Below are 230,686 nucleotides of genomic sequence, written 5' to 3'. Positions count from 1 at the left end.
CCGCCCAGCGCTTCCCCGTACTCTCCGAGGCCGCGGCTCACCCGCCTGCCCAGCAGCAGCCCTGTAATGGACATAACACCGCCGCAGGCACCGAAGGCCAGCACGGTTAGAATAATACTATTCACAAACATCCCCAGCGAAACCCCGACCGAGAAAGAATCCACACTTACACTGAGCGAGATCAGCAGCATGCCCCACACTGTCCGGTGATCCATCTGACGGCTGCTGCCGCCGTCGTCCTGGCGGAAGGAATTGAACACCATATGTCCGCCCAGCAGAACAAGCAGGCCTCCGGCAGCATAGGTGGTAACCTGTCCCAGCAAATGGCCGACATAGCTGCCCGTGAACAAGCCCAGCAGCGGCATCAGCACATGAAAAAAAGCAATCAGCAGGCTAAGCTGCAGCACATGCAGCAGACGGATGCCCCTCATCCCGATGCCCACGCCAAGCGAGAACGCATCCATCCCCAGCGCAACTGCCATAATGGCCACTGTTACTATCTGGCCCCAGCCCCCATGTATTCCGCCCCAGCCCCCAACCATTCCGTCCCAGCCCATGAATAGCCCTCCACCCTGAGTCCGTAAGTTCTTGTACAACAACGATATGCGGACAAGATGGTATTCATGACTGCGGGGTGGATGGCAGGGCGGGGGCGAAGGGCCATGGCCTGCGTAAAATCAGGTGTATCCGAACATTCATTTTCCAAATTTATCGAAGTATTCCTTTGCCTTTTTGAGGATGGCCAACTCTTCCTCCATCTCGGCCAGCTGCCGATCGCGTTCCTTCAGTTGCCGTTCAAGCTCTCTGAGTTTGTCCTGATCGGCTTCCTGATCCTTTCCACTCATAGCAGCACCTCCACGTTAATCTTATGAGTTCCAGTCTCTTAGCAGGAGGACATGGTCCATACCATCCTAACAGCAACTGACTACCCGGCGTCGATCACTGATTCTCCAGCGGCTTTCATCAGCCGGTTCATGATGGCTGCGCCGAGGCCCGTGACCGGGCAGGCCTCGGCCAGAATGTACGTGGCCCCCGCTTCATCGAAGCGCCGCAAGGCGGCATACAGGAAGCGGGCGGCCTCCTCCGGCGAGGACAGCGAGCCGAGAGACACCGTGCAGGCGGCCGGGTCGGCGGGATACAGGGACCTATGCTCCTCGAAGAGGAGCAGGCCCGTGATCTCGCCCGCCCGCTGCGCCGCCTGCAGCAGCCCCGCGGCGGTCTCCGCCACGCGCTGCGCGGAGGAGCCGCGTACGATGCCAAGCGCGCCGCGCGGGGCATAGTGCGTGTACTTCATGCCCGGCGCGCGCGGCGCCGGGCTGCTGCTGGCGGCCGGCTTCGCTGCGGCCGCTTCAGTGCCGGTCACCGCTGCGAGCTGCTCGGCGGTGATGCCCCCGGGACGGAGCACGGCTACCGTCCCGTCCGGCTGCACCTGCACCACGGTCGACTCCAGGCCGACCCCGGCCGCGCCGCCGTCCAGAACCCCGCCGATATATCCGGCGAGGTCTTCCAGCACATGGGCGGCCAGCGTCGGACTCGGCCGCCCGGAGCGGTTGGCGCTGGGCGCGGCAACCGGACAATCCGCCGCCCGCAGCAGCGCAAGCGCCACCGGATGATCCGGCATGCGCACGCCAACCGTGTCCAGGCCCGCCGTCACCAGCGGCGAGAGAACGCCGGGACGCACCGGCAGCACCAGCGTCAGCGGGCCGGGCCAGAACGCATCGATCAGCGCCTCAGCCACCGGATGCACCTCCGTCACCAGGCGACCGAGCTCCTCCCGCCGGGCAATATGCACGATCAGCGGGTTATCCGAAGGACGGCCTTTGGCTGCGAATACCGCTTCTACCGCTGCGGTATTCCGCGCATCTGCGCCCAGTCCGTACACCGTCTCCGTCGGAAAGGCCACCGTCTCCCCGCTCCGCAGCAGCGCTGCCGCTTCCGAGATCATGTCCAGATCACTCCCGCCCGGCTGCCAACCGGCAGAACTCCCCGCTCCGCCATCCGTTCCCTCCTTGCCGGAAGTAAGGCCCCAGTACAGGGTGGATTCTATATGACCGCTGCGGCGCTGGGCCGCAAACGGTGAATGCTTATCCTCTGTCATCTATCATCACTAGCTTTCTGATTGAATTATTACGCAACAAACTCATCCGACCGGATGAATGGGATTACCTTCACGCCAGTACAATGTATACTGTTTTTCACATACAGTTGGTCCATACGCCTGCATGGTAGCCAATGTATGCTGTTTTTGGCACACATTTGGGCCATACTCCTTCACGCCAGCACAATGTATACTGTTTTTCACATACATTTGGTCCATACGCCTGCATGGTAGCCAATGTATGCTGTTTTTGGCATACATTTGGGCCATACTCCTTCACGCCAGCACAATGTATGCTGTTTTTCGCATACATTCGGGCATGCGCCTGCATGCCAACACAATGTATACTGTTTTTCACATACATTTGGTCCATAAGGCCCTGTGCCAGCTTATTGCATTCGGTTTTAGGCAGCTTGTCCACAACAGGAGGAATCTATAGTTTACTATACGACCAAAAACGGCCCCCTCAGGTGGAGCCGCTTCTGCTCAAGTGCTGCAATCATCGTACCATATCCGGCGCAAAAACTGTAGAATCCAATCTGCGTCTACACTATCCTTCTCAGGACATTCAGGCGAACAACCCGCAGATCCAGCTCCAGATATTCTTCAGCAGCTCCCACACGAAGAACTTCACCTTCGGTGCCTCAGCAGCATCACCCGCGTTTCCTTCCTTGTTAGCAGAATCCGAGAGACCGGATACTGCCCCTTGCGCTGTTCCATCCGCAGCCTTCACCTTCGCACCGTCTCCCGAAGCCTTGGCTGAGACCTTAGCCGCAGCCTTGGCCCCCGCCTTCGCAGCAGCCGGTTCTGCAGCCGCAGCATCCCCTGTTCCCGCATCGATGAAGCAGAGCGGCGGAAACAGCACACACCACCAGTTCTGCCCTTTGCCTGCTCCAAGCGTGACCCGGACGGCCTCGTATTCTCCGGCAGGATAGACCCGGCCGCCATACATTTTGGTCGGAAAAGGAACCGTACCCAGCTCCACCTGATAGCCGTATTCAATCCCGCGCTGCGCCAGCTCTCTGCCCACCAGCTCATTCAGCTCCGGCAGATGATTACGGATCAGGGCACGGGCCTGCTCCAGGCTCTGCGGATCTTCAAGCCCGGCCACCCACTGGTTGATCTGTTCCACGATCCGGTCACGAATCTGGCGCTTGACCAGCTGATCCCCGGTGCCATCCGAATTCGCCAGAATACGCAGACGGATTGACTCCTGCGGGATCGATACCTCCGCTACGGCGGCATCGCTTTTTTGCCCTTCCCAGGCCATCATCAGAATCATAAAAAAACAAATTAAAATGGCAGTATACTTAAAGGTAATCCGCAGGGAATCCCCTCGCTCCAGCTTAACATCCTCCATCTTCCGCAGCCCCTCTCCCTCTGAACCTCTTATGTTCCCAGTATGTCCAGGAATGAGAGACTGCAAACCTAGTAATCTATTATTCATGAAGTAGAGACGGAAGCACCTAGTTTTTGGACAAAAGGGGTTTGCCCTTCGTGTCCGGCTGCGGCAGCGGGAGATCGTCCTCCACATCCTGCCCGTAGAGCCTTACACTCATCGCAATCCCCATACAGGCCATATTAATCAGCAGCGAGGTTCCGCCGTAGCTGATGAACGGCAGAGTAATGCCGGTCAGCGGCATCAGTCCGGTCATCGCTCCGATATTCTCCAGAATCTGATACAGCAGCATTGCCACGATCCCGACAATCAGCAGCGGCCCGCCGCGGTCCCTGCACTCCAAGGCAATCAGGATTAATCTGTGGATCAGGATAAAAAAGAGCATCAGCAGCGCCGCTGCACCCAGGAAGCCGAATTCTTCCCCAATCTGCACAAAAATCGATTCCGAATACAGATACGGCACACGGTTGCTCTGTACGGAGCTGCCCTGCAAATAGCCTTCTCCCTTCAGGCCACCGGAGCCAATCGCCGTCTGGGCATTTTTCGTCTGATAGCTAGCAGTGCTGCTGGCCAGCTCAGGCACCAGCCAAGGGTCAAACCGGCTGACGAAGTGATCACGACCCAGCGTTTTCTCAATAAAATTAACCGTCTGCTCGTGATAGTTGATATAACACAGGATGAAGCCCAGAATCGCCCCGCCCGCGATAATCAGCCCGATCAGCGCATGCGAGAATTTGATACGCCCGATCCATAGCAGGCCAAGCAGGATTACGATATAACTGAGCGCATTGCCCAAATCATTCTGGACGATGACCAGCGCGCAGGGCATGAATGCAATCAGACCCAGCGGCACGACATCGCGCCAGAACTGGAGCCGGGTTTTATTTTTGCGGACAAGCACGGTGGTCAGAAAAATAATCAGAATCAGCTTGAACAGCTCCGCCGGCTGAATGCTTAAATCTCCAATACCAATCCAGCCCTGGGCACCGTTCTTCACCTTGCCGAAAAAGCTGACCGACAGCAGAATTCCGATCCCGGCGATGTAAATATAAAGTCCATACCGCACCAGCAGGCGGTAATCGAACAGGGTGATCAGGATAAAAGCGATAAACCCCAGCGCATAATATTTCAGCATGGTGATATGCATACCATCCAGGCCGTCTCTTCCATGAGTCACGCTATAAATGGAGAAGATACAGATCCCCATCAGCACAATCAAAATCAGCACAATGCTGCCGTCTATTCTTTTGATTCTCTGCAACATAAGGATAACCCCTCAACCTCTCCGGATTAGGAATCCGCCCGCTGTAGCCATCCCAGGCTGCAATCCACTAATTTCCATTGTAATGCAATTGGGAGCATTTATTCAATTTTTCTATTTCTGCATAGCTGACCCACATCCCCCACCCTCTAGGCACAACAAAATCACCCTGCGGGTGAACGATGCTAATGCCTCTCTCACCGGCCGCTTTTAAGGAGAAAACCATAATTTCCTAAACCGCAAAAAAAATACCGGAACCCTTCGTTAACGAAGAATTCCGGTATGGATGAAGCAGCATCCAGCCCCCCTAAAGGCGCGGGCTTTACTATTCTTAATAAGTTAGCTTCTTTTGGCGGGGGCGGCGGAAGAATACAGTGCAGGACTCGGCAGATCCTCCTCCACCTCTTGCCCATGCAGACGCACGCTCATTACAAGCCCTATGCTCGCCATATTGATCAGCAGTGAGGTTCCCCCGAAGCTGATGAACGGCAGCGTAATCCCGGTCAGCGGCATCAGGCCCAGGAAGGCCCCGATATTCTCAAAAATCTGGTACAGCAGCATCGCCACCACCCCGACGATCAGGAATGGTCCGCCCCTATCCTTGCACTCTAGTGCAATTAGTATCATTCGGTGAATGAGGATAAAGTACAGCAGCAGCACCAGCGCCGACCCGACAAAGCCGTATTCCTCCGCAATCTGTACAAAAATGGAGTCCGAATAGGTGTATGGCACACGGTCAGTCTGCACCGAGCTGCCTGTCATATAGCCTTCACCGCTCATGCCGCCGGAGGCGATGGCCATTTTGGCGTTCTTCGTATGGTAGATCGCCTTGGCCGTTGCCTTATCCGGCACCAGCCACGGGTCGAAGCGCTCGATCCAGTGCGAGCGTTTGATATCTACCAGGAAATCCTTAATTTCATCGTGATAATGAATATAGCTCATAATTCCGGCAGCCGCAGAGCCGCCTATAACCAGCAGCCCGATCAGCGCATGGGTGAATTTAATATTGCCGATCCACAGGAGACCGATCAGAATAACGATGTACGAGAGCGCATTCCCCAGGTCATTCTGGCTGATTACGATGACAAACGGCATGAGACTGAATAATCCCAGCGGAACCACATCACGCCAGAATAGCAGCTTATTTTTATTTTTTCGTACAAGCACAGCCGCCAGGAACAGAATCAGAATCAGCTTGAACAGCTCCGCCGGCTGAAGACTGAAGCTTTCGCCGAACTTGATCCACCCTTGTGCGCCGTTCTGCTCTGTACCGATGAAGCTGACCATTACCAGAATGCCAATCCCCGTGATGTAGACATATAACGCATATTTTACAAGCAGGCGATAATCCACGAACGTCAGCCCGATAAAGGCAACAAAGCCCACGATATAGAATTTGATCATCTTAATATGCGACCCGTCCAGCCTCTCACGCCCGTGAGTCACACTGTATATGGAGAAAATGCTGACCACCATCAGCAGCACAAGAATCACCAGGATAACGCCGTCAATCTTCTTAATCTTCTGAAGCATATTCTGTCTCCTTACTCAGTACTGGTTCTTCCCGTTCTTGTCCCCTGGCAGCCGCCCAGGCAGAAGTTCCGTCACATCTATTGTAAAGGAAGGGACCGCCTAAATACAATTCACCAAAGATTGGGGCTCGTCTGCTTCGCCCGAGGAGATTGTGCTTGCGCGTACGCTCCCAATGCCCTCACGCGCCCCTCGCTTTCCCAGCCATTCAGCGATAGGCATATCTACTCCGCCCCTCGTTCTCCCGGCCATTCAGTAATAAGTGTATTTTGTGCAATTAAAAGTAGTAAAAATGATGGTTTTCCTCTTCTAATTGTAGTCTGTACAACTAAATCTGTTTGATTACAGGAACATCGGGTGCGGAGGGAAATTTAAGTGTACGTTATACAGTTGAACAGATTATGGATGGAATATTAGATAATTTAGTTGTACAAAGTGCATTTAGCGCAGCGATTGCAGCTTAATGGGGCATGGCAAATCTTCAGCAGGCTATTTGTTAAAATTAGACTCGAAGCATGGCCGTCACTGCGGTGAAAATTGGACTTCCAACCGCAACAGCAGCGCCGCTCCTTCTAAAAATGACGCCGCACCAGACGGTTACACCGGCCCGGCTACGTCCGTCCCCGGCGGGCTATCCCGAGCACATGCCGGGGAATCCCGGCGAGATCATCGATGGTGATGATCTCGTCCCAATGTCCGGCTGCCCGCAGCAGTCCGGCTACCTGCTCGGCCTGCCCCTGGCCGAGCTCGAAGCCGACCAGGCGCGGCGGAGCCGGGAGCAGCGGCAGCTGCTCCATCATGCGGCGGTACGGGTCCAGCCCGTCCCCGCCGCCGTCCAGTGCCGTGCGCGGCTCATGATCGCGCACCTCGCGCTGCAGCCCGGCGATGTCGCCGCCGGGGATGTACGGCGGGTTGGAGACGAGGATATCCGTCTCCAGCCCCGCGAACGGCTCGAGCAGATCGCCGAGCCGCAGGTCCACCGCCGTGCCGTGCCGCTGCGCATTGCGCCGGGCCACGGCCAGCGCGCCGGGCGAGATATCGCCGGCGCAGACCCGCCACGCCGGCGCTTCCGCCGCCAGCGTGACGGAGATGGCTCCGCTGCCGGCGCCGATATCGACGGCGGTCAGCGGCCGTGCGGCGCCAGCTGCGCCCGCGCCGCTCTCCCGGCGGGCGGCGATGCGGCCCGCCGGGCTGTGGGCGGCTGCTTCATCCGCAGCCGCCATAGCTTCAGGTGCGGCTTCGCCCCGCACCCCGCCGACCTCGCCGCCCGCTGCTTGTCCCTGCTCGTCTCCTCCAGCTTCCGGTGCGGCTTCGCCCCGCACCGTGCCGCCCCGATCGCCCGCTGTCATATCCAGCGTGCATCCATCGGCCGCCACCAGCCCGTCCGGCCACAGCTCCGCGCCGTACTTCAGAATCGCCTCGACGAGCAGCTCCGTCTCCGGTCGGGGGATCAGCACATCGGGCGTGACCTCAAAGGCCCGGCCGTAGAACTCCTGCTCGCCGGTGATGTATTGCACCGGTTCTCCCGCCGCCCGGCGGGTCACCAGCGCTTCCCATTCGGCCTTGCGCGCCAGCGGGAACGGATCAGCCAGCGCCATATAATAAGCCGCCCCGGACAAGCCCAGCACATGCTCCAGCAGGAGCTGGCTGCTGCGCTGCGGCTCCGTAAGGCCGTGTCCGGCCAAAAAAGAAGAAGCCTCCGCAAAGGCTTCCCGGATGCTTTGCACGTCAGGCATGACATAAGAGTCGTGTTTCAAAGCATTATTCTCCTTTTTCCATCAATTCTGCTTGTTCCGCAATTGACAGTGCCGAGATAATCTCGGTAATATCCCCGTTCATCACCTGATCCAGACGGTGAAGGGTTAAGCCGATCCGGTGATCCGTCACACGGCTCTGCGGGAAGTTGTAGGTACGGATACGCTCACTGCGGTCACCGGTTCCCACCTTGCTTTTACGTTCTCCGGAATACTTCGCTTCCTCTTCCTGCCGCTTCAAATCCGAGATCCGGGTACGCAGCACCTTCAGCGCCTTATCCTTATTGGAGTTCTGGGACTTGCCGTCCTGGCAGGTAGCCACGATCCCCGTAGGTACATGGGTTACACGTACTGCTGATTTGGTCGTGTTAACGGACTGTCCGCCCGCGCCGCTCGAACAGAAGGTATCGACACGGATATCCTTGTCATGAATCTCGATTTCGAAATCTTCCGCTTCCGGCATTACGGCAACGGTAGAGGTAGAGGTATGGATACGTCCGCCGGATTCTGTGGTAGGGATGCGCTGCACACGGTGTGCGCCGCTTTCAAATTTCATTTTGCTGTAAGCGCCGCGCCCGGTAATTTGAAAGATGACTTCCTTGAAGCCGCCGAGATCATTCGTGTTCACATCCATCAGCTCTACGCGCCAGCCCTGGGTATCGGCATAACGGGTATACATCCGGTAGAGGTCAGAGGCGAACAAGGCCGCTTCGTCCCCGCCGGCTGCGCCGCGGATTTCCACGATTACGTTCTTGTCGTCGTTAGGGTCCTTAGGCAGCAGGAGCAGACGAATCTTCTCCTCAAGAACGGCCTGGCGCTCGGACAGGTCATCGATCTCCATCTTGACCATTTCTTTCATTTCATCATCAAGCTTCTCGGCCTGCATCATCTTCGCGGCTTCAAGCTCTTCCATTACGTTCTTATATTCGCTATACGCCTCGAAGGCGGGCTGCAAGTCGGATTGTTCTTTGGAATAGTCCCTCAGTTTCTTACTGTCGCTTGCAACATCCGGGTCACATAGCAGTTCACTGAGTTTCTCATAGCGGTCCGCCAGGGATTGCAATCGGTCCAACAAGGGAATTCACCTCTCCTGATTCAAATTCTTCGTTCATTATTACTTTAAATTGTTGCTACAACTGAAGTAGATATACGACTTTATATTATACCACCACAAGCCTCAATTGGCTACAGTACATGCGGCAGGCCGGGGATTTTTTTAAAATAAGATTCTGTATGATCTTATGATGTTGAGCCTCCGGCCAGCTTATACACCGGCACCCAGTCCGAATGACGCAAAGAAACCATCCAGCAAGCAAGTACCTCTACTCCTGAATGGCCTCTCTATAACAAGCGAAAAGTATCTATACGTTGAACCGGAAATGCATAACGTCGCCGTCCTGCACCAGATATTCCTTGCCTTCCAGACGCAGCTGCCCGCGTTCCTTGGCACCGTTCATTGAACCTGCCGCCACCAGATCGGTGTAAGCCACAACCTCCGCACGGATAAAACCGCGCTCGAAATCAGTGTGAATCACGCCCGCTGCTCCAGGGGCCTTAGTGCCCTTGCGGATAGTCCAGGCACGAACCTCTTGAACACCCGCAGTGAAATAAGTGTACAGACCCAGCAGCTTGTAAGCCGCTTTGATCAGACGGTTAAGCCCGGATTCCTGCAGACCCAGCTCCTCCAGGAACATCGCCTTGTCTTCGCCTTCCAGCTCTGCAATCTCCGCTTCCACCTTGGCACTGATCGGCACGACTTCAGCATTCTCGGCTGCTGCGAATTCACGGACCTGCTGCACATAAGGATTCTCCTCGGCAGTCGCCACTTCATCCTCGCCCACATTCGCCGCATACAGCACCGGCTTCAGGGTGAGCAGGTGAAGATCACGCACGATCTGGCGCTCATCGTCAGACAACTCCAGACTGCGTGCAGGCTGGTCCTGATACAGGGCTTCCTTCACGCGCTCCAGTACTTCTACTTCCTGGGCGTATTTCTTGTCGCCGCCCTTGATATTTTTGCGGGAACGCTCAATCCGCTTCTCCACGCTCTCCAGGTCAGCCAGAATCAGCTCCAGGTTAATCGTCTGGATGTCGCTGATCGGATTCACCTTGCCGTCCACATGGGTCACGTTCTCATCGACGAAGCAGCGCACCACATGAACAATGGCATCCACCTCGCGGATATGGGCCAGGAACTTGTTGCCCAGGCCTTCGCCCTTGCTCGCACCGCGCACCAGTCCGGCAATATCGACGAATTCAAAAGCGGTCGGAACCGTCTTGTTCGGCTGTACCAGCTCCACCAGCTTATCCAGACGTTCGTCCGGTACTTCTACAACCCCGACGTTCGGGTCGATGGTGCAGAACGGATAGTTGGCGGATTCTGCGCCCGCTTGTGTAATTGCATTGAATAATGTCGATTTGCCTACGTTGGGAAGTCCAACGATACCTGCTTTCAAAGCCATTTATATGACAACTCCTATTTTCGGTTGGTTTGATCACCGCATGAAATCCCGAACTGATCTCAAACCATTATATATTAGAACAAATTCTCCAGCAACAGCGGATGTCAAGGGCGGGCAGCCAAACTCATCTTACCGGGTAAAAAATATTTACTTGGCGCTGCCCGTTGTGGTCGGTTTATCAATTACATTTGGCCTACACGGCGTGCCCGCTCCAATTGTGGTCGGTTTTTCGACTACATCCAGCCTACACGTTGCGCCAGTCCCATTTTGTTCGTTTTTCAGTGAATCCTTGGCTCACAGACCGCCGCACTTACTCCCGAACACTGCCCCTTATGCAAAAAGACTCCTTGAGGAGTCCAGTTAATTCGGCTGGTGCTGTGCAGAACCTTATGCCTGCCTGGTGCTACTTTCCGCCTGCAGCCTACAGCGTCTTGGACATCGTGATGTCTGTAACCTGGAAGCCCATTTTCTTGTATAGCCCGAAGGCACGTTCGTTATGCCCAAAGACATGCAGGCCGATCTTGGCCGCCTTCAGCTTCTTAGCTTCTTCATCCAGCAGGAGCAGTGTCTGCTTGCCATAGCCCTGGCCCTGGAACGGCTCAAAGATATAAATGTCATAAATGAACGCCTCCCGCACCCCGCGGTTCTCGGTCACGTTGAACCAGAGATAACCGGCTTGAGTCCCCGAAGTCTCCTCTACTACCGAATAGAAATAAGCTCCCGCCGTATTGAGGCCTTGCGGCAGGTAGCGATTCATCGATTCCTGGGCCTGCGCTAATGCTGTATCTGCATCCCAGGCACCGGCTTGTACTTTCTCTTCTGCGTAGTCGCGGGTAGATTGCTTCAAGAACGACTGAAACGCAGTTTCGTCCATCGGGACCAATGTAATCGTCATTTGGATACCTTCCTTCGGTTCTGATTATAAAAGCAAGCCTGGCTCAGCGCCGGACCAGACGCGGCGTTCCGCGCAGCGCGGCAAGGTCCGGTGCACCGATGCCGAACATCACTGTCCGCAGCTCCAGCTCCACCTGGGCCAGCGCCTGATCCAGCGCCTCCTCGGAGCTGACGGCCGGACCCAGCAGCCCCCGTCCGAAGCCTGCCAGATCAGCGCCAAGGGCCAGCGCCTTGGCGGCATCAACGCCGTGCTTCAGTCCGCCGCTGCCGATCAACGCCCCGCGCGGGGAGACCGCGCGGACCTCGGCAATGCACTCCGCCGTGGGAATCCCCCAGTCGGCGAAGGCCTCCGCAGCCGCACGCCGTACCGGATCAATGCTGCGGAACTTCTCCACCTGGCTCCACGAAGTGCCGCCTGCTCCGGCAACATCAATGAAGGCAGCACCCGCCTGATACAGCCGGGCAGCCGTATCGCCGTCAATCCCCCAGCCGACCTCCTTGATCCCCACTGGAATCTCAAGGCTCCGGCACAATGCCTCTATCCGCTGCAGCAGGGAACCGAAGCCGGTGTCACCCTCGGGCTGGAATACCTCCTGCAGCCCGTTCAGATGGAGAACCAGCCAGTCCGCTCCGGCAATCTCAACCGCCCGGCGGCATTCTTCTACCCCGAAGCCGTAGGCCAGCTGCACGGCTCCGACATTGGCAATGACCGGAATTGTGGGTGCATTGGCCCGCACATGGAAGGTAGCCGCCAGCTCCGCGCGTTCTACAGCCGCGCGCACCGAGCCGACGCCAAGCGCCCAGCCCCGGCGCTCCGCCGCTTCGGCCAGCCGCTCATTGATCTTCCCTGTAGCCGTGCTCCCCCCGGTCATGGAGCTGATCAGCAGCGGGGTACGCAGCGTACGGCCTAAGAACTCAGTACCCAGTGAGATGGTATCGTAATCCAGCTCCGGCAGCGCGTTATGGCGGAACCTGTACTGCTCGAACCCGGTTGTAATTCCGCTGCCTGCCACATCTTCATTCAGGCAGAGCCGTACATGCTCAATCTTCCGTTCCCCGGTTCTGGAGTCGGGCAGCAGAGATTTATGTCCGGAAGGACCTGAGCCTGCTGTCTGCTGCCCTTGCTGGGCATATGTGCCTAACTGCTCCACAGCGCTCTGCGGCACACCGTTTCGCGGCATATCATTCATGCTGTCTTCCTCCGTTTCTGCTGCACTATTTCTCACACTATAACAACATCACCCTACAGAGAATGTATGCTGTTTTCCACATACATTCGGGCCATGTGCCTGTGTGCGAGCACTATGTATGCTGTTTTCCACATACATTCCGCCATATACCCGCCTGCGAGCACAATGTATACTGTTTTCCACATACATTCCGCCATATACCCGCCTGCGAGCACAATCTATACTGTTTTCCACATACATTCCGCCATACGCCTGCCTGCGAGCACAATCTATGCTGTTTTCCACATACATTCGGGCCATGTGCCTGTGTGCGAGCACTATGTATGCTGTTTTCCACATACATTCCGCCATATACCCGCCTGCGAGCACAATGTATACTGTTTTCCACATACATTCCGCCATATACCCGCCTGCGAGCACAATCTATACTGTTTTCCACATACATTCCGCCATACGCCTGCCTGCGAGCACAATCTATGCTGTTTTCCACATACATTCGGTCATACGCCTGCCTGCGAGCACAATGTATGCTGTTTTTCACATACATTCCGCCATACGCCCGCCTGCGAGCACAATGTATACTCTTTTCCACATACATTCCGCCATATACCCGCCTGCGAGCACAATGTATACTCTTTTCCACATACATTCCGCCATACGCCTGCCTGCGAGCACAATGGATACTGTTTTTCACATACATTCGGCCATACGCCTGCCTGCGAGCACAATGGATACTGTTTTCCACATACATTCGGTCATACGCCTGCCTGCGAGCACAATGTATGCTGTTTTCCACATACATTCGGCCATGTGCCTGTCTGCGAACACTATGTATGCTGTTTTCCACATACATTGGCCTATGCGCCGTTGTACCAGCCGATTGTATTCGGTTTTTAGCATACATTCAGCAACAAAGTCACTCTACGAGTTATTCATCTACTTGCAATATATCCCGCTCCACAATTACCTTCCATTATAGCACAACTGTAGCACAACCCCGCTTGGCCATTGAACGCTGGCGGGGTCCTCACTCTTCATACATGGCTTGCAATATATTCGCCCACCAGCCTGCCCGACAAGGACACCACAGGGGTTCCCCCGCCTGGATGCGTGGTTCCGCCTACATACCACAGTCCCTTAACATCCCTGGAACGGTTGCCCGGGCGGGAGAAGGTCTGCTTCACCGTATTGGAGGATATCCCGTAAATGGCCCCCTGATGTGCCAGCGTATCGCGGGCGATATCCTGCGGGGTGTAACGCTCCAGCACATCTGCGGACGACAGCCCTCTCACACCGTGACTCTCCAGTACAGAAATCACCCGCTCCCCGTACGCATCCCTCTCCTCACTCCAGTCACAGGCCGGGCTCAGATAAGGCGCATTAGCCAGAATGAACAGGTTGCTGCCGCCCGCAGGCGCCATCTCAGGCTCGGAATAACCGGAGTGGCATACATACACTGTCGGTTGCTGCGGCGGACGCTTATGCCCGAAGATATCCTTGAATTCCTGCTCATAGTTCTCCGGGAAAAATACCGTATGATGCAGCAGCTTATCATACGTGCGCGGCACGCCTGCCAGCGTTACCAGCCCGGACAGGGACGGTTCGTAAGCTTCAATCCTGCGGTCCGTCATTCCCGGCCGGACTGCTTCAGGAAGCAGCATCCGGTTGATGCTCAGGACATCGCCACCGGCAATCACGGTCTTGGCCGGGTAGAAGCCTTGCGTCGTATCCACACCTTCCACCGCACCGGAGATTACGGAAATCCCCGTCACCTCTGTGCCTGTAATCAACCGTACGCCCAAATTCCGGGCGAGTGCAGACAGACCGCTGATTAATTCATAGGTGCCGCCCTTCACACCATATACGCCCTCCTGAATCTCCAGATGACCAAGCATGGCGAAGATGGAGGGGGAGCGATACGGCGATGATCCCACATAGGTGGCATAGCGGCCAAGCATAGCCAGGGTATGCGGGTGACTGAAGTAGCGGAGCAGCAAGCCATGTAGGCTGAGAAAAGGCCTTACGCGCACCAGATCCCGCACAAGCGAAGGGGAGAGCTTATCTCTCCAGGATAGCAGCAGCCTGTTCAGGAACTGCTTCTCGCTTAGCTGATACAGCCGCGACGCTTCAGCCAGAAACTCCGGGAACCGCGCAGCATCTGCCGGGCTGTAGGAGGCCATCTGCTCCTGCATTCGCCCGGTATCCCTTGAAAAATCGACAATCTTGCCGTCTGCGAATACATTGCGGGTACGCGGCTCCAGCTCATAGAGCTGGACATAATCCTCCATGCGGGCTCCCGCAAGCTCATAGAGCGAGCGGAAGACATGGGGCATCGTAATTGTACTTGGGCCGCGGTCGAAGGTGTAACCCCCTGCCTGCACACGCTGCAGCTTGCCGCCCGGATGCTGCTGACGTTCCAGCACAGTGACTTCCCAGCCTTCAGCGGCAAGGGTGACCGCACAGGACAGCCCACCGAATCCGGCGCCTATGATCACTGCCTTCGGTTTCATCCATAACGCCTTCCTTTCCATTCATAGCCTGCGCGCGTGCGGCTTCCGCGCCAGGACGCCACAGCAATCAGCGACAGGCAGAGTACACTCGCCGGGAGTAGGAGACAGAACCAGAACGGCTGCCGACCGGCAGCATCACTAGTCCGTTTCACGGCCAGACCCGCAAGTAGCGCAGTAGCGGGCCAGAACGCCGCACCGGGCTGTCCGCTTAGGGCATAGTACAGAACGGCGGCGGCGGGCACAGCATACAGCGACAGATATGCAATAAGCACACCCAGCAGCAGCAACGGGCTGCGGCCGATACCGGCATAGATATTCTTCCGGTAGCCATTCCATACTTGCCGGGCATTGTGGTACATCCGCATGAACACCTGCTCCGTAACATCCATGAGCGTCACCATCCCGCCCGACCGCTTCACGGCACGGGCCAGCGCCATGTCATCCACCAGTTCGCTGCGGATGGCCTCATGCCCGCCGCAGCTGTCGTAACTGTCCCGGTGAATCAGGATGAAGCCTCCATGCGCCGCAACAAAGCGCGGATCTCTGGAGCCGCGGACCAGCGGAATGGGCAGGTGGCAGATGATGGTGAAGACCATCAGGGGAACAACCAGCCGCTCCAGCCAGGTTCCGGTCATCTGCCGGGGGAAGCCGGTAATCATGCCGCCGCCCGCAGCGTAGGCAGCAGAAAGCGCCGCCTGAAGCGCCCCGTGCTGAAGACGGACATCTGAGTCCAGGAACAGCAGCCAGTCTCCGCCTGCCGCTTCTGCAAGCTGAGCGCAGGCATGGGACTTGCCCAGCCAGCCCTCCGGCAGCTCTCTTCCCTTCAGAACGCGTACTCCGTTGCCCGCTGCTGCGGCAATAGCCCCCGTTCCGTCAGTGGATGAATCATCCAGTACAATAATCTCCACCCCGATTACGCCGGTGCTTGAGGCCAGCACAGAGGAGAGGCAGTCCCCAATATTATCCGCTTCATCCCGGGCGGGGATCAGTACCGATAAGCTCAAGGCCCGTGAGGATGCCGTTGCTTTTGCTGACAGCGCCTGCGCCGCTCTTGCTCCTGGTGCTGCCCCCAGCTTGGGGAGCTGCGCTGCATTCCATATTGCGAACAATAGCTGGAGCAGCACAATACCGGTTACAGCCTGAAAGAATACGTTCATCCGCTCCCACCGCCCGGCCGCAGCAGGTCAAGCCATTCATTGGTAGATCTCCCCCGGCGGAGCAGCGGCCTGAATTCATCCGGCATATAGCCTTGATGGTTAAGCACTCTGCTGCGGTGTGACTCCAGTTGTCCGCCAAGAACAGTCTCCAGCTTACGGGCTACACTTGAGCGGTCCATCTCCGCCCAAGGCAGCAGCAGCGGTGCACCGGCCAGCAGCGTAGCTTCCGGCTTGGTATGCCGGAACAGGCCGTGGTATAGCGTCACTGGGACTACGGCCGACCCCGGACTGAGCCGCAGCGCCAGGGCCGCCCCTTCCTTCAGACTCAGCGGCCGGTGCTCCAGCGGCCGGATTTCGCCTTCGGGATACATCCAGACACTCTCACCCTTTTGCAGCAGTCCGGCAGTATACCGCAGAGAAGCCCGCGCATCCCCGGCATTGCCGGGGTTAATGGAATAGGCGCCGAGCTTCCTGAAGAAGGCATACTTCCGCAGCTGCTCCTCTTCCATCATGAAATAATGCCGCTTCCCCGGAAGCTTCCCTGCAGCGTGATAGGCCAGCAGGCCGTCCCACCACGAGCTGTGATTCATGAGGTAGAGAATCCCCCGCCCGGCAGCGGCAGCGGGCTGAAGCTCTCCGCTGATTCCAAGGAAGTGGAAATGTCTGCGCAGCAGATAGAAGGAATTATAACGGTAGAATAACCAGTCAAACCTTCCCGATGGAACGGCTTCCAACATAGCGTAGACTCCCTTCGGCCAAAGCGGCACCTGCCCCGGCGATCACCGCGCAGGCAGGCAATCCCTCTGTCAGGCTGATCAGGCCGAACAGGATCAGGATCGCCTGATACAGGCGGGTACCCCGGCGGGCAGCCAGCCGGGTGAACGGAACAGCCGGGAGCAGCATGGACAAGGCAGCACCTGCAATCAGCCAGCCGCCGAAATTGCTCCAGGGCACCTGATAGAAGCCCCCGCCGCCCTCCCAATGCCAGAAGTTCCTGGCATGGGCAACAGGATCGAGCACCAGATCCATCAGGACCGTCCAAAAGCCGACCTGCACGGCCCGCAGCAGCAGGAGCCGGAGGCCGCGCTGTCCGAAATCATGGCTGATCAGCACGGCATTGCACACAACGGCAATCCAGGCGAAGCCCAGTGTAACCGGCACACCAAATAATAAAGGCCCGAGAATAGTAGAATAATTATAATCCCCAAACAACCGGCCGGAATGCACGCCTACCCATTCCACCGCCATTCCGCCTAACCAGATAAGAGCAGCAGCATACCAGAATCGCTTGGTCATCCGGCCTCCCGAAGAATTGACTGACCAGTCAGACATGAAGGGTTTGAACTGCCCCTTGATTAATAAGTCCAGCCCATAGGCACCATAGAATACGAGAAATAATCCGTTAGAGAATTTCAGGCTGTCCGGAATTCCGAACACGATCAGCAGCAGCGCACCGATGGTATACCAGATCCAAAAAAGGGTTCGGACCATCGTTAGACCACCGCAGTTCTTGCACCGGCATAACGCACAACCGTACGCTGGAACAGCTGGAGCTTGGCTTCATCGGTGACATAGGATCTTTTGCGGAAAACATCATACCCGTCTGCCTCCACAGCATCCAGAATAGCAGCATAGAAGGATGCGGCAAGTTCAATGGCAAGGCCGCTCTCCAAAGGATACGTATGCACATGCTCCAGCCCTCGCCGGAACCAGTCCAACGCTTCTGTCCGCAGTTCCTGGATAACGGCAGTAAAACGGTGATTGACCTCCCCGTTCTCCAGCTCCTGCTGGCTGTAGCCATGTCCCTCCATCACCTCAAGCGGCACATATCTGCGTCCTCTTCGGAGATCCTCACCCACATCGCGGATGATATTGACCAGCTGCATTCCTATCCCCAGCGCAATTCCCGATGTCCGTGCCGCTTCACTCTGATCATCCCGCAGAACAGGCAGCAGCATCTCCCCTACCGTTCCCGCTACAAGATAACAGTAATCCTTAAGCTGCTCCATCGTGTCATAGGCTGTGAAGGTAAGATCTCTAAGCTGTCCCTCCATTTGCAAAAGAAACGGCTCACGCTGAAGCTGCGGGAAGCTGCTGAACAGCCAGCGCAGAGCCGGCCAGATGAAATGCCCGTCCGCCTGCTCCAGATTCATGAAATGCTCCCGCAGCTCATGAATGCTGTACGGCGCGCCTTCCGGCTCATCCACACTATCGTCTATAATCCGGCAAAAGGCATAAATCACATGCACCGCTTCACGCCTGGGACTTGGCAGAACATCAAACGCCTTATGGAACGAAGTGGACCCTTTCTTCATCAGTTCCTCACATTGCTGCAGTATCCTTTCATCCATGTACGCTCATCTCCTTTATCATTTCCTGAACGGCAAGCTTCGCTCCCTGCATCACGATCGGCACACCGCCGCCCGGATGGACGGAAGCACCTGCGGCATACAACCCCTTGAGCGGATAAGGCTTCGGCTGGGGCCGGAATACCCCCGACTGGCTCAGCAGCGGTGCAATACCGAAGCTGCCCCCGCCATACATTCCTTCCTGCTGCGCATCGGCAGGTGTTCTCAGCCTGCGCCAGATCACACTCGCGGCAAGCCCGGGGAAGCCCCGCTTCTCGGCATCTGCCATGACTTTGTCGGCTAGTGCTCCGGCTATTTCCTCCCAGTTCTTATCCGGCGCCGCCGGGACGGGAACAAGGAAATACAGCACGCTCTGTCCAGGAGGAGCTGCACTGTCGTCCAGCGCTACCGGATTAAATACATAATAAGATGAATCCTGGGGGATTTGTCCCCGGTCAAACAGCTCATGCAGGCTGCTGTTCAGACTGTCCGGCAGGAAGAACTGGTGCACCAGCGACTCCGGCCACTGCTTATCCGTGGCCGCATAGATCAGCAGGCAGCCCGAGGAGGGCTTCCAGCTTCCGCGTTTTATGGCCTTGGCCGATATGTGTCTGCCCTTATCCGCTGTCACACCCAGCGCCCGTTCCTGCTTGAACACACCAGGCGGCAGCAATTGCTCCACATTCGGGAAATCTCCATTGTACAGAACGGCATCATAAGGAATCGACTGCCCCTGAACAACAACTCCGCAGCAGCGGCTTCCTTCAACAAGCAAGGATTCCACCTCAGCGCCCGTATGAATCTGTACTCCGCGGTCTTCCAGCTCCCGGGCCATGATCTGCGGCAGCGTCCCGTATCCGCCCTTCAGCATCCAGATGCCGAAGGCATGCTCGGCGTAAGGAAGCATGGTGTAGATACCGGGTGTGCGGAAGGGTGCTCCTCCAATATAGAGGCTCTGCAGGGAGAACGCATCCTTAAGCTCCTCGTTGCGGAAATACTGCCCGATAGCAGAGCGCAGATTCCGGTAAGCACGCAGGCGAACCATCAGCGACAGGTTAGCCGGACTGAAGAATTCCCGCCCGCTGGCATACCCCCGCTCCAGGAACGACGTCCGCCCCTGCGGATACAGCACTGACATGTCCTTCATGAACCGGGTGAAGCCCTTGCCCTCTCCGGGATAGAGCCGGTCAATCTCCTCCTCCTGCGCCGACGCATCTGCGAATTTGGTCAGCACCCGCCCGCTTCTGAAGTGAACCCGGTAGAGCGGATCACAGCGCAGCAGCTCCAGGCTGGATCGCGGAAGGCCGCCTTCCTCCAGAATACCGAGAAGCATCTCCGGCAGCAGCACGATGGTAGGGCCGCGGTCAATCCGGTAGCCGTCCTGCTCTTCAAAGGCCACTCGCCCGCCCGCTTGGGGTGCCCGTTCATAGATCACCACCTCATGTCCCTGACGGGTAAGCAGCAGCGCTGCCGTCAGCCCGCCGATTCCGCTGCCTACGATGGCAATTCGGCTCATAACGGAACCCCCGCACCTGCGCCGGGCGCACCCGCCTGTACGTTGAACCGCCTCCGCACAGCCTGGTCATGCTCCCGCAGCAGCCGTGCGCTGATCTTGGCCGACTCGAAGATCGTCGGCAGGCCGCTGCCCGGATGGGTTCCCCCGCCGACCAGCCAGATGCCGCGCACCTCCTCGAAGGTATTATGCGGCCGCAGATGCATCATCTGCCCGAGATTATGGGCCAGATTGAAGGTGGCCCCGTTATATACATTCTGCTGGTTCTGCCAGTCCAGCGGGGAGAAGAACAGGCTCTCTTCCACGCGTCCGGCGATTCCCGCCAGCTGCGGAATTTGCTGCAGCCGCTCCATCATCCAGTTCTCTACCTCCTCACGCTCCTGCTCCCAGTTAATATCGGCACTCAGATTAGGCACCGGCATCAGCACGTAGAGCGAGGACTTACCGGGAGGCGCCAGTGTCTTATCGATGACTGACGGATTATGGATATAGATAGAAGCATCCTCTGACAGCACGCCCAGCTCCGTGATCTCTCTGACATTACGCCGGTAATCGTCCGCGAAATGAACCGAATGATGACTGAGGTCCACCTCTCCATCCACACCGAGGTAGAGCATGGCGGTGGAGCAGGAATATCTTTTGCGGGCAATCTTGGCAGGAGTGTATTTCTTCAGAAGCCCGGGCTCGAACAGCTGTGTCATCGCAGAGCCAAAGTCTGCTCCAATCACAATATAATCCGCATCCACCTTCTCCCCGTTCTCCAGCAGCAAGCCTGCGGCCTGCCCGTCCTTGACGATAATGCGTTTCACTCCGCTTGCGGTATGCACCCGCCCGCCATGCTCCTGGATGACCTCAGCCATAGCCTGAAGCACACGGTTAATGCCGCCAGACGGATGGTACAGGCCGTAACGGTGCTCCATGTACGACAGAATCGTGAAGGTGCCCGGACATTCCCAAGGCGACATCCCCAGATACTTGGCCTGGAACGAGAACGAGAACCGCAGCCGTTCATCATCGAAATAACGGGACAGCCGGTTATACACGGTGTCTGTAGCGTTCAGCTTGGGCAGCGCGTGGAACACATCTCTTTTAACATAATCCCCTAACGATTGGAACGGACGCTGCAGCAGCGGAATCACCCGCTCCAGCTTATCGGCTTCTTCTGCCATGAACCGGCGGTAGCCGCTGCCGTTGCCGGGGAACAGCCGCTCAATCTCCTCAGCCGTCTGATCCTGGTTCGTGGAGGGCGTAAATACGGTATCTCCAAAATGCAGTGAATACAGCGGATCAAGCTCTGTAAGCGAGACATAGTCATGCACCGAACGCCCTGCCAGAGTGAACAGCTCCTCCAGCAAATGCGGCATCATCAAGAAGGTGGCTCCCCGGTCAAAACGGTAGTCTCCCAGCTTCAGTTCGCCTGATCTTCCGCCAACTTCTGCCTGTTGTTCATAGAGATCGACTTCATATCCTTCGGCGGCAAGCAGCATGGCGGCGGCCAGCCCGCCCGGTCCTGCGCCAATTACTGCGACTTTTGCGGTATCTGTGGTTCGGATCAAGCAACGTCCTCCTTCGTTCAAACATTATACAAAAACTATACAATAGTGATACAAATATCATACATACTTTGCCGGGCCATGTAAATATCATCTGCCAGACTTCCAGCAATTTGGTTGCTAGACTTGTCCACAGCAAAAGAACCGGCCAGCCCTGTACAAGGGTTCTGACCGGTTCCTATGGAATCTACTTCAATTAAAATCCGCTATATTTGCTACGCTCTATGCCGGGTTGTGACATATTCCTGATCGAACCAGGCTTGCCACTTCTCCGGCGGCTCCGCCATCACATAGGTGGCGTTGGTATCCTGGAGGCTGATTGCCTCATAAGCTTTACCGCCCGCGATGAGCTGCATCTCCGGGTACAAGCTGCCGAGCCGTTCAAGCAGCTCCTCCGTATAGGGGACCAGCGTACCATTCGTAACGGATAGGCAGACAGCTCCGATCCGCTCTTGCTTCTCCAGCAGCTCCATCACACCGTCCTCGGGGGTATTGGCCCCCAGATAGATCACTTCAACCCCGTTTCTGCGCAGGAACAGCGAGAACAGCAGCAGGCCGACCTGGTGATGCTCTCCTGCCGGGCAGAAAGCAAGCACCTTGTGCAGATGGGCATACACCGGGAACACGTGAAAGAACTGGGACAGCCGGTTCGAGATCATATGTGTCATATAATGCTCCTGGGCCACGGTTGCCGTCCCTTGCTCCCAGGCATCGCCAACCTTCACCAGAACAGGCACCAGCACCTGATGGACCATCGCCTCATAGCCGTACAGGGAGAACCCGAAATCGATCAGGGCATCCGCCCGCTCGCCCTGGATGTCGAGCAGCGCTGCATAGATCTGCTGCCTCATTTTGTCCAAGGCATCCTTGGGATCCCCGCCCGCAACGGACATACGCTCATCCAGGTCCTTCTGCTTATGCTGCTTCAGCATCCGCACGGCATGTGAGATACTGATGCCCTGTTTATCGGTCTGTTCCTTCAACCAGCGAAGGTCCTCAATATTCTCTTGGTTGTACAGCCTATAGCCGGATTCGGTACGTTCCGGGACGACAGCCTGATACCGGTTCTCCCACGCCCGCAGAGTGACAGAGGGAATATCGAGCATTTCGACGACCTGTTTGATGGAATACACGATGGATCTCACTGCCTTCCTGTTTACACTGAATACATTTGAAGATTCAAACCTTATACAAATTATTTACACTCATTATACAATTGCATCTGTGTTATGTCACCAGAACTTGTATGATGCAGCTCCATGGTACGGTGCGGATGAAATGGAGCGCTTATTGTAACACTAGATTTTTCAGGGATTTTGCCGTCAGCTGCTTCACTTCTCCTTAGCGGGCGTTATAGGTATTTACAATGCTGGCCACACTAGAGCCGCTCTGGCCCCGCAGCAGACCCAGGAGGATTATTATGAATCAAGGCCGCCGTCCCGTCACACCCGAACAGTTACATATCACGCTGGCTTCCGGCGCCATTACGCCATCCCGCCACAAGCGCCAATGGCAGTTCTTCCTGCGCCGCCGCTCCAGACTCCTGATGGCCCTGACCCTTCTTCTCCTCTGGCTGGCCGGGGTGATGATCTATCAGACCCATAAGCCGCTGCCGCCCGGACTTTCTGCGGAGAGTCCTGCGTATAAGGTGAATACGGTCGCCTTCTGGCATGATCTGACTTACCAGGACAACAGCGGGAAGCAGGCAAGGGAAGAACAGATTCTGCCCCGAATCCTGCAGATTATTGAAGAGTCCAGACAGTTCCTCGTGATCGATCTGTTCCTGTTCAATAACTATACCCATACAGACCAGCAGTTCCCCCCTGTCAGCAGACAGCTTACCGATAAGCTGCTTGCCCAGAAAGCCGCCCATCCTGCGATGGAGATCGTCTTCATCACCGATGAGGTGAATACGAATTACGGCTCTGCGCCTAATGCCCTCCTGGAAGAGATGAGAGCCGCCGGTATTAAGATCATCATGACGGATGTAGACGGTCTGCGGGACTCGACTCCTGCCTATTCTGCGGTCTGGCGCACCTTCATCCAGTGGTTCGGACAATCCGGCACCGGCTGGATTCCGAATCTGATGGCCAGCGGAGGACCGGACATTACCGCACGTTCCTACCTGAAGCTGCTCAATGTCAAAGCGAACCACCGCAAGGTCGTGCTCAGCGAGAACACTGCCCTGATCTCCTCCGGCAATGTGCATGATGCCAGCGCTTATCATTCCAACATTGCCCTGGAGGTGCAGGGTCCAATCCAGGAGGATATTCTGCGGAGTGAGCAGGCGGCGGCTAATCTCTCGGGAGCCGGTCCCTTGCTGAGCAAGCCTCCTGAATTCAAAACGCCCGCTGCCGCATCCGGGGAACCTTCGCTTGAAGTCCGCTATCTGACCGAAGGCAAGGTATACAAATATGCCCTGGATGGGATCGCTGCGGCAGGACCCGGGGATGTCATCTGGATGGGTATGTTCTATCTGGCGGATGACGGAATTATTGATGCCCTGCTTGCCGCAGATGCACGGGGCGCCCAGGTGAGGCTGCTGCTTGATCCCAACCAGAATGCCTTCGGACGGGACAAAATCGGCATCCCGAACCGTCCCGTTGCCATGGACCTGGACCGCCGCTCTCAAGGAAATATTCTAATCCGCTGGTACAATACAGGCGAGGAGCAGTATCATAGCAAGCTGATGTTCATTGCCAAGGCGTCAGGCGACTCTACCCTGCTGGGCGGATCAACGAACTTCACAGCCCGTAATCTGGACGACTATAACCTGGAGAATGACCTCTATGTATCCGTTCCGCGGGAACAGCCGCTGTATGCGGAGGTGGAGGGCTACTTCAACCGGCTATGGAACAACGAGGGCGCTGAATACAGCCTGCCGCTCACGGAATATCAGAGTGAGGTCACCTGGTTGAAATACATCCTCTACCGGATACAGACCCGGCTTGGCTTCACTACCTTCTGAATGGGAAAAGAACACATTTCACCCTAGACGGGTGAATAAAATACCTGCGCGCAAACACAATGTATGCTGTTTTTCACATACATTCGGCCATGCGCCTACATATGAGCACAATGTATACTGTTTTTCGCATACATTCGGGCCATGCGCCTGCATGCGAGCACAATGTATGCTGTTTTTCACATACATTCGGGCCATCCGCCTGCATGCGAGCACAATGTATGCTGTTTTTCACATACATTCGGGCCATCCGCCTGCATGCGAGCACAATGTATGCTGTTTTTCACATACATTCGGGCCATCCGCCTGCACGCCACTTATCCAAAACAGAAGAAAATCATAATTTCCTAAAAACAAAAAACGGTACAGCGCCACAAAAGGACGGTACCGTTTTTTTGTTGTCCGCTTGTCCGCTTGTCCGCTTACAGCAGCGGAGACATCAGCCGGGCTGCGGATTCCAGCAGCCGCTCCAGCAGTCTTTTCTCCATGAAGGTCTCATGGACAATCTGCCGCGTGGACTGCAGGTCACGCTCGAAGTCTGCGACAATGCGCGAGACACTCTCGGTCTGCAGCAGCAGCGCGTTCACCTCGAAATTAAGATGGAAGCTGCGCATATCCATGTTCGCTGTTCCGATCGTAGCAATCTCCCCGTCTGCAATCAGCAGCTTGGAGTGGATGAAGCCCTTCTCATATTCATAGATCTTCACGCCGGACTCCAGCAGCGCCGGGAAGTAGGAATGGGAGGCCAGGAACGGAATCCATTTATCCGGCTTGGCCGGGAACAGCAGGCGGACATCTAGCCCCGACATAGCCGCCACACGCAGCGCAGTCAGTATATCCTCATCGGGGATGAAGTAGGGACTGGCAATCCAGACGGATTTTTCCGCTGTAGTAATCATGGAGAAGAAAATATTCTTGAGCGCACGCCGCTCATTATCCGGGCCGCTGGCAATAATCTGCACCGCCCCGTCTCCGGTAGTGAAGCGAAGCTGCGGGGAGAGGTAATCCTGCTCCAGGATCTTCTCGCCGGTGGTGTGCATCCAGTCCTGCAGGAAGATAATCTGCATCGTCCGCACCGCTTCGCCCCTCAGCAGCATATGTGTATCCCGCCAGAACCCGTAGGTCTTGCTGCGGCTCAGGTACTCATCCCCTACATTCAGCCCGCCCATGAAGCCGACATCGCCGTCGATGACCACGATTTTGCGGTGATTGCGGTAATTCACCCTGCTGGAGAAAAAGGAGGTCGAGTTGCCGTAAGCAGCCACCTGCACCCCCGCATCACTAAGCTCCTTAAGGAAGGCTCTGGAGAGCTGCATGCTCCCGACCGCATCATACATGAACCGGACTGCAACGCCCGCGCGGGCTTTCTCAATCAGAATCTGCTGAATGCGCGTGCCGATATGATCCGCCCGGAAAATATAATATTCCATATGGATATGATGCTGCGCCTGCCGCAGCTCCAGCAGCAGTGTCCCGAAGGTCTCTTCCCCGTTGGTCAGAATGCGCGACTCTGAATTGAAGGAGATCGGCGTGCGACCGAGCCGCTGGGACAGGCCCAGCAGCTTCTGCTGCGAGGGGCTGAACACCGACCAGTCCTGGTGCATCCGCAACGCATCGTTCTCAATCCGTTCATAGGCCATGAGGTCGCGCTGGGCCTTCTTGTCATACTTGCGCCGCTTGAATACATTCTGCCCGAACAGGAAATAGAACACCAGCCCCAGCACCGGGATCAGCGCGAGCAGCAGAATCCAGGACACTGTGGTGGAGGGATTGCGGTTCTCCATGAAGATCCCCAGCGCGACAGAGATGACCGTCAATGTCGAAAATATACTGATAATGGTTCCGGCTGTACTGCCGAAAATCCCAAATCCAAAATAATAGAAAGCCAGCATAGCCGCTATGATGACCATAGCCTGCAGTCCTCTTCTCATATGTACCCTACCTTCTCATTCCGCCGATTCTCACCAAAATGACACATTTATATCTTACATGAAGAATCCGTTTCTTCCTACTGAAACCTGCAAATTTGTATTGCTGCAGGATATATAATATAATCTCACTGACCAATCAGTCAAATACAGAACTGTCTAGTCAGAACGGGGGCCTATATCGCCTTGACCGCTAAAAGCATGACCAAAAAAGAACAAATCATTAAGACCGCCATGCAGCTGTTCGCTGTAAAAGGCTCCTCCTCCACCTCCATGCAGGAGATTGCCGAATTATGCGGGATCTCCAAAGGAAGTCTGTATCTGATCTTCAAATCCAAAGAGGAGCTGGAGCGCAGTATATACATCTACTGCTTCCGGATGATTCATGATCCGCTGCAGCAGGAGGAGCAGGCAGCAGGCATAGAGCCCAGGGAGAAGCTGCGGAACCAGCTCGAAATACTGCTTAGTCATGTATACGAGCTGCGCGAATTCCTGCAGCGCCAATTCCAGGAGGTGGCCGGCCGGGGTGTAGCCGAGATTCCCGATTGGGTGAAGCAGAACAACGCTGCCCTGCTGCGCTGGTTCCAGCAGAAGCTGGAGCTCATGTACGGCCCAGAGATTCTGCCCTATGCAGGCGAGCTGTGCGTGCTCAGCCACGGCATGATCAGTTCCAGCATCAAGCTGCTGTTCGGTCAGGAGACTGTTGTCTCCATCCCTGAGCTGGCTGACCGGCTGGTCGACTGGCTGGACATTATGGTCTCCGGCCTGCTTGCAGGAAAGCCCGCTCCTCTGATCTCTTCCGCAGTCCTCGCCGGATGGGCCGAGGGTCAAGGAGAAGGACCGCGCCAGAGCCCGCTTCAGCTGATTAAGGCGATGAAGCTCCTGCTCAGTGAAGCGGACGGAATACACCACGAGCATGCCGAAGACGGCCTGGAGTCCCTAAGCATTCTGGAGAACGAGATCCTAACCTCCCAGCCCCGTAAAGCGATCATTCAAGGGATGCTGGCCAATCTTGAGGGGTACCCCGGGCTATCCGGCGAGCTAAGTCAATTGAAGAAAGTATTCGCTCCTTATATGCACACTTCCTGCGGATTTCATTAAGCGAAGCGCAGATGCGGCACGCCTGTAATATCAAGATTAAATGTACTGGAGGTTCTTTTTACTGATGAAAAGCCTAATTAATTTCTCGCTCCGCAACAAATTCGCCGTCTGGCTGCTGACGATCATTATTGTCTTCGCCGGTCTGTACAGCGGATTGACTATGAAGCAGGAGACCCTGCCTAACATTAGTATCCCTTATCTCAGCATTACTACTATTTATCCCGGAGCCGCACCCGAAGGGGTCGTGAATGACGTCAGCAAGCCGCTGGAGCAGAAGCTCCGCAACGTAGACGGCGTGAAGATGCTGACCTCCACCTCTCTGGAGAACGCCTCCAGCGTCACCATTGAGTTCGACTACGGCACGAACCTGGACAATGCCACAGCAGCAGTACGGGAAGCCTTGAACGAGGTGAAGCTGCCGGATGAGGTGCAAAAGCCGCAAATCTCGCGCTTCAGCCTCAGCTCGCTGCCGGTCATCTCCCTCAGCATCTCTGATGAGAGCTCCGGCGATCTGGAGGAGCTGACCCGGGTTGCCGAGAATGATATCCGCCCGGCGCTGGAGGATATCGAAGGCGTCGCCTCTGTGCAGATTGCCGGACAATATGTCAAAGAAGTGTCCCTGAAGTTCAATCAGGAGAAGCTGAAGCAGTACGGACTGACCGAGGATACGATCAAAGGCATCATCCAAGCCTCCTCCCTGCGGGTGCCGCTCGGATTGTTCGAGATGGACAAGTCACAGAAGGCTGTTGTGGTTGACGGCAACATCACTACGGTGGAGGACTTGCAGAATGTCAGCATTCCGCTGGTTCCTTCCGCCCCTGGCGCTGCCGGAGCAGGAGCTGCCGGTGCGGGAGCCGGGGAGGCAGGCGGTGCAGCTTCAGGTGGTGCTAGTGCTGCTGGCGGCACCAATGCTGCGGCTGGCAATAACGGCGCTGGCGCTGGCGCCATGACCGGGCTGCCGACGGTGAAGCTGAGTGAGCTTGCCACTATCGAGGTGGTCGGAAAATCGGAATCAATCTCCCGCACCAACGGCAAGGAATCGATCGGGATTCAGATTGTGAAGGCCAATGATGCCAACACCGTCGATGTCGTGAACGGAGTCAAGGACAAGACAGAAGAACTGAAGAAACAATACAAGTCGATGGACCTCACCGTACTGCTGGATCAAGGCAAGCCGATTGAGGATTCCGTGAACACGATGCTGTCCAAGGCTGCCTTCGGCGCCCTGTTCGCCGTGCTTATCATCCTGCTGTTCCTGCGCAATATCCGTTCTACCATTATTTCTATTATCTCGATTCCATTATCACTGCTGATTGCAGTATTATGCCTGCGGCAAATGGATATTACGCTGAACATGATGACACTCGGCGCCATGACCGTGGCCATTGGGCGGGTAGTCGATGACTCCATCGTGGTCATTGAGAACATCTTCCGGCGGCTTACGCTGACCGGCGAGAAGCTTCGCGGCAGAGAGCTGATCAGCGCGGCTACCCGTGAGATGTTTGTGCCGATTATGTCCTCAACCATTGTGACGATTGCCGTCTTCCTGCCGCTCGCTTTTGTCAGCGGTATGGTCGGTGAGCTGTTCCTGCCGTTTGCCCTCACTATGGTATTCGCGCTGCTGGCTTCACTGGTGGTTGCCATTACCCTGGTGCCTGCACTGGCCCATACCCTGTTCCGTAATGGACTCAAGAAGGGGAAAAAGGGCCACGAAGACAAGCCCGGCGCATTGGCGGGCGGGTATGTCCGAATCCTGGACTGGTGTCTCTCGCATAAGCTGATCACCTTGGGTGTTGCTGTTCTGCTGCTGGCAGGCAGTCTGTTCCTGATCAAGCCGATCGGCGTCAGCTTCCTGCCTTCCCAGAAGGAGAAGAATGTTACGCTTACCTTCTCCCCGAAGGCCGGTCAGACGCTGGAGGATGTGAAGGCGCAGGGCCTGAAGGCTGAGAAGTTCATTCTGGCCCAGCAGCATCTGGACAAAATGCAATATTCCATCGGCGGCAGCGGCCCGTTCGGAATGGGCTCAGGCAATTCAGGCTTGTTCTATGTCACGTATGACAGCAATACGCCTGATTTCGATACCGTGAAGGAGAAGTTAATTGAAGGCTTAAGCCAAGAGGTGCCGGATGGCGTGTGGGGCGATTTGTCCGGCATGGCCGGAGGCGGACTGGGCGGCAGTACCCTTACTGTCAACATCTACGGCGATACGCTGGAGCAGCTCAAACCGGTAGCCGATGAAATTGCCGGAGTTGTTCAGGCAGATACCAAGAACTTCAAAGACGGGAAGACCAGCCTCTCCGAAGCCTATGAACAATACACCATCGTGGCTGACCAGGCTAAGCTTAGCTCACTGGGCTTAACAGCCGGACAGCTTGCGATGAAGCTGAGCCCCGACGGAACCCGGCCTGTACTGACTGAGGTAGAGCTGGACGGCAAGAATTACAAGGTCTACATTGAGACGGACAAGGATTCCTACAATAGTATTGAAGAAATGAAGGCCGCCACGCTCACTTCTCCACTGGGCATTACTGTACCGATTGGCGAGGTAGCAAGCATTGAACAGGGCCAGTCCCCGGATTCCATTACCCGTGAAGACGGCAAAATGAAGGTCGAGGTCACCGCCGACATTATCTCCAGTGACATTAATAGTGCATCCAAAGCCGTTGAGGACAAAATAGATGCCCTTGATCTTCCGGACGGCGTGACCATCACCTTCGGCGGAGTCACCGAGCAGATTAATGAGACCTTCGGGCAGCTTGGCATCGCCATGCTGGCGGCTATAGCCATTGTATACTTCGTGCTTGTAGTCACCTTCGGCGGTGGTCTGGCACCGTTCGCCATCCTGTTCTCGCTGCCGTTCACAGTTATCGGCGCTCTTGTCGCCCTGCTCCTCGCTGGCGAGACCTTGAACGTCTCGGCACTGATGGGTGCACTGATGCTGATCGGGATCGTGGTCACCAATGCGATTGTCTTAATTGACCGCGTAATCCATAAGGAACAAGAGGGAATGTCTACCCGCAAGGCGCTGCTTGAGGCCGGGGCTACCCGCCTTCGCCCGATTCTCATGACTGCGCTAGCGACCATTGGCGCCCTGCTGCCACTGGTTACCGGCCTGGAGAACAGTGCCGGGATCATCTCCAAGGGGCTTGGCGTAACCGTCATCGGCGGTCTCGTCAGCTCCACGCTCCTGACCCTGGTCGTTGTACCGGTGGTGTATGAGTTCCTGATGAAGTTTCGGAGTAAGAAGACTTACGAATAAATAAGGGATGAACTTCAGTTTCAGTTATAAGAGCTGATTGTAAGAACATAGCGTAAAGCTCAGACGTCACTACAGTGGATATTTGGACTTCCGGCCGCTGTTGTCTCCAGATTTCCTGATTTAGACCGCTTGTTGCGGTAGAAATCCGGAGACAAAGGCGGACGCTACCGCTCCTACAGTTCCAAAATCCCCCTCCGATCCTACACGCTTTTTGTTTTTTCTTTGGATCATGACCTATCAAGTGAAAGCTTAAGTTCAAGATCCCACGAGCAGAAATAAGGCGCCCTTCCGGTTGATGGAAGGGCGCCTTTTTGATTGAGAATGGTTACTTATTAAGCCATCGCCGCCGCACTGCTCTCCAGCGAAGCCTTCCAGGCACGCAGCATGTGAAGATCCTGCGGCAGGAATTCCTCCAGCATATGGCTGAGTCCCAGATACAGCGGGCTGTCGGTGGCAGCGTTCATTCTCGCACAGAATTGTGGAGTCCACTTCAGTAGATGCTCCTCAAGGAATCGCTCCTGAATCTCCAGAAGCTCCATCGCACTGCGGATCGAGAAGCTGTTGTACAGCATCCGTTCATGCAGCACGGCCATGAATTCCAGCTCAATGGCAATATGGTCGTCGGCTTCACCGCTGCACTTCTTGAAGACAATGCCCGCCGATGCGTACACATCCGAGAGCACGTTGCAGAATTCTTCCTCACGGCCCAGCTGAGCCGCTTCACGGGCCACGAAGGAGCTGACGGCCCGCTCATTCATCAGACGTTTGTATTCGAGTTTCTCTTTCTCACAGATGGCCGGTAGCATCGACGGCTCCTGGCTGCACAGGTAACGCTTCAATTCACGGCCGCCTTCGGTCATCTCCGCAGCGACACTCATCTCACGGTTACGGCTCCACTGGGCGACCAGTGAGAGTGATGGTTTTCTTCCATAGAAGTCCACCAGCAGCTGATATATTAATCCCCGACTCTCCAGCCAGCGGCTGCAAGCCTCCGGCACGACAAGCGATGGAACAGTTGGTATGGTCATTTTGCAAATCCTCCCTACATAGTTTGCCGGATACCCGGGGTATCCTTAGGGATCGCCGCCTGAGCCTTCCGGTATCATAGCTGTGCTTCGCAAAAGTAAAAGGTTCTAAAGTTTGAATCTTCCGCACCTAAATTATATCGAAATTGATAAGCGCTTTCGGTGAGCATTCTATGACCATTCCCTGGAATTGTCGCACTTTTGTCATAATTAGGCTGCTGCTTTGGCCTTCTGTCCCCCTATGCTTTAGATTGTCCGCTTGTGCATTGACGCAGCGGGCTGCTTTCTTTAAAATTTAAACTAAAATCAACAGGTGAAGGAGCAACGCTATGGAGCCGCTGACTGACCCTTTTGGACGCATACATGATTACCTCCGTATCTCGGTTACAGACCGCTGCAACCTGCGCTGTATCTATTGTATGCCCGCCGAAGGAATGCAATTCCAGCCGCAGGACGAGATTATGAGCTACGAGGAAATTGCCGCTGTGGTGGAGGCGCTTGCGCCCCTGGGCCTGCGGAAGGTCCGGCTGACGGGGGGCGAACCGCTGGTCCGTAAGGATCTGGAGAAGCTGGTAGCCATGATCTCCGCTATACCCGGCATTGAAGATATCTCATTGACGACGAACGGGCTGATGCTGCCAGCCAAAGCGGCTATCCTGAAGCAGGCCGGGCTGTCCCGGGTGAACATCAGCCTGGATTCGCTGCGGCCGGACCGCTTCTCGATGATTACCCGTGGCGGCGATGTTGCCAAGGTGCTGAAGGGAATTGAAGCCGCAGAAGCCGCTGGACTGTCCCCGATCAAGCTGAATGTCGTGCTGATGAAAGGCATTAACGATGACGAGATTAAGGATTTCATCGCCTTGACCTTGAACAGCCCGCTCAATGTTCGCTTCATTGAATACATGCCGATCGGCAGCGCCAGCGATGCCTGGCGGCAGACCTATCTGCCGCTGGAGACTGTAGTAGAGGCCTGCAAGGAAGCTGGCTGGACCACCGAGGAGGCCGACATGCCCTCCGGGAATGGCCCTTCCCAGAACCGGCGTATCACCGGCGCGAAGGGAACCTTCGGGCTGATCCATCCGGTCAGCGAGCATTTCTGCGACAATTGCAACCGCCTGCGCCTGACTGCCGACGGCAACATCAAAGCCTGCCTGTACTGGCAGGACGAATATAATGTGCGCCCGCTGATCAGCGACCCTGCGGCGGTACAGGCCCTGTTCCGCGAGGCGCTCGGCAACAAGCCGCATAACCATGAAATGGCCCTGGCCCTGGAGCACAAAGCCCAGAGCCACACCCCCACCGCCCGCCGCATGTCGCAGATTGGCGGATAGATGCCACAGAGAGAAATGTAACAGGCCCATGAACAAGTTCATGGGCCTGCTTAAGTAGAGCAGATTCATAGTTCAAGTGTTAAGCTACTCCAACACAGTCATTGAAGCAACCGCCTTTTCATAAGCCTCTGGATCAATTTCCTTGGCAGATTTCATACTAAAGTAAATTCCATCAACCTCAAAATATAAAAACTCCTGGTCCCCTTTTTCCTTAATCCAGTTTCCCGTTATGGTTTGAGTAAGCTGAACTTTTCTTGTTGTTTCAATTTCATGTAACGGTTCAAGCTCACTGGAGGACTCCGTAATTAAACCACGAATAAACGAGAGATTAACTTCATTTTCTGCGGCCTTAACGCTATGCAGGTAGTCATCAACACCCAGGCCAATTGTGGGTATGTACACTTTACTAAGTCCAGCTTTCTTCGCAGCAGTAAGGATTTCGTTTTTTTGCTCATCAGTGTAACTTAACAGTTCACCTTGTTGCTTCTCTGGATTGTCCATCTCTCCTGAATCGTTATCAGCATTTTCGGTTTGGATCGGCTCAGTCACAGACGGCCTAGCGGTCTGGGCTGGATCAGAAGAAGATATGTTACTAACCCGACTACAACCAACTAACAATATTTCTATTAATACGACACTCGCTAATAATCTTCTTTTATAATTCATTGTTAATTCCTCCCCACACTTCAGAAACCTATTTATCCATCATAGGCTAAACGAATTGCGGAAAGTTCTCATTAAGGTCTCAATAATATCTCATTTTTGGAAATCTATAATAATTCTATGCTGTCCAACGCATGAAGTCTGAGATTCCTTGAAGGATCTCAGACTTCATGTAAGGAGGATCTATAGTTTAAACCGTTCCTGACTACCTCAACCCGACTTAGGAATATCCGTAATCGCAATCTCGAAATCGACGGATATGGTCCCCCGGATCACTTGTTGCTCGCTGTCTAATTTGGCGGATAAGTCGACGCTTTGCATAATCACATCGTCACCTTTGTACCGTTTGCGGGTGAGATAGTAGGTCGCCAGCTCGCTGCAGAATTGGGTATAGTTTTTTTCATGAATGAATTTGTTGTGTTCACCAAAGATACTGTAAACCTTCCGGTAAGGAATGTAGTCCGCAAATCTCTGTATCACATGATCCACGTCCCACTTATACTGATTAGCCAATTGCACGATCTTGAACAGTGCCATAAAAATCTCATTCTCACGGGTTGAGATATACTCTATATATTCTTCCAGCACCTCAATCTGTCCATCCATTAAGCGGTAAAGGTACGTATTCGCCGTTCCCCATTCTATATATTGGGCCTTAATACGCCTTGCTTCTTCGTCATCTTCCCGTATCCAGCTATGATCCATATAGAGAGGTACAATATCCAATGCGGATGTATAGTTCCCCATCTCTTCATAAGTAGACGACCTCATTAGCTGAGCATGTAATATATAAGTATACAGCGGCCTTTTATATAACTTATGATCTCTATGCCTACGGCCTGATTCACCATGAAAATCATAATGGACGGAAGCCACTCGGAGCATCTCTTCTACAATCTCAGATACCTTGTCCCATTTCTGAAGCGCGAGATAGATATCCGCCAACTGCTTCAAAGCATCCAACTGATTAACTTCGTCCAGCTTATCGACATAATTCTCTAATAAAGTAGCAGTGATTAGATTTTTGTGCGGATCATCACCAAGATGAATCAGGAAGAGCCGATACTGGCAGAGCGCCAGCCGTTCGGAATGCTGGTATTTCTCGCTGGCTCCCACATTTTCGTAGATTAATGCTGCGGCCTGCCAGTTTTTCTGCTCAAATAACTCCTCCGCAACCTCGAACAGCAGCGGTGCATACAGCAGGTTATCCAGTAAATTCTGCGCCACCCGCTCAATACAATCAAGACGCGATAACGCCGCGCATTGCAGCAGGAACGGCCGTAAACGTCGCCAGGTCGGTGTCGAATCGTATAAACATTCATCCACATACTGACTGTAAAAGTAGTCCTCCGGCAGCCCCATCCCGCTGGTCACGCGGGTCAGGTGATTCATCGCCAAGGCCTGCTGGCCTTTCATGACCCGGCTGAGTGTGCCGGAATGAATTCCGCTGGCAATTGCAAACTGATTAATAGACAGTTTATGTTTTGTGAGATGCGCTGCTATCTCATCTCGAATTTTGACTGTATGCTCCACCGCATTTACCACCTCTTTTATACACGTATCCGTTGGATCTTATATTTAAATTTCCAGTTATTTTCATGATCAATATTTAAGCAGGCGGACGCTTGTTCATCCGATAGGCATTATCGTAGGCATTGAGCAGCTCATCCAGTACTACGGATTGCCGCAAGACCTCCGGGTGATTGAAACCGCCATATTGAATATGTAATGTATAAAGCTTACTCCTAGCTTGCTCTATACGAATTCTAACGATTGCTGGACTATGCATGGGAATCCCGCCTCCTTATGCAACATTATAGATATTTATGTAAAACTGCATAAAATAGGTCTCTTTGCATTATCTACTATATTGGTTATAGATACAATTATTTCAAAACCATGGCGAGAAACAGTAAGTCTGCTCTGCCTCTTACAATTGACATCAACCGTTTGATAAATGTATGTACATCTACACGGCAGTTAGGTTCTGGATACATCCCCCTTTAGAAATCAGCAAATAAAAAACGTTCCCGGAATAAACGGGAACGTTAGTTGATGGATCAGTTAACCACCAATACCATGTGAGTTAGTTTGAATTATTGACTGAATGCTGCTATATTTTACAATTCCACTAGTTGAAATTGCAGACAAAATTACGACAGATACGCTACATAGAACCAGAAGCTTGATAAATTGTTTTTTCATTTGGTTTCCACACCTCTCTCATTAAAAATTTGTATCTTTCCAACTCTTCTACACTGGCAACATCCCTGTATTGTTCAAACAAATTGACACAAGTGATTGCCACACTCTCATTGTTTATAATAAATGAAGATTCCAAACTTTCTAGTAAGAATTCAATCCCTCTGTTTCTTTTATTATGTAAATAATAGTTTGCCAATTCAGCAAGAAATCTCGCGTGTTTGTCTGCCATAATCTGTGAGTTGTATTGTCCGAATTCTGATTTATAAGTTCGATATGGGATATAGGCAGAGAAGCGCTCCAGAATATGATCAACATTCCAATCATACCAATTTGCACATCGGATAATATTGTAAATCGCCGTAAATATCTCGTCTGTTTGTGCAGATATATATTCGACATACTCGTCTAGCACTTCTATTTGTCCGTCCAGCATACGGTATAAGTAAATATTCGCAGTACCCCACTCTCTAAACTGAACTAACGTCCGTCTCGCTTCTTCATCATCTTCCTTTATCCAGCTTCCGTCCATATAGCGCGGCACAAGTTCTATAGCAGATTTATAATCCCCGTATTCCATGCAAATACTAGAGAGAAAGAGATGAGATCGCAAAATATAGAGATATAGTGGAGTTTTAGAAGTCTTAATGTTGCCTCGATTTAAGTTTGACTGGAGCTGGAGATTATAACGTAGTGTAGCCAGTTCAAGCATCTTCTCTGCGAGTTCATTAACTTTAGGCCACTGCTGCAAGGAATAGTATACTTCCAACAAATCTTTCAGCCCATCCAACTGATCCGCCTCATTCAGGCGCGGAATGTAGCTCTCGAACAGAGTGGCTGCGCGCAGGTTCGTGCTCTGGTCATCACCCAGGGCAATCTGGAATAGGCGGTATTGGCAGGTGGCCAAGCGTTCGGAATACTGGTATTTCTCGCTGGCGCTTACGTTCTCATAGAGGAGTGCCGCCGCCGGCCAGTGGCCCTGTTGGAACAAGCCTTCCGCTACTTCATACAGCATGGGAACATAGGTCAGATTATCCAGCAGGTTCTCCACCAGACGCCCGATACAATCCGTTCGCCCCAGTTCCGCACACTTCACAATGAACGGGCGAAGCCGCCGCCAGGTCGGTGCCGAATAATAGAAACACTCCTCCACATACAGACTGTAAAAAAAATCCTCGCTCACCCCCATTCCCGCAGTGATTAACTCCAGATGGCTCATGGCAATGGGCTGATGGCCATTAATAATCCGGCTCAGTGTCCCGGAATTAATGCCAGATTTTATGGCGAACTGATTAATGGACAACCCCTGCTGGGTTAAATAATCTGCAAGCTGGTCTCGAATCATGACTGCAGGCTTCAAAGCAACACCACCTCCCACATTCCATAATTTAGAACATTATGTTTATATCTGTATGGTAGAGGATGGGATTTCAACCGTCAATAGAATAGAGTCAAATAAAACAACTATAGCTCGAAAGTGTGAAGAATTCGAAACAGTTTGGCAACGGGCTTGCCGAATCTTACGGATAAGGGCTGAATCAATAATTTAGAAGTTATTGAATAAAGGCCAAAAACATTTCATTAGGGGGAGCGTTTATGAAAAGAATCGGCATCATTTCAATTTCATTAATACTATTACTTGTTTTAATATATCTTTTAGTCAAACCAAATCCTAAGATTGTTAGCGTCACTCTTATTTCTGAAACAGCTGAAACTGCTTACACTGATAACGATAGCATCCGGGTATTCAATGATGCTATAAGAACTGTGAAAAAAGTACGCGGGGCTGTTGATGTGGGTCCACCAACGTATCGAATGAATGTTACTTACGCGGATACCGAAGTTGTGAGATTCAGCCTTTATTTAGATTTTAAAACCAAAAGTGGATTTTTGATTAAAGATAGTAATAGCGAAGAAATGTTGAAATTAAAAGATCGCAGCTCTAAAGAATTAACAGATCTATTGAGTAAAGTAAGTACAAACTAAAATAGTCAGTTAAATGAGGCTAAAGCAAGTCTCCTATCATTCAGCAGGAATGAAGGGAAATCTCTTTAGCCATACAACAGCCCCCACAACTGAACTCCCATATAAACGGCGATCCCCCAGATCAACAGGGCGGATACGGTATTCAGCCCCTTCATGACTTTGCCGGAAGCATCCAGCCTGCCGAGCTGGCGGCCCGCTGCAGCAAGACCCAGGAACCAGAGCCAGGAGACAGTCACTGTCGCCGCCGCGAAGGCCCAACGCACCAGCCCATCGTATTGCAGCGAGCTGGTCCCGATCACGCCCACCGTATCTAGAAGGGCATGCGGGTTCAGGAGGGAGACAGACAGCGCATAGAGTATCTGTCCCTTCGGCGAGAGACGGCCCGACTCATCCTTCGCTGGAGTAGAGCGCCAGATTCTCCAGCCCATGAAGGTGAGAAACAGAATGCCCGCTCCATATATAACAGGCGTGACCCAGCTCACCGAAAGAATGACCAAGGAAACTCCGCCGACTGCCGCAGCGATAAGCAGCGTATCGCAGACTGCCGCTGTCAGAACGACAGGCAGCGTACTGCGGAATCTCGTATGCTGTGCCCCTTGATTGAAGACGAATATATTCTGTACGCCCAGCGGCAGAATCAGCCCGAAGGCCAGAATGATTCCATGTATAATGGCCTGTACCATTTCTTTTCCCCCTTATATCTTCCTAGTAGTGCTTCCAGATAAACGAGCCTCTCAGGCTACCTCCGGTATTAGCCTACTGATCGTACCCTGCCATAGCAGCTGCCGTAACCATCCAAGTTCTGCGGCACATACCAACCAAGACGAATGAAAGAGGAGGAATCATGGTAGACTGGAAGAAAGAAGGAACGAAAGAGAGAAAGAAATGAGGGCTATGCTATTCAATAGCGGCTGTGAGGAGCGACAATCGCTCGGTAGCCCTCGCAGTGGCACAATGTGTTCAGTTTTTCGCATACATTGGGGCCGGTTGCCTGCGCTGAAGCATAATGTGTTCAGTTTTTCGCTTTTGTACATTATTTTGTCCGGAAGGAACCTGCCCTTGACACATCCTCAACGGTACAACCATACAACAACAGACTTAGGCACGCCCGGCCCATCCGTATATACGGATGATTCCCGGCCCGCAGCTCCTGAAGCGCAGCAAGCTGGTGCTGGCTCCGGCCTGCTGGACACATGGAAGCCGGACCCGGCTTCTCCGCTGCCGCTGCATAGTCAGATCTTCGACTACTTCCTGACCAAGATCACCACCGGGGCCTGGCCGCCCGGCATGCGGCTGGCCCCGCAGCGGGTGCTGTGCCGCCAGTTCGGCGTGAACCGCAGCACAGTGGTTACAGCGCTGGGCCAGCTTACCGCCCTTGGCCTGATTGAAGGCAGACGCGGCGGCGGAACAATAGTTACAGGCGGGCGGCCGCCTATCGGCCGTACAGATACGGTAAACGCAGCGGCTCCAGCCGGGCCGGAACGCTCAGGCAACTGGAATGACTATGTAGAGGAGGGAATTCACTATCCCAACCTGCCCACCATCCAGGACATTAACCGGCTCGAGTATGAGCCGGGTCTGATCCGCCTTGGCACCGGTGAGCCAGCGCATGAGCTGCTGCCCAGAGCCGCGATGAACGAGGTGCTGGCCGGACTCGCGCAGCGCGTTCTTCCCCCGCTCTCCTATGAGGAGCCGCTTGGCAATTCGGCGCTGCGGGCGGCGGTCAGCCGGTTACTGGCCCGGAGCGGCATTACCGCTGGACCGGACTCCATCCTGATTACCTCCGGTGCCCTTCAGGGGCTTCAGCTTATTGCCCTCGGGCTGCTGCCGCGCGGCTCTTCTATCCTGCTAGAGAAGCCGTCCTATCTGTATTCGATTCATGCCTTTCAGTCTGCCGGGGTGAAATTCAGCGGCCTGCCTATGGACGGGCGTGGTCTGATCCCGGAGCAGCTTGCAGCCGAGGCGGTCCGCAGTAAGGCGGCGATGCTCTACAGCATCCCTTCTTTTCATAACCCTACCGGAATCCTGATGGATGCCGAGCGCCGCCGGGAGCTGATGGAGGTCACAGGCAAACTTGGGCTGCCCATTCTGGAGGATGGGGCCTACCAGGAATTATGGCTGGACGCTCCGCCACCACCGCCGCTGAAGGCACTGGACCATGAGGGACGGGTCCTGCATCTGGGTACTCTGTCCAAGGCCGCCAGCCCCGGTCTGCGCATCGGCTGGATTGCCGGACCAGAGCCGGTCGTCCGGCGGCTGGCCGACATCAAGATGCAGAGTGATTACGGCGCAAGCTCCCTGTCTCAGCTGGCGGCCGCCAGCTGGCTTACGGGCGGCTATCATGAGGAGCACGTGCATGTGCTGCGCGGCAGACTACGCGCGCGCCGCGACCACATGCTTGAGCTGCTGCAGCTCCATTGCACCGGACTGGCAAGCTGGAATATACCGGAAGGCGGCTTCTATATCTGGCTGTCGCTCCACCAGGCTGTCCCCCCGCGCAAGCTGTTCACCGCAGCGCTGCGTGCCGGACTGCTGCTGAATACTGGCGATCTGTATGACCGCAGCGACGGGAGGCATCTCAGACTGTCCTACGCCTATGCCTCTGCGGCAGAACTGGAGCGCGGCATCCCCCTGCTGGCAGAGATGATCCGGCGGGAACTCTGATGGGAGACAACGCAGCCCTATCTCAAGCGAATACGGATGCGCAAATAGCCCCGAACCCTGACAACATCATCTGGCTGTCATGGGTTCGGGGCTATGTTGTTCGGGGCCCGGGGGAACGCGAGGATACCACCGGCATAATGAGCTTCTTGGCCCGTGAAGGCCCGGGCTGAATAACCGGGCAGACCATGGGTTCAGCTAACCTGCTGCGGCAGCCGCACGATGAACGCCGTCCCCTCTCCGGGGCGGCTTGTTACGTGTACGCTGCCTTCGTGGAGCTCCACGATCTTCTTCACGAGCGGGAGTCCCAGCCCGCTGCCGCTGCCGCTATTGACGCTTCTGGACTTATCCGCCTTATAGAACCGTTCGAAGATCCGGGCCAGCTCCTCTTCGGTCATGCCGATCCCGCTGTCCCTGACCTCCACTTCCGCCCACTCCCTCGTATTGCGCATAGTGACAGTGATCCTTCCACCCTGCGGAGTGAATTTGATGCTGTTATGCAGCAGGTTGGTCCATACCTGGCTCAGCAGATCCTGCACCGCAGTCACGGTGGTCTCCTGAAGCTCGGCCTCCACCTCAATCTCCTTGCCGAGCCACTGCGGCTCTGCGGCCAGGATCATCGCCTGCACCTGCTTATCCAGCCTATAGGGCTTCCGCTCGAACGGGAAGCTCTCCGCATCCAGCACGGACAGCTTCAGCAGATTGTCGCTCAGGCCGGACAGACGGCGGCTCTCCGCTTCTATAATATCCAGGTAATGCTTGCGTATCTTCGGACTGAGGTTCTCCTCTTGCAGCGCGACAGCGAACCCGCGGATCGAGGTCAGCGGCGACTGGATCTCATGGGATACGCTGGCGATGAAGTCCTGCCGCATCAGCTCCATCCGGCTCAGCTCACTCGCCATTTCGTTGATCCCTTCCACAATCCCTCCGAACTGCCGGTACTGGCCGCTGTTCTCCAGTTCAATCTTGAAGTTGCCTTGAGAGATCTGCCGCATGGCTGTAAGGATCGGCATATAGAAGTTCTGATCCTTGCCGCGTGTAGCAAAGGCAATCATCGCCCCGCAGACGAAAAAGATGATAATCTGCATCGCCATAACAAACAGGTGATACCCGTATTCGGAGAAGGACCAGTGAAAATAATGGACCAGCAGCCTTGAGCCGAAATAGCTTCCGTTCCAGGAGATAAAGAACATGGTCAACATTCCGGCTATAGGTCCAACAATACTGATTTTCTCCCATATCTTCATGACTCTGCGCTTCATGCTTATCCCTCCAGCCGGTAGCCAAGCCCCCGGATCGTACGGATGGAGAATCCGAACTTCTCCTGCGGAAACCGCTCGCGCAGACGGCCTACATGCACATCCAGCGTCCGCTCATTGCCTTCGTAATCGTAGCCCCAGATCTCTTCAATCAGCCGGTCACGGGTCAGCGTCTGCCCCCGGTAACTGGCCAGCTTGAAGAGCAGCTCGAATTCCTTCAGCGGCAGCGTGAACCCGCCATGCTCGGACTGCACCTCATAGGTGGCGCGGTTCATCCGCAGACTGCCAACGGTAACACTCTGGGCGGCCGCAATCTGGTAACGCTTCAGCAGGGCCTTGACCCTGGCGATCAGCACCGGCGGCTCGAACGGCTTGACCAGATAGTCGTCTGTGCCCAGCTCGAAGCCTTTGACAATCTGCGAGGTTTCCCCTTTGGCCGTCAGCATCAGAATCGGAAAATCATACTGCTTACGCAGCTCACGGCACAGCTCCCAGCCGTCCATATTCGGCATCATAATATCAATGATCGCCATATCCGCCGCAGTCTCTTCGAGCAGCCGCAGCGCCTCCAGTCCATCAGAAGCGCTCAGCACCTCGGCCATCCCTTCAGCTCTCAGGAACACTCCCACCAATTCGCGGATATGCGGATCGTCGTCCACCACCAGTATTTTGACCATAATCTGTCGAACCCTCCTCTATCCCTTGGCTCAGAAGCTCAGGTGTGTTCATCTGCAGCTGCTGCTCGGCGAATTCACGGTACAGCTCATGGTCCCTCAGCAGCTCCTCATGCGTGCCCTTGCCGGTAATCCGGCCCTTCTCCATGAAAATAATCTGGTCCGCATTGACCACCGTAGCTAATCTGTGAGCAATCACAATCGTAGTCCGGCCCTGCATCAGATTGCCCAGCGCCTTCTGCACCACGGCCTCCGACTGGCTGTCGAGGCTTGAGGTCGCCTCATCGAGCATGAGAACCTTCGGATCGCGCAGCAGTGCTCTGGCGATGGCAATCCGCTGCCGCTGTCCGCCGGACAGCTTCACCCCGCGTTCTCCGACATCCGTGTTGTACCCGTCCGGGAGCTCTTCAATGAAGCCGTCGGCGTAGGCCATGGCCGCCGCCCGCTTCAGCTCCTCCTTGCTGATCTCGCGGTCCAGCCCGTATCCGAGATTCTCGGCAATAGTACCGGCCAGCAACGGACTTTCCTGTGAGACATAACCGATTCTCTTCCGCCAGGATTTGAGGGAGAACATCGATGCCGGTTTGCCGTCCAGCCGGATGACTCCGCTCTGCGGCTCATAGAAGCGTTCCAGCAGCGAGAACAAGGTTGTTTTACCGCCTCCGCTCGGACCGACAATGGCAGTCACCTGCCCCGGCTGCATAGTGAAGCTTACCTTGCTGAGCACCTTCTCGCCCGTCTTGTATCCGAAGCTGAGATCCTCCACAGCAATCGGTCCCTCTGTGCCTTCAGCCTCTTCCACGCCGTCATACACCTCTTCCTCTGCGGCAAGGGTCTCAATAATCCGCTCAGAGGCTCCCTTGGCCTTCTGGAGCTGGGTGAAGAATTGCGTCAGCTGCGTCAGCGGCATAATAATCTGGATCAGATACAGAATGAAGGCGACCAGTTCACCGGCAGTGAGCGCCCCCGAGGATACCAGCATCCCGCCATAGCCGATAATAACTACCAGCAGCATCATGAAGACGAAGGAGATCAGCGGGCTGATCAGGGCGCTGATCTTACCCTCACGAATCCCGAAGCCCAGCAGGTTCATAATCCCTTTCCGCCCGGCTTCATACTCCTTCTGCTCCGCGCCCGAGGATTTCACCAGCCGAATCTCGGACAATACACCGCTGAGTACAGCGGTGAAGGAGGCCGTCTCGTCCTGCGTGCCTTTGGAGATCTTGTACATCTGCCGTCCCAGCGGCACCAGAATGAGCGCCGACAGCGGGAGCACCGTGAACAGCACCAGCGTCATTTTCCAGTTCAGATAGAACAGCACCAGGACAGAGCCGACAATGGAGATGAGGCCGGTGAACAGACTGGCCAGATGCTCCGAGATCAGTGTCTTTAGAATTCCTGTATCATTAGTCATCCGGCTGACGCTCTCGCCTGTCCGGTTCTCATTGTAATAGGAGACGGGCAGCACCAGGAATTTGCGCCACAGCCTGTCACGAAGCCCGGCCACAACTTTTTGCCCGACGGCATTCAGAAGATAGATCGAGACTCCGCCAGCCACGGTCTGCGCAATGAACGCTCCGGCGATACCGGCAATCTGCAGCTTGCTGACAGAAGCCAGCGAGAAGCCGTCCACCAGATTCTTCGTGAACATGGGAATGACCAGACCGACCAGGGTCGAAATGATGCTGAGGCCAAGGGCCAGCGCCAGCAGCAGATAAGATGGCTTGGTTTCGTGCAGCAGCTTCAGGAACGGCTTCATGGCCGCGCCCTGCTTCTGCGGTGCTTGCTTGTTTGTCATAAGGAATCCCCTTTTCCGGCAGATAGATGGTTGGAGCAGTGGGGCCCCGCTTCCGCCTTAGAACCCAGAATAACTGGCCTATGTAAACTGAAGTTAAACAGATATTTTGCCATTGATTTGTAATTCCCCATAAAAGTTGGTTTGTATCCCTTTTCAACAAATGTTACAGTGATATCAGCGGCATAATAAGGCGGCCACAGCAAGAATGCAAGGCATCCTAGCGGGAAAGGAGTGCAACGTTTGCGGGATCATCTCGATAAGCAGCTGTCTTTCACCTCTCTGAAATGGTTCAACTTCTTCGTATATGGAACGGTTGTCCTCTTCACCAGCTTCTTTCCCTTATATCTGCAGGATGTGGGGATGAATAAGCTGGAGATTGGGAGCCTGATGTCTGTAGGCGCACTGGTCTCCATTATTGCCAACCCCTTCTGGGGCATCTGGAGTGACCGATATCAGAATATCCGGCGGATTGTCCTCGTCATGCTGACGGGAACGCTGGTCTTGACCCAACTTGTCTTTCAGGCGAATACATATGAAATGATCTACATATCCATTCTGTTCTTCTATTTCTTCCAGGGGCCCTTGTTCGCCCAGAGCAACACGATGATTCTCAGCTATATTGACGGAACCAGCCGCAGCTTTGGCTCTTTCCGGCTATGGGGATCACTAGGCTGGGCTTTCACCGCCATCCTTGCCGGTCCCGTGATTGAATGGGCCGGCATCTCTGTGCTGTCCTATCTGTTTGCGTCCCTGCTCTGTGCGGCGATGATTGCACTGATCACCCTGCCGAAGCTGGACCATTCGATCGGAATCGCCCCCTTGCCCTTCAAAGGCATGAGCCAGATCTTCCATAACCCGTTCTTCCTGTGCTTCATCCTCTTCGGCATCCTGGTCTCGATCCCGAATACGATGAATAACACCTTTGTGTCACTGTACATCACGGAGCTGGGCGGAAGCAAGACCATGATCGGTCTCGCTGTATTCCTGTCCTCCATCCTGGAGATGGGTGTGCTGCTCCTGTGCAATATCGTTCTCCGGCGCAAAATCCCGGTCCTGCTGGCCTCGCTCACGCTGGTCAGCGCGCTGTTCTTCCTGCGGTGGTGGCTGATGGCCGATGCAACGACTCCGCTGCAGGTCGCACTTATTCAGGTGCTGCACTCCATTACCTTCGGCGGCTTCTTCTATGTCGGAACCCAGTTGACCATGCTGCTGGTGCCAAGGCCCTACCGTTCCTCGGGACAGGCTCTCTACACACTCACCTGGAGCGGAATCTCCGGCATTCTTGGCGGCGTCCTCGGCGGCTGGATGTATCAGACCCTCGGCGCGCAGACGATGTATCAATCCGGTGCGCTTCTTGCCCTGTTCGGGGCGATCGGCTTTGGAATGATGTGGCTCACTGTCATTCGCGGCAGCTACCGCCCTCCGGCTGATCCCGAGGACGAGCTGGCGGAAGACTAGGAATGCGCACAGGTGGAAACGGCTTTGCCGTCCTTTAAAAGGACGGTACCGTTTCAGCGAGAAATAGAAGGATAATTTATAGCGTAAAACCTATAAATCTTATATTTGGATATAGCAAACAGGCTTGGCCTCCCGGCGGGAGACCAAGCCTGTTTGCTTATATGCAGCTCTTCTAGCCTTTCTTGGGCTGGAAGGAGCTTTTGAGGGATACAATCAGATTGAACACCAGATGCTCCGGCGACGAATACTTGCTGTCTACGTTGAAGTACCCGTGACGGAAGAACTGGAACTTGTCCTGCGCCACACTGTCCTTCAGCCCAGGCTCCACGAAGCCCTGCAGGATCTCGATGGACTTCGGATTCAGCTGATCCAGGAAGGTTGGCTCCGGCTTGTCAGCGGAAGCTTCCAGACCTTCTACTTCAGCATCCGTCTCCGCCTCTTCGGCAGAGATCAGCGGCTCATAGAGGCGGAATTCCGCCGGTACAGCCTGTCCTGCATCTACCCAGTGCAGCGTTCCCTTAACCTTGCGGCCGGTGAAGCCGCTGCCGCTCTTTGTCTCAGGATCGTAGGTACAGTGCAGCTCCACCACTTCGCCGTTCTCGTCCTTGATGAAGTCGTTGCACTTGATGAAATAAGCATTCTTGAGACGCACTTCATTGCCGGGGAACAAGCGGAAATACTTATTCGGCGGAATCTCCATGAAGTCATCGCGTTCAATATAGATCTCACGGGAGAACGGAATCTGGCGGTTGCCCATCTCCGGGTTCTCCACATTGTTCTCAATTTCGAAGTATTCGGTTTCGCCTTCAGGATAATTCGTAATAACCACCTTCAGCGGCCGCAGCACAGACATCGTCCGGGGAACCGTCAGCTTGAGATCTTCACGGATGAAGTGCTCCAGCATCTGCAGGTCCACGAGCCCCTGGCTCTTGGAGATACCAGTCTCATGCACGAAGCTGCGGATGGCCTCCGGCGTATAGCCGCGGCGGCGCAGCCCGGAGATGGTCGGCATGCGGGGATCATCCCAGCCGTCCACATGGCCTTCATCGACCAGCAGCTTCAGCTTGCGCTTGCTCGTAACGGTCTGGGCCAGATTAAGGCGTCCGAATTCATATTGGTGAGGTGCAGCCTCCATGTCACATTCCGCGACAACCCAGTCATAGAACGGGCGCTGGTCCTCGAACTCCAGGGAACAGAGGGAATGGGTGACATGCTCAATGGCATCCTCCAGCGGATGTGCGAAGGTATACATCGGGTAAATGCACCATGCGTCGCCCGTATTATGGTGATGGGAGTGGGAGATCCGGTAAATGACCGGGTCACGCAGATTGATGTTAGGAGAGGACATGTCAATTTTGGCGCGCAGAACCTTCTCGCCGTCCTTGAATTCTCCCGCCTTCATGCGGTGGAACAGATCCAGGTTCTCTTCTACCCCGCGCTCGCGGTAAGGGCTGTTCTGCCCCGGCTCCGTCAGGGTTCCCCGGAATTCACGGATCTGCTCGGCGCTGAGATCATCGACATAGGCCTTGCCCTTCTTGATCAGCAGCTCGGCCCGCGCATACATCTCCCCGAAATAATCCGAGGCGAACCGCAGCTCCTCCCATTCATACCCGAGCCATTTCACATCCTCCTGGATGGAATTGACGTACTCGGTATCTTCCTTGAGCGGATTCGTATCATCGAATCTCAGATGGGTCTTGCCGCCGAACTCATCCGCCAGCGTGAAGTTAATCCAGATCGCCTTGGCATGTCCGATATGTAAATAACCGTTCGGCTCCGGCGGAAAGCGGGTGACGACTTCCTTAACCTTACCCGAGCGGAGATCTTCGGTAATGACGTTCTTAATGAAATTGGAGGGTGTACCCTGTTTCTCCACATTGATCAACCTTTCATTCTGTAATATAACTACTTCCTTGTATGAACATGTTTCCTACTAATATACCCGTTAAGCCGGGAATGTTCAATAAAAGTTGAGCAGCCCCCGCATCCTTTGACTTCTCTCCCGGCGATGGAGTAGCATGATAAATATAGGAATATTAAGACAAGGGGGATGCTTATGCAACCGGTAAAACTGCCTAAAGAGCAGCGCGATATGATTACGGACAATATCCGTACCTACTTCGAGGCGGAGCGCGGGGAAACGATCGGCCACCTGGCCGCAGACAATCTGCTGGAGTTCTTCCTGAAGGAGCTGGGACCGGCGATCTATAACGGGGCGCTTAGCGACTGCCGCACACTTACCCTCCAGCGCATGCAGGCTCTGGAGGAAGACATCTACGCCTTGGAGTGGAGGAAGCGTTAGTTCAGCGTGGGTTATATCTCATAACGTATAGGGGGCAGCCGCATGTTTAATTATGTCATAGATGAAGAGCTGAAGCTGAAGCTGCTCATGCCGGAGCATGCCCGTCAGATGTTCGCTCTGGTGGAACGCTCCCGCCACCGGCTCAGGCAGTGGCTGCCTTGGGTGGACGGCGTAACCGAACAGGCCCATCTCACCACGTTCATTAAGAACTCCGTGAAGCAAGGCATTGATAACGGCGGGTTCACCGCCGGGCTGTGGGTCCGGGAGGAATTGGCCGGTATTATCGGCTATCACGAGATTGACTGGCATAACCGCTCGGTCGGCATCGGCTACTGGCTGGGCGAAGGCTATGAGGGACAAGGCTATATGACCAGCGCCTGCCGGGTCTTTGTCGATTATGCCCTGCTGGAGCTGGAGCTCAACCGCATCGAGATCCGCTGTGCCACAGGCAACATGGCCAGCAGAGCGATCCCCGAACGGCTGGGATTTATCTTCGAAGGGGTCATCCGCCAGGCGGAGAAGCTGCCTGCCGGTTATGTGAACCACGCGGTGTACGGCCTGCTGCGCAGCGAATGGAAGCTGCTGGGCTGAAACTAACTATTTTATATAAATTGAACTAATGGTTTTTATGTTTTAGGATTATCCGTGACTCCAGAGAAGTTTTGGACTTCCGGCCGCTGTTGTCTGCAGATTTCTTGATTATCCCGTTTTTAACGGTTGAAATCCGCATACAAAGGCGGACGCTACCGCTCCTCCAGTTCCAAAATTCCCCTCCGCCACTTTTCCTTTAACTTTAATATTTTAGTTCAATCTATATAGTTGGACTTGTTCCACTTGTTTGCGGTTATTTGCTTGAAGTCGGCGGATTAAGATATGATTTTCCATTTATTTACTTCGCAGGGCAGAGCGGGTGGCCCAACTCTCCTAGCTGCTCTGCCTACTCCGCTCCCGTCCTAGCCCTCCGCCGCATCCAGCCATCTCTGGAACCGTTCCCGGAGGCCGGCCGCAAGGCTCTCCAGTCCGGCCAGCTCCGCAAGGCCCGTATGATCCTTGCGCCCATGCTCCATCGAGTACAGAACCTGCCTCACCGGGATACGGCCTGCTCCGCCCGCAAGCTTGGTAATCCGGTCCCCGGCCGCAAGGCTGCCTTCGCGCAGCACGCGGAGGTAGAAGCCGCTGTAACCGGTAGACAGCACCTGGGCCGGCATATCCGCAGGTCCATGCTTCTGCGTGAGCTTGAAGCACGGGAAGCGCGGCTGGCTCACTTCCAGCAGTGCTGTACCGATCTCAAACACATCCCCGATGCACACCTCGGTCTCCAGCAGTCCGCGCGCCGTGATATTCTCGCCGAAGGCGGAAACCTCCAGCTTCCGGCCAAGCCACTCCTCCCAGTGGGCATAATGCTCCACCGGATAGACGCAGACTGCCTTGTCAGGGCCTCCATGATTGACCAGATCCGCTTGCCCGTCTCCGGTGAACCCACTCATCCGAAGCGCAAGCGGCCCGGCTACCGGCAGCTTGTAGATTCCGGTGTCCAGCGGCTTACCGCGGTACTCCACCGTCTTCGGCTTGCCTACATTAAGCGAGACGACTTGCATCTTCACTTCACTCTCCATCCCCTTCTCCTCCCGTCAGCCTGCAGCTCATGAATACTTCATCCACATAACGTCCGCTTAAGTAGAATTCCTCCCGCAGCCGTCCCTCTTCCTCGAATCCGCATTTGCGGTAAAACTGAAGCGCCGGTGTATTGCAGGAGAGCACACGCAGCCGCAGCTTGCGGATTCCATGCCTCGCAGCATGGCGCTTGATCTCCGCGATCAATCGGCTGCCTACACCCAGCCGCTGAAAGCGCGGGTGCACAGCGATATTCACCTCGCATACATGGCGGTTGCTCTCCATCCCGCTGGGACAGCCGAAGCCGACATAACCGCATAGCTCCCCGTCCTGCAAGGCCACAAGCTGGGAGCCGGGCGGCGCATGCAGCAGATAGTCCTCCCGCGAGCGCCACATCAGCGGACCCGGGGTTGTATTCTCCGTCCAGATCATATTATCGAGCACGATCAGCTCACGGGCATCCTTGATTTCGGAGGGCCGGATAAGCAGTGCAGCATCTCTGTTAATTGGTTGCATTATTATACACCCCTTGCCTTACTAAGCAGTTAGTAAAAGGATTAGTTGCAGCATGAACGATTATGCAGTCCTGCGCTCAAGCTGTACAGCAGAACGGTTCATATAGGCGTGGAGCGCGAAGAATCCTACGGACAGCACAGCCATTCCGCAAGCGAGCCAGCCGGTTGGCGCAAGACCGCCCCTGTCGAACTGAACACCCATCAGATAAGGCCCGATGACACGGCCGATTGCGCCAATTCCGCCGCTCAGTCCGAGATAGAACGGCGCGCTGCGCTGGGCATGCTCCGAGATGAAGGAAGGCATCGCCGGAGAGATCAGCATCTCCCCAAGGGTAGCCAGCACCATACCCAGCAGCATCCCCGGATAGCTTGGCATAAACAGAATTACAGCATACCCGCCCAGGTAAAAGACGGCGCTTGCTGTCATCTGCGCGGTTGACGTCTGCGCGAACCCGCGCTTGATCAGGCTGACCAGCGGCTGCGCCGCGAAGATCAGCACGCCGTTCAGCGTCCAGAGGAAGCCGTATAGCTGCTTCGACCAGCCTTCCGAGATAATGAACGGCGAGACTCCGCTGTTCCAGATCGAATTGCCGATCAGCAGGAACATCGAGCCCACCGCCATGAACAGATAGATCCGTATATGGCCGAGGAGTCTCCAGCCCGACACTTCATGCTGCGGTTGCTTTTTCGATACTGTGCTATGAGCCGGTGCCGTCCCTACCTTGCGCAGATAGACGAAGAAGAATCCGGCAAATACGGCCGAGGTCACCCCGTTGAGCACAAAGCTCAGCATATAATTGCCCAGGAAGCCGCTCAGCGCGGTTCCCAGGGCTACCCCTATATTATTGGCAACATAGATGATATTGAACAGCTCTGCGCGCTGCTCCGCGAACCGGAAACCGATAAACGCCTGGATCGCCGGGAGGGAGAGGGAGTTGAACAATCCCATCAGACCCATGACGATTATGAATACGCTCCAGCTTCCGCTCGCCCACGGGAGGGCAAACAGCGTCAAGGCATTCATCGCTAATGCGCCGACAATCAGGCGGTTCACTCCTACCTTATGATACAACGAACCGCCCAGCAGCTGACCGGCAATCCCGCCGAGTGACTGCACCAGCAGCACAATTCCCGCGTCCTTCATACTGCGTCCCAGTTCATCGAATACATACATTGTAACCAGCGGCCACATCAGCGCACTGCCGGTAGCATTAATAAGACTGGCAATCAAAAATACTTTAATTTCCTTCGGATAGGCCTGCATGAATCTCATATCTTGTCTGTCATCCCCTGTAACATAGCTGTCATTAATCCATCCAGTATCATCCCAAAACAGGGGGCGGGGCAAGCATACGCGTTAATGCTGTATCGCGGGAAACCAGGGAATTATCCTATTGAAAATCAATCCTGTCTTCACCGCCGCCAGCGATATTAATATTCTATAACCCGCTCTTTCACACGTAAAGAAAAATACCTCGCCCGCACTGATTCGTTCCCCGGAAGCCGGGGTAATGATCCATATGAAACACTCCCTATTTTATTCACCGTGAGATCCGATTTCGTTCCCCCGAATCGGATTGCACGGTGAATTTTGTTTTGTCCCGAGGATGATCCTGCTGTACCCGATACAAAAACACTCCCTGTCTCTACGAATCCCTTGGTGCAGGGTGCCGAGAAGCAGGAAGTGCTTAGGCCAAGCTATGTTACAGACCAGCGATGTGATTCACACCGGGTCAAAATCTGTAGATTAAGCGTGTTTCTTCAAGCCCGCAGCAGGTACGCCTGCGGCTGGGCTCACAGCACCCGGCTCCTTGCGCAGATAAGCCATCCAGTATGCCGCAGCCACGAAGATCGCGCCGCCCGTCAGATTGCCCAGCCAGACCGGAACGAAGTTGGCCACATACTGGCCCCAGGTGAAATGTCCTTCGAAGATCGCAGCAGGGATAAGGAACATGTTAGCTACAACGTGCTGGAAGCCGATGGCTACAAACGCCATGGTCGGGAACCAGATACCGAGGATTTTGCCGCTGAAATTGTCCGCCCCGTACGACAGCCATACCGCCAGCGCTACGAGCCAGTTACAGCCGATCCCGGAGATAAAAGCCTGCAGGAACGTAGCATCGATCTTATGCTCCGCCATACTTACCAGCTTCTCCAGATACACGCCATCTGATGTAAGACCAACGATGTGACCGAAGAAATAAGCGACGAATAAGGCACCCGCCAGGTTGCTGAGTGTGATCAGCACGAGGTTCTTAATGACTTCCCAGAACGAAATCTTCTTCGCAATAAAAGCCAGCGGCACCGCCATCATATTCCCTGTCAGCAGTTCCCCTCCGGCAAGCAGCACCAAGATCAGTCCGACCGGGAATACGGCTGCTCCGATAAAGTTGGCAATGGACCCCCACTCGGCAGGCGCACCTGCAATGACACGAATATCCAGCAAAAATCCGAGCGCGATAAACGCTCCTCCCAAGAAACCAAGAATGAGTACAGTGCTGAGCGGATTATGTGCCTTCTTGATTCCGTTCTCTACCGTCACTTCAGCGATTCCCTGCGGTTTGTTATAAGCCATGATTCCTATCCCCTTCGAATTACTTAAAATTTGTTCCTTTATGCCATTGTAACGTGATCCCAATCACATTTACGTGATAAAAGTCACTATCATAAAAACCACGTGAAAGTTTTCACTGACATGTCAAATTTACCATAAAAGCTGGTGCTGCGGTACAAAGAGAAAACGGATGCCTCCCCTAAAGAGGCAGTTCTTTCCTACGGGCTTTCCTCGTGGGATTCTATTATTCTTCGTTATTTCCGCCCTTTTTGACAATCTGGCAGGACATTATGCTAGTCGGGCTGGAGAATTCATACATACCCTACAGCAGACTTCCAAATGCGGCATCCGTATTCCATCTGGTGCGCCTGCCCATCTGGCCAGCCGGTCCTCCGGGTCCGGGAAGTCCATCCGGTTCAACACCAGGAAAGGGGATTAATCCATGAATTCAAACAAGACAGAAGCAAGCAACAGGAAATTACCCTCACGCGATCCTTATGTCTACGTGACTTATGAAATTGACTATCAACATGGCTATGTCGCTGTTATTGATCCTGCAGAAGATCGGATCATCAAGCGGATTCAGGTAGGTGCGAACCCTGGCGCTATGGCTATGGACCCCGACGAGAAGAAGCTATTCGTAGCGAATACCCGCATCGGTTCGCTCTCCATTATTGATACGAGATCCCATAGCATTCTCAATACGGTTCCCGTGGGCAATATGAGCTCCAATCCTGCCCGTCCCGTTGCAGTCTTGGTTGCTTCGAATGGCAAGAAAGCCTATGTGGCGAATTATGGAGATAAGAACGTTACGATTATTGATTCTCCTACGAATAAGGTTTTGAAAAATGTGGATGTCGGTCCAGGCCGGCCTTTCGCCTTGGCGAGCAATGAGAATAGCTCCTATATGTATGTAGCCTGTAAGGTTGCCGATGGAAGAGATTATGTCGCCGCCATATCCATTGAGGATGACAGCGTTCATCCATACGGGTCCCAATTTCAGCTCACCTTTGACACGGCACACAATCCACTGGTCGTCCACCCGGAGGGGTATTCGCTAATCGCTCTTGGAAAGACCGGTATGCTCTGTTTTTATGACGGTGATGTACAAGGCGAGCCTACGACCTCAAGTTTGCTGGACAACACAGTATCCGGCGTCTACCTGGACAACAAATTATTGTTTTGCACCACGGAAAACGATAGAGGCTATCTGAAACTATTTAATGACCTGTACGCTAATTGGATGGGAACCATATATGGCAATAGTCTCCCGGATATTCCCAGTTACAAAGGCCAGGATAAAATTCGCTTTTCGCGTACGCAAGTATATATTGGTGTCACCATTCAACCAACTTCTTTACCGACGGGAGGTCTGCAAATCTTCAACACTACACGCGCCCAGACCCGGTTCGTTCCGCTTACTTCTGTCGGCGATCTGGCATTCTTCTCCGACACTAAGGCTTATGTGGGAGAATCAAGAGCGATTCGCCCGATTGATCTGACAACCGCAAACGCAACGGCCCTGCCTGCTATTGAGATTGGACCCACAGACAGCAATCCTATCGCCGTCAAGAATATAATCTCCGGGTATCGCAATCAATCGTAATCGACACGTATCGTTAAAGTTGAGCTGCCTCAACAAGTCGAAGTTGACTTGAGAGGCAGCTCTCCTTGTCTATTGCCGCTTCAAAAAAAGAGCCCTGAATGGGCTCCGGCAGAACATTTTATATTTTACAATTATGCGTGTACTGGCTCTTTGACTGCAGCAAGTTTCGGCAGAGCCTGGAGGCCTGCGGTGTTCAGGAAGTTCCAAGGCTTGTTGTAATGCGGCTGGAAGAAGAAGTCGATGAAGGCCAGCTGGTCCACGGTCATCTTATTCTGGATGCAGACCGATACGGTATTGATCGACTGCGTCAGATCCATCTTGGACATAATCTGCGCGCCCAGAATGCGGCGGGTGGCACGGTCAAAGACCACTTTTACCTGAACCTGCTCGAAGGTCGGCATGAACTCCGGACGGTAGTTGTCGATCAGCATGACACTTTCCGCATCCATCCCTTCAGCCTTGGCAGCCTCTTCAGTCAGTCCGGTTCCGGCAATATTGTCCTCGTAGATCTTGATGCCCGATGTTCCTTGCGTACCCATGTAAGGGATCGTGTTCGAGACCAGATTGCGGGCAACCAGCGTTCCCATACGCACTGCGTTGGTGGCCAGCGGGATATACGCATGTTTACCCGTCGGATTGTAATGAATCGCACAGCTGTCACCGGCAGCATAGACATCCGGCAGGCTGGTCTGCATATAATCGTTAACCATAATCGCGCCGTTCGGCAGCATATCCACTTGACCCTTCAGCAGCTCGGTATTCGGACGGAAGCCGATGCAGAGAATCACCAGATCCGTCTCATGCTCACCCTTGCTCGTAATCACCTTGGTCACTCTGCCGTTCTCACCAGCGAAGGAGGCGACCTTCTCGCCCAGCGCCAGCTTAATGCCGTGATCCTCAAGCGACTGCTGGATCGGTGCGGTGAACTCTTCATCGAGATATTTGCTCAGGATGCGGTCTTCCCCATCAATCAGCGTAACTTCCTTGCCATTCATCTGAAAAGCCTCCACCAGCTCGACCCCGATATATCCGGCACCGACCACAGTAATTCTGTTCACCTTCTGCGCTTCTTCGATAATGGTGTTGGAGTGATTGTAGTTCTTCGAGAGCAGGATGCCCTCCATCTCTATTCCTTCAAGCTTAGGCACAATCGGCCATGAGCCTGTTGTCATAATCAATTTGTCATAAGTATCTTCCATTTCCTCGCCGGTCACGAGGTTGCGGGCTTTCAAGGTTTTGCGGGCGGTATCAATGTTGATTACCTCATGGCGCATCTTCGTCTGCACACCCAGCGCAGCCAGCTGTTCCGGGGAGGAATAGAATAGTCCCTGCGGGTCCTTGACCACACCGCCAACGTATAAGGCAATGCCGCAAGACAGGAATGAGATATTATCGTTGCGCTCGTACACCGTAATCTGGGCATCCGGGTATAACTGTGCGGTATTTACAATGGCGGCCGTTCCGGCGTGGGTACATCCAATAACTGCTACTTTCATGATTTCTTCCTCCTCCAAGTTGAAAAGCTTATTTAGTAGGGCTTGTGAGCTCGTGACTTTGTTTATAAAACTATTTGTTTGTGATTGTTTTCACTTTATACACTGATTATATTGTGATATTTATCACATTGCAAGAGTTATTGTGATTTTTCTCACATTGTTCACAATTTCAAATTTTAATCACTTTGGAGTTCCACCACATCATCCACTCCACTTGTGCCGCCGATTCCATCTTCAACCTTGGCTTAGTTTCCCCCGGAGGAGGGGCATTATGTCTGTCAGGAGCAGGAAACAGCAAGAGGAAATTTAGCCTACGCGACGTACCCGGTCCAATTGTGATCGGTTTTTCGATTACATTTGGCTTACGCTACCCGCCCAGTCCAATTGTGATCGGTTTTTCGATTACATTTGGCCTACGCGGCGCTCCCGGTCCCATTGTGATCGGTTTTTCGATTACATTTGGCCTACGCGGCGCTCCCGGTCCCATTGTGATCGGTTTTTCGATTACATTCGGCTTATACGGCGCTCCCGGTCCCATTGTGATCGGTTTTTCGATTACATTTGGCCTACGCGGCGCTCCCAGTCCAATTGTGATCGGTTTTTCGATTACATTTGGCTTATGCGGCGCGCCCAGTCCCATTGTGATCGGTTTTTCGATTACATTTGGCCTACGCGGCGCGCCCGGTCCCATTGTGATCGTTCTGTTTTTAGGCGCGCTGCTCATTTTCATGCTGGGGTTGTGCCTTGAAAGACATGTTTGTTTTGGCATACAAAAAAGCCTCACCCTCCGCAGCATATCTGCGGTAAAGTGAGGCCAAACTACAACCATTAGCTGATGCTGTCTTATTCCAGACCCGAAATTACGCCATCCTCATCGACCAGCAGGCCTTCTGCTGCGGGCTTGGCGGGGAGACCCGGCATCGTGACCATGTTACCGGTGATCACTACAGCGAATCCTGCCCCAAGGGACAGGGTGATGTCCCGGACGCCCATAGTGAAGCCTTCCGGTGCGCCGAGCAGCCGGGGCTGATCCGAGAAGGAATACGGGGTTTTGGCCATGCAGACCTGAAGATGGTGCAGACCCAGCCGGTCAATGACAGCAAGACTGCGCTTGGCTGCCGGAGAGAAGGCTACTCCCGCACCACGGTAGATCTCCGTGACGATGCGGTTGATTTTGGACGGGATATCCAGTTGGTCTTCATACAGCGGAGCATAATTCACAGGCTCTTCCCGGTCCAACAGCTTCATCAGCTCCTTCGCCAGCACCTGTCCGCCCGCGCTTCCCTCCGCCCATACCTTGGATACTGCAGCAGGTACACCCAGCCGCCCGCAGGCTTCCAGCACCTCATTTACTTCAGCAGGAGCATCCCCTTCAAAATGATTCAGCGCCACCAGCACAGGCACACCGAACTTGCGCAGGTTCTCAATATGCCGCACCATATTGGACAATCCGGAGAGCAGCGCCGGACGGTTGCCCTCATACAGCTCCTCCTTGCGGACGCCGCCGTTGTATTTCAGCGACTTCACCGTCACCACCAGGACAGCAGCCGCAGGAGCCAGCCCGGCCTGGCGGCATTTGATGTCCATGAACTTCTCCGCGCCCAGATCTGCGCCGAAGCCTGCCTCCGTCACCACCACATCGCCTAGCTTCAGCGCGTAGCGGGTTCCTATCACACTGCTGCAGCCGTGGGCAATATTGGCGAACGGGCCGCCATGCACAATGACCGGGGTTCCTTCCAGCGTCTGCACCAGATTCGGCTTCACCGCCTCCTTCAGCAGCGCAGTCATCGCCTCCACGGCTCCAATCGCCTGTGCCGTTACAGGCTGGCCCGCATGGTCATACCCGACCAGAATGCGGCTGAGGCGCTGCTTCAGATCCGCAAGATCGCTGCACAGGCAGAGCACAGCCATAATCTCGGAGGCTGTTGTAATCTGGAAGCCGCTCTCCCGCACAGTTCCGTTGCCGTCGCCAATGCCGGTCACGATATTCCGCAGGCTGCGGTCATTCATATCCATAACCCTTTTCCAGACGATCCGCTGCGGATCAAGCCCCAGACTGTTGCCCTGGAACATATGATTGTCGATCATCGCCGAGAGCAGGTTATGCGCTGCGCTCACCGCATGGATATCCCCTGTGAAATGCAGGTTAATCTCATCTGCCGGAACGATCTGCGCCTTGCCGCCTCCGGTCGCTCCGCCCTTCATTCCCAGACAGGGACCGAGCGAAGGTTCACGCAGCGCTGCTACCGTACGTACACCCGCTGCATTCATCGCTTGGGCGAGCCCGATGGTCGTCAGCGTCTTGCCCTCACCTGCCGGTGTAGGATTCATCGCGGTCACCAGAACCAGCTTGCCGTCCGGTTTGTGCTTCAGCTCTGTCCAGAGCGAGGGCGACAGCTTGCTTTTGTATTTGCCGTACAGTTCCAGATGCTCCTCCTTGATCCCCGCTGCCGATGCTACCTCTGTAATTAACCTCATGCCGTTATGTAACCCTCCTGCCGTTATTATCCTGCATCCTTGCTTCCTGTATGCGATTCATGTAGTCAGGCGAAGCATTTCTCTTCAAAGAATACAGGGTCTCTGAAAAGATTCAAGGATAATTTTCATACAGGGTGAAACTTAATTGTATAGAAAACTCCCGGACCGGGCGCATCTGCACCACTATCCGGGAGAACACGTATAGCCTGGCTCCAGCCTTCAGAGCGGGTGATTTCAGCCTCATTACAGCAGGGATTCGATAAGTCCCTTCATGCTCTCCGGTGATTCCTTAGGCTCGACACGGGCCACTACATTGCCGCTGCGGTCCACCAGGAACTTCGTGAAGTTCCACTGGATATCACTGCTCTCGCCGTCACCCGGCTGCTGGCCCTTCAAATATTGAAACAGCAGGCTCGCCTCCGGACCATTCACATCGACCTTGGCGAACACCGGGAACGTAACCCCATAGTTAATCTGGCAAAAGGACTCCGCTTCCTCGCTTGTGCCCGGCTCCTGACCGGCGAACTGGTTGCATGGAAAGCCCAGCACCACCAGCCCCTGGTCCCCGTACTGCTCGTACAGCTTCTGCAAATCTCCGTATTGCGGGGTCAGTCCGCACTTGCTGGCCGTATTGGCGATCAGCAGTACCTTGCCCTCATAGTCCTTGAACGGCACTTCTGTACCCGAAGGCGTCACTCCTGCAAAACTATAAATCGACATCTCTGCTTCGCTTCCTTTCGGCTGTATGGCCCAGTTTTGAAGTACGCTTTAAGCTTTAGTTAAGTAACCTCTTCATTCTACCCTATTCGCAGCCAAAACCAAATTCCGGCGGCAAAGGCTACGCCCTGCGCTGCAGCCCGCAGGCTTCGGCGATGAGCCTGATGGATTGCAGCTTGTCCTTGAACTCATGGATATGCGAAGAAATCATCAGCTCCCCGCAGCGGTATTCGTCCGCCAGCAGCTGAAGCTGCTCCCTGACTTCAGCAGGCGAGCCTATGACCATCCGCTTCCGGTTATCCGTAATGGTGAAACGGTCGTAAGGGGTATATGTATAGTTCAGTGCAGTCTCTACGGACGGGGTCGGGGAAGAGAGGTGTTCCCGCTCCAGGCTAACCAGTGAGAGATCCATACTGGCAGCCAGCCGGTCTGCTTCGGCCGATGTCTCCGCACAGACGGCGAACACCGCAAGCAGCGGCTTCGGCGATGCAGCAGCCACGGATGGCGCGAAGCTGTCCTGGTACTCATGCACCGCCCCCGCTCCTCCGTTCCTGGCAATGAACCGGGCGAAGGCATATCCGGTTCCCAGCCGGGCCGAGAGCGCCGCACTCTCCCGGCTTGAGCCCAGCAGCCAGACTTCCGGCGCTGAGTCCACCGCAGGCGTTGCCCGTAATCCGGCATAACGCTGCGGGGCTGCTCCACCCTCAAATTCATAGAGATAGGCTATCAGCTCCTGAATCTGCTGCTCGTACCGGTCAACGTCGTCAATAGTCACACGGGTATCCTGTAGTGCTTTGGCGGCCAGGGCACCGCCGCCTGCCGCTCTCCCTATCCCGAGATCGATCCGCCCGGGATAGAGCGCCTCCAGGACGCGAAAATTCTCAGCGACCTTGAACGCACTGTAATGCGGGAGCAGCACCGCTCCCGAGCCGATGCGGATCGCTGAGGTTACCGCAGCGAGATGCGCCATCAGCACTTCCGGGCTGGAGCTGGCGAGGCCCGGCGCAGCATGATGCTCCGCAACCCAGAAGCGGTGATAACCGAGCCGCTCTGCTTCGCGGGCCAGCAGCGCCGTCTGCCGGAGCGCTTCGGCCGGAGTGCTTCCCTCCGGCACCGGGGATTGATCGAGAATGCTTAATTTCATATGAGAACAACTCCAATGGGTTGGATTGTAGAGGCTTCAGAGTACCGTACATCCTATACTAACTATACCCGTACCGATGTAATTCACAACCGGAAGATTGTAATGCCGCCCTAGCAAACGCACGGCCGAAGATACGGTTCAGCCACAGACTGATGTGTCAAAGGTTACTTGCACAGAAAACAGGCGGCTCCGCAAGGATCACGGAACCGCCTGGATTTATTTTCATAGGAATGAATGCAACAACGCTGTTCATGTTACTTTTTCAGGGAGCCATGTTGCTCGTTGCTGTTGGTGATACTGGTAGTGCTCCTGTTGCTTACCGGCGCTGCCTCTGTTACTGTTGCACCATCTTCACCAGCATATGCGCCAGCCGGTGGCGCTCCTCCTTGTTCCCGGCCTTCCACAATTCCAGCAGCAGCTTCTCTTCACTATTGCGGGGTTCCTCATACGCTGCCAGATAACCGGCGATTTTCTCGGCGGCCAGTGCCAGCTGTTCGTCGCTGAGACCGATTTTTTGCGCCAGTTGAATGCGCTTTCCTAAATACGCCTTGAAATGCTCGAAGTTGTCCAGAATCATCTCCCTCTGCCCGGGATCGATCCGGTCCAGCGCCTCCGTTACCCGGTTCATGGTCACACTGCCGTCCTTACTCACCACATGATTATGTTCAGACATCCAGAACGCCTCCCATTTCATAGTGTGCGGTTTCCCACTACTTAACCAGCGTTCCCGGGGGTGAACCACCGTTCCCGAACGAGTCTCCGCCCGCTTCAGCAGCATGTAAGTGGATAAACGTATCTTATTTTCCCGGTTTCAGACGATTATGCGGAAGCAAGTGGAAAAAGAGCAGCTAGTTGGTGGCGTTTGGGTACTTTTGCTGAATATTGATTAATTAAGTGCTCATTATCCAACTGCTGCCGGTGGATGATTCAATTGCGCCGCAGCAGTTGGATGGAATCCACTTATTTCCTGTGACGCGCATCATCAGGGCATATATTACCCAACATTAGCACACCTTGTAGCATTAGAGTGTACATTACCCGGCATTAGCGCACCTTGTAGCATTAGAGTGTATATTACCCGGCATTAGCGCACCTAGTAGCATCAGAGTGTATACATTACTCATCCTAGCATGCTTCTCTGTAGCTTCAGATTTGCAACCGCTTACTATAGCGCCCATTTAGAGTCTCAACACACTTCATTGTGGAGATCCAGCGCTTAATTGCATTCTGTACAACTAAATCGCCGGATGTGCCTCTAAATCTATGTTTAGGTGTATTTCGTGCAATTAAACTACCTCTATACCTGAATTTTCGCCCATCCGGGCAAGTTTAGTTGTACAGACTACAGTTAGGAGGGAAAAGCCTTCCGTTTCAGCGTTTTTAGTTGCACGGAATACACTTATCCCTGTTTTTTCGCTACGAACGCAGCTTCAAATCTTGCCGCATTTATGGAAGGGCAGATACTGGTGACGAGCTACTCCCGCCCAGACACACAAACGGCCCCGCAAATCGCGGGACCGCCTGATTATAGTGTAGGGTTAATTCGACACCGGGACGGCGTCATAATATTCTTCGAGTGTAATCCCTCTTTCGGCGATGGAAGCGGCAATCTCCTTGCCTACATACCGGACATGCCAAGGCTCGTACTTGTACCCGGTAATGGCCTCCTTGCCCTCAAGGAACCGGATGATATAGCCGTATTCAGCGGCATGGGCGGCAAGCCACTCTGCTTCCTTCGTCCCTGCAAAACAGCTCTCGGCCGCACACTTGCCGTCTCTACCGGACAGGTCAATGGCCAGTCCCGTCTGATGCTCACTGTGACCGGGCATCGCGCTGTAGGTCTGGGCTTTCTCCTCGCCGTCTCTGGCGACATAGTTATCGTACAGCCTTCTCTGGGTCGATTCGGAACGGTAGCCTGATACACCGGCCAGATAGACCCCGTCCGCCTTCGCCCCCGCGAACATCTCCTCCAGCGCCGCAGCCGCTTCACGCCGCAGCATGCGCTTCTCAATCTTCTCCGAGAAGATAAAAGGTACGTCCGGGTAGACCAGATCGGCAGGCTTATACTGATCAGGCAGGCTGTACTGCTTATTAACCATGACCGTGATGCTCTCCGGCTCGGCTACCACCATCTGCGCATCATTGTTCCCGGAGCTTCCAGGAGCCGGCCGATCCGTAGGCACTGCCGAAGCTTCTGGCGCTGCATCCGGCCCCTCAGCTCCCAGATCTGCACCTGTGTTTATATTGGTTCCGTTCTCCGGGGAAGCGGAAGGGGACGTATACTTCCCGATTCCCCAGCCGACCGCAATGACGGCGATGAGTAGAATGACAATTTTGGCGGTTTTGGACATGCTGTGTAATCCTCCTAAACGTTGTGTACCCTCGCACTTCTGAATCCGGCAGAATCCGCAGGATCAAAAGCGCAGGTTACTTTCTATATCTCTCTATTTATATTTGTACCCGAATGTTACGGCAGTATCTATATAGACAGGCCTAATATCCAAAAGGTTTCAGTAAATAAATATTACCATAGAGTCATTGGCGGTGACGCCAACGGCCCTATGGTAACAAGGATTAGCTATGCATGTAAAGCACCTTTATCTGGAGGAGCCGCGTCCGCCGCGTGAACCGCCGCCGGAGCCTCCGCTGCGCCCGCCGCGCGTTGAATTCCCGCCGCTGCTGCGTCCGCCCGAGCTGAAGCCGCCTTTGCCGCCCTTAGAGCCGCCTTTGGGAGCGGAGGCGTTATAGCCGCCCGCATCGTTGCTGCGCGCTACATGCGCCCGGAATTTCGGGCTCGACTTCGCGCCGCCGGGATTATACCCGGCCCCGGAGCCGGCACCCTTCGAAGCGCCGTAGCTGAAGCCCCCGGCTTCTGCGCCCCGGGATACATTGGTGCTGTAGCCGCTGCTCGGCCCGCCCTGGGCGGCGTTGCCTCTGGCGGCACCGCCCCGCGCAGCGCCGCCCTTGCCGCCGCGCCCGGCGGCGGCACCCGCACCTGCACCCGCAGCATAGCCGCTGGCTGCTGCGCTGTCGCCGCCGCTGGCGAAGGCGCCGTAGCCGCCGCCAGGTCTCGGCTTCTTCGCCGCGCCTTGCCCGGCGGAGTCGCCCTTCGGCGCCGCAGCCGCGCTGTACGCGCTGCGCTTGCCGCCTCCGGCCGCGTCCTTCCGGCTGCGGCCGCCGCCTTCCGCAGGCGCGCCCCAGCCGCCTGCGTCTCTGCCGCCGCGTCCGCGCCCGCCCGGACGCCCTGCGGCTTCGCCGCGCGGCGCACCGCCGCTGCGGCCCTGCCCGCGGCCGCCACGGCCAGAGCGCGCCGCTTCAGGCGCCGCGCTCTGCCGCCCGCGCGGCGAGCCGCCGCCTTGCACCGAGGTGAATTCGCCTACGCCGAATTCATCCTTCTCGTACCGGCGGCGGTCCAGCCGCTGGGAGATGCCGTGCTCGATCAGTTCGAGCCCGGCGCGCTCACGCGGCGAAGCGAACGTGATCGCGAGGCCCTTGCCTCCGGCGCGGCCGGTGCGGCCGATCCGGTGAATATAGCTGTCCGCATCCAGCGGAAGATCATAGTTGAAGATATGGGTGACCCCTTCAACGTCCAGGCCGCGTGCCGCCACATCCGTAGCCACCAGCAATTGGAGCTTGGCTTCACGGAACCGCTTCATGACAGCTTCGCGCTTGCCCTGTGACAGATCGCCGTGCAGCTCGTCACAGTCATACCCGGCCGCCTGCAGCGCCTCGTTCAGCTTGATAGCCCGGCGCTTCGTCCGGCAGAAGATGATCGCCAGGTAAGGACGGTCGCGCTCGATCAGGGAGATCAGCGCCTCCTCCTTGTTGCGGTCCGAGCATTCCACCACCTGCTGGCGGATATTGTCCAGAGGGATCGGCGAGCCGCTCTTGATAATGACATCCAGCGGCTCCTTCATATAGTTCGCTGCCAGCCGTTTGATCGGGTCCGGCATCGTCGCGGAGAACAGCATCGTCTGGCGGCGGTAAGGCACAGCCGTAATGATCGTCTCCACATCCTCCAGGAAGCCCATATGCAGCATCTGGTCAGCTTCATCCAGCACCAGCATCTTCACGCCGCTAAGGTCCAGGGTCTCCCGGCGGAGGTGATCCAGCAGCCGTCCCGGCGTACCGATGATCAGATGTCTGCCGCCTTCCAGCTTGCGAAGCTGCTTCTCCACATCCTGACCGCCGTAGACCGCCAGAATCTTCACACCCGTATGACGGGCCAGCTTGCGTGCCTCTTCGGTAATCTGCAGCGCCAGCTCACGCGTCGGAGCCAGAATCAGCGCCTGCGGATAAGCGGCCTCAACCCGGATCTTGTCCATAATCGGCAGCAGAAAAGCCAGCGTCTTCCCCGTTCCCGTCTTCGCACGTGCGATCACATCCAGACCCTGCACCAGCGGCGGAATCGCCTCTTCCTGCACCGGCGTCGGCTTCACGATGCCCTGCCCCTTGAGCAGATCCATCAGCACTTCAGATACTCCTAAATCTTTAAAACCCGGCAATTGCTCCACCTCACTAATTTTCTGAATTTTCAGTTCATCATGTCAGTCCATAACTTATATTCATCCATGTAACGGAGTAATGTACGCAAGGTAAGCAGAGGGCATATCACCCTCAGGCCCTGTATAAGGACGGTACCGTTTCACATTCTTATCGTATCAAATAAAAGCGGAAGCACCCCGTCACCGGAGCCCTTCCGTCCCATGGGCCCGCAAGGCAGCAGTCGAACGTTCGGTTATACGGCGCAGCAGCGATCCACCGGACGTTCAGACGGCACTCCATTTGCGTTCCATTACACTTTAATTGTGGCAAGTTATCTTAATATTGTACTTGATTTTGCAACCTTTGTGTGTATTCGGCGAAGAATAATTATTTATCCGGCCCTCCCGGCTAGAATCTGCCCGATTTGAAGATGGAGAACAGCAGCCACAGAATCATCAGCAGCGCGATAACCGAGCCGATCTCCACAATCGGGAAGTCCCAGAGCAGCGACGGCTCGCCGCGCAGGGAGGAGGCAACAATCAGTCCGGCCATGATGATGCTGAAGGCCAGCAGCACGATACTGAAGGAGAGGCGGTTGCCGATCCGGCTGAACTTATGCTCCAGGTCCTGCAGCTCGGGGACCCCGATCTCCACCTTCAGCTTCCCCTTGCTGATCAGCGAGGAGAGCTGCCGGGCCTGAGCGGGAAGCTCGACCAGACTCTCGGCAAGATCAGCTACCCCGCCCAGCAGCTTGCGCTGCAGGCGGCTTCCGCTGAAGCGCTGCTTGATCAGCCGCCTGCCGAACGGCTCGGCCATCTGCATAATGCTGAAGGCCGGGTCCAGGCTGGCGACCATGCCCTCCAGGGTCAGCATCGTCTTGCCCAGCAGCGCCAGATCCGGCGGAATGACCAGCCGGTGCTTGCGGGCAATGCTGAACAGATCATTCAGCGCCTTGCCGATGCTGACCTGCTTGAACGGGATATCATAATACTGCTCGCGCAGCCGGTCCATATCCTCGTGCAGTGCCATCCGGTCGGCCTCCTCCGGGATCACTCCCAGGCGCAGAATGGCCCGTACCATCGAGTCCGTATTCTTGCGCATGAGTGCAATCACCAGCGCGGACAGACCGTCCTTCATCTCCTCGCTAAGCCGTCCGACCATCCCGAAATCGATCAGGGCCAGCTTCCCGTCCTCCAGCACCATGACATTCCCGGGATGCGGGTCGGCATGAAAGAAGCCATGAATAAAAATCTGGTTCAGCATCATCTCCACAAACTGCTGGGCGATGGTCTTAAGCTTCACGCCCGAGCCCAGCAGTTCGTCCTTGCGGTTCAGCGTAATTCCTTCCATGTATTCCATGGTCAGAATCCTGGTGGAGCTGAAGTCCCAATAGATTGCCGGTATATATACGTTATCTTGAGCAGACAGCTGCCCGGCTATGCGCTCGGCATTGCGCCCTTCCTGGGCATAATCCAGCTCCGCCAGCAGCGCCCGGGAGAATTCCTCAACCATCCGGGCTAATCCGTATTGCCTGGCCCAGTCCATCTTGCGCTCGGCGAGCAGGCTCAGATCCGATAGAATCTCAAGATCCCTGCTCATCGTCCGCATGACGCCTGGACGTTGTATTTTGACCGCTACACTCTGCCCGCCATGCAGCACAGCCCGGTGTACCTGACCGATGGAGGCGGCAGCGAGCGGATTATTCTCAAAGTATTGGAAGACCGCATCGATATTCTGGTCCAGCTCCTGCTCCAGAATATTGCGGGCTGTCTCGGCTGAGAACGGCGGCACATGGTCCTGCAGCTTGACCAGCTCCTGAATAATCGCATCAGGCAGCAGATCGGAGCGCGTGCTGGCAAGCTGGCCCAATTTGACGAAGGTTGGCCCCAGCTCCTCCAGCACCCTGCGGACCCGTTCACCGAGGGTCACACTTTCATGAACCTCCTGTGTGATGATCCTGCGGGGAAGTGACAGAAGATGGTAGAGGCCCAGTTCCTCCACCATATAGCCGAAGCCATGACGCATAAGCGCCATGGCGATTGCCCGGTAACGTCCGGCATGCCTTATGCGGACAGCCATTTATTCCGTACGCTGTTCCGGCACGGTGGTCTCCTGGGGTGACTTGCCTTCAAGCTCGGCAACACGGCCCTCAAGCTGGGCAATGCGCGACTCCAGCCTGGTGATATCCTCCTGCACAGGTACCTTAAGCTCCTTCAGCACCCGCTGAACCTGCTCCTGCACGGCAGACTTGAACACACCCCGTTCTTCATCTCCGCGCTCTACCAGCCGTTCGACCAGCGCCTTGGATTCCGACGGGGCCAGCTCGCCCCGCTTCACCAGCTCGTCTACGACCTTCTCAACCTTCTCCTTGCTGACAATGGTGAGGCCTACGCCTAATGAGATAGCTTTCTTCAACAGATCACTCATGGTACTTCCCTCCCAAAGATTGCAGTTATGGATAAAGTATACCCCTTCGCCCGCCATTTCACAAAACAACCCCACAAAAGTGGGGCTTAGCTTCGATATGGCCGATTATTTGCTGATTATCTGGGGATACGCGCCGCCCAGGTGGCTGCCCGCAGAATCAGCTGACGGACCGCCGGATGCCGGAACGACGGCTCATGATGGCCGGGCATCAGATAGACCACCCGTCCCAGGCCATAGCTGTGGCACCAGGCCGCAGGCAGCATCTCCCCGTCCGCTTCGTATTCGAGCAGAATCTGCTTCTCGGTGAACGGATCGAACTCGAACCGGTACGGCTCTTCATCGAGCTGGAAGTCTTCGATGCCTTCGGTAATATCATGCTCCTGCACCTTGAACTGAAGCGGAGTATAGGCCGGATGGCCGGTGAATCTGGCACCGATCAGCTGGGCCAGCTCATAACGCTTCGCCAGGGATACCCCGGTGTGCAGAACAATCAGACCGCCGCCTCCGCTGACATAGCTCAGCAGACCTGCCGTTTGCTGCGGAGATACGGTTTCATTCCACAATTCATTATATGCGATGCACAGATCATATCCGGACAAATGCTCGCTTAGCATCAGCTTCTTGTTCTCCGAGCATTGTACCGTCAGAAGCTCATGCAGAATTTCACTGACCTGCTTGTCCACACCTTGCAACGGGTGAAACCGGGGGTGTGTGTAATCGCCTAACAACAGGCATTTTCTCTTGTCCATAGGTCTCCTCCTCCATATCTCTCTGTATTTGTAGCAGTAACTGTTAATTGAACAGCCGGCTGCTACCGGTTAGCTGCAATATAGCGGCCCAGGGTAACGAACATGCTGCCCATCCGCTCGTGCTCCGGCATGACAATCCGCTTCACGCCTTCTTCCTTCAGGGCCTCCGAGGTCATACGGCCGACAGATACCGCCAGCACCCTCTCTTCAAAAGCCTGCACCAACGCCGCAAGCTGCCCCTGCTCCCGCGCATGCTGTGCCAGGAAGCGGAATTGCGGCGCACTTGTGAACGCCACTGCATCCACCTGTCCTTCGGTGATCTCTGTGAGCAGCAGCTCCAGTGCTCCAGGCTCCGGCTGAGTATACCGGTAAGGCTGCACACAGCTTACGGCTGCGCCCGCCTGCTCCAGCCAACCGGTCAGCTGCGGGGCAGTCTCCCCGTGCAGCTGAAGCATGACCCGCTTGCCCTGCAGATCATAGTCCTGCAGGCCGCGAATCAGTCCGGCAGAGCTGCCGTCATCGTCACGCACAACCGGCTCAAGTCCGCGCTTCTTCAGGGCATTCACTGTCTTATAACCACGGGCAGCAACAGGTGAGCCAGAGAGAACCTCCAGGAAGCGGTCCGCAAGCGCCAGCTTCGCAGCCGTCTCGAACAATGCGTCCAGCCCCATACCGGTAGTCAGAATAGCCAGATCCGGCGGCTGCTCTGTCCAGGCAATCAGCCCCTCACGCAGGGCGGCATCATCCAGAAAGGTTGTCCCTTGAGCGGGACGGTGCAGCGCGGTTCCTCCCATATTCTCTACCAGCTTGGCCATGTCTTCCGCTTTACGCGGACCGGCCAGGGCTACGGTAATGCCCTTTAATTGCTCTGCCATGAACGCTTCTCCCCTTCATCACCCCGTATTGTTGCTTACCAGTATACTTGCAAAGTGAGGTAAAAGAAAAGACCAGACCGCATATTCGGCCTCATGAATTCTGCTGTTCCCCAGGGAGGCTCTCCCCCGGCTTGACCGCTTCCGGCGCGGCAGGAGCCTGGTTTCCCGGGTACAGCTTGAAGCGTCCGACCAGCTGCTGCAATTCATCGGCTTGTCGGCTCAGGTCGGCGGTGGAAGAGGCGATCTCTTCCACCGAGGCAAGCTGCTGCTGGGCTGCTGCCGAGATCGTCTCGGTGCTGCCTGCCGCAGCCTCGGTAATGCCGCGGATCTCGCTAATAGCCTGATCCAGACTATCTGCTTCTGCAGTCAGGGTCTGAACGCCTTCGTTCATTCCGCCTATAGTCTCCGCGGCCCCCTTAATCGCCCTGCGGATACGCGAGAACGAACGTCCTGTTGTATCCACAGCCATAATGCCGTCCATCACCTTGGTCTTCGCATCCTCCATGCTTGCCGTAGCCCGGAGCATCTCTGAATGGATAGAGGCAACCTGCTCGGAGATCAGGCTTGCCGACTTTCCGGATTCTTCCGCCAGCTTGCGGACCTCCGAGGCTACCACAGCGAACCCGCGACCCTGTTCACCGGCTCTGGCCGCTTCTATGGACGCATTCAGCGCCAGCAGGTTCGTCTGCCGCGAGATTCCCGAGATCACGCCGGTAATCCCCTGGATCTGCCCGACCCGCTCACTCAGCTGATCGATGACGGTACCCATTTCCTCCACGGTCTCATGAATACCGTTGATTTTGTCGACTACGCTGATGACCGAATCATTGCCCTCCGAAGCCGACAGCGAGGTCTTGTCCATCATTACCGACACCTGCTTCATGAACTCCGAGATATGGGCTACCTCGGTTGTGGTGGCAGCCGTGCTTGCCATTCCTTTATGTACACTGTTTACCTGCTGCTGCGTGCCGGCTGCCACCTCCTGGATGGCCACTGTAACATGCTCTATAGCTTTGGTCGTCTGCTCTGCCCCTGCGCTCAGCTGCTCAGCGGAGAAAGAGACATTATCCGTCATGGTCTGCACCCCGATAATCATCTGCCGCAGATTCTCCACCATCTGGCGGAAATTTCCGGCCAGCAGGCCGATCTCATCCCCCCGGAATTCCCCGATATCCTGCGACAGGTCACCGCCGGCAATCCGCTCGGTTGCCTTACGCAGGCGGATCAGCGGCTTCAGAATCGACGCAATGTTGAAATAGATCAGCACCAGCGCCAGCAGCACGGATACAGAGATGACCAGCCAGACCGTCTCACGGATGCCGCTGGTTGCCTGCGTAATCTCATTCAAGCTGATCGTGCCTCCGATTCGCCAGCCCGTCAGCTCATTCACCATGAAGGTCATCTTCTTGGGTGCATCCTTATATACATAATCGAAGCTTCCGCTCTCACTCCCGAACATCTGCTTCACGAACTCAAGCGAGGATTCCGCGCCAATCGCTTCTGTGGGATGAACCAGGAATTTCTTGCTGCTGTCGATAATCAGAATATAGCCCTCCTGACCGACCTTGATATCCGTCATACCGGCAAGCGAGGACAGATTCAGATCAAGACTGACAACACCGTTTCCATCCGCGAGCACCGCCGATACCGCAATGGCGCTCTCTCCATTCACTGTCTGAAATACCGGGGAGATTACAGTGCCGTTGCCATGCTTAAGCGCGTTGATATAGGTATTCTCCTTGCGCGGATCATAGCCTTCCGGCAGCTCCAGCTCTGCCGCACGGATGCTCTTGCCTTTGCTGGTTCCGGCATAAATATCAAGCACATCGGGATGCAGTGCGGCATACTCCCTCAATCTGTTCTCCAGTGCAGGCGCCGCCAGTCCGGCCGCCTCGTTATTAATGGAATCTGCCGGAAGCTGTCCGGCGAAATAGAGAATATCATCTATTTTCGACTGGATATTGGAACTTATGATCTCATTCACTGCAATTACGCTTTCCTGGGCATTATTGGTAAGCTGCTTCTCAACGTTGCTGCTGGCTGATTGATAGGTTAACCAGCCTATAATGATGCTCGGTGCCAGCAGGACAAGCAGATAGGTAATAATCAGCTTCGTACGGATGTTCAGACGCACCTTTTTATTCATATGATGGACTCACTCTCTCTTTCCTTATAGGTCTTAAGAAGGATTATTTCCCGGATCCTATATATAATTAAATACCAGCCCCCGAATCCCTCTTTTTTCTGGAAACTTATGATTATTTCCCTATGTTTATTGATAATTTTTATATCAGCACAGCAAAAAGACCGTTTCCATGAAAACGGTCTTTTGTTATATTCCGTTACTAAGCGAGCCAGCATACCTCATACAAACGTCCTAGTTCTGGCGTGAATTTCTGCTCTGGCAGACCGGGCAGATGCCTCCGAAGACCACATGCGTATGAGTGATTGAATAGCCTGTATCCGCCGCCACCGAGTCACTCCACTCCTGCGGGACCTGGCTCATCACTTCATCCACGGCACCGCAGATTTCACAGACAATATGCTGGTGGTCGTCCAGTCGCGCATCATACCGGCTGGCCGCCTCGCCCAGCTTCAGCTCGCGGATCATCTGCTTATCTGTAAGGTAGCGCAGGGAATTGTAGACCGTTCCATAAGCGAGGTTATGCCCCTGCTCAACCAGCCGGTTCATGACTTCCGCAGCGGTAGGGTGATCATGGGAATTGCGGACGATATCATACACGGCTTGACGCTGAGAGGTCAGGTTCAGGGTTCTCATCTTTTATCATCCTCTAATTTGTTTTTAGATCAAGTATAAGTCCTGATGCCGGAAGCGTCAATCCTGCGGCCCTATTTGATCATGCCCGAGTATTTAACGTCCACTTTGGCATTCACGCGGAAGTCGAGACGGGGATATAGACTCTCCCATACCCTCATTTCCGTGTCGTTATTCCAGTGCCTCGCCCCGTAATGCAGCCCCCAGCCCAGCGGGTCCATTCCGCTGCCTTGTATTTTGACCAGCAGTGCGGTTACGGCATGTTCCAGTTCCGCTGCACCGGCCTCCCCAATCTCCTTCAGCATATGGTGGGTGACGATCTCCGCCGTGCTGTTCTCCTCCAGGATCGCCCGGATTTTAATGGTATAGCGGAGATAGGAATCTTCATCTGCGGGAGTGACAATCTGGTAGCTTGAAGAGGAGCTCTCCGTATAGTACTGATACATACCGCCGCCTATATGGGCGGGGAAGTTCGTCCGCAGATTGGAGCGGGACAGCAGGTTGAACAACCGGGTCTCGTCCGGGGAGAGGACCAGCTTGATTTTTCTTTTATCCAGCAGAGCGATCTTGTCAATCAGGAACTGGTCCTTCTTCTGCGCTTCAATAACCGGCAATATGGGGTCTATCCCATTCTCATAAATACTCCGCATAAGCTGGTAGGAATACACACTGGAGATGAAGGGCGACTCGGTGCCTTGCCCGCTCATTGCCAGAATCAGCGAGTTGGACGGAATGCGCTCTGACGGCGGCTTAACCTGAAGCACCTCCAGCGCCCCCGGCCTGCCCACGGCGAAATTAAGAATCAGCTGGATGTCTCTGCGCCGGACTGCCCAGTCCGTTACATGCCGGATATCATCCGCGGCAAGCCCTTCCCCCAGAATCACCGATTTGCAGTGCACATAGTCGAGCTCCTTCTCCACCTTGGACTTCATTCTGCGCAGTGCTTCAGAGATACTATCCGATTCTTCGGTCAGGATCTGCATCTTCTCGTCAATCTTCGTGACATCCCCTTGCGGAATCGCCAGCTTCAGACTAACCTTGAACGTTCCTTCCTTCCGGCCGGGATCAATGCCAATAGCAACCACAAATATTCTCCGGTCAATATCCTTGAAATTGCAGCCTGTAAGGGCCAGGGTCATGGTTGCAGACAGCAGCATCACCAGCAGAGTCCCGATTACTCCCGCTCTCACGCTCTTCGCCTCCTTACCATCCAGTAGCACCCGAATAACAGCAGGATCAGCAGCAGCTCCCCGTACCAGCGGATATGTAGCAGGAATACCCCTAGCATATTAAGATCGTACTGATCTATGCGCATCAGGAGCAGGGTGCCCGCTGCAAAAACCGCCAGAATGACGATCTCCTGCCACTGTCTGGTCTTAGGTCTGCCGGGGGCGGAGGGGAGCTGGCTGAGGAGCAGCTCTTTGCCGACATGCCACTGGATAATGGCACTGACCAGCGCCAGCGTGCTGTAAGCAAAATAAAAGAGATAGAGCATACGCTCAATCAAAAACGACTCAATCCGGATGCTGTCCGCTGTGGTGAACCAGGTGTACACATGCCGCTCGACACCGACGGTTCCGTGATATCCGATGGGCACATAAAACGTGATGGCCAGCACGAGCAGCCCCTCCAGACTCAGAATCCAGATATGCTTCAGCTTCAAGCCATGAAATACCCGGTTGAAGACCGCCATATTAATGTAGCCGCTGAATGTAAAGGTCGCTGCCGCGAGGCTGTTCCAGTCGGGAGGATGCAGGGCATGTGTCATGATCTGCAGTACGGCGTCCCAGCTAAAGTCCGGGTTCACCACCGCCTTGACTGTCGTGTATAGAATTAAGGGGAGCGTGATGGCCAGTGTAATTTCCAGTCCATAGAGCAGGGACAGCGAGTCTATTCTGGCACAGAGGCAGGTCAATACCAGGAACCCGAGCAAGACTGCCATTGGGCCGGTGTCCGGGCTGATGAACCGCAGGGTAATATCCACAAAGGACAGAAGAATCAGCGCCCCGGCCAGATACCAGAGAACCGCATATACGATAATCAGCGGAGAGGCCAGCAGCCTCGGCATCACTGAACCGAAGATCTCTGGCAGTCCCTTTCCCGGGAATTTACAAATGACACTGGTGAAAAGATAGATGAACAGCGTGCCCGTGCCCACCGCAACCAGAATGGAGGACTGCGCACCGTCGAAGCGGGCATCCAGCAGCTCCCGCGGGGCGAAGTTAATGATATTGATCAAGGAATTCATGAGAAACAGACAGTAGAAATAGCGGCTGTTTGCCATCAGGAGCCCCCGCTTTTCTTCTTCAGTGACGCTCCCAGCGAATCAAGGACGAACATCTTGAAATACGGCTGGCCGAAGCTGCGCTGGCTGCATAAGTACAGCGTGAAGCCCACCAGGCAGATCACGACACCGACAAGCCCGAGCACAGCTGCGGCAATGACAAAGAAATACTTCAGCACACGGATGGAGAAGCTCATCATATTCAGCGGAACCAGGAAATTGGATATCGCCACTACGGAGACGAGAATAATCATAATGTTGCCGATCAGCCCTGCCGCTGTAGCAGCCTGCCCCAGGATCAGACCGCCGACCGTGGTCGCTGTAGGACCGATGGCTCTGGGCAGACGCAAACTGGCCTCCGTCAGGAATTCCATCATAATCATCATCAGAATCACCTCGACAAAAGAAGGGTAAGGCACCGTAGCGCGGCTTCCCCCGATCAGCAGGGCGATCTGCACCCGCACAATCTCCGGATTGTATGAGGTGAAGGCAATGTACAAGGCCGGCAGCCATAACGTCATGGCCACGCCCAGAATGCGCAGCAGCTTCAGGAAGCGGCCGACGAAGGGCAGATGGATTTTGTCATCCATGGCGGTGAAGAAATCATTGAATATGGACGGAAGCACAATCGCATACCCGGTCGTATCCAGCAGGACCGCCACCTTGCCCTCTGCCAGATTGAATACCACCCGGTCGGGGCGCTCGGTTACTATGGTCTTGGGAAAAATGCGCAGCTTGTCGCTGCTGATATATTTCTCCAGTTCACCGGCAGCCTGCAGAATGTCGAGCTTCAGCGAGTCCAGCTTCTCTTTTAACTCCGCCAGCACCTGGTGATTCACCCGGCTCTCGTCATAGAGAATTGCCACCTTAGTCTTGGACACATTGCCGATAACGGTAAATTCCATCTTGAGCGCAGAGGACAGATACCGCCGCCGGACCAGATTGAGGTTCACCGCCAGACTCTCCCCCAGCGCATCGGAGGGACCTTGGCTGATACTCTCCGTAATCGTCTCCTTGATACTGCTGGCCTCCGCCCGGAGGACATCGAAGCAACAGAGCTTGCCCTCCCGCCCAATACAGGCATAGCCGCTGAGCAGAAGATCCAGAGCACGCTGCCCGTCTGTCACCTCTTCACTGCCGGGGTAATCGGCCACATAGCTGTAGTAGGCTGCGGGATGGCCCATCTCGTAGAACGGAGCAATAATATTGCGGCTGATGGCCTGTCCGTCTGTCACACTTTTGATATAGAGCAGGCTGACCTGTCCCGCCGGAATCGTCAAGATCTTGTCTTCAAGGTCGCCGAACCCGCTTAGCTGGCTTCTGATCCATTCGAGCAGGACCGCTTGTGTATGCTGTTGTTCCGACATAGGTCTCTGCCCCTCTCCGCCCGCTGCTCCGTGAATTTCTTCTTAGGTTGGCACTTTCTGGCGGTTTTCATGCACCTGCCGGGGGAGCGGGGCGTTTCTTTTCACGGAAGAGTGGTAATAAATGAAATGGATCATCACTTAGGAGGGACTAGACTATGAGCACACAGGAACCCCGTTCGCAAGGTCTTCCGCAATTTCCGGAATCGTTATGGCTAGACAGTACAGGTCTGCCGTCTTTTCCGGTGCTTGCGGAAGATCATGTCACAGACGTAGCTATTGTAGGGGCAGGAATTACCGGGATTACTACCGCTTATCTGCTGTCCAAGGCCGGATATAAGGTCACCCTGCTTGAAGCCGGACAGATTCTCGGCGGGGCCACCGGCTATACCAGCGCCAAAATCTCCGCCCAGCACGGCATGATCTATAATGATCTGCTGAAGCATTTCGGCGAGGAGCAGGCCAGGATGTATTATCAGTCGAACAGCGAGGCCATGGAGTGGATGATTGCCACAGCGGAGGAGCTGGACCTGTCCTGCGGGATGAGGCGGGAAGCGGCCTACCTGTATGCGGATCAAGGTGACGAGAAGACGCTGAAGGCGCTGAATAAGGAATTCGAGGCTTATGGCAAGCTGGGACTGCCCGGAGAGTGGCTGGATCAGGTGCCCCTGCCGCTGGGCGCGGGCGGGGCCATCCGGATGCCGGATCAGGCCCGTTTTCACCCGCTGGAATACCTGAAGGGGCTGCTGCAGGCGGTTCTGGACAGGGGCGGCGCCGTATTTGAGCATACGACGATCGGAGAGAAGGTCGATACGGACGGACAGATAACCCTGCATACCGAGGGAGAGAAGCTCCAGATCCGCTGCCGCCATGCCGTGTCTGCTTCCCACTTCCCCTTCTATGACGGCGGGTCTCTCTACTTCTCGCGGCTGCATGCGGAACGCTCCTACTGCCTGGCGTTCGAGCCGGAGACGGATTATGAGGGCGGCATGTATCTGAGTGCCGGTGAACCTACCCGTTCGCTGCGGGCAGTGGAATGGGGAGACCGGAAGCTGGTCATCGCCGGCGGGGAGAACCACAAGACGGGTCAAGGCATTTGTACGTTCGGCCATTATGAGAATCTGGAGCGGTTCGCCGGGGAGCTGCTGGGCATCCGCAGTATTCCGTTCCGCTGGTCCACCCAGGATCTGCTCACACTGGACCGGGTTCCTTACATCGGCAAGCGCGCCGGGGACGAGGAGATCTATATCGCCACCGGCTTCGGGAAATGGGGCATGACGAACGGAACCCTGGCTGCCCGCCTGATCGCAGACGGCATTCTGGGAAGCAGTAACCCCTACACCGGGTTATATGATCCCTCACGCTTCAAGGCGGTGCCCGCGATCAAGAACTTCATCGTGCAGAACTTCTCGGTCGCCAAGGAGCTGGTGGCTGGCAAAGTGGAGATTGTACACACCAAGACTAAGGATCTGGAGCCGGATCAGGGTGCAGTCGTCTTCCATGACGGCAAACGCGTAGGTGCCTACCGCGACCCTGAGGGCCAATTGCATCTCGTTGACAGAACCTGCACTCACCTGGGCTGTGAATGCGAGTGGAATGACGCCGAGCGCTCCTGGGATTGCCCGTGTCACGGCTCCCGCTTCTCCTACGAAGGCGATGTGCTTGAAGGTCCGGCGACCGTGCCGCTTAAGACGATCACGCCGGAAGGCTAAAGCGGGATGACCGGGCGCTGCGGGACATTAGCGGCACAAGTGGTACCGGGGGACTGGCGGCCTGCACTGCCGGAGCTGCGGCTCCGGCGTGATTGTGCCCGGCCGCTCAGGTATAATAGACAGTATCTTCTAGAATTACCCATCATTCTATATATAAGGAGCGTGACGACAGGTTATGGATTTGAGAGGAACCAGTATTGTCATTACAGGTGCAGGCAAGGGAATCGGCAAGGCGCTCGCTATGGCGCTGGCTAAGGAAGGCGCCAACCTTGGGCTGATCTCCAGAACCTCGGCGGATCTGGAGGCGCTGAAGGCGGCGCTGACCGAGGTGTACGACATCAAGGTCAGTATCGCCGTAGCCGATATTGCAGTACGTGAAGAAGCAGAGCGGGCGGTAGTAGCGCTGCAGAAGGACCTCGGCCCCTTCGACGCGCTTATTAACAACGCCGGGATCGCCCAGTTCGGCACGTTCCTGGAGATGGACCCGGCAGACTGGGAACGGCATATGCAGATCAACCTGTTCGGGGCCTATTATGTGACCCGTGCAGCACTGCCTGCGATGATCGAGCGTTCAAGCGGCAATATCATCAACATCTCCTCCACCGCAGGGGAACGCGGCTTCGCCGCAGGCTCGGCCTACTGTGCTTCCAAGTTTGCTCTTATGGGCATGACGGAGTCACTGGCGATGGAGGTACGCAAGCATAATATCCGTGTCGTGGCGCTGACCCCAAGCACAGTGAATACAGGCCTCGCTACCGGCGCGGGTCTTAAGATCGGGGACGAGGACCGGATGATGCAGCCGGAGGACGTTGCCGAGCTGACGCTCGCTGCGCTTAAGCTGCCTGACCGCGTCTTCCTGAAGACGGCAGGCATCTGGACCACCAATCCGCAATAATGGAGGCGGAAATTACGCAAAGCTCTACAAGGAGGACTTGGCATGCTGGTAGTTACTAATACGATTAAGATCAAGGAAGGGCATGGTGAAGCGCTGGCCTCACGGTTCAGCGCAGATAACGGGGTGCAGAGCATCCCCGGCTTCATCCGCATGGAGGTGTGGCGCGGCGCTCCCAAGGAAGGCGTAGAGGAGCTGAAGATCAGCACCGTCTGGGAGAATGAGGAAGCGCTGAACGGCTGGACCTCAAGCCCCTCCTTCCGGGACTCGCACCGCGGTGCCGGCCGGAACGAAGCCATTGTCGGCTCCTCGCTCGACAAGTACGAGCTGGTGCACAGCCGCACTCCAGACGTTCAGGCTGAATAGTAGCACATCAGATCTAAACATGTTGAGAATTACTTTAACTAATAGCTTGCTGAGGGGTTAACTCATCCCGATTAGGGTGCAAGGGGTAGGCTTAATTGCAATTCGTACAACTAAATCGTCCGATACGCTGCCAAATCTCCGTTTAGATGTAGTTCGTGCAATTAAAATGCCCCTATACCTGGATTTTCGCCCATCCGGGCAAATTTAGTTGTACAGACTACACTTAGAAGAGGAAGTCCACCCGTTTCCCTGTTTTTAGTTGCACAGAATACACTTATCCCTGTTTTTTCACTACGAAGGCAGCTTCGTACCTTACTGCTTTTATGGAATGAACTCACTTGTTTAATTCTGATGATCTACTAGCTTTATACAAAAGAAGCGCTTCTCCCTTTAATAAAGATTTGCTGGCAAAAGCAAAAAAATCGCTCCTTTCGGGATGGTTGATGGATCTTCCATTTACCCGAAAGGGCGATTTCTTTGTTGTTTTTTCAGAAAATTGCTGAACTAACCACTTCTTACCGCTGTGTATCCGAAGCAGAGGCTTCGCTTATCTCCTGATGCTTGCCGGGCCAGAAGGCCGCGCGGCCAAAGAGGACGGTGATGGCCGGGACCAGGAACGGACGGACCACGAAGGTATCCAGCAGGACACCGATCGCAGTGATGATGCCGAACTGGACCAGTACCTGAATCGGAAGACTTGCCAGAACGGCGAATGTACCGGCCAGGATAAGTCCGGCGGAGGTAATGACCGAGCCGGTCTCATTCACACCTTCTGCAATCGCCTGCTTCAGCGGCATATGCTTACGTTTTTTCCAGATATTCGAGATCATGAAGATGTTGTAATCCTCCCCGAGCGCTACCAGGAAGACGAAGGAATATAGCGGAATGGACCCTTGAATCGCATCTGCTCCGAGCACATAATGAATGATGATCCAGCCCAGGCCCAGTGCCGAGAAGAACGATAGAATTACTGTCCCCACCAGATATACTGTGGCTACGACAGATCTGAGATAGACCAGCAGCAGCACCGTAATCAGGCCGATAACAACCGGGATGATCAGATCGGTGTCACGTTCCCCAAGCTCCTTGGTATCGTGCTGGGTAGCGGTCTGGCCGCTAATCCATACCTTATCCTGCGCGTTCTCAATCCCTGATTCCGTCAGGGCCGACTCAACCGTAGCCTGAAGTGCCGGGATGTGGTCCATCGCCTCAATCGAATACGGATTGTCCTTGAACTCAATATCATAGGCGGTAATCTTCGGGTTAACGGCCCCTTGCTGCGGGTCTGAGACCACATCCACGTAGGACAGGCTGCTCAGCACCGATTTCAGGTCTTCTCCGCCGGATAACCCTTCCGTATCGACCATCAGCTTGGCGGGTGCCAGCTCACCGGGGGAGAATTGCTTGCCGATCAGGTCGAAGCCTTCCCGCGACTCCATAGTCTTCGGGAACGACGACAGAATATCATAGGTGAACTTAATTCCGCTGGAGAATGAGGCCAGCACTCCCAGAAGTATTACAGTAATTCCGACAATGGCCCACGGGCGGGATACCACCAGGTACCCGATTCCCTTACGGCGGGCAGGCTGCGGCTGCGGGACCGGTCTGCCCTTGGCCTTGGCCCGCTCTGCTTCCATCTGCGGCGTGCGCGGCACGAACGGGAAGAAGGAGGTCCGTCCGAAGATCGCCAGCAAGGCCGGAACCAGGGTCAGACTGGCTACCCCCATAATCAGAATCGAGACGCTGAACGGCACTGCAAACCGGTGGTACGCGCCGTATTTGGCCAGCAGCAGAGCGAAGAGGGCCAGCACCACGGTGAAGCCGCTCATCGCAATCGCCCCGGAGGAGTGGGAAATGGCGCTCAGCAGTGCGCGCCCCTTATTCTCCTCCACCTTCAGCATCTGACGGAAGCGCGAGATCAGGAACAGGCAATAGTCTGTCCCTGCCCCGAAGAGCAGCACCGTCATTATCGAGACTGCCTGCGAATCCACTGTAATCCAGCCTTCCCTGGCCATCAGGCCAAGCACCGGGCTGGTTACGCCATAAGCGAAGCCTACAGCGACCAGCGGAATCAGCGCCAGAATCGGCGAACGGTAGATCAGCAGCAGGAAGACCAGCACCAGAATGACGGTGGCAATCAGCAGCGACACGTCGGCATTCTTGAACAGCCCTGTAGCATCTACCGAGATTCCGACCGGGCCGGATACGCGCAGGCTCAAGTCTCCGCTGTCCGGCTTGGCGGCAGACGGGTCAGTCCCCGTCTCCGTCCGCACCAGCTCCTTCAGGCTCTTCAGCGACTCTCCGAGCTGGTCGCTGTCCGCCGTCTTGTCGAACAGCACCGGGGTAATGAGCGTGCTCCGGTCCTCCGACAAGGACGCCTGCAGCGCCTGCGGCGGCAGCTTGCCCAGCGGCGGAACGAAGTTCTGATGCATAAGAGGCTGCTGCTCCAGCTTGCTGTATACTGCTGTTATATGTACGAGATCCTCCTCCGGGATGCCTCCGTCACGATGCCAGACGAGCAGTGCCGGCACTCCGCTTCCGGCCGGAAATTCTCTCTCGGCAACGACCGATGCCCGCACCGATTGTGAATCCTCAGGCAGATTGGAGGCATTGTTAGCAACCTGTGAATTCACTGATGGCCATAGCATCGTAAGCACCCCGACCAGTGCAACCCACACCAGCAGAGTAATCCATTTGGTCTTGCTCCCTGCTACCCATTTTCCGTAGCCCGACATACCTTTCATCCTCTCTCCTATCCGTCCGCCCAAAAAATGAGCCGCGGGTCATTTTGATATCCTTATCATATATACCCCGAAAATTTTAAGCAAATCTTTTTTCTGAAATGTTGAAAAACTAGAGTGATCACTGCCGCTGTGCCCCCTGGAATGCCTGAACTTATGCCGTGGACGCAGGGGGGCCCGGACTCTTTTTCTAGTATAATCTGGAAAATACTATATAATACACAGGCGTCTAAAGACTATGACTTGAACCCTGCACACGGAAATCTTGCAGTTATTGCAACTTTCGCTTACAGATAACCTGAATATTTGGAGGATTGCTGCACGAAATGCAGGAATTTTCATTGGCAGCCTATGGATGGAGGAGGAATGCTGCCTTCTGTACAACAATTTAAGATTAACGCCAATTGGATGCGGGGAAAGTTGTATTTTATGCAGGAAAAGGCTGGGGTTTTGGATGAGTTGCAAAAAAGCGTTCATACAGAGAATGTCCGAGGACGCTCTGCATGAACGCTAGGTGATGCCTGGCTGTGACCTACAGCCGGTTATATTCAGGTAACTATTCCATTCAGATCAGAGATCAGCCTGCGTCCGGCAGGTCATCCCCGGAGAACTGGCTGTTATAGAGATCCGCATAGAAGCCGCCCGCTTCCAGCAGTTCCACATGGGTGCCCTTCTCAATTACGCTACCCTGGTTCATCACCAGGATCAGATCGGCGTCCTTGATGGTGGACAGGCGGTGGGCGATCACGAAGCTGGTTCTGCCGTGCATCAGCGTGTTCATCGCCTTCTGGATCTGCACCTCTGTCCGCGTATCTACGCTGCTGGTGGCTTCATCCAGAATAAGGATGGACGGATCGGCCAGAATCGCCCGGGCGATGGTAAGCAGCTGCTTTTGACCCTGGGAGATGTTCGAGGCCTCTTCATTCAGAATCGTGTCATACCCGAGCGGCAGCGTACGGATGAAGTGATCGGCATGCGCAGCCTTGGCTGCCCGCACCACATCAGCCTCCGAAGCCCCTTCCCGGCCGTAAGCGATATTATCGCGGATGGTCCCGTTGAACAGCCAGGTATCCTGAAGCACCATACCGAATTTGCTGCGCAGCTCGCTGCGCTTCATATCGGTGATATTCACACCGTCAATCACAATCTCCCCGCCGCTGATCTCATAGAAGCGCATAAGCAGGTTGATCAGCGTGGTTTTGCCGGCTCCGGTTGGCCCTACAATTGCGATGGTCTGTCCCGGACTGACCTCGATGTTCATGTCTTCAATCAGGAGTTCACCCGGCTTGTATCCGAACTGCACGTGACGGAATTCCACAGAGCCCTCTTCTGCAGCTGCTGAACGTTTCGCCAGTGTAGCCGCCACTTCAGGGACTTCCTCTTCCTCATCCAGCAGTTCAAATACACGTTCTGCCGATGCGATGGTGGACTGAATGATGTTGGCAATATTGGCAGTCTGCGTAATCGGCATGGTGAACTGGCGCGAATACTGAATGAATGCCTGGATGTCACCGACGTCGATCGCTTTTTTGGTCACGAAGATCCCGCCGACCACACAGACCAGCACATACCCCAGGTTCCCGATGAACATCATCAGCGGCATAATAATCCCGGAGATGAACTGGGAGCGCCAGCCGGAGTTATACAGCTCCTCATTGATGGCATTGAAGTCCTTCAGGGAATTCTTTTCCCGTCCAAAAGCCTTGATGATCCGGTGCCCGGTATACATCTCCTCCACATGACCATTCAGCTGGCCCAGCGATTTCTGCTGTCCGACGAAATAGGTCTGGGAGCGCTTGGTGATCAGCATAATCACCACGAAGCTCAGCGGCAGCGTTACGATCGTAATCAGGGTCAGCCACGGGCTGATCGTCAGCATCATCACAATAACCCCGACAATCGTCACAATGGAGGTGATCAGCTGGGTCAAGCTCTGCTGCAGAGTGGTGCTGATGTTGTCCACATCATTGGTCGCCCGGCTGAGCGTCTCCCCGTGGGTCCGGGAATCAAAGTATTTCAGCGGCAGCCGCTCCAGCTTGCTGTTGATCTGCTCGCGCATATCGTAGACAACCTTCTGTGCCACACCGGCCATGACGTACTGCTGGATATAACTGAACAGCGCGCTGAACAGATACAGCCCTGCCAGCAGGATCAGAATATCATTCACATAGCCAAAATCAATCTTTGCCCCAGGTACATCCATCATCTTGCCATAAGCGCCTTCGAACAGCTTGGTCGTTGCCTTACCCATCACCTTAGGGCTGAAAATACTGAATACGGTACTGGCAATCGCCATTACGAATACGATAATCAGCTGTACCTGGCGCGGGCGCAAATACCGGACCAGGCGGCGCAGGGTGCCCTTGAAATCCTTCGCCTTCTCGGGAGGCATACCCATGCCGGGTCCGCCCGGGCCGGGGCCGAATCCGCCGTGTCTGCGGGCGGGCGGTTTCATTGCTTTGTTCTGCTCACTCATGCTATTTCCTCCTCTGACAGCTGCGAGGATACAATCTCGCGGTACACCTCATTGTTGTCCAGCAGCTCGCGGTGCGTACCCATACCGACAATTTGACCTTCATCCAGTACGATAATCCGGTCTGCATCCATTACCGTGCTTACCCGCTGTGCGACGATAAGGACCGTAGATTCCGTAGTCTCCTCCTTGAGTGCGGCACGCAGCTTGGCATCGGTCTTGAAGTCCAGCGCGGAGAAGCTGTCATCGAACAGATATACCTCCGGCTTGCGGACGAGGGCACGGGCTATCGACAGACGCTGCTTCTGGCCGCCGGAGACGTTACCGCCCCCCTGGGAGATGCTTGAATCGAAGCCTTCCTTCATCGCCGTGACAAAGTCATAGGCCTGTGCCACCTTGGCGGCATGAAGAATCTCCTCCTCGGTTGCATCCTCTTTGCCGTACCGGATATTCTCGTTGATGGTACCGGTGAACAGCACGGCTTTTTGCGGAATATAACCAATCTTGCTCCGCAATTCCTCCTGCGTCATCTGGCGCACATCCACACCGTCCACACTTACCGTACCTTCTATGGCATCATAGAATCTCGGAATCATGTTCAGCAGCGTGGACTTGCCTGACCCGGTTCCGCCGATAATGGCGGTAATCTCACCGGGGCGCGCACTGAAGGTAATTCCCGACAAGGCTGCCTGCTCTGCACCCGGATAAGCGAAGGATACATTGTCGAACTCCACATACCCGTGCAATCCGTCACGGCCGTCCTCCTGTGTAGCTGTAGCCGTAGTCTTCAGTTCTGCAGAGGTAGGGTCCTTAATCTCTGGCTGCATATCCAGCACTTCATTAATGCGCAGCGCTGAGGCAGAAGCTCTTGGAATCAGCACGAACATCATCGACACCATGATCAGCGAGAACATAATCTGCATGGCATACTGAATGAATGCCATCAGGGAGCCAACCTTCAGATCCCCGTCGCCGATTCGGATTCCGCCGTAATACAGAATGGCAATCATCGAGAAGTTCATGACGATCATCATCAGCGGCATCAGGCCCGCCATCACCTTATTGACTTTGATTGCAGTATCCGTAAGATCTGCGTTGGCCGCACTGAACCGTCTGTTCTCATGCTCAATCCGGTTGAAGGAGCGGATGACGCGGATACCGGTCAGATGCTCGCGCAGCACCAGATTTAATTTGTCCAGCTTGATCTGGATCGCCTTGAACAGCGGCAGACCCTTCATTCCGATGAAAAATATCGCTCCGACCAGCAGCGGAATCACCACTACAAAGATCAGCGAGAGCTTGGCGTCCTCCGACACCGCCATAATAATCCCGCCGATCATCATCATCGGAGCACCGACCATCATGCGGAGCATCATAGTCAGTACCGTCTGAACCTGTGTAATATCATTAGTGGTACGTGTAATCAATGAGGCCGTGCCCAGCTTGTCGAATTCATGGAGCGTAAAGTTCTCCACATGATTGAACACCCGTGAACGGGTATTCTTTCCGAAGCCTGCCGCCACTCTGGCTGACAGATAGCTGGCAATAATAGAGCATAGCACACCTCCGGCCGCCACCAGCAGCATGAAGCCGCCAATTCTCCAGATATACGGCTGGTCACCCTCCACAATCCCTTTGTCGATAATGTTACTCATCAAGGTGGGAAGATACAGATCGCCCATGGACTGCAGGAATACCAGAATCAGTACCCCTGCGATAGCCAAGCGGAAGGGCTTCAGTTGTTTCATTAATTTAATCATGCTTCTCATCTCCGTTCATTTGTAACCGGTCTAGATTAGGCGGAGGATTATCCTCCATAAAGGCATAGACTTTCAGTAGCAGTTCCGCCAGTTGATCAGATTCTTCCTCACCTAAGTACTCCACCATCTTGTTCAGTGTGGCGTCCATATGGTCCCTGGCCCTGCGGGTAATAATTTTCCCCTGTTCGGTCAACTTGATGCGCACTACCCTCCGGTCAGACGGATCAGCCTGCCGTTCTACCATCTGCTTGGCTTCAAGACTGTTAATCAGCTGGGTTACTGTTGGCGGAGTCAGTCCCAGGAAGCGGCTGATCTCCGACACCTTGAGTCCCAGATCTGAAGCATGCGACGCCCGTGCAATACATATCAATAAAGTCATCTCACTTGGCTTATGCCCCTCCACCGAGTGATGCCAATGCCCCTTGCGCAGCTTCCGGAGTGCAGAGAAAAGCTTGTGTCCGACTGAGTTTTCACCTTCGCGATTTATCCCAATGCTTCCACCTCCATTTTTAGTTAGGTCTACAAATAATTAAACCCTATATTAATTAGGCTACCTAATTATATTTTCGTGCCCGCACTTTGTCAATTCTTGAATGCGCTCTTAATATTTACAGAATGGAGAACATCATTCGGCAGAGCCATGTAACTTTTTTCACATTATCACGCGCAAACGCTCCCGCGACACAAAGGGCCGGGGAGTCTCTCTTAGCTATACAATTAACTGCTCTAATCCGCTCTAGAATTCCACTCCGTGTTCAACAGCAGTTAGCCCTCTGGTCTTGGACTTCTGATCTGTTCCTATACCCGCAAGGATGAAGCTAAACAATACCAAAACGCTGACCGTCATCAACAGTGATCTCTTCATGCGCTCTCACCTCCCTGATGAGCTCCCGGTATGCATTCTGCTGGGTATCGGAGGCATAGTCTCTGTTCAGTTCAAATAAGGTTACACAATTAATAAAGTCCTTGCCGCTGTTCAGCCTGATGGTCAGACGCAGACAATGAATGATATAGTCGATTCCCTTGGCATATTGCTGGCGGGAGATATGGTAGATCGCAATCTGATAATAGAGACGGTACACCCGGTCTACATTGATCGTATCCTGGAATTGTTCAAAACGCAGCATCTCCCGGGAAAAGCGCGACATCACCGTATCAGCGGAGAACCCGAAGCGGTTGGCCGACTCCATAATGATCACCATGCCGGACAGAATCTCGCCGGGATGCTCGGACAAGAACGCGATATAGGACGGCAATACAGAGATGTTGCCCATCAGAATCTCCAGCGTGAACCCGTTGGCCGTGGCAAACAGCTTGAAGCTGTCCACACTGCTGCGCCCCTCGTCATCCAGCATCTCGAACCATCCCAGGTCCGCATAGCCGGCGGTATATTTCTTGGCCTGCTCATATTCCCCCTGCTTCGTAAGCGCCGATGCCTTCAGCAGATAACCGTGCCCGTAATAGACCACCAGCGGGCGTTCCGCCTGAAAGGGCTCCCCTCTCCTCGCCTTGCTGCGGCGCAGCTCCTCGCGGTAGATTCCGCTTGCTAACGCCCTCAGCTCATCGGAGAATTTCTCCACATCCTTCCAGCGGTGCAGCGCGAAGCATACCTTCGCCAGCTTCAGCAGCCCGTCCAGCTGCATCTCCTCGGGAAGCAGCCCGCGGTACGGCTCGAAGCTGATGACGGCGCGCAGCTTCTGCTCCATATCCACATCCGGAGTAGACTGCAAAGACATGAAGATACGGTACTGGCTAATCGCCATACGCTCGGAATAGCTGTCTTGTTCATGGTCTACAATCAGCTTGTAGAATACGATGGACTCCTGTACTTTGCCGCTGCAGAATAGCCTCTCTGCCACCCTGTAGATGATATCCAGCGGCCGCTGATATTCCATAATCCGCCTTAAGACCTCTTCAATGCATTGCTGCTTGCCCATCTCGGCACATTTAACCAGGAAGGGCTCGATACGGCGGCGGGAGATCCGCTCTTCACTGAAGCACTCATCCACATACAGCGGATACAGCCAGCCTTCCGGGAAGCCGAAGGCCCGGATCATGGCATCGAGCTGTCCCAGCGAGATGGGCTTCGGCGGATTGCCGTGAAGAATGGCGCTGAGACTGCCGCGGTTCAGGCCGGAGACTTTGGCAAATGAGGCAAGATTATGGCCCGAGCGGGACAGACTCTTCTCGATTTCCGTACGTAATGTAGTCAGCTTCGCCTCCACCCGGCACCTCCCTATCCATCATTCAGGTTATCCTTCTATTAATTGCCATTATAGGACAACACTATGAAAAGCACAACAAAATGGCCCCACATTAGTAGGACCATGATTAACAAACACCGTCAGATGCTCGGGTGTATTATAGATTATTGCTGCAGAGCCGCCTGATTCCTGATCCGCTGGCTCTTCTTATTCTTGCCGTAGGGCGCGGCTCCATTCTTGCGGCTGCGCAGGCTCTCCATCATCAGGTTCTGGGCCATCACAATATATCCGTCCAGCCGCTGGCTAAGCTCCAGCACTGCATGGTCGCTCAGACTCCGTTCCTGGGCCACCTCCAGCAGCTCGCTTCTTAAATTCTCTATAGTAAGGAACAGCTCATCTTCTCTGTAATCCCGGCCGCTAATATCAGGAGAATTCTGGTAAAGGTTCACGGTTACTCACCTTCTCTCTATCAACTTCTCCCTTATCATAAATCATGATGCCAAAAAACAAAATTTGCAAAAAAAGAAAAAAATGTCGGCGGAAGTATAAATAAGCTCTGTTATTTATATATCCTCCGGAGGCTCCGGCCGCGAATACCGCTCTCCTAATACATTCATCGCAAAAGCAATCCACTCCCTCGCGGCAAAGGACAGATAGCGGTCCTTGCGCCAGATCATGCCCAGCTGCCAGGGAATCACCGGCTCGGTCAGGGGAATCACCGCAATCCGCGAACGGTCGATATCCCGGCAGATGGTCTCCGGCAGCAGCGCAATGCCCATTCCGGCGGCCACCATCCGGCTGATCAGATCCCATTGGGAGCTTTCATAGACCACCTTGGGCTGAAAGCCCGCCTTGACGCATTCCGAGATAATCCGGTCATGGAGGGCGAAGTCCTCCCGGAACAGGACGAACTCCTCCCCGGCCAGCTCTTTCAGCGGCACCTGCTGCGCTCCGTCCAGACGGTGGCCTGTGGGAACCAGCAATTCCAGCTTCTCCTCCACAAAGGTGAAGCAGTGGAATCTGGCCGGGTCCACCGGCAGTACAATCGCCCCGATATCGAGCTGGCCGGACTCTACGTCATCCTCCACTTTCTTCGCCCCGTCCTCATGCAGCCGGATCGTCACCTCGGGATACTTCCGGTGGAATTCCCCGATGACCGCCGGGAAGAAGCTGGCCCCCACCATGGGCGGAAGTCCGATACGGATATGCCCCTGCTTCAGATTGCGCAGGCTGTCCAGCTCGGAGGAGAGGCTGGCAAAGGACTCTACAATGTTCTGCGCCTTGACGAGCAGCAGCTCTCCGGCATCCGTCAGACGGATGCTCCGGCCTTCGCGGTAGAACAGATCGGCCCCCAGCTCCGTCTCCAGATTGCGGACCATCTTGCTGATGGTCGGCTGGGTGATATACAGCGATTCTGCGGCTCTGGAGAAGCTGTTCAGCCTGGCAGCCTGCACGAAATACTCCAGCTGTCTGATATCCATTAGGTACCCTCCATGCATAGACAATTAGAATGTGAGCTATTCAATCCATTCATTGTACCTATGAAAGAATTAGATGTAAAATTTCAGTAAGAGATGAAAGGAGGTAATCATGATGAAAAAGATTGCCTTAGGCTTACTGCAGGTGGCCGGACTAACCGTGTTCTCCCTGCTCGTTAACGGATTAACCTCACTACTGCATATTCCGCTTCCCGGAAGCATTATCGGGATGATTCTATTATTCCTGCTGCTCGAATCCGGCGTGATCCGGCTGAACTGGGTGGAAGCAGGAGCTTCATGGCTGCTGGCTGAGCTGCTGCTGTTCTTCATTCCATCGGCTATCGGGGTCATGAACTACTCGAAGCTGCTGGAATCCTTCGGCCTGCAGGTACTGGCTGTTGTGCTGGTAGGCACCTTTGCTGTCATGGCCAGCTCAGGTCTGCTGACAGGCGTTATCTATAAAGTAAAGGAGCGTAGAAGCTCATGATGACCGGACTATTATTCCTTGGACTTACCATCACGGTATATCTTATAACCAAACGGATCTATGCGGCCAGCGGTAAAATGTACACTTCTCCGCTGATCATCACTCCGCTGGTAATCATCGGCTTCCTGCTGATCACTGGCAGCTCTTATGAATCCTACAATGCAGGCGGCAAATGGCTGTCAGACCTGCTTCAGCCGGCGACAATCGCCTTTGCGATTCCGCTGCACAAGAACTTCAAGCTACTCAAAAAACACGCCGCCGAAATTGCGGCAGGCGTGCTGTCAGGAACGGTAACGGCTGTACTGTCGTCCATGCTGCTGGCCAAATTAATGCACCTGAGCGGAGATCTCGCCACCAGCCTGGTCCCCCGTTCGGTAACTACGCCGATTGCCATGAGCATCTCGCAGAGCATCGGCGGAGTTCCCAGCATCACCGCAGTCTTCGTCATCCTCACGGGTGTGCTGGGTACGATGATGGGGCCTTCGGTGCTGCGCCTCTTCCACATTGAGAATGAAGTGGCACGCGGAGTCTCGCTGGGCACTGCAGCGCATGGCACCGGTACCTCCAAGGCCTTCGAGCTTAGCTCGCTGACCGGAACCATCTCCAGTATCTCGATGATTCTGGCGGCGCTGTTCTCCATTGGGCTGGCACCCGCACTCCTCGCAGTGTTCATTCATTAAGCAGCTCCCTGGCCCTAAGACGGAGGCCTACAGCTTCACAGGCAATCCGCTCTGGGCGGATTCATACGCGGCGCAGGTTACCTTCAGCGTCTTGTACCCATCCTCATAATCGCTGAGAATACGGGAGCGGTCTCCGGTACGGACAGCGTACAGGAATGCCTCACTCTCTACTGCGTAAGGGTTGCCCGTATTCTTGTATTCCTTGCTGTCCCCGCTGCGGACTTCGAGAAGACGCTCCGGATTCCAGTCAAGCATGCCGTTGTCATTATAGAAGCTGATTCCGGCCTTGTTCACCTCACCGGGCAGCACACAGGTATTGGAGATGCTGGCGATAATGCCGCTCGCAAGCTTCAGCGACACGGTGCCCACATCGGCTACGGTCACCCCTTCATGCTTCTCATGCATAATCCGGTTGCCGAACATGCCGTAGACCTCTGTCACCTCACCGGCCAGATAACGCAGCAGATCAACAATATGCGTCGTCTGCTCCGTGAATTGCCCGCCGGACTGCTCCTGATTGCGCCACCACGCCACGCCGGGCATTCCGCCCATCCATTCTCCGGTAATCATCCCTACCTTGTCTCCGGCAAGCGTCTGCTTCAGCCGCTGGATATTCTCCTGATAGCGGAAATGATAGCCTACCGAAGTCAGCAGCTGATGCTGCTTGATATCCTCCAGCAGACTGGCCGGAATGGCCGTACTTGAGCCTAGCGGCTTCTCGATGAAAAAGGGGATATCCCTGCGGATCAGCGCCCGTTCAATCGCCCCGTGCGACTGTGGCGGCACACAGATGTAGACGGCATCCAGCTTGTGGCTGTCCAGCATCTCGGTCATCTCCCCGTAGCCTTCGGCCCCGTAAGGGCGGGCCATCTCTTCTCCCTTAAGCTTGCTGCTGCCGCAGACCGCCTTCAGCGACACATCCTCCATGCCCGCCAGCAAATCCGCATGTACCTTGGAGAACCAGCCTGTTCCAACAAGTCCGATATTAAGCGTCATGTCATTACCTCCTGAGTTGTCTGGTGAATGTCTTTTCAGTAGATTATACCCGCTTAGGTCATAACAGAGTAGTCCCGCCACTCCTCTGGGAGCAGCTGCCGGTAGGAAGGCTGCATGAAGCGGTCGTCTGCGAGCACAATGACCCCGCTGTCGCTCTCACTGCGGATCAGCCGCCCTCCAGCCTGCTGCACCTTGCACATGCCAGGGTAGATATAAGCATAATCGAAGCCGTTCTTGCCCTGTGACTGGAAATAGCTACGGAGCAGATTGCGCTCCAGACCCACCTGCGGGAGTCCTACCCCCACCACCATCACCCCGTTCAACCGGTCGCCGGGCAGATCCACCCCTTCGGAGAAAATACCGCCCAGCACGGCAAAGCCAAGCAGCGGCTCCGGGTTATCCGGGCGGAAGGCCGCAAGGAAGCTCTCCCGCTCCGGCTCGCTCATCCCGCTGCCCTGCAGCAGCGTAGGCACTTCAGGGTACTTCTCAGTGAACACCTCATAGACATTCCTCAAATACACATAAGAGGGGAAGAAGACCAGGTAGTTGCCCTTCTTCGAGACCATGCCTTTAAGAGCATTACTAAGCGGCTGTAAGGAAGCCTCCCGGTCATGAAACCGGGTGGATACCGGCAGGACAGACACCTGCCACTGCTCTTTGTGAAAAGGCGAGGCCAGGCTCAGACTGTAGTCCTCCTCGCCTGCACCGATCATGTCCCTGTAGTACGAGAGCGGGGAGAGGGTCGCAGAGAACAGAATCTGGCTGCGAAAGCTCTTGCCCATTTGCTGCAGCAAATGCGACGGATCGAGATTGAACAGCTTCAGATACACATCTCCGCTGTGCACCTCGGCATAGGTAATGTAGCGTTCATCGTAGGTTTTGAAGGTGCGAAGCATCCCCTGTACTGCGTAATAGGTATCCAGCAGGCTATCCGCCCCGTCCTCCTCCGCCTGCACAGAGCTTACCGGGAAAGAGGAATTCAGCAGCTCCAGCTCCGCTTCGGCTGCGAAGTTCTCCAGCAGCTCCGGCAGTTCCTCCGGATAGGCCGCCCACTCTCCCGCACCCTTATCACCGCAGATCTTGCGCAGCGCAATGAAGAAAGCGTTCACCGCTTTGGCGGCAGTGCCGAGCCGGGGATTCGCCGTTTTGTAGGTCCGGCTGAGCGCCAGGAAGGGTGCCTTGGTAAGCGCAGCCGAATACATCTCCCGGCCCCGGTCCACCAGATTATGCGCTTCATCCACCAGCAGCACAGTGTTCTTCTTACGCTCCTCAGACATGCGCTTCAGACTGATGCGCGGGTCGTAGATATAATTGTAATCGCAGATAACAACATCGCAGGCATAGGCGGCATCCAGCGAGAATTCAAACGGGCAGACCTGATGCTTATGGGCATAGCCGGCGATCGTCTCCCGGGTCATCAGCGTCTCATGCTCCAGCATATCAATCAGCGCGCCGTTGATCCGGTCATAATAGCCCTCCGCATACGCGCAGGAATCCGTGCCGCAGATGCCTTCCTCCCGGAAACAGGCCTTCTCCTTCGCCGTCAGCGCAATGACATGCAGATGCAGCCCCCGGAGGTTCAGCATCGTGGCTGCCTCCTGCGCCGCGATCCGTGTAACGGTCTTGGCGGTCAGATAGAAGATACCGGCCGCCTTGCCTTCACCCAGCGCTTTGACCGCCGGGAACAGGGTGGACATGGTTTTGCCGATGCCAGTTGGTGCCTGGGCGAAGAGGTTCGCCCCCTCAGCAATGGAGGTGTAGACTGCGGCGGCGAAATGGCGCTGGCCGGGCCGGTAAGCCGAGAATGGAAAGGACAGGTTCGTGATGCTCTCCCCTCTCTTCGCCTTGTAACGGACCATCATCACGGCATACGGTGCATACCTGCTTACCGTTTCTAGCGCAAAGGCCGTCAGCGCTTCACGGGACATCTCCCGGTAGAGACTGTACTGTGCCTCGCTTCCCCGCTGCACATAGGTGAGCTTCACCTGAATGCAGGGAAGCTCAAGATCCGTTGCCAGCATGTAAGCGTACATGTAAGCCTGCGCCCAGTGTACCTCCTTCCCTTCAAGCGCAGGGTCCGGGATTCCGGCCATGGACTTAATCTCCTCCACCGTCAGGCTCCCATCCTCCGCCGTAAGCAGGCCGTCGCAGCGTCCGTCAATCTGGAACAGCAGCTCTCCGTAAGCAATCCCGGTCTTCAAATAGACCTCCTTGCGGTCCCCTTCCTTGTATTGCTTCTGGATCAGCTGATGGCTGCGCGTCCCCTCCGCCATGGCGGCTCCGCTGCGGAAGCCCGGCTCCAGACTGCCGCTGCTGTAGGCAAATTCCACAAGCGCCCTCACGGACAGTGTGATTTCTGTATGCTCCATCCGTCCCCACCTCCAATAATTTCCGCCAGCTTCCGCTGCATAAGGCTCATATTCTTCGTTTAACGCCGATATTCCCCCGCCTGAGGGAGTGGCCTGCGCCGGGTTCGTTCTAGCCGTAGTTTACGCGCGCTCCAGGGAGTATACGGCCGCTTCTGATTTTTGACATTCCTTCCCTGGCACTGCATAATAAGTTCTATTGATAATGGTATTCTTATGTCCTCATGCTGCTGTTTCCTATCACCCGGGAAACCTGTTCATTCTTCAGAAAGAAGGCGAAGCTGTGTCATCCCAAACTGTGAAACGCTGGCTCCTTAAGCCATTTGTGTTCTTTTCCATTCTTTTTCTGTTCAAAAGCCTGCTGGCCTGGGGTGTAATCTTTGATGATTTGCAATTCTGGAAATCCGTATTGACGGAGCTGCCCTTTGTCTGGGCCCTGTTTTTCCTGATTGAGCGCTTTGCTTCCAGACGGAAGCTCGGCTATTACATGACGGTCAATCTGCTGGTTACCGCGATCTTTTTTGCCGCCATTATGTACTTCAAATATTACGGGGTCATTGTCACTTACCATGCCGCCGAGCAGGTGAACCAGGTCACTGCCGTCAAGAACAGCGTGTTCTCATTGATGGACCCTTATTATCTGCTGATCTTCACCGATATTATCGTGCTGGGCTTCTACTTCTTCATTAACAAGAACGGACGCAATTATAAAAAAGACCAGATCAACCGGCGCAGTGGCCGGACGCTGCATGTCGTACTGTTCGCGGTCTCGCTCGGACTCTGCCTGTTCAATATTCTTCCGAATAAGGCGAGCATGAATGAGATCAAGAAGGCCCAGGAGATGGGCATCCTTAATTATGAAGCATACACGATCTTTGCCAAAGATAAAACCGAGCTGGTCCAGGCCAGTGAAATCACACAGGGCACGATTAATCAGCTCAAGGGCATCGACCCTTCAGCAGTCTCGGCTTATGCCGGTGCCGCCAAGGGCAAGAATCTGATTGTGATCCAGCTGGAGTCCTTCCAGAACTTCCTGCTTGGTCTGAAGGTAGACGGCCAGGAGATTACCCCTAACCTGAACCGCCTGATGGAGGAGAGCCTGTACTTCACGAACTTCTATCAGATGGTCGGCCAGGGCAACACCTCCGATGCGGAATTCGTGGTCAATTCGTCCTTCTATATTCCTCCGCAGGGTGCGGCTACCATGTCTTATATCGACAAGCAGCTGCCGAGTCTCCCCCGTCTGCTGGGAGACAACGGCTATCAGACGGCCACGTTCCACACCAATGTAGTGGAATTCTGGAACCGGGGTGAGCTATACAAAGCCCTCGGCTGGCAGAAATATTACGATCACCAGTTCTTCGGTGACGAGGATGCCTTCTTCTTCGGCGCTTCCGATGAGGTGCTCTACCGCAAATCCTCGGAGAAGCTGAAGGAAATGAGCGATGCGGGCCAGCCGTTCTATGCCCAGGTCATCTCCATGTCGGCGCATCACCCGTTCACTATTCCTGAAGAAAAGCACAAGATGAAGCTTCCTGAGCGGTATGAAGGAACCTTTGTCGGCGATTATGTCCGGTCCCAGAACTATGCGGACTATGCCTTCGGACAGTTTGTAGATGAACTGAAGGACAGCGGATTATGGGAGAACAGTCTGGTTATGGTCTACGGCGACCATATGGGACTGCCGATCTATTCGCTGGATCATGACGACAAGCAGTTAATGAAGGAAATCTACGGATATGATTACAGCTACGCCAATATGCTCAACATTCCGCTGCTTATCCATGGCGAAGGAATTGCTCCGCAGAAGCTTGCGCAGGTAGGCGGAGAAGTCGATATTATGCCTACAGCTGCCAGCCTGCTGGGGGTATCCATGGATAACAACATTCATTTCGGCCAGGATCTGCTCAGCCAGTCCTACAATCTGCTGCCGCAGCGGTATTATCTGCCTACCGGCTCCTTCATCTCCAGCTCTGCCCTGCTGATTCCGGGCAACAGCTTCGAGGATAATACCCAATATCCGCTGGCGACCGGAGGTACTGCTCCGTCCGGCAACGAGGATGAATACAACCGCGCTCTGCGGCTGCGCCAGCTGTCTGACAGCTACGTTACACAATTGCCGGACAAAGAACCTGCCGCAGAATAGCCAGTTTTGGGGTAAGCTTGGCCTTACCCCAAAACTGGCTTATCTTTTAAAAAAATCATCCTAACGGGTGATTAGGACTACCTTCGCTCGAGCACAATGTATGCTGTTTTTCACATACATCTGGTCCATATGCCTGCTTGCGAGCACAATGTATGCTGTTTTTCACATACATCTGGTCCATATGCCTGCTTGCGAGCACAATGTATGCTGTTTTTCACATACATCTGGTCCATATGCCTGCTTGCGAGCACAATGTATGCTGTTTTCCACATACACTTGGTCCATATACCGCTGTATCAGCCCAATGGATTCCATTTTAAGTAAAATAACAAGTAAGGGTAAGCTTGGGCTTACCCCAAAGCATATAAAATCTTTCAAGACACGAAGCAGCGCCTCTCCGTAACGGGAGAAGCGCTGCCTCTTTGTGATGCTTATGTTAACGCTCCTGATTCTCCAGCATGAGATAATAATCCGCGAAGTTCTCCAGCTCTGCCGGCTCCAGAATGGCCAAATGCTCTTCCAGCAGCAGCAGTGACCGGCGCTGTGCTTCTTCCAGCACCTCTTGTCCCTTGCCGGTGATCGTGACGATTACCGCTCTGCGGTCATTCTCGTCCGTCACGCGGGCGATCAGCTCCAGCAGCTCCAGCCGGTCCAGCATGACAGTGACTGCACTGGACTTCACCTCCATCTTGTCCGCCAGCTGAATCACCCGTGCCTGCTGCTCCTGAAAGATCATATGCAGCAGCCCGAATTGCGGCACAGTCAAGCCCAATTCCTTATGCAATGACATCTGCGACATGATTCTGCGCTGAACCTTCCACATGGATAATCCCACACGTTCGATCAAAGGATTGATTTCTTGCGACATTCCTTCAGCTCCCAGTCCGTTTGTTCTGCTTCAAGCGTACCATTATACGGGTCCGGCAACAATATTTTTTGAATTTAAGATAGGATTCAGCGCCTATTTTCAATGATTTTTTATACATAATCCATCATTTTCCGACACAAAAATTCTTTTTTTCTGACGTCTGCTCAAACCGCAGCGTATGCGCTATAATCGTAGCAGTGAACCCATAATTCACTTAATCTTTTAGAGTCAGGGCTGGTGATATTTGTTATGAAATTGGCAACAAAATTAACATGGATGATGCTGATTGTATTGCTGCTGGTTGGTTCATCCATAGGCTTCTTCGGTTATCATGCGGCCTACAAGCAGATCGATGAAGCTGCAGGCATTGAATTGGTAGGCTGCGCGAATATCACTACCGGCCTTATTGATCCTGCCGACATAACCGCTCTGGCTGCCGGGGATTCCAGCAAGCTGACCGCGATTGAAGACCGCATCGGATGGATCAGTGATCACAAGCCTATTTTCAAAGAAGCCTTCATTCTATCACTGGACGGCAAGGTGCTGGCCGCTGACCAAAACTTCAAAAAACGCGGATACAAAGCTGGAGATTCCTTCTACTTCTCAGATGAAGATAAACAAATGATTATCAAGATGAAGCACTCCGCCTACTCGAAGGTGTATACATATCAGGGCACCTCCCTCAAAACCGGCTACGGCCCCATCTATCAGGACCATGACCCTACCAAACCCATCATTGCATTAATGGCGATTAACTTCGACGGCCCCTTAATTCAATCCCGGACCATGGATATCATCACCCAGCCCTTCCTGATCGGCAGCTCCATTCTGATTATTGCGATTCTTGCCGCCTATCTGCTGATCCGCCGGATGGTCAGCCCGCTCACCAAGCTGTCTGCATCCGTGAATACGGTAGCCCAAGGCGATCTGACCCGGGAACCGCTGCTCTTCACAGCCAAGGACGAGATCGGCGAGCTTGCCCGCGACTTCAATGCGATGACTCTGAATCTGCGCAACCTGATTACACAGGTCAATGATACGTCCATGCTGGTTGCCTCCTCTTCCCAGGAGCTGTCCGCCAGTGCCCAGGAGACCAACCGCGCCGGAGAGCATAGTGTTAATGTCACCCTGGATCTCGCCGACGGGGCGCATACCCAGCTGCAGAATCTGGAGGGCAGCTTCAAGGCCGTACAGGATATGTCGCATTTCATTACCGAGATTGCAGGCAATGCCGACAGCGCAATGAACCAGGCCGCCATCAACTCCCAGAAGGCCCGGACGGGCCGGGAATCTATGGACTCGACCACCTCCCAGATGGCCATTGTGGGCGCAAGCATCTCGGATCTATCCGGTATTATCGAGACGCTGGGCAGCCATTCCAAAGAGATTGAGAATATTGTCGGCACTATTGCCAGTATTGCCGAGGAGACGAATCTGTTATCCCTCAATGCGGCGATTGAAGCCGCACGGGCCGGAGAAGAGGGCCGCGGCTTCGCCGTTGTGGCAGGCTCTGTACGCAAGCTGGCTGAACGTTCGGCCGGATCTGCCCGCCAGATCGGTGAGCTGGTCAGTCTGATTGTCCAGCAGATGGACAAGGCCGGAGAGACCATGAAGCACTCCACGGAAGAGATGCATCACGGCAAAGAGATGATTATAGCGGCCGGCCATTCCTTCTCCGAGATTGAGTCATCCGTCTCCGATATGTCTGCACATAGCCAGCAGATCTCAGCCACTGTGCGTGAGCTGGCCCTGCTCTCTGACGGACTTGTCGCTTCGATCCAGAAGATCGTAGCGGTCTCCAATCAGACGGCCGAGGGCGCGGAGACCTTGTCCGCCTCGTCTCAAGAGCAGCTTGCCGCCATGCAGGAGGTCGAATCCTCCGCCGCATTCCTCTCCTCCCTGGCAGAGAAGCTGCAGGTATTGGTCGAGAATTTCAAAATCTAGACCGGAGCTTTATATATTATTCATGAAAAAGGCTGCCCTGATGTGGAACAACCCTCCACGTCCAGGACAGCCCTTTTTGTGCAACAGCAATCAGATACATTATGCCGTATTCTCAATGAACCATTGGCCCAATTCGTTTACCGGCATCGGACGCCCGTAGTAGAAGCCCTGCATCACCCGGCAGCCCAGCGATTGCAGCAGCTCAATCTGCTCCGTAGTCTCCACGCCCTCCGCCACAACCTCCATGTTCAGATTGCTGGCAATGGCAATGATGTTGCTGATGATCGCTTTCTTGGAATGCATCTTACTCTTGCGGATGAAGACCTGATCAATCTTCAGGGTATTCACTGGAATCTCATCCAGATTGCCAAGCGAAGAGAAACCGGTTCCGAAATCATCCAATGACACCCGCACACCGAGATCCCGCAGCTTGGAGAGCTGGGCTACCGTCTCTTCCATATTGTTCATCGCAATCGACTCGGTAATCTCCAGTTCAAGGAAATGCGGCGCAAGGCCCGAACGCGACAATGCCTCTTCCACTACCTCATACAGGCTTCCGCCTTCAAACATCCGCGCCGACATATTAATTGAGACCGCTACACTGGCAACCTTCGCCTGATGCCAGAGCATATTCTGTCCGCACACCTCATGCAGCATCCAGTATGTAATAGGGACAATCAGGCCGGTCTCCTCGGCGATCGGAATGAACTCTCCCGGAGAGATGACGCCATGCTCCGGATGTCTCCAGCGCAGCAGCGCTTCAAGCCCCACGGTGACATTCAGCAGCGAATCCCATTTGGGCTGGTAGACCACCATGAATTCCGAGCGGGCCAGCGCCTTGCGCAGATCCTTCTCAAGTGACATCCGCCGGACCTGATGACGGTTCATCTCCAGATCGAACACACTGAATTTATTCTTGCCCGAATCCTTGGAGGTATAGAGCGCCGTATCGGCTGCCTTCATTAGCGCCGAACGGTCGGTGCCGTGCGCCGGAGTCATGCTGATTCCCACACTCGCAGTTACGTACAATTCGTTACCTTCAATGCTGTAAGACTTCTTGAGCTCCTGGAGGATATGCTGTGCTACTTCCTCTGCCGCCACGGCGGTGCAATCCGGCAGCGCAATCAGGAATTCATCCCCGCCAAGCCGGAACACCTTCCCCTTCCCATCCACGCAGCAGGTCAGCCTCGCAGATACATCCCGCAGCAGCAAGTCGCCAATATCATGGCCCAGCGTATCATTAATCGATTTGAAGCGGTCCAGGTCAACAAAAAACACGGCGCCGGACACCCCGCCGAAGAAATCATCCTTGAAGTAGCGCTCCAGACCATGCCGGTTCGGCAGCTCGGTGAGCGGGTCATGATAGGCCATGCGCTCCAATACATCCCTGTCCAGAAACACAGTCCCGCCGGAGACTGCCAGCACGAACAGGGTAACCAGTGAAATCCCTGTCAGCAGAACCACATCGGTCTCCATCAGCATCGGGGCGGGCGCCTGCCAGCTGTAACTATGCAGGTCGCTTGCTCTCAGACTCGTATAATGCATACCGGTAACCGCCAGGGCGATGAATAGAGCCGAATACAGCTTCCAGCGGTTGAAGCCTGTATGATCCTTGAATCTGCGGAACATCAGAACTCCGATGTAGGAAGCGGCAAGGGCAATCAGTACCGATACAGCCTGATCCATTGCCCTGTAATGAATCTTGGCCTCCATCTCCATCGAGGACATTCCGGCATAATGCATGAACGATATGCCGCTGCCGAGTATGCCGCTGCCCGCGAGAAGCCGCCAGCTTCTCTGGCGGGGAGCCGTAACCAGCTGAAGGGTTGCATAGCAGGAGGACATAATAATAAGCAGGGACACGCCAGCCATCACCGGATGGTAGCTGGCCTTGAACGGCAGGCGGCTGGCCATAATGCCGACAAAATGCATGGCCCAGATCCCGCCGCCAAGGACACAGGCACCCGAGAGCAGCCAGAGACGTCTGACCCGGCCCGCGGAATGGGAAACCTGCGAAATCAGATTAAGCGCGGAGTACGCTGCTGCGGCAGCTAGCGCATAGGATAGTAAAACGATCCAGATATTATAGTGGATTCCCATTTGATCCATAGTTGACCTCTTCACTGGTTATAGTATCAGCGTCGTTTCAGGGTCTATCTTAAGTTATAAATCAATATACGAATAGCGGATAAATGGAAGAGTATATAATGATTGCAGGTATTCTCTGAAAACTAACTTTAGCTGTATTTTACCTTGTATTCACCGGGCTGTCTAAGTAAATAATGGAACTTGGACCCTTTTTTGAACGCCGGCAAAAATTGTCCATATTTGTCCTCAGCCGCCTGCGCGAAGGGTTGGAAATCCGTTGTCCCGGGAGGTGTCCGGCAGGAACGCCCTGCGCCAGATCCAGGCATTAGCAGCTACCAGAATTACCATGTAGATGTATATTCCTGCAGGAATCAGAGTGAAGACATAGTGCACTCCGGCCAGCCCCCCAAGAATGAACAATTGTACAAAAGCACTGCCGGTGAATTCCTTCCGCTGCGCCGCCTCGTACTTCTCCGAGAACGGGAGCGCCTTCGGGAACGTAAGGAAGCAAATCACGGCATACAGCAGCAGAGCCAGCAGGACGACTGCCATATCTGCAATAATCCAGGAGCCCAAGAGAGCGATGAACACTGCCGCCTCCAGCAGAAAGAGCGGCACCAGCAGCTTCACGACCGCTGCCTTCAGCATTCCCCGGTAGACCAGCCCCTTGCCCGGTAAAGGAATCACCTGATAGATCCATGCCCCCTTATAGCTGGCCGAGTAACGGACCATCTGCACGACTGTCATCAGCAGCAGCGCGCTGTAATAGATAAACAGGAAGGACTTGGAGCTTCTGATCCCGGCCAGATCGCCGCTCCACACCTGATTGAAGATGAAGATAAAGGGAAAGATCAGCGAGAAGCCGATGGTCGGATATACCCGGAGCTTGAACTCGCGTTCATTCTTCATCATCGACCAGGTGAAGCGGAAGAACATGGCCTCCGCTTTGTTCCGGCACACGGTCTCGGACAGCACACGGGCAAGCCGTCCGCTATCCCGGCCCTCTGCGCCATGCTCAGCCAGCTTCTGAAGGCTGCGTTCAAATACCGGCATCAGCCGGATGTAGGCGGCGAACATCACGGCAGGCACCACCACAGAGAGCGCTGTCAGAATAATCACGGACCGGCTTCCTGTTCCTCCGCCCAGCAGCTCGAACGGCGCCCCGAACCAGACCGGAGCCAGCAGGAAATGCCACCAGGCGGGAGTGAAATCCAGCCCCAGCTCCGATAGATTGAACATCCTGCTAACCAGCTGCGCGCCGACAGTTACCCCCACAGACAGGATAATCTGAACATAGTTGATGATGTCCTTGAGCTTTTCCCCGTCAAAGAACCTCAGGATCAGCAGATAGATTAGCGCAGTGAACACCAGGATGAAGCCGTCCATCAGCAGAATCTCAGCTGCGTACATGAAGAAGAAGCCCGGCCCGTGCCGGAATAGAGAGAACAGCAGTGAGGGTCCGGTGAAGGTCAGTGTTAGGGTCAGCAGATAGATCAGAATATGTAAGCTCTTGGCCATGTTCAGTGTGCGGCGGTCCACCGGCTTGGAGAAGAGGATGTTCTTGTCGCGCAAATCCAGCATCACGGTCGAGAAATCGGAGATCAGCGTCGTGGTGATCAGGAACATCACGATACTGAACAGCAGACTCATCATCAGGATATGGTGGTCTCTAGGCGCAACCATAGCGATCAGCATCAGCCCCAGCAGCAGATAGAGCCACTGGACTCTGAAGGGGGAGCCCTCCATCTCCAGCTTGGAATTCTGCGACCCGGAGAACAGGGTAGGTGTCCGTCTGCCATCCATCGTCAGCTTGACCTGAAGAATGCGGCGCATGAGCGCATAATCGGCTCCCAGGCTCTTAAAGATCCACTGTACCCGGTCAAGCAGCTTCAGAATCAGGAATTCATTCATGCCCCGCACCCTCGCCTATCACAGCCACGAACTCGCTTGCAATATCCCTGTATTGATCGAACCCGGTCAGCTGATTGAAAATCTCCTCCAGTGACCCCTCCCGGCTCTGCTCCCGCAGCTGCGTGAAGGTTCCGTCCGCGACAATATCGCCTCCGTCCAGCAGGATGATCCGGCTGCTGATTCTCTCGACCACATCCATAATATGTGAGGAATAAAAGATGGTCTTGCCCCTGGCGGCAAGCGTGGCGAAGATCTCCTTGACCACCATGACACTATTGGCATCCAGCCCGCTGAGCGGCTCATCCAGGAACAGAATATCCGGGTCATGCAGCATGCTGGCAATCAGCAGCACCTTCTGCTTCATCCCCTTGGAGTAGGAGGCAATCCGCATATCATAGGCCTTCTCCATTCCCAGCAGCCCCATCAGCTTCCGCGCCTTGTCATCGGCATCCGCCTGCTTCAGTCCGTACAGCTCACCGGTGAAGGTCAGATACTCCCGCGCTGTCAGGCTGTCATACAGCTCTGCTACCTCAGGCACGTAACCGATTCTTTTTTTGTAAGCCGTATCCCCGTCCGAGATATCCCTGCCAAAAATCCGTATGGTCCCGTTGTAACCCTCCACCAGACCGAGCATAATCTTGACTGTCGTGCTTTTACCGGCCCCATTGGGTCCGATATATCCGATAATCTGCCCGCGGTATACCTTCAGATCAATCCCCCGCAGCACCATCCGGTCACTATAATTCATCCACAAGCCCTCAATTGAAATCACCGGCTCTTCAGTTAAGCCCATTGACGTCTCTCTCCCTTCGGTAAGCACACTCTTCCTTCATGCAACAGAAAGTACCATTCACCCTATTCTAGCAAATTTTAGCACTTGATTCCTGTGATTTATTGCAGCGTGATTTCTGCATAGACCCGAAAACAGCAAAAAGAGCAGCCCTTAGGCTACTCTTGATGAACTTGCTATGCTACTGGGGAAGCGGTGCTATTGCGCCAACAGATTATAGATAACCTGGGCCGCCTGTGCTCTCGTGGACAGCTCCTGCGGGTATAATCTTCCATTATCCCCCTTGATCACTCCGTGTTCCGCAAGAGCCTGCAGGGCTTCTTGTGCGTATCCGGCAATCTGAGTTGTATCGCTGTAAGCGGATATTGCTGAGCCTGCGGACTTCCAGGGAAGCTCGCCCAGCGTATTCAGTGCGCGGTACAGCAAGGTGAACAGCTCCTGCCGTGTAATCTGCCGGTCCGGCTTGAACTGGTTATCCCCGGAGCCGGAGGCAATCCCCAGCTTCTTGGCAGCCGCCAGATAAGAGGTGTAATAAGTAGCCCCCGCATCGGTAAAGTTGGCGGCTCCTTCATTCTCTGGCGCTATTCCATAAGCCTTGAGCAGCAGAACAATGAATTGGCCTCTGGTTACAGCGGCATTCGGACTGTAATTGTTGTCTTCCGTGCCGGAGGTTATTCCTCTGGCTGCCAGGAAGCTCACTGCGTTGTTATACCAGGCACTCTCCGGCACATCGGTAAAGCTCACTTTGTTATACCCGACAATGTACTGGGAGAAATGCGGGGTAACGAAATTCACACTGGCCGACGCCTGGCTATACCCGCCGCGAATCGTTTCCAGGCTGCCGGATTCTGTAATATGATAGATGACCAGGGAATCGGCGTCTTCGGCTGCCGTCAGGGTGTAGGGCACACTAATACTGGCTTTACCACCGCCGAACGCCTTAATCTCACTGTCACCTGCGGTCAGTGACAGATCATAGACCGGCCGGTTGCCGAGTACCGCCTGTCCTTCTTCGTTCAGCGATACCTTAGCAATCCGGATATGAATATTCCCAGGGTCTGCCGCTCCGCTGATGCTGGCTACGGACCGGGCATCGAGTGTAATGGTTCCCACATTCAGATAGTTCACTTTAATCTCTGCCTTCGTCCCTGAGGCCAAAGCATTGAACGCACTTCTTGGCAAAATCAGCTCTGCGGTCTGCGTATCTGTCTTAGTCTCCACCTTAATCTCCAGGATAGCTTTTTTACCGGCAGCTTCAGCCTTGATGAGGCTCTCCACCAGTCGGGAGAGCGTATCCGCTGTAAGGGACGCCGTAGTTACTCCGGTAGTGTCATCGGTAGTGGCCGAAGCCGTTGACGATACTATCACCGTCTCCCCTTCTGTTGTCGTAACAGGCTCACTGCTGACGGGTGCGGCCGGTGCTGATCCTGGCACGGTTCCTGGCGGTGTACTGCCGGATGATGCCGGAGGATTGCCGCCGGAAGCCGGTACATACTCAGGCACAATGACGCTGGCCGCCGCCCCCGCCTTATAGCCTTCTTTGGCTGAATATCGGACGTCATACGTACCCGGAACCAGACCGGTGATCTCCGGGCCTGTTGCATACACGTAGCTCGTAGCCGTAGACAGCTTATATTCCTGCGCTGCTGTGGTACCGGTAATCCGGCCGTCCTTATTCGCTGCAGATGTTGGAGCAATCCCGGCCAGTCCCGTTGGGGCTGCCTGCTCAGCTGTATAAGCCGGCACGGTTACATCCGCAGCGCGCCCCGCCTTATAGCCTTCTTTGGCTGCAAATCTTACATTGTATACACCCGGCACGAGTCCGGTAATCTCACCATCCGTCGCATAGACATAATCTGTGACTGTGGAGAGCTTGAACTCTAGTAGCGTGGTGGTGCCTGTGATCCGTCCATCCTTATTCTCGGGAGTGGTCGGTGCAATGCCTGCCAGTCCGGTCGGCGCCGCCTGCTCCCCGTAGGCAGGAACCTCAACCTCGGTTGCCGGGCTGGCGCTATAGCCTTCTCTGGCAGGATATCTCACCAGATAGATCCCCGGGGTCAGTCCAGTGATCAACGAACCTTCTACTTTGAGGTATTCAGCGCCTTCAGCCAGCTTATATTCCTGTCCGGCCACCGTCCCTGTAATTTGCCCGTCAATATTCTCCTCTGTAGTAGGAGCTACCCCCGTCAATCCGGAAGGTGCCGCCTGGGACTCAATATATTCCGGCACCACTACCTTCACTGGAGCTCCTGCCGGGTAAGAGATGGCTACTGCACCGCCAGTGGACGTAATCGGCCCCTGATACCCCGGCTTGGAGGCGTAGCGGACAGTGTAGGTTCCCGGAGCGAGTCCGGTAATTGCGTCACCTGTTACAGGGGTGTATGCAGTTTCCCCCTCCCTTGTGTACTCCAATGCTCTGTTTGCTGTGCCTGCAATCTGCCCGTCAGTACCTCCGGCCGCAGCCGGGGCTATTCCTGTCAATCCGCCCGGCACGCTCTCCAGTCTCGAATACAGAGCCGACAACGCCGCAACGGTATTGGAATATCGGACGCCGGCCGGATACACGCCAGGATATCTGGTATCCACATAACCCGGCTGAATGTTCGTCCAGGAGTACATCAGCTCCACATGTCCCAGGATCGGAGCGCTATTCCCGGCTTCATCCTTATTATTCTTGCTGTAAGTGAACAGATACGGAACCTGAAGCCGGTCGCCGTTGATCTTGACGCCGCTCGCATCGATATAGCTGATGACGGAAGGCTTTGCCGCCGTATTGTTCTCTGTCTTGATGTTGGTCAGATAGGTGTTAACCAGATCGACATACAGGTTCGCATAGGGATGTCCTGTTAGCCGGATCTGCAGCTCTTCATTGCCGTGCGGATTGGCCGGATAGGTACCGCCGCTGTTATTATCCGGTTCGGCGACAGTCACCCCGGCATCCAGCTTGGTGTCAAAGAAATATATTTTGTCCACCTGATATTTTCTGGCATATTCGTTAATGTATTTGATGACCGCTTGCGTATTCGGGCACCAGGACCCGCCGAACAGAACCGCATAATTCCCGTCACTGGCCAAAATCTGCTTGAGCTGATGGTAGGTAACATGCTCATAGACAAGACTGCCGTCCCCTTCCGTGAAGATTGCCGGCTTCCCCGGATTCTCCCCCAGATAGTTCTTATTGAAGGCCGCCTTGATATAAGCTGACTCATCAATCGTGTTAAAGGAAGGCACCGAACGGAATACAGGCTCCAGCAGGGCTTTGTAATCCGCGACCTTAACAGGGTCCAGCTTTCCGCCAGTCTGGAAATCACTCCAGGACCTGCTCTCGTTCAGATAAGATACGATAGGGGCACTGTTGCCCTGGCTGTCTCTATGATCCTTGTTGTATACGAACAGAAAAGGCGCTTCAAGCTTGTTCGCAGTAATAACGGCTCCCGCTTTGTTTACGTAGCTCACATTATGCTCGGGAATGCTTTTGTCGTACAAGGCAAGATTCTTCAAGTACTTATTGACCAGATCCACGTATTTATATGCATACTTATTATTGCTGTCAGCAATATCCAGGCTATCTCCATCCAGCTTCGTATCAAAATTATAAATGGTGGATATACCGTACGCCTTGGCAGCCTCATTAATAAAGCCTATCTCTGCCTGAGTATTCTCACTCCACGCTCCGCCCACCAGCACAGCGTAATTCCCTTCGCTCTCAAACAGATGGACGATGTCCTCATACGTCGCTGTCTTGAACACATGTTTCTCGTCCTTCAAATTGCTGTAGACATTGTTGAAATAATTATAATGGCTTACACTGCCCCCGGCAGCAGCCTGAACGAAGGCTTCCGTTTCCGGCACGGCCTGGTCTGCTGTTGCCTGGCGAACCGGGAGAACAAATAGAGAGGCTGCCAGCAGCAGCGGAACTATCTTTTTGAGCTTAATCAGTTTTGTCATTATGTGCACCTCGACTCGGATTGGGGTATGGTCTGTAACGGCCAGCGGACTTCAGAAGCAGGCTTGCCCGTCATGGGCAAACCTCTTCTGTGGCTGCCGGAGCCGGAGCAGCCTCCGCAGGGGCAGCTTCTGCCGGTGCAGGCGCAGGAGCGCTTACCGGTTGCTGCGGTGCAGCATTAGCTGTGTTAGCCGAAGAAGCAGGGGCTGCAGTAGCTTTGGCTTTGACCACCTCGGTTGTGGAGAAGGTAACCGCCTTGGCTGGAGCCTGTGTCGCAGCAGGGGCCTGTGTTACAGCAGGCGCTGCGGCAACCACCGGCTGTTGCGTGGCGGTAACAGCAGCCGGAGCGGCCGTAGGAACCGCTGCAACGGCTGCTTTAGGAGCAGGGGTGCTGATTACAGGAGCTGCTGTTGGAACGGCAGCTTGCGGTTTGGCGCCGGCAGCCTGCACTTGAGGGGCTTGAACGGCAGGGGCGGGGGTAGCCTTCGGCTGGGCCGCCGTCTTGTTCAATGCTGCGGCATCCTTCGGCTCTGCTGAAGCTGCGGCGGCTGGAGCCGCCACGGCAGGGGCTGCGCTGGCCTTCGTCTGCACGGCAGCAACCACAGCCGGTACTGCTGATGCCTCAGGCTGGACTGCTGCGGTCTGAGCCGCCTCAGCCGGAGGTGCTTCGGTCTGCACCGCTACAGCGGAAGAGCTCTCAGCAGGCTGGGCCGTCTGCACGGGTGCTACCGGTGGCTGGCTTGCCGCTGCGGCAGCGGCGGCCTTCTCCTGAACCGGCTCAGCCTCCGCTGTTTTTTTCGTAGCGGATACGGCGGCAAAGGTCAATGCCGAGAAGACCACCGCTGCGGCAATAACGGATACCGTAAGCTTTTTCATAGATGAACCATTCCTTTCACTTCGCCCTAGGCTGATAGTTGGCATTGCCGATTAGAGGACAACAGAACGCAAAAAGAGATTCAACAGCACGCATGATTATGCGCTTCTGTTGAATCTCTGGCGGTCCAGTCGATCCCTAAATGGCTTGCAGATAAGTTCCATATTATTCATCCTGCCATCCTTTGTCAATCACCAATTTATTTATCACATCTGTTTTATCGGATTTAAAGTTAATTGACATATTCATACATTGACATTCATAAAATTACCATATACATTTAAACCCATAATTCCGACCAAAAAACTATTATTAGGAGGCTTTATAGCAGCATGAATAATATCGACAACAATCTATTAACCGCCATTGAGACGAATTGGCATGGCTTTGTGGTCTCTATTATCGTATTCGGTATCCTTTATTTCCTGGCCCGCAAGAGAATCGGCTTCGGCACCCGTGTTCTGGCAGGGCTGGGCATCGGACTGATTGCAGGAATATTTTTTCAATATTTCACGTTGGAGACCAAGGCCATCAGCACCTTCGGCAGCATCTATGTCAGTCTGATCCGTATGCTTGTTGTGCCGCTGGTGTTCATTCTGGTATTGAACAGCATCTCTTCCTTAACTAACCTTGAATACCTGCGCAAAATCGGAATTAAAACCTTCGCCTGGTTCCTAGGCACCACCGGTGTTGCCTCCATCATCGGTCTGTCTGTAGCTCTGCTGTTCAACCCGGGCAAAGGCATCCAGCAGACCGTTCCCGAGGACTTCACCGCCCGCGAAATTCCCACCTTCTCACAGGTGATCCTCGACCTTGTCCCTTCCAATCCCGTGAATGAAGCGGCTACCGGCAAGGTGGTGCCTCTGCTGATTTTTGCCATCTTCCTGGCTGTGGCCATTATTAAGGTCGGCTCCAAGAAGCCGGAGGCTGTGAAGCCTGTCCGCGATCTTATTGAATCCTTGACGACAGTGTTGCACCAAGTTGTAAAATTCGTCATCCGTCTGACGCCTTACGGCGTATTCGCATTGATTGCCGGAATCACGGCACGCTACGGCTGGGATACCCTCCAGGAGCTGGGCAGTGTCATCCTAACCTCTTACGCCGCACTGATTCTGCACTTTGTCCTGATCTTCGGCGGGCTGGTGCTGTTTGTGGCCAAGGTGAACCCTATCCGCTTCTTCCGCAAAATCTATCCGATGCTGACCGTTGCATTCACCACCAGAAGCAGCTACGCCACCCTGCCGGTGAATCTTGAGGTGATCACGAAACGTTTGCATGTCTCACCGCGCATTGCCAGCTTCGTGGCTCCGCTGGGCGCGTCCGTCAACTTCAATGGCTGCGGCGGCGTATGGCCGGCCATTGTGGCTGTGTTCACCGCTCAGGTCTACGGGATTCAGCTTACCGGAACCGACTATATCACGCTGGTATTGGTCAGCATCATCTCCTCTATTGGGGTAGCAGGAGTCCCCGGGCCGGCTGTAATCTCTACCACCGTTGTATTGACAGCGCTAGGCTTGCCGCTTGAGGGTATAGCCATCGTTGCAGGGGTGGAAGCCCTTATCGATATGGGCCGAACCGCAGTTAATGCTACCGGGACTACCGTAACAGCCCTGCTGGTGGCTAACTCAGAGGGCGAATTCGACCGCGAAGCCTTCAACCGTGGTGACAAAGACGAGGACGAGATTCTCCTGAACGCAATCTAAGCAAGCCCCCTCTCCTCTTCGTAAAAGCCATAAAGACGCAAAAAAGCAGCGATTCCTCCGTAACTGGAAGAATCGCTGCTTGGCGTTATTAACAGATGGAACAAATGATTACCCTAAGCAGATACGCTCACGCCTCCGGGCTGACTCCAGGCAGCTCTCGATCAGCCTCATATTCAGCAGCGGGTCCTCCTCCGCAATCCAGGGCTTGCCGCTGAAGACCGCCGTAGCGAAATGGTCGGCCTGCTGGACGTAAGGGTTGGCTCCGACGGCTTCGACACGCCGGGGCTCTCCGCCGCCGTATACGAAGAACTCCGCATCATCGAATCTCGCATTGAACGGCATCGGAATCTCGATCCGCCCCTGCGTACCGAGCACCTCCAGGAGCTGGCGGTTGTACGCCCACATCCCGCAATCGAAGATCAGGCTCTTCCCGCCGGGAAACTCCACTAGCCCGGAAGCTACCATATCTACATTGTCATGCTCCGGCGAGAACAGCGCGTGCACCGTTACCGCCTCCGGCTCTGTGCCGAACAGCAGCCGCGCCGCGGTGAGCGGATAGCAGCCGACATCATAGAGTGATCCGCCTCCCCAGGCAGCGTTGAAGCGGATGTTGGAGGTATCCGTAGCATCGTTGTAGGTGAACGTGCCGCGGATGGTACGCACCGCGCCGATCTCGCCGCTGGCGATAATCACCTGCAGCTCATTGATGCGCGGATGATGCCGGTACATGTAAGCCTCCGCCAGGTGAACGCCCGCCTTCCGGCAAGCCTCTACCATCTCGGCCGCTTCACGGCTGTTCAGCGCAATCGGCTTCTCGCATAGGATATGCTTACCCGCTTCCGCCGCGCGGATCACCCATTCGCAGTGGAGATGATTGGGAAGCGGAATGTAGACGGCATCCACCTCCGGGTCAGCAAGCAGCTCCTCATAGCTGCCGTAAGCCTGCTCAATGCCGAATTCGGCGGCTACGCTGCTGCTCTTCGTGAGCCCGCGGCTGGCCACCGCCCGGATCACTCCGGTCTCGGACTCCTGGATAGCCGGCATGACCGAGCCTGTAGCGATCTGCGCGCAGCCCATAATTCCCCAGCGAAGCTTCTCTGCCATCGTTATCACCTTCCTTATCTTAGTGTAACCCATATAACAGCTATACCCAGCACAAGGATTCTTGCCGCACTCATAAGCACGAAATTCTTCACCGCCAGGATGAAGGTCGTGCCTTTATGCTGCTCCTGATAGAAGCGTGCAATATTACGGCGCAGCGGAATCAGGGTCAGCAGGAGCAGCAGGACCAGGACCGGATGGACCCCGAGCAGCACCAGCACAATCAGATCGGCAAAAGACACATAATAGAGCAGCCTCCACAGCAGCAGCGCATTCTCCCGTCCGATGTACACCGGCAGCGTGTATCTGCGGTTCTCGATATCATCCTCGATGTCGCAGATATTGTTCGCCAGCATAATTCCGGCAATGCCCAGAATCGCCGGGACGGAGAACCAGAACAGATACAGCACCTCAAGGAAATTGATATGCAGGCTGATCCATTCCCCCTTCAGCAGCAGAGTGACCACCGCCTGATCCGAATGGATATAGGCCGAGATGAAAATAATGACGAACCCCATGAACAGCCCGGAGAACAGCTCGCCGAGCGGCATCCGCGAGATGGGGATCGGTCCGAAGGAGTACAGGATGCCGATCAGGAAGGAGAGTCCCCCGAGCAGGAATACCAGCAGTCCGGTCTGGAACACCAGAGCAATGCCCCCGCCTGCCGCCAGCACAAGGAGAATGACGATCAGCGCCACCACCGTAGACTCCTTCAGCTTGAAGCGGACAATCGGATTATGGGTCTCATACCCGTAGCCATGGGTTTTGGCGGCCTTTTTGAAATCATAATAGTTGTTGATCGCTGTTGTCGCCATATCAAAGCTTAAGAGGGACACCAGCATCAGCACGAAGCGCAGGATATAGAAATCCTCGAACCGGTACAGGGCATACAGCGTCCCCAGCAGCAGCGGGAGCATACTGGCCACCTTCGTCGGCAGCTCGACAAACTTGAAGAAAGTTCTTATATTCACAGCCATTCATCCTTATCAGTCATATGAGCACGTTACTGTGCGGTGGTTGTAATGGTAACCGGTGACCACTCAGCGATAACCGTCTGTCCGTGCGCCGACACGCTGCCTTCCGGGTTCAGGTCCTTCTCCGTCATAATGCCCAGAGCGATGGTGAAGCTGTTGAATTTCACGGGCACATTCCGCTCGCGCCGCACCTCATTCCCATTCACATAGAAGACAGCCTCATTGTTGCCCCGGTGGTAGGTGATGGTGTACGTGTTGAATTCGCGCGGCTTGAAGTCCGTATCCTCCTTGAAAATACAGAAGTATTTGGTCCCTCCCGTCTCGGGTACAGTTACCCCGGGGAACGGAAGGATGCCGTACACACTGGCGTATTTGTCGTTGCCGGCGAAGAAATCAAGCGCAGCGCCTGTGGTGAAGTCCAGCAGATTCAGCGACACATAGCCGTCATACAGATCCCCTGGTGCAGTGCCCTGTGTGCGGGCGCGGATCTGGAGCTCGAAGCGGATTTCGCCTTCCTCCGGAATCTCTACCGGCTGGGCCGAATAGTACATATGCTTGGCATTATCCAGAATCTGCACCTGATCATGACGGCGGCTCAGCTGAGCCCGCACGTACAGATACTCATTACGCACAATTACCACCGCTTCCGGCTCACGATACGCCCAGAACGAGCCGTCCGGCAGCTTAAAGCCGCCCGTCTGCCAGACCCTCCCTTCCTCCAGTATGGTATGGAAATCCCCGATCACCGTTTGCTTGCCCTGTGTTGCAGGCATACCTTCGTTCGCTGGCAGATGCTTGTCCATGAATTCTCCCGCTTTCTATAGTGTAGTAGTCAATGATATATATTTTAAAATAGCCCCTGGATCAGCAGGGCTGCTGTCATGACCGCCCCGCAGCGTACCGATGCGCGCTGTGAGGCACCCATAAGCGGCAGATAGGCTTCAGAGGGATTCTCCGGCTGGAGGCTGCGGTAGATCCGTATCGGGGCAATGGCTGTCAGCAGAGCGAGCAGCGCGTATACCGGCAAGATATGAAGCAGCACACATACAATCAGTGAAGCATAGGAGATGTAGAGCAGTACCTGCGAGAAGATCAGCGCCCTGCGTTCACCCCATACCACGACCAGTGTGCGTTTGCCGGCCTGCCGGTCGGCTCTCCAGTGCAGAAAGTGATGATTGAACAGCAGCAGGGTTGTGAGCAGGCCGCTCGGCAACGATAACAGCACCGGCTTCAGGCTGAACCCCCCGGTCTGAACGAAATAAGCACCGAGAACCGGCATGAGTCCAAAGGCCAGGAAGATCGCAAGCTCACTGTAGCCCTTGCCCCGGTATCCGAACCGCAGCGGCGGAGCCACATAGAAATAAGCGATCAGCGCACCGCCGGCTACAAACCACAGAATCTCCCAGCCGCTGTACAGGCTGAGCAGCAGGCCACACCCGGCCGCAAGGGCCAGCAGCCCCCAGGTCAGCAGGGCAAACAGCGACTCACGCATGACGCCCCCGGACAGCAGCCCGGAGTTCGTAGAGATGGCTCCAGGTGTATGCTGTGCCTCTGTATCCGTGCCGTTGCGGAAATCCCACAGGTCATTCACCATATTGGAGAATAAATGGGCCGCAGCCGCTCCGATGAACGTTATTACAAATAAAAACGGATGGAACACTCCCTGCCATACATAGGCCCCGGCTGTTCCCAGGACAACCGGTATGAGCATAACGGGGATCACTCCAAACCGTGAGGCTGTCTTAAAAAGGGTCCACTTCTCCATCATGCCAAGAAAAATCTCCTTTTATTATTATTTGATAATTATTATCATTAAATTATTATACATCAAAATTCGACACTTCGGGCAGATTTACGCTGCAAAATATTCCCTAATCGTGGTACACTATAATCGATGGTACTTATTTCCTATTAAATCTTAAATAATGAAGGGGATCAGATGAAACTCCGCAAAAAAATAATCATCTTCATTAGTTTTGTCGCTATCCTCGGCATTGGTGCCACCTATCTGATGCTTCATGTGATTCTGCTGAACCGCTTCGAGAAGCTGGACGAGGCAGAGCTGAAGCGCAACCTGAGCAAGGCTACCGCAGCTTATCATCAAGAGCTGGAGAGCCTGAGAACGGGACTCCTTGATGTTGCCGTCCGGGATGAAACCTACCGCTTCATAGAGAACGCAGCGGCTACCGGCTCAGCGGACTCCGGCAGTACGGCTGCCGCCTTCATCCGCAGCAGCCTTGAACCGGCTGCTTATCCAATGAATCATTTCGATATGATTGCCCTGCTTGATCTGGACGGACAACCGCTGTACGGCGGCTCCTACGACCTTCCGGCAGGAATAGTCACCCCGCTAACTGAGGAGCAACTGACGTTAATCAAGCTGATCCGAAGCCGTCTGCCTGTGCCGGGATCTCCCGGCACGAGCCGGAGCGGCTTCGTTAATCTGGATAAAGGGACTATGCTAATTACAATTACGCCTATTCTTAACAGCAGCAAGAACAAGCCGGTCATCGGAACAGCCATTGCCGGACGGATGCTGCACCAGGATGGAATCGCACAGATCTGGGAGGATACCCAGTCCACGATGGAGATGTCGCGTCTCACCACCCCGCTGCTTGCGGACAGCGGAGGGGAACGCGTCTGGACCAGCCCCGCCCGGGGCGGGCAGATGTCCATCCACACCATACTGGACGACCTGTTCGAAGATCCCGGGATGGTCCTCACCCTGAAGGAGCCGCGCCAGTTCTACAACAGCGGGCTCAAGTCGCTCTCCACCTTCCGTATGTTCTATTTCATCTCCATTCTGCTAATGCTGGGTGCCAGCCTCCTCTTCGTGAACCGGTTCATTCTGAGAAGGATGTCCACTCTGGTACGCAACATCCGAATGATCGGCAGCAGCAAGGATCTCTCCATCCGGATTCCCAGCTCAGGCCAGGATGAATTCAGTGAAGTGGAGGTCGAATTCAACCGGATGATTGATTCGCTGGAGCAGACCCAGGATGAGCTGCGGCGGCAATCGATGCTGGACCCGCTGACCCGTCTGCCCAACCGCTCGCTGTTTTTTGACAAATTGAATGAAGCGATTGCCGCCGTCAAGGGAAGTGACAGGCAGATCGTGCTGGTCTTCATTGATCTGGATCATTTCAAGACAGTGAACGATACCCTCGGCCATGACTTCGGAGATGCCATCCTGAAGGAGACCGCCTTCCGCATCACGCAGGTTGTCGGCAAGCATGATGTGGTCTCCCGGCTCGGCGGGGATGAATTCACCATTCTGCTCTATGATGTGCCTGATGAAGGCAGCATTGCCCGGCAGCTCTCCCGGATTCAGGAAGCCCTCTCCATGCCTCACCGGATCAAGGGGCATCTTCTATATAATACCGCCAGCATCGGCATCAGTATTTATCCGCAGAACGGGGAAGACGCCGATTATCTGGTCAAGCAGGCAGACCTGGCCATGTTCCATGTTAAGGAGACCGGCCGCAATAACATTTTCCAGTATTCAGAGGATCTTGAAGCAGGCATCCGGCGCAAAAAGGTACTGGCCCAGCAGCTCCTCTCCGCTGCCGCCGGGAACGAGTTCGAGCTGCACTACCAGCCGATTCTCAGCACGGGACAGCTGCAGGTATCCAAGGTGGAGGCTCTGCTGCGCTGGACCAGCCCTGCTTACGGCAATATCTCACCGGCCGAATTCATTCCGCTGGCGGAGAGCAGCGGCTCCATTGTCGGCATCGGCAGCTGGGTGCTGCGCCAGGTGTGCTCGGATATGCGCGATTTCCGCAGCCGGGGTCTTGAGCTCACCGCCGCAGTGAATATCTCCGCGCTGCAGCTCATGCAGCCGGGCCTGCTGGAGCTGCTCTTAGAGCTGCTCGATGAATATGAGCTGCCCGCCTCCAGCCTGGAGCTGGAGATCACGGAGAGCGTGCTCGTCTCCGGAGACGGCATCTTCCTGTCGCTGCAGCAGCTTCGGGCCCACGGGTTCCGGATCTCGCTGGATGATTTCGGCACCGGCTTCTCCTCCCTCAGCTATCTGCGCCGCTTCCCGGTGGATGTGATCAAGATTGACCGCTCCTTCATCTCCGAGATGTCACGGGAGGCCCAAGGGGATGTGCTCGTCAAGGCGATTATCGAGCTGAGCCATAATCTGGGGCTGCGCGTAGTCTCGGAAGGCATTGAGCAAAGAGAGCAATTCGATATGCTGCGGGAGCTGGGCAGCGACGAGCTTCAGGGCTACTATATCAGCAGGCCGCTTCAGGCCCAGGCGCTGTATTCTTTTCTGGAGCAGGGTAATTATTACACCGGCCGATAAGAGACTTCTTTTATAGGCAAGCTACTGGCGATATGATATGATAGGCAGGCTGATAACAGCACCCGGCTCAGGGTGCTGTTATCCTATGCGAACACTTATGAAAATTGGAGGCTTTCATTGTTATGTCAGCGCAACCGCACACCGCACAGTCCGTCAAAATCGTTACCGCCGACCCCAGCGCCATCGGCTTATTCGGACTAGCCATCGTTACCCTGGTCGCTTCTTCACAAAAGCTCGAAATTACAACAGGTCTCAGCTACTGTATTCCATGGGCCATCTTCCTTGGAGCCTTCGCCCAGCTATTCGCATCCATCCAGGATGCCAAGCACAACAATACCTTCGGCATGACTGCCTTCGGCGCCTATGCGTTCTTCTGGTTCGGCATGGGGGCAAGCTGGCTGATCAAGCTCGGTGTATTCGGTGCAGTGCTGGCGGAGGGCGTTGATCCCAAGCAGCTAGGATTTGTTTTTGCAGGATATCTTGTGTTCACCCTCTTCATGACGCTCGGCGCCGTTGAGGCAAACCGTGTACTGCTGATTATCTTCATCCTGATCGACTTCCTGTTCCTCGGACTCTCGATGGATGCTTTCGGCTTCGCTGCGGAATTCTTCCACAAGCTGGCTGCCGTATCGGAAATGGCTATCGGTATCGTATCGCTCTACGGCTGCGGCGCATCTGTGCTCAACGCCCACTTCGGACGTACCTTCCTGCCGATGGGTGCCCCGCTGGGCATCTTCAAAAAATAGCACCGGCCTTCCAGCCGGGCAGGGCCATGCCCTTCTCTCCAAAGACTCGGATAAATGCTTACTGCCCTTTTATGCAGACGGTGTTTATCCGTTTTTGGATTCAGGCGGGTTTTGTTAGGAATTCCCTTGCGCAAACACGATAATAATGACATGCTATAGAGACCCAAACGACATTTATCGACATTTCCCTGCGGTCTAGGAACCGCTTATTATACACTTTGACATCTGCGGCTTTTATTTTTCCGGTATCGGGGGCAATCCATGGCTTTCCTTAGTAAAAAGCCTTTAAGCATCATCATCGGCTTCATCATCGTCCTGCAGCTCTGCCTGTTCTATTACTATTCCGTATCCCTGGCCCGGGAATATAGAGCCGAGAAGGCGGATCTGGCCTCACAGGCGGTCATGCTGGCCTCGAACATCGAAGAGCGGGTGGCCATTGTGAAAGGGGTCAGCTCCTTTATCCAAACCGTCGGCTTCGATGCCGATCCTGCACTAATCCAGAGCTACCTGGTCACCGCACACGCCAAGAACACCAGCAACGTCACGAATATCATGATCGCTCCGGATGGTCTGATCCGCTACCTCTACCCGCTTGAAGGCAATTCGTCACTGCTAGGCAGAAGCCTGCTGCTGGATTCCTCCCTGGCCTCTCCCGGCATGATCCAAGAAACGATCCGTTCCCGCAGCATTACAATAGACGGTCCGCGTACACTTGCCCAGGGCGGCTATGGCATGGTGATCCGGCAGGCCATCTATAAGGACAACTCTCTGGAGGGCATCGTCTCCGTCACCGTGAAGATTGATAATATCATTAACCAGCTTGTGTATAAGGACAGTAATATCTATGTCACTGCCAAGGATCATACCTTCCTGTTCGGCAATGAAGCCCATACGAAGGACCCGCAGCTCACCGTTCCCGTGAATACCTACAATCAGCACTGGCTGATGGGGATCTCTCTGCCCTCCCACAAGAAATGGCAGGTGCTGCTCAGCGTGCTGTGGATCGATATTGCTTTTCTGCTCGTGATTGCCTTCATTCTATATATTTTCTGGTATCAGAGCCGCTTCAACCGTGAGCTGGAACGGGTGGTCAGCATCCGGACCCGGGACCTGCGTATTTCCAAGCGTCTCTATGAAAGGCTTGCGCACTACGACAGTCTGACGGAGATCCCCAACCGGCGGTTCTTCATGGACGAATTCGAGCGTCTGCTGCAGAGCTCGGAGCCTACACAGACCTATACCTTATTCTTTTTCGACCTGAACCGGTTCAAGGAGATTAATGATACGCTCGGCCACTCTACGGGGGATCAGGTGATCAAGACCCTGGCCGGACGGCTCAAATCCGGGAGCCTGCCCTTCAAGCTGTTCGCCCGTACCGGCGGAGATGAATTCGTGATGATCTTCGCGGGTCTGCCGCACACGGATATTCCTGTGATCGCCGGGCGGATCAGCATGCTGATCGCAGAGACTCTCCTGATCTCGGGAGCACATCTGAGCCTGTCCACCAGCATTGGCATCTCCCTGTACCCCGAGCATTCGCAGAATACGGATGATCTGCTGAAATTCGCCGATATGTCGATGTATCAGGCCAAGTCGCAGGAGGACACCAATTACTTCATCTTCGACTGGGAGCTGCGCGAGAAGCTGGAGCAGAAGACGATGATCGCCAAATATCTGCACTCCGCCCTGGAACGGGAAGAATTCGTGCTGTATTATCAACCCCAGATCAACGCCATCACAGGCGAAATGATCGGCATAGAGGCGCTGATCCGCTGGAATCACCCCGAGAAGGGGCTGATTGGACCAGGGACGTTCATCACTGCCGTCGAAGAAGCCGGGCTGATGATCCAGCTGACCGACTGGGTGCTGCGTGAGGTGTGCCGTCAGCTCTGCGAGTGGCGCAGCCTGGGGATGCCGGTGCTGCGGACCTCAATTAATATCTCCAACAGCTGGTTCTACAACCGGAACCTGATCGAGAATCTGTTCGCCGTGCTTGACGAGTACGGGCTGGATACCGGTGTGCTGGAATTCGAGATTACCGAGAGCACCGCACTGCTGGAGGAGCATTATCCGCTGCTGCAGCAGATGCGCGATCACGGGATCATCGTCTCCATCGATGATTTCGGCACGAAATATTCTTCGCTGAATTACCTGAAGCATTTTCCCGTGAACAAAATCAAGATTGACCGCACCTTCATCACCGGCATCGGCGTCAGCTCCATAGATGAGACCATCATCAAATCGATCGTCTTCGTCGCCTCCCAGCTTGGCTATGACCTGATTGCCGAAGGGGTCGAGACGCAGGAGCAGCTGGCCTTCCTGGTGCAGCATAATTGCCCGCATATTCAGGGATTCCTGTTCTTCCCTCCGCTGCCTGCCGATGAGATCCGCAAGCTGGTCTCCTGAAGCTGTCAGGATGCTTTGCACGCGGGTAGGGGGATCGTTATAATTAGCTTCATCTGATGTTAACCCGAAAGGATTCTGAGACCATGAATAGATTGACTACCGGCGAAATGGCCGGAACCGCCCTGTTTGCGCTGATCCTCGCCCTCCTGGCGTACCGGATTATCCGCGGCATGCCGAAGATGGCCGGAGACATTACCGCCTTCCGCAAACGAACCCTCGTCTGGACCCAGGTCGCCCTGGTGCTTACCGTCCTGCAGCTCAACTTCAAGGCCGGAGACTGGCGCTTCGGTATTATCCTCGGCCTGATCGTCCTGTTCACCGGCAGCATCTGGCTGTCCGCCCGCCGCTATGACAATGCCCGCCAGGCTGAGGCTGAGCAGGGAGAGGAGCAGTGAGGGACACGGTGCGTTTGCTGCGTGGAGCGCGGGGATAGCTGACTAGAGACAACCTGGAGTAACCCGTCCACCATTCGCCCTAGCCCTCTCTATCCGCATCCAGTAGATGCTGTTTTTCGCATACATTCGGGCCATATGCCGCTGTAACAGCTTATATGTACCTTTCAGGCTCCCGCCAGGGAGCCTTTTTTCGTGTCTTCCGGCTGCGCTACAGGCATACTTTCCCTCTCCCTAACCATACTAATGACATTCTATGGATACCGATGGAGGGCTGATGAATGGGCAAAAAACTGAATCTGCTAATGTTCAGCGGGGAGTATGACAAGGCGATGGCCGGGCTGATTCTGGCGAATGCGGCCAGGGATATTGAGGTGGAGGTTACGATGTTCTTCTCGTTCTGGGGGCTGTTCCTCGTCCGGGACCCGGAGACTATGACGCTAGAGGATAAGAGTATCTATGAGAAGCTGATGGATGTCATTACTCCCAAGGGACCGGAGCAGCTCCCGCTCTCGCGGATGAACTTCAGCGGGCTCGGCAAGCTGATGCTGGAGGAGATGATGGAGGATCAAGGAGCACCGAAGCTTATACATTTCCTGAAGGGCGCGCGCAAAAAGAACATCAAGTTCTACGCCTGCAAGCTCTCGGTGGAGATCATGGGCTTCAAGCCGGAGGAGCTGCTGCCCGAGGTGGAGATTATCGATGCCGCCGCGTATCTGAAGGATGCGCTGGAGAGTGATATCCAGCTCTTCATCTGATGATTATGGGCTTTAACCTAATTACGCCACCGGGCATATACTGAGGCAGACGAAGACGGATTGGTTACCCCCGGCGGGCACGCAGAGGCTGCGACTCACACGATACTTGCCTTGCGCAGCACCAGCGACTGCCGGAATCCGTCTCATTGATAGAGCATTCATTGCCTGGAGGGATTGTCCGTGCTGAGTATCCACCGCGCCGCTGCGGCAGACGCGCCGTCTTCATTGCAAGAGCATTTCGCGGCATTCCGTGAGCACACTGTCGGCAGCCGCCATCTGATCTCCACCCCCTACGGACGGCAGCCGCTGCTGTACGCCGACTGGACGGCCAGCGGCCGGCTGTATGAGCCGATCGAGCGCAAAATACAGGAGACCTTCGGCCCCTATGTCAGCAACCCGCATACCGACTCCAATACCACCGGCCTGACCATGACCCTGGCTTACCATGAAGCGCGTAGCATCATCCGGCAGCATGTGAATGCTGCCCCCTCAGATGCCCTGCTCTTCTGCGGCAACGGCACCACCGGTGCGGTGAACAAGCTGCTGCGGATCATGGGCCTGAAGCTGCCGGAATGGCTGAAGCAGGAAACCCTCTGCGCACCGGAGGAGCGCCCGGTTATCTTCGTCAGCCATATGGAGCATCATTCCAATCTGCTGCCCTGGCAGGAGAGCTTCGGCGAGGTGGTTACCGTTCCCTCCGGGCCGGGCGGTGAGGTGGATCTGCTGCGGCTCGGGGAGCTGCTGACGATCTACCGGCACCGCCGCTTCAAGATCGGTTCCTTCACCGCCTGCTCCAATGTCACCGGCATAGAGACCCCGTATCATCAGCTTGCTGCGCTCATGCACCGGCATGGCGGGGTATGCTTCGTGGATTTCGCAGCCAGCGCCCCTTATCAGGAGATCAATATGCATCCGGCAGCCCCGCAGGAGAAGCTGGACGCCATCTTCTTCTCTCCGCATAAATTCCTCGGCGGCCCGGGAACCGGCGGCGTGCTGCTGTTCGACACCGCGCTCTGCACCGGCCGGCTGCCGGATGAGCCCGGCGGCGGCACCGTAGTATGGGTGAACCGCTGGGGCGGACGCCGCTACATTGATGATGTTGAGGTACGCGAGGACGGAGGCACCCCCGGCTTCCTGCAGGCGATCCGCACCGCCCTCTGCGTGAAGCTGAAGGAGCAGATGAACGGAACCGGACAATATATGATCGTCCGTGAACAGGAGCTCTGCCGGAAGCTGCTCTCGGGTCTGGCGCAGATTCCCGACTGCTCTGTGCTGGAGGGCGTACACCGTAAGCGGCATGGCATTGTCTCCTTCACGCTGAAGGAGATTCATTACAATCTCGCGGTACGGCTGCTGAATGACCGCTTCGGCATTCAGGCGCGCGGCGGCTGCTCCTGCGCCGGTCCGTACGGCCATCAGCTGCTCGGGCTGAACCCGGCGCAATCCCAGGCATTCATCCAGGCGATTCACGCCGGGGACCAGTCGCTGAAGCCGGGCTGGGTCCGCCTGTCCCTGCACCCGATCATGACGGACCGGGAGGTAGAGCATATGATCTTCGCCGTACAGTCTATCGTCAGCAATATCGGGGAATGGAGTAAGGATTACCGCTACAATGCTGTCACCAATAGCTGGCTTCATACCGGGGAGAGAGGCGTTACAGAGGACGAGGAGATTCGTGAATTATTTGTGCTGTAGCGGCGCTTGGCCGCGCAGCTCCCGCTCCCGCGCCAGCCGGGCGAACCTGGCTTCAATCGCTTTAACCCCCCACAGGGAAGCTCCGATAAACAGCAGCACATAGATGATTTCCGCCGGATGACGGATGAACCGCTGCACATCATTGCCGATGTAGGATACCGCAAATACCATAATGGCTTTGCCGGCACACAGTGCAATCAGATAGGAACGCAGCCGCATTCCGGCCAGACCCGCCGCCATATTAATCACCACGAACGGCCCCACCGGGAACAGGCTAAGCAGGAACACATAGCTGAACCCGCTCTGGCGGACCCAGGTCATCGCTTTGGCTACCTTGGGCCGCTTGGCCCATTTGGTGAGATAGGGATGGCCGGCAATTTTGCGGATAATCAGGAAGGTGACCGTGCAGCCTGCGACCAGGCCGATCCAGGAATACAGGAACCCCAGCCATAACCCGTACACCGCCCCGTTAAGCCCTACAATCGCTATAGTCGGCAGCGGAGGCACGAACGATTTCATGAAGGTGAGCCCCACACCCGGCAGCGGCCCGAACGAGCGGTATTGCTCCAGCAGCTGTAACAGGCGCTCCTCGGTCAGCCATGACATAATATCTATATAGAACATTTCTTCAGCGCTCCTCAAGTACTCTAGTGAGTTTCAATTATACAATACTTTCTGCTTCTCTGATGCCAAGCGGAAGTGGCTTTACTGTCTATTTTATGGACGATACCGTATCGGCGGGAAATAGAAGGATATGTAATCAACAGGCTGGACAAGCGCAAGCTGCCGGAGATATGATGAAATTATGAGAACATTTGATTATAGTCTGCTGGCCAAAAGAGTGCTCGCCCTGCTATGCATCGGCCTGCTCACCGCAGTGGCGCTGGTTCCCCTGCTTGGCTCCTCGTCTGCCTGCTACAGCCCACGGTCAGGATGGGCCGATTTGTCCTCCTGCACTTTCGATAATACTGCCGTCTACCCGCTTGGAGGGGAATGGGAATTCTATTGGCAGGAGCTGCTGGAACCGCAGCATTCCTTATCCCGGACCGCAGAGGCACCGGCCTATATGTCCGTGCCCGGCGCTTGGGGCCGGGGATCGGAGGCTACCGGCTCCTCCCGCTACGGATATGCGACCTACCGACTGCTGGTTCAGCTGCCGCCAGGGGTCCCCGCCTTCGCCCTCAAGGTGAGCAATATCCGCAATGCCAGCGAGGTATATGTAAATGGCGAGCGGCTGGGCGGAAGCGGGGCACCAGGGGAATCCCGGGAGACCACCAAGCCGCGCAATCATCCGTATTCCCTGATTTTTCAGAGCAAGTCTAACCTGGCGGAGATTCTGATACATACATCCAATTTCACATATTCAAACGGAGGCATTGCGGAGCCTATCCGGATCGGTACTCCTGCTGCTATAGCTGCCATCGACCAGCGGAACCGGACCTATGATATATTGCTGGTAGCGGGCTTTTCTTTTATCGGCCTGTACTTATTCGGTCAGGGCTTCCAGCGCAAAGAGGACAAGTCTTCATTCCAGCTGGCCGTCTACTGTTTCATGATTGCCCTCTATATGCTGACGCACAGCGAGAAGCTGCTCTTCGAGTACCTCCCATCCCTGTCGTATGAAGGATTCAGCAAGCTGCAGGCGGTGTCAGGTGTAGTCGGGTTCTATTGCGTGTCCAGCTATACCTATTCCCTGTTTCCTGCTCTGTATTCCCGGCTCTTCAAGCGGATCTGCTTCGTGTATGCCTTGAGCTTCTGCACCATTGTACTGTTCACCACGCTGCCTGTGTATTCGCGGATTACTGGGGTGCTGCTGACCTTCAGCTTCATCTCTGTCTGCTATACCTTCTACGTCATGGTCAAGGCCGCCTGGCGGAGGGAGACCGGTTCTAACTATCTGCTGATCGGTGTGATTGCTGCAGTCATGTTCACCTTGTCCTTAGTGAGCAATCTGTTCTTCGGGACTGAACTCTATGCCGTTCCGCCGGTATCCGGTCCGATCTTCATTCTTGCCGAGGGGCTGTTCCTGTCTGCGCGCCATGCCCATGCGTATCAGACCATTAAGCAGCTATCCCAGCTGCTTGAGCGCAAGGACAGGGATAAGGACGAGTTCCTGCTGAAGACCTCCGCCGAGCTGCGGACGCCGCTGAATGCCATCATTAATGTGGCGTTATCCATGCATGAGGGAGCGGGAGGACCGCTAAGCCCGTCTCAGCGGGAGGATATGCGGCTGATTCTCGGTACCGGCAGAAGGCTGGCCTTCATGGTCAGGGACATTCTCGACTATGAACAGATCAAGCGCCAGCGCATCACCCTGCAATGGGGGACTGTCGATATCCAGGGGGTAGCGGCCATTGTCATCGAAGTCTTCCAGTTCCTGAACAAGAAGGGCAGCATCCGCATCAAAAATCACATTCCGCCGGGCCAATTCCTGGTCCAGGCAGATGAGCAGCGGCTGATGCAGATTCTCTATACCCTGCTGGATAATGCGCTGAAATTCACGGACCGCGGCAGCGTGATGATTGAGGCCGCCTGGCAGGAGGAGTTCCTCTCCGTTGCCGTCACCGATACCGGAAAGGGCATTCCCGAGGATCAGCTGGAGTACCTCTTCCGCGACTATGAGCAGCTCAGCGAGGCCGATTCATTGGAGACCGGAGGTCTCGGACTAAGTCTTGCAATCAGCCGCAAGCTGGTAGAGCTGCATGGCGGGAGCATCTCCGTCTCTTCCCGGGTTGGCCGGGGCAGTACATTCACTTTCACGCTTCCGGGCAACGAGGCGGAAGCCGCCGCTGCCGCCCAAGCCGGAGAACAGGCGCTCTTAAGACAAGCGTATACCCAGCCGGAAATGCTGGATGACCTCTGGAAATACCGGTCGGCTGATCCGCCGCAATCCAGCGGGCAAGCTGCTCCCTATTCGCCGCGTATCCTGATCGTAGATGACGATTATGCCAACCTGAAGGCACTGACTAACCTGCTGTCGCTGGAGAATTACAGCATCGCAAGCCGCAGCAGCGGCAAGGAAGCGCTGGCACTGCTGGCCGGTGACCGGAATTTCGATCTCTGCATTATTGATGTCATGATGCCGGAGATGTCCGGGCTGGAGTTGTGCAGAATCATCCGCCAGACCTACACCCCGCTGGACCTGCCGATCCTGATGGCTACGGCCGGGCAGCAGCTTCACTTCAACGAGGCGGCCTTCCGGGCCGGAGCCAATGATTTCATCCATAAGCCTTATATCTGGAGTGATCTTAAGGGACGGGTCAACACGCTGGTTCAGCTAAGGCGGTCTGTCTCCGAGCGGCTCAGCTCAGAGATCGCCATGCTGCGCGCGCAGATCAAACCGCATTTTCTCTACAACGCGATTAATACAATCATCTGGATGAGTACGCGTGACACCGAGAAGACACAGCAGCTGTTATACGATCTGAGCCATTTCCTGCGCGGCAGCTTCGACTTCAGCAACCAGGAGACCGCCATTCCGTTCGAGAAGGAGCTGGAGCTGATCGAAGCCTATCTGTCGCTGGAGCAGGCCCGGTTCGGGAAGCGGCTGAAGGCCGAATATCATATTGAGGTCAGTGAATTCCCGCTGCCGCCGCTGATTGTGCAGCCCATTGTAGAGAATGCTGTTCGTCACGGACTGATGGAGAAAATTGACGGAGGAACAGTGATCATCTCCACCCGGCAGGAGGGCGGTGATATCCTGATCACCGTCTCGGACAACGGGAAGGGAATGAGCGATGAACAGCTATCCTCGTGGATGAAGGACGACTACCGATCTTCGCATGGCGAAGGCACCGGAATCGGCCTGCGGAACATTAACCGCCGGCTGCTCACACAGTTCGGGCGTCCGCTGATTCTTACCCGGGGAGCCAGCGGAGGTATAGATGTACTGATAACAATCCCATGGAAGGAGGAGGTCTCCTGAGTATGAGCATCTCTGTAATGGTAATTGATGACGAATGGCCGGCACTGGATCAGATGAAGCGGCTGCTGCTCCAGTGTGAAGGAGTATCCTCTGTCCTGACATACGATAACCCGCGCGAAGCCCTCGCTGCTGCTTCCGAACTGAAGCCGGATGTTCTATTCCTGGACATCCAGATGCCGGAGCTGTCCGGCCTCACTTTTGCCGAGAAGCTGTTGCCAGTATCTCCGGACACAGACATCGTATTCGTAACCGCCTACCGGAATTATGCTGTCGAAGCCTTCGACTTGTCTGCGATGGATTATCTGCTGAAGCCCGTTGATCCTTCGCGGCTGCTGAAGACCTGGAACAAGCTGCTCAGCAAGCGTCAAGCGCCGGCGGCTGCCGGGGCAGCCGGAGCAACTGGAGCAGCCGGCAGGACAACTGCGTTCCGGCTCCTGGGGGATTATGAGCTAACCAGCCCTCAGGGCTTAGTGAAGTGGAGAACACATAAGGCCCAGGAATTATTTGCGTATCTGTGGATTCACAGGCAGGGCAGTGTCAGCGTCATTCTGAATGATGTGTTTCCGCAGTGGAATTACGAGAAGGGCAAGCAATATCTGCACACTACGGTCTACCAGATCCGCACCACCTTGAAGAAAGCCGCGCTGGAGGACAAGATTGAGCTGACCTTCGGCAGGGAGAATTACAGGCTGGAATCAAGGGGAATCGAGGGCGACATTGAGAAATTTCAGGAAGCTGCCGCCCTTGCGCTGCAAAGCAGCCAGCTGGAGGGTATGCAGCAGGCCGCCGCCCTGTACACCGGTGACCTGCTTCAGTCGCTGGACAGCCTCTGGGTATATTCCGCCCGTGACAAATACCGCCGGCTGTACCTCAAGCTGCTGGAGCAGCTTACCCAGGGATTGGTGCAGGCTGCACGTCCACACGAGGCCGAAGATTACGCCGTGCGCCTGACGGAGCTGGAGCCGCTGGAGGAGAGCTACGCCCTGCGGCTGATTGCGATCTATTACGAAACCGCCAAACCCCTGCGCGCCCTGCGCAAATTCACCCAGTTCAGTGAATCCTACATCGCAGAGACCGGCGACGCCTTGCCGGACTGGTTCGTGGACGAATACCGGCGGCTGGGTAAGTAGCCGCCGGGGCATTTTCAGGGGAAAATTGGATTGTGTTATGGAAATCATTTATTGCTGGCGGGTTATTACTAGCTGAGGGTCAGCAGTGAGCCGAGGTTGGGAGGGACTGACGTAATTGTACTTTATACAACTAAATCGTCGGATTCATAACCCCCTAGTAATCTCTCTTAGTAATCTAGCAGCATTTTTTCGATATTTTACGCCATAGTTCGACGTTTATCAGTGTTTTATCAGTGACAATTGTTACCATTGTTCATATACAAAGATCATTCGTGCATAGGGATGCATCATTATGATGGCAATGGGGGATGTAACATGAATAAAAGGAATAGATTCAAGCGGGCAATCAGAGGGATGAAGGTACTGCCGCTTATGATGTCCATGATTCGTGAGGCTGCAGTGGATAACACCGCTCCTGCGATGTCTGTTGAGGTGACCACTGACAAAGAGGCCTATAATCCGGGGGATGAAGTTACCGTGCTGGTGCATTTAAAAGACTTCGCGCCAAATGACCGTGGCTACAGCTATCTTAACTTCATTATCCAATATGACAGCCAGGTATTTGATAACCTTGAATATACACAGCATTCGGTCTATGCGGAAGGAAATTATACGGCTGGAAGCGAGGTCGATGACCTGTTCCAGTTCAATTTCCAGAGTCCCGTGGATGGCAGTATCTATCTCGGAAAAAATACAAGTATGCGCGGCATTGATATTCAGGTTGAAGCGGGCAGCGGACAGCAGACGATTCCGGCGGTAGACCAGACGCTGGTCACGTTCAAGCTGCGGGTCAAAGCACTTACGCTCGCCTCCTCCTCAATGATCAGCCTGGCCAATGAATTCACCAGAATCCGCACCTCTGAAGCCGCAAATAGCATCTATCTCTACTCGCCCGATGTCACAGCGAACTCCGCGGCAAGGATCGAAATTACCCAATCTCCGTCCGTCTCCGTCTTCTCTGCACTGGAGTCTGTTAACCGTCTTACGTAGCAGTGAATCCTACAGTTGCGGCAGCTCCATCCACATACATATCCCTTACACAATTAGCTGCCGTCTAGATTTCTTGTACTATGGTGAATATACATAGGATACAGCATTAGCCATGAGGAGCATGAGATTGTATTCGGTTTTCCGCATACATTCTGGACTCTTACTCTCCTAAACATAAATAAAAGACCAAGCCAACGTCAGAGACGTTCGGAGCTTGATCTTTCGTTATTCCGGTTTACGCCTGGGCTTCAATCGGCTCCACGGGTCTGGTTCGGCCAACAAGCAGCGTCGTCACATGCTTGCGCGCGTCCGCTGTGAGCAGCAGCAGCTCCACCGGCCCGCCGGCCGGCTCCCTGCGGATGAAGGTAACTCTGGCACCGTCCAGATTCTCATAGATGCCAGCAACGGTATAGCCCAGCCCGATCAGATTGTCAATTTCCTGCCGTTCCCGGTCGAACTCTGCAAATGCTGACATCTCAGACCACTCCTCCGCTGATTTCTGCCTGGGCCGGGCGGGGAGCTTCGGCCTCGAAGCGCTTGCGGTGCAGATATTTCCCCTGTCCTGCGGCACCGACGAATACCTTGTCCCGAATCACGAACTCTCCCCGGCTCAGCACAGAGACCGGCTCTCCCTTGACCTCCAGCCCCTCGAACGCATTATAGTCTACGTTCATATGATGGGTCTCTGCCGATAGTGTCCGTTCCACTGCCGGGTCGAAGATCACAATATCGGCATCGCTGCCCACAGCAATCGTGCCCTTCTGCGGGAACAGGCCGAACAGCTTGGCGCTTGAGGTGGCGATGATATCTACGAATTTGTTCAGCGTGATCCGGCCCTTCTGCACCCCTTCGGAGTAGAGAACGCTGAACCGGTCTTCGATGGTGGGTCCACCGTTCGGGATCTTCGAGAAATCACCCCGCCCCAGCTCCTTCTGTCCCTTGAAGTTGAACGAGCACTGGTCGGAACCGATGGTCTGCAGCGTCCCGCTCCACAGCGCATCCCACAGCACATCCTGGTTCCACTGTTCGCGCAGCGGAGGGGACCAGACATACTTGGCGCCTTCGAAGTCCGGCTTCGCCAGCGCCGACTGATCCAGCACCAGATACTGCGGGCAGGTCTCGCCGTAGACGCGCAGCCCTTTCTTGCGGGCCTCGGCAATCTTCCAGGCTGCCTCGGCGCAGGTGACATGCACCACATAGAGCTGTGAATCCGTCAGCCCGGTTAGATACGCCGCCCGGCCAGTCGCCTCCCCCTCCAGCTCAGGGGGACGGGTCAGCGCATGATAGAGCGGATCGGTATTACCTGCGGCAAGCGCCTGGTCCACCAGATACTCGATGACATCCCCGTTCTCGGCATGCACCATAACCAGCGCCCCTTCGCGCTTCGCCGCCTGAAGCGTCTTATACAGCACCCCGTCGTCGGCCTGGAACGTGTTCTTGTAGGCCATGAACACCTTCAGCGAGGTGATGCCCTCCTGCTCGATAATCTGCGGCAGCTCGCTGAGCACCTTGTCATTCAGCTCTGACACCATCAGGTGGAAGCTGTAGTCGATGACTGCTTTATCCTGCGATTTGTAATGCCAGGTGTCTACGGCCTGCTGGAGCGGCTGCCCCTTCGTGGTCAGGCAGAAGTCGATTACCGTGGTGGTTCCGCCGTAAGCAGCGGCAATCGTGCCGGTCTCGAAGTCATCGGCGGTAACCGTACCGCCGAAGGGCATATCCAGGTGGGTATGGGGATCAATCCCTCCCGGAAAGACATAACAACCGGAAGCATCAATGATCTCTGCTCCCGGCGCTTCCAGATTCAGGCCGATGCCGCTGATGATTCCATCCTCAATCAGGACATCCCCCGTATACGTATCTGCCGCTGTAACGATAATTCCGTGCTTGATGATCTTCTTCATCTTAAACCACCTCCGCTTCCGAATAAGAACCGTTAACCCCGCTTATGATCCGGCTGCGCTGATTCCAGCTCATCGGGGCCGCTCCGCTGTCCAGGGCTATCATATCAATGGCTCCGTCTGCCGGGCATACAATCGAACACAGATTGCAGCCTACACAATCCTCCTCGCGCACTTGCAGAATCGCCTTGCCCTCCGCATTCGTCAGCATATCGATGCATTGATGAGAGGCGTCTTCACAGGCAATATGGCATTTATTGCAGTTGATGCAGTTCTCCTCGTTGATCCGCGCAACGACTTGATAGTTAAGATCAAGATCGCCCCAGTTGGAATATTTGGGCACCGACTTGCCAATCAGCTCGGTTACCGAAGCCAGCCCCTTCTCGTCCAGGTAATGGTTCAGACCGTCGATCATCTCCTCCACAATCCTGAAGCCATGATGCATAACCGCTGTGCAGACCTGAATCCCTGTCGAGCCCATCAGCATGAATTCGACGACATCCTGCCAGGTGGAGATGCCGCCGATACCGGAGATCGGCACACCGACTTCGCGGTCCCGGGCACATTCCGCCACCATGCTAAGGGCAATAGGCTTGACGGCCGGGCCGCAATAACCGCCGTGCGCTCCCTGGCCGCCGACATTCGGAATCGTATTCCAGCTGTGGATGTCCACCCCGGCCAGACTGTTGATGGTATTGATCAGGCTGATTGCATCCGCTCCGCCCTTGACGGCATGCCGGGCCACCACGGTAATGTCGGTGATGTTCGGCGTCAGCTTCACAATGACCGGGGTGGTTGCCACCTCCTTGACCCAGGCAGTCTGCGCCTGCACCAGATCCGGCTGCTGGCCCGAAGCCGCGCCCATGCCGCGTTCAGCCATGCCGTGCGGACAGCCGAAGTTCAGCTCCAGACCGTCTACGCCGATGGCCTCCACACGCTTCACAATCTCATGCCACTTCTCCCGCTTCGGCTCCACCATCAGGGAAGCAATGATCGTACGGTCCGGGAATCTCCGCTTCGTCTCATAGATTTCCTTCAGGTTGACCTCCAGCGGACGGTCGGTAATCAGCTCAATATTGTTGAACCCCGCTACACGCTGTCCGCCAAAATGAACGGCGGCGAACCGGGCAGAGGTGTTGATGACCGGCTCCCCGAGCGTCTTCCACACCGCGCCACCCCAGCCCGCCTCGAACGCACGCTGCACCTGATAGCCTGTATTGGTAGGCGGCGCAGAGGCCAGCCAGAACGGATTCGGTGACTTGATGCCTGCAAAATCAATACTGAGATCTGCCATTGCCATTCCCTCCCCTTCTAAGAAATACGCTTTATACGGCAGAGCCGACTACGCCATCCTGACGGCCTGACCACTGCTTCACAATCGCATATGCAGCATCCTTGCCCTGCTGCGCGGCAGAGACCACCATGGCTTCCCCCGTCCCTGCGCCAAAAACTATATCGCCGGCAGCATAAATCTGCGGATCAGAGGTGCGCCCGGTCGCGGGATCAATCTCCACTACCCCCCGCTTATGCTTAAGCCCCAGCGCCTCAATAAGGTCCATCCGCCGCTTCTGGCCGATAGCCACCACTACGGCATCCACCGGGAGCAGGAATTCCGAGCCCGCCACCGGCACGGGAGAGGGGCGTCCATCCGGCCCGGCCTCACCGGTCAGCTCCATTCGCACACATTCCAGTGCCGCGACATTCCCCAGCTCATCTCCGACAATCCGCTTCGGCAGGGTCAGCCAGTTGAATTCCACACCTTCCTGCTTAGCGAATTCATATTCAAAATCATAAGCCGTCATCTCCCCGCGCGTCCGGCGGTAGATCATCTTCACATTCGCCGCGCCGAGCCGCACCGAGCAGGTAGCCGCATCAATGGCCGTATTGCCCGCACCAATAACAGCCACACGCTGTCCCATCAGCTCCAGGGCAGGAATCCCGGTCTTGGTGGTCTCCACCAGCTCGATCGCATCATAGACACCGGACAGCTTCTCGCCTTCAATCCCCAGCGGAGGCACGTAACCCATCCCGGCCGCCAGCACAATCGCATCATATCCGGCCTTAAGCTCTTCTATAGAAATATCTACTCCCACCTTCGTTCCCGTGCGGATCTCTACGCCCAGCTTCTCCACCTGCTCCACCTCCCAGAGCGAGATATCCTGCGGCAGCCGGAAGGAGACAATCCCGTGGGTATCCAGGCCTCCGGCCAGCGGCTTCGCCTCATAGATCACCACCTGGAAGCCTTCGCGCGCCAGCTCTCTGGCCGCTGACAGACCCGCCGGTCCGCCGCCGATCACCGCTGCCCTCTTGCCGTTAGGCTCACCTGCCCGGAAGAGCTGAAGGCCGCTGCGGATCGCCCAATCCGTGGCATAACGCTGCAACAGGCCAATCTCAATCGGTGCGGAAGCGCCGTTCAGCACACAGGCCCCCTCGCACAGCTCCTCCGTAGGACATACCCTTGCGCAGCTTGCACCGACCGGATTGGCCTCCATGATGGTCTGCGCCGCCCCTCTGAGATTGTCGGTAGCGATTCTTTTGATGAAGGACGGGATATTGATGCTGGTCGGACAAGCCTGGATACAGGGCGCATCATAGCAGTACAGACAGCGGTTGGATTCTTCGATAGCTCCCTTGCGGGTAAGCCCCGGCTCTGCCTCGGCAAAATTACGCATGAACAGCTCAGGCGTCAATGTGGTTAACGGTGAAGATTGCTCCATCGGGTACCCCTCCTTCTGGCCAAAGTAGCTTCCACTCTCGGCTTCGATTTATGTTATATAATATAACATTATTACGATGATCGCCTTAATATTTTGCATACTTGTAAGAAATATTGTAGTAAAATAAACTTCAAGCCGGTAAAATCGCTAATCACACTCTAATTTAAGTTAAATTTCCTGACATATCATATTCAAACTATAGCCAATCCGTTTTTTCGTTACATTAGACAGATTGTCTAATTTCAAAAGTCACTTTTTTACCTGTGAGAATGGCCTGAGAACGAAGTGAATGAGGGGGAAGCTTATGGACTGGGAACTTGTATTTACGATCCGTGACGCGCTGAAGCGGCCGCTGTTCGCTGAAGCTGAGCTGATCGGGGGAAGAAACGGCCTGAACCGGGCCGTCCGCTGGGTGCATGTGCTGGAGAGCGCGAGCCTGGAGAGTCTGATTCACGGGGAAGAGATGATTCTGACCACCGGAATGAGCGCAAGCACGGATCTGGACGCTGCCCTGTCTTTCATGCAGAATCTGATTGATAAGAACGCCGCCTGCCTGTGCATCGAGCTGGGAGCCTACTTCAGTGCCATTCCGCAGGAGATGATCGCTCTTTCGAACCTGCACGATTTTCCGCTGATCCAATTCACCCGCACTGTACGGTTCGTCGACATTACACTCGATCTGCATTCCCTCATCATCAACCGCCACCACCGGATGCTGCAAGAGCTGGAGAGCATCTCCCGCGAATTCCACCGGCTGACGCTAACCTCCCAGGGAACCCTTAAGGTCCTGCAATTGTTATGTAAAAGCACCCGCACACAGATTCTCTATATGCAGCTGCAAGGCAAACCTCTCTTCTTCCCGGCCCTCGCGCCCGAGGAGCAGCGCCCGCTGCTGGGCTTCTTCGAGACCTTCAGCGAAGAGGTGGAGGGAGCAGCGCCGGAGGCCGCCCCCTATATCCGCGAATACGGCCACAAGACCATCGCCGTGAAGCCCGTAGGAGCCTTGGACCAGACCTGGGCCTATATCCTGATGGTCTGTAATCACAAGCCGCAGGAATTCGACTGTCTGCTGCTCGATTCCGCCTCCTTATCCATCGCACAGGAGCTGCTGCGCACCCGGTACATGGAGGAACGAAAGCTGTTCTCGGAGAATCTGTGGGTGGATGAGCTGGTCGGGGGACGTACTCAGGACGACAACCGGCTCAAGGGGCTGGTCGGCCCGGACTTCAACCTGGTTAATGAGCTGCCCTACCGGGTCTGCCTGATCGAGATTGAGAATCCCCGGGATGTCAAATGGAACAGCTCGGAGAATGACTGGGAATCCATCACCTTCCATCTCTCGCTCATCCTGCGCTCCATCTTCGAGAAGCACTCCCTCCGGCCGCTGATCACCCTGAAGAACAACCGGCTGACCGTCATTGCCCTGGATATCCAGTCCAAGCTGCCCGGCAAGCTGCGCCTGCAGCAGGCGCTTGATTCCCTGCAGCATATCCGCGCGGATGAGAAGCTGAAGGACCTGCAGCTCGTCATCGGAGTCAGCAAGTCCCACCGGGGCCTGAAGCATGCTCATGCCGGTTATCAGGAAGCCGTACAAGCGCTGTCCCTCTATTCCTGTTATCAGAAGCCGGTCCTCATGTATGAGGAGTTAGGCGTCTTCCAGCTGCTGCTGAGCCTGAACGACGGCAAGACGCTGGAGAATTTCATCCGCAGCTATATCGGCCCGCTGATTGACCACGATGAGGCGAAGGGCAGCGAGCTGCTGCTGACGCTGCGCGTTTACCTCGATCATGACGGGTCGAAGCAGATCGCCGCCCGCAGCCTGTTCATCGTCAGGCAATCCCTCTACTACCGGCTGGACAAAATCACCGAGCTGCTCGGCGAGGACTTCATGCTCCCGGAGAACCGGATCTCCATTCAGGTCGCCCTGCGCGCCTACCAGTTCCTGTACCCGGAGAAATTCACTCTGCCCAGCTCCCGTTCAGCACAGCTGTGAAGGTATCGATGATGAACTGCACATCCTCATCGGCCGAGGATAACGGCGGAGCGAAGGTGAGCACATTATTGAAGCCCGCCACCGTATCGCCGTTCTTGCCTATGATCAGCCCCTTAGCTTTGCACTCGGCAATAATCCCCTTGACCACACTTAGCTCAGCGGGCACTCTGGTGGCCTTATCCGCCACCAGTTCAATCCCAAGGACCAGCCCGAAGCTGCGGATATCGCCAACCAGCTTATGCTCCAAAAGCCCGGCGAACCCGTCCGCCAGCCTGCGGCCCAGAATTCCAGCGCGTTCAACCAGCTGCTCCTGCTCCAGAATCTCCAGGTTGCGCAGGGCAAGCGCACAGGCAGCCGGATTGCCGCCGAAGGTGTTCACATGCCGGAAATGCCCGTAGTCATCGCTGTTATCCTTGAAGGCCTCATAGATCTCCTTGCGCACAGCGGTAGCCGATAACGGCAGATAGCCGCTCGTCAGCCCCTTCGCCATCGTGACAATATCGGGCTTGATCCCGAAATTGTGGTGTCCGAACTTGCGGCCGGACCGCCCGAAGCCGCAGATCACCTCGTCGATAATCAGCAATACGCCTTGGGTCCGGCAGATCTCCTGCACCCGGTCCATATAGACCTGATGCGGGACAATCACGCCCCCGCCGGTAATGACCGGCTCCATAATCACCGCCGCTACAGACGCTGCGCCTTCCCAGACGATCATATCCTCAATCGCCTGCGCACACTGGAGGTTGAACGCTTCTTCGCTCATGCCGGCCGGGCGGCGGTAGCTGTCCGGCGGGGCTACATGCAGGAACCCGCCGCCCAGCGGCTCGTACTTGTACTTGCGCTGCGCCTGCCCGGTCGCCGCCAGGGCGCCCAGTGAGCTTCCGTGATAGCCCCGGTAGCGGGCGATGAATTTGTGGCGGTCCGGCTGGCCGGTCTGCTGCTGGTACTGGCGGGCGATTTTGAAGGCTGCTTCGTTCGCTTCCGACCCGCTGTTGGAGAAGAAGATGACATACTCATCCTCCAGCCATTCATTCAGCTTCTCGGCCAGCGCGATGGCCGGCATATGGCTCTGCGTCAGCGGGAAATACGGCAGGCTCAGCAGCTGGTTGTACGCCGCCTCCGCCAGCTCCTTGCGCCCGTACCCCACATTCACACACCACAGGCCGGACATGCCGTCCAGGAATTTGTTGCCGTCGATATCGGTAACCCATGAGCCGCTTGCGGAAGCGGCAATCATCGGCGGATGCTGCTCACTGTAAGGGGTCATATTATGCCACAAATACCGCTGGTCCTTCTTAACCGCCAGCTCGCTTTCTTTGCCCAGACTCTGCACGGCACACTCTCCTCCTTGGCTTTCCTTCTTTTAGTAACGCGCGGTAATCATTTTCTTGCGGGTATAGAATTCCACACCGTCACGGCCGTTCGCGTGCAGGTCTCCATAGAACGATTTCTTGTATCCTGAGAAAGGGAAGAATGCCATCGGAGCAGGCACGCCCAGATTGACGCCCAGCATCCCGGCGTCAATCTCCTCACGGAATTCGCGGACTGCCCTGGCGCTGTCTGTATAGATGCAGGCCCCGTTGGCGAAGGGCGACTTATTCGTGACCGCTATCGCCTCCGCCAGATCCTTCACCCGCACCACTGCCAGCAGCGGCGCGAAGATCTCGTCACGCCAGATCTTCATGCCCGGCTGCACATGATCGAAGATCGTCGGGCCCAGGAAATAGCCGTTGCCCGCAGCTGCAGCATCCTTGCGGCCATCCCGCACCAGCACCGCCTTCTCGGCAAGCCCAGCTTCAATGTAATCGATCGTCCGGTCTTTGTTCGCCTGCCGGATGACTGGGCCCAGGAACACCCCCTCCTCCTTGCCGTTCCCGATCTTCAGCCCGTCCGCAGCCTCCGTGATCCGGCTTACCAGCTCATCGGCAATGTCCTCCTGCACCACCACTACAGCGCAGGCCATGCACCGTTCGCCCGCTGAGCCGAAGGCTGCGGATAGAATATTTTTCACCGCATGGTCCAGATCGGCATCCTTCAGCACAATCGAATGATTCTTCGCGCCGGCCAGCGCCTGCACCCGCTTGCCGTGCGCGGTCCCCTGCTTATAGACATATTCCGCCACCGGCTGTGAGCCCACGAAGGAGACAGCCTTCACTTCCTCATGCGCCAGCAGGCCGTCCACCACCTCATGCGCCCCGTGTACCACATTCAGCACCCCCGGCGGGAAGCCCGCTTCTGCGAACAGCTCCGCGAGCCGGTTCACGAGCAGCGGCGTCCGCTCGGAGGGCTTCAGCACAAAGGTGTTGCCGCAGGCTACCGCCAGCGGGAACATCCAGCAGGGCACCATCATCGGGAAGTTGAACGGGGCGATGCCGCCCACAACTCCCAGGGGATAGCGGTACATGCCGGACTCTACGCCTGTCGCGATATCCGGCAGCTGGCTGCCCATCATCAGCGTGGGAGCGCCGGCGGCGAATTCCACACATTCGATGCCGCGCTGCACCTCGCCCAGCGCTTCCTCCAGGCTTTTGCCGTTCTCCAGCGTGATCAGCTCCGCCAGCTCCTTGCTGTGCTGGACCAGCAGCTGCTGGTACCGGAAGAAATAGCGGGCCCTTCGCGGAACAGCGACCCTTTTCCACGCGGAATAGGCTATGGAAGCTGCCCTCACGGCTGCATCCAGCTCTTCCCGGCTGGAGATCGGCACATAGGCAATGATTTCGCCGGTCGCCGGGTTGAACACTTCCTCCTGCCGCCCGGAGGAGGACTCCACCCAAGCTCCGTTTACATAGTTCTTCACCTTACTGGCCTGCCCCGTGAGCAGTGTCATCGTCCGCACCTCTTTTCCTGTGTTCGTTCGCTACCCTAGAAGAGATGACCGCCTTACCAGGCGGCCATCTGCTTCAGCTATGAAGAAATCCTGTTATTTGTTATTTCGCCGCCATCTCCACAATCTCGTTCGTGTAGGCCTCCTCCACCTTGGAAGCCGTCTTAATGACCCCGAATTTCAGCGCGATATCGGCGGTCTGCTGGAAGGCGGCAGCATCCGTATAGCCCAGCTTGGAAGCATCGAAGCCCTCCGGCTGGATCAGCTTGGCAACCTCCGTCATCATCGTCAGCTGATGCTCCCGGGTCGTGCTGCCCGCTTCGGCAAGCTTCATCACACTGTCCACAGCCGCTTCGGGATCGGCAATTGCATCCGCCCAGCCCTTCAGGGAAGCACGGACGAACTTGGCTGCTGTCTCCTTGTTGCCCTCCAGCCACTCCTTGTTGGCGAACAGGTTGTCTTCAAGCATCGCCACACCTTCGTCATTCATGTCGATGACACTCAGGTCCTCCGCCTTAACGCCCGACTCCAGCACCACCTGATATTCGTTGTAGGTCATAGCCGAAGCCGCATCCAGCTCACCGCCGAGGAACTGGTCCATCGTGAAGCCCTGCTTGGTGAAGTTCAGATCCTTGCCAGAATCCAGCTTGTATTTATCAAAAAGCGCCAGAATCTCAAACTCATTGCCGCCCATCCAGTTGCCCACCTTCTTGCCCTTCAGCTCAGCCGGTGTAGTGATGCCCGCCTCCTTCTTGGATACCAGCACCAGCCCGCTCTTCTGGAAAATCTGGGCGATCTGCACCAGCGGCATCTCCTGCTCCTGGCTGGTCAGCAGGCTCGCCACCCAGTCCACCCCGATATCGGCCGAGCCGCCGGCCACCTGCTGCTCAGGCACGATATCCGGCCCGCCCGGCAGAATCTCGACCTTCAGGCCCTCTGCCGCATAATACCCTTTGTCCTGCGCCAGGAAGTACCCTGCGAACTGGGCCTGCGGCACCCATTTGAGCTGCAGCTTCACGGTGACCGGCTCAGCCGCCGGTTCTGTAGTTGCCGCAGCTTCCGGTGAAGCTGCCGCCGTATTCCCCGCAGTCGCTTCTGCTCCGGAGGGACTAGCGTTGTTGTTGCCGCCGCAGCCCGCAAGCAGCGAGATCAGCATTAGAGCCGCTGCAAGCCATAATCCTCCACGAGTTTTGCCCTGTTTTCCCTTCATCATAGCAACTCCCCCTACCAATCATTTTTTTGTAAGACGGTCTGACACAGTATGATTGCGCTCTTGTTGCTATTTGCAGGAATTACACACTACGTACGCCGGGAAGGGTGCCACTTGATAAACACCTTCTCCAGCCGCTCCACGACCAGGTAAAAGATGACTCCGGCAACCGCGGCAAGCACGATGCAGGCCCAGCCCAGCGGCATCTTCGCCACCTTGATCGAATTCGAGAGGAGATAACCCAGCCCCCGCGAAGAGAAGAAAAACTCCCCGACAATCGCCCCGATCATGCTCGCTGTAGCGTTGATCTTCAAGGCGGTGAATACATAAGGCAGACTGTTCTGAATCCGCAGATGGCGGAATACCGCCCGCTTGCCTGCCGCATAGGAATGCATCAGGTCCAGCGCCAGCGGGTCCACAGCCGCCATACCCTTGTAGGCATTGATCGCCATAGCCGCCATCGTGGTCGCGGTCACAATCGCCGCCCGCGAGCCGATGCCGTCCCCGAACCACAGGTTCATGATAGGGGCAAGCGCCACAATGGGAACGGCATTGAGTGCAGCTACCATCGTGAGGCTGCCGCCGCCCCAGCGGGGCCAGGCCATAGCAGCCAAGGCAATCAGGAAGCCGCAGCCGGAGCCGATCAGCATACCAAGAACGGCTTCAGTGAGGGTATACCCGGTATAAGAGAGCAGCAGACTGAGATTGTCCCGCATCGCTTCAGCGATGGCGGAGGGTAGCGGCAGCTGATATTTCTTCAGATCGAAGATGCGGTGAAAGATCTGGAGCTCCCACAGCAGCAGGAACAAAGCTCCGGCAAGCAGCGGCAGCACGAACCCGGGGTTCAGCCATTTCAGGAATTTCCATGGATCTCCGCCTTGGTCCGTATCTGGCGAAATAACGTTGTTAGAGGATGTAAATTCGCGAACCGTATTACTTTCCATTAGCGGCTGCCTCCTTGGGGACGGAATTCCGGCTGCCAGGGGGCTACCAGACGCTCCACCAGACTCATCAGCCAATAGCTGGCCATACCCAGCAGAGCACCGACCAGTACCGTGGACCAGAACATGTAGGTATGGGAGGGTCCATAATAGAGATTGCGGAGCATAATAACCCCGATCCCGCGCTGAGCACCCATCAGCTCAACCAGAATTGCGCCCGTTACAGCCAGCGGCGCTGCAATCTTCAGCCCGCTGAACAGCCCCGGCAGTGCTGCCGGGAAGCGAAGCTTCCAATATACAGCCCACGGCTTGGCGGCATAAGAGTGCATCAGCTCCAGGGCAGAGGGGTCCACACTCCGCAGACCGCGCAACATATTCAGCGCCACCGGGAAGAAGGTGATATAGCCGGAGATGATGATCCGCGACATCTGCTCATCCCGCACAATCCCGTATATAATCGGCGCCAGCCCCAGAATCGGAATCATCTGCGAAGCAACCGCATACGGGAAGGCAAGCTGCTCTATCGTCCGGGAGAGGCTCATCAGCACGGCCAACAGCACTCCGGAGAGCGCTCCGATCAGGAAACCCACCCCGGCATTGCCGAAGGTGGCTCCCCCTTCCCGGAGAAGGGTGCCGCTGTACTGCCACAGAGTGAGCGCCACCTCGTGAACATAAGGCAGCTTGGACTGGGCCAGCGGCGTCTTCGCCACATGCAGCAGCCACCAGGAGACCGCCTCCCACAGCACCAGCAGCCCGCAGATCCAGACAAGCAGCGGCAGCGCACGCCCCCGCATTAACGCACGGTTCAGCTTCATCACTACACCCCTTCGAAGCTGTCGCGGATACGGGCAATCAGCTCGAAGAACTCCGGACGGTTCCTCATGTCCGCTGTACGCGGACGGGGCAGCGGAATATCGACAACCGCCGAGAGTCTGCCCGGATGCGGAGACAGGACGAACACCCGGTCCGACAGGAAGATCGATTCGGGAATGCTATGGGTAACGAATACAATTGTGCTCTGTACCTTACTCCAGACGGAGAGCAGCTCTTCATTCAGCCGCTCGCGCGTGAATTCATCCAGCGCCGAGAACGGTTCATCCATGAGCAGAATTTCCGGCTCCATGGAGAGTGCCCGGGCAATAGCTACACGCTGCTGCATCCCCCCGCTGAGCTGCCAGGGATACTTATCGGCGAACCCCTGCAAGCCCACGAGATCAAGCAGCTCCAGCGCTTTGTCCTCACGGATCGATCTCTTGACGCCCAGCAGCTCCAGCGGCAGGGTAATATTATGCTTGACCTTCCGCCAGTCATACAGCACCGGACTCTGGAACACAATACCGTATTTCTGTGCCAGCCGGGCCTCCTTGGCGCTTTTGCCTGCCACCATGATATTTCCAGCCGTTGGTGTGATAAGATCTGCCATCAGCCTCAGCAGCGTAGTCTTTCCGCACCCGGAAGGACCCAGCAGGGAGACGAACTCCCCCTTGGCAATATCGAGACTTACCTGATGCAGGGCCAGCACATCTGCCGTCTCCGTCTGGTAACGCATTTCGACATGCTCCAGCTGTATTTCAGGAATTGTTGCTGCTACTAGTGACATCTCCAGTCCCCTCCATCCCTGAATCTATTTAATGTTAATTAACATAACATAAATATCACGTTTTCCGTACTTTTTCTTTTTTCATGTAGGATTAATTAACATGTTACACGTTGCCTGCGAATCCCACATTAGACAAAGCGTAACATTGAGGCTGTGAAATTCCGTCACTTTGTCTAGGGAGCCGCTTACAGTGTAAATAATAGAGCTGACTGCCGATAAAAATAGTAAGTAACTATAAGTGGAAACGGCTTTGCCGTCCTCTCAAGGACGGTACCGTTTCAGCCAGGAGACTATTCACAATGTCCAATGCTTATCCCAATCCATGGAGGCGCTCCCCATGGCATCTCTGATTTCCAACTACATTATTATCGTTTCGATCTCCGGTGTGCTGAACGCCTTGCTCGCCCTGTTTGCTTTTTACAGGAAGACTGACTTCTCGGGTCTGCGCGCATTCATCGTCAGCTCCGCCGCCTCGGCGGTATACACATTCGCCTTCGCGCTCGAGCTCTCGGGGAACTCGATGGAACAGATTAAGTTCTGGATCAAGCTGGAGTATCTCGGAATGCCGTACATCGCGCCCTCCAGTCTGCTGATGATCATGCACTTCGTGGGCCTGGAGCGTCTGGTCTCCCGAAAACTGCTGGTCCTCCTCTACTCCGTCCCCGTGATCTCCACGGTGCTTGTCTGGACCAACGACTCCCATCACCTGTTCTATAAGGCTATCTACTTCCGGGAAGGCGCGCCTGCACCGCTGGTGGATATCGTCATGGGACCCTGGTATATCGTCCAGGGCAGTCTGACCTTCGGCTGTATGCTGGCCGGGATGTGCCTGATCCTCTGGCGCTGGGGGCGGATGCGGCGGGCTTATCTGCGGCAGATGCTGATTATTTTTGTCGGACAATTCCTGCCTGCGCTGGGGGCCTTCCTCTATCTGATGGACCTGACTCCGTATGGAACAGACCCTGTTCCCGTTGTGATGAGTGTAACCTCGTCCCTGTATATATGGGCCATTCTGTCCAGAGGGATGCTGACCGCCGCGCCGATTGCCAGAGAGAATCTGTTCGAGAGCATGCGCGACGGCGTACTCGTCATGGACCTCTCCGACAAGCTGGTGGACTATAACCGGGCCGCTGCCGAGATGCTTGAGGATCTGGATGCCGCCGCCATCGGCCGCCCGCTGGCCCAGCTTTTCCTGCCTGCCGGCAAGGAGGCGGTCGATTATGTAATGAATTCCAATCCGCAGATCAGCGAAGAGCAGGAACTGGTGTGGCATTCCGGCGGAGAAGTCCGCTATTATCAGGTCCGTTCCTCTCCGGTCCAGAAGCATGACGGCCATCTTGCCGGGCGGATGATCATGCTGATCGATGTTACCGAACGCACCCTGCTCCAGGAGAAGCTGCTGCAGCTCGCCACCATCGACAGCCTGACCGGCATTTACAACCGGACCCACTTCATGGAGCTGAGCCGGGAACGGCTGCAGGAAGCTGCCGACTCCGCCGCCCCCTTCTCGGTCATCCTGCTGGATATCGATTTCTTCAAAAGCATTAACGACCGCTACGGGCACCATCACGGGGATATGGCCTTACAGCATGTAGTAAGCGTATGCCGCCAGCATGTCCGGGAGGGGGATGTCTTCGGACGGTACGGAGGTGAAGAATTCGTCTTAAGCCTGCCGGGAGCCCTCTTGAAGGAAGCAGCCCTGATCTCTGAGCGTATCCGCAGGGACATCGAGCAGAGCACCTTCTCTACCTTCACAGGAACAATTAAAATCACAGCCAGCTTCGGCGTGGCTGAAGCCTTCCGCCGTTCGACCTCACTGGAGGAGCTGCTCTCGGAAGCAGACCATGCCCTCTACTCCTCCAAGCGTAACGGCCGCAATAGCGTACATCTATATGGCGTCTCCTCCATCACCCGCTTCAAGCCCATGTGATGGAGGCAAGCCCTCTTTTCCTGCCCCGCATGGCACCTCCCGCTTCCCCTGCGCATATCAAGTAGAAACGGCATTGCCATCCTTTTAAAGGACGGTACCGTTTCAGCGGGAAATAGAAGAATAATTTATAGTGTGAAACATAAAAATTCTTATATTTGAATAAATGGCACCTGCCGGGTATATCCGCCTTCTCTTTTGGTGATACCAGCTTCCATAGTCCCTTTTTCTCCAGTTCTTTCCTGTCCCTGCACTGAATTCCGTCATTCGTGTTCTCCTGTTGTTTGCATAGGCGGGTTTTCAGTTTAATAAGAGTTAGCCGATCCGTTCGGCAGAATTCAGGTTCATGCGACAAGGAGGGGGTTCTATGATCAAGATCGGGCTGACCGGCTTCGGAGACCATGAGGAGCTGTACGGCAAAATCAAACCTGCCGACCGCCTCCCCGCCTACAGCGCCCATTTTCCCATTGTGGAAATTGACAGTTCCTTCTACGCGGTTCAGCCGGTCCGGAATTATGAGAAATGGGTCAACCAGACGCCGGAGGCGTTCCAGTTCATTGTGAAGGCTTATCAGGGAATGACCGGACATCTGCGGGGGAAAAAGAATTACTACGATACGCCGGAGGAGATGTACCGGGCCTTCCATACCTCTATCGCTCCTGTCCGCTCAGCGGGGAAGCTGGCGATGGCACTGTTTCAATTCCCGCCCTGGTTCGACTGCACCAAAGACAACGTGGATTTCCTGCGTGACGCGAAGGAGCGGCTGCTGGATGTGCCCGCTGCCATCGAATTCCGTAATGATTCCTGGTACAGCCCTGAGATGCGTGAGCGGACCCTCGGGTTCCTGAAGCAAGAAGGCTGGATTCATACGATAGCCGACGAGCCGCAGGCAGGCTCCGGCTCCATCCCGATTGTCCCTGTCGCCACCCGGCCGGACCTCACCTACGTGCGGCTGCATGGGCGCAACACTGCAGGCTGGAATCAGAGCAGCCACCCGGACTGGCGCAAGCTTCGCTATCTGTACCGTTACAGCACCGAAGAGTTAACGCAGTGGCGGGACCGGCTGCTGGAGCTTGAACAGACCTGTAAGAATATTTACGTGGTATTTAATAATAATTCTGCCGGGGATGCCACTCCCAATGCTCAGGAGCTGCAATCGCTGTTTGGGATCGACGGCGGGCTGGCCCCGCGCCAACTGGACTTATTCAACTGATGTACAGAGGTCTACATAAATCTCTTCTACTCCCTGCTGAAGCATCTGATCACCGTCCCATTCGTCTTATATTGTAGAGGAGGCCAAAGAATTATGAAGAGAAATCATACTATGATGCAGTTTTTTGAATGGCATGTCGCGGCGGACGGAGAACACTGGAAACGCCTTGCCCAGATGGCCCCGGAACTGAAGGCGGCGGGCATTGATTCGGTATGGGTTCCCCCTGTTACCAAGGCCGTCTCGCCCGAAGATACCGGTTATGGAGTCTACGATCTGTATGACCTCGGTGAATTCGATCAAAAGGGTGATGTACGCACGAAGTATGGAACCAAGCAGGAGTTAATCGACGCGATTGCCGAGTGCCTGAAGAACGGCATTGCGGTCTACGTGGATCTGGTCATGAACCATAAAGCCGGAGCGGATGAGACCGAGGTCTTCGAGGTGATTGAGGTGGACCCGAACGACCGTACCAAGGATATCTCCGAGCCGTTCGAGATTGAAGGCTGGACCAAATTTGATTTCCCGGGACGCGGGGATGAATACTCCAGCTTCAAGTGGAATCACACCCACTTCAACGGAACCGATTTCGATGCCAAGGAAGGCCGCAACGGCGTCTTCCGGATTGACGGCACGAATAAAGGCTGGAATCAGAATGTGGATGACGAATTCGGCAACTACGACTATCTGATGTTCGCCAACATTGATTACAGCAATGACGATGTGAAGAATGAGATGCTGAACTGGGGCAAGTGGCTGGTCGATACGCTGCAATGCAGCGGATACCGGCTGGATGCGATCAAGCATATCAACCATGAGTTCATCAAGGAATTCGCCATGGAGATGAAAAAGAAGCGCGGCGAGGACTTCTACATCGTCGGTGAATTCTGGAACTCTAATCTGGAGGCTTGCCGCGAATTCCTGAACACTGTAGATTACCAGATCGATCTGTTCGATGTCTCCCTTCATTACAAGCTCTACTCCGCCGCACTGGCAGGCCGGGATTTCGACCTGACGCATATCTTCGACGATACGCTGGTCCAGACACATCCCGCGAATGCTGTCACCTTCGTTGACAACCACGACTCCCAGCCGCATGAGGCACTGGAATCCTGGGTGGGCGACTGGTTCAAGCAAAGCGCCTACGCCCTGATTCTGCTGCGGCGCGACGGCTATCCCGTTGTCTTCTACGGAGATTATTACGGCATCGGCGGCCCTGCGCCGATGGAAGGCAAGAAGGACGCCATCGATCCTCTGCTCTGCGCACGCTACACCAAAGCTTACGGGGAGCAGGACGATTATTTCGATCATCCCAACACCATCGGCTGGGTCCGGCGCGGTGTGCAGGAGATTGAAGGCTCCGGCTGCGCTGTAGTCATCTCCAATGGAGACAACGGAGAGAAGCGGATGTTCGTGGGCGAAGCGCGCAGCGGAGAGGTATGGGAGGACTTCACCCATAACCGCGGGGAGTCCGTCACCATCGGCGAAGACGGCTGGGCCGTATTCCCGGTCAACGGCGGCAGCGTCTCCGTCTGGGCGCTGCCCGAGCCGATGCCAGCCGATGCCTGCGCGGAGGAGTAGGCCTGTAAAGATGAACAATGCCGTCCCTGTTGTTAGGGGGACGGCATTGTTTTATAGGTGAGAAGTGACTCGGGTAGTGAAATCAAGTGCAGTAGTGTTCCTCATTTCATTCGCAGGCTCACTTTTGTTCTTTAAATCAAGTAACCACCTCAAGTACACTCATTTTACTTTTAGTACTCCAACACATCTATTCCTCTGCGACTTCACTGCCTTCGCAACCCTCTCCCATTTTATCCACATATTATACACAAAAGAAATATATTACTCTCTTCAAGCCAAAACAATTCACTCATTTCCTCATCTGGTACTCATCCGGCTCATTTCCGGCTCCACCAACGGGATTTATCCCCGACCTTATTCACATTTTATCCACAGCACGCTTAACATCTGATGAACGCCCACAGAATTCCTATTGTGAATAACGCGAAATAGGCGAATCCACGCCGCAGGGGCTATGAATTCGCCTATTTATGCTGAGCAAGACATAGCTTGCAGTTAGCACTTGCATTTATTGGTTAGCAGCTTGCGGTTAACGAGTTGTGGTTGTGTTGTCCCCTTCAGCCCAGACGCCTGTGTCACTGTTCAGGATACGTTCGATCGGATAAACCTTCCATACCGCCGTTACTACAGCCGAACACAAGACTGCTTTGAGCAGGTCGCCCGGAAGAAACGGCCACATGCCTGCCGTCAATGCCTTGCTGAGTGAATCCATACCTGTGGAATAGGCCAGCCACCCCACACCGCCCGGATAAACTAACAGTGCCCCGAAGATAAAGTTAGCGGCCAGCAGCTTCACGAAGGTGTATTGGTCCTGCTTAATACGTTCGGCGAAAAAGCCGATCAGCCAGGCCACGAACGGCCAGGAGAAGATATATCCTGCGGTAGGGCCAACCAGGACCGCCAATCCTCCGCTTCCGCCCATCACCTGGAATCCGGCAGCGGCGAGTCCGATCACGATCAGCACAGCAAGCGCCCCGTAACGGGCCCCAAGGATCGAACCAGCCAGCATTACCGCGAGGGTCTGCATGGTAATGGGTACCGTGGAGAAGGGCAGCGAGATTTTCAAATAACTCAGAGCTATCATGACGGCGGCGAATAAGGCACTGAATATCAGGCCGCGGGTGGTCCATTTCTTCATGGCCGGGAGGTTCCCCCTTTTCTAAAAATATAAGAATTTATATGTTTCACGCTACAAATTATCTTTCTATTTCTCGCCGAAACGGTACCGTCCTTTAAAAGGACGGTAAAGCCGTTTTCACTTGGGATCACTATAACATCACCCTCCAGATACATCAATCCTGAAATCTTTGTTATAATGGGTAGCAATTGTTGACTAGAGCTGGACGGAAAGCAGGCATGAGGATGATCAGGGCGCATAATATAAGCTTGTCCGTGCGGGAGGGGCCGCATCCCCGTACGGTACTGCAAGGGATTAACATTCATATAGAGCCTGGGGAATGGGTAGCGCTGACAGGGGCCAACGGCTGCGGCAAAACCTCGCTAATCCGCTCCTTCAACGGACTGAACACCCCCTCCGGCGGCAGTCTGTCCGTGGCCGGACTGGACCTGCGCCTGCCGGAGAACCGGACAATAGTAAAGCAGCGGGTGCAGCTCGTATTTCAGAATCCCGAAGCACAGACGGTTGGCTCCACCCCCTTCGAGGATATCGCCTTCGGGCTGGAGAACCGGGGACTGGAACGGGGGCGGATGATTGCACGAATCCATGAGATTCTACAGCAGGTAGGACTAAGCCATAAAGCGGAGGCAGAGGTATCTACACTATCCGGCGGAGAGCGCCAACGTCTGGCGGTAGGCTGCTGCCTGGCACTGGAAGCCGAAATGATTATTTTCGATGAGGCTACCTCGATGCTGGACCCTGAGGGAAGATCGGATATTCTGGAGCTGGCCCAGGGGCTATGGCAGGCAGGGACTACCATCCTCTGGGTCACGCAGCGGATGGAGGAGCTGGCCGCAAGCCCGCGCATCGCGGTGCTGGGCAAAGGGCAATTGCTCTATGACGGCAGCCCGCGCAGCCTGTTCTATACCTCGGAGCTGCCGGAGACCCTCGGCTGGCTTCCTTCTCCGGCCGTCCGGGTCGGGAAGCTGCTGCAGAAGCAGGGCTGGCCGCTTCACCTGCTGCCGCTGACCGGACAGGATCTGGAGGAGCTGCTATGAGAATTCATACCGAGCATCTCTCCTTCTGCTATGAAGGCGGCAGGCCAGCGGTTCAGGATATCTCTCTGGATATTCCTACAGGTATACTCACTGTCCTCTGCGGAGTGAACGGGAGCGGTAAGTCTACGCTGCTCCGTCTGCTCGCGGGCCTTGCACAGCCCTCCTCCGGGCAGATACTTTACGATCACGGGAAGAAGACGGACTACAAGACTGCCGAAGCTGCATCCATGGTATTCCAGCAGCCGGAGACTCAGCTGTTCGCGGGTACGGTACATAAGGATATCGAATACGGCCTGATGGAGCGAGGGGTGTCCAAGGAGAAGCGGACGGAGATCATCGCGGGCGCTCTGGCGAAGACCGGGCTGGCTTACGATGAATTCGCCGGGCGCTCTCCCTTTCTGCTTAGCGGGGGTGAGAAGCGGCGCGTATGTATTGCGGGTGCTCTGGCCGTACAGCCCGGGCTTCTGATTCTGGATGAGCCGACCGCAGGGCTGGACCCCCAGGCAGCGCAGGCACTGCTCGAAATGGTACAGCAGCTGCGCAGTAGCGGCCTGACCCTGATCATCGGCACCCATGATCTGGACAGCTTCCTGCCGGTTGCCGACAAGGTCATCGTGATGAAGCACGGTGCTATCCATTATGACGGTCCTGCTCCGGCATTGACTGCTGATCCCAGCCTGCTGGCAGACGCCGGACTCACTCCCCCCGTCTATGCTTCTATGGGACGCAGAGCGGTGCAGCATGGCCTGCTGGAAGCAGTCCCGGACAATCTGGAGGAGCTGCTGATAGGGCTGGAAAAGCACCCGCTGCCTATGCCGCAGACAGACAGTTTGCCGGCAGGCACTGGCGCCTCTGCCCGCAGCAGCACCATGCCACCCGGCAACCAGAGCGGCCGCACCCGCGAACACCGCACGCAATACAGTGCAGAAGATAAACGGCACCGGGGGAATCCTCCTCAACCTGCCGGAGCGCAGACGGACCAGTCAATAATCAGGCCTGGCAATCCAAGACAAGAACAGAACACCCCGCGCAGGCCCGGCTGGCAAGGACTCGATCCCCGGGCCAAATGGCTGGGGATGATTCTCGGCTCGCTGGTCCTGCTAGGGATGAACACTCTGCTCCCGCTGCTGCTTACTGCCGGCCTGCTGGCCGGGCTCGCGGCTTCGGCCCGCATCTCCTGGCGCCGGGCCTTCCGCTTCTTCCGCCCGTTCCTGCTGATGTTCCTGTTCCTCTGGCTCCTGTCCGGGCTTAGCTGGAGCTCTCCCGACTTCGCACTCGGGCCGCTCAGCTTCAGCTATGCAGGACTCGTGCGCGGGGGAATTAACGCGCTGCGCTTCCTGCTGTTAATTGCCCTGGGCTTCCTGTTCACCGAGACGACCACCGGTGCTCCATTGCGCGAGGGTCTGGAATGGGGCATCGCTCCGCTGCGGGCCCTGGGCATCCGCACCCGTAACTGGTCGCTTGCCGTATCCGTGACCCTGCAGTTCGTGCCGTGGATTCTCGGCAAGCTGGCCCAGCTGCAGCTTGCGCTGGGCTCACGCGGAAGGCGCGCCCGCGGGGTGGCCCGCTGGTCCCCGAGGCAGATCGCCCTAATCATCGTGCCTCTGCTGATTCTTGTCCTGGGTATGGGCGACGAGCTGGCGACAGCCGTAGAATCGCGGGGGTACGATCCAGCCAAGCAGCGGACCCCCGTCTATCAGCTCCGCTGGAGCAGGCGTGACACGCTGGCAGCGCTAGGTATCCTGACGGTCGCAGCTACGCTGTGGTGGGTAGCGCGTATCAGCTGAGCGGGTACGGGACGATTCAGTGAACAAAATCACCATAGCGGATGGATAGTGTAAGAACTTATACGGCTGCGCAGCTAGTACAGTTCTCCCCACCTTACCTATCCGCATCCGCCCACTTGTGGGGCATCCGGCGAAATCAGGGGCACTATTGCCCCTGATTTTTGCTCACTTGGCCTTAATCCGGTCCGCTCTCCCTCGCGGCAGCACATTGTATGCTGTTTTTCGGCATACATTCGGCCTGTGCGCCTGCGCGGCAGCACATTGTATGCTGTTTTTGACATACATTTGACTCGCGCACCCTCTAGCTGCCCATTGTATGCTGTTTTCGGCATACATTCGGCCTGTGCGCCTGCGCGGCAGCACATTGTATGCTGTTTTTGACATACATTTGACTCGCGTACCCTCTAGCTGCCCAATGTATGCTGTTTTTCGCATACAATCTTGGCACACCATTTACTCATTCAGCATGCGTCCGAGCCCCCCCAACCATTCGAACACTCCTAATTAAAAGCAAGCCGCCACCTCCAGCTTCGGAGAGGGCGGCACCTTTTTTTTGCAGCTACAGCAGCTTTATTTACTTCAATGTACTCGCAATGACCGAGATATCACCTGAGGAATAATCCAGGAAATACGCTGTTTTCGACTTCACATTAGCGTATAGGAATTTGGTGGTGCCATTCTTCGGCCATTCCTGATTCTTCAGCAGCTCCGCGCCCCCCTGAGAGAATAAGGACCATGAGTTCACCTGCAGATCCCCCACAAAAACCTGACCATTATTAGCCTCCGTAACCCAACCGGAAACGTCGCCTTCCTCTTTGAAGACTTGTTTTACAGAAGCTGTTTCTTTGCCAGTAGCTTTGCTGATTAACCGAAAGACCTTCTGAGTCTCATCAGCTGAAGGACGACTGACATTCCCCGGCACGGGCTGATAGGTGTACGAAGTGAAGGCAGTATAGAAGTTCCCGCTGGATTGAATGGAAAAGTCCGTATTGAAGTCCTTGATTACTGTCTCATTTCTTGAATGCAGATCAACCAGCCTCAACAGATAGTCCGTGCTCATAATGCCCTGTGCCTGATACTTAACCGCCAAATACGGGTATCCCTGAAAATCCCAATCCATTACGGATACATTCTCATATCCCTTATCAACGAACTTGGCATTGTAAGTAACATTCGGCTTCACCCAGGGATACTGATAGAGGCTGAAGGTATTCCCCGCTTGGACCATGACCCGTTCATTGGTTTTACCGGTTGGAGCTACCCATTTCACTTTATCCCCTGCCGTTTTAAGCGGAATATCCCTTTTACTGAGGAGACTTCCATTAGAAGAGAATACAGATTTCGATATTTTAGTACCCTTGCCTTGTTTAAGCAGCACAATTTTCGGGGGACTGCTCATCACCTGTAAGTCCAGGATACGGCTGGAGTCCTCTGATATCGTAATCGCAGTGTTTGTATGTAAATCAACGATATCTGCTTTATTATTCACATGATCCACAAGTGCCACTGCATTTCCGCTAATCCATATCACATCGGTCTGCTCATTAAGCGGCTGCTCTTTGGGACTGGCGTTCGCCGGACCGGCGGAAATCAGCAGGCCCATAGTCAACGCGGAAATAACCAATACCTTCTTGAACATAGAATAATCCTCCTGTTACGCGATTTTTGAATCCTTGTTTATGACGCTTGTATATATAAAAAGTTGCAAAAAATCAAATATTTTCCGCAACTCCTTATCGCCGTATCCGGCCTTCCGTCTACTACAAGGCTTATTCGCCAATCGCCAAAAGGCTATTCATCTCAATTCTCCTCCTCCGGATGCCTGGAGACCAGCCTCACCAGATCCAGAGTCAAGAGAGGGAGAGTCACCGCAGCGGGATAAGCCAGATAACGCGGCTCCCACGCCGGGTTGAACTTCTCCTTATACCGGCGCAGACCGGAGAAGCCGTACCAGTGGCCTCCGCGTTCAAAAACCAGCCGGGCAAGCTTCTCCTCCCGCAGCGCTCCAAAGCGGCCCCCGACATTGGACAGCGGCGCAGACCCGAGATTGAAGCTTCTGTAACCGCGCGCTTTCGCCCATTCCAGCAGACACAGGAACAGGTAATCCATAGTCCCGTTCGGGGTATCCTTGTGATGGCGCATCAGATCCACCGAGACTGTCTTCTGCCCGTCGTAACCAGGAGCTATGGAGGCAAAAGCCAGCAAATGGCCGTCTGCTCCACGCAGCAGCGCCAGCGGTGCGAGCTGGAGGTACGGCTCGCTGAACCAGCCCAGCGAGTAGCCTTTCTCCCTGCGCCCGGCCAGCCATTCCTCTGACAACAGGAGAAGCTCCTGCAGCAGCTCCTTCGAATGCCGGGCCTCTGTGATCTCGAAATGGTAGCCCTCGCGCTCGAACCGCCCCTTCACACTCCGCAGGCTGGCGTTCCGCGATCCGCTAATGCTGAAGTCCGCCAGCGGGACCAGCGCTTCTTCCCCCAGCTTGAAGAACCGGTAGCCCTGCTCATGATAGAGCGGAAGATGCGCCGGGGCCGCCTGATAGAAGACTACAGATAGTCCATACAAATCAGCAGCCTGCCTGAACTCACTGATTCCGTTATTAAGCAGATTCATCGGCCCCAGCGGATCACCCAGTACCACCAGCTTGTCCCGGACTCTGGCGAAGGCGAACAGCACCTTGCCTTCCTGGGCCCAATAGAAGCTTTTGTCACCAAGAAACAGCATATGGCTTAAGGCATTGCCCCAGCCCTCCGAGAGGAAGCGCTCCAGCCGTGCCATATCCTTATCCGCGAGAAGCGTATCTGCCTTGTGCTGCGGCCTGAGGGCTACAAGCATCGTCAGCAGCAGCCAGGAGCAAATCAGTCCGCCGGCCGCCGTAACGGCCACATTACTGTGCTGCCGCAGCCATTCCGGCTGAATGCCGGGCGGGAGATGCTTTAGGAAGCCGTGATGGGTATAACTCGCCAGCCCGTAATAGCTGAGGGCTACAGCCGAGGTCAGGAGCAGCCACCATAAGGTGCTTTTGGCGCTCAGCGGGACACTGATCCGGTAGAACCGGCTTCGGGAGATCCACAGAATCAGTGCCACCACCAGCAGGAACAAGGCCTCCTCGTAATCGAACCCCTTCGTAAATGCAAAGACCGCCCCGCCCAAAAGCAGCAGGCCTGTCCAGACATAAGCCCTGCGGACGCGCAGGGAGATCCCACGCGACAGCAGAATCAGCATAAAGCCGATCAGCACGGACAGATGGTGCGAGATCTGCATCACGGGCAGCGACAGCAGTTCCTCTGTCACCTTCAGCCGGTAGAGCAGCTCAGGCGTAGCTGCGGACAGCAGCAGAAGCAGACCGCTGGCCAAGACCAGCTTGCCGAGTGCCCATACACCCAGATCGCTGAGGAAGGTATATTGACCGGGCCAGCCCCATATTCTCTGCCATATCGTCAGAGGTGCTTCCACTCTGTCGCCGCTGCGTTCAGCGCCCTTCGTACCCGGCAGCCCGAACTCCAGCGCAGCCAGCACCAGACCGATCAGCCAGGGGATAATGTAATAGAATAATCTGTAGATGACCAGGACTGCCATGGCATGGTCGCTCTTGATGCCCAGTTGGGTAAGTCCGAGCAGCGCAATCAGATCGAACGCGCCGATGCCCCCGGGAGCCATACTTAGAATTCCGGCTATCGCAGCCACTACATAGATACTGAAGACGGTGAGAAATGGGGCGCTCCCGAGCAGCTCACCGGCAATGAACCAGAAGGTCAGTCCGGCGAACACCCACTCCAGGAAGGACGCACCCACAGAAGCAACTACGGTAAGCCAGGCGGTTCTCCCCTCACCCCGGTTAACCCATTTGGCGAAGAGCGCAGAGCGCTGGAGAAGTACAAAGAACGGCAGATACAGTGCTATCCCCCAGACTGCAAAACCCAGCCAGCGATGCGCCTCCAGCAGCCGGTCTGCCGGCAGAAGTCCGGTTATCGTCCCCCACCCGAGCAGCGACAGCCCCGTAATCATCAGCGGTGACAGGAACACAATGGCCGGCGCGAGCAAGGACGCAGGCACACTGCTCCGCTTATAGAGCAGCGTTCTAAGGCCCGCGCCAGCCAGACCGGCGAATCCGATCATATTATTGAACGTATTGGCAATCCAGGCATAACGGAAGGTCCGCAGCCAGCCGATCTGCAGGCGGAAATGCCGCCGGATCAAGTAATCATAAGTACTCATAACCGCCACCGACAGCAGCGATATCCCCAGCATCTGCACAATAGAGGGCACAGGAACGGATTTCAGATCACGGATGATTTTGCCTAAGTGAATCTGCTTCAGCTCATGCTGCCCCTCCAGATAGACCAGTCCGATAATCAGCAGCGGAAAAAGCGCCCGCACCGCCTTAATCCGGTAGATGGATATCAGCAGCCGTACGATTTTGAAGCGTTCCAATTTATTTTTGATTACAGTATGCATGACTTCACCTGTCCTCACTGCCGAACGCTCTTGTTGCCTGAACATATTCAGCCCTCTTCATACGAACCCATTATAACAAGATCTACGGCACAACTCCCGTATAATGGTCACACGCTCACAAGAGTTAGACGGCAGGCGGAGGCTATTCCCTGCACAGGGGCTGTATTTGTTCCAGTAATGGTGAGAAGCGTATACATCCATATTTGCATAAAAGCACCCGGACTGCGATTAGTCCGGGTGCTTTTATCATCGTGCCAAGGGTTGTCATCCCCTAACGGAGAGCCTGTCATCACGGCAATAGCGGCTCTCTTCAGAGGCATGCAATTCTCGCTCAAGACTATACTCGAATGTCAAATCTCCCTGCGCTGTCGGTGGTTGCGTTAGCAATCTCCTGAACAGATGCTGCAGTCAGCTTAGTGTTCCCGGCAGGCTTGTCCGGGGGCGCAGCATCGCTGCGGGCAGAAGCGGAGCTGCCCGAACTCTGTGACTTCTGGGCAATTTGTGCTTCGATCTGCTTGATCTGCTGTTCTAGCTGCTTGGTTTTGGTTTCTTTGGCTTGCTCGCTGTCCTTGCTTGCGCTTACTTTCTCAAGCTCAGCTTCCAGCTTCGCCTTCTGCTTCTCAAGTGCAGCGGTATCGCTGGCGCTGGAGGATGTATAAGATACAGATGATGAAGCGGCAACGGATGAGACATTCATGGGTGTCCCTCCTTTCACCTCTTCAATATATCCCTTTTCTCTACAATGAACGTTAAAATGCGCTGAAAGTTTGCTGAATATCCCCTCAACCCTTCCTGGCCCTCCGGTTCACCAGCATAACGCTCAGCAGGATGATGACCAGCCCGGCAATGGTGTTGACATAGATCTGCTCCTGCAGGAAGATTACGCCCCACAAAAGGCCAAATACAGGCACGAGGAAGGTAACACTAACGGTCTTGACCGGGCCGATATTGGCAATCAGGCGGAAATACAGCAGATACGCCACTGAGGTGCAGATCAGCGAGAGGCCAAGGACAGAATATACAGCGGCGGAGGAAGGCAGATGATCCGGGGCAAAAATCACCGCCAGCGGCAGCAGCACCACACTTGCGCCCAGCTGTTGTCCCGCAGCAAGCGCCAGCGGAGTGAGACCGGAGCCTACGCGTGATGCATATAATCCTCCGAACGCATAGCAGAGCGCGGCTCCAAGAGAGTAACCTACGGATAAAAGAACCGTACCGGTCAGCGGGAGCGGACTCCAGCCGACCAGCACACCCACACCTACCAGGCCTATGATCAGCCCGGCTGATTTGGCCGCCCCCGGCTTCTCCTTCCGGGTCCCCCACGCCGCCAGTGCCGCGAACATCGGGGTTGTAGCATTCAGAATCGCCGCCAGTGAGGCGCTCAGATGCAGCTCAGCCATACAGATCAGCGTGAACGGAAGCGCCGCGTTAACCGCACCGAGCAGCAGGAAAGATCTCCAGTGCTTCAGGAGGCCCAGCCTGCGCCGGGTCAGCAACGCATAGAGCAGCAGAGCAGCTCCGGCAATCGTAACGCGCAGCTCTGTCGTGAAGACCGGACCTAGCTCCGGCGAGGCAATCCGCATGAACAGGAAGGAAGCCCCCCAGGCAAAAGCAAGCAGCAGCAGGGTAGCAAAGTCCTTGCGGCTCACAGCTTAACCTCTCTTCTGCACAGCAGCAGATAGGACAGAACCGACAGGAGGCCCGCTCCCGCGATGACCAGCGCCATCGGCAGGGCCGAGCCGCTGCCGCCAAGTCCGACCAGCGGAGCCGCACAGCTCCCCAGCAGCAAGGGAAGCAGACCCAGAAGCGCAGAGGCGCTGCCGGCCGTCTCCCCCTGATCCTGCATCGCCAGCGAGAAGCTGGTCGTACCCACAAGACCTACACTTGCAACCACAGCGAACAGACAGATTAGGATCGGCAGCAGCCCGCCATCGGCAAGGAGGGTAATCAGCAGCAGAATACCTCCGGAGGTACTGAGCAGAAGGCCGCAGATCAGCAGCTTACGCTCACCCACTCTGGCCGACATCCGCCCGGCAATCTGCCCGGTCAGAATAATGCCGAAGCCATTCACGGCGAAGATCAGGCTATACATTTGCGGGGATACCCCGTAAATCGTCTGCAGAACAAAGGAGGACCCCGAGATATAAGCGAACATACCTGCCATAACAAAGCCCTGGGAGAGCGCGTAGCCCATGAATCCGGCATTGCCGAGCAGGATGCGGAAGGTACGCAGGGTCCCTCTGAGCCCGCTGCGGATACGCCGTTCCTTGGGCAGGGTCTCCGGCAGCCGCAGGAGAATGACCGCCGCGAAGAGCAGCCCGCATACGAATAAGACTACAAATACGCCCTTCCAGTCCGTCACTCTCAACAGCTGCCCCCCGATAACCGGCGCTGCAATCGGGCCCAGTCCGTTGACAATCATCAGCAGCGAGAAGAACCTGGTTAATTCCGAGCCGCTGTACATATCGCGGACCGCCGCACGGGAGATCACCACCCCTACCGATCCGGCCAGGCCCTGGACGAAGCGCAGCACAATCAGCAGTCCGATGGACGGGCTGAACGCACAGAGCAGCGAGGATACCGCATAGATGATCATTCCGAACAACAGCGGAATCCGGCGCCCGTGCACATCACTGAGCGGTCCGGCCACAAGCTGGCCCGAAGCCAGCCCCAGCAGGAAGAAGGTCAGGGTAAGCTGAATCATGGCGGGACTGGTATCGAAATAGAGGCCAAGAGCCGGCAGGGCAGGCAGATACATATCAATTGACAGGGGACCAATGGTAGCGATGGCTCCCAGAATCACGGCAAGCTGCAGCCGCTGGCTTCTGGACGGACCGCCCTCAGCCAGGCTTGTCACCGAATTTTGCTTCATCATGAACAGGATACATCCTTTCTTGCCCGTAACCTTTAGTAAGACGGCAGAGCCATTTATGTTCAGGTCCGTGTATATATTTCTCCATACTACCGATTACCGCCGGAATGTTCAATGAATTTCTGGTTCGGCGGGAAAGCGCGGTTCGGCAGGAACGGCCTGCATGGAAATCCTGCAGAAAATGCAGAAAATGCAACATTACCATCTCCAGAACCACAAAAAACCGCCTGCCGTAGCCGCCAATCCCCTCGGTGATCGGCAGGCCCGCAGGCGGTTATTTCGGGTGGTGCTGTTGTTACTTCACTGAATCGGTATGCTCAGCCAGCCAATCTCTTGCCGCCTCCGCCTCGGCGGCGCTCAGGCGGTGCCCCTGATTGCCCCAGTGCGAGGTAACCTCAGCTCCGGCGCCGCTTAACAGTGCTTCCAGCTCCCGGGTCTCCTCGGAGCGGATAATCGGATCATTGGTCCCTGCCCCGATAAAGACCGGAACCCCCTGCAGCGAAGGAATCGCCAGGCCGCGCAGCGGAACCATCGGGTGCAGCAGCACCGCCGCCCGGAAGAGGGCTCCGTAATGGAAGAGCAGGCTGCCCGCGATGTTCGCACCGTTGGAATAGCCGACAGCTACCAGATTACCGGCATTGAAGCCATACTTTGCAGCCGCCTCCTCCAGGAACTGCTTCACCTCATGGGTGCGGAAGATCAGATCCTCCTCATCGAAAATCCCCTCTGCCAGCCTACGGAAGTAACGCGGCATGCCATTCTCCAGTACGTTGCCGCGGATACCCAGGACAGATGCTCCAGGTGCCAGCAGCTCGGCCAGCGGCAGCAGATCACGTTCATTGCCGCCTGTGCCATGGAATAAAACCAGTGTGGGCTGCGTTACGTCTGTACCTTGCTCAAATACATGAATCATACCTGCTTCACCTCCAGTTCGCGGATTTCAAATGGGCTTAGATTCGCTTCAATCGCCGTACGCTGCGGCTCAAACCATGCCGGAAGCATCAGCTTCTGTCCCAGCGCCTCAGGTGCTTCATCACGGGCGAAGCCCGGAGGATCGGTTGCAATCTCGAACAGAATTCCGCCTTCTTCCCGGAAGTAGATGGCATTGAAGTACTGGCGGTCCTGCACCGGAGTCGGCTGGTAGCCGTGACTCTGAACCCGGCGGCCCCAATCCAGCTGCTCACTGTCATCTGCGGCCCGCCAAGCAATATGGTGAACCGTACCTGTACCGCCGCCGCCCTGCGGAACCGGAGCAGCCTTCAGATCAATAATATTACCGATATTGCCGGAAGCTCTGTACCGGATGTAGCCGTCCCCTTCAGCGATACGCTCCATTCCCAGGGTGCGGGAGAGGGTATCCGCTGTCCGGTCCGGGGCCGTGCTGTAGAGGACAGCGCCTCCGAAGCCTTTGACCGCATGCTCTACCGGAACGCCGCCGAACGACCAGGTGCTCAGCGCCCCCTCTTCCCGCTCCACCAGCTCAATCCGCAGTCCGTCATAATCTGCGAAAGAGAGATACGACTCGCCAATCCGGGTAACCTTAGTCACAGGAATCTGATAAGCGGCCAGCCGCTGCTCCCAGAATCCGAAAGAGCCAGCCGGTACAGCATAAGTGGTCACACCGACCTGTCCTCCGCCGATTCTGCCTTTGCGGCCATGAGCCCAAGGGAAGAAGGTGATAATCGTACCCGGCGCACCCTGCTCATTGCCGAAGTAGAGGTGGTAGACCTCGGGGGCGTCGAAATTGATGGTTTTTTTGACGAGCCGCAGGCCTAGAATTCCGGCATAGAAATCAGCATTACGCTGAGCGTCTCCCACAAAAGCGGTAACATGGTGAATCCCTGCAGTATGCATAGTCATAAATGAAACCTCCTGATAGTTGTGATGATGATGCGTTTATTTTAATTGAAGAATATTGCGTCCAGTGAAATCGAACCCGCGCCTGTCAGCGCTATACCTACAGCGACTACCAGCACCGTTAATGGAAATTCAATCCCGTTCGCCGTGGACCAAAATCCGTTAGGAGCATGAACCTTCACAATGGCACCGAGCATCGTTGCCGCAATCAGTACCGCAGCCACCGGAGTCAGCAGACCCAGAGTGAACAATAGGCCTCCGACCAGCTCCATCAGACCTGCCAGCACCGCCATGCGCACGCCCGGCTTGATACCAATCGACTCCATCCAGCCGCCTGTTCCCTTAGGCCCATATCCGCCGAACCAGCCGAACAGCTTCTGTGCGCCATGCCCAATGAACGCTACACCGATCACCAATCTCATCAACAATAAACCTACACTAACCATTTTAAACACTCTCCATTCTCTTGGTTTTAATTATCTTAACGTTAAGATATTAGCTAAAAAAAATTTACTGATCTATTATTCTCTTCATTAGTTCAGCTTGATAACAAGCAGACAACCTTACCGCCGCTGGGCTGCTAAGGACTCCCTTCTATACGCCCTTGCCCAGCTTCTTCAGCAGCAGCGTAGCCTGAGCCTTCTCTTCGCTGTCCAGTCCGCCCATCAGGCTGTGAATAGAATCGACATGCTGCGGGAAAATATCATCAAACAGCTCCCGTCCCGCCTCCGTAATCTCGGCATACGTAACACGGCGGTCATCCTCGCAAGGTACGCGCTTCAGCAGTCCCCGCTTCTCCAGCTTGTCGATATTGTATGTGATGCTGCCGCTGGTGACCAGAATCTTCTCGCCAATCTGCTGAAGTGGAATCCGATTTCTATGATACAGCACCTCAAGCACCATGAACTCCGCCGATGCCAGCCCGTGACTCTTCATATCCTTCACCGCCTGATCCATCAGGCTCTTGTACGCCTTCGACAGAACGACGAACAATTTCAGCGATGCTGCCTGATCCTGCATAGTGTCTGCTTCTGTTCCTGCTGTCTTATTCTTGCTGCTCATATCCTGCACCTCCTGTCCGGCTGCGTTTATCTTTAAGGTAATTATCTTTAAGTTAAGATAAATATACGTTATGGAGGGCAGTCTGTCAAGCGCGGGAGGTAAATTAATTTTCATTTCAATTTTCTCGCCCTGACCTCGTCAACAAACACTTCACCTCTAACTCCTGCGGCAAATCCTCCCCCAACCCGCGCAACAATCAGCTCCTCCAACTCCCGCAACAAGCAAGTGGACAAAATCCTTCTATCGCCCGCTCCGCATATTTGACCTGTTCTTCAAAACGGCGTAGACTTTCAAAAGGTGAGTATGAACTGAGGAACGAAACTATTTCTATAGAAGGAGGCTGATTATGGAACCGAAGGATCATTATCATTCCGGGGCCGATGCGCGCCTCGAAGCAGCGGAAAAGAAGCCGCGCGTGCTGATCGTAACGGCAGTCGCGGCTGAGTGCGAAGCGGTCCTGCGCGGCCTGTCCGGCAGCCGCAGGTTCGACGTCATCGCGGCGGGCGCCGGCACCGCAGCGGCAGCGGCGGGAACCGCCGCCGCCCTGGCAGCCGGCTCGTACGGCTGCGTCGTCAGCGCCGGGATCGGCGGCGGCTTCCCGGGACGCGCACCCGTAGGCTCGCTGGTCGTCGCCAGCGAGATGCGGGACGCGGCCCTCGGCGCAGAGACGCCGGAGGGCTTCCGCAGCGCTGCCGAGCTTGGCTTCGGCAGCGTGTCCGTGCCTGCACCGGGCGCTGCGGTGCAGGCCCTTGCGGCCGCGCTGGCAGCGGCCGGCCTCACGGTAAGCACGGGCCCCGTGCTTACCGTGTCGACCGCGACCGGCACCGCCGGGACGGCCGCGGCTCTGGCCGCCCGCCATCCGCAGGCGGCGGCGGAGGCGATGGAAGGCCACGGGGTCGCCGTGGCCGCCCAGGCGCTGGGGATCGCGGCGCTGGAGGTGCGCGCGATCTCGAACCCGGTCGGCCCGCGCGACCGGGCCGCGTGGAAGATCAATGAAGCGCTGGACGCCCTGGCAGCGGCGTCGGCTATTTTACGGGAGGTGCTGTAATGACACAAGAGCTTCATATTGCTTATTCCCCTTGTCCGAACGATACCTTTGTCTTTCATGCCTGGGCGCATGGCCTGATTCCCGGCGCACCCAAGCTGGATGTAATGTTTGCCGATATCGATATTACGAACGGGCTTGCTGCAGACGGTGCCGGACCTGAGGTGCTCAAAATCTCCTACGCTGCCCTTCCCTGGGTGCTGGACAGGTACAAGCTGCTCCCTTGCGGCGGTGCGCTGGGACGGGGCTGCGGCCCGCTTGTACTAACCCGCAAAGGCGCAGGCGCGATCAAGCATCCGCGCGAGCTGTCCGGCCGCAGAATTGCCGTCCCGAGCGAACGCTCTACGGCATACCTGCTGTTCCGTCTTTGGGTAGCACAGCAGGTGCAGGGCGGTCCGGCTGAGATCGTCGTTATGCCTTTTGATGAGATCATGCCTGCCGTACAGAAGGGAGAGATTGATGCCGGACTCGTCATTCACGAAGCCCGCTTCACTTACCCGTCCTACAATCTCAACCTGCTTACTGACCTCGGGAGCTGGTGGGAGAGCGATACCGGCTTGCCGATCCCGCTTGGTGCGATTATTGCCCGCCGCGATCTGGACCATGAGGCCATTACCGGCTGGATTCGCAATTCACTCCAGTATGCCTGGGACCATCCTCTCGACTGCCAGGAATACGTGCTAAGCCACGCCCAGGAGCTCTCGCCGGAAGTCGCCAAGTCGCATATTGATCTCTACGTCAACGAATTCACGATGAGCCTTGGCGAGGACGGCTATGCGGCCATCTCTGCACTGCTTAACCGGGCTGCTGCCGAAGGGCTTGTACCTGCTGTTGATCCTTCGCTTCTACGATAGCTAAGCAAGGAAATAATCCATCCCGCGAGGAGGCCATTCCTATGATTCCTTCAGGCAACAGCAAGGCTAACATTGACCGATTCTTGGGATACCAGGACGAATATGACCGTTACCGGCCCGAAGCGCCTCCGCTGGTAATTGAACTGCTGAGTAATTACCTGGGCCGCCGTCCTGCCCATGTTGCAGATATAGGCTGCGGTACCGGCCTATCCACCTTCCTGTGGAAGGACGCCGCTGAAGCGGTAACCGGAGTAGAGCCTAATCTAGATATGCTCAGCAAGGCTCAGGATAAGCTGCGTCTTCTCGGCAGCGGAGCGAATAACGTGTGTTTTGTGCAGGGCTACTCTAACCAGCTTCCTTTTGACACGGGGAGTGTGGACATCATCACCTGCTCGCAGTCGTTCCACTGGATGGACCCGGACAGCACCCTTCAGGAGATCTCGCGTTGCCTGCGGCCCGGCGGAGTATTCGCCGCCTATGATTGTGACTGGCCTCTGGTGCTGCAGCCCGCTATTGAAGCCCGGTATAACCGGCTGATTGCAGCTTCAGATGACTTGCTTACAGAGCTTCAGCCGGACACCGATCAGGCCAGCAAATGGGACAAGGAAGGTCATCTGGGCCGGATCAAAGCCAGCGGACGGTTTACGTATGCGCGAGAGATTGTTTTTCACAACACAGAATCATGCGATGCACAGCGCTATATCGGCTTGGCCCTCAGCCAGGGCGGCATCCAGTCCCTCCTGAAGCTTAGCCCGGCCTCACTTGTGCAGGATATTGCCGAATTCTCGGCAGAGGTACAGGCATTCTTCCAGGGCCGGACCTTGCAGGTGCCGATTAGCTACCGGATGCGGATCGGAATTAAGTAATAAATCGCTCCTCATTCTGCCCCATAAATTAAAAGTCCCGCAACGAGTGAGCTTACTGCTCTCCTCTTGCGGGACTTTTTTCCATTATCTTGGCTACTGTCATAAAAGACGTATTCAAAACAGAAGTGCGATGATTTCCGATATGAGCTATGTTATTACACGAAAATGAACATATAAGTACTTGTCCGTTTTATTTGATTAGTTAAGGTTAGACAACTGGTCGCTAGCTCTTTTTGCAGTAAATATTAAGCACCAGCAGAGACAAACATTAAGACTGGAAACAGTAGGTGTAAGCTGTTGTTCACTATTTTTATTAAGCACTGGCATTAAAATTCCTTCTTTCATGATTTAGTAGCACTTTGCTTTGAATACATCTTTTGAAACAGTAGCCAACAACTAATAATGGAGAATCATTTCAAATAGACTGGCAACAATTTTATTAAGTTATGAATGGTTAACTCCTTAATCTCCTTGATCGTAGAATCATTGATTTTTAGATTTAAATTATTTTCAAGGTCAATCAAAATATAAATGATATTACGGACTGAAGTTATACCCAGCAGATTTGTCTCATCATTAAAATCCTTGTTAATATACAGAGAAACAGTATTTCTAACCGCTCTGTATATCTCATCTGTACTCATGGAGTATTAGCCCCCCTCCTAAATTGACGCGACGTTAGTTTGAAGCTCAAACATAATCTTCTCGAAAATTCTGTCTCGGCTATTGTTATCTAAGGTATTGAAGAAGTTGTAGTGCTCTTGAGGTTTTATAATTTCTTCTGTTAAATACGAGAGGTCAACGGAAAAATAATTTAAAAGCCCTGTCTCAAAACTATATTCGCAGACTTTTTGAGAGATATGAAAGTAGTTTGCTTTTGCACCATAGCGGTACAAGCATGTGTTTTGAATCTCATTAAGATGTGTCTCTTCATAATTTCCACAATATAAACTCAGGATTGTTATATCCGGTTTAACTGCGTTACTAATCAGATATGGAAGATAGCCATATCCATTAGGAATAGACTCGCTATATTTAAATATTCCTCCAGGCACAGCCAGAATCATTACATCTGGATGTTCAATTGATTCAATGCATTTAACATATGCGTTAACAGTTCCAACTTGCTCTGAAAAAGTTAACTCCGGACTGTCTAGCGTGGAAGGAAGCGTATGGTATCCCAGTAACTGAGTAAGTGGATTGCTTGAAATAAGACTTGCTCTATAGCCTTTTTGGTGAAAAAAATCACATAGATCTAGTTGCGTATTCAATTTCCCACAATTCTCTCCCATTCCTAAAATCATGATTACAGGGACATCCACATTTAATATGGTCTTATTGTTCAATTTAACAGTTCTTTCTGGTCCGAGGCTTATCCACGAATCCATAGAGTGATTGCTTAAAAGCGCCATTAACTCAGGAACATATATAATTGTCTTATCATTTTGTTCCGCAATAGTAATTATGCGGCTATAAAGAGATTTATCTACCTGGACCAAGGGACGGCACAGCAGTAACACGTCTATAGAATGGATCAAATTTTCAGAGTAAAATAGCTCCTCGTTGCAAAAACACTGCTGATGTGGATTGTCCACATTATCTGATGTTTCCCAACCCATTGGAAGAATTACATGTCTAAGTTCATAGTCCTGTATTTTATCCTTATGGTCCAATAATGGCATTATATCTTCAACAAAGGGGAAAATAGCCAATCTCTTTTTCACACCATCAGAGCCTCCTTATCAAACTGATATTTAAATTCTTTTAGCATCGCATAGTTCTTTAGTTTTTCTAGAGCCCCCGCCCTTACCTTTTCGCATTTGCTAAGCTTATAGCTTTTGGAGTAAAAATTGTCTTTACCATTATCTACTGAGGCTGGACATAGGGAACAGCAATGAAACGCCCAGCAATTTCGGCAATACTCCTCAGTCACGGCTCCAATGTTAATAATCTCTCGGACTTTATCTATATTAAAACCACTCTCAATATTCCCTATTTGCATAAAGGAAGAATTTTCATCTATCCGTTCACAAGGATAAAAGTTCCCATGAACATCAACAAAGAGCTTCTTTAAACCCGGTACGCAAGTTCCACTAGGATGAGCAACCTCGGGGGTTGCTTTTATCGGAGAGAAGAATTCCTTATAGCTGTAGATCGTTTCCAGATCATCCTTATGGTAAATCAATGGTTCATCTTCCAACCTTCCCAGTAGGGTAAGATAAGTTTTGAGAATTTCATAATTTCTTTCCTCAAAAAAATCTTCTCCATAAGTAAAGGTCTGATCGGTGTAATTCTGTGAAAGTGTATTAAAGCTAACTTTGGAGAGATCGCATATCTCTTGATTATTTCTGAAAAAGCTAAAAATTTCTTGATAGTTGCTGCCCGGGGAAATTACAGTATTAAACGTCATGTTATGATATATTCCCGGATACTTATCTTTAATTCGCTTCACGTTTTGATATAGATTTTCGAAAGAACCTCTTCCATTCGCATAACTTCGGTTGGTATCATGAACTTCTTTAGGCCCGTCCAAACTGACCATAATGGCGATATTATATTGTTGTACCTTCTGTATAAAATCCTCATCCAGTAGCGTTCCATTAGTAGTCATGCCAAAGGATATGTTTTTTCCGCTCATCCGCTTCACCGCATAATCCATAGCGCGGATAATCAATTCTTTTCCTATTAAGGGCTCTCCCCCGTAAAATGAAATGCTTAATTCACTTGCTTCAGCAGAACTCTGGAATAAAAACTCCAAACCTTTTTGCACGGTATCCCAACTCATATTTTTAGCTATATGTGTTCTGTTATCATAAATCCCTTTGTCCGAATATGGACAATACGAACAGCGAAGATTGCAATTCTGTGACATTTGAAAGGTGATTGAATTTACACAGCGTTCCAGCCTGTACTTAAGCAGTCTAGTTGCTGGATGCTCCACCTTCGTTACAGGGGACTCCAGTAAACAACCTTTTTTTTGAAAATCCTCTAGTACTGTCATATCCTCAATGCTTCCAGATTTGATTTGGCACAGAGCTTCATATTGGTGTTGCGATATTTTATAAATACTGTTTCTATTCATGTCGTAGACATAATAATAATCCGGTCTAGTTAGAAACGGTATAAATGGCACTTTGATGTTCCTCCCTTTGCGAGCTCGTTATCATTTTTTTGAAGCCATTGCTAGATGCGTACAGTTCTTCAAAGGTTCCTACTCCAATAACCTGTCCTCTTTCCAGATATATAATTTTATCTAGCTTCTTAAGCACTTCAGGTCTATGGGTAATTATAATAGTAAGCATGTAATGATTAGAGGTAAGAACTTCCTCATTAAAAATTTGTTCAGAATAATAATCATAACTGGATGTAGCCTCATCTAGAACTAGTATTTTCGATTGTTTTCGCGTTAATGTTCGAGCTAAAGAAACCTTTTGTTTTTGCCCCCCTGATAGTTTAGTCCCATTATAACCAACCCGGGTATTTAGCTTCTCAGGCAAATCTTGAATAAAAGAATATGCACCTGCCCTCACGCAGCCAGCATCAATTTCAACACTGGAAAGTGTCCCGGAAATATCAATATTGTTCATAATCGTATCATTAAAAAGGTAAGTATCCTGGGCCATTAAACTCCATAAAGCGCGATAAGATTCTATTGTATAGGATTTAATATCATTGCCGTTTAAACGAATCAAACCTTCAGTCGGCTCATAAAAACGAAGAAGCAGATTGATGATAGATGTCTTACCACTTCCGTTAAACCCAATAATTGCTACTCTCTCTCCTCTTTTAAGTGTAAAGTTAATCTGATCCAATATCTTGTCCTGGCCATACGCCAAGGAAACATTATCAAATACAATTTCCTCAATGTCCATTGAATCGGAGAATTCAGTTGCGTTAAAAGTATCTTCTTCTTTATCTGTATTAAGAAATTTCAAAAATCTTTCAAAAGCTGGCTTAATACTAGAAATTTGGGTAATAAGGTACGAAATAATGCTAATAGGTTCAAACACCAGCGAAGAGTACGAAATGAAAGAAACCAGACTTCCAAATGTTAGTTCTTCTCTTTGGATCAACCATGAGCCATATAAAAATAAAATACAGGTGAAGCCCGTTGATAAAAAGGAACCGACCGCATTGTCTATGTACCCATAAAACATTAATCGTGATTTTGCATGCTTACTATCCTCTAATATCCCTCTTAATTTGATAAGTCTCGAGTTTATAATTCCCCACATCTTTATCTCCACAATCCCACTAATTCCATCCCCGAGCCAAGCAGAAAACCTTGACTGAATCTGCATAATGATCCTATACACCGACTCTTGTTTTCTGAATAGAACACTACTGAATAGTACCTTGACGGGTATCGTTGCCAGCATTATGAGTGTTAGTCTCCAATCAATGAGGAACAATGCGGTCATACCTGCTATAATTTTAAACAAATTGACAAAGGAAGTTAAAAAATGCGTGTCCGTCAAAGAAGAGATGTTCGCAATATCCTGGAAAAGCTCAGACATTACCTCCGAGAAATTCCTGTCTCTAAAATACTTAATTCGCACTGACAGAACATGTTTGCAAGCCTGATAGTTCAGATCATAGGGAATTCTAACACTAAGATCTTTATAATAATGATATTGAATCAAGCCCAATAATTGTTGCATAGCAAAAACTAAGAATAACAACAGAACGTAGGAGGCTGTTTTTGATAAATCCGAGTTCATAATACCGAGGTCAATCAACTGTTTGGTCAACCATGGGTTTAGAAGACTACCGGCAGAAGTAATAATCATAACTATGCTTATAATAATTATATTTTTCTTATAAGGAGCAAATAAATCTTTGACATTCTTGATGATCTCGTTTTGTCGCATGAATTCTACAGCTCCCTGACATGGTTAACTTCACTGATGAAGGTCTGATACTAATTAAGCAGTCAAACTAAATATGAATATCTCTTTTCCCAAAGATCACTAGTGCGGCTATTAAACATATGGGTATTATAATGATTGGCAACACCATAGCATGAACGTAACCATTTGAAATAGCTGCCTCTATTTGAAAGGAATTCGCACCAGAAAACTTCAGGACCTGGCTTGTCAACGTATTATTAGATAGAAACCGCAAAATTCCAGATGAAGCTTTCTGAAAATAACCGGTAAACATGAAATCTCCGAAAATGAAAAAAAAGGTTACTATTAATGACGAGGCTGTCTTTTTCACTAGCACACTTATTACCATAACAACTGCTGAATACACTGCCAGATACAAAATATTAAAGCCAATCGCCCGCATTACAGATATCCAATCTTCTCTTGCATTAGTATCTCCAATTGGAGTCCCACCAAGAAGAGCCAATGCTATAAATAAAACATAGTAACAAACAAAGAATTGAATAATCAGCCATACTATCACTGTGATCTCAGAGATATACTTTCCAATGATATATAGAGATCTGCTGTGTCCAGAGGCAATAATATTCTTTATGGAGCCATGTTCAAAACCCTCCGTGAAAAAAAAGCACGCCTGTATAGGAATGATAAAATAAAAGAAGGGAGAGAAGGAGACTGCAGTAACAAGCGTCTTTAAAGGCCTGTCTGCCTCAATTCCAACCCGGGTTGCTATTAAAAGAAGAAGTGCAATACTTCCAAGTAAAAATAACACGCAAAGGCCCTTGAACAATGAATCTTTTCGTAAATAATATGCTTCACCCTCAAGAAACTGTTTCATGAGTTCCCCCCTATTAAATCCATATAATAGCTTTCAAGATTGGGGGTGGATAAATAGAATCCTTCAATCTTAGCGCCTTTTTCCAGCAAAACCGACATCAGTTTTTCTATATCAACACCCGCTCTGGGAAATTCAATTTCTCCAGATTCCTTCACTGCTACATTCTCGATTTGAAGATCCTTTTTTAGGATTTCAATGATTTGAGGACTGTTCGGAGTTTTCAGGCAAATTTGGGTTTTAGCCGATTTAGATAATTCATCTGCAGTAATTTCCTTAATTAATCTTCCCTGATGAATGAATCCGAACTTAGTTGCCAGTAGTTGAAGTTCACTTAATATATGACTTGAAATTAGAATAGTTACCTTTTTCTCTAAGGCTAACTTCTCCAGGATCTCTCTGATTTCCACAATCCCTGAAGGATCAAGTCCATTGATTGGTTCATCCAAGACCAAAAATTCTGGTTCGTTGAGAAGCGCAATGGCAATTCCGAGACGCTGACGCATACCAAGTGAATAATTTGATGTAATTTTACTGTCTTCATCCGATAAGGAAACCGCCTTCAATACATCTTTAACCCTACTGTCTTTATCCTTAATACCGAGTACCCGACAATAGAACAGCAGATTCTCCCTGGCAGTCATATTAGGATAAAATGCAGGAGATTCTATGAGAAAACCCAACTGACGTCTGGCAATATTCAGCTCACTTTTTCCGCTTTTTCCAAAGAGCGCTATTTCTCCGGCTGTCTGACGTATCAAACCAGCAATGATTTTCATTAAGGTAGTCTTTCCTGCTCCATTTTCTCCGATGAAACCATAAATATCGCCCGCAGAGATTGTCATTGATATATCCTGTAATGCAAACGCTGTTCCGTATCTCTTCGTTAATCCTTTTGCCTGGAAAATCACCTTAACCAAAAAGCACATCCCCTTTTGCTACATATGACGCGAAGTCAAATCGCCACCCAAGAATCATACTAACATGCTTATATTCTCTTTTTTTCGGATTGTCATTTTTAAGCAGGTTAATGTAATATTCAAGAGAAAAATGGTGGATCCAGCTTGATTTATTCTAAAAATGTATAATATTATGGAAGTAGTTTTATTATTTCCATAGAATATAATTACAAATGAAGAAAGAAGCTGTGTTTCATGATGCGTATAGCGATATGTGATGATGACTTTCAGTTAACGGAATTTATGGAGAGATTAATAGGGGACATTCAAAACACGCTGGAGAAAGAAATACAAGTTTCAACTTATTACTCCGGAGAAAGCTTCTCCACAGCCATTGAGGGCTGCTGCCTTTATGATATTGTTCTTATGGATATTGAGATGAGTGGAATGAATGGAATTACAGCAGGACAAAAACTGCGTGCAAACGATGAAAATGATCTTGTGCAGCTTATCTATATTTCCAGTCATGAGGAATACCATCTACAGCTTTTTGATGTTCAACCCTCAGGATTCATCCAGAAACCAATCAACCCTGAATTCTTCAGGCAGAAGCTGCTCTCTGGCATTCAAAAAGTAATGCGCAAACAAGAACAAGGTAAAAACCGTTTTCTTCCCGTGTATCAAAAAGGCCAAGAACTTTTAATACCCTTTCGTGATATTCTCTATTTGGAAAGCAGCATAAGGAGAGTTTGTATCTACACTACTAAAGAAGATACCATTAAGTATTATGGTGTATTGAACGAAGAGGAGAAAAAGTTACCCACCAGCGGCTTCATTAGAATACATCAATCGTACATAGTAAATTTCAGCTCTATTAAGCAATTCAGCAATAGGAAAATAGTTCTGATTAATGATCAGGAACTGCCAATCAGTGAGAAGAGAAGTTCAGCCGTCAAAAAAGGGTATCTGAATTTCAGAGGGGATTTCATTGGATAATCCATTTCTTGAAGAATTGTTTTTCTCGTTGACTCTTCCGCTTCTATCAGGTATTATTCATTATTTCTTCAGCCATTGCCTCTCCTGCCGTATTGAGAGAAAATCGACATTGCTATTATTTTATGGTCTGTACCTTTTTTGCAGTATTGCCGTACATTTCAGTCCATGGCCAAGCCCGATTCTTTTCATCCTAAATGTCTGCTTAATTATATTGCTGACAACTCTATACAGGGGAAACTGGAAATGGAAGGGTAGCGCCTCGTTTTTCATTGTAATCCTTATCTTCCTCACGGATGCCGCTATGCCGATGGCTTATACCACTTTCGGGTATATTGTTAATCTATTTCTTTCCAAAGCACTGATGTTTTTATTGGTATTAATTTTCGTAAGAGTAGCACAGTCCTATGGAAAGGGAATTTTGCCTAAGTGGTATTGGTTACTTTTGTTTTGCTGTCCTGTTTTCAGTATGATCGGTATAACTCATCTATTGTCCAGTGTGATCTTGCAAACCTATCCAGAGATATTCCCGCTGTTGTCTATAGGTTTGCTTACTATTAACTTCTTAATAATTATTCTGAGTGATCGCGCCCTGTGTGTCCAATCCGAGCAAAATAAATGCTTGGTGCTGGAGCAACAAAATACATTTTATATAAACCAATATCTAATGTCCAAAAAGATGCAGGAAGAAGCTATAAAGTTTCAGCATGATTTTAAAAATATACTTTTAGGCCTGCGCGCTAAACTGCAACCGGATATTGAAAAATCACAGACCAGGGAATTGGATGAACTGCTTGGCAAAGTTGAAACTCCGTCAGGATTTTTGGATAGCGGAAATATTGTAATTGATTCCATAATCAATTACAAAAACCAGATTGCAATGCGACTAAATATTCCGTTTGAATTGAGTTTAAATATCCCCCCTCTTCTGGAACTGGACACGGCTGCAATCAGCATTATTTTGGGTAACGCGCTCGATAATGCCATTGAAGCATGTGCAGAAAAAATGAATACTTCACGTCGTATCTTGATACATATGCATTACTATAATGAAAGTTTGTTTATGAGAATCCAAAACCCCTATGTAAATAAGATCAAAAAAAAGCGGAACGGAGAGCTGTGTAGCACAAAGTCTGACAAATCAGTTCACGGGATCGGACTACAAAATATTAGAAGTAACGTGGAAGCTGCTAAAGGGTTATTAGATATCACTTATAATGGTGGTTTGTTTACTATTGAAATTGTTTTGTTCAACGTGTACTGTCAGAATAAAAAACCACATATAACAGTTAACGCTCCACCAAATTAACTCTGCTTCTAAAACCCAAATACACTTTCCTTTATTTATATGGAAAGTGTATTTTAATATGGATATTTCTTTCTTATTTGTTATTTGTGACATTTTTCCTTTCTACCCAAATAAATAAAATCTATAATCTTTAAGGTAATATATTACATAAATTCAAATACTGGTGGTGATTCTAATGGTATGGGTCATTGGTGCAATTATCGTAATTGGCGGTGTGGTTCTCTTTCCTGGAAAAGCTAGCTAATCAGTAAAAGGGTAACCATTATTCTAGATAATGGTTACCCTTTCCTATACTCATACTGTCCGTTAGCAGGAAGAAAGGAACTTCATCATGCTGGTTATTGATCAGATTTCCAAAAGCTTCTCAAACAAAAAATCCCACAAATTAGCCTTAGACCATGTGAACCTTACTATAAACTATGGTGAGGTATTGGGTTTAATCGGTCCCAATGGAGCTGGTAAATCTACCTTGCTAAGAATTATCGCCTCTATACTGTCACCCAGTGAAGGGAGCATATATTTTGAAGGTAAGGACGTGACAACATCAGATCTCATAAAGAGCAAAATTAGTTATATTTCTGTAGAAACCGGTCTGTACGAGCAAATGACACCTTATGAATGTATGTTTTTTTTCGGAATGCTTCATGAAATTAATAAGCGTGAGATCCATAAGAAAATAGAATTTCTTGCTCAAAAATTTAAATTCGAGGAATTTCTTCATCAGAAGATTAAAGTCCTTTCCACAGGTACCAGACAAAAAGTTCTGATTGCCAAAGGACTTATCCATGAACCGAAAATATTAATTTTAGATGAGCCAACCAATGGCCTAGACATACTGGCAGCATATTTTGTAAGAGAAACTATCTCAACCCTTAAAAGTCTGGGAACATCCATTATTATATCCACCCATATCATTACAGACATAGAGCTGTGCGATCAAATTGCTGTTCTAAACAAAGGAAAACTTGTATATAACAATAAATTCTCCGAGATAAAAGGAAAATATTCATCCATAGAACAACTGTTTTTAGAGATAGACAGCTTCTAAACAGCTACTTCAGGAAGGGTAGACAATGACCATAAATAAAGCTTATCTATTGTATAAAAAGGAAGTCCGGTTGGGATTAAAGGATTATCGATCTCTCTTTATCATTATTTTGAGCACTTTGATTTTTTATCCTGGTTTAATCATTGGAATGACATATCTACAAATTCAGGACTCCAAAAAGGCAGAGTTGAGCACTCCAAAGATGGTTATTCAGGGAAGTGCAGTGCATGAATTTGATATCAATTATGGATTCTCTCCTTTTCACATCGTAAAGAGTTCTAACCCTCAGACAGATTTAATAGAGAATAAGGTAGAAGGAATTTTAACTGTGGAGAAGAATAGTACTAATTATCACATACACTATGAGTATAAGAAAAAGAATTCAAAGTCCCTGTACAGCAGTGAGAAAGTCTCGCAATGGATTGCTTCACTTCAAAAAGAAGAGCAACAAAAGTACCTATCCTCTTTGGGGGTCGAAACGGATAGACTTTCAACAATAACTATAGATTATCAAGATCTTACCCCTAACAACCAGAAAAATATGATTAGTGATATTATTCCTTACTTTGTTTGGATCGGAATTATAGCAGGCAGTATGGGGATTGGCATTGAGAATACCGCAGGTGAGAAAGAAAAGAAAACCTTCGTTACACTCATTTCGTCAAATATAACAAGAAAACAGATTGCTCTTGGCAAGATCGGATCCACTAGTTTTTTTGGATTCATCTCAGCTATTCTCACTATCATTGGATTACTAAGTGGAGCCTTTTTTTCCTCTAAAATGCTAGAAGATACCAAAATGATTACCTTAAGCCTAAACAAAATTGTCATATTATTTTTAGTTCTAGTATTTTCAGCCGTCCTTATAAGTTCACTGATGGTCATTCTGGGAGTCATCGCCAAAACAATGAAAGAAGCTAACTCGTATATAATGCCTTTATATCTTGCAGTCATCTTCGCTGGTATTTTGAGCAATTATTTGAATCAAAGCAACTATATATGGTCGCTGGTACCGATTATTAATTCATCCTTAATTATAAAAAGTCTGTTTGAGGACAAAGTAAACCTTCGTTTTATTCTTTTGTCATTGGTGACAGCAACCGTCTTCATAGCAGTACTCGTTCAATTTAGCATTAGACTTTTCGAAAGTGAGGAAAAAACCATTTTATGATGATCGATATACTAACTTCTCTATCCATCTATAAACTACTCATTAAGAAAAAATTTGAATTTATTCGCATAAGCGACTTCCTCATTATTGGAACAGGTCTCGTAGCACTAGGTTATTTAATAAATAAGTTACTGCTTAAAGGACAGTCAGAAAATTATGAAAGCCTGACTTATTCACTGCTGTTCCTAACTGCTCTATTTATCGGATTATTGGCGATTGCCGAAGTATACAGTATCCATGAAATCAAATTTTTGCTCTCTTCTAGCGTAAGACGTTCTTTGCCAGTATTGCTCCTGCTTATTAAAGTGTTAGTCCCCTTATCCGGAGCAAATCTTCTGATGTTAAGCGTGGTGCTCTGGGGTGGATTACAATTTTCAGTTGTCCATCTCTTTCTGGAACTGAATGCCGGGTTTCTTGCGGGAGGTGCAAGTTTCCTGGGAGTACAGTATTTCATTATTCGATTAAGAAATATTACTTTCAAGGGTGCCGCTAAGCAGCATTCCTTCATAAGCAGTCACCCTGCATTGAAGAAGGAACTCCTCTATCTTTCATCTCTGCAAAGGACAATTCCTCTTGCTTTTGTGGTAGCCATCTGTCAAATTTCCTTGTTTTTTCTCAGAGATTATCCTTCTGCACTACTAGTCATTATTATGCTAATAATAGTTTTCATGCACGATGCTTGGACAGTCAACCTGCTCGGCCTGGAAGAGAACAGCATCAATCTGTACCTCTTTAATCAACTGGATATAAGGCAACTTATTTTTATAAAGTGGAGCACTTGCTTTGTCGTTACCTTCATTATCAGTACAGTGAATTATTTCGTGTGGAGTATATGGTTCCGGCCTTCTACCTCTCTTATGCTCAGCCAATTGACGAGGCTTATGCTATTCAATCTGTCTTTAAGCCTGATCGGCATACTACTTGGACTCTACTTCTCCGATTTTCTTAAGAAAGGATATTACCGTATACAGTTATCCGGTATTCTAATATTTGCCTTTAGCACTGCAATACTGTTCTACCTCACGTTATCTTATGTGCCTGCAATACTAATAGCACTTTGCTGCATAACTATTTTTTCGCTCAAAATTTTTAAAAATAGCAATATAATAAGAGGTGCACTCTATGACTGATTCATATCTGGAATTACGGGGAATTACCCAGCATTTTAATCAGCGGATTGTGCTAGACCATATTAATTGGAAACTATATCAAGGGCAGGTCAGTGTACTGCTGGGTCCCAACGGAGCCGGTAAAACCACTCTATTAAATATCCTGTCCGGAGCGCAGCGTCCTACTTCGGGCGAAATCTTCTACAACGGGGAATGCTGTAAAGGTCTTCACCACACCAGCTACCGAAACAAGGTCGGCTATTTAACAGAGTACCCTTACTATTATCCCTTTTTAACGGTTGCCGAGACCCTTCAGCTTACGGCTAAATTGCGCGGTTTAAAGGAGCGGAATAGCTCTCCTGTAATCAATTATTGGTGCGATTTTTTTAATTTGCAGCCTTATTTATCTGAGCGGATGGATGCATTATCCCAAGGAACCCGCAAAAGAGTGTGTCTATTGAGCAGTATATTGCATAATCCGGAAATCCTTTTACTAGATGAACCAACAAATGGACTGGATCCGGAGCAAATTATCGTGTTTAAGCGCTTCATTGACCAAATGGCTAAAGAAAATAAGATGATTGTAGTCTCCACTCATATCCTTGGTTTGGCGGAAGCCATTGCGCAAAAGGTTATCGTACTACGAAATCATAAGATCAGGTATAATCAAGCCAATACTGGGGATTTGGAACGTATATACCTCGAGAGCTCCAAACATTGATATTACTAGAGTAAAGCCACCTGTGCATGAGTAATCATTCATAATGTATAAATTAAAAAGCGCCTGATTGCGAAATTCCGCAGTCGGGCGCTTTCCTTGTACCTAAGATACCTACTTCTTATTCATCTTAAACATCAGGAACAGCTCATTATAGTGGGCAAGCATCCGCTTGCCGAGGTTGTCGTAGACCTCCAGCCGGCCGGTGATCTCGGCGGGCGGGTAGAAGCGCTCGTCGCCGGAGATGTCCTCCGGCAGCAGCTTCAGGCCGGGAACGTTCGGCGTGGAATAGCCGACGTATTCCGTATTCTGGGCCGCCACATCCGGGCGGAGCATGAAGTTGATGAACTTATGCGCCCCTTCGATATTGGCGGCTCCGCGCGGAATGACCATGTTGTCGAACCAGATGTTCGAGCCTTCCTCCGGCACCACATAATCCAGCTTGTCGTTCTCATCCATAATCTCGGAAGCGTCGCCGGACCAGACGATCCCGACAGCCGCCTCTTCGTTCGCCAGCAGCATCTTGATCTCGTCGCCGACGATCGCCTTCACATTCGGCGACAGCTTGTTCAGCTTGGCCAGTGCCTCCTGTAGATGCTCCTCATTCCTGTCATTAACGGAATAGTGCAGGCTGTTCAGCGCCATGCCCATCACCTCACGGGCACCGTCCACCAGGAAAATATTATTATTCAGCCGCTTGTCCCACAGCGAATTCCAGCTGCTGAAATCCATCCCCTTCGTCATCTCGGGATTGAAGATAATCCCCACCGTCCCCCAGAAATAAGGAACCGAATACTTGTTACCGGGATCGAAGGACAGATTCATGAATTTGGAACCGATGTTGGCCAGATTCGGAAGCTTGCTGTGATCCAGCGGCAAGAGCAGCTTCTCCTCCCGCATCTTGGCAATGGCGTAGTCGGAAGGCACAACGACATCGAAGACCGTACCGCCCTGCTCGACCTTGGTCAGCATCGCTTCATTGGAATCGAACGTCTGGTAGATGACCGTAATACCGGTCTCTTCCTGGAATTGCTTGAGCAGGTCAGGATCAATATAGTCGCCCCAGTTATAGATCGTCAGCGTATTGCCGCCGCTATAGCCCTGGGCCGAGTTCAGCCGGGACGCCAGGAACATCAGGCCGAACGCGACGATCAGAATCGCCAGGAACGTATTCACAAGCTGCTTCATCTTGGCACCCCCGCTTCGGCCACCGGCTCGGCAATCTGTACCGCCGGGCGGCTCTTACGCTGGTTCAGGTAGTAATAACCGATGACCAGCAGAATCGTGAAGAGGAAAATCAGCGTCGACAATGCGTTAATCGACAGCGAGACCCCCTGACGGGCACGGGAATAGATCTCCACCGACAGGGTGGAATAGCCATTGCCTGTGACGAAGAAGGTAACCGCGAAATCATCCAGGGAATAGGTCAGAGCCATGAAGAATCCGCTGAAGATTCCCGGCTTGATGATCGGCAGAATCACCTTCGTAAGCACATCCCGGCGCGTGGCCCCGAGATCACGTGCGGCATCCGTCAGGGTCGGGCTCATCTCCTGCAAATGCGGCAGGATCATAATGACCGCAATCGGAATGCTGAACGCCACATGCGAGAGCAGCACGGAGGTGAAGCCCAGCTTGATCCCGACAATCGTGAACAGGATCAGGAAGGAGGCTCCGATGATGACATCCGGGCTGACAATCAGCACATTGTTCAGCGAGAGCAGCGTGTTTTTGGCCCGGCGGCTGCGGACATGATGGATCGCCAGCGCACCGATTACCGCTATGATCGTCGCAATGGTCGATGACAGAAGGGCGATGACCAGTGTGTTAATCACAATAATCATCAGCCGGGTATCAGCAACTACCTCACGGTAATAATCCAGCGTGAAGCCCTCGAACTTGTGCATCGTGCCACCGCTGTTGAACGAGTAATACATCAGATAGAAGATCGGCGCGTACAGCACCAGGAAGACCAGCACCAGATAAATATTGGCGATGCCGTTCTTGTTCTTAACCCTTCGTCTGTTCTTCATCCGCGCACCCCCTTCCGCGAGCCGCCGGTCAGAATCATGAACAGCGCCATAATGGCGATCAGGAACACCGCAACGGTGGAGCCCATCCCCCAATCCTGTGTGACCAGGAAGTGCTGCTCAATCGCGGTGCCGAGCGTAATCACCCGGTTCCCGGCAATCAGACGCGTAATCATGAACAGCGACAGCGCCGGAATGAATACCGCCATACAGCCGGAGCGTACACCCGAGATCGTCAGCGGAAAAACCACCCGCCGGAACGTTGTCCATCCCGATGCGCCCAGATCGCGCGCGGCATCGACCAGCGACAGATTCATCTCATCCAGGGCACTGAAGATCGGCAGAATCATGAATGGAATGAAAATATAGACCGACACAAACACGAAGCTGAAGCCCGTGAACAGAATCTGCTGCTCACCCAGACCCATCAGATCAAAGAAATTATTGACCGGGCCGAAGGTGCCGAAGATCCCGATGAAGGCATACGTCTTCAGCAGCAGGTTGATCCAGGTCGGCAGAATAATCAGCAGCAGCCACAGCTGCTTGTGCTTCGTTCGCGTCAGAAGATAAGCGGCCGGATACGCCACCAGGAGCGAGAACACCGTGATCAGAAAAGCGTACCAGAACGAATTCAGCATCATTCTCATATAGACCGGTGTGAAGAAATTGACGTAGTTATTCAGCGTCAGCTTCCCCTCCAGATCGAACAGGGAATAGTAGACCACCAGCAGCACTGGTGCAATGACAAACAGCGCGATCCACAGGTAGTACGGAATGAGATAATACGACTTGCCCTTAGTCATCATGGCTCTCCACCTCGGCGTAGGCCTCCAGACGCTTGTCGAACTCTTCCTCCGTTTCACCGAAACGCATAACATGAATCGCTTCCGGGTCAAAATACAGCCCGATCTCGGAGCCAACCTCTGCCTTACGGGTGGAATGGACGAGCCATTCATGGCCGGAGCCGTCATAGCAGCTGATCTCGTAGTGAACTCCGCGGAACAGCTGGGAATCTACACGCACCTTCAGCTTGCCCGCTTCAAGGGCCGCAATCTCCAGATCCTCAGGGCGGATTACCACCTCCACCGCTTCATTCGGCTTCAGACCGGCATCGACACATTCGAACCGGTGACCGTTAAACTCAACTACATAGTCCTCAATCATCACACCCGGCACAATGTTCGACTCTCCGATGAAGTCAGCCACGAACCGGTTAATCGGCTCATCGTAGATATCATTAGGCGTTCCGCTCTGCTCAATCTTGCCGCCGTTCATGACGAAGATCCAGTCGGACATCGCCAGCGCCTCTTCCTGGTCATGGGTGACGAAGATGAAGGTGATGCCCAGCCGCTGCTGCATCTCCCGCAGAATATACTGCATCTCCGTACGCAGCTTCAGATCAAGCGCCGAGAGCGGCTCGTCCAGCAGCAGCACCTGCGGCTCGTTGACAATGGCGCGTGCAATGGCAACACGCTGTCTCTGCCCGCCGGACATTTCATTAATGGCCCGCTGATCATAGCCGACCAGGTTGACGAAGCGCAGCGCTTCCTGCACCTTTTGCTGAATAACATCCTTCTTCAGCTTCTTGATGCGCAGTCCAAACGCCACATTCTCGAATACGTTCAGGTGCGGAAACAGCGCATAGTCCTGAAACACCGTATTGACCTGCCGCTCATTGGCGGGAATGTGGTTTATAATTTTGCCGTTCAGATAGATCGAACCTTCAGTCGGCTCCGCGAAGCCGGCGATCAGACGCAGAATGGTCGTTTTTCCGCAGCCCGAAGGGCCCAGCAGCGTGTAGAATTTACCGCGTTCAATTTCGAAGCTCACGCCTTTGAGTACAGCCTCTTCGTCGTCGTATTGCTTAATCACCTGGTCAAAAGAAATAATAGTGCCTTCCGGGGTAGCTATAGCTAACAACCTCCCTTACTTATGTAGTACAACCTATTTTACCCGCTTCTTGCGGGAGACAATCCGGCAGCAGCATGCTCAGCACGGATAAGCGACAATTCCTGCCTTAGTTCGACAGACTTCAATATATATAGCATAAAGGAATCCTGCAATATATGCGATAGCTTACATTGTGAAATCAAGCACAAAAACTTAACAAGTTCGTAAAATCTTGCCCGCCTCCAGCCTGTTTTGAGGTGCTATAATGAAAACGGATGAAAACCATAAAATTTTTCCTATTTACATGAAAGAAGATGACAAACATGAACGAGGGCTTACAGGAGCGCCTTGAAAAGTTCGGATTATCCTTATATATGATACGGATTACACTCGCCGCTTCGCTCTCGTGGCTGACGGTGCACACCATTTACGGAGACCAGTACCTGTACTTCGCCCCGCTTGCGGCGATTCTGATTACCCAGAGCAGCGTCAAGGCCTCCCTCGAAAAAGGCTTCTACCGCATGACCGGCGTCATCCTCGGCGGAATCGTCAGCCTGATCGTGGGCAAGTTCTTCGATGTGGGCGCGCTGTCGATCCTGCTGATGCTGCTGATCGGCATTGGCGTGGCTACAGCCTGCCGGATCAATATCCAGGCCGTCTCCCAGGTCGGCGTCACCTCGGTGCTCGCACTTACCTTCTATCATGACCAATATATCGTCTGGAGAGTCGCCGAGACGCTGATCGGCGTGCTTATCGCCCTCATCATCAATATGATTATCGTGCCGCCCAAGAGCTTCGTCAAGGTCAAGGACCTGGCACTGAAGGGCAGCCTGACCTTATCCGATGCCTTAACCGGATTCGCTGCAAGCGGCCGGGATGCCGCACAGGCCAAGGCTGCTCTTGAGCGCTCCGGCGAGCTGCTGAAGAAGAGCGACCAGCTGCAGAAGGAGATGCATTACACGCTGTCTCATTACCAGTGCCGTAAGGACATTGGCAAGCTGACACAGACGACCACCCATCTCATCAAGGTGCACTCCTATGTCAAAGCCATAAGCGAAGAGATCGCTCTGCTGCCGTCCCATTATGCCGCAGCCGACTGGATGCTGGAGGTTGTAACCGCAACGGCAGACTGTATCGCCCTGTACGGCACACGGACGCTATCGGATGCCGAATGCAGCGGACGCTCACTCCCCGAGAGTCTGAGAAGAGCCCGCGATGTGCAGCTCGCCTGGTTCTCGCAGCTGCAGGATCAGTGCCCGCTCGCGGCCTTCCGTGATCTCGGTGCGGTGTTCTCCCACTTGAACCGGATTCTTGAGGAGATCGAACGCGCCGATTACGCAGCTCTTTCCACCGCACCACAGCATGTCAAGGCACAGCCTGCACGCGCCATCCAGTTCATACAAAAAGGACTCTTCCACAAGCTATAAGCTTGGGAGAGTCCTTTTTTTGTTTTGTCCAGGTCGCGCTGCACCTGCCCGGCTCTCAAGATCGCCGCCGAAACGTTTGCCGTTTGGTATATTGCCGCACTCAGGGCTAAACGCCGAAAGCGGTATATTATTCAGCAGGCAGATACCGCCAGCCCCCGTAGGCAGTAACGTTCTCGGCACCGGTAGCGGCATAGCCTTCGCAGATGAAGCCCGTCACTTCGCGGCCATCGGCAAGCGCTACCCGTCCCAGGCCCAGCGGAGCCGGGATGAGCGTGGCGAACGCGCCCAGCGCTTCCACCGGCATCTGCCACAGCTCCAGCTCGACAGCACTTCCCCCTGCCGCCTGTCTCAGCAGGCCCGGCTTAGCCGGTACGGTAGGGAGCTTGACTAGCTCATAGCAGGCAGCGGTCCGCGCCTCCTGCCAGAAGCGGGCGCCATGCTCCAGCATCTGCTTCTCCAGCGGGAAGCCGCGCATATGCAGCCCGCAGACCGCAAGTGTAACCATGCCGGACGATGGTGATTCGTCACCGGCAGCAGCGCCGCCATCCTCCCGCCCCGGCGAATCCCCCTCCGCCAGCAGCTTCCCCGCTCCGGCAAGCAGATGCTCACTGTCCGCCAGAGCGAACAGCGTAATGCCGAACGGCAGGTTCTCCGCCGCTTCTCCGGCGGGAATTGCCACCGCCGACAGATCGAGCAGGTTGCAGTGATTGGTGTAGCGGCCCATATCGGAGTTGGCTCCGACCGGGTTCGCCGCCACCTGCTCCCGGGTCCAGGTTCCGCCGCAGGTCGGCAGGACCAGCACCGCATCCCGCAGCAGCAGCTCCGCTTCCCGCTTATACTGCTGCAAGCGGTGCATGGCCTGGAACAGGCTCGAAGCGGTGTGGCGCTCCGCGGCCCCGGAGGAGAGAATCGACTCCGTCACCGGCAGCACAGCTTCACGGTGACTCTCTACGAATCCGGCCAGATCCGCCCAGCGCTCGGCTACCCAGGGGCCGTCGTACAGGATGGCTGCCGCTTCGGAGAACAGCGTACAGTCCACCCGTTCAACCGGTAGCCCCAGCTTCTGCACCGCCGCTTCGGCCCGTTCCCAGGCCCGGCGGTATTCGTCCGCATGGGGCCCATAGAAGTCCGGCGGCGCTTCCGGCAGCAGCAGCTTCCCCGGCAGAGCGGCTCGGCCCCGCTTCACGGAACGCGACCACAGATCGGCCGCATCGAAGCCGCGTGCTGCGCGGTCCACCGTGAGCGCATCCTCCAGATTGTGCGCGAATACGGTGACACAATCCAGGCTGGCGCACGCCGGCACTACGCCGCGCACCGGCCAGGCGCCCAGGCTGGGCTTGTAGCCGACCAGCCCGTTCAGCGCGGCCGGCACACGGCCCGAGCCGGCGGTATCGGTGCCCAGGCTGAACACCGCCTGGCCCCGGGCTACGGCAACCGCCGAACCGGCGCTGGAGCCGCCGCTGATGTATTCGGGACGCAGGGCATTATGTGTCTCGCCGTAAGGGCTGCGCACACCGACGAGTCCGGTGGCGAACTGGTCCAGATTGCTTTTGCCGACAGGGATCGCCCCCGCAGCCACCAATTTCGCCACAACCGCTGCGTCGGCTTCCGGCTGATAAGCGAATTCAGGACATGCCGCTGTCGTGGGCAGCCCCTTCACATCGATGTTATCCTTCACCGCAAACGGAATGCCCCACAAGGGATGCTCCTGCGGATTCAGCTCTCGGAGCGCTTCCAGGAAGGGGCTGATCTGCGCCTCGGCGGGCGGTTCAATCCAGATGTTCATGTCCTTGTCCCGCGCAGCGCGGCGGATGATCTCCCGGATAACCTCCTCCGGGGTCAGTGCGCCGTGCAAATACTGCCCCCGCAGCCAGCCGGCAGTCAGCTTCGCGGGCCATTCTGTTGTTGCTGTCATCAGGCTTCATCTCCTTCTCTGCGTATCGGTACCGGACCTGCGGCCCTTGCCCATCTCATGCAGCTTCAGCGCAAGCTGCAGCTCCAGCATATCGTCACCGTCATCCTGGCTTAATCCCAGCAGCTCGCAGGCCCGGTCGATCCGGTAGGTGACCGTATTATAATGTGTGAACAGCTCGCCGGAGGTCCGCTTGACGTTGCGGTTGCACTTGAAATACAGTTGGAGCGTCTGTAGCAGGGAAGCATTATGCTTGCGGTCGTACTCCAGCAGCGGAGCAATATACTGATCCCTGTACTCGGTGATCTCCTCCAGCTCGGGCAGATGGTACAGCAGCCGGAAGACACCCAGCTTCCGGTAATCGACATAAGACCCGCTGTAGCCGCTGATTTGGCGGATGCGGGCGATTTTGCGGGAGGATTCATAGCTGAACCGCACCTGATCAGGGCCGTCCGCAAGATCGCCAATACAGAAGGCGCAGCTCCCGCTGACAAACACCCGGTTCATCTCGGCCAGCAGACGCCCCAGCGTCTCCTCCAGCGGAAGCTCCGGCTGCTCCGGCACGGTCAGGACCAGCTCCCCTTCAAGGATGGTGAGCTTCACATGCTGCAGGTCTGCCCGGGCACGCACCCGCTTCACTACCTGCTGCAGCTGCTTAAGCTCCGGCTTATCCTCCAGCCATCCGGCGGTTACAGCACGCAGCGGGCGCTCCGGGAGCGGGCAGCCGCAGGCCGCGCCGCGCAGCTTCAGATCCTCGGCAGCAGCAATCCGCCCGCTGATCCAGTCCTGCAGGAACTGGTCCACATACTTCAGCTCCACTTCCCGGCGGGCCCCGGCGTTGATCATCTCCAGGCCGACCAGCACACCGACCCGGTCAATCGTTAACTGATCCACTACCGACAGCTCGCTGTTCCACTCCAGCAGCACCAACAGACACTGGTCTGCCCCCTTGTCATTGACGGCCGAGACATAGGCACGGATTCGCCGTTCTCCAACTGTGAGGAATGTAATGCCAAGACTGCCTTCCTGGCGAAGCTGTATCCAGGCCGGAAGCTGCTCTTCCAGCTTCAGCGCTTCCGCCTGCGGAGAACAGAAGACCTGATCCGTATCATCCAGCAGGACGACCGGATTATGCAGCATGCCGTCCAGGGTCAGCAGGAAATCCTCAATCCCGTCGCCATGGAGAAGCTGCTTCGACAGCTTCTGGAAGCGGCTTTGCAGCTGTGAGAGTTCCCGCGCCTCCTGCACCAGCACCCGCTCCATAATGTCGCGGACCACATCGGAGAAGGAGGTGGAGGCGGGCAGCTCGAAGATCGGGAAGCCCAGCTGATCCGCAAGTTCCAGAGCCTTCGGCGGAATCTCATCGATATAGCGTTTGGTTTTGATCCCAAGCGCGGACACTCCCTTCTGGTTCAGCTGGGGAATAATCTCTGCGATCAGCTCCGGCCGGTTATGAAAGGGGAAGCCGCTGGTAATCAGGAACTCTCCCGGACGGACCCAGTCAATGACATCGGGAACCTCCATTACATTGACCCGGTTAATATAACGCCCAAGGCCCCCGGCTCCGGCCAGCAGGGCCGCTTCCTTCAGGTCGGGAATCAGCAGAATATCGCTGCAGGTCAAACCGGTAATTACATTGCTGCCCATGGCTCCGCCGCCTTTACTATAGCTTGGAAGAATAGATATCCTCGATTAGTGTAGTGCCGAAGAAGCTGTTCCCCGGCACCTCCGCCTCCGCCGGGACAAAAATACTGATCTGCTCCGAGGGAGAATCCCCTGTATTCCTGACAGAATGGACTACGCCCGCAGGCACATGGAACGTATCTCCAGCCCGGTAGCTGTACCACTCCCCGTCACATAGCAGCTTGACCTCTCCTACGGTAATATGAATGATTTCGACTACATCATGATAGTGCGGCAAGACCTGGCCGCCGATCCCCAGCTTCTCCCACAGAATCGAGCTCATCCGGATACCCAGGCGGTCCGCCTCCGTTGCCGAGACAATCTCCCGGTGATACAGCTCTATGTGATTCGGCATAAGCTCCCATGTCATATCTGCTGCTGCCAGCACTTTCGTTTCCTGTGTATGCATATTCGATTCCCCCATGATGGATAAAATGTAGTTGTATCCTATATTCCCCTCCGCCACTTTTCCTTTAACTTAAATTTATAGTTCAATCTATATAGCTCCGCTACCTGCGGCGGAACACAGCCGCCACCGGCCCTCCGCCCTTCGGCCCCTGATGCTCGCCTCCGCCGGAGACGTAGATCATCGGGTCGCCGCCGACATAGGCCAGCACACCCCCGACTACAGCCCGCGCATGGCGGGTATGATTGATATCCGAGTCATCCAGCATGATATGGCGGCGTCCGCGGATTATGCCATCGGGATCGGCTTCAGCCTTGGCCAGCACCTGCACCAGCTCCTCACCGGGATACCGGTCCAGCAGGCCTTGTAGCGCAGCGCCATCCACTGCATCCTGCATCACGGCATGGTCGATGTGGTACGGGCCATCCGCAGACAGCGAGTTCCCGAACACAATCACTTCGCAGCAGGACAGCTCACTGCCCGCCGAAGTGGAGGCTACCGCGCTGAATTGATTCCAGTCCGTGCAGATATCTTCTTCCTGTAGAGCCGCACGATCCACCTCACCCAGCGCTACCCCGGCACCCAGTGCAGAGGCCCCTCTGGAATATCCCATCGATTTATAAGTATCTTCTGTGATGAGCGATACCCCATGACTGTGCGCCTCATAGATCTGTTCAGCGGTAAGCAGCGGACACTTGATCTGTACAAAATGCACATCCGAAGGAGAGGTAATGCCCGCATCCATAACCGCACGGGCCACGGCATCCGCCACTTCGTCCACCTGACTAAGTCTGCCCAGCTCCCCCGGCTGGAAGCTCCGGGTTCTGGCGACTCCAATGGCCAGTGACTTCAGGCCATCAGCGGCCACCCCCGGCTCCCCCTGTCCGCTGCGGCTGATAATCGTGAAGTGCGGGCTGAGCACCCCTTCCGTACCGCCGGACATCACATAGGAGATATCGGCAGCCTCTTCTTTTGCCGCTTCAGCGAAGAATCCTTTCAGTGCCATGACCGCATAACCCCGCGTAAAATCATTCACACAGCCGTTGCCCTCCGTCTTCCCCAGCACCGCGACCACTTCCTCCGGCCGGAACAGCCCCGCTTCCACCGCCGCGCCAAGGCCCGACATATCATGCGGCGCACCCGCAGGAATGCGGATAACCGAGCAGTTCATCATAGATCATCGCTCCTTGTCCAGAAAATAACCCGTTTCTCCAGCAGCCCGATACACCAGAACAGCAGCAAGCCGCATAGCGCCGAAGCAATAATGGCCGAGAACATCACCGGCGTATCCATATGATAGGAAGAGACAAGCACCACATAACCCAGTCCCTTATTCGCTCCGACGAATTCGCCGACGATGGCTCCGACAATGGCGAGCGAGGTGGAGATCTTCAGGGCAGAGAAGATATAAGGCAGACTCGTCGGCAGACGCAGCTTCCAGAAGATTTCGCTCTTCGTCCCTTTGTAGGTCGAGAACAGCTCCCAGGCTTCGTATTCAATCGCCTTAAGACCCTTAACACTATTCACCAGAATCGGGAAAAAGCAGATCAGCATCGAGGCGATTACCTTCGAGGTATACCCGGTCCCCAGCCAAACGACCAGCAGCGGGGCCAGCGCCACCAGCGGCGTAGTCTTAAGGGCGATGGCCAGCGGGAACATTCCCTTCTCTATTGGCTTGGAATGCACGAAAATCACTGCGGTAGCCAGGCCAAGGATATTGGCGAGAATGAACCCGGTCAGCGCTTCGCCCAGCGTAACCAGCGTATGCGACCAGAGCGAGCCATTAATTGCCGAGACTACCTGCGTAGGCGCAGGCAGCAGATACATCGGAACCGACAGGAGACGTACAGCCAGCTCCCAGAGAAGCAGGAAGCCAAGCGCAAACGTGACCGGGTACAGGGTGTCTTTGATTTTGACCGTCATAGATGCTTCACCCGCTTTCTCAGTTCCTTGACAATCCGGTGGAATTCCGGCAGCTCTTCCATGCCCGCCTCACGCGGGGAGGGCAGCGTCACCGGAATGATATCCGTCACACCGGCGGGCCGGGGAGACATCATCACGACCCGGTCTGACAGCAGCGCGGATTCATGAATGGAATGGGTAACCATCACAATGCTGCTTAGACTGGTCTCCGGGCTCTCCCACAGCCGCAGCAGCTCGAAATTCAGCTTCTCGCGTGTCAGCTCATCCAGCGCGCCGAACGGCTCATCCATCAGCAGCACCGTCGGATCGGCAGCCAGGGCCCGGGCAATCGCCGCCCGCTGCTGCATCCCGCCGCTGAGCTGATGCGGGAAGTGGTTCAGATAATCCTGCAGACCGACCAGGCGCAGGGCACTTTCTGCTTTTTCACGCGCCTCGGCTTTACTGAACTTCTTCTTCTCGCCCAGCTCCAGCGGCAGCATGACATTCTGTAGCGCATTCAGCCAGGGCATCAGGACAGGCTTCTGGAAGACCATGCCCAGGGAGAGATCAGGTGAGGCATACGCCACCTCTCCACCGGCCTCCGGGCTTAACAACCGCAGCATCAGCCGGAGTGTTGTGGATTTCCCGCAGCCACTCGGTCCGAGAATCGAAATGAATTCATTGCGGTATACATCAAGACTGACCTGATCCAGCACAGGCACGTTGCCGAAGGAAAGAGAGCAGTTGCGCAGGGAGAGCATGGTTTCCCGGGTACCGGGATGCTGCGCGGCGGCAGCATCCAGCTGTTCTTTGATCGCTGTTGTCATTATCGGGTCCCTCCTTATTTCAAAAACTCATTGGTGAACAATCCGCGTATGTCCTGTTCCTTTTTCACAAAGCCCAGCTCGACCAGATTCTTCTGCAGGGTCTCCCAGGACGCCTCATCCATCGAGCCCAGCGGGAGCTTCTCCGGATCAAGCAGCGGAATGCTGGCCTTCATCATATTGACCTCATGCTTCAGATCCAGCTTCTCGCCATACTTCAGGCCGAATTCCGCCGCTTCGTCTGGATGCTTCACTGCATAATCCCAGCCCTGCATGGAGGCCTGCACGAAGCTTGCGACCATCTCCGGGTCCTTCTTGATGATAGACTCCGTAGTGAATAAGGTATCGGCATAGAAATTGATGCCATAGTCGTTCGGGTCGATAATATTCACTTCCTTGCCCTGCTCCTCTACAGCCAGCACTTCATTAATGACATAGCCGGGCCAGGCCTTGACCTGCCCGGTCAACAGCGGACTCAGATCGTATTTGACCGGCATCTCTTCGATTTGCGAAGGGTCGATGCCCGCGCTTTTCTCCATGGCCCGGAAGGTCAGCTCTTCGTTGCCGCCCAGCTTAATGCCTACCTTTTGCCCGACAAGGTCCTCCATAGTCTTGATCCCGGACTCTTTGAGTGTGAACATGACGAACGGGGTTTTGCGGTAGATCGCCGATAACGCTTTGACAGGGACGCCTTTCTCTCTGGCGATGACGACCTGGTCGGCACCCGTAACTCCGAACTCCTCACTGCCGGAAGCTACCATCTGCACAGCCGGGAAATCCGAGCCCCCCGGGCGGATCTCAACATCCAGCCCCGCTTCTTTATAGAAGCCTTTTTCCACCGCGGTATAAAAGCCGGCAAACTGCGCCTGGTGAATCCACTTCAGCCGGAGCACCACCTTCTTCAGCTCGCCTGAGCCTTCCGCTCCCTGGCCTTCGGCCTTACCGGCTTCCGTAGTGTTACCGCAGGCGGTCAGGAGCAGCATCAGCGAGGTTAACAGCATCAGCGCTTTCGTTCTGGACTTGTTCCACATGGTTATTCCCCCGTTTATGAATGATTTAGTATTGCTCCAGCGCACGCAGCACCGCTTGTGAATCACTTACACTGCCGAACACCCCGCCCTGCATTTGAACCATACTCAGCGCCGCCAGGTGATTCGCTTCATCCGTCGCTCCCGTGCAATCCGCAAGAATCAGACACTCGTACCCGCGGTCATTGGCTTCCCGCATCGTGGTGTGTACACAGACATCGGTCGTAATACCGGTCAGAATCAGATGGGTAATTCCTTTATTCTTCAGGATCAGGTCCAGGTCCGTTGCGTAAAAGCTCCCTTTGCCCGGCTTGTCTATAATGTACTCTCCGCGGGCAGGCGCCAGCTCCTCAATGATCTGCCAGCCACGCTCCCCCCGCACGAGGATTCGTCCCGCCGGTCCTTCGGAGCCGATCTCGGCCCCGATCTGGCGGCTGCGCCACCGTTTGTTCGCCGGCAGATCCGACAGATCCGGCTTATGCCCCTCGCGGGTATGGATCACGGTGAACCCTTCAATCTCCCGGATACGTGCCAGCAGCCGCTGAATGGGCTGAATCGCCCTCGCTGTTAATGAGAGGTCATAACCCATTCTCTCGACGTAACCGCCCTTGCCGCAAAAATCCGTCTGCATGTCGATAATCATCAGCGCTGTCTTCGCCGGGTCCACAGCCCCGTCATAAGGCCAGATGTAAGGTGTTGCTGCAATCTGCATGGTTTATGCTCCTCTCCTGATGTCGCTATCTCTATCAATGTTATATTAATTAACATTAATTCGCGTTTCCTTGGTATGAGTTAGATTATATTACAATGAATTTGGGATGTCTTCGGTTTTATTACGAAATAATGCACTGAATGTTTGTGTTTATTTACATAGTTAACATATACATAACATTCATACTCGCAATACTCCTTATCAAAAAGGAACACTCCGGGTCTTACCAAGCCCAGAGTGTCCCAACAGTTCAATGCTCACACTTCCCCCCTTCTGCCTCTTCCATAAGCTGTAAGCGCTGGGAAACCAGTTTTTTTGTCGAAATAGAGCTGCATATTTCGAGTTTTTTGATAAATAGGCATAATATAGTTGAAAAATAGCTCTTTAAGTACTAGAATTAAGCTTGTTTGCAGAAGTTAATGACGCATAAGAACTATTTATGATTCTTTTTGTCGATTGCAGTCGACCACTATTCATTGCCTCTACAGGATGTATATCATTGATCTATTTCTAAAGGCAAACTCCCCGAAAGGGCAGGACGCAAAGCTATGGGCCTAAGAACGCCAGAATCTGCGTTTACGGTTGCCAGGCTGCCAATAGAGACCACTTAAGCCAGCTGTTCAGGAGGGGGAAGCCTCCCAGGCTTGATGATGTTCTTTTTCTGTACGAATTGCCATTGATCATACGAAAAAGTGAGGTTACAACCATGCCGCAGCAGGATATCGAACCAAGCCGATATGAATTCGTAGAGTCCCTGATGCTCGAACGTAAAGGTCTCCTGGATTCATTCTCTGTGGAGGGCCGAGCTTCTGACGGGACAACTGGAGATAAGAATGGAATTATCCTCGTGCAGGACAACCAGATATTTATTACTCCCCCGCTCCCCGGAGGTGCTCCCGCCCGCATTTCTGCGATCCACCCTGTTGTCCTGAAGATCAACTGGAAGACCGTTACAGAACCAACCGAGGTCACCAGGGCGGATTATATCACTTGGGAGATCTGTGAGAAGCCGCAATATGAAATTACCGTATCGCCTGACAAGCTCAAGGTCCACTTCACTTTATACCGTGCAGAGAAGTACGCCTGGAATCTGGTCAACTGTCCTGCCGCCTTCGAAGCGGTTGTCCGTGCCCAGCCCAATCCGGCGATGCTGCTGTCCACGCTTACCATAGAACAGATTATCGCCTCACTGGACAACCGTTTTATTCTGCGCAACCTGAACATTCCCGCCCTGTACGCGGAGCTGGAGAACCCTACATATCTTCCCGTATGCATCGCTGAAGGAAGATCCCCGCTGCCCGGCAAGGAAGCCCGGCTGGAATTCCTGCTGCCGGAGCATACACTGGAGGGGAACCGGATGCTTCAGGGACAGGGAGCCCCGGGTCAGAAGCCTGAGGATACCATGGAGTATCTCCGTTTCCCGGGGGCCCCCTTTACCTTTGCAGGCGAAGTCTTCGCCCGCAAACTGCCGCCCGAAGAAGGCATTCCCGGCCTCGACACAGACGGAAGGGTACTGCCCCCTCCCCCGCCGCAGGATCTCTACTTTGCTGCCGGTAATCATGCCAAGCTCCTTCCCTGCGGTCATATCGTGGCCCGGCATACCGGCAGACCCCGCATCTGCGGAGGAAACAGCAGCGTCCGGATATGTGACTTCCCTCCAGCCTGTCTGCTGACCAGCGAGATGACCGATCCTGCGGGCGATGTTATGTTCGCAGGTGACATCATTGTACCGGGAGATCTGGAAGGACCTGTACGGGTTGAAGCCCTCGGGAATGTGTACGTCTATGGCGATATCCGCCAATCTACAATTATAGCCACCGGCAGTATTTACGTTAGCGGCCAGGTCACCGGCAGCGGCCTGTACGCCGGACACGCCGGGGTACTGCAGCATCGTCTGCATAGCCTCGCAAGCCTGCTGCGGACAGAGACGGACGGACTGCTGGAGGCAGCGCGCCAGCTGGCCAAGAATGTGGAATCCCGCCAGCAATCCGTGAATTACGGCCTGGTAGTCATGCTGCTGCTGGAGGATAAATACAGCCACCTCGGCAGCCTGATCCGTGATCTTCAGGCTGCCCTGAGCCGTATGAACGGAGAGTTCGGCTCCGGCACAGACCCGCTCCGGCAGATGCTTGAGGTATTCGCCCATCCGGGACAATTCACCGGGTACATCACAGACAGTGTGCTAAGCCGCTTCTCCAGGCTGCTCCTCAAGCTGAGCGAGGAGATTGAGCTGCTCCAGGAGGAGCATGCGGTAATTAATCTTGCCCGGTCGCAGGAGAGTCGCCTGGAGTCCGGCGGCAAGCTGCTTGTGCGTGATTCTGCTAAGACTACTACTATATAAGGAGAAGTGAGAGCGTGAGATATAACCGTCTGGGCAATAGCGGCCTGCAGGTGTCCGCCCTGGGTCTTGGAACCAATTCCTTCGGCAAACGGGCAGATCAGGAGACCTCGGTCCGCATTCTGCACACCGCTATGGATCAGGGCATTAATTTCATCGATACCGCCAATATCTATGCCGGCTCTGAATCGGAGCGGATCATTGGCCTTGCGCTTGAAGGCAGACGCCATAACGCTGTGCTGGCGACCAAGGCCGGATTGCCGAAGCATGAGGGACCCGGCGGCAGCGGCTCTTCGCGCCATCATCTGATGCAGGAGCTGGAGGGCAGCCTGCGCCGGCTGAAGACCGACTATGTGGATCTGTACCAGATTCACACCTTCGACCCCTACACACCGCTGGAGGAAACACTGCGCACGCTGGATGATCTGATCTCCGCAGGCAAGGTGCGGTATATCGGAGCCTCCAATTATGCCGCCTGGGAGCTGATGAAGGCGCTCGGAATCAGCGAAGCGCGTAACTGGGCGAAATACATCTCTATCCAATGCAGCTATTCGCTGGCTGACCGCACGCCCGAAGCCGAACTGCTTCCGCTCTGCCTGGATCAGGGGCTGGGCATCATCCCATACTTCCCTCTGGCGGGCGGCATTCTTACCGGCAAATATGTCGGCAGCAGCAGTGCCCCTGCCGGCTCCAGAGCAGAGACCGATCCGAACTTCCGCCGCTTCCTTACCCCGGAGCGCATCTCGCTCGGGGAGCAGGTTCAAGCAATTGCGGAGGAGATGGGCACTTCACCTGCGGCTCTATCCCTGGCCTGGCTGATGAACCGGCCCGCCGTCTCCACAGTGATTGTCGGCGCAACTACAGTAGAGCAGGTACAGCATAATCTGCAGAGTCTCTCTGCTTCACCGGATGCAGGAACACTTGAGCAGCTTGACCAGGCCAGCGCCGCCCTCCGCACCGGCGAGCCGTTTGCAGTCTACCGGCTGCCGTAAACGCTGACGGTGATGTTCATATCCATACACAAAAGCGAGCCTCCGTATACGGAGACTCGCTTTTGTGTATTTTGGCTAATGCTGAATCTGTATGGTATTAGACCGCAGCAATGAACCGCTCCATGTCTTCCTGTACGGTAGTAATCCCGCCGATACCGAAGGTATCGACCAAGACCTTGGCTACATTAGGCGACAGGAACGCCGGAAGTGTAGGACCCAGGTGAATGTTCTTCACGCCCAGATGCAGCAGCGCCAGCAGTACGATGACCGCCTTTTGCTCATACCAGGCAATGTTATAGGAGATCGGAAGATCGTTGATATCCGCAAGACCAAACACTTCCTTCAGCTTAAGCGCTATAACCACAAGGGAATAGGAGTCATTGCACTGGCCGGCATCAAGCACGCGGGGAATTCCGCCGATATCGCCAAGCGCCAGCTTGTTATATTTGTATTTGGCACAGCCTGCGGTAAGGATCACCGTGTCACTAGGCAGCTCTGCTGCGAAGTCGGTGTAATAATTCCGGCTCTTCATCCGTCCATCGCAGCCGGCCATGACGAAGAATTGCTTGATGGCCCCGCTCTCTACCGCTCCAACCACCTGATCCGCCACATTCATTACAGCCGCATGGGCGAAGCCGCCGATAATCTCGCCTGTCTCAATCTCCACCGGAGCACTGCAGCTCTTGGCCTGCTCGATCAGGGGTGAGAAATCCTTCTCTCCGTCCGCGCCTGCCGCGATATGCTGAATTCCCGGATACCCGGTGTTGCCTGTCGTGTACAGCCGGTCTTTGTAGCTGTCCTTCGGCGGCACGATGCAGTTCGTGGTCATCAGAATTGGACCATTGAAGCTGGCAAATTCCTCATTCTGCTTCCACCATGCATTGCCGTAGTTGCCAACGAAATGGCTATACTTCTTGAAGGCCGGATAGTAGTGGGCCGGCAGCATCTCACTGTGCGTATACACATCCACTCCGGTACCCTCGGTCTGCTTCAGCAGCGCCTCCATATCCTTAAGATCATGACCGCTGATCAGAATACCAGGATTCGTGCCTACACCAATGTTCACTTTGGTAATCTCAGGGTTGCCGTAGGCTGCGGTGTTCGCACGGTCAAGCAAGGCCATCACATCTACGCCGAACTTGCCGCATTCCAGCACCAGAGCCGTCAGCTCAGCGCCGCTCAGACTGTCATCAAGGGCGGCAGCCAAGCCTTTTTCCATAAAAGCATGGGCTCCTGCTTCATAGAAGCCCAATACCGCAGCATGCTCCATGTAAGCAGCCATCCCCTTCAGACCGTAGGTCAGCAGTTCGCGCAAGGAACGGATATCCTCATGTTCTGTAGCTAACACACCTACCGTTGCCGCCTTGTCCATCAGCTCTTCATCCGTCACTGCATTCCAGTTCGCCGCGTCATGATCAGACAGATACGCCGCCACTCCGGCATCCGCCACCCTGCTGCGCCACGTATCCCGCAGGGCCAGACCCTCGCGGATCTTCGCGGTGAAATATTCCGGCACAAAGTTGGCATTGGTAATCGTAGCGAACAAGCTCTCTATAATAAATCTCTCCGTCACCGGATCAGTAATCCCCAGCTCACGCCCGCTGCGCGCGAAGACGGCAATGCCCTTAAGTGTATACACCAGAAGATCCTGCAGATTCGCTACCTCACTGGTCTTGCCGCACACCCCCTGAATCGTACAACCCGTCCCCTTAGCTGCCTCCTGACACTGGAAACAAAACATTTCGCTCATTACCTGAATCACTCCTTATCATTAATGGAATCGCTCTGTGCCTCGCCTTTACAGTTACCAATAATTGTAGTAGACTTTCGTCTATCAATCGGTAACGAATGTTACCAATCACAACACATCGGGAGGAAAAGTATGAGACCGGAGCCTGCTTCGCTGCAATCCTGCCTGCTATTTCGCGGAAAGTCCGTAGAAGAGATCGAACAACTGCTGCATACGCTGGCTTACGCTGTCAGCTCCTACCATAAGAAGGCGATTATTCTGGCAGAGGGCGATCCGGCGGACCGGCTTGGGATTCTGCTCTCCGGCCGCATTGAGGTGCAGAAGACACACCCCACTGGCAGCAGTGTGACCATCGCGCATCTGAAGGAAGGGCAGACGATCGGCGAAGCCGTATTGTTCCGCAGGAATAACACCGTGCCCGCTACGGTTACAGCCACAGGTCCCTGCAAGGTGATGTTCATCAGCAAGCAGGAGCTGCTGAGATTATTCGCGGCTGACACCGATATCCTCACCCGCTTCATCGAGAATCTGTCCGAGCGGCTGGTGCTCGTGAACCGGAAGATTGAGAACCTGTCCGCCGGACCGCTGCGTCGCCGTATCGTAGACTTCCTGCTGGAACAGGGAGAGCAGCAGGAGTCTGATACCCTGAAGCTCCCCTTCAGCCGGAAGGAATGGGCTGAGCATATGAATACCGCCCGCCCTTCCTTGTCGCGGGAGCTGGGATTCCTGCGCGACCAGGGCTGGATCGAATTCAAAGGCAATGAAATCACCCTGCTGAACCGGAGCCGGATGCATGATTACATCCAGACTCTGCCCTCTTCGGCAGGCAATCTATAGGAACCGCAGATCACCAAGGAGGATACAAGCATGCCACCATACACCGCACAACAGATCGACCGGCTGCTGGCTGAGCACAGACAATGGTTCACCGGCGGAGTCACGAGAACCCCCGGCTTCCGGCTGGAGCAGCTTCAGAAGCTGAAGGATGCCATCTCACGCAATGAAGCCCGGATTATCGCTGCACTGAACCAGGATCTGCATAAAAGCGAGTTCGAGGCTTACGCCACAGAGATCGGATTCACGCTGGACAGCATCGGCTATATGATGAAGCACCTGCGGCGCTGGATGAAGCCGGTGAAGGTAGGCTCACCGCTGCACCTGTTCCCGGCACGGAGCAGAATCATAGCCGAGCCTTACGGGACGGTGCTAATTATCGGGCCGTTCAACTACCCGTTCCAGCTGCTGATCGAGCCGTTAATCGGCGCCATTGCCGCCGGGAACTGCGCCGTACTGAAGCCTTCCGAGAGTACACCCGCTACCTCCGCTGTCATCGAGGATATGATCCGGGAGACCTTTGATCCCGCCTATATCCGGGTAGTACAGGGGGAGAAGGAAACGACGAATCTGCTGATTCATGCGGCGTTCGATTATATTTTTTTCACCGGGAGTGTGCCTGTAGGCAGAATTGTCATGGAAGCGGCGGCGAAGAACCTGGTGCCAGTCACCCTTGAACTGGGCGGCAAAAGCCCCGTAATCGTAGACCGGAGCGCCGACCTGGAGACCGCCGCGAAGCGGATTATCTGGGGGAAGCTGATCAATGTGGGGCAGACCTGTATTGCGCCTGATTATCTGCTGGTCCATAGCGAGGTGGCAGCGGAGCTGACCGAACGGATGAAGCGCTGCGTCACCGATTTCTATGGCACTGATATCCGGCATAACACAGACTATGGACGGATCGTGAATGAACGCCAGCTGCGGCGGATCGGGGAGATGCTGGAGCGGGACCGCGATAAGCTGATTCTGGGCGGGACAGTGATTCCTGAGGAGCTGTACATCGAGCCGTCCCTGATCTATCCGGCGGATTGGAGTGACGCTTCCATGGAGGACGAGATCTTCGGGCCTGTGCTGCCGATTATGGAGTATACCCGGCTGGAGGAGGCCATCCAGAGCATCAATGCCCGTCCGAAGCCGCTTGCCCTCTATCTGTTCACCCGCGATAAGCAGGTGGAGCAACAGGTAATGACTGAGGTGTCCTTCGGCGGCGGCTGCATTAACGATACCATCTCCCATGTAGCCAGCACCCGGCTGCCGTTCGGCGGTGTCGGTAATTCCGGGATCGGCGGCTACCACGGCAAATACAGCTTCGACCTCTTCTCCCATCACAAAAGCATTGTTAAGCGGGGCACCCGCCTGGACCTCGGCATTGTCTACCCGCCCTACGGCAGCAAGGTCAAGCTGGCGCGGAAGCTGCTGAAATAGCGCTAACTTACCTCAACCCGCCATCCGCCCAGCGACCCAGCCCGCGACCTCTTTCTCCGGAATAGGCTTGCTGATATAGTAGCCCTGAATCTTGTCACAGCGGGTCCGCTCCAGAAAAGCAAGCTGCTCCGGGGTCTCCACCCCTTCAGCCGTAACGTTCAGTCCCATATCATGGCCGATGGTGACGATGGAGCTGGCCAGCGACCTATTGTTCGGGGTATCGATGCTGTCGATGAAGGACTTGTCGATCTTCAGGGTAGTAATCGGGAGCTGCTTCAGATAGCTGAGTGAGGAATAGCCCGTTCCGAAGTCATCCAGCGCAATGCCAATGCCCCTCTCCTTGAGCGCCTCCAGCTTGGAGCTGATCGCCTCGAAGGATTCCATGAAGATCGATTCCGTAATCTCCAGCTCCAGATGCTCCGGCGCAAGCCCGGTATCCTCCAGCACGCTCAGCACCATCTCTGTGAAGTCATCCTGCATCAGCTGAATGACGGAGATATTGACCGAGATATGATAGCCCTCATAGCCCTGATTCTGCAGATCCTTGGTGAACCGGCAGGCAGCCCGCAGCACCCACTCCCCTATGGGGATGATCAGGCGGCAGTCCTCGGCAATGCGGATGAAGGATAAGGGGGAGACGAAGCCGAGCACCGGGCTGTTCCAGCGGATCAGCGCCTCGAAGCCCCAGAGCTCACCGGAGCCGGTATCCACCAGCGGCTGGTAATGCAGCGACAGCTCATTATTGGATACCGCGCTTCTTAAGTGATTCTCAATAATCATCCGTTCGTCAAAATACTGCTGCATCTCCTGCCCGTAGATCATATAGCTGCCCTTGCCCGCTTCTTTGGCCTTATACATGGCAATGTCTGCATTCTTCAGCAGCTCCTCCGCACTCTTCCCGTTCTCCGGGTATTGGGCAATCCCGATACTGGCCGAGATATGCACCACACTTGCATGAAGCTGGAACGGCTCCATGAAGCCCTGTACCAGAGAATCCGCATAGCGGATCACCTCACCTGCTTCTGCCACATCCTTGAACAGAATCACAAACTCGTCGCCGCCGAAGCGGAAATGCTTACTGCGCCCGTCAGAGCGGCTGAGCAGCCGTTCTCCGACCTGAACCAGCAGCTCATCCCCGAAGGTATGGCCCATGGAGTCATTAATGTACTTGAAGTTATCGAGATCCAGGAAGAACAACGCCGCATGGCCGCCGGAATGCTTTTCAATGAATTGTTGCAGCTCCTCGGCTAACGACAGCCGGTTCGGCAGACCGCTAAGCACGTCATTATAAGCCAGCAGCCGGTATTTCTCCTCACTGGTCTGCAGCAGCGCCTGATTCTCCACCACCTTGTTATACTGCTCCAGCAGCTCATCCTGCAGAGCAGTTAGCTCCTCATAGGTCGATTCCAGCTCCTGATAGCTCGTCTGCAGCTTACTCTCATAACCCTTGCGGTCCGTGACATCCACCATCGACCCGGCAAACCGGATATATCCGCCGCCCGCATTACGCAGCACCTTGCCCCGGGCCTGAAACCACTTGTATTCGCCTGCCTTGCTCCGCATCCGGTATTCAGCGTAGTAGTAAGAAGAACGACCCTCCAGATGCTGGATGCGCAGCCGGTTCTCCTGCTCAGCATCCTCCGGATGGAGAATATCCCGCCAGCCGCCGCGGCTCTCATTAAGCTCATCCCGGGCATAGCCCAGCACCTCATACCAGCTGTCCGAGAAATAATAGATCATGGTAGACATGTCAACGTCCCAGATTACCGCATCCGAGCCGTAGGTTGCCAGGCTGAAGCGTTCATTGCTTTTCTCCAGATTGCTTCTGATCCTTCTGACCAGCTGCACATAGAATAACAACACCAGAATGAAGGTTACCAGCACCGCAAAAGCAGCCACGATGCTCAGCACCAGCACCTTGTAGGTCTGATAGAAAGAGAACGGCTCGTTAATCACCTCGCTGCCCTTCGGCAGCTTATCCGGTGATATCTTGAACCGCTGCAGCTCATTGTAATCAAACACCTTGCGTACATTGCTGTCGGTCACCACCGGGATATCCCCGGCACGCTCCCCCTTCAGGATACGCAGTGCCAGATCGGCCGCCGTCTGCCCCTGCATTCTGCCGCTGATCAGGCTCCCGCCGAAGGCGCCGTGGTTCAATGCAAAATCATAGATATGGTACACCGGAACACTGCTGCTCTTGCCCAGCTCGCTTGCGAACCTGTCGAATTCCACAATTCTTCCGGTAGAGTCACTATAATATGTAGTCATCAGCACAATACTGTCCGGGGACAGCGCCGCTGCCGTGGCTGTGATCTGTTCCATGGACAAGCGGTTCATGGGGAACAGCTCAAGCCCCGGATTCAAGGCGCTAATCTGATCCATCACCATCCGGCCGGTTGACAGTCCGCTCTCCGAATTATCGAAGACGACATACACCTTTTTCAGCGAAGGGTTGAGGTCCATCGCCATACGGATGGTGGGTGCCGCATCGATTTTCTCAATAACGCCTGTCATGTTGCTCAGGTCCCCGATACTGGACACCCCCAGCTCATTGACCCCGCTGAAAATAACCGGAGCATCGTTCAGAAGCTCATGGCGGTACTTCATTGCGAAGCTCAGGGCCGCATCGTCCGTTGTAATGATCGTATGAATAGGGATGTTCTGATACTTGAAGCGGATGGTTTCGTAGAAATGTTCGAGGTTCCCCTGCGTGGGGTACCTTTTCCAGTCCATGTATTCAGTGTAGATGACGGGAGGATTAGCTGTGCCCTTGAGACGTTCCTCTATTCCGGCACTTTGGTCATCAGTCCAGGCAAAGCCCTTCTGATAGGAATGCAGCACCAGTACGTTCCGGGCGGGAAGCTCTCCGGCTGCGGCGTATGCAGTTCCTGCCGGTCCTGTTATACACAGGAAGATCAGCAGAGGCAAGAGCAAGCTTCTTAACAACCTGAGATGAATATGATCTACACTCATTCGCACACTCCCGTTCATCTATCTATAATCGGAATCTGACAAGTAGAAGGATAATGTATACATGAGGCTTCATTACGGGGACTGCTTTGATACAATTATAGGGGGTAAAGGTGTTTTTAGAAACAACAAAAAGCGACAGCAGCCGCCGATATTGGACAGAGCAGACCGCTCACGTTAGAATGAATCTGCAGTTGACTGCTCAGACAGGAGGCCAGGCCATGCCGACCATCAAAGACGTTGCGCTGAAGGCTGGCGTATCGGCAACCACCGTATCCCGGGTACTGAACAACAGGGGTTACTTAAGCGAGGAATTGAAGCACAGGGTGCACCAGGCGATGGAGGAGCTGAATTACCGGCCGAACGAACTGGCCCGCTCCCTTAGCCGCTCGAAATCCAACATCATCGGACTGATTATTCCGCATGTGTCTTTGCCTTTTTTCGGCGAATTGACCAGTCATATTGAGGAACATGCCTACCGGGAAGGCTATAAGCTGCTGCTCTGCAATTCGTGGCAGGACAAGCAGAAGGAACAGGAATACATCCACATGCTGCGCGCAAGCCGGGTAGACGGCATTATTATGGGCAGCCATACGCTGGAGGTGGAAGCCTACCGGCAGATGAATCTGCCGCTGGTGACGTTTGACCGGCAGATCTCACCGGATATCCCTTATGTCTGCTCGGATAATTATGAGGGAGGCAAGCTGGCTACTACTCTTCTGATTCAAAAAGGCTGCCGGCACCTCGCCCATATCGGCGGGCATCCCAAGCTGAATATCTTATCCCATCTGCGCTGCGTGGCCTTCGAGGATATGGCGAAGCAGCACAGCCTGGAGTATGTCACCCTCCATACCGATAACAACAGCTTCGACTTCGAAGCTTACGAGCAGCTGCTCGGGCAGCTCTTTGCGGAGCATCCTGAGGTGGACGGGATTTTTGCGGGCAGTGATATCATCGCCGCCTATGCCCTGAAGGCCTGCCGCACCAGAGGACGGCGCGTCCCGGAGGATGTGAAGATCGTCGGCTATGACGGCATTATGCTCCGCAGCCTGCTCGACCCGCATATCACCACCATCCGCCAGCCGATGGAAGCGATCGGCAAGCTCGCCGTGGACCTGATCCTGCAGCAGGTGCAGGGCCAGAGCGTGGCCGCCGCGCACATTCTGCCTGTGGAGCTGGAGGAGGGGGGGACTACATGAGAGGGCTGCTACTTGAGAGGGCCACTATCGAAAAAACCCCATACATCGCCGCGACAGCAAGCTCCAGTGTGTCAGGATCAAGGACAACAAATTCATGGTCACGTGGCGACTTACTAAAGAACAACCAGCCTTGCAGCAAAATCTTAATTAGAACGTTCTTCTCGCCGATTGTGCTGATCACACTTTCAGAAAAGAAATTTAGCCACCTAAAGAAGAATAATAAAACATCACAATCAAATAACAAATAACGGAAAAGCTCCTCTCCTTCCTTCTCGAATGCATCAATTAGACTGAAAATTAAAGTTGTGGACTGGCGGCGTGCGTTAAGCCAACGGGCAGAGCTTAGACTTTTTTATGAAAAGAGGGTTTTGTGGTATTATATGTAATTATGAGTTGCGAAATAAATGGAATGGGGATTCAAAATATGGAACGTAAAATTCAACTAATGGAAACCTACGTAAATATCGACCTTGGAAACTCACCCTTTTTAAAAATAGATAAAGGGTTGCAAATTCCATACTCTTTCATCAAGGGAATAACAACAGGCAGACCGATACCAAATGCTTTTAAACTATATGGTGCTTTATTAGGAGAAAAGAGAAATGGGTTATTTAGATCAAAAGGTGGTTTTCAACTGCACTTTTTTGAGAATGAGCTAGAAACTCTTCATTTCGATTTGGATAGCTTTAAAGTTGGTAAATTCAAAATATCAAAGTTGATCATTGGCATTAAAAATCCTGAAGAAATAAGTAAAAATATTTCCGAAAGAGTTGAATTAACGTCGAATGATAGTTAAACATGTATAGTACTCCGGCACTCTGCTTTTTCCTAGAAGTAAGGATCTTTTTTGCCCTGACGGCTTCACCGCTCCTCTTTGCCATAAGCTCTCTTGCGAGATATTCTGCTGTCTTTGCTCTTCATGCGAAGGCATCGGTTTCCTCTCTCCTTTCGGTTTCTGGCGTCCCGCACTCCCGTACTATGGCCTCTGCTGACTAGGATTTTGTCATGTTGTGATGACTCATCCGACTATCCCTATCTCAAATTGAGTTCGTATACCTTGGTACGTGCATTTACCTCCAGCTTCCTTCAGATTCCGCCTCGCGGCGGACACCCTTGCTCTTGGCTAACGGTAGGCGTTCGCCAGCCCCCGTCCGGGACTTTCACCCTAGTGATGGCGCCCATGCTGGGCGTACACCGAAAGAAGGGGCTGTCTCAAAAGTCATGAAATGGCTGCTTGTGACAGCTCTTTATTGCGGAGTGTGACCAACCTGAGCACTTAGGTGGACGCTCCGCAAACGGACCGTTGTTCCAATCGCTGTTGTGTCCAGATTTTTTTCATTCCCCTTAGCGGTGAAAATCCGGACACAAAGGCGACCGCTTCCGCTTTTACACAATCGTTCCGTCCGCACCGCTGCTTAAGCGGGAAACCACTCATCCATGCTAAAAAAGAAACAAAAAAATCGCTCAGAGGGCGTTCGGCAGTTGCGTAAGGAGGTGTTGCCTTAAAAGACGACCCATTAGCTGTACGCTGAATGACAGAACCGGAAATTGCTTGGACAACTGAAGAACAATCGAGGCTTCCGGAGATTTCTGCAAGTGGCTGTCGTCGCTCATAGAAAATTACTCTTGGGACAGCCCCTCTCCATCGGGCCTGTTTCCGGCCGATTCAATGGGATTTATCCCCTTCATTTTCCCATCCGGCCCGCTTCCGGCCAAATTAATGGGGTTTATCCCTTTCATTTTCCCATCCGGCCCGTTTCCGGCTGATTTAATGGGATTTATCCCCTTCATTTCCCCATCCGACCCGTTTCCGGCTGATTTAATGGGATTTATCCCCTTCATTTCCCCATCCGGCCCGTTTCCGGCTGATTTAATGGGATTTATCCCCTTCATTTCCCCGTATAGCCCGCTTCCGGCCAAAGCCGAAACAGAAGAGGCTGCCCAAACAGCCATTGCATGGCTATGGGACAGCCCCTTGTTTAATCTCATAGTAAGTGCTATGTAGCGAACAAAATCGACTTTTGAGTAATTAACGTTCTATTCCTCGCCAGCACATTGTATTCGCTTTTTCGCATACATTTGGTACACTAGTCCTCGCTTAACAAATTGTATTCGCATACAGCCGGCCACGCGCCCGCTCCCTGACTGTACGGACAGCAATCCCACTGCCCGATGCCGCCTACCGCCAGCGGTTAACGCGCGAACAGCTCAAGCAGCTTCCCTGCGTCCAGCTCCGCCGTAGAGGGCAGCACCAGGTCGGCCGCGCCAAGCTGCCCGGCCTCCCCTATGCCCACAGCCTTCATGCCCGCCGCGCGGATCGCGGCCACGCCTGCGGCTGCATCCTCCACGCCGATGCAGTTGCCCGGCGGAACACCCAGCCGCTCTGCCGCCTGCAGGAAGATCTCCGGGTCGGGCTTGCCCTTCCGGAGCGCAGCCGGGTCGGCAACGGCCTGGAACCAACGTGCTGCGCCGAGGCGCTCCAGAATGAGCGGCGCATTCAGACTGGCCGAGGCCAGCCCCACGGAGATTCCCCGCTCGTGCAGGGAATCGAGCAGCTCCCGGATCCCCGGCAGGAGGTCCGCCGGGGTGATACGGCCGATCATCTGCCGGTAATGATCGTTCTTCTGCTCCGCCAGCCGGAGCTTCCCGGCTTCAGGCAGCTTCGCAAGGCCGCTGCCCTCCAGCACAATCTCCAGCGACTCCATCCGGCTGACGCCCTTCAGCCGTTCATTCTTTTCCCGGCTGAAGGGTATACCCTGCTCATCCGCGAGGGCCTGCCAGGCCAGATAATGAGCTTCGGCGGAATCCGTAATCACGCCGTCGAGATCGAAGATTACGGCCTCCAGCCGGTGCGCCAGCGAAATCCTCACCGGCTCCTGCGGAAGCAGCCGCAGCGGCTGCTTCTTATGCCTGATCCCAAGCCCCGTCCCCTCCAGCAGCGTATACAACACGGCCTCACGGTCAACGAAGACATCCAGCAGCTGACCGCCCACTGTAACCTTGAAGCGGTAGCTCTCCCACTGCTCCGGCAGAGCCGGATCGAAGCTCAACTCTCCGTCGTACAGCCGCATGCCGCCGAAGCCGTTCACAATCGACATCCATGACCCGGCCATTGCCGCCATATGCAGCCCGTCCTTGGCATTGTAGTTGATATCGTCCAGATCCATCCGTACCGTGCGGCTGAAATAACGGTATGCCCCGGCCAGATCGCCGATCTCCGCAGACATAATACTGTGGATGCACGGAGACAGCGACGAGTCATGCGTCGTCAGCGGCTCATAATAATGGTAGTTGCGCAGCTTATCCGCCAGGCTGAACTTGTTCCCGAGCAGGAACAGAGCCATTACCAGATCGGCTTGCTTCAGCACCTGATGCCGGTAGATCACCAGCGGGTGATAGTGGAGCAGCAGCGGATACTTATCCGCAGGCGTATGATCGAAATCCCATTTTTGCTTACTCAGAAAGGTGTCATCCTGGGCATAGATCCCGAGCTGCTTGTCAAAAGGAATGAACATCCGTGCTGCGGCCTCTCTCCAACCCTCCGCCTCTTCAAGAGTTAGCCCGATCGCCTGCCGCAGCCGTTCGTAATCCGCCGGATACTCCCGCTGAAGCAGCAGCGCCGTCTCATAGGCATACTGGAGCTGATCCTGCACCATGAGGTTGGTGTAAGCATTGTTATTCACAATCGCCGTATATTCATCCGGCCCTGTTACTGCATCAATGCAGAAGGCCCCTCCGTGCGCGGGGTTGTAGTGGCCCAGATCGGCCCAGAACCTTGAGGTCTCGAACAGCATCTCTGCACCCCGGCTAACCAGAAAATCCATATCGCCAGTGGCCTGGATATATTGCTTCAGGCCGTAGGCAATGTCGGCATTGATATGCGCCTGGGCAGTGCCTGCGGGGAAGTAGGCGGAGTTCTCCTCGCCGTCAATGGTCCGCCACGGGTACAGCGCCCCCTTCTGCGACATGACCGCTGCCCGCTCTCTGGCCTTGCCGAGCGTAGCATAACGGAATTCCAGCAGCGCACGGGCGATCTCCGGCTGCGTGAAGGTGAAGAACGGCAGCATGTACATCTCCGTATCCCAGAAATAATGCCCCTCATAGCCTTCGCCGGTTAAGCCCTTGGCTCCGATATTCGTTGCTCCGTCCCGGCCCACGGATTGCAGCAGCTGATAAGCATTGAAGCGGATGCCCTGCTGGAGTGCAGGATCACCGCTAATCTCCACATCCGCATGTGCCCAGTAGCTGTCCAGATACGCCTGCTGCTCCTCGGCCAGACCGGCGAAGCCCAGCTCATTGGCCAGCGCCAAGACTTCAGCACTCCGGCCGGGCAGCTCCTCCTCCCTGTAATCCCTGGAGGTATGATACGTTATATATTTGGTAAGCGTCACCGTCTCTCCGCTGCGGACAGCAGCGGCGTAACAGACGGAGATGCGCTGCCCGATCAATTGGTGGCTCATCTCGCGCCCGGACTTCGCCTGCAGCGCATGGCTGACAGCGGTCAGCAGCGCAAACCGCGTGTGGCGGGTGCGCTGCTTCATCCACAGCTTCCGGGCGGCAGCGTCATATCCGGTATCCTCCAGCAGCAGGCGGGACTCGCCGCCGCCCGCCCCCAGCCTCGGGTCACCGGTATCCTCAGGCCGGGCAATCTCGCCGTCCACCGCTGAATCGAACTTCAGTGTCCCGGAGAAGTTCAGCGCCGTCACCGCATAGTCGATAGCTGCCAGATGCTTATGCGTCAAGGCAACCATCCGGCGGATCACCAGCAGTATCCGGTGTCCGTCGGGAGACTCCCACTCCAGCTCCCGGTGCAGCATACCGCTCCGCATATCCAGCCGGCGCTTATACCGGTGCAGCTTCCCCTGATCCAGCCGGAACTCATGGCCTTCGATGCTCAGCCGGATGATACGGGCATCGCTCACATTCAGCATGGCCTGGTTGCGGGAGGGGTACCCGAAGGCCCCCTCAGGATAGACAACCGGCTCAGAGTCAAAGAAGCCGTTCAGATAATTCCCGGCTACCGAAGCCCCAGCCTTGCCGTGATAGCCTTCCTCGAAATTCCCGCGCATGCCGATATAGCCGTTGCCTAGTGCGAAGACACTCTCGCTCCGCTGATTGTATTCATCCTCGTAGTGTTCCTCTTCGATACTCCACTCCCTGTAAGGATATAGGGCGGGAGGATGCTCACAGGACTTCATCTTTATGTTCATCTCCGTGCGTATCTCCGTACTTATCTCCGTACTGATCTCCGGTCTCATCTTCGTATTCTCCTCCCGATTGCCGACTGCTCTTGTCCCAGCCGCAGATCAGCCTTTGACTGATCCGCCCATCAGACCCCGGACGAAATACTTTTGCAGCAGGAAGAAGATCGCCAGCGGCATCAGCATCGAGATAAAGGCTGCCGAGGTCAGCAGATGCCAGTCATTGCCGCGCGAGCCGACCAGATCGGCGATCTTCATCGACATGACCTGCACCGACGGCTGGTTCCCGATGAAGATCAGCGACACCAGATAATCATTCCATACCCAGAGGAACTGGAAGATGCCGATCGAAGCGAGCGCGGGCACCGACAGCGGCAGAATCAGTCTGCTGAAAATAGTAAAGTGGCTGGCGCCGTCAATAAAAGCAGATTCAAACAGATCCTTCGGCAGCTGGCTGATGAAGTTGTACATGAAGTACGTAACCAGCGGCAGGCCGAAGGCCGTATGTGCCAGCCAGATTCCCAGATAACTGCCGTTCAGCCCAAGCGCTGTGTAATCCTTGAGTACCGGAATGAGCGCAACCTGAATCGGAATGACCAGCATCGCAATAATGATGACGAACAGCGTCTTGCGTCCGGGGAACCGTAACCAGGCGAAGGCATAGGCGGCAAAAGAGGCGATCAGCACCGGAATCACCGTCGCCGGAACAGCAATCGTCAGTGTATTCCAGAACGCCTGCGACAATCCGCTCCCCTTTTGCACCGTTTCACTGCCATCCGCTCCCTTGAGTGTGTACTCCTTGCCCGACAGCACATTCTTATAGTTGTCGAGCGTGAGGTCAGGCACCGCCTGCCAGCCCTGCTCCTGCATATTCACCGTACGTGCCCTGCGGTTCTCCCACATCAGGCGGCTGCCATCCGCCTTCACCCCTGCCTTGAGCTGTTCATCCGTATAGGTCTTGCCGTTCACCTCAATCGGCTCCCGCAGATCAACCTCCTTGGACAGCTGCACCGTCTCGCCCGCTTTCCATTCCTGATGGGGGAACACCTTCCACCAGCCGGTCTGCAGAATATCCGCCGCGGGACGGAAGGAGGAGGCGAAGAGTCCGAAGGTCGGCAGAATCCAGAGGAAGCAGATGACGCCCAGAATCAGATTGACGGCCGTTTTGCTGCCCTTTTTTTTCTTGGTGCCCACCATTAGAATCCCCCCTGCTTGCGGAACTGCCGCAGATTAATAAGGATAACAGGCAATACCGCGATCAGGAGCACGATAGCCAGCGTAGAGCCGTAGCCGAAGTTGCGGTACATGAAGAACTGCCGGTAGAACTGCGTCGCTACAACTTCTGTATCGTATTGACCGCCTGTCATCACCATGACAACGTCAAATATTTTCAGCGTAAACACAATAATCGTGGTAGTCACCGTCAGAATCGTCGTAGAGATGTAAGGAATCATGATGCCAAAAAAGATCTTCACCTCACCCGCGCCATCCACCCGTGCAGCCTCCAGAATATCCTCGGGCACTCCTTTGATGGCCGCCGAGAAAATAACCATCGCAAACCCCGTCTGCATCCAGATCAGAATGATAATCAGGAAGAAGTTGTTCCACGGCTGCAGCATACTCGTCCAGGCCTGCGGTTCACCGCCGAAATAGGTCACAATCGCATTCAATAGTCCAATCTGCTCATCGCCCGGCTGATAATAATAGACGAACTTCCAGATGACCCCGGCGGCAACAAAGGAAATAGCCATCGGCATGAAAATAATCGATTTGGCGATCCGCTCATAGCTGCTCCGGTCGGCAAGAATGGCAATCAGCAGCCCGAAGCAGACACAGGCCAGCGTGCCCACGAACACCCAGAGCAGGTTGTTGCGCAGAGCCGTAGCCATCAGACGGTCGCTGAAGATGGCGGCGTAATTGCTGAGTCCGACGAACTTCTCGGAGGACGCGTTGAAGAAGCTTAAGTACAGCGTCCGCAGGGCAGGCAGAATCAGCAGCCAACCTAGAATAAGGACAGCCGGTCCGACAAAAACATATGGCAGCACCTTCCTGCGGACATGGTCCGGGTACTGCTCCACTGCCCAGGTCAAGGTGTAGTAGATCAGATATACGCCCAGCACGCCCCACAACACTGCGAGCACCGCAGTCAGCAGCGGTTGAAGCGTTGAATCGCGGAAAAACAGGAAAATCAGCCCGTTGACCACAATATTCGCAAGCAAGACGCCAAGCGATAGCAGCACTGCCCTGCCGCTGATTCTCTGCTTGGCCTGCGCCCCGGCGGCACCCGGCTCCGGCCTTATTTGTGCATCCATATCGGTTCCTCCTATAGGCTCTGTTAGAGCAGAGCCCTCATCATAAGCACCCGTTACCACCAGCCGAGGGGCAGGCCTGATTGCTCAAGACCGCCCCTTCAACCTCTTGGCGTCTAAGTCCCATGCTGCCTGGTTCTTAGTTCTTCCAGCCTGACTGAATCTGCTCCAGGGCCTGATCCAGCGTAGCGGTTCCGCTCACATAGTCAGTCATGCCCTTCCAGAAGGTACCTGCACCCACCTTGCCCGGCATCAGGTCCGAGCCATCGAAGCGCAGGGTTGAAGCATCCTGTACCAGCTTCGCCATCCGGCGGTCGGATTCGGACTGGTACCAATCCAGGGAAGCATCATTCATCGGGGCAATGACACCGCCGGATTGCACCCAGCTTTTGATCGATTCGCCAGTAGTGAAGAACTCCATTACAGCGCGTACTTCAGGGCGGTCATTGAACATAGCGTAGATGTCGCCTGCCACCAGGACCGGCTTGCCGTACTGCTCATCAATCGGCGGAAGATAGAACCAGTCATAGTCTGTATCCACCTTGGCCGTTTCCGGGAAGAAGCTGGTAATGAAGTTCCCCATCAGGTTGAACCAGGCTTTGGGCGGATTCTCGAACATCGGCTTCGGAGCATCGCCGAAGGCAGTAGTGACAATGGATTTAGCACCGCCGTAGACATAATCCTTGTTCAGCCAGATCTTGGACATCACTTCTACCGCATTCTTCACTTCTGGAGAAGTGAACGGCAGTTCCCCGGCTACCCACTTGTCGTAATTCTCAGGCGTCGTGGTCCGCAGCATGATGTTCTCTACCCAGTCGGTTGCCGCCCAGCCGGTTGCCGCGCCGCTCTCAATACCGATTGCCCAGGCCGGATCACCGTCTTTGGCGATTTGCTCCGTCAGGGCCATCATTTCATCCCAGGTCTGCGGAACCGTATATCCCGCTTCGTCAAATTGCTTCTTCGGATACCAAACCAGGCTCTTCACGTTGCTGCGGTTCCAGATCCCGGCCATAATCTTGCCATCCTTGCCGTCCATGGTGGACATATCCAGCCAGCTCTTATTGTAATTAGCCGTCAGCTTCGCCTGATCCAGCACCCCGGTCAGATCGATGACCTTACCTGTCTTGGCAATGGAGGCCAGCAGACCGGGCTGCGGGAAGTCCGCGATATCCGGCGCATTGCCGCCATCGACCCGGATATTAATCGTGGCTTCGAATTCCTTGGAGCCTTCGTATTGAATATCAATGCCGGTCTTCTCTTCAAATTCCTTAATGCTGCTCTCGAACTTCACCTGGTCCGCATCGACGAACGGTCCGAACATCGTGACCTTCGTGCCTTTATATTCACCCTTCATCGCCAAGTCTAATGGACTGCCTGCCGCAGCGGGATCCGGACTCTCTGTTGCTGCTGCGTTGTTATCTGCTGAAGGTGCGGTTGTTGGCGCTTCTGTAGCTGCCGGCGCCTGCGTTGGTGCAGCATTGTTATTGCCGCCGCAGCCACTGAGCATCATGGTGAAGGATAGACACAGCACCATCGCAAGTGACAGTTTACGTGCTGGAGCTTTCTTCATTGTTTCATACATCCCCTTTAATTGTTTTTAGAGATTGCATTAAGCCAGCTTCATTACCGGAATTCCTTCCGGCAGCGCAGCAACTCACCCCCTTATCGAAATTCACGGACAACAGGCACCCACACCCATTACAACCGCTAATTCAAACGTATATTTTCCATATCACACTCACATGTATGCGCTTCCAATAGTGTGTTAGTACCTTCTGCTGTGGGTACGTTTCCTGAAATGGTTCCCGGAACGGTCCCGAAACAATTAGCTCATATTCCTGTAACGCATTATTCTGAAAAGCTTTTCAGAATAATGCGAAGAAACCGTGCTGCCCTATCCCCAGGCAGCCGTGCTTCAGCCCGCAGGAACTTACATCTCATTTCTCACGCGAGGATTCTCTTACGATTAGCTTATGCTCCATCTTCTCTTTCATGACAGCCACCTTGCCCGTAGTCAGCAATTCATGCAGCTTCTCGGCTGCCCGGTACCCCAGCTGATAGATAGGCTGTGCGATGGTTGTCAGCTTCGGAATGAACATCCCCGACATCCGCAGATTGTCGAAGCCGATGACCGACACTTGCCCGGGAACCAGAATATTGCGGTCCTTTAAGTAAGAGATCGTTCCCATGGCGAACTCATCCGCTACACAGAATACAGCCGTTAATTCCGGATATTCAGTGAACAGCTCGTGCGTTGCCTGATAGGCCTGCTCAAAGCGGTGGTTAGCGTACTTGATTTTGCCGATATTACGCTCCAGCCCCGATTCGCTCAGGGCTCTCACGAACCCCGCCATCCGCGGTGGCCCGGACACCGAATTATCATGATTGAAGCCGATCATCCCAATCTCTTGGTGCCCCAGCTCAATCAGGAATTTCACAGCATCATACGCCGCCTTCTCATCATCCACCTCGACCGACGCTACCTCGTACTCATCGGAATGGGAGGAGACCAGCACGAATGGAATTCTGCAGCCTATAAGCTTCTCATAATACTCAGGGTGCAGAATATCACTGGCGAACACAACACCATCCACCTGCTTCTCATGAAAAGTATCCATATAGGACAATGTCCGCTCCTTGTCACGGTCTGTATTGCAGATCATCAGACTGTAACCGAGCTTAATGCAGGCATCCTGCATTCCCCGGATCACCCCTGCGAAATACAGGTTCTCAATATCAGGAATGAGTAGCCCAAGAGTGAATGATTTCCTGTAAATTAACCCCCGTGCGAATGCATTAGGCTGATACTTGAGCGCTTCTATCGCTTCGATGACCCGGCTGCGCTTGCTCTCCACGACCGTATCCGGGGCATTCATTACACGGGACACAGTGCTGATGGATACTCCGGCCATCTTGGCGACATCTCTGATTGTTGGCTTCATAGTCTGACTTCCTTCTTATTCTTTTAGCCCGAAACGTGTGCCCTCCTTACCAGGGTTGGCCTTGCCGCTTAAGTTAGAAAAGCTTTTCAAAGCGATTATAGCAAGGCTCCCTTAAATTGGCAAGCAAATTGTTATGCGCTTACATTTTTGCCTGCGGAGCCCTTGCTTTACGGTTATAACTGTCCAAATTCAGTCCAAATACTCCAAATTCATCCCTTCAGTAACTGTACCTTTCCCCCTTCAAGTTCCCTCTCCCCGTCATGCCGCTTACTTAAAGTGTGTAAATTATATTATTTCATGTTATAATTGGCGGGTATATTGATTCATGGCTGCAAATAATGCTACTGATGCGGAATGCATCTACTATAGGAGGGATTCATGTGAAGCAATTGCACGACATACCATTCTCCGTACTGGATTTAGCCCCTATCCGGGAGGGCGGAACGGCGGCGGATTCTTTTCATAACACCCTTGATTTGGCCCGTCATGCTGAGAAGTGGGGGTATAACCGCTACTGGCTGGCAGAGCATCATAATATGACCGGCATTGCCAGCTCCGCTACCTCCGTGGTTATCGGACATGTGGCAGCCGGAACTAACACCATCCGCGTTGGTTCAGGCGGCATCATGCTCTCCAACCACGCACCGCTTATGATTGCAGAACAATTCGGCACGCTGGAATCCTTGTATCCCGGACGGATTGATCTGGGTCTGGGCAGAGCCCCCGGCTCGGATCAGGCGGCAGCCAGAGCACTGCGCCGCGGCCTCGGCAGCGATGGCAGTGAATTCCCCGAGCAGCTTAGCGAGCTGCGGGCATATTTCGACCCCGAAGGATCAGGCTCCCGTCCGGCCGGTGTCCGCGCCGTGCCCGGTGAAGGGCTGAACATCCCGATCTGGCTGCTCGGCTCCAGCGGCTTCAGCGCCCAGCTTGCGGGCCAGCTGGGTCTGCCTTTTGCTTTTGCCAGCCACTTCGCACCGGATTATCTGCTTCCGGCCCTGCACCTGTACCGTACCAGCTTCAAGCCTTCAGCTGTACTCGACAAGCCTTATGTTATGGTGGGCTTGGGAATTACGGCAGCGGATACGGTAGAAGAAGCGCGCAGACTTGCCACTTCCCAGCAGCAGCAATTCCTTAACATTATCCGTGGCCGCACCGGCAAGCTCCAGCCGCCTGTAGACAGTCTGGACGGAATTTGGACCTCCCAGGAGAAGGCGCTGCTCATGAGCAAACAGCAATACTCCATTGCGGGCGACCAGGCCCTGATCGAAGAACGGCTGCTCCAGATTCTTGAAGAGACCCATGCCGATGAGTGGATTATCGCTTCACAGATCTATGATCACTCTGCCCGCCTGCATTCGTATGAGCTTGTGGCCGACCTGTTGAAGAAGTAATACTGCCGATTTTATTGAATTAATCAGCCCGTACAACGGCCTGCGCAAACCCCGCAGGTTAGTTATACGGGCTGTTTTTGTGCAGCAACCACGAGTTTTCCGCAATCACCATGTTCTTTATAACATACAATAAAATGCAATAAACAGAGAAATAAAGAGATATCCGTAGGTATTCGGACTTAAATCTAATTTCAATAGAAAAAGTAGCTAAATTCATTAAATTCAAACCCCTTTTTCGGTTTTTCTTTATACCCATTTAAGATTATACTGTAGTTAACATTCGTTATAACGAACGATAGCGCATTTTGACCATTCCGCCCCGTTCACGCCCGTTCAGGCTCATCCAGACCCGCTCATACTCGTTCTTATTTATATTATTGCTTCAATTAATAGTGGTTCTTCAAGAAACCACTTTATTCGACAAACTATGATTTAGAAACGCGAACCGGGGCGGATTGTGGCTGGTGGCTGCCGAAGGTCCGCACAGGAAGGGGCGGGGAGAGTGAAGAAGAGACATACATCCATAATTGGCGCTTATATTCTGGCCGTTCTGGCAGGTGTAATCTGGCATGCCGGAGGGGTCAGCGCTGAGGATACGATCAAGCTCACCGTCAACTCGCATACAACCAGTACGGCAACTATGAAGAATATGCAGCCGGGAGATACGATGGATGCGGATTATAAGATTATCAATGACGGAAATGATCCGTTCGATTATTCAGTTGCCTTCCAGTTCCGCTCCGGGGACGCAGATCTGTACAATATTCTGCAAATGACCCTGCAAAAAGAGGGAGTAATCCTCTATTCAGGGGTAATGAGCGAAGCCGCGGGGGTAGTGAGCATCGGCTCGCTTGCCGGAGGGGAAGAGGAAGCGATTGAAATGAAGGTGCTGTTCCCGCCGGAGGCAGGCAACGAGTTCCAGGAGAAGGCGGTAAGCGTGGCCTTTGAATTCACGGCAACTGCTGCGCCTGCGCCGACAGCCAGTCCGACCTCTACACCGCAATCCACAGAGGAGCCAACAGCTACAGTAACGCCTATGCCTACGTCAACGCCCGGGTCCTCCAGCAGCCCTGGCAGTACACCGCCTGCTGCAACAACAGTCCCTACAGCCTCACCGGCCGGCAGTGCATCGCCTGGCAGCTCAGCAGCGCCATCACAGGCACCGGCAACTGCTACGGCAGAACCGGATGGAGTGAGCGTAAGCGAAGAGCCTGTTCCGCTAGGGGCAGGAGAGGAAGACGGCGGCAACCGTCCGTCCGCAACTCCTGATTCCGGAGCCGCTGCACCCGGCAGCACACCAGCCCCTTCACCGGGGAAAGAGGTCAACCTCACAGACGACACGCTTCCGCTGGGCGGGCCGGAGGAAGACGGCAGACTGCCGGACACAGCCAGCCCTTGGTACAATCTGATTGCGGCCAGCCTGGTTGTCGCCATGATTAGTGTGCTTGTGCTCCGCAGGCTGGGCCAGAAGAAGTAACTTTATGTAGATGTAAGGAGGAGAGAGCATGAAGATACGCAGCGGGTTCACTTTAGCCGTCAAGCTGATCTTCCTGCTCTCTGTGTGCGTTATGCTGTATTCCGCCTTCCAGATCCTCCAAGCGCCCGCCGAAGCCCGCGAAGCCCTGAGAATCTGGGACAAAAAGAGGGAGGAAGCCCAGAATCCCGTAAGTTCCGAAGAAGAAATACCACTGCCTGAAGGTATGGTCAGCAGCGCAGAATCACCAAAAGGCGACAAACCTGCTTATATAGCAGGAGAGGTAATCGGGGAGATCTATTTTCCGAAGCTGAAGAAGCGGGTCGCCATTCTGGAGGGAACCGGACGGGCGGAGCTTAAGCAGGGTGCCGGACATGATGAAGCAAGCGCCGCCCCGGGTGCCTCCGGGAACAGCGTCCTGGCCGGACATCGTGACACTGTCTTCCGCAGCCTCGGGGAGCTGGAGCCCGGAGACACGCTTGAGCTTGCGACAGCAGATGGAACTTTTACCTATGAAGTGACCGGCAGCCGGATTGTTGATGGAGATACGCGGGGAGCGGTTAAGCCCAGCAGAGATCCCCTTCTCACCTTGATTACCTGTTACCCGTTCTCTTATGTAGGCTCAGCGCCCGACCGCTACCTGCTCTCGGCCAAGCTCGTCTCCAGCCAGCTGCCGGGGCAGCAACCATAGCCTGTGTTCCCGTCTCCTTCTTCCGCTTACCTGCTGCCTTCCTCGTTCCAACTTGCCCCCCGCTCCCCGTCCCCAGCCAGCATCCCCCCTCTCACTCCTCATCATCCGCCTAAAGTATGAGACCCGGGCCGGATCGTGATAATATAGACATACGAAGCTGAAGAGGAGATGACCCGCATTGAAGGAAGAATTAATTAGACGTTTTGTATCGTATGCTGAAATGGATACCCAGTCGAATGAGGACAGCGAGACCTGCCCGTCCACTCCAGGCCAAATGGTACTGGCGCATAAGCTGGCAGAGGAGCTGCAGGAGCTGGGACTGACGGAGATTACGGTGGACGAGCATGCCTATGTCATGGCCTCGCTGCCCGCCAACACAGATAAAGAGGTTCCGGTAATCGGCTTCCTGGCCCATCTGGATACCGCTACAGATTTCACCGGCACGAATGTGAAGCCGCAGATTGTAGAGAACTATGACGGGCAGGATCTGGTGCTGAATGAAACGCAGAATATCATCATGTCCACGAAGAGTTTCCCGGAGCTGAGCGGTTACAAGGGGCATACGCTGATTACGACCGACGGCACCACCCTGCTGGGGGCGGACAACAAGGCGGGCATCGCTGAGATCATGACGGCTATGGCCTATCTGCTGGCGCATCCGGAGATTAAGCATGGCAAGATCCGGGTCGCTTTTACCCCCGATGAAGAAATTGGCCGCGGCCCGCATAAGTTCGACGTTGCCGCCTTCGGCGCTTCCTATGCCTATACCGTGGACGGAGGCCCGCTCGGCGAGCTGGAATACGAGAGCTTCAATGCTGCCGCCGCCAAAATCAGCTTCCACGGAGTCAACGTACATCCCGGTACAGCCAAGGGTAAGATGATCCACTCGTCCAAAATCGCCATGGCCTTCCATCTCCGCCTGCCCGCCGGTGAAGCCCCGGAGTTCACAGACGGCTACGAGGGGTTCTACCACCTGATCTCCATGCAAGGCAGTGCCGAACACAGCAAGCTGCATTACATTATCCGTGATTTTGACCGCGACAGCTTCGAGAACCGCAAATCGAATATCGCTGCGATTGTGGAGGAATTCAAATCTACGTACGGAGCGGACAACATCGTGCTGGAGATGAATGACCAATACTATAATATGCGTGAGAAAATCGAGCCCGTCCGGCATATCGTCGATATCGCCCGGGAAGCGATGGAGGGTCTGGGAATCACGCCGGTTATCCGTCCAATCCGCGGAGGGACTGACGGCTCACAGCTCTCTTATATGGGGCTGCCTACACCGAATATATTCACCGGAGGCGAGAATTTCCACGGCAAATTTGAATACGCCTCTGTTGACGTAATGCTGAAGGCTGTACAGGTTATCGTTGAGATTGCCCGTCTGGCGGAGCAGAAAGCGTAAATAAGATTATATTAAAAACAGCAAAAACCCCGTGCTGCCCTGGAAACAGGGGCGCACGGGGTTCTTCTATTGCTTTGGTCACAGACCGTTATCCGTCTGTTACTTTATTGCTTAACCGGCAGCCAGCCCGGCGTGTTCACCAGTGCTCCCCAGAGGTAATCCGGGATCACAAGCTCTGTCTGGGCGTTCGGATCAAGCTCTGTCTTAATCTCATCGGCCCGGCCCCCGGCCAGCTTCTGCACCCAGTCCGGTTCAATCAGCAGCGGGCGGCCCAGGGCCACCAGGCTGATGCCGCTGTCCAGACTCTTCAGGGCATCGGCGGCAGAGTAGAGCGAGCCTACGCCAATTACCGGAGCCTTGCCTCCCGCCCGGTCTACGATCTGCTCAATGCGCGGACGGCTGTCCTCCGTTCCCCGGTGCGGCAGCGACCACAGCTCCATAAGGGAGGCATGCAGGTAATCCAGCCCTTCCGCTGTCAGTGCATCGATTAGGGCAAAGGTCTCCGCCATCGTAATCCCCGGCGTCTCCGGCTCTTCAGGCGAGAAGCGGTAGCCTACGAGGAATGCACCCTCTGCATGCTGCTTCACCGCAGCCTTGACACTGCGCAGAACGGCCAGCGGGAAGGCGAGTCGCTTCTGCAGATCCCCGCCCCAGCGGTCTTCGCGTCTGTTGGAATGCGGCGAGAAGAACTGCTGCAGCAGATACCCGTTCGCACCGTGAATCTCGACGCCATCGAAGCCGGCCTCGATCGCCCGGCGCGTCGCTTCACCGAAATCAGCGATAATTCCGGTAATCTCTTCGTCTGTCAGCGGGCGCGGAACCGTACCCTGTCCGCCGCCCGGCAGCTCAGCCGGCACATCGCTTGCACTGACAGGCTGCCCGTCAACCAGCTGCTCCGGCGGGCATTGGCGTCCGCCATGGAAGATCTGGAGCACGGCCTTCGCTCCTTCGCCCTTGATGGCCTCCGCCAGCTCACGCAGGCTTGGAATCAGCCCGTCATGGTCAGCTCCAAATTCGCCCGGGAAGCCCTTCCCGCCGCGTGAGACATAGACACACGCGGTAATAACCATCCCCGCCCCGCCCGAACGGCGGATATAATAATCCAGCTCCGGCCGGGAGACGGTTCCATCCTCATTGGAGGAGAAATTAGTCATCGGCGCCATGACCACGCGGTTCTTCAGTTCAATCCCGTTCTTGAATTTGAACGTCTCCAGCAGCGGGCTATATTCTGTCTTCAGCATACCTACCAGCCTCCATTTATTTAAATCTTCACGAATGTTAGTATACAACTTAATTTTGCACAATACAAACATAGCGCCTTCGTTTACAGCTGCTATCTATCACAGTGAGGCGCATCTTTCCAGATCACCTGCTCCCCGTAATTCTTGCCCCAGTCATACATCATACGCAGCACCGGCATTAGCGTATGTCCATACTCTGTCAGGGAGTATTCTACCCGCGGTGGAACCTCCGCATATACCTGCCTGAATACCAGCTGATCCTCCTCCAGCTCGCGAAGCTGGTTGGTCAGCATTTTCTGGGTGATATGGGGAATCAGCTTCTTCAATTCACTGAACCGCTTGGTCCCTTCCAGACCCAGGTGCCACAGAATAATCAGCTTCCACTTGCCGCCGATCACAGCGAGCGTAAGCTCCTTCTCGCAGTTGATCTCCTTCAGGTTGATACGGTCTTTAATTTCAGTTGCCAAGATCCAGCCCCCTTCCGGCTATAAATCATACTACCAATTCCATCATGGGCCGCACATAGGCAGCAAAGGATGCCCTCCCGTCAAGGAAAGCATCCGTGTGATAGCTTTATTGTATTCCAAGCTCTATTCTATTCCAAATCGCATGCTATTCCAAATTGGCATGCTTGCCGAACATCCGGCCGGAGGTCTGCCCCGTCTGCTCCATGATCCGCAGAATGACTGCATCATAGAATACAAGCAGCGTCTGTTCAAACAAGGAGGCCATCGGCTGCAGCGTAGTATAGCCGCCGTCCGGCCGTTCCTTCGGAGCGCCAGGCAGCTTAACTGTATAATCTGCGAGACGTCCGATCGTCGAATCCGGCTGAATGGTTACGAGGACTACAGCTGCTCCGATTGCCTTGGCTTTCTCAGCCATGGAGACTAGTCCCTTCGTCTCGCCTGAGCCGGAACCCAGTACAAGCACATCGCCGGGGCCAATGCCCGGCGTTACTGTCTCTCCGACCACATAAGCTGTCCGCCCGGCCTGCATCAGCCGCATGGCGAAGGCCCGGCCCATCAGGCCGGAACGCCCGGCACCGGCCACGAAGATCTGACCTGCGCGCAGCAGCAGCTCCGTCAGCGCCTCGCCTTCTCCGGCATTCAACCCGGAGATGGAGCCTTCCAGCTCCTTCACAATTTCCTGTGCATAATGCTGCGTGTCCATGGCTGCCTTAAGCCTGGCTTACAAGACGCTTCATTTCCGCCGCAGCCCCTTTCATGTCTGCTTCGCCGGTAATGCCGCCGCCCACGATTACCAGATCAGGCTGCGCAGCAATCACTTCAGGCAGCGTACTCAGCTTAATGCCGCCGGCAATTGCGGTCTTGGCCCGGGTAACCACGCTCTTAATATCTCTCAGATCCGCGAAGGAATTCTTGCCTTCAGCCTGATGGTCATAGCCGGAATGCACGCAGACATAATCCACACCCAGCGCATCCACTTCAGCGGCTCTGGCTTTGAGATCCTTCACATTAATCAGATCGACCAGGATCTCTGCACCTGTCTTCTTCGCTTCCTCCACCGCACCGCGGATCGTCGAATCATCGGACACGCCCAGCACTGTCACGATGCCCGCGCCTGCTTCCACTGCCTTCATGACCTCATATCCGCCGACATCCATGATTTTGAGATCGGCCAGCACCGTAAGCGCCGGAAAAGCTTCCTTGATCGCCTTTACCGCATGCAGCCCCTCATTAATAACCACCGGTGTTCCAATCTCAACGATATCTATAGATTCGACAACCTCTGCAACAACCGCCTTGGCTCCGGCAATATCCACCAGATCGAGTGCTAACTGTAATTTCATATGTGTAAGTTCTCCTTATCCGTAAATTATTTTAGGAAGTGTTGCTTCTCAGTTTAGGGATATACTGCCGATTAGGGAAGTAGGCACTTTTAAGTGAGGTAGTCACCTGGAGGATACTATTGGGCGGCGCAGGCGGATTTTCAGGCAACATGTCTGAAATCCTACTGCATTTTCACAACAGCTGTGCTACCATACATTTGATTCAAAGATTCACAGCCATAAGTAATCCTAATAAGAAGGTGTATGATGGAAACAAGCAAGCCCGCAACATTCAACTTAATGAAGCTGACCTGGCCGATCTTCCTGGAGCTGTTCCTGTTCATGCTCATGGGCAGTATGGATACCTTCATGATCAGCTCTGTGTCCGATGATGCGGTCTCCGGTGTCGGAGCGGCCAATCAGATTATTGCCATAGCCATTCTGGCACTTAGTGTCATCGGGAACGGCGCGGCGATCGTCGTGTCGCAATACCTCGGCTCCAAGCAGCCCAAAGAAGCCGCCAGAGTGATCGGCAATGCAGTTACCCTGAATCTTGCGGTAGGGATTATACTCAGCACAGTCATGCTGCTGCTCGGAGGCCATCTGCTGCAGGCGCTGAACGTGAAGGGTGACATTCTCGCCTACGCCCGCTCGTATATCAACATTGTCGGAGGCGCGATCTTCCTGCAGGCCCTCATCAACGCGCTGGCCGCCACCATCCGGACCCACGGCTTCACCAAGCAGACGATGGCGGTATCGCTGCTGATGAACGTTATCCATGTCGGCGGCAACTATCTGCTGATCTTCGGCCATTTCGGGCTGCCTGCGCTCGGCGTGGAGGGTGCGGCCGTGTCAACTGTGATCAGCCGCTCCATCGCTCTCTTGATCTTCTTCCTGCTGCTCTACCGCATTATGGAGGTACGCGTGAAATGGAGCTATTACGTTCACCTCTCCAAGAAATACGTGCTGCAGATTCTCAAAATCGGTATTCCGTCCGCCTTCGAATCGGTAATGTACCAGTGCTGCCAGCTCGTCTTCACCCTGTACATCACCTATTTGGGGGCCGAGGCCATGGCAACCCGCCAGTATGCGGTTAATATCTCGAACTACATCTTCCTGTTCAGCGTAGCGGTAGCAATGGGGACCTCAATTATTGTCGGGCATCTTGTAGGTGCAAAACGGACGCAGGAGGCTTACTCACGGGTGTTCACGAGTGTGAAGTGGGCGCTGCTGGTCACAGTCCTCATGGATCTGATCGTCATTCTGTTCCGCAAGCCGCTGCTGGGCCTGTTCACGGATAATGAGCTGATTATCGCCATGGGCGCCCAGGTCATCCTGCTCAGCTTCTTCCTGGAGACCGGACGGACCTGCAATCTGGTCATTATCAACTCGCTGCGCGCGTCGGGCGATGCCAAGTTCCCGGTCTACATGGGCATGATTTCCATGGTGTGCATGAGTCTGCCGCTGGGCTACTTCCTGGTGTTCACACTTGATCTGGGTCTCGCCGGGGTATGGCTGGCCACAGCGTTCGACGAATGGGTGCGGGCCGTCATTATGTACTTCCGCTGGAAGAGCAGGGCCTGGGAGAAGCATGGCCTGATCCAGCACGAACCGCCGGAAGCCGCCCCGGCAGCTCCGGCGCACTAACTCTGCGGCAGCCCCTCAGGCCGGCTCGCACACAAATAAGGGATGCTAATCAGCCACCGGAAATACGGCTGATTAGCATCCCTTTGTCGTAAGCTTGTCCCATGCTCAGTTCCCCTTGGCTACTGCAACCTTATGTCTGGCTGCGAACTGCTCCGGCGTGACTGCTTTGCCGAACAGCGCCTGGATCATATCCAGATGGACCTGGGCAGCATTCGGCTTCATCTGCACATCCGCGAACAGGGTAATACTGCTGGCATTGTTCAATTCATTCAGCAGATCCACGTATAGCTGCGGCAGCTCCTCATTCGTGGTATCGACCTTGGTCGCCGGAATCACCCCCGCGCTGGTCACTGAAGCCTCGCCCCATTTGAAGACGAAGTATTCGACAAAAGCCTTGGCCTCCTCCTTCACCCTCGACGATTCCGCTACGAACAGTCCGACACCCGGACCGCCTACCCAGTCCCCCGAATTCCCCTTCCCGCCTTCCACTGTAGGGAATTTGAAGAAGCCGACCTTGTCCTTGAAGGCCTGCGGAATCTCCGGGTTGGTCGTGAAGTTGGGCAGCTCCCAGGTACCGGTCAGGTACATGGCCGCCTTTTCTTCCATGAATTCCGATTTGCCCTCATCATACGACAAGCCGTTGAAGCCGTTGTTGAAGGCGTTCATATCGACGAGGTTCTGCACTTCCGCCGCAGCCTGCACCAGTCCGGGATCATCGAAATAGCCCATCCCCTTCGTTGCCCGCTTGAGCGTCTCACTTCCGGCAATACGGTCCGCCAGATACATATACCAGAGCGAGCCTGTCCACCGGTCCTTATTGCCCAGCCCCACCGGAGGCACACCATGACTGGAGAGCGCTCTCACAACTGCCTTGAACTCCTCATACGTTGAAGGCACCTGAAGATTATATTGGGCGAAGATCTCTTTATTATAAAAGATCGGTGAGATGTTCATCTCCAGAGGCAGCGCATAGGTCTTGTTATCGACAACATAAGACTCTGTAGTGCTCTTCAGGAACTTATCCTTAAGCTGCCCGCCATGCAGGATGTCATCCAGCGGAGCGAATAATCCGCCTCTTACATAAGGCTCCATGAAGCCGGCTGCCCAGGTTATGCCCACATCGGGAAGGTCATTGGAAGCGGAGAGCACCTTGAGCTTGCTTTTATACTGCTCATTCTCCAGCACATCCTGCCTGATGATAATACCCGGATGCTCCTTCTCATATTCTGCGATAATCTGGCTGACCAGCTTATACTGCTGCGCGGAGAGTCCGGCGGGCCAGATGTGCATCATATGAATGGTTATTTTGGGGGAAGAGGCACCGGTAGCTGCAAGCTCACTATTATTGTCTCCCGCAGAGCCGCAGCCTGTCAGAACAAGCAGCCAGATGCAGGCCAGGAGCAGCCCCTTGGTCATGTGATTCCTTCGCATTGCCATTGCCTCCCCATCTCACATTGCAAAAGGCCGTAATTATCCATGTAATCGCTATCATTCAAATTCTAGCATCGTACTCCGAGGCAGATAAGGGCACATTTATTGGCTAAAATACCACATTTATTGGATTTCCTGTGCTCCGCCCTTCATCTGCTGACGGTACCGGCTCGGGCTTATCGCCTCCAAGGACTTGAAAACCTTAATGAAGTATTTATCCGTCCGATACCCTACACGCTCTCCAATCTCCCCGACCGGCAGCGCGGTCTGGAGCAACAACTCCTTCGCCCGCTGAATCCGCAGACGGGACAGATATTCCGTGAAGGAGACCCCGGCCTGCTCCTTGAACAGCACGCTGAAATAGCTGGCATTCAGGTGAATCATCCCCGCTACCTCAGCCATCGTCAGCTGTTCGTGCAAATGCTGCTCCACATAGGCAATTGCCTCCTTAACCGGCTGCCCCATCCCGGCTTGCTCCGGGTCAATCTCCAGCAGCTTGTGATCCACCAGCTTCTCCAGCTTCACATGGCGCTGCTGCTCCTCCTCCCGCTTCAGCGCATCCTCGACCACTGTCAGCAGCTCGGACTTGTCCAGCGGCTTCAGCAGATAATTGACTGCCCCCAGCCGCATCGCCTGCTGCACATAATCGAACTCCGCATAGCCGGAGATGACAATGATCACCGGCTTCCGGGGAGCTTCCTGCAGCGAATGGATCAGATCCAGCCCGCTCACCTCCGGCATGCGCACATCTGTGATCAGCAGGTGGACGCGCTCCTGCCGCAGCCGCTCACGCGCTTCCACCCCGTTGTCGCAGGTCTCCACGATATACCTGCCTGCCGCCCATACTTCCAGCGTCTGCTTAATCCCCTGACGCGTTCTTGGTTCATCATCTACGATTAGAATCGTCTTGTTGCCCAGACTCATAGGTATCCCCTCCATTGCTTGGAATCTCAAACCTTATTACAGTCCCCTCAGACCGCCGGCTCTCTACGATCAGCCCCTCCGTCTTCATGCCCGCTTCCGCATAGTACAGCTTCAGCCGCCGCTGCACATTCACCAGCCCCACTCCACTGCCCTTGGCAGAGACCGGCGGCCCGCCATCCAGTGCATCTCGCAGCGCCAGCAGCGTGGCCTCATCCATACCCGGCCCGTTGTCCGACACCTCAACTGAGGTCCACCCCTTGCGGGAGGAGGGGGTGATTATGACTTCAATCACACCCTTGCCGACTCGGCTCTCCACGCCATGGAGAATGGCGTTCTCGACAATCGGCTGAATCAGCAGCTTGGGTACCGGTACAGCAGCCTCATGCGGGTCAAGCCTGATGTCCCAGGACAGCCGCTCTCCCATCCGCATCTCCATAATCCGCAGATACCGCCTGATCTGCTCCACCTCTTCACTCAGCGCGACCCATTCATCCTTGTTGTTCGGGCTGCCCATAATGTAGCGGAAGAGCCTGGACATCATGACCACTAATCCCGCCAGCTCCTCCTCCCCCTTCTCCTCCAGCGACCAGTTGAAGGCCTCCAGTGTATTGAACAGGAAATGGGGATTGATCTGCGCCTGCAAGGCTTTCAGCTCGGTCCGGCTCTGCAGGACCTCCTTCTCATAGACCACCCTGATCAAATCATTAATATTAGCCACCATACCGTTGTAGGTATTATTCAGCTCCCGGAGTTCCATGGTAGATACCTTCTGCGAGTTGGGGGTCAGCACTCCCATGCGGGATTTGCGCATCGCCCGGATCAGGTGAATAATCGGCCGGGTAATCATTGTTGACAACAGAAAGGATATAATCAGGAACAGCAGGGTTCCGATTCCGCCTGACACCAGCAGCACCGTCCGCAGCACGGACAGTCCCTTGGTGACATAGCTGACAGGTGTCAGCACCAGCAGCGTCCAGGAGGTCTTGTCCGAGCGCAGCTTGACCTGCACATACTCCTTGCCCCGGAAGCTCACCGTCTGATCCCCGCTCTCCAGCAGTGGCAGCAGATCCTCCTGCGGCGTTCCGCTGCTCCCGAGGAGCTGTCCTTCATCATTCACGAGCAGCACAGACTCTCCGCTGTCACTGCCGGAGAACGGATCGTCGAGCTGGAAGTAGCTGCGCTGGATGCGGGCCATCAGGTAGCCGCCCCGCGAGAACCAGCGGTCCATCAGGCTGACCTGGCGGATCGCCAGCAGGCTCTGTTCATCATGCGGATCAACGCCGATCCAGACCAGCCGCCCCTTCTGGGCATTAGCCTCACTGATATGCTGCTCGTTAATTCTGCTCTCCAGGCTTCCTTCCTTAATCGGGAACAGCAGCCTGTAATCAGCGGTATATAGCTCCAGTGAGCCTACGCTCGGCATGTACGCCTGATAGCTGGAGACAATCTGCAGCAGCGACTGGCGCTGATTGAAGGACACCTCATTGCCGTTCAGCTCCTCCAGCAGCAGCTGTTGAACGGTAGGATGATTGGCCACCTGCTCCATCAGACCGTCAATCTGGCCAGTCAGCGCATCCAGCCTTCCGTTGGCCTGAACCGCCGTCTGCTGGATGTGCCGCTCTGCATTATTTTTGAGCAGAATAGAGACACGGTCATACACAAATGCTCCGGACACCAGAATAATAATGAGCATCACCAGCAAAAAACCGATGAATATCTGATTGCGCAGTGTGTTGAGCTCTCTGAACCTCTGAAGCATCAGAATTCCTTCTTTCGTTGGCAGCGTTTCCAACTCTATTCTCCAAACCCCGGGAGTTTTGTCAAGATAAATCATTGCCCGCAGGCGAGAGACGGACCTGAGGTCCCCGCGGATACCAGCAACAAAAAACCCTTAGCACAGTTCTCCCGCTTCGAGGAGCTGCCCTAAGGGCTAACACAGAAGACTACTTAGATGAACATTAACGGAGTGATCCATTCGAAGTGCAGGGCTGCCCACAGCAGAACCAGCAATACCGCGCCGATGCAGTAGCTCATTATTTTGCGGCGGGTCGGCTCCAGATAAATATCCAGCGGAATCAAGATCAGAATTATACCAATCGCAATGATGTTAAGCAGAGGCTTATGATAAAAAATCCCCGCTGCATTCAAGGCAACCGCAAGGAGCGTCAGAAGCAGAAAATATTTTCTCATAGCTACATCATCCCTGTATTTGCCATTATTGTCAATCCAAAAAAAATAGCCCATTGCGGGCAAGGAACGGACAGCTGTATAGGGTTACTCTCCTCTAATTCCGTATAAACCGGTCAAAGAGCGGCAGCTTAGCGGATAGTAACGCTCTTCTTAATAGCCTTCGCGTCCAAATTCTTATTAACGAGCGTAGGCAGCAGCTTCATGCTCCGGGTCATGGGCGAATTACATTGCCAGCAGGTAGGCACATGTTGGAAGGCAAAGTTGTCGCGTATCCATCCGGTACATTCTTCCTTGGTGCAGGACCAGATAGCTGTCTCTTCCTGCGGAAGATCTACCATCGCTTTTTTACGAAAATACATAAGTACCCCTCCTAATAGCTTAGTTAGTGCGTCCTACGGACTGTTATGGCAGAACGGAAGCTTGTTCTCTACTACATGGTCATAAAAAAAACTACCCTCAACTGGTGTTAAGGGCAGCTTATTTGTGGAATTACAGTTTTACAACGTTCTCAGCCTGTGGTCCACGAGCGCCTTGAGTTACGTTGAACTCAACGCGTTGGCCTTCGTCCAAAGACTTGAAGCCTTCGCCAGTGATTGCGGAGAAGTGTACGAATACGTCGCTTCCGCCTTCAACCTCGATAAAACCGAAACCTTTGTCTGCGTTGAACCATTTTACTGTACCTGTTTGCATGATATTACCTCCAAAGTTTATTTAACACATGTCCTTTTATTCCTACGTATTGTACGAACAAATAAAAATTCACACATTGGAAAAGGCTTCATACACAAATGCTAACCTTTTACAATATGTGAATTAAGGGTTAAATTTATGATTGACTTCATTGTAGCACACTATTTTCCCAAATGCAAAGGGTTACTGCCAATAATACAAAATAAATTTTAAATTTTAGAGAACCTATGCCAGGCGCACGGCTTTGGGGGATCAGCCGCGCACCACCGGCTAAGGCTTCAGTCAATATATCCGGCCAGTCCCTTGTCCATCAGGTAATCCATTTCTGCATCCAGAATGGTCTCCACCGTCAGCTCGTCCAGCTTCACATCACGCTGTGCAGTCACATAGTCGACCAGATCATCATTATCGATATCAACCTCGCCTTTGGCATTGGCCTTGGCCTTATTAATGAACGTCTGCTCATGCTTCAGCACCAGCCGGATAACGGCCGGAGCCACCTTCGTCTGTGCAGACAATACCTCCACCAGTTCCTGCTCATTCACTTCATTACTCATCTTCGTTCGTCAGCTCCTTGGTATCTATGAACCCTGATTGTACCACAAGTCCCCTTCAGGCGGGCAGCCTCATCTCCACCAGGGCAGAACCGGATATCCGGCGGCCCCTGCGGTTACAGTCTCCCCGATTCGCGGCGTGGCCAGCCGTACCCCTCTCAGCGCCGCAGCAGCCGAGATCCGTTCTGCCGGATCAGTCCAGTCATGCATCGACAGGGTGAATGCGCCCCAATGGATGGGGATCAGCAGACCTCCCTGCACATCGATGTGCGCCTCGACAGTCTGTTCAGGCAGCATATGAATGTCCGCCCAGCGCGGATCATATTGGCCGCATTCCATCAGCGTAAGATCGAAGGGTCCATGGTTACGTCCGATCTCGGCAAAATGCGGACCATACCCGCTGTCTCCGCTGAAGAAGACCTTGGTCTTCTCCCCCTCCAAAATCCAGGAGCACCACAGCGTGGTGTTGCGGTCCAGCAGACTCCGCCCGGAGAAATGCCGTGCCGGAGCGCAGGTGAAGGTAATCCCTTCATAGGTAAGTGTGTCGCCCCAGTCCTGCTCGCGGATCTTCTCTGCGGCTACCCCCCAGCGGCGCAAATGGGCGCCGACACCCAGCGGTACAATGAACAGTCCTACCTTATCCTTCAGCTGGCGGATGGTTCCATAGTCCAGATGATCATAATGATCATGGGAGAGCAGAACCGCATCCAGCTGCGGCAGAAGGGCAGCCTCCAGCGGAAGCAGCTTGCTGTAGCGGCGGCCGCCGATGAACGGAAACGGGGACGGCGCACGGCCCAGCATAGGGTCGAGGAACAGGGTCAAGCCGTCCATCTCCAGCAGCACTGCTGAATGCCCGAACCAGGTAACCCGGGTGTCGCGGCCCGCTCCAATAGAGGACGGTAACAGCGGCTGCGGCTGAAGAGGCTCAGCGGGTCTGGAGTGGGGGTTGCCCTTAATGAAGTCCTTCAGAATGGAGAGTCCGCTGCTTCCGGCCTTCTCACCGCTCAGGTCCGCAGTCTGCGGATAAGCAAATTTGCCCTTGCTGTAATGGGCGGAGCCGAGGTTACGGGCCCTCTCCTGCTCTCCCGCCCTGCGCCCGAACGCCGGATATACGGTCATGATAAGATACGCAGCGGCAACAACGGCAAGCAGAATAGAACCAATAATAATCAGGGTCATGCGGTAATCCTTCTTTCTGCGGGTTCATGTCTAGCGATTCCAGCCCATCTTATATAACAGGATCAGCCTTTCTTATTTCGCCTGGCCCAGCTTGCGGGCTACGATAAGAATAAGCAACAGCGAGACCGCAATAATAATGGCATTGAAGCCCCAGCGGCCCTGAAGCCACCAGCTTGTGCCGGGCGGCTCTGCTGCCGTCACCGGTACCAAGGCTTCTGCACCAAGAGCAGCCTGCACAAGCTTCTCCCCGCTGATCCGGTCTTTGAAATTAATAATATCATACTGAGGAGCGGTTGCCAGCGCGTTGCCATAGCGCAAGGAATACGGAGTCTTCTCCCCTCCCGCGAATACAAGCCGGTCTACCAGATATTCGATCTTAAGGTCCGTGATGGAGATGGGGGCATCGTCCAGATTGTAGATAACCACCCGCAGGGAATCAGAAGAGGCTGGAGCCACAGGCTGAATCTCCGTCCGGGAGATCAGGGTATCCTTGAAATCCAGCCGGTACAGCTCCCCGCTTCCGGTGACCGGGAGCTTGATCCCGGCACTGTCATACAGTTCATAACGCCGCAGGAAATTCCCGGCGCTGCCGAGCATCACCTTCCCAATCTTCAGCCGGTCCGTGTTGCTTATAAGGATCTCGGTCCGGTTCTCCACCTGCGTAATCTCCGCCTGCGGCGATTTCTGCCGCATGAATGCAGCCGTGCTCCACTCCTGACTGCTGTCTACCAGCGTCAGGCCGGGGAACTCCAGCCCCTCCGGGTTGTTCTTCACTACAAGCCGGTAATAGCCGAACTTGTAGCTGCGCTCCAGCGTAATGCTGTCCGCACTCAACCCGTTCGTGGCATACAGATCCCCTGTACCAAGCTTCTCCCAGGCCTGCCCGTCATAGCCGCCCCACACCTCCACATGCTTCAGGAAGGATTCTGCGGGCAATTCGAACACCAGACGGTTCCCCTGAATATCGACATGCTCGGCAAGCGGCTTAATCTGATAATCCAGCAGAGTATCCGTTCCTTTCACTGCCTTGTGGATCAGAGCCGAGGAGTAGACCGCACTATGCTCCTCCACCGTCTCTGCTCCGCTCTCCCTATAATAGGGAACCGGAGCGCCGGTGCTGTCCTGTATGCGCAGATCGCGCAAGTCCTCTGCCGCCGAGCGGTACACCGCTTCATCCAGATACAATTCATAGTACGGAGCCGCCTCGGGGACGGAGATTTCACGCGAGAACTTCCATTGCCCGCCGCCCGTCTTCTCCGCTCCGCCGGATGCTGCTGCTGCACTGTGCGCCGGGAAAGCGCCGGGCCCCAGCACGAGTCCGCCCAATACAGCGAGCAGCACAGCTGCCCTAGCTCTCCGGCCTGTCTTGCTCAGCAAGCGCATAAGCTTCCTCCATTCTGACCGATATCCGCTGGTAGAGGTAGGATATCCCCAGCAGGCAGAGTCCGAAACTGAAGTACGCGATGATCTTGCTGCCAGTGTTCAGCAGGGTCAAGTCATAGAGCAGCAGCTTGCCGGTTGCCAGCAGAGACAGTGCCAGTCCGAAGCGGCGGATATACAGATATCTTTTCCAGAAGCCGTACATAATGAACAGCACGGCCAGCAGCAGATAGAGCAGACTGAAGGCCAGCCCGCCGTCACGCACCTGCATCTGCACCCCCAGGAACGCCGTAATCATCACCAGCAGATAGATACCCATAGCTACCGGGTACAGCTCTATATTCTTGTAATCGCGCAGCAGCGTCGTCCGCAGCAGCCTGGCACTGCTGAACCACACGAACACATTGAACAGGATCAGCAGACCCAGCACCACAATATCTGCAGCTGTGCTGCGGGACCAGCCTTCCGGAAGACTGGGCAGACCCAGTGTGATGCCAATACAGACTGCATAGGCGATCCCGTGCAACACCAGGACCATGATGCCGACCACCCTGTCATACAGAACGCTCACCTTCGGCAGCGCATAAGCGAGTCCAGAGGTTAAGAGACCCGCCAGCAGCAGCTTGTAAAAGGCATTGTGCGCCATATCCTCCGGCACCATCCGGTCGTACAGGCGTAATGCTTCATACACCACATACCCGTAGAAGTTGACGATAGCCGCATATTTGAACCAGACGGTAGCCTGCACCTCCGCAGGCGTGCTGCGGAGCAGCGTCTCCTGATTCGAATAACGGATGGCATACATTAAGGCTACAATGATCATTCCCGCCGTAATAAATGTATATTTCAGATCGAA

Annotated in this window: 186 protein-coding genes and 1 riboswitch (2 of these 187 only partly in view); of the genes, 54 read left to right on the top strand and 132 right to left on the bottom strand. The window is 54.3% G+C overall.

Going from position 1 to position 230,686, the window contains the following annotated elements; genetic code table 11:
• From NSS64_RS31210 to NSS64_RS31120, 19 genes are all read right to left on the bottom strand, one after another.
• Window positions 1-557, bottom strand: the 5' portion of a protein-coding gene (locus NSS64_RS31210) for a manganese efflux pump MntP (protein ID WP_341142655.1). It extends 40 nt beyond the left edge of the window; 557 of the gene's 597 nt are visible here — the first part of the coding sequence; the start codon lies at window positions 555-557; its stop codon lies beyond the left edge, outside the window.
• A gap of 138 nt (window positions 558-695) precedes the next feature.
• Window positions 696-845 (bottom strand): hypothetical protein, encoded by a 150-nt coding sequence (locus tag NSS64_RS31205; protein WP_339311862.1) that lies wholly within the window; start codon window positions 843-845, stop codon window positions 696-698.
• A gap of 80 nt (window positions 846-925) precedes the next feature.
• Window positions 926-2,098: an L-threonylcarbamoyladenylate synthase gene (locus tag NSS64_RS31200; protein ID WP_445667823.1), complete on the bottom strand. Its 1,173-nt coding sequence runs from the start codon at window positions 2,096-2,098 to the stop codon at window positions 926-928.
• A gap of 568 nt (window positions 2,099-2,666) precedes the next feature.
• The gene (spoIIR, locus tag NSS64_RS31195) at window positions 2,667-3,425 is read right to left on the bottom strand and encodes a stage II sporulation protein R (protein WP_445667865.1); all 759 of its coding nucleotides are present in this window, start codon (window positions 3,423-3,425) and stop codon (window positions 2,667-2,669) included.
• Window positions 3,426-3,564: 139 nt separating this feature from the next.
• Complete coding sequence (locus NSS64_RS31190) at window positions 3,565-4,761, bottom strand: FtsW/RodA/SpoVE family cell cycle protein (protein WP_341142652.1); 1,197 nt, start codon at window positions 4,759-4,761, stop codon at window positions 3,565-3,567.
• Window positions 4,762-5,097: 336 nt separating this feature from the next.
• Complete coding sequence (locus NSS64_RS31185; RefSeq protein ID WP_340946533.1) at window positions 5,098-6,291, bottom strand: FtsW/RodA/SpoVE family cell cycle protein; 1,194 nt, start codon at window positions 6,289-6,291, stop codon at window positions 5,098-5,100.
• 608 nt (window positions 6,292-6,899) lie between these two features.
• The gene (locus NSS64_RS31180; protein WP_341142651.1) at window positions 6,900-8,045 is read right to left on the bottom strand and encodes a N5-glutamine methyltransferase family protein; all 1,146 of its coding nucleotides are present in this window, start codon (window positions 8,043-8,045) and stop codon (window positions 6,900-6,902) included.
• A 4-nt stretch (window positions 8,046-8,049) separates the two neighbouring features.
• A complete protein-coding gene (gene prfA / locus NSS64_RS31175; protein WP_340946530.1) occupies window positions 8,050-9,117 on the bottom strand; it encodes a peptide chain release factor 1 in 1,068 nt (355 codons plus the stop codon).
• 286 nt (window positions 9,118-9,403) lie between these two features.
• Window positions 9,404-10,504: a redox-regulated ATPase YchF gene (ychF, locus tag NSS64_RS31170; RefSeq protein WP_036726185.1), complete on the bottom strand. Its 1,101-nt coding sequence runs from the start codon at window positions 10,502-10,504 to the stop codon at window positions 9,404-9,406.
• A 421-nt stretch (window positions 10,505-10,925) separates the two neighbouring features.
• Window positions 10,926-11,399, bottom strand: a complete 474-nt coding sequence (locus NSS64_RS31165) for a GNAT family N-acetyltransferase (protein ID WP_340994739.1) — start codon at window positions 11,397-11,399, stop codon at window positions 10,926-10,928.
• A gap of 43 nt (window positions 11,400-11,442) precedes the next feature.
• On the bottom strand, window positions 11,443-12,588 hold the full coding sequence (gene fni / locus NSS64_RS31160; RefSeq protein WP_341142650.1) for a type 2 isopentenyl-diphosphate Delta-isomerase: 1,146 nt from the start codon (window positions 12,586-12,588) through the stop codon (window positions 11,443-11,445).
• A gap of 1,034 nt (window positions 12,589-13,622) precedes the next feature.
• Entirely contained in the window at window positions 13,623-15,098 is a 1,476-nt protein-coding gene (locus NSS64_RS31155; protein WP_341142649.1) for a phytoene desaturase family protein, read from the bottom strand.
• Complete coding sequence (locus NSS64_RS31150; protein ID WP_341142648.1) at window positions 15,095-16,255, bottom strand: glycosyltransferase; 1,161 nt, start codon at window positions 16,253-16,255, stop codon at window positions 15,095-15,097. Before NSS64_RS31150 ends, NSS64_RS31155 begins: the two co-directional genes overlap by 4 nt.
• On the bottom strand, window positions 16,252-16,992 hold the full coding sequence (locus NSS64_RS31145) for a lysophospholipid acyltransferase family protein (protein WP_341142647.1): 741 nt from the start codon (window positions 16,990-16,992) through the stop codon (window positions 16,252-16,254). Before NSS64_RS31145 ends, NSS64_RS31150 begins: the two co-directional genes overlap by 4 nt.
• Entirely contained in the window at window positions 16,961-17,746 is a 786-nt protein-coding gene (locus NSS64_RS31140) for a carotenoid biosynthesis protein (protein WP_341142646.1), read from the bottom strand. The genes NSS64_RS31145 and NSS64_RS31140 overlap by 32 nt, the downstream gene beginning before the upstream one ends.
• A gap of 2 nt (window positions 17,747-17,748) precedes the next feature.
• On the bottom strand, window positions 17,749-18,606 hold the full coding sequence (locus tag NSS64_RS31135; RefSeq protein ID WP_340946518.1) for a phytoene/squalene synthase family protein: 858 nt from the start codon (window positions 18,604-18,606) through the stop codon (window positions 17,749-17,751).
• Window positions 18,599-20,119 carry a phytoene desaturase family protein gene (locus NSS64_RS31130; protein WP_341142645.1) on the bottom strand — a complete coding sequence of 507 codons (1,521 nt, stop codon included), beginning with the start codon at window positions 20,117-20,119 and terminating at the stop codon, window positions 18,599-18,601. Before NSS64_RS31130 ends, NSS64_RS31135 begins: the two co-directional genes overlap by 8 nt.
• On the bottom strand, window positions 20,116-21,603 hold the full coding sequence (locus NSS64_RS31125) for a phytoene desaturase family protein (RefSeq protein ID WP_445667864.1): 1,488 nt from the start codon (window positions 21,601-21,603) through the stop codon (window positions 20,116-20,118). The genes NSS64_RS31130 and NSS64_RS31125 overlap by 4 nt, the downstream gene beginning before the upstream one ends.
• A 281-nt stretch (window positions 21,604-21,884) precedes the next feature.
• Window positions 21,885-22,802: a MerR family transcriptional regulator gene (locus NSS64_RS31120; protein ID WP_341142643.1), complete on the bottom strand. Its 918-nt coding sequence runs from the start codon at window positions 22,800-22,802 to the stop codon at window positions 21,885-21,887.
• 287 nt (window positions 22,803-23,089) lie between these two features.
• Here NSS64_RS31120 and NSS64_RS31115 point away from each other — a divergent pair, with 287 nt between their 5' ends.
• Complete coding sequence (locus NSS64_RS31115; protein WP_341142642.1) at window positions 23,090-24,637, top strand: phospholipase D family protein; 1,548 nt, start codon at window positions 23,090-23,092, stop codon at window positions 24,635-24,637.
• A gap of 419 nt (window positions 24,638-25,056) precedes the next feature.
• Here NSS64_RS31115 and cls read toward each other — a convergent pair whose 3' ends face one another.
• Window positions 25,057-26,565 carry a cardiolipin synthase gene (gene cls / locus NSS64_RS31110; protein WP_076080844.1) on the bottom strand — a complete coding sequence of 503 codons (1,509 nt, stop codon included), beginning with the start codon at window positions 26,563-26,565 and terminating at the stop codon, window positions 25,057-25,059.
• 183 nt (window positions 26,566-26,748) lie between these two features.
• On the opposite strand from cls, the gene NSS64_RS31105 reads away from it, so the two are divergent.
• Both NSS64_RS31105 and NSS64_RS31100 read left to right on the top strand, forming a co-directional pair.
• Entirely contained in the window at window positions 26,749-27,663 is a 915-nt protein-coding gene (locus tag NSS64_RS31105) for a TetR/AcrR family transcriptional regulator (protein WP_340994750.1), read from the top strand.
• A 64-nt stretch (window positions 27,664-27,727) separates the two neighbouring features.
• Window positions 27,728-30,922, top strand: a complete 3,195-nt coding sequence (locus tag NSS64_RS31100) for an efflux RND transporter permease subunit (protein ID WP_341142641.1) — start codon at window positions 27,728-27,730, stop codon at window positions 30,920-30,922.
• Between the two features lie 332 nt (window positions 30,923-31,254).
• Here the strand turns inward: NSS64_RS31100 and NSS64_RS31095 are convergent, their stop codons facing one another.
• Complete coding sequence (locus NSS64_RS31095) at window positions 31,255-31,950, bottom strand: TorD/DmsD family molecular chaperone (RefSeq protein WP_036726172.1); 696 nt, start codon at window positions 31,948-31,950, stop codon at window positions 31,255-31,257.
• Window positions 31,951-32,276: 326 nt separating this feature from the next.
• On the opposite strand from NSS64_RS31095, the gene moaA reads away from it, so the two are divergent.
• Window positions 32,277-33,278: a GTP 3',8-cyclase MoaA gene (gene moaA, locus NSS64_RS31090; RefSeq protein WP_341142640.1), complete on the top strand. Its 1,002-nt coding sequence runs from the start codon at window positions 32,277-32,279 to the stop codon at window positions 33,276-33,278.
• Window positions 33,279-33,362: 84 nt separating this feature from the next.
• Here moaA and NSS64_RS31085 read toward each other — a convergent pair whose 3' ends face one another.
• From NSS64_RS31085 to NSS64_RS31070, 4 genes are all read right to left on the bottom strand, one after another.
• Window positions 33,363-33,944: a hypothetical protein gene (locus NSS64_RS31085; RefSeq protein ID WP_340946504.1), complete on the bottom strand. Its 582-nt coding sequence runs from the start codon at window positions 33,942-33,944 to the stop codon at window positions 33,363-33,365.
• A gap of 207 nt (window positions 33,945-34,151) precedes the next feature.
• Window positions 34,152-35,474, bottom strand: coding sequence for a helix-turn-helix transcriptional regulator (locus tag NSS64_RS31080; protein WP_341142639.1), 1,323 nt, complete (start codon window positions 35,472-35,474; stop codon window positions 34,152-34,154).
• A 76-nt stretch (window positions 35,475-35,550) separates the two neighbouring features.
• Entirely contained in the window at window positions 35,551-35,730 is a 180-nt protein-coding gene (locus NSS64_RS31075) for an aspartyl-phosphate phosphatase Spo0E family protein (RefSeq protein ID WP_340946501.1), read from the bottom strand.
• Window positions 35,731-36,108: 378 nt separating this feature from the next.
• Window positions 36,109-37,503, bottom strand: a complete 1,395-nt coding sequence (locus NSS64_RS31070; RefSeq protein ID WP_341142638.1) for a helix-turn-helix domain-containing protein — start codon at window positions 37,501-37,503, stop codon at window positions 36,109-36,111.
• Between the two features lie 236 nt (window positions 37,504-37,739).
• Here NSS64_RS31070 and NSS64_RS31065 point away from each other — a divergent pair, with 236 nt between their 5' ends.
• A complete protein-coding gene (locus NSS64_RS31065; protein ID WP_341142637.1) occupies window positions 37,740-38,129 on the top strand; it encodes a hypothetical protein in 390 nt (129 codons plus the stop codon).
• 65 nt (window positions 38,130-38,194) lie between these two features.
• On the opposite strand, the gene NSS64_RS31060 is transcribed toward NSS64_RS31065, so the two are convergent.
• A complete protein-coding gene (locus NSS64_RS31060) occupies window positions 38,195-38,812 on the bottom strand; it encodes a LysE/ArgO family amino acid transporter (RefSeq protein ID WP_341142636.1) in 618 nt (205 codons plus the stop codon).
• A gap of 499 nt (window positions 38,813-39,311) precedes the next feature.
• Between NSS64_RS31060 and NSS64_RS31055 the strand changes: the two genes are divergently transcribed.
• A complete protein-coding gene (locus NSS64_RS31055; RefSeq protein WP_445667863.1) occupies window positions 39,312-40,793 on the top strand; it encodes an aminotransferase-like domain-containing protein in 1,482 nt (493 codons plus the stop codon).
• A 191-nt stretch (window positions 40,794-40,984) separates the two neighbouring features.
• Here NSS64_RS31055 and NSS64_RS31050 read toward each other — a convergent pair whose 3' ends face one another.
• Genes NSS64_RS31050 through NSS64_RS31040 form a run of 3 tightly spaced genes read right to left on the bottom strand, consistent with a single transcriptional unit; the run spans window position 40,985 to window position 44,521 of the window.
• Window positions 40,985-42,052, bottom strand: a complete 1,068-nt coding sequence (locus NSS64_RS31050; RefSeq protein WP_341142634.1) for a sensor histidine kinase — start codon at window positions 42,050-42,052, stop codon at window positions 40,985-40,987.
• Between the two features lie 2 nt (window positions 42,053-42,054).
• Window positions 42,055-42,726: a response regulator transcription factor gene (locus NSS64_RS31045; RefSeq protein WP_341142633.1), complete on the bottom strand. Its 672-nt coding sequence runs from the start codon at window positions 42,724-42,726 to the stop codon at window positions 42,055-42,057.
• Window positions 42,656-44,521: an ABC transporter ATP-binding protein gene (locus tag NSS64_RS31040; protein WP_340946489.1), complete on the bottom strand. Its 1,866-nt coding sequence runs from the start codon at window positions 44,519-44,521 to the stop codon at window positions 42,656-42,658. Before NSS64_RS31040 ends, NSS64_RS31045 begins: the two co-directional genes overlap by 71 nt.
• 240 nt (window positions 44,522-44,761) lie before the next feature.
• Between NSS64_RS31040 and NSS64_RS31035 the strand changes: the two genes are divergently transcribed.
• Window positions 44,762-45,979, top strand: a complete 1,218-nt coding sequence (locus NSS64_RS31035; protein WP_340946488.1) for an MFS transporter — start codon at window positions 44,762-44,764, stop codon at window positions 45,977-45,979.
• A 172-nt stretch (window positions 45,980-46,151) separates the two neighbouring features.
• Here the strand turns inward: NSS64_RS31035 and NSS64_RS31030 are convergent, their stop codons facing one another.
• Window positions 46,152-47,855, bottom strand: a complete 1,704-nt coding sequence (locus tag NSS64_RS31030) for a glutamine--tRNA ligase/YqeY domain fusion protein (RefSeq protein WP_341142632.1) — start codon at window positions 47,853-47,855, stop codon at window positions 46,152-46,154.
• A gap of 180 nt (window positions 47,856-48,035) precedes the next feature.
• Here NSS64_RS31030 and NSS64_RS31025 point away from each other — a divergent pair, with 180 nt between their 5' ends.
• Complete coding sequence (locus NSS64_RS31025) at window positions 48,036-48,281, top strand: DUF2164 domain-containing protein (protein WP_341142631.1); 246 nt, start codon at window positions 48,036-48,038, stop codon at window positions 48,279-48,281.
• 42 nt (window positions 48,282-48,323) lie between these two features.
• A complete protein-coding gene (locus NSS64_RS31020) occupies window positions 48,324-48,872 on the top strand; it encodes a GNAT family N-acetyltransferase (RefSeq protein WP_340946486.1) in 549 nt (182 codons plus the stop codon).
• Window positions 48,873-49,234: 362 nt separating this feature from the next.
• Here the strand turns inward: NSS64_RS31020 and NSS64_RS31015 are convergent, their stop codons facing one another.
• From NSS64_RS31015 to NSS64_RS31000, 4 genes are all read right to left on the bottom strand, one after another.
• The gene (locus NSS64_RS31015; RefSeq protein WP_341142630.1) at window positions 49,235-49,897 is read right to left on the bottom strand and encodes an MOSC domain-containing protein; all 663 of its coding nucleotides are present in this window, start codon (window positions 49,895-49,897) and stop codon (window positions 49,235-49,237) included.
• Complete coding sequence (locus NSS64_RS31010) at window positions 49,887-50,411, bottom strand: GNAT family N-acetyltransferase (RefSeq protein ID WP_340946484.1); 525 nt, start codon at window positions 50,409-50,411, stop codon at window positions 49,887-49,889. The genes NSS64_RS31015 and NSS64_RS31010 overlap by 11 nt, the downstream gene beginning before the upstream one ends.
• 60 nt (window positions 50,412-50,471) lie before the next feature.
• A complete protein-coding gene (locus NSS64_RS31005) occupies window positions 50,472-51,683 on the bottom strand; it encodes an MFS transporter (RefSeq protein WP_341142629.1) in 1,212 nt (403 codons plus the stop codon).
• Between the two features lie 474 nt (window positions 51,684-52,157).
• The gene (locus NSS64_RS31000; protein WP_341142628.1) at window positions 52,158-52,985 is read right to left on the bottom strand and encodes a formate/nitrite transporter family protein; all 828 of its coding nucleotides are present in this window, start codon (window positions 52,983-52,985) and stop codon (window positions 52,158-52,160) included.
• 421 nt (window positions 52,986-53,406) lie between these two features.
• Here NSS64_RS31000 and NSS64_RS30995 point away from each other — a divergent pair, with 421 nt between their 5' ends.
• Complete coding sequence (locus NSS64_RS30995) at window positions 53,407-54,570, top strand: YncE family protein (protein WP_341142627.1); 1,164 nt, start codon at window positions 53,407-53,409, stop codon at window positions 54,568-54,570.
• 131 nt (window positions 54,571-54,701) lie between these two features.
• Here the strand turns inward: NSS64_RS30995 and NSS64_RS30990 are convergent, their stop codons facing one another.
• The 17 genes from NSS64_RS30990 to NSS64_RS30910 form a co-directional block, all read right to left on the bottom strand.
• A complete protein-coding gene (locus NSS64_RS30990; protein ID WP_341142626.1) occupies window positions 54,702-56,066 on the bottom strand; it encodes an FAD-dependent oxidoreductase in 1,365 nt (454 codons plus the stop codon).
• Window positions 56,067-56,433: 367 nt separating this feature from the next.
• Window positions 56,434-56,796 (bottom strand): hypothetical protein, encoded by a 363-nt coding sequence (locus NSS64_RS30985; protein WP_341142625.1) that lies wholly within the window; start codon window positions 56,794-56,796, stop codon window positions 56,434-56,436.
• Between the two features lie 113 nt (window positions 56,797-56,909).
• Complete coding sequence (locus tag NSS64_RS30980) at window positions 56,910-58,544, bottom strand: formate--tetrahydrofolate ligase (protein WP_341142624.1); 1,635 nt, start codon at window positions 58,542-58,544, stop codon at window positions 56,910-56,912.
• 243 nt (window positions 58,545-58,787) lie between these two features.
• Window positions 58,788-59,264: a glutathione peroxidase gene (locus NSS64_RS30975; RefSeq protein WP_340946473.1), complete on the bottom strand. Its 477-nt coding sequence runs from the start codon at window positions 59,262-59,264 to the stop codon at window positions 58,788-58,790.
• Between the two features lie 118 nt (window positions 59,265-59,382).
• Window positions 59,383-60,405, bottom strand: a complete 1,023-nt coding sequence (locus tag NSS64_RS30970; RefSeq protein ID WP_341142623.1) for an LLM class flavin-dependent oxidoreductase — start codon at window positions 60,403-60,405, stop codon at window positions 59,383-59,385.
• Between the two features lie 334 nt (window positions 60,406-60,739).
• Window positions 60,740-61,078, bottom strand: a complete 339-nt coding sequence (locus tag NSS64_RS30965; RefSeq protein WP_341142622.1) for a DUF3243 domain-containing protein — start codon at window positions 61,076-61,078, stop codon at window positions 60,740-60,742.
• Window positions 61,079-61,943: 865 nt separating this feature from the next.
• The gene (locus NSS64_RS30960) at window positions 61,944-62,756 is read right to left on the bottom strand and encodes a M15 family metallopeptidase (RefSeq protein ID WP_340946468.1); all 813 of its coding nucleotides are present in this window, start codon (window positions 62,754-62,756) and stop codon (window positions 61,944-61,946) included.
• Between the two features lie 246 nt (window positions 62,757-63,002).
• Entirely contained in the window at window positions 63,003-64,871 is a 1,869-nt protein-coding gene (locus NSS64_RS30955) for a DEAD/DEAH box helicase (protein WP_341142923.1), read from the bottom strand.
• A gap of 427 nt (window positions 64,872-65,298) precedes the next feature.
• Complete coding sequence (locus NSS64_RS30950; protein WP_076080907.1) at window positions 65,299-66,969, bottom strand: ABC1 kinase family protein; 1,671 nt, start codon at window positions 66,967-66,969, stop codon at window positions 65,299-65,301.
• Window positions 66,970-67,317 (bottom strand): phasin family protein, encoded by a 348-nt coding sequence (locus NSS64_RS30945; RefSeq protein ID WP_036728281.1) that lies wholly within the window; start codon window positions 67,315-67,317, stop codon window positions 66,970-66,972.
• A gap of 116 nt (window positions 67,318-67,433) precedes the next feature.
• Window positions 67,434-68,066 (bottom strand): ThuA domain-containing protein, encoded by a 633-nt coding sequence (locus NSS64_RS30940; protein WP_339251967.1) that lies wholly within the window; start codon window positions 68,064-68,066, stop codon window positions 67,434-67,436.
• 62 nt (window positions 68,067-68,128) lie between these two features.
• Window positions 68,129-68,941 carry a uroporphyrinogen-III synthase gene (locus NSS64_RS30935; RefSeq protein WP_340946466.1) on the bottom strand — a complete coding sequence of 271 codons (813 nt, stop codon included), beginning with the start codon at window positions 68,939-68,941 and terminating at the stop codon, window positions 68,129-68,131.
• Window positions 68,942-69,032: 91 nt separating this feature from the next.
• A complete protein-coding gene (locus NSS64_RS30930) occupies window positions 69,033-71,087 on the bottom strand; it encodes a methyl-accepting chemotaxis protein (protein WP_341142621.1) in 2,055 nt (684 codons plus the stop codon).
• Window positions 71,088-71,318: 231 nt separating this feature from the next.
• Window positions 71,319-71,720, bottom strand: a complete 402-nt coding sequence (locus tag NSS64_RS30925; RefSeq protein WP_340946463.1) for a Fur family transcriptional regulator — start codon at window positions 71,718-71,720, stop codon at window positions 71,319-71,321.
• A gap of 71 nt (window positions 71,721-71,791) precedes the next feature.
• Complete coding sequence (locus NSS64_RS30920) at window positions 71,792-72,907, bottom strand: Ger(x)C family spore germination protein (protein ID WP_341142620.1); 1,116 nt, start codon at window positions 72,905-72,907, stop codon at window positions 71,792-71,794.
• A complete protein-coding gene (locus NSS64_RS30915; RefSeq protein ID WP_341142619.1) occupies window positions 72,904-74,001 on the bottom strand; it encodes a GerAB/ArcD/ProY family transporter in 1,098 nt (365 codons plus the stop codon). Before NSS64_RS30915 ends, NSS64_RS30920 begins: the two co-directional genes overlap by 4 nt.
• The gene (locus NSS64_RS30910; RefSeq protein WP_341142618.1) at window positions 74,001-75,368 is read right to left on the bottom strand and encodes a spore germination protein; all 1,368 of its coding nucleotides are present in this window, start codon (window positions 75,366-75,368) and stop codon (window positions 74,001-74,003) included. Before NSS64_RS30910 ends, NSS64_RS30915 begins: the two co-directional genes overlap by 1 nt.
• Window positions 75,369-75,523: 155 nt before the next feature.
• Here NSS64_RS30910 and NSS64_RS30905 point away from each other — a divergent pair, with 155 nt between their 5' ends.
• From NSS64_RS30905 to NSS64_RS30895, 3 genes are all read left to right on the top strand, one after another.
• Window positions 75,524-77,077: an FAD-dependent oxidoreductase gene (locus tag NSS64_RS30905; RefSeq protein WP_341142617.1), complete on the top strand. Its 1,554-nt coding sequence runs from the start codon at window positions 75,524-75,526 to the stop codon at window positions 77,075-77,077.
• Window positions 77,078-77,252: 175 nt separating this feature from the next.
• Window positions 77,253-77,972 carry a 3-ketoacyl-ACP reductase gene (locus NSS64_RS30900; RefSeq protein WP_076080926.1) on the top strand — a complete coding sequence of 240 codons (720 nt, stop codon included), beginning with the start codon at window positions 77,253-77,255 and terminating at the stop codon, window positions 77,970-77,972.
• A 42-nt stretch (window positions 77,973-78,014) separates the two neighbouring features.
• Complete coding sequence (locus NSS64_RS30895; RefSeq protein ID WP_341142616.1) at window positions 78,015-78,335, top strand: antibiotic biosynthesis monooxygenase; 321 nt, start codon at window positions 78,015-78,017, stop codon at window positions 78,333-78,335.
• Between the two features lie 515 nt (window positions 78,336-78,850).
• Here NSS64_RS30895 and NSS64_RS30890 read toward each other — a convergent pair.
• The 7 genes from NSS64_RS30890 to cidR all read right to left on the bottom strand — a co-directional run bounded on the left by NSS64_RS30890 (window position 78,851) and on the right by cidR (window position 88,994).
• Window positions 78,851-81,079 carry an MMPL family transporter gene (locus NSS64_RS30890; protein WP_341142615.1) on the bottom strand — a complete coding sequence of 743 codons (2,229 nt, stop codon included), beginning with the start codon at window positions 81,077-81,079 and terminating at the stop codon, window positions 78,851-78,853.
• Window positions 81,080-81,653: 574 nt separating this feature from the next.
• Window positions 81,654-83,552 carry an ABC transporter ATP-binding protein gene (locus tag NSS64_RS30885; RefSeq protein ID WP_340994794.1) on the bottom strand — a complete coding sequence of 633 codons (1,899 nt, stop codon included), beginning with the start codon at window positions 83,550-83,552 and terminating at the stop codon, window positions 81,654-81,656.
• On the bottom strand, window positions 83,549-85,309 hold the full coding sequence (locus NSS64_RS30880) for an ABC transporter ATP-binding protein (protein ID WP_340946448.1): 1,761 nt from the start codon (window positions 85,307-85,309) through the stop codon (window positions 83,549-83,551). The genes NSS64_RS30885 and NSS64_RS30880 overlap by 4 nt, the downstream gene beginning before the upstream one ends.
• Complete coding sequence (locus NSS64_RS30875; RefSeq protein WP_340946446.1) at window positions 85,302-85,688, bottom strand: MarR family winged helix-turn-helix transcriptional regulator; 387 nt, start codon at window positions 85,686-85,688, stop codon at window positions 85,302-85,304. The genes NSS64_RS30880 and NSS64_RS30875 overlap by 8 nt, the downstream gene beginning before the upstream one ends.
• Window positions 85,689-86,127: 439 nt before the next feature.
• A complete protein-coding gene (locus NSS64_RS30870) occupies window positions 86,128-87,534 on the bottom strand; it encodes a DNA-binding protein (RefSeq protein ID WP_341142614.1) in 1,407 nt (468 codons plus the stop codon).
• Window positions 87,535-87,677: 143 nt separating this feature from the next.
• A complete protein-coding gene (locus tag NSS64_RS30865; protein ID WP_340946444.1) occupies window positions 87,678-87,962 on the bottom strand; it encodes an aspartyl-phosphate phosphatase Spo0E family protein in 285 nt (94 codons plus the stop codon).
• A 114-nt stretch (window positions 87,963-88,076) separates the two neighbouring features.
• Window positions 88,077-88,994 (bottom strand): cidABC operon transcriptional activator CidR, encoded by a 918-nt coding sequence (gene cidR / locus NSS64_RS30860; protein ID WP_340994796.1) that lies wholly within the window; start codon window positions 88,992-88,994, stop codon window positions 88,077-88,079.
• 112 nt (window positions 88,995-89,106) lie between these two features.
• Here cidR and NSS64_RS30855 point away from each other — a divergent pair, with 112 nt between their 5' ends.
• On the top strand, window positions 89,107-89,478 hold the full coding sequence (locus tag NSS64_RS30855) for a CidA/LrgA family protein (protein ID WP_036692167.1): 372 nt from the start codon (window positions 89,107-89,109) through the stop codon (window positions 89,476-89,478).
• Window positions 89,478-90,158 carry a CidB/LrgB family autolysis modulator gene (locus tag NSS64_RS30850; protein WP_340995755.1) on the top strand — a complete coding sequence of 227 codons (681 nt, stop codon included), beginning with the start codon at window positions 89,478-89,480 and terminating at the stop codon, window positions 90,156-90,158. Before NSS64_RS30855 ends, NSS64_RS30850 begins: the two co-directional genes overlap by 1 nt.
• 27 nt (window positions 90,159-90,185) lie before the next feature.
• Here the strand turns inward: NSS64_RS30850 and NSS64_RS30845 are convergent, their stop codons facing one another.
• The gene (locus NSS64_RS30845) at window positions 90,186-91,154 is read right to left on the bottom strand and encodes a Gfo/Idh/MocA family protein (RefSeq protein ID WP_340946441.1); all 969 of its coding nucleotides are present in this window, start codon (window positions 91,152-91,154) and stop codon (window positions 90,186-90,188) included.
• 53 nt (window positions 91,155-91,207) lie between these two features.
• Entirely contained in the window at window positions 91,208-93,523 is a 2,316-nt protein-coding gene (locus NSS64_RS30840) for an ATP-dependent DNA helicase (protein ID WP_341142613.1), read from the bottom strand.
• 280 nt (window positions 93,524-93,803) lie between these two features.
• Here NSS64_RS30840 and NSS64_RS30835 point away from each other — a divergent pair, with 280 nt between their 5' ends.
• Complete coding sequence (locus tag NSS64_RS30835) at window positions 93,804-95,666, top strand: LTA synthase family protein (protein ID WP_445667822.1); 1,863 nt, start codon at window positions 93,804-93,806, stop codon at window positions 95,664-95,666.
• Between the two features lie 436 nt (window positions 95,667-96,102).
• On the opposite strand, the gene NSS64_RS30830 is transcribed toward NSS64_RS30835, so the two are convergent.
• The gene (locus NSS64_RS30830; RefSeq protein ID WP_340946436.1) at window positions 96,103-96,534 is read right to left on the bottom strand and encodes a MarR family winged helix-turn-helix transcriptional regulator; all 432 of its coding nucleotides are present in this window, start codon (window positions 96,532-96,534) and stop codon (window positions 96,103-96,105) included.
• Between the two features lie 249 nt (window positions 96,535-96,783).
• On the opposite strand from NSS64_RS30830, the gene NSS64_RS30825 reads away from it, so the two are divergent.
• Window positions 96,784-98,478, top strand: a complete 1,695-nt coding sequence (locus NSS64_RS30825; RefSeq protein ID WP_340946434.1) for a methyl-accepting chemotaxis protein — start codon at window positions 96,784-96,786, stop codon at window positions 98,476-98,478.
• 99 nt (window positions 98,479-98,577) lie between these two features.
• Here the strand turns inward: NSS64_RS30825 and NSS64_RS30820 are convergent, their stop codons facing one another.
• The 5 genes from NSS64_RS30820 to NSS64_RS30800 all read right to left on the bottom strand — a co-directional run bounded on the left by NSS64_RS30820 (window position 98,578) and on the right by NSS64_RS30800 (window position 108,089).
• Complete coding sequence (locus NSS64_RS30820; RefSeq protein ID WP_341142611.1) at window positions 98,578-100,587, bottom strand: putative bifunctional diguanylate cyclase/phosphodiesterase; 2,010 nt, start codon at window positions 100,585-100,587, stop codon at window positions 98,578-98,580.
• Window positions 100,588-100,812: 225 nt separating this feature from the next.
• Entirely contained in the window at window positions 100,813-102,477 is a 1,665-nt protein-coding gene (locus NSS64_RS30815; protein ID WP_341142610.1) for a hypothetical protein, read from the bottom strand.
• The gene (locus tag NSS64_RS30810; protein ID WP_076080960.1) at window positions 102,470-103,270 is read right to left on the bottom strand and encodes an ABC transporter ATP-binding protein; all 801 of its coding nucleotides are present in this window, start codon (window positions 103,268-103,270) and stop codon (window positions 102,470-102,472) included. The genes NSS64_RS30815 and NSS64_RS30810 overlap by 8 nt, the downstream gene beginning before the upstream one ends.
• A 195-nt stretch (window positions 103,271-103,465) precedes the next feature.
• Window positions 103,466-107,215, bottom strand: a complete 3,750-nt coding sequence (locus NSS64_RS30805) for an S-layer homology domain-containing protein (protein ID WP_341142609.1) — start codon at window positions 107,213-107,215, stop codon at window positions 103,466-103,468.
• Window positions 107,216-107,285: 70 nt separating this feature from the next.
• Window positions 107,286-108,089, bottom strand: a complete 804-nt coding sequence (locus NSS64_RS30800) for a hypothetical protein (RefSeq protein WP_341142608.1) — start codon at window positions 108,087-108,089, stop codon at window positions 107,286-107,288.
• 330 nt (window positions 108,090-108,419) lie between these two features.
• On the opposite strand from NSS64_RS30800, the gene NSS64_RS30795 reads away from it, so the two are divergent.
• Window positions 108,420-109,790, top strand: coding sequence for a dicarboxylate/amino acid:cation symporter (locus NSS64_RS30795; protein ID WP_341142607.1), 1,371 nt, complete (start codon window positions 108,420-108,422; stop codon window positions 109,788-109,790).
• 108 nt (window positions 109,791-109,898) lie between these two features.
• Here the strand turns inward: NSS64_RS30795 and NSS64_RS30790 are convergent, their stop codons facing one another.
• The 4 genes from NSS64_RS30790 to NSS64_RS30775 are packed head-to-tail and all read right to left on the bottom strand — an operon-like array spanning window position 109,899 to window position 113,633.
• The gene (locus NSS64_RS30790; RefSeq protein WP_341142606.1) at window positions 109,899-110,894 is read right to left on the bottom strand and encodes a Gfo/Idh/MocA family protein; all 996 of its coding nucleotides are present in this window, start codon (window positions 110,892-110,894) and stop codon (window positions 109,899-109,901) included.
• 14 nt (window positions 110,895-110,908) lie between these two features.
• Entirely contained in the window at window positions 110,909-111,862 is a 954-nt protein-coding gene (locus tag NSS64_RS30785) for a 1,4-dihydroxy-2-naphthoate polyprenyltransferase (RefSeq protein ID WP_340751150.1), read from the bottom strand.
• A 32-nt stretch (window positions 111,863-111,894) separates the two neighbouring features.
• Complete coding sequence (locus NSS64_RS30780) at window positions 111,895-112,668, bottom strand: DUF6081 family protein (protein ID WP_341142605.1); 774 nt, start codon at window positions 112,666-112,668, stop codon at window positions 111,895-111,897.
• Between the two features lie 44 nt (window positions 112,669-112,712).
• A complete protein-coding gene (locus NSS64_RS30775) occupies window positions 112,713-113,633 on the bottom strand; it encodes a prenyltransferase (protein WP_341142604.1) in 921 nt (306 codons plus the stop codon).
• Between the two features lie 171 nt (window positions 113,634-113,804).
• On the opposite strand from NSS64_RS30775, the gene NSS64_RS30770 reads away from it, so the two are divergent.
• From NSS64_RS30770 to NSS64_RS30745, 6 genes are all read left to right on the top strand, one after another.
• The gene (locus NSS64_RS30770) at window positions 113,805-116,174 is read left to right on the top strand and encodes a bifunctional diguanylate cyclase/phosphodiesterase (protein ID WP_341142603.1); all 2,370 of its coding nucleotides are present in this window, start codon (window positions 113,805-113,807) and stop codon (window positions 116,172-116,174) included.
• Between the two features lie 122 nt (window positions 116,175-116,296).
• Window positions 116,297-116,920 (top strand): acetate uptake transporter, encoded by a 624-nt coding sequence (locus NSS64_RS30765; RefSeq protein ID WP_341142602.1) that lies wholly within the window; start codon window positions 116,297-116,299, stop codon window positions 116,918-116,920.
• 261 nt (window positions 116,921-117,181) lie between these two features.
• Window positions 117,182-119,326 carry a bifunctional diguanylate cyclase/phosphodiesterase gene (locus tag NSS64_RS30760; RefSeq protein WP_341142601.1) on the top strand — a complete coding sequence of 715 codons (2,145 nt, stop codon included), beginning with the start codon at window positions 117,182-117,184 and terminating at the stop codon, window positions 119,324-119,326.
• Window positions 119,327-119,409: 83 nt separating this feature from the next.
• Window positions 119,410-119,721 carry a hypothetical protein gene (locus tag NSS64_RS30755; protein ID WP_340994812.1) on the top strand — a complete coding sequence of 104 codons (312 nt, stop codon included), beginning with the start codon at window positions 119,410-119,412 and terminating at the stop codon, window positions 119,719-119,721.
• Between the two features lie 278 nt (window positions 119,722-119,999).
• On the top strand, window positions 120,000-120,476 hold the full coding sequence (locus NSS64_RS30750; protein WP_076080972.1) for a DsrE/DsrF/DrsH-like family protein: 477 nt from the start codon (window positions 120,000-120,002) through the stop codon (window positions 120,474-120,476).
• Window positions 120,477-120,656: 180 nt separating this feature from the next.
• A complete protein-coding gene (locus tag NSS64_RS30745) occupies window positions 120,657-122,171 on the top strand; it encodes an aminotransferase class V-fold PLP-dependent enzyme (RefSeq protein WP_341142600.1) in 1,515 nt (504 codons plus the stop codon).
• On the opposite strand, the gene NSS64_RS30740 is transcribed toward NSS64_RS30745, so the two are convergent.
• On the bottom strand, window positions 122,157-122,795 hold the full coding sequence (locus NSS64_RS30740) for a TVP38/TMEM64 family protein (protein ID WP_036728222.1): 639 nt from the start codon (window positions 122,793-122,795) through the stop codon (window positions 122,157-122,159). The two genes, NSS64_RS30745 and NSS64_RS30740, sit on opposite strands and share 15 nt — an antisense overlap.
• Window positions 122,796-122,976: 181 nt before the next feature.
• On the opposite strand from NSS64_RS30740, the gene NSS64_RS30735 reads away from it, so the two are divergent.
• The 3 genes from NSS64_RS30735 to NSS64_RS30725 all read left to right on the top strand — a co-directional run bounded on the left by NSS64_RS30735 (window position 122,977) and on the right by NSS64_RS30725 (window position 128,216).
• On the top strand, window positions 122,977-126,096 hold the full coding sequence (locus NSS64_RS30735) for an ATP-binding protein (protein ID WP_341142599.1): 3,120 nt from the start codon (window positions 122,977-122,979) through the stop codon (window positions 126,094-126,096).
• 2 nt (window positions 126,097-126,098) lie between these two features.
• Complete coding sequence (locus NSS64_RS30730; RefSeq protein WP_341142598.1) at window positions 126,099-127,226, top strand: response regulator; 1,128 nt, start codon at window positions 126,099-126,101, stop codon at window positions 127,224-127,226.
• Between the two features lie 315 nt (window positions 127,227-127,541).
• On the top strand, window positions 127,542-128,216 hold the full coding sequence (locus NSS64_RS30725; RefSeq protein WP_341142597.1) for a cohesin domain-containing protein: 675 nt from the start codon (window positions 127,542-127,544) through the stop codon (window positions 128,214-128,216).
• 235 nt (window positions 128,217-128,451) lie between these two features.
• On the opposite strand, the gene NSS64_RS30720 is transcribed toward NSS64_RS30725, so the two are convergent.
• The 4 genes from NSS64_RS30720 to NSS64_RS30705 are packed head-to-tail and all read right to left on the bottom strand — an operon-like array spanning window position 128,452 to window position 132,834.
• The gene (locus tag NSS64_RS30720; RefSeq protein WP_340946406.1) at window positions 128,452-128,691 is read right to left on the bottom strand and encodes a hypothetical protein; all 240 of its coding nucleotides are present in this window, start codon (window positions 128,689-128,691) and stop codon (window positions 128,452-128,454) included.
• A gap of 1 nt (window position 128,692) precedes the next feature.
• The gene (gene hydA, locus NSS64_RS30715; protein ID WP_341142596.1) at window positions 128,693-130,120 is read right to left on the bottom strand and encodes a dihydropyrimidinase; all 1,428 of its coding nucleotides are present in this window, start codon (window positions 130,118-130,120) and stop codon (window positions 128,693-128,695) included.
• A gap of 1 nt (window position 130,121) precedes the next feature.
• The gene (gene preA / locus NSS64_RS30710) at window positions 130,122-131,411 is read right to left on the bottom strand and encodes an NAD-dependent dihydropyrimidine dehydrogenase subunit PreA (RefSeq protein ID WP_341142595.1); all 1,290 of its coding nucleotides are present in this window, start codon (window positions 131,409-131,411) and stop codon (window positions 130,122-130,124) included.
• Between the two features lie 31 nt (window positions 131,412-131,442).
• Window positions 131,443-132,834: an NAD(P)-dependent oxidoreductase gene (locus tag NSS64_RS30705; RefSeq protein WP_341142594.1), complete on the bottom strand. Its 1,392-nt coding sequence runs from the start codon at window positions 132,832-132,834 to the stop codon at window positions 131,443-131,445.
• 304 nt (window positions 132,835-133,138) lie between these two features.
• Between NSS64_RS30705 and NSS64_RS30700 the strand changes: the two genes are divergently transcribed.
• On the top strand, window positions 133,139-134,827 hold the full coding sequence (locus tag NSS64_RS30700; RefSeq protein WP_341142593.1) for a PucR family transcriptional regulator: 1,689 nt from the start codon (window positions 133,139-133,141) through the stop codon (window positions 134,825-134,827).
• On the opposite strand, the gene NSS64_RS30695 is transcribed toward NSS64_RS30700, so the two are convergent.
• The 6 genes from NSS64_RS30695 to NSS64_RS30670 form a co-directional block, all read right to left on the bottom strand.
• The gene (locus NSS64_RS30695; RefSeq protein WP_341142592.1) at window positions 134,793-136,160 is read right to left on the bottom strand and encodes an aspartate aminotransferase family protein; all 1,368 of its coding nucleotides are present in this window, start codon (window positions 136,158-136,160) and stop codon (window positions 134,793-134,795) included. The two genes, NSS64_RS30700 and NSS64_RS30695, sit on opposite strands and share 35 nt — an antisense overlap.
• 30 nt (window positions 136,161-136,190) lie before the next feature.
• Entirely contained in the window at window positions 136,191-137,654 is a 1,464-nt protein-coding gene (locus NSS64_RS30690) for a CoA-acylating methylmalonate-semialdehyde dehydrogenase (RefSeq protein ID WP_340994823.1), read from the bottom strand.
• A 100-nt stretch (window positions 137,655-137,754) separates the two neighbouring features.
• The gene (locus NSS64_RS30685) at window positions 137,755-138,864 is read right to left on the bottom strand and encodes an ABC transporter substrate-binding protein (protein ID WP_341142591.1); all 1,110 of its coding nucleotides are present in this window, start codon (window positions 138,862-138,864) and stop codon (window positions 137,755-137,757) included.
• A gap of 86 nt (window positions 138,865-138,950) precedes the next feature.
• On the bottom strand, window positions 138,951-139,805 hold the full coding sequence (locus tag NSS64_RS30680; protein WP_341142590.1) for an ABC transporter permease: 855 nt from the start codon (window positions 139,803-139,805) through the stop codon (window positions 138,951-138,953).
• Window positions 139,805-140,617, bottom strand: a complete 813-nt coding sequence (locus NSS64_RS30675; RefSeq protein WP_340946395.1) for an ABC transporter permease — start codon at window positions 140,615-140,617, stop codon at window positions 139,805-139,807. Before NSS64_RS30675 ends, NSS64_RS30680 begins: the two co-directional genes overlap by 1 nt.
• Window positions 140,618-140,619: 2 nt before the next feature.
• Window positions 140,620-141,402, bottom strand: coding sequence for an ABC transporter ATP-binding protein (locus NSS64_RS30670; protein WP_341142589.1), 783 nt, complete (start codon window positions 141,400-141,402; stop codon window positions 140,620-140,622).
• A 337-nt stretch (window positions 141,403-141,739) separates the two neighbouring features.
• Here NSS64_RS30670 and NSS64_RS30665 point away from each other — a divergent pair, with 337 nt between their 5' ends.
• From NSS64_RS30665 to NSS64_RS30655, 3 genes are all read left to right on the top strand, one after another.
• The gene (locus NSS64_RS30665) at window positions 141,740-143,332 is read left to right on the top strand and encodes a histidine kinase N-terminal 7TM domain-containing diguanylate cyclase (RefSeq protein WP_340946391.1); all 1,593 of its coding nucleotides are present in this window, start codon (window positions 141,740-141,742) and stop codon (window positions 143,330-143,332) included.
• Window positions 143,333-143,696: 364 nt separating this feature from the next.
• Window positions 143,697-144,542 carry a DUF72 domain-containing protein gene (locus NSS64_RS30660; protein WP_340946389.1) on the top strand — a complete coding sequence of 282 codons (846 nt, stop codon included), beginning with the start codon at window positions 143,697-143,699 and terminating at the stop codon, window positions 144,540-144,542.
• 93 nt (window positions 144,543-144,635) lie between these two features.
• A complete protein-coding gene (locus NSS64_RS30655) occupies window positions 144,636-146,120 on the top strand; it encodes an alpha-amylase (RefSeq protein ID WP_341142588.1) in 1,485 nt (494 codons plus the stop codon).
• Window positions 146,121-146,649: 529 nt separating this feature from the next.
• Here the strand turns inward: NSS64_RS30655 and NSS64_RS30650 are convergent.
• Window positions 146,650-147,258 (bottom strand): biotin transporter BioY, encoded by a 609-nt coding sequence (locus tag NSS64_RS30650; RefSeq protein ID WP_341142587.1) that lies wholly within the window; start codon window positions 147,256-147,258, stop codon window positions 146,650-146,652.
• Between the two features lie 224 nt (window positions 147,259-147,482).
• On the opposite strand from NSS64_RS30650, the gene NSS64_RS30645 reads away from it, so the two are divergent.
• Together NSS64_RS30645 and NSS64_RS30640 are read left to right on the top strand one after the other, a co-directional pair.
• Complete coding sequence (locus NSS64_RS30645) at window positions 147,483-148,295, top strand: ATP-binding cassette domain-containing protein (protein WP_341142586.1); 813 nt, start codon at window positions 147,483-147,485, stop codon at window positions 148,293-148,295.
• The gene (locus tag NSS64_RS30640) at window positions 148,292-150,082 is read left to right on the top strand and encodes an ATP-binding cassette domain-containing protein (protein ID WP_341142585.1); all 1,791 of its coding nucleotides are present in this window, start codon (window positions 148,292-148,294) and stop codon (window positions 150,080-150,082) included. The genes NSS64_RS30645 and NSS64_RS30640 overlap by 4 nt, the downstream gene beginning before the upstream one ends.
• Before the next feature lie 574 nt (window positions 150,083-150,656).
• On the opposite strand, the gene NSS64_RS30635 is transcribed toward NSS64_RS30640, so the two are convergent.
• The 9 genes from NSS64_RS30635 to NSS64_RS30595 form a co-directional block, all read right to left on the bottom strand.
• Window positions 150,657-151,721 carry a hypothetical protein gene (locus tag NSS64_RS30635; protein ID WP_340946382.1) on the bottom strand — a complete coding sequence of 355 codons (1,065 nt, stop codon included), beginning with the start codon at window positions 151,719-151,721 and terminating at the stop codon, window positions 150,657-150,659.
• Window positions 151,722-151,882: 161 nt separating this feature from the next.
• Window positions 151,883-154,537: a bifunctional lysylphosphatidylglycerol flippase/synthetase MprF gene (gene mprF / locus NSS64_RS30630; protein WP_341142922.1), complete on the bottom strand. Its 2,655-nt coding sequence runs from the start codon at window positions 154,535-154,537 to the stop codon at window positions 151,883-151,885.
• Window positions 154,538-154,874: 337 nt separating this feature from the next.
• Window positions 154,875-155,234, bottom strand: a complete 360-nt coding sequence (locus NSS64_RS30625) for a FlxA-like family protein (RefSeq protein WP_341142584.1) — start codon at window positions 155,232-155,234, stop codon at window positions 154,875-154,877.
• Window positions 155,235-155,319: 85 nt separating this feature from the next.
• The gene (locus tag NSS64_RS30620; RefSeq protein ID WP_341142583.1) at window positions 155,320-156,186 is read right to left on the bottom strand and encodes a DMT family transporter; all 867 of its coding nucleotides are present in this window, start codon (window positions 156,184-156,186) and stop codon (window positions 155,320-155,322) included.
• Complete coding sequence (locus NSS64_RS30615) at window positions 156,183-157,412, bottom strand: multidrug effflux MFS transporter (protein ID WP_445667821.1); 1,230 nt, start codon at window positions 157,410-157,412, stop codon at window positions 156,183-156,185. The genes NSS64_RS30620 and NSS64_RS30615 overlap by 4 nt, the downstream gene beginning before the upstream one ends.
• A 292-nt stretch (window positions 157,413-157,704) precedes the next feature.
• A complete protein-coding gene (locus NSS64_RS30610; protein ID WP_341142582.1) occupies window positions 157,705-158,322 on the bottom strand; it encodes an alpha/beta hydrolase in 618 nt (205 codons plus the stop codon).
• Window positions 158,319-159,269, bottom strand: coding sequence for a ring-cleaving dioxygenase (locus NSS64_RS30605; RefSeq protein WP_341142581.1), 951 nt, complete (start codon window positions 159,267-159,269; stop codon window positions 158,319-158,321). Before NSS64_RS30605 ends, NSS64_RS30610 begins: the two co-directional genes overlap by 4 nt.
• A 41-nt stretch (window positions 159,270-159,310) precedes the next feature.
• Complete coding sequence (locus NSS64_RS30600; RefSeq protein WP_036728167.1) at window positions 159,311-159,712, bottom strand: DoxX family protein; 402 nt, start codon at window positions 159,710-159,712, stop codon at window positions 159,311-159,313.
• 148 nt (window positions 159,713-159,860) lie between these two features.
• Window positions 159,861-160,328, bottom strand: coding sequence for a MarR family winged helix-turn-helix transcriptional regulator (locus NSS64_RS30595; RefSeq protein ID WP_339252072.1), 468 nt, complete (start codon window positions 160,326-160,328; stop codon window positions 159,861-159,863).
• A gap of 346 nt (window positions 160,329-160,674) precedes the next feature.
• Between NSS64_RS30595 and NSS64_RS30590 the strand changes: the two genes are divergently transcribed.
• Genes NSS64_RS30590 through NSS64_RS30580 form a run of 3 tightly spaced genes read left to right on the top strand, consistent with a single transcriptional unit; the run spans window position 160,675 to window position 163,093 of the window.
• The gene (locus tag NSS64_RS30590) at window positions 160,675-161,376 is read left to right on the top strand and encodes a futalosine hydrolase (RefSeq protein WP_341142580.1); all 702 of its coding nucleotides are present in this window, start codon (window positions 160,675-160,677) and stop codon (window positions 161,374-161,376) included.
• Window positions 161,376-162,227: a 1,4-dihydroxy-6-naphthoate synthase gene (locus NSS64_RS30585; protein WP_341142579.1), complete on the top strand. Its 852-nt coding sequence runs from the start codon at window positions 161,376-161,378 to the stop codon at window positions 162,225-162,227. The genes NSS64_RS30590 and NSS64_RS30585 overlap by 1 nt, the downstream gene beginning before the upstream one ends.
• A 41-nt stretch (window positions 162,228-162,268) precedes the next feature.
• Window positions 162,269-163,093 carry a class I SAM-dependent methyltransferase gene (locus NSS64_RS30580; protein WP_341142578.1) on the top strand — a complete coding sequence of 275 codons (825 nt, stop codon included), beginning with the start codon at window positions 162,269-162,271 and terminating at the stop codon, window positions 163,091-163,093.
• Window positions 163,094-163,503: 410 nt separating this feature from the next.
• Here NSS64_RS30580 and NSS64_RS30575 read toward each other — a convergent pair whose 3' ends face one another.
• From NSS64_RS30575 to NSS64_RS30550, 6 genes are all read right to left on the bottom strand, one after another.
• Window positions 163,504-163,737 (bottom strand): hypothetical protein, encoded by a 234-nt coding sequence (locus NSS64_RS30575; RefSeq protein ID WP_341142577.1) that lies wholly within the window; start codon window positions 163,735-163,737, stop codon window positions 163,504-163,506.
• Window positions 163,738-163,755: 18 nt separating this feature from the next.
• Window positions 163,756-164,817 carry a TIGR04066 family peptide maturation system protein gene (locus tag NSS64_RS30570; RefSeq protein WP_341142576.1) on the bottom strand — a complete coding sequence of 354 codons (1,062 nt, stop codon included), beginning with the start codon at window positions 164,815-164,817 and terminating at the stop codon, window positions 163,756-163,758.
• Window positions 164,814-166,226 (bottom strand): radical SAM/SPASM domain-containing protein, encoded by a 1,413-nt coding sequence (locus NSS64_RS30565; RefSeq protein WP_341142575.1) that lies wholly within the window; start codon window positions 166,224-166,226, stop codon window positions 164,814-164,816. Before NSS64_RS30565 ends, NSS64_RS30570 begins: the two co-directional genes overlap by 4 nt.
• Window positions 166,201-167,964: an ABC transporter ATP-binding protein gene (locus tag NSS64_RS30560; RefSeq protein ID WP_341142574.1), complete on the bottom strand. Its 1,764-nt coding sequence runs from the start codon at window positions 167,962-167,964 to the stop codon at window positions 166,201-166,203. Before NSS64_RS30560 ends, NSS64_RS30565 begins: the two co-directional genes overlap by 26 nt.
• Window positions 167,965-168,031: 67 nt before the next feature.
• Complete coding sequence (locus tag NSS64_RS30555; protein WP_341142573.1) at window positions 168,032-168,820, bottom strand: ABC transporter permease; 789 nt, start codon at window positions 168,818-168,820, stop codon at window positions 168,032-168,034.
• The gene (locus NSS64_RS30550) at window positions 168,817-169,728 is read right to left on the bottom strand and encodes an ABC transporter ATP-binding protein (RefSeq protein WP_341142920.1); all 912 of its coding nucleotides are present in this window, start codon (window positions 169,726-169,728) and stop codon (window positions 168,817-168,819) included. The genes NSS64_RS30555 and NSS64_RS30550 overlap by 4 nt, the downstream gene beginning before the upstream one ends.
• 243 nt (window positions 169,729-169,971) lie before the next feature.
• Between NSS64_RS30550 and NSS64_RS30545 the strand changes: the two genes are divergently transcribed.
• The 6 genes from NSS64_RS30545 to NSS64_RS30520 all read left to right on the top strand — a co-directional run bounded on the left by NSS64_RS30545 (window position 169,972) and on the right by NSS64_RS30520 (window position 176,067).
• Window positions 169,972-170,712 carry a LytR/AlgR family response regulator transcription factor gene (locus tag NSS64_RS30545; protein ID WP_341142572.1) on the top strand — a complete coding sequence of 247 codons (741 nt, stop codon included), beginning with the start codon at window positions 169,972-169,974 and terminating at the stop codon, window positions 170,710-170,712.
• Window positions 170,705-172,018 carry a sensor histidine kinase gene (locus tag NSS64_RS30540; protein ID WP_341142571.1) on the top strand — a complete coding sequence of 438 codons (1,314 nt, stop codon included), beginning with the start codon at window positions 170,705-170,707 and terminating at the stop codon, window positions 172,016-172,018. The genes NSS64_RS30545 and NSS64_RS30540 overlap by 8 nt, the downstream gene beginning before the upstream one ends.
• Window positions 172,019-172,349: 331 nt before the next feature.
• Window positions 172,350-173,066 (top strand): ABC transporter ATP-binding protein, encoded by a 717-nt coding sequence (locus NSS64_RS30535; protein WP_341142570.1) that lies wholly within the window; start codon window positions 172,350-172,352, stop codon window positions 173,064-173,066.
• Between the two features lie 25 nt (window positions 173,067-173,091).
• Complete coding sequence (locus NSS64_RS30530; protein ID WP_341142569.1) at window positions 173,092-174,237, top strand: ABC transporter permease; 1,146 nt, start codon at window positions 173,092-173,094, stop codon at window positions 174,235-174,237.
• Window positions 174,234-175,367, top strand: a complete 1,134-nt coding sequence (locus NSS64_RS30525; RefSeq protein ID WP_341142568.1) for a hypothetical protein — start codon at window positions 174,234-174,236, stop codon at window positions 175,365-175,367. Before NSS64_RS30530 ends, NSS64_RS30525 begins: the two co-directional genes overlap by 4 nt.
• A complete protein-coding gene (locus NSS64_RS30520; protein ID WP_341142567.1) occupies window positions 175,360-176,067 on the top strand; it encodes an ABC transporter ATP-binding protein in 708 nt (235 codons plus the stop codon). Before NSS64_RS30525 ends, NSS64_RS30520 begins: the two co-directional genes overlap by 8 nt.
• Before the next feature lie 111 nt (window positions 176,068-176,178).
• Here NSS64_RS30520 and NSS64_RS30515 read toward each other — a convergent pair whose 3' ends face one another.
• From NSS64_RS30515 to NSS64_RS30500, 4 genes are read right to left on the bottom strand one after another with little or no spacing between them, the layout of a single operon-like run.
• Window positions 176,179-177,252, bottom strand: coding sequence for an ABC transporter substrate-binding protein (locus NSS64_RS30515; RefSeq protein WP_341142566.1), 1,074 nt, complete (start codon window positions 177,250-177,252; stop codon window positions 176,179-176,181).
• Window positions 177,249-178,094, bottom strand: a complete 846-nt coding sequence (locus NSS64_RS30510) for an ABC transporter permease (protein WP_339252086.1) — start codon at window positions 178,092-178,094, stop codon at window positions 177,249-177,251. The genes NSS64_RS30515 and NSS64_RS30510 overlap by 4 nt, the downstream gene beginning before the upstream one ends.
• Window positions 178,091-178,897 (bottom strand): ABC transporter permease, encoded by an 807-nt coding sequence (locus NSS64_RS30505; protein ID WP_036728143.1) that lies wholly within the window; start codon window positions 178,895-178,897, stop codon window positions 178,091-178,093. Before NSS64_RS30505 ends, NSS64_RS30510 begins: the two co-directional genes overlap by 4 nt.
• Entirely contained in the window at window positions 178,887-180,011 is a 1,125-nt protein-coding gene (locus NSS64_RS30500) for an ABC transporter ATP-binding protein (RefSeq protein ID WP_340946362.1), read from the bottom strand. Before NSS64_RS30500 ends, NSS64_RS30505 begins: the two co-directional genes overlap by 11 nt.
• A gap of 293 nt (window positions 180,012-180,304) precedes the next feature.
• Here NSS64_RS30500 and NSS64_RS30495 point away from each other — a divergent pair, with 293 nt between their 5' ends.
• Complete coding sequence (locus NSS64_RS30495; RefSeq protein WP_341142565.1) at window positions 180,305-181,408, top strand: FUSC family protein; 1,104 nt, start codon at window positions 180,305-180,307, stop codon at window positions 181,406-181,408.
• Between the two features lie 127 nt (window positions 181,409-181,535).
• Here NSS64_RS30495 and atzF read toward each other — a convergent pair whose 3' ends face one another.
• The 8 genes from atzF to biuH all read right to left on the bottom strand — a co-directional run bounded on the left by atzF (window position 181,536) and on the right by biuH (window position 189,875).
• Complete coding sequence (atzF, locus tag NSS64_RS30490) at window positions 181,536-183,323, bottom strand: allophanate hydrolase (protein WP_341142564.1); 1,788 nt, start codon at window positions 183,321-183,323, stop codon at window positions 181,536-181,538.
• Between the two features lie 6 nt (window positions 183,324-183,329).
• Window positions 183,330-184,967 carry a PucR family transcriptional regulator gene (locus tag NSS64_RS30485; protein ID WP_341142563.1) on the bottom strand — a complete coding sequence of 546 codons (1,638 nt, stop codon included), beginning with the start codon at window positions 184,965-184,967 and terminating at the stop codon, window positions 183,330-183,332.
• Between the two features lie 16 nt (window positions 184,968-184,983).
• Entirely contained in the window at window positions 184,984-185,412 is a 429-nt protein-coding gene (locus tag NSS64_RS30480) for a cupin domain-containing protein (protein WP_340946357.1), read from the bottom strand.
• Between the two features lie 100 nt (window positions 185,413-185,512).
• On the bottom strand, window positions 185,513-186,583 hold the full coding sequence (locus NSS64_RS30475; protein ID WP_341142562.1) for a ring-opening amidohydrolase: 1,071 nt from the start codon (window positions 186,581-186,583) through the stop codon (window positions 185,513-185,515).
• On the bottom strand, window positions 186,580-187,332 hold the full coding sequence (locus tag NSS64_RS30470) for an ABC transporter permease (protein ID WP_036728133.1): 753 nt from the start codon (window positions 187,330-187,332) through the stop codon (window positions 186,580-186,582). Before NSS64_RS30470 ends, NSS64_RS30475 begins: the two co-directional genes overlap by 4 nt.
• On the bottom strand, window positions 187,329-188,138 hold the full coding sequence (locus NSS64_RS30465; RefSeq protein ID WP_341142561.1) for an ABC transporter ATP-binding protein: 810 nt from the start codon (window positions 188,136-188,138) through the stop codon (window positions 187,329-187,331). The genes NSS64_RS30470 and NSS64_RS30465 overlap by 4 nt, the downstream gene beginning before the upstream one ends.
• 14 nt (window positions 188,139-188,152) lie before the next feature.
• Entirely contained in the window at window positions 188,153-189,166 is a 1,014-nt protein-coding gene (locus NSS64_RS30460; RefSeq protein ID WP_341142560.1) for an ABC transporter substrate-binding protein, read from the bottom strand.
• A gap of 25 nt (window positions 189,167-189,191) precedes the next feature.
• Complete coding sequence (biuH, locus tag NSS64_RS30455) at window positions 189,192-189,875, bottom strand: biuret amidohydrolase (RefSeq protein ID WP_341142559.1); 684 nt, start codon at window positions 189,873-189,875, stop codon at window positions 189,192-189,194.
• Window positions 189,876-190,380: 505 nt separating this feature from the next.
• Window positions 190,381-190,473, top strand: a riboswitch (cyclic di-GMP riboswitch).
• Window positions 190,474-190,581: 108 nt separating this feature from the next.
• Between biuH and NSS64_RS30450 the strand changes: the two genes are divergently transcribed.
• Together NSS64_RS30450 and NSS64_RS30445 are read left to right on the top strand one after the other, a co-directional pair.
• Window positions 190,582-192,216 carry a flagellar assembly protein A gene (locus NSS64_RS30450; RefSeq protein WP_341142558.1) on the top strand — a complete coding sequence of 545 codons (1,635 nt, stop codon included), beginning with the start codon at window positions 190,582-190,584 and terminating at the stop codon, window positions 192,214-192,216.
• Window positions 192,217-192,230: 14 nt separating this feature from the next.
• Window positions 192,231-193,205 (top strand): aldo/keto reductase, encoded by a 975-nt coding sequence (locus tag NSS64_RS30445; protein WP_341142557.1) that lies wholly within the window; start codon window positions 192,231-192,233, stop codon window positions 193,203-193,205.
• A gap of 97 nt (window positions 193,206-193,302) precedes the next feature.
• On the opposite strand, the gene hcp is transcribed toward NSS64_RS30445, so the two are convergent.
• Entirely contained in the window at window positions 193,303-194,955 is a 1,653-nt protein-coding gene (gene hcp, locus NSS64_RS30440; protein WP_341142556.1) for a hydroxylamine reductase, read from the bottom strand.
• A gap of 132 nt (window positions 194,956-195,087) precedes the next feature.
• Here hcp and NSS64_RS30435 point away from each other — a divergent pair, with 132 nt between their 5' ends.
• A complete protein-coding gene (locus NSS64_RS30435) occupies window positions 195,088-195,792 on the top strand; it encodes a Crp/Fnr family transcriptional regulator (protein WP_340946345.1) in 705 nt (234 codons plus the stop codon).
• A gap of 30 nt (window positions 195,793-195,822) precedes the next feature.
• Window positions 195,823-197,214 (top strand): aldehyde dehydrogenase, encoded by a 1,392-nt coding sequence (locus tag NSS64_RS30430; RefSeq protein ID WP_341142555.1) that lies wholly within the window; start codon window positions 195,823-195,825, stop codon window positions 197,212-197,214.
• 12 nt (window positions 197,215-197,226) lie between these two features.
• Here the strand turns inward: NSS64_RS30430 and NSS64_RS30425 are convergent, their stop codons facing one another.
• On the bottom strand, window positions 197,227-200,190 hold the full coding sequence (locus tag NSS64_RS30425; protein WP_341142554.1) for an ABC transporter substrate binding protein: 2,964 nt from the start codon (window positions 200,188-200,190) through the stop codon (window positions 197,227-197,229).
• 218 nt (window positions 200,191-200,408) lie between these two features.
• Here NSS64_RS30425 and NSS64_RS30420 point away from each other — a divergent pair, with 218 nt between their 5' ends.
• The gene (locus tag NSS64_RS30420) at window positions 200,409-201,386 is read left to right on the top strand and encodes a LacI family DNA-binding transcriptional regulator (protein ID WP_341142553.1); all 978 of its coding nucleotides are present in this window, start codon (window positions 200,409-200,411) and stop codon (window positions 201,384-201,386) included.
• Here NSS64_RS30420 and NSS64_RS32850 read toward each other — a convergent pair.
• The gene (locus tag NSS64_RS32850; protein ID WP_445667862.1) at window positions 201,379-201,567 is read right to left on the bottom strand and encodes a hypothetical protein; all 189 of its coding nucleotides are present in this window, start codon (window positions 201,565-201,567) and stop codon (window positions 201,379-201,381) included. The two genes, NSS64_RS30420 and NSS64_RS32850, sit on opposite strands and share 8 nt — an antisense overlap.
• Window positions 201,568-201,810: 243 nt before the next feature.
• Here NSS64_RS32850 and NSS64_RS30410 point away from each other — a divergent pair, with 243 nt between their 5' ends.
• Entirely contained in the window at window positions 201,811-202,182 is a 372-nt protein-coding gene (locus NSS64_RS30410; RefSeq protein ID WP_143803528.1) for a hypothetical protein, read from the top strand.
• A gap of 824 nt (window positions 202,183-203,006) precedes the next feature.
• Here NSS64_RS30410 and NSS64_RS30405 read toward each other — a convergent pair.
• The 6 genes from NSS64_RS30405 to NSS64_RS30380 form a co-directional block, all read right to left on the bottom strand.
• Entirely contained in the window at window positions 203,007-203,279 is a 273-nt protein-coding gene (locus tag NSS64_RS30405) for a hypothetical protein (protein ID WP_341142551.1), read from the bottom strand.
• 299 nt (window positions 203,280-203,578) lie between these two features.
• Window positions 203,579-206,644, bottom strand: a complete 3,066-nt coding sequence (gene pgmB, locus NSS64_RS30400) for a beta-phosphoglucomutase (RefSeq protein ID WP_341142550.1) — start codon at window positions 206,642-206,644, stop codon at window positions 203,579-203,581.
• A 48-nt stretch (window positions 206,645-206,692) separates the two neighbouring features.
• On the bottom strand, window positions 206,693-207,784 hold the full coding sequence (locus NSS64_RS30395; protein ID WP_341142549.1) for a carbohydrate ABC transporter permease: 1,092 nt from the start codon (window positions 207,782-207,784) through the stop codon (window positions 206,693-206,695).
• A complete protein-coding gene (locus NSS64_RS30390) occupies window positions 207,784-208,899 on the bottom strand; it encodes a carbohydrate ABC transporter permease (RefSeq protein ID WP_340946332.1) in 1,116 nt (371 codons plus the stop codon). The genes NSS64_RS30395 and NSS64_RS30390 overlap by 1 nt, the downstream gene beginning before the upstream one ends.
• A gap of 136 nt (window positions 208,900-209,035) precedes the next feature.
• Window positions 209,036-210,466, bottom strand: a complete 1,431-nt coding sequence (locus NSS64_RS30385) for an ABC transporter substrate-binding protein (protein WP_341142548.1) — start codon at window positions 210,464-210,466, stop codon at window positions 209,036-209,038.
• Window positions 210,467-210,833: 367 nt separating this feature from the next.
• Window positions 210,834-211,838 (bottom strand): LacI family DNA-binding transcriptional regulator, encoded by a 1,005-nt coding sequence (locus NSS64_RS30380; RefSeq protein ID WP_036728109.1) that lies wholly within the window; start codon window positions 211,836-211,838, stop codon window positions 210,834-210,836.
• Between the two features lie 347 nt (window positions 211,839-212,185).
• On the opposite strand from NSS64_RS30380, the gene NSS64_RS30375 reads away from it, so the two are divergent.
• The 4 genes from NSS64_RS30375 (at window position 212,186) to pepT (ending at window position 216,805) form a co-directional block, all read left to right on the top strand.
• Window positions 212,186-213,229: an LLM class flavin-dependent oxidoreductase gene (locus tag NSS64_RS30375; protein WP_340946812.1), complete on the top strand. Its 1,044-nt coding sequence runs from the start codon at window positions 212,186-212,188 to the stop codon at window positions 213,227-213,229.
• 502 nt (window positions 213,230-213,731) lie between these two features.
• Window positions 213,732-214,706, top strand: a complete 975-nt coding sequence (locus NSS64_RS30370; protein WP_341142547.1) for a hypothetical protein — start codon at window positions 213,732-213,734, stop codon at window positions 214,704-214,706.
• Between the two features lie 28 nt (window positions 214,707-214,734).
• Window positions 214,735-215,394 carry a sortase gene (locus NSS64_RS30365; protein WP_341142546.1) on the top strand — a complete coding sequence of 220 codons (660 nt, stop codon included), beginning with the start codon at window positions 214,735-214,737 and terminating at the stop codon, window positions 215,392-215,394.
• 178 nt (window positions 215,395-215,572) lie between these two features.
• On the top strand, window positions 215,573-216,805 hold the full coding sequence (pepT, locus tag NSS64_RS30360; RefSeq protein ID WP_341142545.1) for a peptidase T: 1,233 nt from the start codon (window positions 215,573-215,575) through the stop codon (window positions 216,803-216,805).
• Between the two features lie 104 nt (window positions 216,806-216,909).
• On the opposite strand, the gene NSS64_RS30355 is transcribed toward pepT, so the two are convergent.
• The 4 genes from NSS64_RS30355 to hxlA form a co-directional block, all read right to left on the bottom strand.
• Window positions 216,910-218,043: an NADH-dependent flavin oxidoreductase gene (locus NSS64_RS30355; protein WP_445322089.1), complete on the bottom strand. Its 1,134-nt coding sequence runs from the start codon at window positions 218,041-218,043 to the stop codon at window positions 216,910-216,912.
• 95 nt (window positions 218,044-218,138) lie between these two features.
• Entirely contained in the window at window positions 218,139-218,513 is a 375-nt protein-coding gene (locus tag NSS64_RS30350; protein WP_340946324.1) for a winged helix-turn-helix transcriptional regulator, read from the bottom strand.
• Between the two features lie 145 nt (window positions 218,514-218,658).
• Complete coding sequence (gene hxlB, locus NSS64_RS30345) at window positions 218,659-219,216, bottom strand: 6-phospho-3-hexuloisomerase (protein ID WP_341142544.1); 558 nt, start codon at window positions 219,214-219,216, stop codon at window positions 218,659-218,661.
• 7 nt (window positions 219,217-219,223) lie between these two features.
• Complete coding sequence (hxlA, locus tag NSS64_RS30340; protein ID WP_341142543.1) at window positions 219,224-219,856, bottom strand: 3-hexulose-6-phosphate synthase; 633 nt, start codon at window positions 219,854-219,856, stop codon at window positions 219,224-219,226.
• Window positions 219,857-220,102: 246 nt separating this feature from the next.
• Here hxlA and NSS64_RS30335 point away from each other — a divergent pair, with 246 nt between their 5' ends.
• On the top strand, window positions 220,103-221,482 hold the full coding sequence (locus NSS64_RS30335) for an MATE family efflux transporter (RefSeq protein WP_341142542.1): 1,380 nt from the start codon (window positions 220,103-220,105) through the stop codon (window positions 221,480-221,482).
• 105 nt (window positions 221,483-221,587) lie between these two features.
• On the opposite strand, the gene NSS64_RS30330 is transcribed toward NSS64_RS30335, so the two are convergent.
• From NSS64_RS30330 to NSS64_RS30285, 10 genes are all read right to left on the bottom strand, one after another.
• Window positions 221,588-222,913, bottom strand: a complete 1,326-nt coding sequence (locus tag NSS64_RS30330) for an extracellular solute-binding protein (RefSeq protein WP_341142541.1) — start codon at window positions 222,911-222,913, stop codon at window positions 221,588-221,590.
• Between the two features lie 123 nt (window positions 222,914-223,036).
• Window positions 223,037-223,837: a response regulator transcription factor gene (locus NSS64_RS30325; protein WP_036728093.1), complete on the bottom strand. Its 801-nt coding sequence runs from the start codon at window positions 223,835-223,837 to the stop codon at window positions 223,037-223,039.
• Window positions 223,800-225,596 (bottom strand): cache domain-containing sensor histidine kinase, encoded by a 1,797-nt coding sequence (locus NSS64_RS30320; protein ID WP_341142919.1) that lies wholly within the window; start codon window positions 225,594-225,596, stop codon window positions 223,800-223,802. Before NSS64_RS30320 ends, NSS64_RS30325 begins: the two co-directional genes overlap by 38 nt.
• Before the next feature lie 188 nt (window positions 225,597-225,784).
• The gene (locus NSS64_RS30315) at window positions 225,785-226,027 is read right to left on the bottom strand and encodes a hypothetical protein (RefSeq protein WP_341142540.1); all 243 of its coding nucleotides are present in this window, start codon (window positions 226,025-226,027) and stop codon (window positions 225,785-225,787) included.
• Between the two features lie 128 nt (window positions 226,028-226,155).
• A complete protein-coding gene (locus tag NSS64_RS30310) occupies window positions 226,156-226,386 on the bottom strand; it encodes a cold-shock protein (RefSeq protein WP_341142539.1) in 231 nt (76 codons plus the stop codon).
• 130 nt (window positions 226,387-226,516) lie between these two features.
• Window positions 226,517-226,717 (bottom strand): cold-shock protein, encoded by a 201-nt coding sequence (locus NSS64_RS30305; protein ID WP_036722718.1) that lies wholly within the window; start codon window positions 226,715-226,717, stop codon window positions 226,517-226,519.
• A gap of 278 nt (window positions 226,718-226,995) precedes the next feature.
• The gene (locus NSS64_RS30300; protein WP_076074792.1) at window positions 226,996-227,274 is read right to left on the bottom strand and encodes a hypothetical protein; all 279 of its coding nucleotides are present in this window, start codon (window positions 227,272-227,274) and stop codon (window positions 226,996-226,998) included.
• Between the two features lie 69 nt (window positions 227,275-227,343).
• On the bottom strand, window positions 227,344-228,450 hold the full coding sequence (locus NSS64_RS30295; protein WP_341142538.1) for an MBL fold metallo-hydrolase: 1,107 nt from the start codon (window positions 228,448-228,450) through the stop codon (window positions 227,344-227,346).
• A 72-nt stretch (window positions 228,451-228,522) separates the two neighbouring features.
• Window positions 228,523-229,833, bottom strand: a complete 1,311-nt coding sequence (locus NSS64_RS30290; protein ID WP_341142537.1) for a DUF3999 family protein — start codon at window positions 229,831-229,833, stop codon at window positions 228,523-228,525.
• On the bottom strand, window positions 229,799-230,686 hold the final stretch of the coding sequence (locus NSS64_RS30285; protein WP_341142536.1) for a DUF2339 domain-containing protein. 1,683 nt of this gene lie beyond the right edge of the window; 888 of the gene's 2,571 nt are visible here — the last part of the coding sequence; its start codon lies off the right edge, out of view; its stop codon occupies window positions 229,799-229,801. Before NSS64_RS30285 ends, NSS64_RS30290 begins: the two co-directional genes overlap by 35 nt.

The organism is Paenibacillus sp. FSL H8-0122 (assembly GCF_038005345.1).
GTDB lineage: Bacteria > Bacillota > Bacilli > Paenibacillales > Paenibacillaceae > Paenibacillus_AQ.
Note: the sequence above shows the minus strand (reverse complement) of the source record. Positions and strands in the feature narration are given on the sequence as shown.

What these genes read in the sequence shown, in the direction of transcription:
- NSS64_RS30685 (WP_341142591.1), bottom strand. Translation starts at nt 138,864, where the DNA reads ATGATGAAGGGAAAACAGGGCAAAACTCGTGGAGGATTATGGCTTGCA.
- NSS64_RS30380 (WP_036728109.1), bottom strand. Translation starts at nt 211,838, where the DNA reads ATGAAGCCAACAATCAGAGATGTCGCCAAGATGGCCGGAGTATCCATC.
- NSS64_RS30755 (WP_340994812.1), top strand. Translation starts at nt 119,410, where the DNA reads ATGAATAGATTGACTACCGGCGAAATGGCCGGAACCGCCCTGTTTGCG.
- NSS64_RS30425 (WP_341142554.1), bottom strand. Translation starts at nt 200,190, where the DNA reads ATGAGTGTAGATCATATTCATCTCAGGTTGTTAAGAAGCTTGCTCTTG.
- NSS64_RS31130 (WP_341142645.1), bottom strand. Translation starts at nt 20,119, where the DNA reads ATGAGCCGAATTGCCATCGTAGGCAGCGGAATCGGCGGGCTGACGGCA.
- NSS64_RS31125 (WP_445667864.1), bottom strand. Translation starts at nt 21,603, where the DNA reads ATGCTGCTTGCCGCCGAAGGATATGAAGTCGATCTCTATGAACAACAG.
- NSS64_RS30855 (WP_036692167.1), top strand. Translation starts at nt 89,107, where the DNA reads ATGAAAAAGATTGCCTTAGGCTTACTGCAGGTGGCCGGACTAACCGTG.
- NSS64_RS30875 (WP_340946446.1), bottom strand. Translation starts at nt 85,688, where the DNA reads ATGACTTTATTGATATGTATTGCACGGGCGTCGCATGCTTCAGATCTG.
- NSS64_RS30925 (WP_340946463.1), bottom strand. Translation starts at nt 71,720, where the DNA reads ATGAGAACCCTGAACCTGACCTCTCAGCGTCAAGCCGTGTATGATATC.
- NSS64_RS30395 (WP_341142549.1), bottom strand. Translation starts at nt 207,784, where the DNA reads ATGGTGGGCACCAAGAAAAAAAAGGGCAGCAAAACGGCCGTCAATCTG.
- NSS64_RS30670 (WP_341142589.1), bottom strand. Translation starts at nt 141,402, where the DNA reads ATGTCACTAGTAGCAGCAACAATTCCTGAAATACAGCTGGAGCATGTC.
- NSS64_RS30390 (WP_340946332.1), bottom strand. Translation starts at nt 208,899, where the DNA reads ATGGATGCACAAATAAGGCCGGAGCCGGGTGCCGCCGGGGCGCAGGCC.
- NSS64_RS30730 (WP_341142598.1), top strand. Translation starts at nt 126,099, where the DNA reads ATGAGCATCTCTGTAATGGTAATTGATGACGAATGGCCGGCACTGGAT.
- NSS64_RS30305 (WP_036722718.1), bottom strand. Translation starts at nt 226,717, where the DNA reads ATGCAAACAGGTACAGTAAAATGGTTCAACGCAGACAAAGGTTTCGGT.
- NSS64_RS30675 (WP_340946395.1), bottom strand. Translation starts at nt 140,617, where the DNA reads ATGAAGCTGAACCGTGCGTTAATGCGGGGGCGTGCGCTGCCGCTGCTT.
- NSS64_RS31095 (WP_036726172.1), bottom strand. Translation starts at nt 31,950, where the DNA reads ATGACCATACCAACTGTTCCATCGCTTGTCGTGCCGGAGGCTTGCAGC.
- NSS64_RS30310 (WP_341142539.1), bottom strand. Translation starts at nt 226,386, where the DNA reads ATGTATTTTCGTAAAAAAGCGATGGTAGATCTTCCGCAGGAAGAGACA.
- NSS64_RS30295 (WP_341142538.1), bottom strand. Translation starts at nt 228,450, where the DNA reads ATGACCCTGATTATTATTGGTTCTATTCTGCTTGCCGTTGTTGCCGCT.
- NSS64_RS30420 (WP_341142553.1), top strand. Translation starts at nt 200,409, where the DNA reads ATGCCGACCATCAAAGACGTTGCGCTGAAGGCTGGCGTATCGGCAACC.
- NSS64_RS30970 (WP_341142623.1), bottom strand. Translation starts at nt 60,405, where the DNA reads ATGAAATTAAGCATTCTCGATCAATCCCCGGTGCCGGAGGGAAGCACT.
- NSS64_RS30465 (WP_341142561.1), bottom strand. Translation starts at nt 188,138, where the DNA reads ATGACAACAGCGATCAAAGAACAGCTGGATGCTGCCGCCGCGCAGCAT.
- NSS64_RS31190 (WP_341142652.1), bottom strand. Translation starts at nt 4,761, where the DNA reads ATGTTGCAGAGAATCAAAAGAATAGACGGCAGCATTGTGCTGATTTTG.
- NSS64_RS30805 (WP_341142609.1), bottom strand. Translation starts at nt 107,215, where the DNA reads ATGACAAAACTGATTAAGCTCAAAAAGATAGTTCCGCTGCTGCTGGCA.
- NSS64_RS30535 (WP_341142570.1), top strand. Translation starts at nt 172,350, where the DNA reads ATGCTGGTTATTGATCAGATTTCCAAAAGCTTCTCAAACAAAAAATCC.
- NSS64_RS30450 (WP_341142558.1), top strand. Translation starts at nt 190,582, where the DNA reads ATGCCGCAGCAGGATATCGAACCAAGCCGATATGAATTCGTAGAGTCC.
- NSS64_RS30790 (WP_341142606.1), bottom strand. Translation starts at nt 110,894, where the DNA reads ATGGCAGAGAAGCTTCGCTGGGGAATTATGGGCTGCGCGCAGATCGCT.
- NSS64_RS31000 (WP_341142628.1), bottom strand. Translation starts at nt 52,985, where the DNA reads ATGGCTTATAACAAACCGCAGGGAATCGCTGAAGTGACGGTAGAGAAC.
- NSS64_RS31020 (WP_340946486.1), top strand. Translation starts at nt 48,324, where the DNA reads ATGTTTAATTATGTCATAGATGAAGAGCTGAAGCTGAAGCTGCTCATG.
- NSS64_RS30995 (WP_341142627.1), top strand. Translation starts at nt 53,407, where the DNA reads ATGAATTCAAACAAGACAGAAGCAAGCAACAGGAAATTACCCTCACGC.
- NSS64_RS30625 (WP_341142584.1), bottom strand. Translation starts at nt 155,234, where the DNA reads ATGAATGTCTCATCCGTTGCCGCTTCATCATCTGTATCTTATACATCC.
- NSS64_RS30705 (WP_341142594.1), bottom strand. Translation starts at nt 132,834, where the DNA reads ATGGAGCAATCTTCACCGTTAACCACATTGACGCCTGAGCTGTTCATG.
- NSS64_RS30945 (WP_036728281.1), bottom strand. Translation starts at nt 67,317, where the DNA reads ATGAGTGATCTGTTGAAGAAAGCTATCTCATTAGGCGTAGGCCTCACC.
- NSS64_RS31140 (WP_341142646.1), bottom strand. Translation starts at nt 17,746, where the DNA reads ATGGTCCGAACCCTTTTTTGGATCTGGTATACCATCGGTGCGCTGCTG.
- NSS64_RS30975 (WP_340946473.1), bottom strand. Translation starts at nt 59,264, where the DNA reads ATGTCGATTTATAGTTTTGCAGGAGTGACGCCTTCGGGTACAGAAGTG.
- fni (WP_341142650.1), bottom strand. Translation starts at nt 12,588, where the DNA reads ATGAATGATATGCCGCGAAACGGTGTGCCGCAGAGCGCTGTGGAGCAG.
- NSS64_RS31005 (WP_341142629.1), bottom strand. Translation starts at nt 51,683, where the DNA reads ATGAGATTCATGCAGGCCTATCCGAAGGAAATTAAAGTATTTTTGATT.
- NSS64_RS31040 (WP_340946489.1), bottom strand. Translation starts at nt 44,521, where the DNA reads ATGACAAACAAGCAAGCACCGCAGAAGCAGGGCGCGGCCATGAAGCCG.
- NSS64_RS30315 (WP_341142540.1), bottom strand. Translation starts at nt 226,027, where the DNA reads ATGAGAAAATATTTTCTGCTTCTGACGCTCCTTGCGGTTGCCTTGAAT.
- hxlA (WP_341142543.1), bottom strand. Translation starts at nt 219,856, where the DNA reads ATGAAATTACAGTTAGCACTCGATCTGGTGGATATTGCCGGAGCCAAG.
- NSS64_RS31045 (WP_341142633.1), bottom strand. Translation starts at nt 42,726, where the DNA reads ATGGTCAAAATACTGGTGGTGGACGACGATCCGCATATCCGCGAATTG.
- NSS64_RS30485 (WP_341142563.1), bottom strand. Translation starts at nt 184,967, where the DNA reads ATGGGCAGCAATGTAATTACCGGTTTGACCTGCAGCGATATTCTGCTG.
- NSS64_RS31075 (WP_340946501.1), bottom strand. Translation starts at nt 35,730, where the DNA reads ATGCATAGTCCAGCAATCGTTAGAATTCGTATAGAGCAAGCTAGGAGT.
- NSS64_RS30765 (WP_341142602.1), top strand. Translation starts at nt 116,297, where the DNA reads ATGTCAGCGCAACCGCACACCGCACAGTCCGTCAAAATCGTTACCGCC.
- NSS64_RS31145 (WP_341142647.1), bottom strand. Translation starts at nt 16,992, where the DNA reads ATGTTGGAAGCCGTTCCATCGGGAAGGTTTGACTGGTTATTCTACCGT.
- NSS64_RS31155 (WP_341142649.1), bottom strand. Translation starts at nt 15,098, where the DNA reads ATGAAACCGAAGGCAGTGATCATAGGCGCCGGATTCGGTGGGCTGTCC.
- NSS64_RS30320 (WP_341142919.1), bottom strand. Translation starts at nt 225,596, where the DNA reads ATGCTTCAGAGGTTCAGAGAGCTCAACACACTGCGCAATCAGATATTC.
- NSS64_RS30935 (WP_340946466.1), bottom strand. Translation starts at nt 68,941, where the DNA reads ATGGCAGAGCAATTAAAGGGCATTACCGTAGCCCTGGCCGGTCCGCGT.
- NSS64_RS30660 (WP_340946389.1), top strand. Translation starts at nt 143,697, where the DNA reads ATGATCAAGATCGGGCTGACCGGCTTCGGAGACCATGAGGAGCTGTAC.
- NSS64_RS30980 (WP_341142624.1), bottom strand. Translation starts at nt 58,544, where the DNA reads ATGAGGTTAATTACAGAGGTAGCATCGGCAGCGGGGATCAAGGAGGAG.
- NSS64_RS30575 (WP_341142577.1), bottom strand. Translation starts at nt 163,737, where the DNA reads ATGAGTACAGATGAGATATACAGAGCGGTTAGAAATACTGTTTCTCTG.
- NSS64_RS30560 (WP_341142574.1), bottom strand. Translation starts at nt 167,964, where the DNA reads ATGCGACAAAACGAGATCATCAAGAATGTCAAAGATTTATTTGCTCCT.
- NSS64_RS31060 (WP_341142636.1), bottom strand. Translation starts at nt 38,812, where the DNA reads ATGGTACAGGCCATTATACATGGAATCATTCTGGCCTTCGGGCTGATT.
- NSS64_RS30775 (WP_341142604.1), bottom strand. Translation starts at nt 113,633, where the DNA reads ATGATGGAGAAGTGGACCCTTTTTAAGACAGCCTCACGGTTTGGAGTG.
- NSS64_RS30640 (WP_341142585.1), top strand. Translation starts at nt 148,292, where the DNA reads ATGAGAATTCATACCGAGCATCTCTCCTTCTGCTATGAAGGCGGCAGG.
- NSS64_RS30545 (WP_341142572.1), top strand. Translation starts at nt 169,972, where the DNA reads ATGATGCGTATAGCGATATGTGATGATGACTTTCAGTTAACGGAATTT.
- NSS64_RS30600 (WP_036728167.1), bottom strand. Translation starts at nt 159,712, where the DNA reads ATGGTTAGTGTAGGTTTATTGTTGATGAGATTGGTGATCGGTGTAGCG.
- NSS64_RS30770 (WP_341142603.1), top strand. Translation starts at nt 113,805, where the DNA reads ATGAAACTCCGCAAAAAAATAATCATCTTCATTAGTTTTGTCGCTATC.
- NSS64_RS30810 (WP_076080960.1), bottom strand. Translation starts at nt 103,270, where the DNA reads ATGGGCTTAACTGAAGAGCCGGTGATTTCAATTGAGGGCTTGTGGATG.
- NSS64_RS30840 (WP_341142613.1), bottom strand. Translation starts at nt 93,523, where the DNA reads ATGGAGCATACAGAAATCACACTGTCCGTGAGGGCGCTTGTGGAATTT.
- NSS64_RS30815 (WP_341142610.1), bottom strand. Translation starts at nt 102,477, where the DNA reads ATGAATGAATTCCTGATTCTGAAGCTGCTTGACCGGGTACAGTGGATC.
- NSS64_RS30795 (WP_341142607.1), top strand. Translation starts at nt 108,420, where the DNA reads ATGAATAATATCGACAACAATCTATTAACCGCCATTGAGACGAATTGG.
- NSS64_RS31185 (WP_340946533.1), bottom strand. Translation starts at nt 6,291, where the DNA reads ATGCTTCAGAAGATTAAGAAGATTGACGGCGTTATCCTGGTGATTCTT.
- NSS64_RS30325 (WP_036728093.1), bottom strand. Translation starts at nt 223,837, where the DNA reads ATGAGTCTGGGCAACAAGACGATTCTAATCGTAGATGATGAACCAAGA.
- NSS64_RS30590 (WP_341142580.1), top strand. Translation starts at nt 160,675, where the DNA reads ATGGAACCGAAGGATCATTATCATTCCGGGGCCGATGCGCGCCTCGAA.
- NSS64_RS30595 (WP_339252072.1), bottom strand. Translation starts at nt 160,328, where the DNA reads ATGAGCAGCAAGAATAAGACAGCAGGAACAGAAGCAGACACTATGCAG.
- NSS64_RS30365 (WP_341142546.1), top strand. Translation starts at nt 214,735, where the DNA reads ATGAAGATACGCAGCGGGTTCACTTTAGCCGTCAAGCTGATCTTCCTG.
- NSS64_RS30905 (WP_341142617.1), top strand. Translation starts at nt 75,524, where the DNA reads ATGAGCACACAGGAACCCCGTTCGCAAGGTCTTCCGCAATTTCCGGAA.
- NSS64_RS30910 (WP_341142618.1), bottom strand. Translation starts at nt 75,368, where the DNA reads ATGTCGGAACAACAGCATACACAAGCGGTCCTGCTCGAATGGATCAGA.
- NSS64_RS31115 (WP_341142642.1), top strand. Translation starts at nt 23,090, where the DNA reads ATGAATCAAGGCCGCCGTCCCGTCACACCCGAACAGTTACATATCACG.
- preA (WP_341142595.1), bottom strand. Translation starts at nt 131,411, where the DNA reads ATGGCAGATCTCAGTATTGATTTTGCAGGCATCAAGTCACCGAATCCG.
- NSS64_RS30475 (WP_341142562.1), bottom strand. Translation starts at nt 186,583, where the DNA reads ATGATGAACTGCTCGGTTATCCGCATTCCTGCGGGTGCGCCGCATGAT.
- NSS64_RS30515 (WP_341142566.1), bottom strand. Translation starts at nt 177,252, where the DNA reads ATGAAGCAGCTTGTGAATACGTTCCTGGCGATTCTGATCGTCGCGTTC.
- NSS64_RS30405 (WP_341142551.1), bottom strand. Translation starts at nt 203,279, where the DNA reads ATGAAGGGGATAAATCCCATTAAATCAGCCGGAAACGGGCCGGATGGG.
- NSS64_RS30480 (WP_340946357.1), bottom strand. Translation starts at nt 185,412, where the DNA reads ATGCATACACAGGAAACGAAAGTGCTGGCAGCAGCAGATATGACATGG.
- NSS64_RS30700 (WP_341142593.1), top strand. Translation starts at nt 133,139, where the DNA reads ATGGACTGGGAACTTGTATTTACGATCCGTGACGCGCTGAAGCGGCCG.
- NSS64_RS30820 (WP_341142611.1), bottom strand. Translation starts at nt 100,587, where the DNA reads ATGGATCAAATGGGAATCCACTATAATATCTGGATCGTTTTACTATCC.
- NSS64_RS31050 (WP_341142634.1), bottom strand. Translation starts at nt 42,052, where the DNA reads ATGAAGCGCAGAGTCATGAAGATATGGGAGAAAATCAGTATTGTTGGA.
- NSS64_RS30460 (WP_341142560.1), bottom strand. Translation starts at nt 189,166, where the DNA reads ATGTGGAACAAGTCCAGAACGAAAGCGCTGATGCTGTTAACCTCGCTG.
- NSS64_RS31165 (WP_340994739.1), bottom strand. Translation starts at nt 11,399, where the DNA reads ATGACGATTACATTGGTCCCGATGGACGAAACTGCGTTTCAGTCGTTC.
- NSS64_RS30830 (WP_340946436.1), bottom strand. Translation starts at nt 96,534, where the DNA reads ATGTCGCAAGAAATCAATCCTTTGATCGAACGTGTGGGATTATCCATG.
- NSS64_RS30655 (WP_341142588.1), top strand. Translation starts at nt 144,636, where the DNA reads ATGAAGAGAAATCATACTATGATGCAGTTTTTTGAATGGCATGTCGCG.
- NSS64_RS31100 (WP_341142641.1), top strand. Translation starts at nt 27,728, where the DNA reads ATGAAAAGCCTAATTAATTTCTCGCTCCGCAACAAATTCGCCGTCTGG.
- NSS64_RS31065 (WP_341142637.1), top strand. Translation starts at nt 37,740, where the DNA reads ATGAAAAGAATCGGCATCATTTCAATTTCATTAATACTATTACTTGTT.
- NSS64_RS30915 (WP_341142619.1), bottom strand. Translation starts at nt 74,001, where the DNA reads ATGGCAAACAGCCGCTATTTCTACTGTCTGTTTCTCATGAATTCCTTG.
- NSS64_RS30335 (WP_341142542.1), top strand. Translation starts at nt 220,103, where the DNA reads ATGGAAACAAGCAAGCCCGCAACATTCAACTTAATGAAGCTGACCTGG.
- NSS64_RS30525 (WP_341142568.1), top strand. Translation starts at nt 174,234, where the DNA reads ATGATGATCGATATACTAACTTCTCTATCCATCTATAAACTACTCATT.
- NSS64_RS30650 (WP_341142587.1), bottom strand. Translation starts at nt 147,258, where the DNA reads ATGAAGAAATGGACCACCCGCGGCCTGATATTCAGTGCCTTATTCGCC.
- hydA (WP_341142596.1), bottom strand. Translation starts at nt 130,120, where the DNA reads ATGAAGAAGATCATCAAGCACGGAATTATCGTTACAGCGGCAGATACG.
- NSS64_RS30330 (WP_341142541.1), bottom strand. Translation starts at nt 222,913, where the DNA reads ATGCGAAGGAATCACATGACCAAGGGGCTGCTCCTGGCCTGCATCTGG.
- NSS64_RS30740 (WP_036728222.1), bottom strand. Translation starts at nt 122,795, where the DNA reads ATGTTCTATATAGATATTATGTCATGGCTGACCGAGGAGCGCCTGTTA.
- NSS64_RS30890 (WP_341142615.1), bottom strand. Translation starts at nt 81,079, where the DNA reads ATGAAAGGTATGTCGGGCTACGGAAAATGGGTAGCAGGGAGCAAGACC.
- NSS64_RS30585 (WP_341142579.1), top strand. Translation starts at nt 161,376, where the DNA reads ATGACACAAGAGCTTCATATTGCTTATTCCCCTTGTCCGAACGATACC.
- NSS64_RS30610 (WP_341142582.1), bottom strand. Translation starts at nt 158,322, where the DNA reads ATGATTCATGTATTTGAGCAAGGTACAGACGTAACGCAGCCCACACTG.
- NSS64_RS30555 (WP_341142573.1), bottom strand. Translation starts at nt 168,820, where the DNA reads ATGAAACAGTTTCTTGAGGGTGAAGCATATTATTTACGAAAAGATTCA.
- NSS64_RS30430 (WP_341142555.1), top strand. Translation starts at nt 195,823, where the DNA reads ATGCCACCATACACCGCACAACAGATCGACCGGCTGCTGGCTGAGCAC.
- NSS64_RS30880 (WP_340946448.1), bottom strand. Translation starts at nt 85,309, where the DNA reads ATGATTAAATTAATGAAACAACTGAAGCCCTTCCGCTTGGCTATCGCA.
- cidR (WP_340994796.1), bottom strand. Translation starts at nt 88,994, where the DNA reads ATGGATATCAGACAGCTGGAGTATTTCGTGCAGGCTGCCAGGCTGAAC.
- NSS64_RS31150 (WP_341142648.1), bottom strand. Translation starts at nt 16,255, where the DNA reads ATGAACGTATTCTTTCAGGCTGTAACCGGTATTGTGCTGCTCCAGCTA.
- NSS64_RS30825 (WP_340946434.1), top strand. Translation starts at nt 96,784, where the DNA reads ATGAAATTGGCAACAAAATTAACATGGATGATGCTGATTGTATTGCTG.
- pgmB (WP_341142550.1), bottom strand. Translation starts at nt 206,644, where the DNA reads ATGAGACCGGAGATCAGTACGGAGATAAGTACGGAGATACGCACGGAG.
- NSS64_RS30885 (WP_340994794.1), bottom strand. Translation starts at nt 83,552, where the DNA reads ATGAGTGAGCAGAACAAAGCAATGAAACCGCCCGCCCGCAGACACGGC.
- hxlB (WP_341142544.1), bottom strand. Translation starts at nt 219,216, where the DNA reads ATGGACACGCAGCATTATGCACAGGAAATTGTGAAGGAGCTGGAAGGC.
- NSS64_RS30300 (WP_076074792.1), bottom strand. Translation starts at nt 227,274, where the DNA reads ATGAGTAATGAAGTGAATGAGCAGGAACTGGTGGAGGTATTGTCTGCA.
- NSS64_RS31200 (WP_445667823.1), bottom strand. Translation starts at nt 2,098, where the DNA reads ATGACAGAGGATAAGCATTCACCGTTTGCGGCCCAGCGCCGCAGCGGT.
- NSS64_RS30780 (WP_341142605.1), bottom strand. Translation starts at nt 112,668, where the DNA reads ATGGACAAGCATCTGCCAGCGAACGAAGGTATGCCTGCAACACAGGGC.
- NSS64_RS30645 (WP_341142586.1), top strand. Translation starts at nt 147,483, where the DNA reads ATGATCAGGGCGCATAATATAAGCTTGTCCGTGCGGGAGGGGCCGCAT.
- moaA (WP_341142640.1), top strand. Translation starts at nt 32,277, where the DNA reads ATGGAGCCGCTGACTGACCCTTTTGGACGCATACATGATTACCTCCGT.
- NSS64_RS30690 (WP_340994823.1), bottom strand. Translation starts at nt 137,654, where the DNA reads ATGACACTGCTCACGGGGCAGGCCAGTAAGGTGAAGAACTATGTAAAC.
- NSS64_RS30800 (WP_341142608.1), bottom strand. Translation starts at nt 108,089, where the DNA reads ATGAAAAAGCTTACGGTATCCGTTATTGCCGCAGCGGTGGTCTTCTCG.
- NSS64_RS30750 (WP_076080972.1), top strand. Translation starts at nt 120,000, where the DNA reads ATGGGCAAAAAACTGAATCTGCTAATGTTCAGCGGGGAGTATGACAAG.
- biuH (WP_341142559.1), bottom strand. Translation starts at nt 189,875, where the DNA reads ATGCAGATTGCAGCAACACCTTACATCTGGCCTTATGACGGGGCTGTG.
- ychF (WP_036726185.1), bottom strand. Translation starts at nt 10,504, where the DNA reads ATGGCTTTGAAAGCAGGTATCGTTGGACTTCCCAACGTAGGCAAATCG.
- NSS64_RS30410 (WP_143803528.1), top strand. Translation starts at nt 201,811, where the DNA reads ATGGAACGTAAAATTCAACTAATGGAAACCTACGTAAATATCGACCTT.
- cls (WP_076080844.1), bottom strand. Translation starts at nt 26,565, where the DNA reads ATGAGAAGAGGACTGCAGGCTATGGTCATCATAGCGGCTATGCTGGCT.
- NSS64_RS30735 (WP_341142599.1), top strand. Translation starts at nt 122,977, where the DNA reads ATGAGAACATTTGATTATAGTCTGCTGGCCAAAAGAGTGCTCGCCCTG.
- NSS64_RS30930 (WP_341142621.1), bottom strand. Translation starts at nt 71,087, where the DNA reads ATGAATAAAAAGGTGCGTCTGAACATCCGTACGAAGCTGATTATTACC.
- NSS64_RS30605 (WP_341142581.1), bottom strand. Translation starts at nt 159,269, where the DNA reads ATGACTATGCATACTGCAGGGATTCACCATGTTACCGCTTTTGTGGGA.
- NSS64_RS30375 (WP_340946812.1), top strand. Translation starts at nt 212,186, where the DNA reads ATGCGGAATGCATCTACTATAGGAGGGATTCATGTGAAGCAATTGCAC.
- NSS64_RS30580 (WP_341142578.1), top strand. Translation starts at nt 162,269, where the DNA reads ATGATTCCTTCAGGCAACAGCAAGGCTAACATTGACCGATTCTTGGGA.
- NSS64_RS30510 (WP_339252086.1), bottom strand. Translation starts at nt 178,094, where the DNA reads ATGAAGAACAGACGAAGGGTTAAGAACAAGAACGGCATCGCCAATATT.
- NSS64_RS31135 (WP_340946518.1), bottom strand. Translation starts at nt 18,606, where the DNA reads ATGGATGAAAGGATACTGCAGCAATGTGAGGAACTGATGAAGAAAGGG.
- NSS64_RS31085 (WP_340946504.1), bottom strand. Translation starts at nt 33,944, where the DNA reads ATGAATTATAAAAGAAGATTATTAGCGAGTGTCGTATTAATAGAAATA.
- NSS64_RS30965 (WP_341142622.1), bottom strand. Translation starts at nt 61,078, where the DNA reads ATGTCTGAACATAATCATGTGGTGAGTAAGGACGGCAGTGTGACCATG.
- NSS64_RS30725 (WP_341142597.1), top strand. Translation starts at nt 127,542, where the DNA reads ATGAATAAAAGGAATAGATTCAAGCGGGCAATCAGAGGGATGAAGGTA.
- NSS64_RS30615 (WP_445667821.1), bottom strand. Translation starts at nt 157,412, where the DNA reads ATGATGAAGCAAAATTCGGTGACAAGCCTGGCTGAGGGCGGTCCGTCC.
- atzF (WP_341142564.1), bottom strand. Translation starts at nt 183,323, where the DNA reads ATGACAGCAACAACAGAATGGCCCGCGAAGCTGACTGCCGGCTGGCTG.
- NSS64_RS30520 (WP_341142567.1), top strand. Translation starts at nt 175,360, where the DNA reads ATGACTGATTCATATCTGGAATTACGGGGAATTACCCAGCATTTTAAT.
- NSS64_RS30470 (WP_036728133.1), bottom strand. Translation starts at nt 187,332, where the DNA reads ATGACGGTCAAAATCAAAGACACCCTGTACCCGGTCACGTTTGCGCTT.
- NSS64_RS30495 (WP_341142565.1), top strand. Translation starts at nt 180,305, where the DNA reads ATGAACGAGGGCTTACAGGAGCGCCTTGAAAAGTTCGGATTATCCTTA.
- NSS64_RS30505 (WP_036728143.1), bottom strand. Translation starts at nt 178,897, where the DNA reads ATGATGACTAAGGGCAAGTCGTATTATCTCATTCCGTACTACCTGTGG.
- mprF (WP_341142922.1), bottom strand. Translation starts at nt 154,537, where the DNA reads ATGCATACTGTAATCAAAAATAAATTGGAACGCTTCAAAATCGTACGG.
- NSS64_RS30850 (WP_340995755.1), top strand. Translation starts at nt 89,478, where the DNA reads ATGACCGGACTATTATTCCTTGGACTTACCATCACGGTATATCTTATA.
- NSS64_RS31025 (WP_341142631.1), top strand. Translation starts at nt 48,036, where the DNA reads ATGCAACCGGTAAAACTGCCTAAAGAGCAGCGCGATATGATTACGGAC.
- NSS64_RS30720 (WP_340946406.1), bottom strand. Translation starts at nt 128,691, where the DNA reads ATGTCAGCATTTGCAGAGTTCGACCGGGAACGGCAGGAAATTGACAAT.
- NSS64_RS30680 (WP_341142590.1), bottom strand. Translation starts at nt 139,805, where the DNA reads ATGGAAAGTAATACGGTTCGCGAATTTACATCCTCTAACAACGTTATT.
- NSS64_RS30760 (WP_341142601.1), top strand. Translation starts at nt 117,182, where the DNA reads ATGGCTTTCCTTAGTAAAAAGCCTTTAAGCATCATCATCGGCTTCATC.
- NSS64_RS31205 (WP_339311862.1), bottom strand. Translation starts at nt 845, where the DNA reads ATGAGTGGAAAGGATCAGGAAGCCGATCAGGACAAACTCAGAGAGCTT.
- NSS64_RS30665 (WP_340946391.1), top strand. Translation starts at nt 141,740, where the DNA reads ATGGCATCTCTGATTTCCAACTACATTATTATCGTTTCGATCTCCGGT.
- NSS64_RS30985 (WP_341142625.1), bottom strand. Translation starts at nt 56,796, where the DNA reads ATGAAAATGAGCAGCGCGCCTAAAAACAGAACGATCACAATGGGACCG.
- hcp (WP_341142556.1), bottom strand. Translation starts at nt 194,955, where the DNA reads ATGAGCGAAATGTTTTGTTTCCAGTGTCAGGAGGCAGCTAAGGGGACG.
- NSS64_RS30435 (WP_340946345.1), top strand. Translation starts at nt 195,088, where the DNA reads ATGAGACCGGAGCCTGCTTCGCTGCAATCCTGCCTGCTATTTCGCGGA.
- NSS64_RS30900 (WP_076080926.1), top strand. Translation starts at nt 77,253, where the DNA reads ATGGATTTGAGAGGAACCAGTATTGTCATTACAGGTGCAGGCAAGGGA.
- NSS64_RS30990 (WP_341142626.1), bottom strand. Translation starts at nt 56,066, where the DNA reads ATGAAAGTAGCAGTTATTGGATGTACCCACGCCGGAACGGCCGCCATT.
- NSS64_RS30530 (WP_341142569.1), top strand. Translation starts at nt 173,092, where the DNA reads ATGACCATAAATAAAGCTTATCTATTGTATAAAAAGGAAGTCCGGTTG.
- NSS64_RS30895 (WP_341142616.1), top strand. Translation starts at nt 78,015, where the DNA reads ATGCTGGTAGTTACTAATACGATTAAGATCAAGGAAGGGCATGGTGAA.
- NSS64_RS30940 (WP_339251967.1), bottom strand. Translation starts at nt 68,066, where the DNA reads ATGGACAAGAGAAAATGCCTGTTGTTAGGCGATTACACACACCCCCGG.
- NSS64_RS30955 (WP_341142923.1), bottom strand. Translation starts at nt 64,871, where the DNA reads ATGGATCTGCTCAAGGGGCAGGGCATCGTGAAGCCGACGCCGGTGCAG.
- NSS64_RS30960 (WP_340946468.1), bottom strand. Translation starts at nt 62,756, where the DNA reads ATGTCCAAAACCGCCAAAATTGTCATTCTACTCATCGCCGTCATTGCG.
- NSS64_RS30385 (WP_341142548.1), bottom strand. Translation starts at nt 210,466, where the DNA reads ATGAAGAAAGCTCCAGCACGTAAACTGTCACTTGCGATGGTGCTGTGT.
- NSS64_RS30635 (WP_340946382.1), bottom strand. Translation starts at nt 151,721, where the DNA reads ATGTTCAAGAAGGTATTGGTTATTTCCGCGTTGACTATGGGCCTGCTG.
- NSS64_RS31010 (WP_340946484.1), bottom strand. Translation starts at nt 50,411, where the DNA reads ATGCAACCAATTAACAGAGATGCTGCACTGCTTATCCGGCCCTCCGAA.
- NSS64_RS30845 (WP_340946441.1), bottom strand. Translation starts at nt 91,154, where the DNA reads ATGACGCTTAATATCGGACTTGTTGGAACAGGCTGGTTCTCCAAGGTA.
- NSS64_RS30950 (WP_076080907.1), bottom strand. Translation starts at nt 66,969, where the DNA reads ATGGCTGTCCGCATAAGGCATGCCGGACGTTACCGGGCAATCGCCATG.
- NSS64_RS30290 (WP_341142537.1), bottom strand. Translation starts at nt 229,833, where the DNA reads ATGCGCTTGCTGAGCAAGACAGGCCGGAGAGCTAGGGCAGCTGTGCTG.
- NSS64_RS31015 (WP_341142630.1), bottom strand. Translation starts at nt 49,897, where the DNA reads ATGGAGAGTGAAGTGAAGATGCAAGTCGTCTCGCTTAATGTAGGCAAG.